The sequence below is a fragment of the Halomonas sp. YLB-10 genome (assembly GCF_003856855.1).
Lineage (GTDB): Bacteria > Pseudomonadota > Gammaproteobacteria > Pseudomonadales > Halomonadaceae > Halomonas > Halomonas litopenaei.
In genome coordinates this window covers 225,283-455,968 of record NZ_RRCU01000005.1, presented here as the reverse complement: position 1 = coordinate 455,968, position 230,686 = coordinate 225,283, and the positions used below count along the sequence as shown (strand labels likewise).

General features: G+C 63.6%; 201 protein-coding genes, 1 tRNA gene and 6 pseudogenes (2 of these 208 running past the window's edge). 117 read left to right on the top strand and 91 right to left on the bottom strand.

Annotated elements, in window-relative coordinates; translation table 11 throughout:
* The 5 genes from EBB56_RS14105 to phnD form a co-directional block, all read right to left on the bottom strand.
* A protein-coding gene (locus tag EBB56_RS14105) for an EAL domain-containing protein (protein WP_185696445.1) crosses the window boundary here: on the bottom strand, positions 1-1,288 show its 5' portion. Its footprint begins 1,598 nt before the window's first position; the window shows 1,288 of its 2,886 coding nt (coding positions 1-1,288); it begins with the start codon at positions 1,286-1,288; the stop codon falls past the left edge of the window.
* A 413-nt stretch (positions 1,289-1,701) separates the two neighbouring features.
* Positions 1,702-2,505: a phosphonate ABC transporter, permease protein PhnE gene (phnE, locus tag EBB56_RS14100; protein ID WP_045994838.1), complete on the bottom strand. Its 804-nt coding sequence runs from the start codon at positions 2,503-2,505 to the stop codon at positions 1,702-1,704.
* A complete protein-coding gene (gene phnE, locus EBB56_RS14095) occupies positions 2,499-3,296 on the bottom strand; it encodes a phosphonate ABC transporter, permease protein PhnE (protein WP_124804640.1) in 798 nt (265 codons plus the stop codon). Before phnE (EBB56_RS14095) ends, phnE (EBB56_RS14100) begins: the two co-directional genes overlap by 7 nt.
* On the bottom strand, positions 3,296-4,081 hold the full coding sequence (phnC, locus tag EBB56_RS14090) for a phosphonate ABC transporter ATP-binding protein (RefSeq protein WP_045994840.1): 786 nt from the start codon (positions 4,079-4,081) through the stop codon (positions 3,296-3,298). Before phnC ends, phnE (EBB56_RS14095) begins: the two co-directional genes overlap by 1 nt.
* 70 nt (positions 4,082-4,151) lie before the next feature.
* Complete coding sequence (phnD, locus tag EBB56_RS14085; RefSeq protein WP_083970649.1) at positions 4,152-5,138, bottom strand: phosphate/phosphite/phosphonate ABC transporter substrate-binding protein; 987 nt, start codon at positions 5,136-5,138, stop codon at positions 4,152-4,154.
* Between the two features lie 380 nt (positions 5,139-5,518).
* Between phnD and EBB56_RS14080 the strand changes: the two genes are divergently transcribed.
* From EBB56_RS14080 to EBB56_RS14055, 6 genes are all read left to right on the top strand, one after another.
* The gene (locus EBB56_RS14080; protein WP_231498578.1) at positions 5,519-6,118 is read left to right on the top strand and encodes a histidine phosphatase family protein; all 600 of its coding nucleotides are present in this window, start codon (positions 5,519-5,521) and stop codon (positions 6,116-6,118) included.
* A gap of 415 nt (positions 6,119-6,533) precedes the next feature.
* Positions 6,534-7,796: a capsule biosynthesis protein gene (locus tag EBB56_RS14075; protein ID WP_045994842.1), complete on the top strand. Its 1,263-nt coding sequence runs from the start codon at positions 6,534-6,536 to the stop codon at positions 7,794-7,796.
* 103 nt (positions 7,797-7,899) lie between these two features.
* Complete coding sequence (locus EBB56_RS14070) at positions 7,900-9,513, top strand: LTA synthase family protein (protein ID WP_124804639.1); 1,614 nt, start codon at positions 7,900-7,902, stop codon at positions 9,511-9,513.
* Positions 9,510-14,168 carry a type I polyketide synthase gene (locus tag EBB56_RS14065; RefSeq protein ID WP_124804638.1) on the top strand — a complete coding sequence of 1,553 codons (4,659 nt, stop codon included), beginning with the start codon at positions 9,510-9,512 and terminating at the stop codon, positions 14,166-14,168. The genes EBB56_RS14070 and EBB56_RS14065 overlap by 4 nt, the downstream gene beginning before the upstream one ends.
* A 295-nt stretch (positions 14,169-14,463) precedes the next feature.
* Complete coding sequence (locus tag EBB56_RS14060) at positions 14,464-17,016, top strand: type I polyketide synthase (RefSeq protein WP_185696444.1); 2,553 nt, start codon at positions 14,464-14,466, stop codon at positions 17,014-17,016.
* Entirely contained in the window at positions 17,013-18,356 is a 1,344-nt protein-coding gene (locus EBB56_RS14055; RefSeq protein ID WP_124804636.1) for an aminotransferase class I/II-fold pyridoxal phosphate-dependent enzyme, read from the top strand. The genes EBB56_RS14060 and EBB56_RS14055 overlap by 4 nt, the downstream gene beginning before the upstream one ends.
* Before the next feature lie 434 nt (positions 18,357-18,790).
* On the opposite strand, the gene EBB56_RS14050 is transcribed toward EBB56_RS14055, so the two are convergent.
* From EBB56_RS14050 to EBB56_RS13960, 19 genes are all read right to left on the bottom strand, one after another.
* Positions 18,791-19,843: a glycosyltransferase gene (locus EBB56_RS14050; protein WP_045992416.1), complete on the bottom strand. Its 1,053-nt coding sequence runs from the start codon at positions 19,841-19,843 to the stop codon at positions 18,791-18,793.
* Between the two features lie 12 nt (positions 19,844-19,855).
* Complete coding sequence (locus EBB56_RS14045) at positions 19,856-22,390, bottom strand: glycosyltransferase (protein ID WP_260425366.1); 2,535 nt, start codon at positions 22,388-22,390, stop codon at positions 19,856-19,858.
* A 9-nt stretch (positions 22,391-22,399) separates the two neighbouring features.
* The gene (locus EBB56_RS14040) at positions 22,400-23,365 is read right to left on the bottom strand and encodes a sulfotransferase family 2 domain-containing protein (RefSeq protein ID WP_045992418.1); all 966 of its coding nucleotides are present in this window, start codon (positions 23,363-23,365) and stop codon (positions 22,400-22,402) included.
* A 118-nt stretch (positions 23,366-23,483) separates the two neighbouring features.
* A complete protein-coding gene (locus EBB56_RS14035) occupies positions 23,484-24,674 on the bottom strand; it encodes a glycosyltransferase family 2 protein (protein WP_124804635.1) in 1,191 nt (396 codons plus the stop codon).
* Positions 24,675-24,676: 2 nt separating this feature from the next.
* Positions 24,677-25,603 carry a sulfotransferase gene (locus tag EBB56_RS14030; RefSeq protein ID WP_124804634.1) on the bottom strand — a complete coding sequence of 309 codons (927 nt, stop codon included), beginning with the start codon at positions 25,601-25,603 and terminating at the stop codon, positions 24,677-24,679.
* Between the two features lie 55 nt (positions 25,604-25,658).
* Entirely contained in the window at positions 25,659-28,463 is a 2,805-nt protein-coding gene (locus EBB56_RS14025) for a glycosyltransferase family 2 protein (protein ID WP_124804633.1), read from the bottom strand.
* 108 nt (positions 28,464-28,571) lie between these two features.
* Entirely contained in the window at positions 28,572-29,114 is a 543-nt protein-coding gene (gene rfbC / locus EBB56_RS14020) for a dTDP-4-dehydrorhamnose 3,5-epimerase (RefSeq protein WP_108132204.1), read from the bottom strand.
* 30 nt (positions 29,115-29,144) lie between these two features.
* Positions 29,145-30,032 (bottom strand): glucose-1-phosphate thymidylyltransferase RfbA, encoded by an 888-nt coding sequence (gene rfbA, locus EBB56_RS14015; RefSeq protein WP_124804632.1) that lies wholly within the window; start codon positions 30,030-30,032, stop codon positions 29,145-29,147.
* A 44-nt stretch (positions 30,033-30,076) separates the two neighbouring features.
* A complete protein-coding gene (rfbD, locus tag EBB56_RS14010) occupies positions 30,077-30,958 on the bottom strand; it encodes a dTDP-4-dehydrorhamnose reductase (protein ID WP_124804631.1) in 882 nt (293 codons plus the stop codon).
* Complete coding sequence (gene rfbB / locus EBB56_RS14005) at positions 30,955-32,022, bottom strand: dTDP-glucose 4,6-dehydratase (RefSeq protein ID WP_185696443.1); 1,068 nt, start codon at positions 32,020-32,022, stop codon at positions 30,955-30,957. The genes rfbD and rfbB overlap by 4 nt, the downstream gene beginning before the upstream one ends.
* 181 nt (positions 32,023-32,203) lie before the next feature.
* Complete coding sequence (locus EBB56_RS14000; RefSeq protein ID WP_260425365.1) at positions 32,204-33,226, bottom strand: chain-length determining protein; 1,023 nt, start codon at positions 33,224-33,226, stop codon at positions 32,204-32,206.
* 173 nt (positions 33,227-33,399) lie between these two features.
* Complete coding sequence (locus EBB56_RS13995; RefSeq protein WP_124804629.1) at positions 33,400-34,452, bottom strand: ABC transporter ATP-binding protein; 1,053 nt, start codon at positions 34,450-34,452, stop codon at positions 33,400-33,402.
* Positions 34,449-35,255: an ABC transporter permease gene (locus EBB56_RS13990; protein ID WP_045992426.1), complete on the bottom strand. Its 807-nt coding sequence runs from the start codon at positions 35,253-35,255 to the stop codon at positions 34,449-34,451. Before EBB56_RS13990 ends, EBB56_RS13995 begins: the two co-directional genes overlap by 4 nt.
* Before the next feature lie 11 nt (positions 35,256-35,266).
* Positions 35,267-36,913, bottom strand: a complete 1,647-nt coding sequence (locus tag EBB56_RS13985; protein ID WP_409360212.1) for a polysaccharide biosynthesis/export family protein — start codon at positions 36,911-36,913, stop codon at positions 35,267-35,269.
* Between the two features lie 92 nt (positions 36,914-37,005).
* The gene (locus EBB56_RS22400; RefSeq protein WP_221621186.1) at positions 37,006-37,293 is read right to left on the bottom strand and encodes a DVU3141 family protein; all 288 of its coding nucleotides are present in this window, start codon (positions 37,291-37,293) and stop codon (positions 37,006-37,008) included.
* Between the two features lie 236 nt (positions 37,294-37,529).
* Positions 37,530-39,443 carry a sulfate adenylyltransferase subunit CysN gene (cysN, locus tag EBB56_RS13975; RefSeq protein ID WP_124804626.1) on the bottom strand — a complete coding sequence of 638 codons (1,914 nt, stop codon included), beginning with the start codon at positions 39,441-39,443 and terminating at the stop codon, positions 37,530-37,532.
* Positions 39,444-39,686: 243 nt separating this feature from the next.
* Positions 39,687-40,601 carry a sulfate adenylyltransferase subunit CysD gene (gene cysD / locus EBB56_RS13970; RefSeq protein WP_045992429.1) on the bottom strand — a complete coding sequence of 305 codons (915 nt, stop codon included), beginning with the start codon at positions 40,599-40,601 and terminating at the stop codon, positions 39,687-39,689.
* A 1,400-nt stretch (positions 40,602-42,001) separates the two neighbouring features.
* Positions 42,002-43,870, bottom strand: a complete 1,869-nt coding sequence (locus EBB56_RS13965) for a methyl-accepting chemotaxis protein (protein WP_124804625.1) — start codon at positions 43,868-43,870, stop codon at positions 42,002-42,004.
* Positions 43,871-44,054: 184 nt separating this feature from the next.
* Positions 44,055-45,734 (bottom strand): methyl-accepting chemotaxis protein, encoded by a 1,680-nt coding sequence (locus EBB56_RS13960; RefSeq protein WP_124804624.1) that lies wholly within the window; start codon positions 45,732-45,734, stop codon positions 44,055-44,057.
* A 73-nt stretch (positions 45,735-45,807) separates the two neighbouring features.
* Between EBB56_RS13960 and EBB56_RS21905 the strand changes: the two genes are divergently transcribed.
* A complete protein-coding gene (locus EBB56_RS21905; RefSeq protein ID WP_185696442.1) occupies positions 45,808-45,975 on the top strand; it encodes a hypothetical protein in 168 nt (55 codons plus the stop codon).
* Here the strand turns inward: EBB56_RS21905 and fliE are convergent.
* A complete protein-coding gene (gene fliE, locus EBB56_RS13955; RefSeq protein ID WP_045992432.1) occupies positions 45,945-46,280 on the bottom strand; it encodes a flagellar hook-basal body complex protein FliE in 336 nt (111 codons plus the stop codon). The genes EBB56_RS21905 and fliE overlap by 31 nt on opposite strands.
* A 254-nt stretch (positions 46,281-46,534) precedes the next feature.
* Between fliE and fliF the strand changes: the two genes are divergently transcribed.
* The 16 genes from fliF to EBB56_RS13875 all read left to right on the top strand — a co-directional run bounded on the left by fliF (position 46,535) and on the right by EBB56_RS13875 (position 62,810).
* On the top strand, positions 46,535-48,259 hold the full coding sequence (gene fliF / locus EBB56_RS13950) for a flagellar basal-body MS-ring/collar protein FliF (RefSeq protein WP_045992433.1): 1,725 nt from the start codon (positions 46,535-46,537) through the stop codon (positions 48,257-48,259).
* Positions 48,252-49,256, top strand: a complete 1,005-nt coding sequence (gene fliG / locus EBB56_RS13945; RefSeq protein WP_045992434.1) for a flagellar motor switch protein FliG — start codon at positions 48,252-48,254, stop codon at positions 49,254-49,256. Before fliF ends, fliG begins: the two co-directional genes overlap by 8 nt.
* A gap of 48 nt (positions 49,257-49,304) precedes the next feature.
* Positions 49,305-50,054: a flagellar assembly protein FliH gene (gene fliH, locus EBB56_RS13940; RefSeq protein WP_124804623.1), complete on the top strand. Its 750-nt coding sequence runs from the start codon at positions 49,305-49,307 to the stop codon at positions 50,052-50,054.
* Positions 50,051-51,448, top strand: a complete 1,398-nt coding sequence (gene fliI / locus EBB56_RS13935) for a flagellar protein export ATPase FliI (RefSeq protein WP_124804622.1) — start codon at positions 50,051-50,053, stop codon at positions 51,446-51,448. Before fliH ends, fliI begins: the two co-directional genes overlap by 4 nt.
* Positions 51,445-51,897, top strand: coding sequence for a flagellar export protein FliJ (gene fliJ, locus EBB56_RS13930; protein ID WP_124804621.1), 453 nt, complete (start codon positions 51,445-51,447; stop codon positions 51,895-51,897). Before fliI ends, fliJ begins: the two co-directional genes overlap by 4 nt.
* A 17-nt stretch (positions 51,898-51,914) precedes the next feature.
* Positions 51,915-53,372, top strand: coding sequence for a flagellar hook-length control protein FliK (locus tag EBB56_RS13925; protein WP_124804620.1), 1,458 nt, complete (start codon positions 51,915-51,917; stop codon positions 53,370-53,372).
* Positions 53,373-53,619: 247 nt separating this feature from the next.
* Positions 53,620-54,108, top strand: coding sequence for a flagellar basal body-associated protein FliL (gene fliL / locus EBB56_RS13920; protein WP_124804619.1), 489 nt, complete (start codon positions 53,620-53,622; stop codon positions 54,106-54,108).
* 9 nt (positions 54,109-54,117) lie between these two features.
* Positions 54,118-55,164, top strand: coding sequence for a flagellar motor switch protein FliM (gene fliM, locus EBB56_RS13915; protein ID WP_045992439.1), 1,047 nt, complete (start codon positions 54,118-54,120; stop codon positions 55,162-55,164).
* Positions 55,157-55,669 (top strand): flagellar motor switch protein FliN, encoded by a 513-nt coding sequence (fliN, locus tag EBB56_RS13910; protein WP_124804618.1) that lies wholly within the window; start codon positions 55,157-55,159, stop codon positions 55,667-55,669. Before fliM ends, fliN begins: the two co-directional genes overlap by 8 nt.
* Positions 55,666-56,079, top strand: coding sequence for a flagellar biosynthetic protein FliO (gene fliO, locus EBB56_RS13905; protein WP_045992441.1), 414 nt, complete (start codon positions 55,666-55,668; stop codon positions 56,077-56,079). The genes fliN and fliO overlap by 4 nt, the downstream gene beginning before the upstream one ends.
* A complete protein-coding gene (fliP, locus tag EBB56_RS13900; RefSeq protein ID WP_124804617.1) occupies positions 56,079-56,873 on the top strand; it encodes a flagellar type III secretion system pore protein FliP in 795 nt (264 codons plus the stop codon). Before fliO ends, fliP begins: the two co-directional genes overlap by 1 nt.
* A gap of 70 nt (positions 56,874-56,943) precedes the next feature.
* Entirely contained in the window at positions 56,944-57,213 is a 270-nt protein-coding gene (fliQ, locus tag EBB56_RS13895) for a flagellar biosynthesis protein FliQ (protein WP_045992443.1), read from the top strand.
* A 55-nt stretch (positions 57,214-57,268) separates the two neighbouring features.
* The gene (gene fliR / locus EBB56_RS13890; protein WP_108132067.1) at positions 57,269-58,063 is read left to right on the top strand and encodes a flagellar biosynthetic protein FliR; all 795 of its coding nucleotides are present in this window, start codon (positions 57,269-57,271) and stop codon (positions 58,061-58,063) included.
* 163 nt (positions 58,064-58,226) lie between these two features.
* Positions 58,227-60,356, top strand: a complete 2,130-nt coding sequence (locus EBB56_RS13885; RefSeq protein WP_124804616.1) for a capsular polysaccharide biosynthesis protein — start codon at positions 58,227-58,229, stop codon at positions 60,354-60,356.
* 70 nt (positions 60,357-60,426) lie between these two features.
* Positions 60,427-61,194 (top strand): SDR family oxidoreductase, encoded by a 768-nt coding sequence (locus EBB56_RS13880; RefSeq protein WP_045992445.1) that lies wholly within the window; start codon positions 60,427-60,429, stop codon positions 61,192-61,194.
* A gap of 308 nt (positions 61,195-61,502) precedes the next feature.
* Entirely contained in the window at positions 61,503-62,810 is a 1,308-nt protein-coding gene (locus EBB56_RS13875) for an autotransporter outer membrane beta-barrel domain-containing protein (protein ID WP_045992446.1), read from the top strand.
* Between the two features lie 203 nt (positions 62,811-63,013).
* Here EBB56_RS13875 and EBB56_RS13870 read toward each other — a convergent pair whose 3' ends face one another.
* The 22 genes from EBB56_RS13870 to flgB form a co-directional block, all read right to left on the bottom strand.
* Entirely contained in the window at positions 63,014-64,075 is a 1,062-nt protein-coding gene (locus tag EBB56_RS13870) for a glycosyl hydrolase family 8 (protein WP_221621184.1), read from the bottom strand.
* Positions 64,047-64,544: a cellulose biosynthesis protein BcsD gene (bcsD, locus tag EBB56_RS13865; protein WP_045994300.1), complete on the bottom strand. Its 498-nt coding sequence runs from the start codon at positions 64,542-64,544 to the stop codon at positions 64,047-64,049. The genes EBB56_RS13870 and bcsD overlap by 29 nt, the downstream gene beginning before the upstream one ends.
* Positions 64,537-68,439, bottom strand: coding sequence for a cellulose biosynthesis protein BcsC (locus EBB56_RS13860; protein WP_124804615.1), 3,903 nt, complete (start codon positions 68,437-68,439; stop codon positions 64,537-64,539). Before EBB56_RS13860 ends, bcsD begins: the two co-directional genes overlap by 8 nt.
* Positions 68,436-73,067: a UDP-forming cellulose synthase catalytic subunit gene (bcsA, locus tag EBB56_RS21900; RefSeq protein ID WP_052704479.1), complete on the bottom strand. Its 4,632-nt coding sequence runs from the start codon at positions 73,065-73,067 to the stop codon at positions 68,436-68,438. The genes EBB56_RS13860 and bcsA overlap by 4 nt, the downstream gene beginning before the upstream one ends.
* 7 nt (positions 73,068-73,074) lie before the next feature.
* Complete coding sequence (gene bcsQ, locus EBB56_RS13850) at positions 73,075-73,851, bottom strand: cellulose biosynthesis protein BcsQ (RefSeq protein WP_045994298.1); 777 nt, start codon at positions 73,849-73,851, stop codon at positions 73,075-73,077.
* Positions 73,848-74,390: a hypothetical protein gene (locus EBB56_RS13845; protein WP_045994297.1), complete on the bottom strand. Its 543-nt coding sequence runs from the start codon at positions 74,388-74,390 to the stop codon at positions 73,848-73,850. The genes bcsQ and EBB56_RS13845 overlap by 4 nt, the downstream gene beginning before the upstream one ends.
* A gap of 438 nt (positions 74,391-74,828) precedes the next feature.
* Positions 74,829-75,656, bottom strand: a complete 828-nt coding sequence (gene cysQ, locus EBB56_RS13840) for a 3'(2'),5'-bisphosphate nucleotidase CysQ (protein WP_045994296.1) — start codon at positions 75,654-75,656, stop codon at positions 74,829-74,831.
* A gap of 164 nt (positions 75,657-75,820) precedes the next feature.
* Positions 75,821-77,128, bottom strand: a complete 1,308-nt coding sequence (locus EBB56_RS13835; RefSeq protein ID WP_124804614.1) for an arsenic transporter — start codon at positions 77,126-77,128, stop codon at positions 75,821-75,823.
* 13 nt (positions 77,129-77,141) lie between these two features.
* Positions 77,142-77,870, bottom strand: a complete 729-nt coding sequence (gene arsH / locus EBB56_RS13830) for an arsenical resistance protein ArsH (RefSeq protein ID WP_124804613.1) — start codon at positions 77,868-77,870, stop codon at positions 77,142-77,144.
* Positions 77,867-78,292: an arsenate reductase (glutaredoxin) gene (gene arsC / locus EBB56_RS13825; protein WP_124804612.1), complete on the bottom strand. Its 426-nt coding sequence runs from the start codon at positions 78,290-78,292 to the stop codon at positions 77,867-77,869. The genes arsH and arsC overlap by 4 nt, the downstream gene beginning before the upstream one ends.
* Before the next feature lie 61 nt (positions 78,293-78,353).
* The gene (locus EBB56_RS13820) at positions 78,354-78,716 is read right to left on the bottom strand and encodes a helix-turn-helix transcriptional regulator (protein WP_045994292.1); all 363 of its coding nucleotides are present in this window, start codon (positions 78,714-78,716) and stop codon (positions 78,354-78,356) included.
* Between the two features lie 196 nt (positions 78,717-78,912).
* Positions 78,913-80,151 carry a flagellar hook-associated protein FlgL gene (flgL, locus tag EBB56_RS13815; RefSeq protein ID WP_124804611.1) on the bottom strand — a complete coding sequence of 413 codons (1,239 nt, stop codon included), beginning with the start codon at positions 80,149-80,151 and terminating at the stop codon, positions 78,913-78,915.
* Positions 80,152-80,163: 12 nt separating this feature from the next.
* Positions 80,164-81,807 carry a flagellar hook-associated protein FlgK gene (flgK, locus tag EBB56_RS13810; RefSeq protein ID WP_124804610.1) on the bottom strand — a complete coding sequence of 548 codons (1,644 nt, stop codon included), beginning with the start codon at positions 81,805-81,807 and terminating at the stop codon, positions 80,164-80,166.
* Between the two features lie 237 nt (positions 81,808-82,044).
* Positions 82,045-83,145, bottom strand: coding sequence for a flagellar assembly peptidoglycan hydrolase FlgJ (flgJ, locus tag EBB56_RS13805; protein ID WP_260425370.1), 1,101 nt, complete (start codon positions 83,143-83,145; stop codon positions 82,045-82,047).
* A gap of 134 nt (positions 83,146-83,279) precedes the next feature.
* Complete coding sequence (locus EBB56_RS13800) at positions 83,280-84,371, bottom strand: flagellar basal body P-ring protein FlgI (RefSeq protein WP_185696447.1); 1,092 nt, start codon at positions 84,369-84,371, stop codon at positions 83,280-83,282.
* Positions 84,372-84,429: 58 nt separating this feature from the next.
* Entirely contained in the window at positions 84,430-85,152 is a 723-nt protein-coding gene (locus EBB56_RS13795) for a flagellar basal body L-ring protein FlgH (protein ID WP_124804608.1), read from the bottom strand.
* Between the two features lie 96 nt (positions 85,153-85,248).
* Positions 85,249-86,031: a flagellar basal-body rod protein FlgG gene (gene flgG, locus EBB56_RS13790; RefSeq protein WP_045992588.1), complete on the bottom strand. Its 783-nt coding sequence runs from the start codon at positions 86,029-86,031 to the stop codon at positions 85,249-85,251.
* A 73-nt stretch (positions 86,032-86,104) separates the two neighbouring features.
* Positions 86,105-86,860, bottom strand: a complete 756-nt coding sequence (flgF, locus tag EBB56_RS13785; protein WP_045992587.1) for a flagellar basal-body rod protein FlgF — start codon at positions 86,858-86,860, stop codon at positions 86,105-86,107.
* A gap of 59 nt (positions 86,861-86,919) precedes the next feature.
* Positions 86,920-88,176, bottom strand: a complete 1,257-nt coding sequence (gene flgE / locus EBB56_RS13780; protein WP_124804607.1) for a flagellar hook protein FlgE — start codon at positions 88,174-88,176, stop codon at positions 86,920-86,922.
* 56 nt (positions 88,177-88,232) lie between these two features.
* Complete coding sequence (flgD, locus tag EBB56_RS13775; protein ID WP_045992585.1) at positions 88,233-88,928, bottom strand: flagellar hook assembly protein FlgD; 696 nt, start codon at positions 88,926-88,928, stop codon at positions 88,233-88,235.
* A 4-nt stretch (positions 88,929-88,932) separates the two neighbouring features.
* Positions 88,933-89,337 carry a flagellar basal body rod protein FlgC gene (gene flgC / locus EBB56_RS13770; RefSeq protein ID WP_045992584.1) on the bottom strand — a complete coding sequence of 135 codons (405 nt, stop codon included), beginning with the start codon at positions 89,335-89,337 and terminating at the stop codon, positions 88,933-88,935.
* A gap of 39 nt (positions 89,338-89,376) precedes the next feature.
* A complete protein-coding gene (gene flgB, locus EBB56_RS13765; RefSeq protein ID WP_108132049.1) occupies positions 89,377-89,793 on the bottom strand; it encodes a flagellar basal body rod protein FlgB in 417 nt (138 codons plus the stop codon).
* A 252-nt stretch (positions 89,794-90,045) separates the two neighbouring features.
* On the opposite strand from flgB, the gene flgA reads away from it, so the two are divergent.
* From flgA to flgN, 3 genes are all read left to right on the top strand, one after another.
* Positions 90,046-90,819: a flagellar basal body P-ring formation chaperone FlgA gene (gene flgA, locus EBB56_RS13760; protein WP_185696441.1), complete on the top strand. Its 774-nt coding sequence runs from the start codon at positions 90,046-90,048 to the stop codon at positions 90,817-90,819.
* 329 nt (positions 90,820-91,148) lie between these two features.
* The gene (gene flgM / locus EBB56_RS13755; protein WP_124804605.1) at positions 91,149-91,454 is read left to right on the top strand and encodes a flagellar biosynthesis anti-sigma factor FlgM; all 306 of its coding nucleotides are present in this window, start codon (positions 91,149-91,151) and stop codon (positions 91,452-91,454) included.
* Positions 91,451-91,900, top strand: coding sequence for a flagellar protein FlgN (gene flgN, locus EBB56_RS13750; RefSeq protein ID WP_045994752.1), 450 nt, complete (start codon positions 91,451-91,453; stop codon positions 91,898-91,900). The genes flgM and flgN overlap by 4 nt, the downstream gene beginning before the upstream one ends.
* A gap of 111 nt (positions 91,901-92,011) precedes the next feature.
* On the opposite strand, the gene EBB56_RS13745 is transcribed toward flgN, so the two are convergent.
* The 7 genes from EBB56_RS13745 to EBB56_RS13715 form a co-directional block, all read right to left on the bottom strand.
* Positions 92,012-93,829, bottom strand: a complete 1,818-nt coding sequence (locus EBB56_RS13745) for an EAL domain-containing protein (RefSeq protein WP_185696440.1) — start codon at positions 93,827-93,829, stop codon at positions 92,012-92,014.
* A 133-nt stretch (positions 93,830-93,962) separates the two neighbouring features.
* Positions 93,963-94,709: an SDR family NAD(P)-dependent oxidoreductase gene (locus EBB56_RS13740; protein ID WP_124804603.1), complete on the bottom strand. Its 747-nt coding sequence runs from the start codon at positions 94,707-94,709 to the stop codon at positions 93,963-93,965.
* A gap of 3 nt (positions 94,710-94,712) precedes the next feature.
* A complete protein-coding gene (locus EBB56_RS13735; RefSeq protein WP_124804602.1) occupies positions 94,713-95,564 on the bottom strand; it encodes a fumarylacetoacetate hydrolase family protein in 852 nt (283 codons plus the stop codon).
* Entirely contained in the window at positions 95,561-96,559 is a 999-nt protein-coding gene (locus tag EBB56_RS13730; protein ID WP_045994756.1) for an aldo/keto reductase, read from the bottom strand. Before EBB56_RS13730 ends, EBB56_RS13735 begins: the two co-directional genes overlap by 4 nt.
* A complete protein-coding gene (locus EBB56_RS13725; RefSeq protein WP_124804601.1) occupies positions 96,556-97,347 on the bottom strand; it encodes an amidohydrolase in 792 nt (263 codons plus the stop codon). The genes EBB56_RS13730 and EBB56_RS13725 overlap by 4 nt, the downstream gene beginning before the upstream one ends.
* A complete protein-coding gene (locus EBB56_RS13720) occupies positions 97,347-97,781 on the bottom strand; it encodes an RbsD/FucU domain-containing protein (protein ID WP_124804600.1) in 435 nt (144 codons plus the stop codon). Before EBB56_RS13720 ends, EBB56_RS13725 begins: the two co-directional genes overlap by 1 nt.
* The gene (locus EBB56_RS13715) at positions 97,778-99,100 is read right to left on the bottom strand and encodes an L-fuconate dehydratase (protein WP_124804599.1); all 1,323 of its coding nucleotides are present in this window, start codon (positions 99,098-99,100) and stop codon (positions 97,778-97,780) included. Before EBB56_RS13715 ends, EBB56_RS13720 begins: the two co-directional genes overlap by 4 nt.
* 98 nt (positions 99,101-99,198) lie before the next feature.
* On the opposite strand from EBB56_RS13715, the gene EBB56_RS13710 reads away from it, so the two are divergent.
* Complete coding sequence (locus tag EBB56_RS13710; RefSeq protein WP_045994759.1) at positions 99,199-99,927, top strand: FadR/GntR family transcriptional regulator; 729 nt, start codon at positions 99,199-99,201, stop codon at positions 99,925-99,927.
* A 27-nt stretch (positions 99,928-99,954) separates the two neighbouring features.
* On the opposite strand, the gene fucP is transcribed toward EBB56_RS13710, so the two are convergent.
* On the bottom strand, positions 99,955-101,229 hold the full coding sequence (gene fucP, locus EBB56_RS13705; RefSeq protein WP_124804598.1) for an L-fucose:H+ symporter permease: 1,275 nt from the start codon (positions 101,227-101,229) through the stop codon (positions 99,955-99,957).
* Positions 101,230-101,767: 538 nt separating this feature from the next.
* Here fucP and EBB56_RS13700 point away from each other — a divergent pair.
* Positions 101,768-102,546: pseudogene (locus EBB56_RS13700) on the top strand (DDE-type integrase/transposase/recombinase); the annotation flags it as partial.
* Between the two features lie 258 nt (positions 102,547-102,804).
* On the opposite strand, the gene EBB56_RS13690 reads toward EBB56_RS13700, so the two are convergent.
* Positions 102,805-103,890: a FliC/FljB family flagellin gene (locus EBB56_RS13690; protein WP_124804597.1), complete on the bottom strand. Its 1,086-nt coding sequence runs from the start codon at positions 103,888-103,890 to the stop codon at positions 102,805-102,807.
* A 296-nt stretch (positions 103,891-104,186) separates the two neighbouring features.
* Here EBB56_RS13690 and EBB56_RS13685 point away from each other — a divergent pair, with 296 nt between their 5' ends.
* From EBB56_RS13685 to ahpF, 27 genes are all read left to right on the top strand, one after another.
* A complete protein-coding gene (locus EBB56_RS13685) occupies positions 104,187-107,585 on the top strand; it encodes a glycosyltransferase family 41 protein (protein ID WP_124804596.1) in 3,399 nt (1,132 codons plus the stop codon).
* Positions 107,586-108,009: 424 nt separating this feature from the next.
* Positions 108,010-112,002 carry an EAL domain-containing protein gene (locus EBB56_RS22285; protein ID WP_108448569.1) on the top strand — a complete coding sequence of 1,331 codons (3,993 nt, stop codon included), beginning with the start codon at positions 108,010-108,012 and terminating at the stop codon, positions 112,000-112,002.
* A 129-nt stretch (positions 112,003-112,131) separates the two neighbouring features.
* Positions 112,132-113,883: an HD domain-containing phosphohydrolase gene (locus tag EBB56_RS13675; RefSeq protein ID WP_124804595.1), complete on the top strand. Its 1,752-nt coding sequence runs from the start codon at positions 112,132-112,134 to the stop codon at positions 113,881-113,883.
* A 118-nt stretch (positions 113,884-114,001) separates the two neighbouring features.
* The gene (gene fliD / locus EBB56_RS13670) at positions 114,002-115,405 is read left to right on the top strand and encodes a flagellar filament capping protein FliD (protein ID WP_124804594.1); all 1,404 of its coding nucleotides are present in this window, start codon (positions 114,002-114,004) and stop codon (positions 115,403-115,405) included.
* A gap of 36 nt (positions 115,406-115,441) precedes the next feature.
* The gene (gene fliS / locus EBB56_RS13665) at positions 115,442-115,852 is read left to right on the top strand and encodes a flagellar export chaperone FliS (RefSeq protein WP_045994764.1); all 411 of its coding nucleotides are present in this window, start codon (positions 115,442-115,444) and stop codon (positions 115,850-115,852) included.
* A gap of 16 nt (positions 115,853-115,868) precedes the next feature.
* Complete coding sequence (gene fliT, locus EBB56_RS13660) at positions 115,869-116,312, top strand: flagellar protein FliT (RefSeq protein ID WP_045994765.1); 444 nt, start codon at positions 115,869-115,871, stop codon at positions 116,310-116,312.
* Positions 116,309-117,682 (top strand): flagellar hook-length control protein FliK, encoded by a 1,374-nt coding sequence (locus EBB56_RS13655; protein ID WP_045994766.1) that lies wholly within the window; start codon positions 116,309-116,311, stop codon positions 117,680-117,682. Before fliT ends, EBB56_RS13655 begins: the two co-directional genes overlap by 4 nt.
* A complete protein-coding gene (locus tag EBB56_RS13650; protein WP_045994767.1) occupies positions 117,679-117,969 on the top strand; it encodes an EscU/YscU/HrcU family type III secretion system export apparatus switch protein in 291 nt (96 codons plus the stop codon). The genes EBB56_RS13655 and EBB56_RS13650 overlap by 4 nt, the downstream gene beginning before the upstream one ends.
* Positions 117,970-118,259: 290 nt before the next feature.
* Entirely contained in the window at positions 118,260-118,586 is a 327-nt protein-coding gene (locus EBB56_RS13645; RefSeq protein ID WP_045994768.1) for a flagellar transcriptional regulator FlhD, read from the top strand.
* Positions 118,583-119,170, top strand: coding sequence for a flagellar transcriptional regulator FlhC (gene flhC / locus EBB56_RS13640; protein ID WP_045994769.1), 588 nt, complete (start codon positions 118,583-118,585; stop codon positions 119,168-119,170). The genes EBB56_RS13645 and flhC overlap by 4 nt, the downstream gene beginning before the upstream one ends.
* A gap of 333 nt (positions 119,171-119,503) precedes the next feature.
* Positions 119,504-120,376, top strand: coding sequence for a flagellar motor stator protein MotA (gene motA / locus EBB56_RS13635; RefSeq protein WP_045994770.1), 873 nt, complete (start codon positions 119,504-119,506; stop codon positions 120,374-120,376).
* The gene (gene motB / locus EBB56_RS13630) at positions 120,373-121,344 is read left to right on the top strand and encodes a flagellar motor protein MotB (protein WP_108448563.1); all 972 of its coding nucleotides are present in this window, start codon (positions 120,373-120,375) and stop codon (positions 121,342-121,344) included. Before motA ends, motB begins: the two co-directional genes overlap by 4 nt.
* Positions 121,345-121,367: 23 nt before the next feature.
* Positions 121,368-123,578, top strand: a complete 2,211-nt coding sequence (gene cheA, locus EBB56_RS13625; RefSeq protein ID WP_124804593.1) for a chemotaxis protein CheA — start codon at positions 121,368-121,370, stop codon at positions 123,576-123,578.
* Positions 123,575-124,078: a chemotaxis protein CheW gene (locus tag EBB56_RS13620; RefSeq protein WP_045992359.1), complete on the top strand. Its 504-nt coding sequence runs from the start codon at positions 123,575-123,577 to the stop codon at positions 124,076-124,078. Before cheA ends, EBB56_RS13620 begins: the two co-directional genes overlap by 4 nt.
* A 65-nt stretch (positions 124,079-124,143) precedes the next feature.
* Positions 124,144-125,904, top strand: coding sequence for a methyl-accepting chemotaxis protein (locus EBB56_RS13615; protein ID WP_260425364.1), 1,761 nt, complete (start codon positions 124,144-124,146; stop codon positions 125,902-125,904).
* Positions 125,905-125,996: 92 nt separating this feature from the next.
* The gene (locus EBB56_RS13610; RefSeq protein ID WP_124804592.1) at positions 125,997-128,144 is read left to right on the top strand and encodes a methyl-accepting chemotaxis protein; all 2,148 of its coding nucleotides are present in this window, start codon (positions 125,997-125,999) and stop codon (positions 128,142-128,144) included.
* The gene (locus tag EBB56_RS13605; protein WP_124804591.1) at positions 128,141-129,013 is read left to right on the top strand and encodes a CheR family methyltransferase; all 873 of its coding nucleotides are present in this window, start codon (positions 128,141-128,143) and stop codon (positions 129,011-129,013) included. The genes EBB56_RS13610 and EBB56_RS13605 overlap by 4 nt, the downstream gene beginning before the upstream one ends.
* A 69-nt stretch (positions 129,014-129,082) precedes the next feature.
* Entirely contained in the window at positions 129,083-130,141 is a 1,059-nt protein-coding gene (locus EBB56_RS13600; RefSeq protein WP_045992355.1) for a chemotaxis response regulator protein-glutamate methylesterase, read from the top strand.
* Between the two features lie 41 nt (positions 130,142-130,182).
* Positions 130,183-131,901: a methyl-accepting chemotaxis protein gene (locus tag EBB56_RS13595; RefSeq protein ID WP_240184208.1), complete on the top strand. Its 1,719-nt coding sequence runs from the start codon at positions 130,183-130,185 to the stop codon at positions 131,899-131,901.
* Between the two features lie 39 nt (positions 131,902-131,940).
* Positions 131,941-132,330, top strand: coding sequence for a chemotaxis response regulator CheY (gene cheY, locus EBB56_RS13590; RefSeq protein WP_045992353.1), 390 nt, complete (start codon positions 131,941-131,943; stop codon positions 132,328-132,330).
* A gap of 26 nt (positions 132,331-132,356) precedes the next feature.
* Entirely contained in the window at positions 132,357-133,019 is a 663-nt protein-coding gene (cheZ, locus tag EBB56_RS13585; protein ID WP_108132025.1) for a protein phosphatase CheZ, read from the top strand.
* Between the two features lie 161 nt (positions 133,020-133,180).
* Complete coding sequence (gene flhB, locus EBB56_RS13580; protein ID WP_045992351.1) at positions 133,181-134,359, top strand: flagellar biosynthesis protein FlhB; 1,179 nt, start codon at positions 133,181-133,183, stop codon at positions 134,357-134,359.
* A gap of 49 nt (positions 134,360-134,408) precedes the next feature.
* Complete coding sequence (gene flhA / locus EBB56_RS13575) at positions 134,409-136,490, top strand: flagellar biosynthesis protein FlhA (protein WP_045992350.1); 2,082 nt, start codon at positions 134,409-134,411, stop codon at positions 136,488-136,490.
* Between the two features lie 2 nt (positions 136,491-136,492).
* Positions 136,493-136,927: a flagellar protein FlhE gene (locus EBB56_RS13570; RefSeq protein WP_052704317.1), complete on the top strand. Its 435-nt coding sequence runs from the start codon at positions 136,493-136,495 to the stop codon at positions 136,925-136,927.
* Between the two features lie 22 nt (positions 136,928-136,949).
* A complete protein-coding gene (locus EBB56_RS13565; RefSeq protein ID WP_045992349.1) occupies positions 136,950-137,651 on the top strand; it encodes an RNA polymerase sigma factor FliA in 702 nt (233 codons plus the stop codon).
* Positions 137,652-137,872: 221 nt separating this feature from the next.
* Complete coding sequence (gene ahpC / locus EBB56_RS13560; RefSeq protein ID WP_045992348.1) at positions 137,873-138,436, top strand: alkyl hydroperoxide reductase subunit C; 564 nt, start codon at positions 137,873-137,875, stop codon at positions 138,434-138,436.
* 336 nt (positions 138,437-138,772) lie between these two features.
* Complete coding sequence (ahpF, locus tag EBB56_RS13555; protein WP_124804589.1) at positions 138,773-140,329, top strand: alkyl hydroperoxide reductase subunit F; 1,557 nt, start codon at positions 138,773-138,775, stop codon at positions 140,327-140,329.
* 242 nt (positions 140,330-140,571) lie between these two features.
* Here the strand turns inward: ahpF and EBB56_RS13550 are convergent, their stop codons facing one another.
* From EBB56_RS13550 to dctP, 4 genes are read right to left on the bottom strand one after another with little or no spacing between them, the layout of a single operon-like run.
* The gene (locus tag EBB56_RS13550) at positions 140,572-141,243 is read right to left on the bottom strand and encodes an RraA family protein (RefSeq protein ID WP_045992346.1); all 672 of its coding nucleotides are present in this window, start codon (positions 141,241-141,243) and stop codon (positions 140,572-140,574) included.
* Positions 141,244-141,254: 11 nt separating this feature from the next.
* On the bottom strand, positions 141,255-142,559 hold the full coding sequence (locus tag EBB56_RS13545) for a TRAP transporter large permease subunit (RefSeq protein WP_045992345.1): 1,305 nt from the start codon (positions 142,557-142,559) through the stop codon (positions 141,255-141,257).
* Positions 142,560-142,562: 3 nt separating this feature from the next.
* Positions 142,563-143,078: a TRAP transporter small permease gene (locus EBB56_RS13540; protein WP_045992344.1), complete on the bottom strand. Its 516-nt coding sequence runs from the start codon at positions 143,076-143,078 to the stop codon at positions 142,563-142,565.
* A gap of 13 nt (positions 143,079-143,091) precedes the next feature.
* Positions 143,092-144,105 carry a TRAP transporter substrate-binding protein DctP gene (gene dctP / locus EBB56_RS13535; RefSeq protein ID WP_185696439.1) on the bottom strand — a complete coding sequence of 338 codons (1,014 nt, stop codon included), beginning with the start codon at positions 144,103-144,105 and terminating at the stop codon, positions 143,092-143,094.
* A gap of 638 nt (positions 144,106-144,743) precedes the next feature.
* Between dctP and EBB56_RS13530 the strand changes: the two genes are divergently transcribed.
* The 8 genes and pseudogenes from EBB56_RS13530 (at position 144,744) to EBB56_RS13490 (ending at position 154,480) form a co-directional block, all read left to right on the top strand.
* Entirely contained in the window at positions 144,744-145,739 is a 996-nt protein-coding gene (locus EBB56_RS13530; protein ID WP_124804587.1) for a LysR family transcriptional regulator, read from the top strand.
* Between the two features lie 382 nt (positions 145,740-146,121).
* Positions 146,122-150,612, top strand: a pseudogene (locus EBB56_RS13525) (RHS repeat-associated core domain-containing protein); the annotation flags it as partial.
* Between the two features lie 387 nt (positions 150,613-150,999).
* The gene (locus EBB56_RS13520; protein WP_124804585.1) at positions 151,000-151,452 is read left to right on the top strand and encodes a DUF2247 family protein; all 453 of its coding nucleotides are present in this window, start codon (positions 151,000-151,002) and stop codon (positions 151,450-151,452) included.
* A gap of 112 nt (positions 151,453-151,564) precedes the next feature.
* Positions 151,565-152,128 carry an RHS repeat-associated core domain-containing protein gene (locus EBB56_RS22210; RefSeq protein WP_260425369.1) on the top strand — a complete coding sequence of 188 codons (564 nt, stop codon included), beginning with the start codon at positions 151,565-151,567 and terminating at the stop codon, positions 152,126-152,128.
* On the top strand, positions 152,089-152,685 hold the full coding sequence (locus EBB56_RS13505; RefSeq protein ID WP_124804583.1) for a suppressor of fused domain protein: 597 nt from the start codon (positions 152,089-152,091) through the stop codon (positions 152,683-152,685). Before EBB56_RS22210 ends, EBB56_RS13505 begins: the two co-directional genes overlap by 40 nt.
* 224 nt (positions 152,686-152,909) lie before the next feature.
* Positions 152,910-153,713 (top strand): RHS repeat-associated core domain-containing protein, encoded by an 804-nt coding sequence (locus tag EBB56_RS13500; protein ID WP_260425363.1) that lies wholly within the window; start codon positions 152,910-152,912, stop codon positions 153,711-153,713.
* Between the two features lie 12 nt (positions 153,714-153,725).
* The gene (locus tag EBB56_RS13495) at positions 153,726-154,085 is read left to right on the top strand and encodes a hypothetical protein (protein WP_124804582.1); all 360 of its coding nucleotides are present in this window, start codon (positions 153,726-153,728) and stop codon (positions 154,083-154,085) included.
* A gap of 62 nt (positions 154,086-154,147) precedes the next feature.
* Entirely contained in the window at positions 154,148-154,480 is a 333-nt protein-coding gene (locus EBB56_RS13490; RefSeq protein WP_124804581.1) for a hypothetical protein, read from the top strand.
* A gap of 394 nt (positions 154,481-154,874) precedes the next feature.
* Here the strand turns inward: EBB56_RS13490 and EBB56_RS13485 are convergent, their stop codons facing one another.
* From EBB56_RS13485 to EBB56_RS13465, 5 genes are read right to left on the bottom strand one after another with little or no spacing between them, the layout of a single operon-like run.
* Positions 154,875-156,593: a thiamine pyrophosphate-binding protein gene (locus EBB56_RS13485; RefSeq protein WP_124804580.1), complete on the bottom strand. Its 1,719-nt coding sequence runs from the start codon at positions 156,591-156,593 to the stop codon at positions 154,875-154,877.
* Between the two features lie 39 nt (positions 156,594-156,632).
* Complete coding sequence (locus EBB56_RS13480) at positions 156,633-157,376, bottom strand: CoA ester lyase (RefSeq protein WP_124804579.1); 744 nt, start codon at positions 157,374-157,376, stop codon at positions 156,633-156,635.
* A gap of 3 nt (positions 157,377-157,379) precedes the next feature.
* Positions 157,380-158,663, bottom strand: coding sequence for a TRAP transporter large permease (locus EBB56_RS13475; protein ID WP_124804578.1), 1,284 nt, complete (start codon positions 158,661-158,663; stop codon positions 157,380-157,382).
* Positions 158,660-159,160: a TRAP transporter small permease gene (locus EBB56_RS13470; RefSeq protein ID WP_231498587.1), complete on the bottom strand. Its 501-nt coding sequence runs from the start codon at positions 159,158-159,160 to the stop codon at positions 158,660-158,662. The genes EBB56_RS13475 and EBB56_RS13470 overlap by 4 nt, the downstream gene beginning before the upstream one ends.
* 5 nt (positions 159,161-159,165) lie before the next feature.
* Positions 159,166-160,143 (bottom strand): DctP family TRAP transporter solute-binding subunit, encoded by a 978-nt coding sequence (locus EBB56_RS13465; protein WP_124804577.1) that lies wholly within the window; start codon positions 160,141-160,143, stop codon positions 159,166-159,168.
* A 398-nt stretch (positions 160,144-160,541) separates the two neighbouring features.
* Here EBB56_RS13465 and EBB56_RS13460 point away from each other — a divergent pair, with 398 nt between their 5' ends.
* The gene (locus tag EBB56_RS13460; RefSeq protein ID WP_124804576.1) at positions 160,542-161,750 is read left to right on the top strand and encodes a M24 family metallopeptidase; all 1,209 of its coding nucleotides are present in this window, start codon (positions 160,542-160,544) and stop codon (positions 161,748-161,750) included.
* Between the two features lie 13 nt (positions 161,751-161,763).
* Here EBB56_RS13460 and EBB56_RS13455 read toward each other — a convergent pair whose 3' ends face one another.
* Positions 161,764-162,660 (bottom strand): LysR family transcriptional regulator, encoded by an 897-nt coding sequence (locus tag EBB56_RS13455; RefSeq protein WP_124804575.1) that lies wholly within the window; start codon positions 162,658-162,660, stop codon positions 161,764-161,766.
* A 270-nt stretch (positions 162,661-162,930) separates the two neighbouring features.
* Between EBB56_RS13455 and EBB56_RS13450 the strand changes: the two genes are divergently transcribed.
* The 9 genes from EBB56_RS13450 to EBB56_RS13415 all read left to right on the top strand — a co-directional run bounded on the left by EBB56_RS13450 (position 162,931) and on the right by EBB56_RS13415 (position 170,453).
* Positions 162,931-164,412 (top strand): sodium:solute symporter, encoded by a 1,482-nt coding sequence (locus EBB56_RS13450; protein ID WP_124804574.1) that lies wholly within the window; start codon positions 162,931-162,933, stop codon positions 164,410-164,412.
* A 338-nt stretch (positions 164,413-164,750) separates the two neighbouring features.
* Positions 164,751-166,742: a methyl-accepting chemotaxis protein gene (locus EBB56_RS13445; protein ID WP_185696438.1), complete on the top strand. Its 1,992-nt coding sequence runs from the start codon at positions 164,751-164,753 to the stop codon at positions 166,740-166,742.
* 166 nt (positions 166,743-166,908) lie between these two features.
* Positions 166,909-168,039: a polysaccharide lyase family 7 protein gene (locus EBB56_RS13440; RefSeq protein WP_221621182.1), complete on the top strand. Its 1,131-nt coding sequence runs from the start codon at positions 166,909-166,911 to the stop codon at positions 168,037-168,039.
* Positions 168,040-168,047: 8 nt separating this feature from the next.
* Complete coding sequence (locus EBB56_RS22395; protein WP_221621192.1) at positions 168,048-168,158, top strand: D-Ala-D-Ala carboxypeptidase family metallohydrolase; 111 nt, start codon at positions 168,048-168,050, stop codon at positions 168,156-168,158.
* A 3-nt stretch (positions 168,159-168,161) separates the two neighbouring features.
* Positions 168,162-168,323 carry a hypothetical protein gene (locus EBB56_RS22035; RefSeq protein ID WP_221621181.1) on the top strand — a complete coding sequence of 54 codons (162 nt, stop codon included), beginning with the start codon at positions 168,162-168,164 and terminating at the stop codon, positions 168,321-168,323.
* Positions 168,316-168,567 carry a hypothetical protein gene (locus tag EBB56_RS13430; RefSeq protein WP_124804572.1) on the top strand — a complete coding sequence of 84 codons (252 nt, stop codon included), beginning with the start codon at positions 168,316-168,318 and terminating at the stop codon, positions 168,565-168,567. The genes EBB56_RS22035 and EBB56_RS13430 overlap by 8 nt, the downstream gene beginning before the upstream one ends.
* Before the next feature lie 779 nt (positions 168,568-169,346).
* The gene (locus EBB56_RS13425; RefSeq protein WP_221621180.1) at positions 169,347-169,616 is read left to right on the top strand and encodes a hypothetical protein; all 270 of its coding nucleotides are present in this window, start codon (positions 169,347-169,349) and stop codon (positions 169,614-169,616) included.
* Positions 169,613-169,831, top strand: a complete 219-nt coding sequence (locus EBB56_RS13420; RefSeq protein ID WP_221621179.1) for a hypothetical protein — start codon at positions 169,613-169,615, stop codon at positions 169,829-169,831. The genes EBB56_RS13425 and EBB56_RS13420 overlap by 4 nt, the downstream gene beginning before the upstream one ends.
* 148 nt (positions 169,832-169,979) lie before the next feature.
* Positions 169,980-170,453, top strand: coding sequence for a DUF3486 family protein (locus EBB56_RS13415; RefSeq protein WP_221621191.1), 474 nt, complete (start codon positions 169,980-169,982; stop codon positions 170,451-170,453).
* On the opposite strand, the gene EBB56_RS13410 is transcribed toward EBB56_RS13415, so the two are convergent.
* Complete coding sequence (locus EBB56_RS13410) at positions 170,450-170,938, bottom strand: hypothetical protein (RefSeq protein WP_124804571.1); 489 nt, start codon at positions 170,936-170,938, stop codon at positions 170,450-170,452. The genes EBB56_RS13415 and EBB56_RS13410 overlap by 4 nt on opposite strands.
* Before the next feature lie 74 nt (positions 170,939-171,012).
* Here EBB56_RS13410 and EBB56_RS22030 point away from each other — a divergent pair, with 74 nt between their 5' ends.
* From EBB56_RS22030 to EBB56_RS13400, 3 genes are read left to right on the top strand one after another with little or no spacing between them, the layout of a single operon-like run.
* Positions 171,013-171,252, top strand: a complete 240-nt coding sequence (locus EBB56_RS22030) for a hypothetical protein (protein WP_221621178.1) — start codon at positions 171,013-171,015, stop codon at positions 171,250-171,252.
* Between the two features lie 3 nt (positions 171,253-171,255).
* Positions 171,256-172,584 (top strand): hypothetical protein, encoded by a 1,329-nt coding sequence (locus tag EBB56_RS13405; RefSeq protein WP_221621177.1) that lies wholly within the window; start codon positions 171,256-171,258, stop codon positions 172,582-172,584.
* The gene (locus tag EBB56_RS13400) at positions 172,584-174,086 is read left to right on the top strand and encodes a DUF935 domain-containing protein (RefSeq protein WP_124804570.1); all 1,503 of its coding nucleotides are present in this window, start codon (positions 172,584-172,586) and stop codon (positions 174,084-174,086) included. Before EBB56_RS13405 ends, EBB56_RS13400 begins: the two co-directional genes overlap by 1 nt.
* On the opposite strand, the gene EBB56_RS13395 is transcribed toward EBB56_RS13400, so the two are convergent.
* Positions 174,083-174,301, bottom strand: a complete 219-nt coding sequence (locus EBB56_RS13395; RefSeq protein ID WP_124804569.1) for a hypothetical protein — start codon at positions 174,299-174,301, stop codon at positions 174,083-174,085. The two genes, EBB56_RS13400 and EBB56_RS13395, sit on opposite strands and share 4 nt — an antisense overlap.
* A gap of 230 nt (positions 174,302-174,531) precedes the next feature.
* Between EBB56_RS13395 and EBB56_RS13390 the strand changes: the two genes are divergently transcribed.
* The 7 genes and pseudogenes from EBB56_RS13390 (at position 174,532) to EBB56_RS22390 (ending at position 178,282) form a co-directional block, all read left to right on the top strand.
* On the top strand, positions 174,532-175,806 hold the full coding sequence (locus tag EBB56_RS13390) for a phage minor head protein (protein WP_124804568.1): 1,275 nt from the start codon (positions 174,532-174,534) through the stop codon (positions 175,804-175,806).
* The gene (locus EBB56_RS13385; RefSeq protein WP_124804567.1) at positions 175,736-176,053 is read left to right on the top strand and encodes a phage virion morphogenesis protein; all 318 of its coding nucleotides are present in this window, start codon (positions 175,736-175,738) and stop codon (positions 176,051-176,053) included. The genes EBB56_RS13390 and EBB56_RS13385 overlap by 71 nt, the downstream gene beginning before the upstream one ends.
* Before the next feature lie 70 nt (positions 176,054-176,123).
* Complete coding sequence (locus EBB56_RS13380; RefSeq protein WP_124804566.1) at positions 176,124-176,483, top strand: helix-turn-helix domain-containing protein; 360 nt, start codon at positions 176,124-176,126, stop codon at positions 176,481-176,483.
* Positions 176,483-177,031, top strand: coding sequence for an ImmA/IrrE family metallo-endopeptidase (locus EBB56_RS13375; RefSeq protein WP_124804565.1), 549 nt, complete (start codon positions 176,483-176,485; stop codon positions 177,029-177,031). The genes EBB56_RS13380 and EBB56_RS13375 overlap by 1 nt, the downstream gene beginning before the upstream one ends.
* A 158-nt stretch (positions 177,032-177,189) precedes the next feature.
* Positions 177,190-177,324 (top strand): hypothetical protein, encoded by a 135-nt coding sequence (locus EBB56_RS22205; protein WP_260425362.1) that lies wholly within the window; start codon positions 177,190-177,192, stop codon positions 177,322-177,324.
* Positions 177,325-177,449: 125 nt separating this feature from the next.
* Positions 177,450-178,121 (top strand): annotated as a pseudogene (locus tag EBB56_RS22200) (phage protease).
* Complete coding sequence (locus tag EBB56_RS22390; protein WP_409360213.1) at positions 178,121-178,282, top strand: hypothetical protein; 162 nt, start codon at positions 178,121-178,123, stop codon at positions 178,280-178,282. The pseudogene EBB56_RS22200 and the gene EBB56_RS22390 overlap by 1 nt, the downstream one beginning before the upstream one ends.
* On the opposite strand, the pseudogene EBB56_RS22195 reads toward EBB56_RS22390, so the two are convergent.
* Together EBB56_RS22195 and EBB56_RS13360 are read right to left on the bottom strand one after the other, a co-directional pair.
* Positions 178,248-178,391: pseudogene (locus tag EBB56_RS22195) on the bottom strand (helix-turn-helix domain-containing protein); the annotation flags it as partial. The gene EBB56_RS22390 and the pseudogene EBB56_RS22195 overlap by 35 nt on opposite strands.
* 543 nt (positions 178,392-178,934) lie before the next feature.
* Positions 178,935-179,011 (bottom strand) — tRNA-Arg (locus tag EBB56_RS13360).
* Between the two features lie 242 nt (positions 179,012-179,253).
* On the opposite strand from EBB56_RS13360, the gene EBB56_RS13355 reads away from it, so the two are divergent.
* On the top strand, positions 179,254-180,108 hold the full coding sequence (locus EBB56_RS13355; RefSeq protein WP_260425361.1) for a cytochrome c5 family protein: 855 nt from the start codon (positions 179,254-179,256) through the stop codon (positions 180,106-180,108).
* A gap of 152 nt (positions 180,109-180,260) precedes the next feature.
* On the opposite strand, the gene rep is transcribed toward EBB56_RS13355, so the two are convergent.
* The 3 genes from rep to pyrE form a co-directional block, all read right to left on the bottom strand.
* Positions 180,261-182,327, bottom strand: a complete 2,067-nt coding sequence (rep, locus tag EBB56_RS13350; RefSeq protein WP_108132000.1) for a DNA helicase Rep — start codon at positions 182,325-182,327, stop codon at positions 180,261-180,263.
* Complete coding sequence (gene trmL, locus EBB56_RS13345; protein WP_124804564.1) at positions 182,324-182,824, bottom strand: tRNA (uridine(34)/cytosine(34)/5-carboxymethylaminomethyluridine(34)-2'-O)-methyltransferase TrmL; 501 nt, start codon at positions 182,822-182,824, stop codon at positions 182,324-182,326. The genes rep and trmL overlap by 4 nt, the downstream gene beginning before the upstream one ends.
* Before the next feature lie 98 nt (positions 182,825-182,922).
* On the bottom strand, positions 182,923-183,612 hold the full coding sequence (gene pyrE, locus EBB56_RS13340; RefSeq protein WP_124804563.1) for an orotate phosphoribosyltransferase: 690 nt from the start codon (positions 183,610-183,612) through the stop codon (positions 182,923-182,925).
* A 118-nt stretch (positions 183,613-183,730) separates the two neighbouring features.
* On the opposite strand from pyrE, the gene EBB56_RS13335 reads away from it, so the two are divergent.
* The gene (locus tag EBB56_RS13335) at positions 183,731-184,498 is read left to right on the top strand and encodes an exodeoxyribonuclease III (protein ID WP_045992107.1); all 768 of its coding nucleotides are present in this window, start codon (positions 183,731-183,733) and stop codon (positions 184,496-184,498) included.
* A 109-nt stretch (positions 184,499-184,607) separates the two neighbouring features.
* Here EBB56_RS13335 and rph read toward each other — a convergent pair whose 3' ends face one another.
* On the bottom strand, positions 184,608-185,345 hold the full coding sequence (gene rph, locus EBB56_RS13330) for a ribonuclease PH (RefSeq protein WP_045992108.1): 738 nt from the start codon (positions 185,343-185,345) through the stop codon (positions 184,608-184,610).
* A gap of 223 nt (positions 185,346-185,568) precedes the next feature.
* On the opposite strand from rph, the gene EBB56_RS13325 reads away from it, so the two are divergent.
* The 3 genes and pseudogenes from EBB56_RS13325 to EBB56_RS13315 form a co-directional block, all read left to right on the top strand.
* A complete protein-coding gene (locus EBB56_RS13325; protein WP_124804562.1) occupies positions 185,569-186,432 on the top strand; it encodes a YicC/YloC family endoribonuclease in 864 nt (287 codons plus the stop codon).
* Between the two features lie 374 nt (positions 186,433-186,806).
* On the top strand, positions 186,807-188,027 hold the full coding sequence (locus EBB56_RS13320) for a site-specific integrase (RefSeq protein WP_035414229.1): 1,221 nt from the start codon (positions 186,807-186,809) through the stop codon (positions 188,025-188,027).
* 170 nt (positions 188,028-188,197) lie between these two features.
* Positions 188,198-189,226: pseudogene (locus EBB56_RS13315) on the top strand (IS256 family transposase); the annotation flags it as partial.
* A gap of 868 nt (positions 189,227-190,094) precedes the next feature.
* Here EBB56_RS13315 and merR read toward each other — a convergent pair.
* Entirely contained in the window at positions 190,095-190,502 is a 408-nt protein-coding gene (gene merR, locus EBB56_RS13310; protein ID WP_045993860.1) for an Hg(II)-responsive transcriptional regulator, read from the bottom strand.
* Positions 190,503-190,573: 71 nt separating this feature from the next.
* On the opposite strand from merR, the gene merT reads away from it, so the two are divergent.
* The 8 genes from merT (at position 190,574) to EBB56_RS13270 (ending at position 195,101) form a co-directional block, all read left to right on the top strand.
* Complete coding sequence (gene merT, locus EBB56_RS13305; RefSeq protein WP_045993861.1) at positions 190,574-190,924, top strand: mercuric ion transporter MerT; 351 nt, start codon at positions 190,574-190,576, stop codon at positions 190,922-190,924.
* Between the two features lie 12 nt (positions 190,925-190,936).
* Entirely contained in the window at positions 190,937-191,233 is a 297-nt protein-coding gene (gene merP / locus EBB56_RS13300; RefSeq protein ID WP_108450086.1) for a mercury resistance system periplasmic binding protein MerP, read from the top strand.
* 2 nt (positions 191,234-191,235) lie between these two features.
* A complete protein-coding gene (merF, locus tag EBB56_RS13295) occupies positions 191,236-191,493 on the top strand; it encodes a mercury resistance system transport protein MerF (RefSeq protein ID WP_045993863.1) in 258 nt (85 codons plus the stop codon).
* Entirely contained in the window at positions 191,486-192,892 is a 1,407-nt protein-coding gene (merA, locus tag EBB56_RS13290) for a mercury(II) reductase (protein ID WP_108450085.1), read from the top strand. The genes merF and merA overlap by 8 nt, the downstream gene beginning before the upstream one ends.
* Positions 192,893-192,962: 70 nt before the next feature.
* On the top strand, positions 192,963-193,277 hold the full coding sequence (locus EBB56_RS13285) for a helix-turn-helix transcriptional regulator (RefSeq protein WP_201771152.1): 315 nt from the start codon (positions 192,963-192,965) through the stop codon (positions 193,275-193,277).
* A gap of 54 nt (positions 193,278-193,331) precedes the next feature.
* Positions 193,332-193,781: a hypothetical protein gene (locus EBB56_RS13280; protein WP_108450084.1), complete on the top strand. Its 450-nt coding sequence runs from the start codon at positions 193,332-193,334 to the stop codon at positions 193,779-193,781.
* 15 nt (positions 193,782-193,796) lie between these two features.
* Positions 193,797-194,009, top strand: coding sequence for a rhodanese-like domain-containing protein (locus tag EBB56_RS13275; RefSeq protein ID WP_052704443.1), 213 nt, complete (start codon positions 193,797-193,799; stop codon positions 194,007-194,009).
* 126 nt (positions 194,010-194,135) lie between these two features.
* Positions 194,136-195,101 carry an arsenic resistance protein gene (locus tag EBB56_RS13270; protein WP_124804561.1) on the top strand — a complete coding sequence of 322 codons (966 nt, stop codon included), beginning with the start codon at positions 194,136-194,138 and terminating at the stop codon, positions 195,099-195,101.
* 173 nt (positions 195,102-195,274) lie between these two features.
* On the opposite strand, the gene EBB56_RS13265 is transcribed toward EBB56_RS13270, so the two are convergent.
* The 7 genes from EBB56_RS13265 to EBB56_RS13235 all read right to left on the bottom strand — a co-directional run bounded on the left by EBB56_RS13265 (position 195,275) and on the right by EBB56_RS13235 (position 202,695).
* Complete coding sequence (locus EBB56_RS13265) at positions 195,275-195,838, bottom strand: SCO family protein (RefSeq protein WP_240184316.1); 564 nt, start codon at positions 195,836-195,838, stop codon at positions 195,275-195,277.
* Between the two features lie 25 nt (positions 195,839-195,863).
* A complete protein-coding gene (locus EBB56_RS13260; RefSeq protein ID WP_035470183.1) occupies positions 195,864-196,328 on the bottom strand; it encodes a copper chaperone PCu(A)C in 465 nt (154 codons plus the stop codon).
* Positions 196,306-197,079 carry a cytochrome c oxidase assembly protein gene (locus EBB56_RS13255; protein WP_071211138.1) on the bottom strand — a complete coding sequence of 258 codons (774 nt, stop codon included), beginning with the start codon at positions 197,077-197,079 and terminating at the stop codon, positions 196,306-196,308. Before EBB56_RS13255 ends, EBB56_RS13260 begins: the two co-directional genes overlap by 23 nt.
* A gap of 313 nt (positions 197,080-197,392) precedes the next feature.
* Positions 197,393-198,382, bottom strand: coding sequence for a L,D-transpeptidase family protein (locus tag EBB56_RS13250; protein WP_231498568.1), 990 nt, complete (start codon positions 198,380-198,382; stop codon positions 197,393-197,395).
* A gap of 107 nt (positions 198,383-198,489) precedes the next feature.
* Positions 198,490-199,962: an apolipoprotein N-acyltransferase gene (gene lnt, locus EBB56_RS13245; RefSeq protein ID WP_108131997.1), complete on the bottom strand. Its 1,473-nt coding sequence runs from the start codon at positions 199,960-199,962 to the stop codon at positions 198,490-198,492.
* A gap of 34 nt (positions 199,963-199,996) precedes the next feature.
* Positions 199,997-200,500 carry a signal peptidase II gene (gene lspA, locus EBB56_RS13240; RefSeq protein WP_035470171.1) on the bottom strand — a complete coding sequence of 168 codons (504 nt, stop codon included), beginning with the start codon at positions 200,498-200,500 and terminating at the stop codon, positions 199,997-199,999.
* Positions 200,497-202,695, bottom strand: a complete 2,199-nt coding sequence (locus EBB56_RS13235) for a heavy metal translocating P-type ATPase (RefSeq protein ID WP_035470168.1) — start codon at positions 202,693-202,695, stop codon at positions 200,497-200,499. The genes lspA and EBB56_RS13235 overlap by 4 nt, the downstream gene beginning before the upstream one ends.
* A gap of 89 nt (positions 202,696-202,784) precedes the next feature.
* On the opposite strand from EBB56_RS13235, the gene EBB56_RS13230 reads away from it, so the two are divergent.
* Positions 202,785-203,243, top strand: a complete 459-nt coding sequence (locus EBB56_RS13230; RefSeq protein WP_035470166.1) for a helix-turn-helix domain-containing protein — start codon at positions 202,785-202,787, stop codon at positions 203,241-203,243.
* A gap of 306 nt (positions 203,244-203,549) precedes the next feature.
* On the opposite strand, the gene EBB56_RS13225 is transcribed toward EBB56_RS13230, so the two are convergent.
* The 3 genes from EBB56_RS13225 to EBB56_RS13215 form a co-directional block, all read right to left on the bottom strand.
* A complete protein-coding gene (locus EBB56_RS13225; RefSeq protein WP_197037084.1) occupies positions 203,550-204,773 on the bottom strand; it encodes a M23 family metallopeptidase in 1,224 nt (407 codons plus the stop codon).
* A complete protein-coding gene (locus EBB56_RS13220; RefSeq protein ID WP_231498567.1) occupies positions 204,770-205,408 on the bottom strand; it encodes a thioredoxin domain-containing protein in 639 nt (212 codons plus the stop codon). The genes EBB56_RS13225 and EBB56_RS13220 overlap by 4 nt, the downstream gene beginning before the upstream one ends.
* A 139-nt stretch (positions 205,409-205,547) precedes the next feature.
* On the bottom strand, positions 205,548-206,462 hold the full coding sequence (locus EBB56_RS13215; RefSeq protein WP_035470160.1) for a cation diffusion facilitator family transporter: 915 nt from the start codon (positions 206,460-206,462) through the stop codon (positions 205,548-205,550).
* Between the two features lie 206 nt (positions 206,463-206,668).
* Between EBB56_RS13215 and EBB56_RS13210 the strand changes: the two genes are divergently transcribed.
* Positions 206,669-208,051 carry a DegQ family serine endoprotease gene (locus EBB56_RS13210; protein WP_045993875.1) on the top strand — a complete coding sequence of 461 codons (1,383 nt, stop codon included), beginning with the start codon at positions 206,669-206,671 and terminating at the stop codon, positions 208,049-208,051.
* A 280-nt stretch (positions 208,052-208,331) separates the two neighbouring features.
* Here the strand turns inward: EBB56_RS13210 and cadR are convergent, their stop codons facing one another.
* Positions 208,332-208,739 (bottom strand): Cd(II)/Pb(II)-responsive transcriptional regulator, encoded by a 408-nt coding sequence (cadR, locus tag EBB56_RS13205; protein ID WP_045991695.1) that lies wholly within the window; start codon positions 208,737-208,739, stop codon positions 208,332-208,334.
* A 97-nt stretch (positions 208,740-208,836) separates the two neighbouring features.
* On the opposite strand from cadR, the gene EBB56_RS13200 reads away from it, so the two are divergent.
* Both EBB56_RS13200 and EBB56_RS13195 read left to right on the top strand, forming a co-directional pair.
* Complete coding sequence (locus EBB56_RS13200; RefSeq protein ID WP_035414185.1) at positions 208,837-209,733, top strand: cation transporter; 897 nt, start codon at positions 208,837-208,839, stop codon at positions 209,731-209,733.
* Between the two features lie 193 nt (positions 209,734-209,926).
* Positions 209,927-210,148 (top strand): hypothetical protein, encoded by a 222-nt coding sequence (locus tag EBB56_RS13195; protein WP_108131996.1) that lies wholly within the window; start codon positions 209,927-209,929, stop codon positions 210,146-210,148.
* On the opposite strand, the gene EBB56_RS13190 is transcribed toward EBB56_RS13195, so the two are convergent.
* From EBB56_RS13190 to EBB56_RS13170, 4 genes and pseudogenes are all read right to left on the bottom strand, one after another.
* On the bottom strand, positions 210,149-210,769 hold the full coding sequence (locus EBB56_RS13190; RefSeq protein WP_045991692.1) for a class I SAM-dependent methyltransferase: 621 nt from the start codon (positions 210,767-210,769) through the stop codon (positions 210,149-210,151).
* 67 nt (positions 210,770-210,836) lie between these two features.
* A complete protein-coding gene (locus tag EBB56_RS13185; protein ID WP_035470148.1) occupies positions 210,837-212,489 on the bottom strand; it encodes a multicopper oxidase family protein in 1,653 nt (550 codons plus the stop codon).
* 38 nt (positions 212,490-212,527) lie between these two features.
* Positions 212,528-214,933: pseudogene (locus EBB56_RS13180) on the bottom strand (heavy metal translocating P-type ATPase).
* Positions 214,934-215,033: 100 nt separating this feature from the next.
* Positions 215,034-215,756, bottom strand: coding sequence for a cytochrome c biogenesis CcdA family protein (locus EBB56_RS13170; protein ID WP_124804560.1), 723 nt, complete (start codon positions 215,754-215,756; stop codon positions 215,034-215,036).
* 253 nt (positions 215,757-216,009) lie between these two features.
* Between EBB56_RS13170 and EBB56_RS13165 the strand changes: the two genes are divergently transcribed.
* The 13 genes from EBB56_RS13165 to EBB56_RS13110 all read left to right on the top strand — a co-directional run bounded on the left by EBB56_RS13165 (position 216,010) and on the right by EBB56_RS13110 (position 227,945).
* Positions 216,010-216,642: a peroxiredoxin gene (locus EBB56_RS13165; protein ID WP_045991690.1), complete on the top strand. Its 633-nt coding sequence runs from the start codon at positions 216,010-216,012 to the stop codon at positions 216,640-216,642.
* Between the two features lie 82 nt (positions 216,643-216,724).
* Positions 216,725-217,132, top strand: a complete 408-nt coding sequence (locus EBB56_RS13160) for a heavy metal-responsive transcriptional regulator (protein ID WP_045991689.1) — start codon at positions 216,725-216,727, stop codon at positions 217,130-217,132.
* Between the two features lie 87 nt (positions 217,133-217,219).
* Positions 217,220-219,709: a heavy metal translocating P-type ATPase gene (locus tag EBB56_RS13155; protein ID WP_124804559.1), complete on the top strand. Its 2,490-nt coding sequence runs from the start codon at positions 217,220-217,222 to the stop codon at positions 219,707-219,709.
* A gap of 26 nt (positions 219,710-219,735) precedes the next feature.
* Positions 219,736-219,870 (top strand): hypothetical protein, encoded by a 135-nt coding sequence (locus EBB56_RS22190; RefSeq protein ID WP_023005305.1) that lies wholly within the window; start codon positions 219,736-219,738, stop codon positions 219,868-219,870.
* A gap of 63 nt (positions 219,871-219,933) precedes the next feature.
* On the top strand, positions 219,934-220,764 hold the full coding sequence (dsbG, locus tag EBB56_RS13150) for a thiol:disulfide interchange protein DsbG (RefSeq protein ID WP_052704265.1): 831 nt from the start codon (positions 219,934-219,936) through the stop codon (positions 220,762-220,764).
* A 57-nt stretch (positions 220,765-220,821) separates the two neighbouring features.
* On the top strand, positions 220,822-221,520 hold the full coding sequence (locus tag EBB56_RS13145) for a TVP38/TMEM64 family protein (protein WP_124804558.1): 699 nt from the start codon (positions 220,822-220,824) through the stop codon (positions 221,518-221,520).
* A 60-nt stretch (positions 221,521-221,580) separates the two neighbouring features.
* Complete coding sequence (locus tag EBB56_RS13140; RefSeq protein WP_124804557.1) at positions 221,581-223,569, top strand: heme lyase CcmF/NrfE family subunit; 1,989 nt, start codon at positions 221,581-221,583, stop codon at positions 223,567-223,569.
* Positions 223,566-224,090 carry a DsbE family thiol:disulfide interchange protein gene (locus EBB56_RS13135; protein WP_045991685.1) on the top strand — a complete coding sequence of 175 codons (525 nt, stop codon included), beginning with the start codon at positions 223,566-223,568 and terminating at the stop codon, positions 224,088-224,090. The genes EBB56_RS13140 and EBB56_RS13135 overlap by 4 nt, the downstream gene beginning before the upstream one ends.
* A complete protein-coding gene (locus EBB56_RS13130) occupies positions 224,081-224,557 on the top strand; it encodes a cytochrome c-type biogenesis protein (protein WP_045991684.1) in 477 nt (158 codons plus the stop codon). Before EBB56_RS13135 ends, EBB56_RS13130 begins: the two co-directional genes overlap by 10 nt.
* Positions 224,554-225,801: a c-type cytochrome biogenesis protein CcmI gene (gene ccmI, locus EBB56_RS13125; protein ID WP_124804556.1), complete on the top strand. Its 1,248-nt coding sequence runs from the start codon at positions 224,554-224,556 to the stop codon at positions 225,799-225,801. The genes EBB56_RS13130 and ccmI overlap by 4 nt, the downstream gene beginning before the upstream one ends.
* 62 nt (positions 225,802-225,863) lie before the next feature.
* Positions 225,864-226,676 carry a prolipoprotein diacylglyceryl transferase gene (gene lgt / locus EBB56_RS13120; RefSeq protein WP_124804555.1) on the top strand — a complete coding sequence of 271 codons (813 nt, stop codon included), beginning with the start codon at positions 225,864-225,866 and terminating at the stop codon, positions 226,674-226,676.
* Positions 226,673-227,182, top strand: coding sequence for a protein-disulfide reductase DsbD N-terminal domain-containing protein (locus EBB56_RS13115; protein ID WP_240184315.1), 510 nt, complete (start codon positions 226,673-226,675; stop codon positions 227,180-227,182). The genes lgt and EBB56_RS13115 overlap by 4 nt, the downstream gene beginning before the upstream one ends.
* A gap of 31 nt (positions 227,183-227,213) precedes the next feature.
* Entirely contained in the window at positions 227,214-227,945 is a 732-nt protein-coding gene (locus tag EBB56_RS13110) for a sulfite exporter TauE/SafE family protein (RefSeq protein WP_108450074.1), read from the top strand.
* Here EBB56_RS13110 and EBB56_RS13105 read toward each other — a convergent pair.
* The gene (locus EBB56_RS13105) at positions 227,942-228,370 is read right to left on the bottom strand and encodes a MerR family transcriptional regulator (protein WP_083970235.1); all 429 of its coding nucleotides are present in this window, start codon (positions 228,368-228,370) and stop codon (positions 227,942-227,944) included. The two genes, EBB56_RS13110 and EBB56_RS13105, sit on opposite strands and share 4 nt — an antisense overlap.
* 256 nt (positions 228,371-228,626) lie before the next feature.
* On the opposite strand from EBB56_RS13105, the gene EBB56_RS13100 reads away from it, so the two are divergent.
* The 4 genes from EBB56_RS13100 to EBB56_RS13085 form a co-directional block, all read left to right on the top strand.
* The gene (locus EBB56_RS13100; protein ID WP_045991679.1) at positions 228,627-228,866 is read left to right on the top strand and encodes a hypothetical protein; all 240 of its coding nucleotides are present in this window, start codon (positions 228,627-228,629) and stop codon (positions 228,864-228,866) included.
* 116 nt (positions 228,867-228,982) lie between these two features.
* Positions 228,983-229,636 (top strand): redoxin domain-containing protein, encoded by a 654-nt coding sequence (locus EBB56_RS13095; protein ID WP_124804653.1) that lies wholly within the window; start codon positions 228,983-228,985, stop codon positions 229,634-229,636.
* 64 nt (positions 229,637-229,700) lie between these two features.
* Positions 229,701-230,141, top strand: coding sequence for a DUF411 domain-containing protein (locus EBB56_RS13090; protein WP_035414165.1), 441 nt, complete (start codon positions 229,701-229,703; stop codon positions 230,139-230,141).
* A 15-nt stretch (positions 230,142-230,156) separates the two neighbouring features.
* Positions 230,157-230,686, top strand: the 5' portion of a protein-coding gene (locus tag EBB56_RS13085; protein WP_071211088.1) for a TlpA disulfide reductase family protein. 34 nt of this gene lie beyond the right edge of the window; 530 of the gene's 564 nt are visible here — the first part of the coding sequence; it begins with the start codon at positions 230,157-230,159; the stop codon falls past the right edge of the window.

The following is a 230,686-nucleotide window of genomic DNA, read 5'->3' as shown; positions in this document are numbered from 1 at the left end:
AGGACCTCTCGCAGGGCAGCCCTTCGAAACTGTAGTGAAAGGGCTCCACCGGCTGGCCCGATACCAGGCCGGCGATCAGCGTCGCCTGCAACGGGACGCTTTCCTCGACGCGTGACACGAACACGGCGTCCGCGCCGAGGGCGTCGGTCAGACGTCGCACCAGCAGGGTAAAGAAGGCGTCGTCGCTGCGCGCCGTCACCAGTTCGGCCATGTCCAGCACCGCCTGCTGGGTGTTCTGCTGATGCTGGTGAGCGCGCATGGCCTGCAAGCCAAACGACAGGTTGTCCGCAAGCTCCCTCAGCAGCGCCAGTTCGTCGGCGCCAGCGTGGTAGGGCTGATCCATCAACAGCACCAGCACGCCCCGTCGCTCGCTTCCCAGACTCAGCGGCAAGGCCACCTCCGCCACGACCCCGAATCGTTCGGCCCAGGGCGGAGGCGCTACCGTACCTGTCGTATAGTCGGCTACCCGTTGCTCCTTGCCTTCATGCACCGCTTGCCCGCTGGGACCCAGGCCCTCAGGCGTGGTCACATCCCAGCTGAAACGCGCGTGACGCAACAAATCATCGGCGCCACCGGCGCTGACCAGCGGCAGGATGCTGCGCTCGGGGTCGTCCTGGGCCAGCCCCGCCCAGGCGTAGCGGTAGCCGCCCTGCTCCACCGCCAGCCGACAGGCCTCCTGGAAGATTGCCATCTCGTCGGAGAGCCGAATCACCGCACGGTTGACCAGTCGCAGCAGGGTCAAGGCGCGGTGGGCGCGCTTGAGCTGTCGGTTGGTCGTGTCCAGTTGGTTGGCGGTCTTCTCCAGCGCCTGCTCGGTGCGCCGATTGGACAGTTCGGCCCCGCAGCGCGCCGCGGCAATTCTCAGCACCTCCTCGACCAGGCGACGCTGGTGCAGTCGATGGCGGTGCAAGGCAACCAGAACACCATGCAACTCACCTTCGGGCCCTCGCATCGCCACACCGGCATAGGCTTCTGCACCAAAATCTCGCAGCAGGACGTCGTCCGGAAAGGCACTGCAGACGTTCTCCGGATAGATGCAGGCTCCGCCGTCCAGGGCATCGCGACAGGGGGTGCCGGCAGTCTCGTACTCGACGTCTGGCTGATGCCTGCCGTCTGCCATCAGCACCATGGACCGCAGGCGTGAGCCGTCCGCGACAGGGGTCGCTATCATCATGGCGTCAGCGTTGAGGATTACCGCCAGCCGATCGACCAGATGCATGAAGAAGTCATCACCGATATCCCGAGACAGGCTGTCGGCTAGGCTTTGAAAGGCTCTGCGGGCATCCATCTTCATAGGCCGGGCGACGATCCACTGAATAAGGTAATCAATGGTATCGAGGATAGCTTAACTTCGGGGCACCCCGCCGCCTCGCCCTGGCATTCTGTGCCGCTTCTCCCAGGACCAGACATCATCCGGCACCAGCAAACGGCGACAGCTCCAGGACGACTGCCCCAGAAAACAGAACGTTAGCACTAAGCCGCAAGCATCAACGGTTCATGCCGGTTGTCGCACAGATTCGTACAGCCTTCCGTCGTACGAGCCTAGGCGCTGTCCGAAAAGTCGACGAGCGAAGGTTAGACAAGGCAAAAATCGGTGAGAAAGCGCAGTTTACGGGGTGTAAATGAGTATTTTGACCGGGCTGGCGTACCAGACGATTTTTAACGCCGTATTACCGAGCGCAGGCACTTTTCAGACAAGCCCTAAAGCACCCGGCTTCTCAACCATCCGGTCAACACCTCCCCCAGCAACACCAGAATGACGATGCCACAGAGAATGGTGGCCACCGTCGGCCAGGCAAAGGTGTCGATGGCCCCCTGGAGGATGACGCCGATACCGCCGGCCCCGACCAGCCCCAGCACGGTAGACTCGCGAATATTGATGTCCCAGCGCAGGATGATCACGGCAAAGAAGGCCGGAACGACCTGAGGCACCACCGCGTAGAGGATGACCTTGGGCCGACTGGCGCCCACCGCTTCCATCGCTTCGACCGGCCGTCGGTCGATTTCCTCGATGGCCTCGCCCATCAGCTTGCCGACGAAACCGATGGAGCGACACATGATCGCGAGGATGCCCGCCAGCACGCCGGGGCCGAAGATCGCCACGAACAGCAGCGCCCAGATGATGGTATTGACCGAACGACTGGCCACCAGCACGAAACGGGCAAACCACAGGCAGGCACGATTGGGCGTGGTGTTCTGGGCCGCCAGGTAGGCGACGGGCAGGGCCACAAAGATCGTCGAGAACGTGGCCAGGGTGGCGATATGGACGGTCTCGACCAATGCCTCGACGATCTCGCCGAGGCGCCGCGGGTCGGGTGGCCACATGCGGTCGGCCAGGCTGTAGATCTGGGCAGGCGCATCCCACACCCAGGGCCAGAAGATATCGACATCCCTGGCCGCCCAGCTCAACACCGCCACGACCAGCAACAGCAGCACGAAGCGCGTCCAGCGCTCCCGTCGGCTGTAGCGCTGCCATACCCGTTGTTCTGTCGGCGTCGCTACCATAGTCGTCTCCTGACCCAGCCACTGATGCCCTCACTGACCAGAATCACCGCGATGATCACCAGCAGGATGGCGAAGGCAAAGTCATAGTCGTAGCGCCCGAAGGCGTTCATCAGGGTGCCACCGATACCACCGGCGCCGACGATACCGACCACCGCCGAGGCGCGCAGATTGCTGTCCAGCTGGTACATGGAAAGCCCCAGCTGGCGCGGCAGGATCTGGGGGAAGACGGCGTACAGCAACATGGACATGAACCCTGCACCGACCGACCGCATGGCCTCCACCTGTCCCCAGTCGATCTCCTCGATCTCTTCGGCCAGCAGTTTTCCGACAAAGCCGATGGAATAAAGCGTCAGGGTCAGGATCCCGGCCAGAGGTCCGAACCCCACCGCCTTGACGAACAGGATCGCCACGATGACCGGGTGAAAACTGCGCGACACGATGATCACCGCTCGCCCCACCAGATAGACCGGACGCGGGGCGATATTGCGCGCCGCCATCACCGCAAAGGGGATCGACAGTGCCACCCCCAGCAGGGTCGCCAGCAGGGCAATCTGGAAGCTTTCCTTGAAGCCGGTCAGCAGCAGTTCGAAGCGCTCGAAGCTGGGCGGAAAGCCGCCGCCGAAGATGCGCGCGGCCCGCGGCAGCCCATCGCTGATCCGCTCCCAGTCGAACGGCAGGGTGGCCAGCGCCCAGCCCAGGTAACCCAGCACGCCCAGCACCAGCAGCAGGCGCACCACAGGACTGGCGATAAAGGGCGGCTTGCGCCAGGTCCGAGCCTTGTCGTTGACCATCAGCGCTCCCCTTCCGCGACAGTCGATGCGGAGGTCTCGTCCGGGGCCTCGATGCCACCGTAGATCTCCTCCAGCGCTGCGGCATCAAAGCGCTCCGGCGTGCCATCGAAGATCATGCGACCGTGGCGCAGGCCGACGATACGCTCGGTGTAGGCCCTGGCCTGGGCCACATTGTGAATGTTGATCAGCACCGGCAATGACAGCTCGCTGGCCAGGGCTCTCATCAGCTTCATGATCTGCTCGCTGGTGACGGGGTCCAGCGAGGCGGTCGGCTCGTCGGCCAGCAGAATGTCCGGCTCCTGCATCAAGGCTCGGACGACCCCGACGCGCTGGCGTTCGCCGCCGGACAGTTCGTCCGCGCGCTTGTTGGCGTACTGGGCGATGCCAACTCGCTCCATCAGGTGGAAGGCGCGTTCGATATCCTCCGGCGGGAAGCGCCGCCGCCATGCCTGAAAGAAGCCGACGTAGCCAAGCCGACCGGCCAGCACGTTCTCCATCACCGTCAAGCGGTCGATCAGGTTGAAGCCCTGGAAGACCATGCCGATGCGCCGCCTGGCCTGGCGCAGTGGTGCGCCCTTGAGGCTGGACAACTCCTGGCCATTGAGTCTGATCGACCCCGAGGTGGGTTCGATCAGCCGATTGATGCAGCGGAGCAAGGTGCTCTTGCCCGCCCCGGACGCCCCCACGATGGACACCACGGAGTTGCCTTCCACGCGCAGATCCAGCCCCTTGAGCACGGGGTCATCGTGGCCATAGCGCTTGACCAGCTGGCTAATCTCGAGCATTGCACATCCTCGTTCCCCGGGAAGGCCGAGCGCCGTGCGCCGGCCCTCCTGTCCCTGGGATACCCTGTCGTCACTCCAGATTGTCGGCGGTGTAGCTGACGCCGTTCGAGGCCTGGATGGTGCGAATGACCTCCCACTGGTCCTGGTAGGTGATCGGGATGAACTTCTCGACGCCTTCGAATTCCTCACCCAGCGCGGTACCGGCGAAATCGAAGCTGAAGAAGGCTTCCTCGATGCGCTCGACCAGATCCGGCGCCAGGTCATGGGCGTAGGTATAGGAGGTGGTGGGGAAGGGCTGGGACTCGAAGATCATGCGCACGCTGTCTTCGTCATACAGCCCCCGTGCGGCCATGCGCTCCACCACCTCGGACGCCACCGGTGCAGCGTCGTAGTCACCCGCTACCACGCCCAGCATCGACTGGTCGTGACTGCCGGAATACACCACCTCGTAGTCCTCGTCCGGCACCACGCCTTCCTCGGGGAACAGCGCACGCGGCGCCTGATTGCCCGAGTTCGAGGTGGGTGAGGTGTGGGCGACCCGCTTGCCGGCCAGGTCGGACAGCGACTGGATATCCGAATCGGCCTGGGTGTAGACCTGCAGGGTATAGCCGAAGCGTCCGTCGTCGGAGCCCATCAAGGCAAAGGGAACCGCGCCGGCCAGGTTGACGGCGAAGGGCGTGGGTCCGGTGGAAAAACCTGCAATATGCAAACGCCCGCTGCGCATGGCCTCGACCTGGGCCGAGTTCGACTGGACCGCGAAGAAACGAACGTCCTTGCCGGTCACCTCCCGGAGGTGATCGATGAAGGGCTCCCAGATATCGGCATAGATGGCGGGGTCTTCCACCGGGGTGTAGGCGAAGATGAGGGTGTCGGGGTCGACCAGTTCGTCCTGATTGGCGGGCGGGTCGGCCACCAGATCGCCATTGCGGTCGCAGTAGAGCGCATCCAGATCACCTCGGGGGCAATCCTCGGCGACAGCGACGGATGCAACAGCGCCGAAAGTGAGCAGGAGACCTGCGTTGAGGACCTGGCGTCCCCGGCTTGAGCGTTGTGTCATGGCGTGGCTCACCTATGCTGAGTCTTGTTATATGGTGGGAATCGACCCCGGCCTGTCGAGCCGACATCGCGGGTCCCGGCGGCAGCGGACAGCCTGGCGGTCGACTACTGGCGACCTGGGGAAGGCTCTGTCAGATGGGCTGAAGGCTTCACTCGTTACGCTGAAGGCTCTGCCACATGGGCTGAAGGCTCTGCCACATGGGCTGAAGGCTCTGCCACATGGGCTGAAGGCTTCCCGCGTTACGCTGAAGGCTCTACCACATGGGCTGAAGGCTTCCCGCGTTACGCTGAAGGCTCTGCCAAGTGCGAAGACGAGCGCCAGCGACGCAGCGATGTTCGAAAACAAACATCGTTGAGTTCAATCTAGGAGGTGACACTTTTATGTCAAACGTTGAGGCCAACGACTTTCCACGCTGCCGCAATCACTACCTGCTGATGCGCCACGGCCATAGCCAGGCCAACGCCATGGGCCTGATCGTTTCCTCCCCCGAACAGGGGCTCGAGGGCTACGGTCTTTCGCCCAAGGGGCAGGAACAGCTGCACGAACGGCTGACCGGCTGGCACCTGGCCGCGCCTGACCAGGTCTTCCATTCGGACTTTCTGCGCACCACCGAAACCGCAGCGCTGGTCGGGCAACACTTCAACGTCACCCCACACCCTGAACCGCGCCTGCGAGAGCGCTTCTTCGGTGACTACGACCAGGGGCCGGACCCGGCCTACGCGGACGTCTGGGCAATGGATAGCGAGAATGCCGAACACCGCACCCACGGCGTCGAAAGCGTCGGCGACGTCTCCCGCCGACTCATCGACCTGATCATCTCGCTGGAACAGCGCTTCGACGATGCCACCATCCTGCTGGTCGGCCATGGTGACCCCCTGCAGATCCTGCTGACCGCAGCCAGCGGAAGTCCATTGAGTGAGCATCGAAGCCAACCACCGCTGGCACCGGCAGATGTCCGGCCGCTGATCTTCGCTCGCTGATCACCGCTCGCAGCCCCTCTCTTGCAGCCGCCCCTGTCAGGGCTGTGAACAACTCGGTGGAAAAGTTCTCCACCCGCTGTGGATAGGCTCTTGACAAGCCGCCGCTCCCCCCATGAACCGTGGCGCTGTGCCGCTACATGCCACCTGTAATGACTGTGGGCAAGTTTTCCATTTCCCCGGCTCGACGCTGCGAAGTTCGTCAGCCGGACTCGGCGGGGCACGTGCTATGTTCCTCGTAACCTCTGAAAGACCCATTCAACTAATGCTTGGCAAATGATCTTGAGCGGTGCTTGAGAACGATCATTCCCCATGCTCCTCATTGCCACAGGAGCCCACCCGTCCGCATGATGGCATCTTCATTTCTTTTCCTGAGTCGACGCCCGGCGTCTCTTGTGCATGAGCGCGAGGTCTGAACATGGGCCCGTTCAAGGCGCGTCAGTTTCTGCTGCTTCAGGGGCCATGCTCTCCCTTCTTCACGCAACTGGCTCGCACCCTTGCTGACCAGGGACACGGTGTTCATGTGCTCGACCTGTGTGGTGGAGACCTGCTCTATCGTTGGCGCCTCGGGGGCCAACGCTACCGTGGCGACGCCGCAGGCTTTGGCGAACTGATCGATGACTTTCTCGGTCAACGGGGAATCTCCGACCTGGTGGTCTTCGGCGACCAGCGCCCTCTGCATCGGCTCGCTGTTCAGGCCGCAGAGCGTCAATGGCTGCGGGTCCATGTATTCGAGGAAGGCTACCTGCGTCCCCACTGGATCACCCTGGAGCCCCAGGGTGTCAACGGATGTTCCCGTTTTCCCAGGGACCCGGCCTGGGTCTTCGAGGCCGCCCATTGTCTCGGGCCGGCAGAGCCTCCCGTTCCTTGCATCAGTCCCTTCTTGACCCGTGCCACCCACGACGTGATCTACCATCTGGCAGGCGTCCTTAACCCTCTGCTGTTCCCGGGCTATCGCGGCCACGCCCCGGTCAGCGCTCCCCGAGAGTACGCCGCCTATACGCAGCAACTGACGCGCAAACGCCTGCTGGCTGGCTTTGAAGCTAACCGCATCAAGGCATTTCTTTCGGCGCCAGCGCCCTACTTCGTGTTGTTGCTGCAACTGGACAGCGACGCCCAGATCCGCTGCCACTCGCCCTTTCCCGACATGGCCCGGGTACTCGAAGAAACCATGACGTCCTTTGCTCGTGACGCGCCGGCCCGGACACGTCTGTTGATCAAGAACCACCCTCTCGACCCCGGCCTCAGCGCACACCATCGTCGCGCTCGCCGACTGGCTCGGGAGTTGGGTATCGACCGGCGGGTACTGTTCATCGAGGGCGGTGACCTCAATCACCTCCTGCCGAGCGCCACTGGCGCCATCACCGTCAACAGTACTTCCGGTTTCGTGGCCCTGGAGCACGGCTGTCCGTTGCTGACCCTGGGCGAAGCCATTTACACCATGCCCGGACTGGCGACAGGCCGGCAACGGGTCCCCGCGGGCTTCTGGCACGATCCACCGGCACCGAACGCCGCCCTGTATCAGGCGCTCAGGACCACCCTGCTGCGAACCGTTCAGCTCAACGGCAGCTTCTACTGCCGCCTCGGTATTCGCCTCGGTGTGCACCACAGCGCCAGGCGGCTCGTCGCCGAACGCTCTCCCCTGGAGGAGTTACTGTCATGCCTGCCCGCCGCCGCCTGACCCTTGTTTTTCCCGTGCCAGATACGGCTTTGGCGGCTTCAGGGGCCGACTCGCGGCACGTCGTAGCTGCTCGGCTCGCTGGCCCGCTTCTTTCTGACCGCCGATGCTGACGTGGATCGCGTCCCGAGACCTGGCGTTCATCCTGTGCGTACTGGGACTCCCCCTCGGCACGGGACTCAGCTTCGCCATAGACGCCATAGGCTGTCGAGGCCTGGGCAACTGGCGCGACCGCCCTCTGGCCCCCTGGCTGGTCCATGCGGGCACCTGGGGGCTGTGCTACGTACTAGCCGTAGCGGTGCTGCAACGAGGTGCGCTGGCCCTGGCCACGGTGCTTACCCTGCAATGGGTGGTGCAGCGCAGCCATCAGGCGAAGTGGCAGAGCCTGAAGGAGCCCTTCCTGGTGCAGGACTTCGAGTACTTTCTCGATGCCATCCGACATCCAAGGCTCTACCTGCCGTTCTTCGGTATCGGCCTGGCCCTGGGTGCCAGCCTCGCCGCCCTGATGGCGGTGTCGGTCTTCGTCTTCCTCGAACCCTGGCTGCTGGATCAGCTCTCCCTATCCTCCATGGCGCTGCTGCTGGGCGGCCTGGCACTGGGTCCAGCCATTACTCTGGGGCTTGGCTTGCGGCGCCTCCCGGCTGCCACCCTGGTTCCGTGCCGAGATCACCAGCACCTGGGACTGTGGAGCTGCTTCTGGGCCTACGCTCGCTTCCCCGGTACCCCCATCGACACCACCCAGGCTCCAGCGCTCCTGCGCCAACCGCCATCACCAGTCGCCCAGGAGTCACTGCCACACCTGGTGATTGTCCAGGGCGAGTCGTTCTTCGATCCACGCCCCTGGTACGACCAGATACCCCGGGATGTGCTCGCCCACTGGGATCGCCTGAACGAGCAGTCCATCACCCACGGCTACCTCAAGGTGCCAGCCTGGGGCGCCAACACCATACGCAGCGAAACGGCCTTTCTGTGCGGGCTGGACGAGGATGCTCTGGGCATGCATCGCTTCAATCCCTATCGTCAGCTGTCCCGCCAGCCGGTTCCCAGTCTGGCCAGTGCCTGCGCCCACCTGGGTTACCGCACACTGGTGCTGCACCCCTACCCCGGTGACTTCTACCAGCGCGACCAGGTCATGCCTCGGCTGGGATTTCAGGCATTCGAAGACATCGAAAGCTTCAGGCATTGCCGTCGAGATGGCCCCTTCATCGCCGACGTCGAGCTCGCCAGGCGCGTCACACAAGCCCTGGATGATCCAGACCCGCGCCCACTGATGGTGTTCGTGATCACCATGGAAAGCCATGGCCCCTTTCTGCTGGAGCCAGCGCCCGATCCACTGCGCTGGCTCGCTGCCGACGCCTCGCGCCCCATGGCCGTGACCCACGAACTCGATATCTATCTCCATCACCTGGCCAATACCGACGCCATGCTCGGCGCCCTGGCGGCGACCCTCACCAGGCAATCGCGCCCGGGCCTGTTGTGCGCCTATGGCGACCACGTCCCTATCCTGTCTCCCAGCTATCGCTGGCACGGAGAGCCCGATGGAACAACGCCGTTCATGATCTGGAGCAACCGCCCCCAGACCACACGACGGCCGGAGCCACCGTCCGACCTGTCGCAACTGGCCGAAGCACTGCTCCACTCCATCGGGTGCCAGACCACGACCGTCGCCACAGGCTCCCTCGGGCGCTCCCTCCACCGCCATTGCAAGGAACCGCTATGACCAGGCGCGTCGCCATCATCGGAAACGCTACCCGCTTTCCTGGAGTCCCCGGAGAAACCCTGTGGCAGAGCCTGCTGGCGGGGCGGGATCTGGTCACAGAGGTGCATGCATCGCGCTGGGACTGGCGCCGGTTCTATCATCCCGACCGTCGTTCGCCCGGTACCAGCGTGACCTTCGCCGCCGGATCACTCGGCGACATCGGCGGCTTCGACGCCGACTTCTTCGGAATTTCTCCCAGGGAAGCGGCGACCATGGATCCCCAGCAGCGCCTGCTGCTGGAGCTGACCTGGGAAGCGCTCGAGCACGCGGGCGTCCCCCCCTCGCGCCTGCGCGGCAGCCGCTGCGGGGTCTATATCGGCATCTCCAGTCCTGACTTCGCCTATCGGCATACCGCCGACCTGGCCTCTCTGGGCAATCTGTTCGCCACCGGCAACACCTTCAGCATCGCCGCCAATCGGTTGTCTTACGTGTTCGATCTCAAGGGACCCAGCATGGCCATCGACACGGCCTGCTCGTCTTCCCTGGTAGCCTTTCATCAGGCCTGTCAGGCCATTCGCGCCGGTGAATGCGACACCGCCCTGACCGGCGGCGTCAGCCTGCACCTGCATCCCTTCGGCTTCGTCGCCTTCTCCAAGGCCGGCATGCTGTCGCCGCGAGGCCGTTGTCGCGTGTTCAGCGAAGACGCGGACGGCTACGTGCGCTCGGAAGGGGCCGGCATCTTCGTGCTCAAGGCGCTCGATCAGGCGCTCGCGGACGGCGACCCCATCCTCGCCGAAGTCGCCGCCAGCGGCACCAATACCGACGGACACAAGTCAGGACTCACGGTACCCAGCGCTCAGGCTCAGGCCCAACTGTTGACCGAGGTCTACGCCCGGGCGGGGATCGATCCCGACGGACTGGACTACCTGGAAGCCCATGGGACCGGCACCGCCGTCGGAGATCCCATCGAAGTCACCGCCATCGGCCAGGCCCTTGGGCGACATCGTCACCACCCATTGCCGATCGGCTCGGTCAAGAGCAACATCGGCCACCTGGAGACAGCGGCCGGCATCGCCGGACTCTACAAGGCGCTGGGTTGCCTGACCCAGCGCTTCGTCCCCGCCACCATCGGTGTCGATCGCCTCAATCCTGAGCTGCACCTCGACGAGGCCAATGTGGACGTGGTGCTGACACCGCGGACGCTCCCCGAAAGCGGCCCCTTGACCGTCGGTATCAACAGCTTCGGTTTCGGGGGGGCCAACGCCCACGTAGTGCTGACCACGCCGCCGCCACCGTCACTGGTGCGATCGCGACCGACGCCACGAGTCTCTTTCGAGCAGCCGCTACCGCTGCTTGTCTCGGCCCACGACGAGGAAGCGCTGGCTGCACTGGCAAGTCGGCTAAGCGACCACCTCGAGACGCACCAGCCAGCCCTCGATGCCCTGACCTGGACCCTGGTTCACCACCGCGAGCGCCTTGACGAACAGGCGCTGACCCTGGTGCGGGACCATGACGAGGCTAAGGCGGCCCTGGACTCGCTGAAGGACACGACGACCGCTCCCCACAGCAGCGCCCCCAGGGTGTGGCGCCAGCGACGCCTGGATGCGCCCCAGGGGCCGGTATTCGTCTACACCGGCAATGGGTGCCAATGGTTTGGCATGGGGCGTGACCTGCTCTCGACCAGTCCCACCTTCGCCGATACCGTCGCGCGGGTGGATGAGCACTTCCTGCCCATCGCCGGCTTCTCGTTGCTCGAGGTACTGGCCAGCAGCGATGATCCGGCCCTGCTCGAAGACACCGTGGTGGCCCAACCGGCGCTATTTGCGATTCAGGTCGGGATCACCGCCTGGCTTGACGAGGCGGGGATCACGCCCACCGCGGTGGTCGGTCACAGCGTCGGTGAGGTCGCGGCGGGCTGGGCCTGCGGCGCACTATCACTGGCTGAGGCGGTGACCGTGATTGCCCACCGCAGCCGCCTGCAGGGCAAGATCCGCCATCAGGGAGGCATGACCGCGGTGTCCTGCTCCGCTGACACCATCGTCACCTGGCTCGCACAGCCACGCTTCGCCGAGATTTCCCTGGCCGGGGACAACAGCGAAGGGAATGTCACGCTGGCGGGACCGTTGCCGGCGCTGGCCGAACTGGAAGACGCCTTGCGGGCCGCGGGCCATCGATACCTTCGCCTGGCGTTGGACTACCCATTTCATAGCCCACTGCTGGATGGCTTGAAGACCCCGCTGCTCGAGGCGCTTGCCGATCTGGACGGATCATCTCCGCGCTTGCCGATGATCTCCACCGTCGAGGGTGGCGAGACCCACCGCCCCCTCGGCGCTGACTACTGGTGGCAAAACCTGCGGGCGCCGGTGCGCTTTCGCCAGGCCATCGAGTCGCTGATCGATCGCGGCGACTCGGTGCTGGTGGAAATCGGCGCCCATCCGCTGTTGAAGCGATACATCGAGGAGCAGTGTCGCCTGCGGGGGCATCAGGTCCTGCATATCGCTACCCTGACACGCCAGGGCCAGGGCCAGGACGAACTCTCCGAAGCACGGGCACGCCTGTGGCTCAGTGGAGCTCTGGATGGCTTTTCCCCCTGGTTCGAGCGGCCCCTTGCCCCCATCGAACTCCCCGCCTACCCCTGGCAACGTCGCCACCACTGGACCCGCCCGAGTGGCCTGGGTCACAACCCGCTGGAGCAGCGTGACGAACATCCCCTGCTGGGGGCTCGCCAGGCCCCGGGCGAGTCGACGTGGGTCCAGCGCCTGAGTGTTGCCACGCAGCCCGCTCTCGCGGACCACCGGGTCGGGGAGACCCCGGTGCTGGCCGCAGCGGCGCAGGTCGAGATGGTACTGGCTGCCGCCATTGCTTCGTCGCCAGACACCATCTTCGAAATCAACGACCTGGAGATCCTGGCACCGTTAGTACTGGACGCCTCTGTGGGCAAGCTGGCGCGGCTCACCCTGGCCGACCAAGGGCGTGTCCAGTTGACAGTACGCGACCTCGACCCCGCAGCCGCCTGGCAGTTACACCTCAGCGCCCGCCTGGCCCCTGCCTGCCAGGGCAGTCTGCTGCGTTCGGCCCCTCCGCTTGTGCCGGCCAGTGAGGAGCATCTGGATGGCGAGACCTGGCTGGATAACAAGGCCTGCATAAACAGCGACGCCCACCTGGCGCTCGCCAGGTCGATGGGGCTCGACTACCGCGGCGAGTACCGTAGCCTGGGCCGGATCTGGTGCCAGGACGATGAAGCCATCGGCGAGTTCACCGTCAGTGAAGACACTCCTTGCTGGTGGTTGCCACCCGGTCTGCTGGATGGCGCCCTGCAGCTGTGTCTGCCACTGATGAACAACGCTCAGACGCCGCTGACGCACGGCTACCTGCCCGTGCGCCTGTCGCGCATGCAGTTCGACAAGGACGGCGGTCGACCGACCCACGCCCGCGCCGTCATTACGCGACGCTCACCACACTCCTTCACCGCCGACCTTTGGCTGTACCGCAACCATCGTTGCGTTGCTGCCCTCGAGGAGGTCCGGTTCGCGACAACGCCACTGGCCCTGCCAACCTCCTCGTCCACCGAGTGGCTGACCACCCGCCTGACCCCGGCGCCACTGGTACCTACCCCCTTGGCCGAAGAAGGCAGGCGACTGGCCAATGCCCTTGCCGGCATCGTGTCAGGCCCAGTGGGGCGCGACCTCGAGGAGCTCAGCCTGCTGTTCGAGCGTCTCAACGTTGCCTGGCTCGAGGAGGCCTTCGTCGCCGCTCGGCCCGATATCGAAGGCGACGGCCGGGGCAACAATGAACTCTACCGTCGACTTCTGGCTCAGTACCCGACAGGCGCGACAGAGACCTCCTCGGAGGTGCAAGAGTCTCCTGCGGCGGTCGATATCTGGCGCCTGCTGCTGGCGGAGTACCCTCGGCAGTTCCCTCTGCTTGGCTCACTCGGGCGTTTTGGCCTGCATCTTCCCGGCCTGCTGGAGGGCTCGGTCGAGCACATCGAAGGGCTGACCCTCGACGCCGCTTCGCTGATCCCGGAAGCGTTGTGGCAGGCCCTGCACGACGAGGTTCTCGCCAGCGTTTCCCGGATCCTGTCGACGCTACCCTCGGCACAACGGCTGCACCTGGTCGAGGCAGGATGCGCGGCGCCTCGGTTGGGCGAGGCGTTGAGCCAGACACTGGACCCCGATCGCCTCATGGTGGACATCCTGCCCCCAGACGATGGCTCCCGCCAACGCGCCCAACCGCTGATCGAAGCGTCCAACGGTGCCGCATCGCTGCCCCCCTTCCATACCGCCCCCGGCGCCCAGCTAGCCTGGGTGGTGAGCACACCGACGGATCTCGAGGTCAGCATCGAGGCAATCGACAAGGCCACGGCGCGCCTGGCACCGCACGGGCAACTGCTGATACTGGTCCTGTCCCCTACAGGGTGGTGGCGAGCGCTGGACTCCCTGCGTCCAGACGCCAGACCGGCCACTGTCGAGGCGATCTGCCGCCACCTGAGCCAGGCCGGGTTCAGCGTCGAGGCGCCCCCCCCCGACAGAGACCTCCCATCTTCCGACTCTGCTGAGTGCCGTGCCCTCGGCAAGCGCTCGCCCCACCACCGAGATCGGTTCGGACGAGCCTCTTGCACAGCGCGACGCAGCCACCTTGCTGGTGGTGGATGCTGCCAGTCGTGCTCTGGGTGAGCGGCTTGTGCAACACATGCCCTCGGGTGCTGTCCGCTGCGTAACATACGATGATCTCGAGTTGCCGCTTGCCGCCCCGTCCTCGCTTGCGGAGGTCACCTCAGCGCGCGCCTCGAACGCTCAGCAAGTGCCGAGTGCCCGGAAAGTCATCGCCCCGCAAGTTGTCGACCTGCGAGCCTCCGTACCGTCTCGGCAGACAGGCGGTGACCTCGAGACCCACCAGGCGGGCCTGGATGCCCTTGAGCGACTGGGTGACTGGGCAAGGACATTGGCGGATCGCCACGGGACGCTGGTCGTGGTGACTCGCGATGTCGCCGCGCTGTTCGGCGCTGATACCCCCGATATCGACCTGTACCAGGCTGGCTTGTGGGGGGGCTGTCGCTCCCTCGACAACGAACTGCCGAACACCCGCGTACGGCTGGTCGACCTGGCCTCGGGAGAAGCGGCGTTGGTGGCCTTGGCGCAGGATCTGCATCACGACGACGGCGAGGATGAGGTGGTCATCGACCACCACGGACATCGCCGGGCACTGCGCGTGCGTCCTGTCGCCGACACACCGCCAGCGCTCACACCACCCCCCACGCCAGACCGAGTAGCGTCCAGGGTGACCCTGGAAATCGCTTATCCCGGTCAGCTCTCGCGCCTGCAGTGGCGAGCCCACCCGGTACGGTCGACGCTCGCCAAGGACCAGGTCCGAGTAAAGGTCCTGGCCACGGGTCTGAACTTTCGTGACGTCATGTATGCTCTCGGCGTGCTCACCGATGAGGCGCTCGAGCAGGGCTTTTCCGGCGCCACCCTGGGGCTCGAGTTCTCCGGTATCGTCGAGGCGCTGGGCGAAGGGGTCACCCAGTTCGATATTGGTGACCCGGTAGTCGGGCTGGGGTCGGCCTGTTTCTCGAACCACCTGGTGGTCGAGGCCGACTCGCTGGCCAGGGTGCCGACAGGTCTCGACCCGGTGGCCGCTGCCGGGTTGCCCACGGCGTTTCTCACCGCCTGGTACAGCCTCGAGCATCTGGCTCGGCTATCGCCCGGGGAACGGGTGCTGATACACGGCGCTGCCGGCGGTGTCGGTCTGGCTGCCGTACAGTTGGCCCGGTGGCGAGGGGCTGAAGTGCTGGCGACCGCCGGCAGCCCGCACAAGCGTGATCTGCTGACCCTGCTGGGTGCCGAGCGCTGCTACGACTCACGCAGCCTGGCCTTCGCCGAACAGATCCTCGCAGACACCGATGGCCAGGGTGTCGATGTGGTGCTCAACTCCCTGTCCGGCGACGCCATCCACCAGAACCTGCGTGTGCTGGCGCCTTTCGGGCGCTTTCTCGAGCTTGGCAAGCGAGACTTCTACCAGGATACCCCGATGGGGCTGCGCCCCTTCCGTCACAACCTGAGCTACTTCGGCATCGACTCCGATCAACTGCTGTCACATCGTCCCGCGCTCGCCCGCCAACTGTTCCGACAGGTCATGGACCGCTTTGCCGAGGGCGCCTTCAGCGCCCTGCCCTATACCACCTTCACGACCACCAGAGTGGTCGAGGCCTTCCGCCATATGCAGCAGGCGCGGCATATCGGCAAGATCATCGTGACGCACCCTTCAGCCGCTGCCAGTCCTTCTCCTGACACACTCCGCACAGGCTCAGTCTCCAAGACCACCATGCACCCGCATGGCGGTCCGAGAAACACCACCAATAACTCTACCAATCCGGCTTGCATGGCGCTGGATACCGAAGGCTGTTACCTGGTGAGCGGTGGATTGTCCGGCCTGGGCCTGGCCAGCGCAGAGCGGCTGGTGAGGCGCGGCGCTCGCCATCTGCTGCTGCTGAGTCGCTCGGGCGTCAGCAGCCCGGAGGCCAGTGCCGCTATCGCCGCCATGCAAGGACAGGGCGTCACGGTAGAAGCGCCAGCGCTGGACGTCACCGATGAGCAGGCGCTGGCTGGACTGATCGAGGAGTGCGGTTCCCGGCGCCCACCGCTACGTGGCGTCATTCACGCCGCCGCCGTCATCGAAGACGGCCTCGCGCGACAGCTGACTCGCGAGCAGCTGGACGCGGTACTCGCCCCCAAGCTGTTGGGCGCCATCCTGCTGGACCGCCTGACCCGCCATCACGACCTGCAGCACTTTGTGCTCTACTCCTCGGCCACCACCCTGTTCGGAAGTCCCGGGCAGTCCGCCTATGTGGCGGCCAACCTTGGCCTGGAAGCGCTGGCCGTGCGGCGCCGTCAGGCGGGGAAACCCGCCACCTGCCTGAGCCTGGGCATCATCGAGGACACCGGCTTTCTGGCTCGTCACCAGACCAAGCGTCAGGCCCTGTCCCAGCGTATGGGAGGTGGGCAGCTGAGCGCAGAGCAGGCGCTGGACGCGCTGGAGCAGGCACTCGCGGCAGGCGTCAGCAACGCCGCCGTCATCGGTGCCATCGACCATGGCTTCATCCAGCGGCGCTTTATCGAGTTGCGCCAGAACTCCGGTGAAGCGGACCGCCAGGCAAGTAGCAACGACGACCTCGATCTATCGGCGCTCGATGAATCGTCCCGCCGCAAGGCCGTCGAAGCCATCCTGCGTCGACAGTTGGCGAGCATCCTGATGCTGGACCCGGAACGCATCGACAGTGGGCGCAGGCTCTCCGAGTTCGGCTTCGATTCGCTGATGGCCGTCGAGCTGGTATCGGCCATCGAGACCCGGCTTGGCGTGAAGGTGTCCGCATTGGCCCTCGCCGACGCCGCGACCCTGCATCGCACCACCCTGTTGATCTGCGACCTGCTGGAAAGCCCCGAGCTCGATGCAACCGACGAACACGCTGCGCTGGCCTACCGCCACGCAGTCTCCCCTCCTGCTCCTGCACGGGAGGTGACATGAATCCTGATGACCGGAAGGCATTGAAAGACCGCCTGCTCAACCAGGCCAGGGCGATCGACAGCGCTCGTCATGCCCAGGCAACGCCCATCGACCGCGCTGTTTCAACCTCAGAGCACTACCCGCTGACCGAAACACTCGTCACAACCACCGACTTCCGCAGCCTCGAAGGCTATCGCCGCATCGCCATGATGAGGACGCTAGGGGACTCCCTCGGTATCACCAGCCCCTTCTTTCGCTGTCATCAGCGTAGGGCGGGGGCTACCAGCCGACTCGGCGATCAGGACGTCATCAACTTTGCAAACTACGACTATCTCGGCCTGGCCGGCGATCGACGTGTCCTGGACGCCACCCATCAGGCGATCGAGTACTACGGCACCTCGGTATCGGCCAGTCGCATTGTCGCCGGCGAACGCCCCTTTCACGGGGCCCTGGAGCGTGAGCTGGCGCACTGCTACCAAAGTGACGATGCGCTCGCCTTCGTCAGCGGCCACGCTACCAATGTCTCCACCATCGCCATGCTGGTGGGCACCAGGGACCTGATCATCCACGACAGCCTGATCCACAACAGTGTGGTGGTGGGCGCCAGCGTATCCGGCGCCACTCGCATGAGTTTCCCCCACAACGATGCCCAAGCCCTGGATCGTCTGCTGTTCGACCATCGCGATCGCTTCGAGCGCGTACTGGTGGTAATCGAAGGCCACTACAGCATGGACGGTGACACCCCGGACCTGGCACGTTTCGTTGAGGTGAAGCGCAGGCACCACTGCTGGCTGATGGTGGATGAAGCCCACTCGCTTGGCGTGTTGGGGGCAACCGGGTTAGGTCTTCACCAGCATTGCCGAGTGGCTCCGGGAGATGTGGACATCTGGATGGGCACCCTGAGCAAATCCCTTGCCTCCTGCGGAGGCTATATCGCCGGGTGCCAAGCACTGGTGGATACGCTGCGCTACCTTGCGCCAGGGTTTCTCTACAGCGTCGGGCTGGCACCGCAACTGGCCGCACCAGCACGCCGCGCTCTGCAAGTGCTGCAGGAAGAACCCTGGCGAACCGCCAGGCTGACGCAGAACGCTCGACGTCTGCTGGACGGTATCCAGTCCCTGGGGCTGAATACCGGCAGCAGCGAGGGACATGCCATCGTGCCACTTATTCTCGGCAGCTCCGCCAGGGCAGCCAAGCTGTCCCATGCGTTGCTGGCGGCGGGTATCAATGTGCAACCCATCCTGCACCCTGCAGTGCCAGAACGTAGCGCTCGGCTGCGCTTCTTTGTCAGCTGCGAGCACCAGCCGGACCAGATCGATCAGACCCTGTCGGCCCTGGAAGGGCTGATCAACTCAGATTGACGCTACGGCTCGTCTGAAAAGTGCCTGCGCTCGGTAATACGGCGTTAAAAATCGTCTGGTACGCCAGCCCGGTCAAAATGCTCATTTACACCCCGTAAACTGTGCTTTCTCACCGATTTTTTCCTTGTCTAACCTTCGCTCGTCGACTTTTCGGACAGAGCCTAGACTCCCTTGCAGGCAGCCCAGCCACAAAAACAGATAGCGAGCGGCGGCCACGGATGGGGAGAGGGAATAGGGATAGGGATAGGGATAGGGATAGGGATAGGGATAGGGATAGGTACCAAGCTTCAATGAAAGAACAGGAAGCAGGGCAAGATAAGGAAGAGAGAGTAAGAAAGGAAGGAAGTTAGGAAGGAAGGGGGAGGAAGGAGAAAAGGAAGCACCAATCACTGTTGTCTATACAGCATCTGCTCCCTTGGAAACTGTTGTCTGTTTCAGCACTGACGCTCACCCCAGAAGGCATGGTGGTGGGCCGCACTGCCGATATCCCGGGCCTTTTCCAACGCCCGTTGGGCCATGCGATGGGTTTCCCGCGGAGACTCCAGCAACCGGACGAGGCAGCGCTGCCAATCCGCGGGATCATCATCGACCAGCAGTCCATCTTCTCCGTCGCTCACGATATTGCTGTAGGGGGCACGTCTGCTGAAGAGACCCACACCACCCATGGCGGCAATCTCCAGAAACTTGATATGGGACTTGGCAGTGTTGAACGTTGTCGGCCACAAGGGAGCCAGCCCCAGATGCAACCGCGATCCTTTCAAGTGCCTCAGATAGGTATGCCAGGCCATGGGGGCGAGCGCCCCCACACGATCATGCTGACGCAAGGATTGCGGAGTGTAGCGCCCCATTGCCACTTCCAGCATCAAACCAGAGTGGGCCTCGAGAACGCTGACCAGTGCCGAGCTGATTTGCTCCAGATCCCGCCGGTGGGCCCGCGTACCGTGGTAACCCAATCGCCATCCCGTCGATGTTGCCTCGGGGGTGGCCATCTCCGGGGAAAAAAGCAGCGCAGGTGCCAGCGTCACCACCCGGGAGTGGCGCGGCCTGATTCGTGCCGCCAGCTCCTCGTTTGGTACGACGACTTCGTCGGCCAGGGCCAGCAGCCTGGGCATAATCCGGCGCGACACCCACCCCATACGCTCACGATAGCCCGTCGGTAAGCCAGGATCCCTGGCGGCAGCATCAAGATCATCATCCAGCAGGTAATGTACGCTGGCGACCTGGGCTCGGCGCGTCTCCAGCAGATCGATCCAGGCTTCGGACAGGCTTCGACAAACGATGATCTGTGCCCCGGCCAAGGTGCGATCCAGCCAGGGCCAGCACAGCAGAGGAGACGCCCACCGACGGGTATCAAGGCGAGTCACTGTCGCACCTGCATAGCGAAGCCAGGGCGCAGCCGTCGCCATGAAGTAGATGTCCTCGGTGGGCAGAGCCCCATCACTCAGCAACAGCCAGCGAGAACCACAAATGCCAGAACCCCGGGCCATGGTGAACGCCTCTCAACGCAGAGAAAAATCCTCGTGAACCAGCGTCAGATTGGGGTTGTAGGCCGGATCCCGATCAAGCTGCTCACCCCAGGTGTGGCGCATGTAGAGTACCTCTCCGATGGCCCTGGCTCGCTTGCTGGCATTGTCATCGGCACCACGCGACTCGGATTCGTGGTGATAGAGTTCGGCGTCGGGCGTCCATACGTTTCGATAACCCGCCTCCCGAACCTTTAGACACAGGTCCACATCATTGAAAGCGATCGGCAGATCTCGCGCGTTGAGGCCGCCCACCTGCCGATAGAGCGCCTTGCGGATCAACAAGCAGGCACCGGTCACCGCAGAGTAATTCTGCGCTAGCGCCAGGCGAGAAAAATACCCGTTGGCATGGCGGCTGAAATACTTGTGAGCGTGGCCCGCAACGCCCCCGATACCCAACACGACACCGGCGTGCTGAATGGTATCGTTGGGATAATAGAGCTTGGCGCCGACACAACCGATGTCCGGCCGCACGACGTGCCGCACCATTTCGTCGAGCCACTCTTCGTTGATGGGTTCAATATCGTTATTGATAAGTCCGAGCACATCACCACGTGCGTGATACGCTCCGAAATTGTTGATGCCGGAATAGTTGAAGCGATGGTTCCAGGCCAGAATCCTGACCCGGGGGTCTCCCTTGCCGATCTCGGCCAGATAAGCCAGTGTCTCCTCGCATCGCGTCCCGTTGTCGAGGATCAGCACCTCAAGCCTGGAATAGCGGGTACGAGACAGGATCGCATCGACGCATGGTGCCAACAGATCGACACGATCACGCGTAGGGATCATCAGGCTGACCAGCGGGAGCGGATCCGGCAGAGGCCAGCGGACACGATAGGTATTGGGCAGGCGCCCAAGCTCGACGGTGGCGCCGGGGCTGCTTCGTGCCAGATGGTCGGCGACCGCTCGCAGCCCTGCACGGGACGTATAATCCTTGGCGTTGCTGGTCATCGCCGTGGAGCCGGGACTGGCACGCCAATGATAGAGAATCCTGGGAATATGGACGATGCGATCAGGCTCTGTGTGGGCACAGACTCTCAGGGCCAGATCATGGTCCTGGCTGCCCTCCAGCCCCTTGCGGAAGCCTCCCAGTTGCCGTACCAGCGCGGTGTCGAAGACACTCAAGTGCGCCATGTAGTTCTGGGCGAGCAGCAGATCAGGATTGAAGCAGGGCTTGAAGTGAGGTTCGCAGCGCACACCACGCTGATCCACCTTGTCTTCATCGCTGTACACCAGCACCGGTCGTGGTGAGCGACTCAGCGCCTCGGCGACATAGCTCAAGGCACACGGAGTCAGCAGGTCATCATGGTCCAGTAGCGCCACGTAGGGCCCAGCGGCCATGCTCAAGGCCGCGTTGGAGGCCTCACAGACATGGCCATTAGTTTTCTGGCGACGCAGAACTATTCGAGAATCGCGAGCCTCAAATTGCTCCAGCAACGCTATGACTTCGCGGTTTCTGGAGGCGTCATCAACGATACAGAGTTGCCAATGATCATAGTCCTGGCGAAGCACAGACTCGAGACAGTCTTTCAGATGTTCCGGCGCAGGATCATGTACCGGCAGCAAGATCGACACAATCGGCCTGAACGTATCCGTCTTCGCTTTAACTGCGGTGTCCACACATGACTGCGCAGCTCGCTCGGCAGCAGCACAACGACGCTCGAGCGCCAGGCTACGGCGGCGTTCATCCTTGCCCCGCCACCCGTCAAGCCCACCACGAATCTCGTCCAGCTCAGCCCTTCTATTCCTGGAACGCCACCCACCTTCGAGCGCCGAGACCATAGAGGTCTTGTCGCAATCATCCGAACTACTATCCGAACTGCTATCCGAACTACTATCTGAACTGCTATCCGAATTCTTATCCCATCCGCGCTCACGCAGCCATTGCACATAGCTTCGACCCGAGCAGAATCGTTCGAACGTTTCCTCGTAGTCCGACAGGGCAAGGTCGCGCCAACAGGTACCGTCCTGGAGGGCGCGGTGGCGAAGCACTCCCAGCACTTCCTGCTTCGACACATCACGCCAGCGATGGTGCATATTGACCAGACGCTGGCTCAGGCGATCATGCGCGAACCAGGGGGAGAGCCAGACGACGCGAAAGTGGCGAATCGCAAAGTATCCCGGCGACTCCATCGGGTCGAATCTCAACCGGCGCAGTCGCCGCTTCACGTAGATCAACCGCTTGGTAATACGTCCACCCTTGAGCGGAAGGGTCAACGACTCGTCTTCACTGAAGCCTTCCCCCGTATCGAAGTAAAGCCTGACAGCAACGCTATGCTGGTCGTGGTCCAGGTCCAGCTCCACCATATGCCAGCCAGGCAACGGTAGGTGCCGACACAGCAGGAACTGAGGGTCTTCATCCAGCGACTCCCACTCCCAGTCCCCTCCACTCGCCTGCTGTCTCAGGCCATGATGAGGCTGCCAGTGTCGCTGAGGCTGAACGACCAGGTGGCACAGATCGAGAAGACCTTTCAGCCACGACCGTGTTCCGCCACCTCGATTGGCACCTTCCATACCCGCCGCTCAGTTGCTGGCCACAGCGACTCGACGCGGCCCCGGCGGGAACCATTGTCCGGTCTCGGCAACACGACACTGGACCCTGTCACCCGCAGACAGATTCACCTTCAGCTGGAAGCCGACGTAGCCACCACGGGGAAGCTTCAAGCGAGCCATGGACGGACGGAGCTGGGTGGCCGACACAGTGTCGCGATGTTCGTCATTGACCCAGACTTCGACGTCCACCGGGGTATCAGCACCACCTTCCCACCAGGCCCACCCCCCCACCCGCTCGGCATCGAACTGCGTCAGTCGAGCGTGAGCAAAGGGGAGATTGTCGCGATAGAGCTGGATGCGCGATTCGAATAGCTTGCGACAACGCTCGTAGAGCGCCAGATCCAGCGGGTTGAGTTTGCGGAACTCCTGTTCATCCTCCGGCGCGATGTCATGCAATTCGCCCACCTGCGGCTTCCCCCGGTTGTCCTCACGCTGGGCGATATCGATGCCAAAGCGAGCATTGATCAACTCCAGGCTCTCCGAGTAACGTTCGGTCAAGCCGACCATCCCGATCGCCTCGACATCGACCCCCTTGAAGATGCTCGACTGGCGATCAAGCATCAGAGGAATCTTCATGAAGTCGCGGAAGCTGCCCTTGTACTGATGAATCCGCTGAAAGTGCGAATACTCGGAAGCCGCCCGCTGCAACGGTTCGCGAACAAAGGTCACCGCGCGATCGACGCCGCACAGCGGGACATACTTGGCCGCGGTGACGTGTCCTGCCAGCATCATCGCCTGGTTGTCCAGGCTCCTGCGATACAGGCGCCAAGGATCGGGGGACTCGCCATACATGCACTCGCGTGTCAGGACGCTGGTCTGAGATGCATCCTGGCCGTAGTCATAGACGATCTTGTCGAAGCCAAAGGCGCGCTCAGCACCGTGACGAAAACTGGTTCCCGCCGTCTTGGGTATATGTACGAAAAACAAGGGTTTCATGGTGGAGTCTCCTGACAAAAGCGCCGCAGGAATCAGTCCTGCGGCGCGGCGTGGCAAAAGGGATAGGGGAAGACGACACGGGATCCGGTGGCGGAGCCACCTCCACACTCCAGACGCGTCACGATGTGCCGACAACAAGATCACTCCCCCCCACCAGCACTGAAGCATTGGCATGGAGAGAAACGGTCACATGATCGCCTTCTTTCAAAGGCGCCGGATGCAGCCAGCGAAACCCGCAATAACCATCCACGGATTTGCCGGAACGTCGTAGATCGGGTCGATAGAACCCCACCCTTGCACGCCCCGCGTGAACACCATTGACGAAGATGTTCACTGCCAGACCACTGGCCTTGCCGTTGCGGTCCGTCACCCAACCACAGACTGCGTTGGCGTCAAAATGATCGATGGCTCCCACCAAAGGGCGATCTAGCACGGTGTGCTCTGCCAGACGCTGTTTCAGCGCCGACATCTCCCGAGCCAGGCGGGCAAGCTTGCCGGCCTGGAACTCATGAGCAACGTCGTTGATGTCGTAACGTCCGAAATATGCCTCGCCCTTGTCGAAGTTGGCGCCTCGCGTAGCACTCCCCCTCAATCGCTTGCGCGAGAACTCCTCACGCGACTTCACCGCGTAATGGTGAACCCGAAGCGGTCCCTGATGGATCGACCGCGTACGCCCACCACGTGGGTCCGACTCACCACTGCCGTCCGGCGAGCCAACGAAGTCCTCGATCACGTCCCCTGTGGCATCGACATATTTCCAGGCCGATACCAGGGTAGAGGAATGACAATAGGGCGCCTTGACATGGTCGACGCGTACCAGGCTCTTGGTGTGACAATCTGCGCTCGCGCCTGGTGCAGTGCCACAACGGGTGAAACGTTGCAGTACCGGTTCAGATCGCGCCTCTTCAAGCCCCGAGGAGCCGAAGCATTTCCAGTTCACGCTGACGCTGCCGACATCACCCGACGCCACCAGCCTTTCCAGCTCGCGACATTCCTCACCGTGACGCTGGCTTTCGTGCACAAGAAACTCATCGGCATCGAGAAACATGACGTAGTCATGCTTTCCCAGAGCCAGCCCAAGGATGCGACGATAGGCCAACTGCTGCGACCTGCGCTCAAGCACCGGCTGGTACAGCAGGCTGACCTCTCCCAGATCTGCCAGCGCTTCGAGCAAAGAGCGGGTGCCGTCGTCGGAACCGTTGTCGGCCAGAATGACATGCCCAAACCCTGCCAGCCGATGCCAAGCTACCCACTCGACAAGGTAATCCACCTCATTGCGGACGATACCGGCAACACAGAACTTCGCCATCTCTAGCCCACCCTGACCGGAGAGTTGCCAAGATCGACAACGTCGTTCACCACTCTGGCTCTGACACTGGCGTCCTCGCTCAAGCTTTCACCGGCAGGAAGGGTGAAGGTGAAGCCACATGGCTCGTTCGCGGGAGCACCGCCACCGGGGTTCGGTTCGTTCGCCACCACCACACCCACGGACCGGTCATCAACAAAAACTTCTACCTCAGCATGCTGTTTCTTGTGTACATAGCGCGCCCAACCGCTGACACGTCGTGAATCACATGAAAGAAGTTTTCCCTGTGACTTGGTGATCCGGGTTGCCTCTATATAGTCTTCTGGTTCAGGATCAATAAAGGCCAGTGCCGTCTGGTGTTCCTCCTGCGAGGGAGAAATTCCGCAAAAGGACTCGAGAGTGGAAAGAAAGGCTTCGGGATAAGCACTGGCCTTTTCGTAGGAGACGAGCATGGCACGCGGAGACTTCTGCCTGACAAAGCGAAGCGTCTTTCTATATTGTGACAGCGCTCTGTCCATGCCCTCGGTAATTTCGGCCAACATGGAAATAGAATTCCGCTGCGCTATTGAAAGAATATCCTTGTAGATAAACACATACCTGGCATTCGGCAATAGAGCGTCTACTTCATCCAGATGGTCGATGATGGAAGGTCGCTTCCAGCCCCAGCGGGTGTACCTGGTCTGGTACTCCTTCACAATCAAAGCTGTCTGAGCCATGTCCTGCTTTTCGAAAGCCTCGGAAAGTCTGACGTCTTCGTACACAGGGTGTGAGGCACGGTCGCCCATGAAGACGCCAAGCTTGGCCAACACGCCAGCGACCATCGAGGTCCCGCCTCGCGCGGTTCCAATGACGATGATAGGAGATGGCATCTTGTCATCCTGGTCCCCTATGACCACGACTCCCTTGTTGATCAAGGCATCATTCTTGGGCATGTCCCCTCCTGGGATACGTAGTTTCTCCGAATACGACGACCCATCAAGAAAGCCATCAACGACCTCCGATGGAGAAGTCTTCTCGGCTTCTTGTGAGGCATGGGCTGTAGCTGGGGTCGTGTTCGATTATTTTTCCCCAGGCCTTCTGCATGTAATCTATCTCGGTGTTGAATCTGGCAACTTTTTCTGGGTTATCTTCTGCTCCACGACTGATGGATTCGTGGTGATACAATTCAGCGTATGGGGTCCAGATATTACGATACCCGGCATCGAGCACCTTCAGGCAGAAATCAACGTCATTGAATGCGACCTTGAGGTCCTGTTCGTTCAGGCCTCCGACTTCCTCATACACCGACTTTCTCACGAGCAGACACGCCGCTGTCACGGCAGATACAGACTGGACCACCTTCAAACGGTTGAAATAACCGCCGGACTCTCGAGGAAAGTGCTTGTGAGAGTGCCCTGCTACTCCGCCAAGCCCAACGATGACGCCTGCGTGCTGAATGGTGTCATTCCCATAGTATAGTTTTGCGCCGACACAGCCGACATCCTCGCGACAGGCATGAGAAACCATCTCCCCGAGCCAGTTTCCATTGATCACTTCAACATCATTATTTACCAAACCAATGATGCTTCCCTTGGCATGCTCTGCACCAAAATTATTGATAGCTGAGTAGTTGAAGGGGTGGTCGTACCTGAGAACGCTTACCCTGGAGTCTTCAACCTGAATTTTTTCAAAAAATTCATGCGTCTCTGGCTCGACACTGCCATTATCAAGGAGAATAATCTCGTAGTCTGTATAACGTGACTTCTCCAGGATGCTGCGCACTGCCAGTTCTGTGACGTCCTTCTTGTCTCTCGTAGGAATCAACATGCTCACCAACGGTGCCGGCTCAGGAATAGGCCAACGCACACGATAGGTATTTCCCACAATCCCCTGCTCTACAATCGCACGCCCATCTGCTATTCCTTCAATATGGTCTTTCAGCGCCTTTACACCAGCTGAGGTCGTGTAATCCTTGCCCTCTTCAGCCAGTGCTGTCGAACCCTCGATAGCGCGCCAGTGATAGAGAACTCTGGGAACGTGGGAAATTGAGCCAGCGGTCAGGTGTGGTATGCAACGCAGCACCAGATCATAGTCTTGCGATCCCTCTACCCCGACTCGAAAACCCCCAATTTTCTCGATCAACGAACGTCGGTATACGCCAAGATGAGAAACATAGTTTTGCGAATAGAGAAGGTCGATGTTCCAGTCTGGCTTGAAGTGAGGCTCGCAGCGCATGCCCTGAACATCGATCTTGTCTTCATCACTGTAGATCAACTGGGCATCGGGATTCTTTTCCAGCTCTTTTGCAATAAAGTACAACGCATCTTTGGCCAATTCATCATCGTGATCGAGCAATGCCAGATAGTCACCAGTGGCCATCGACAGGGCGTCATTAGTTGTCTTGGAAATATGCCCATTATCCGGCCGAAAATGTATTTTTACGCGTTTATCCTTGCTGGCATAGTGCCTGAGGACTTTTTCGACATGTGGTGATGGAGAGGCATCATCCACAAGGCAAAGCTCCCAGTGGGGATAAGACTGTGCGATGACCGAGTCGATGCAAGCTTTCAGAAGCGTTTCATCGGTATTGTAAACCGGCACCAACACCGAAATTAATGCAGGACTCTCAAGGCCCTCAAGATAGCTGCGGATGGTTTCAGAGCTCGGCAGGCCATTGACTTCTACCTCATCTATCCATTTCTGGTAGGAGAGTTCGGCCTCGTTGACGATAAAGGTTTCCGCGTACTCTTCGAGAAGACGGGCCTCGCGTGCGGCGTCGTCCTCGGCATCCGCCAACTCGGCTTTCTTTGCCGACCCGCCACCTTCATCCGTTTCCGGAGTAGACCTACCCACTCCCGCAAGGACCTCGGCCTTTTTCAAGTGCGTGTACTCAGGAGCAGTCTCGACAAGACGCCCGGCAATCGCATCCCAAGCCTCTTCGGCATCGACATTGTCGATGCATAGTCGCTCCAGCCGGAAGCTTCCTTCCCGCTCCCATGGGTCAAAGCGTATGTTGACAATACTTCGCTCAAGCTGAATCACCCTTGTCGCCAGTTTCCCTGACTGGAAGGGTATGGGATAGGCGTGAGTTTCACTGAAGCCCTCTCCATGATCGATATATAGCTTGGCGACCTGGTGCTGATACTCGCCACTGAGAACGAATTCGATACGACACCACCCAGGCTCGATGACTCGACCTCGGCGATGACGAACGACGAAGGCCGGATCGGTGCCGTGGGAACGCCAATGGAATTCCCCTTCCAGGCGGCGCTCGAGCTGCTGGGCAGCGGCAAGCGTAAATTCACAGCCTTCGCAGCACTTCAGATATCCATCCAGCCCCGACCAAGGGTGCGGGATCTGTGGCGTCTCGATCTTTTTCAGCACCGGATCCTCCAACCGGAACTCTCCAGGTCGAGTCATCGGGTCCAGCCGCAATGCCTGTGTTCCCATCGGCAAGTAAATGACCAGGCTCTGGTGGCCGCTCTTTTCCACATGACGGGCCCACACGATATCTGCCTGGAAACCATCGCCATAATCAATATAGAGACACTGATCCACTGCCTGAGTCGCCGAAAAGTCGTATTCGAGACTGAACCATCCACCTTGGCGAAGCACAGCGGGATTGATCGGGGTGAGCAGGAACTGTGGATCTCCACCGCGAGATACCCAGACCACCTTGTTATTGCGGGTCATCAGCTCCAGTTCATAGATCGGCAACAAGTCCATGCGGGAGCATTTTTTGATGTACTTGTGATACAACCCACCGAGATCTCGCAGCGGTTTGGTCGCTCGCCAACTGAAGGAAGTCTGCATTCGCCTCAGGCGTGCCGACAACGCCAGTGTAGCCAAGTGTGGTGATTGCGAAGAGGGAGGGCCGCTTCTTGGTTCATGTTCTACCACGTCTACTTCCTCAGGCAATTACTAGTAGCCAGGAGCCTCGACAAACGACATCCCTCGAGCATCCTTATCGGAAACTCGTGGCTCAATGTTGTCCAATGGCCAGTCGATTGACAGGATAGTATCTGCCCAGTGCACCGACATTTCGTCTGAAGGCGCGTAATAGTCAGTACACTTGTATACAAACTCGGCATCATCACTGGTAACGTAGAAACCATGTGCAAAACCAGGTGGTACCCAGAGCATCTGCCGGTTGTCTTCGTTCAAGAAAACGCCTACCCACTTACCATAGGTGGCACTGGACGTTCGCATATCAACGGCTACGTCGAATACCTCTCCCCTGACTACTCTCACCAGCTTTCCCTGGGGATGCTTCAGCTGATAATGCAGTCCCCTGAGTATCGATCGACTCGACCTACTATGGTTGTCCTGAACAAACTTGTGTTCACCACAGACTTCATCAAATGTTTCCTGGCGAAAGGTTTCCATAAAGAAACCTCTTTCGTCACCGAACACTTTTGGCGTAAATAGCACGACATCAGGAATAGCCAGCCTTTCAACTTTCATGCACGTCACCTCCACCATCAGGTAGCCTTGTCACTGACCAACAGCCTTCGCGGCCAGAAGCTGTAGCAGGTATTCCCCGTATCCTGTTTTGGAAAGGCTGTTTGCCTGTGAAAGCAGGAACTCGTCACTGATCCAGCCTTGAGTCCAGGCAATCTCTTCCAGACAGGCTATCTTCAGCCCCTGTCGATGTTCGACTGTCTGCACGTACTGCGCTGCCTCAAGTAAACTGTCATGAGTACCTGTATCCAACCAGGCAAATCCTCTCCCCAAACGCTCTACGTGAAGTTCACCACGGTGTAGATATTCATTGTTGATCGAGGTTATCTCCAACTCTCCCCGAGCCGATGGCTTGACGCTCCGCGCGATGTCCACCACGGAGTTGTCATAAAAGTACAAGCCCGTCACCGCATAGGATGACTTTGGTTTTTTGGGCTTTTCCTCAATAGAGACCGCACGCCCTTTCTCATCAAACTCGACAACACCAAAGCGTTCCGGGTCTTTGACGAAATAACCGAACACTGTGGCACCTCGAGCCTGGTCGGAGGCTCTCAGAAGTTGCTCGGAAAAGTGTTGTCCGTGGAAGATATTATCGCCAAGGACGAGACAGACAGGAGAATCACCAATAAACTTCTCGCCGATAATAAAAGCCTGGGCCAGTCCCTCTGGCTTTGGCTGCTCTTCGTAGGACAAGGAAACACCAAATTGGTCACCGGTACCGAGCAGCTGACGGTAGACTGGTAGATCATCCGGTGTAGATATCACCAGTATTTCTCTTATTCCTGCCAACATTAGCACCGAGAGCGGATAGTAGATCATCGGCTTGTCGTAGACAGGGAGAAGCTGTTTTGAGACCCCATGGGTAATGGGGTGAAGTCTCGTACCGGAGCCTCCGGCAAGGATGATTCCCTTCCGATTCATGGCGGTAACCTCTAGTTTTCGGACAACGCCTTGCGGCGGCAGGCCTACCTTAGGTAGTCCTTCATGGTGAGAGACAACTGTCCCCTCCAGTCAGGGAGCGAGATGTCGAAGGCGTTCTCAAGACGAGAGACCGACAGCCGGGAGTTGGGTGGACGCTTTGCTGGTGTGGGATAGTCCTTCGTCGCCAGTCGAGACAGCTGGTCGTCGCAGAGCATGAGAGGAAGGCCGTGCAGACGGGCGAGACGAAAAATCTCTCGGGCAAAGTCATACCAGGACACGAAGCCCCGTGGTGCCAGATGGTAGAGCCCGGTCAGTTCGGGACGAGAGCGGTAGACTTGCCACCCATGCAAGGTCACGTCAGCAATCAGGCGTGCGGGCGTAGGGGCCCCCACCTGATCGTCGACAATTGCCAGGGACGCCCGCTCCCGCCCCAGACGCAGCATGGTCTTCATGAAGTTGTTGCCCCTGGCGCTGTAAACCCAACTTGTCCGGAAGATTTGTGCGTCGCATCTACTGGCGAGCACCGCCTCGTCGCCGGCAAGCTTGGACTGGCCGTAGCAAGATAAAGGGTCGGTTGGACTATCTTCCGTCCAGGGCCGAATGGCATCGCCTGGATAGACGTAGTCGCTGGAATAGTGCGTCAACAGTGCCCCGTGATCGGCACAATAGCGTGCGAGACAGCCAGGCAGCTCTGCATTGAGTCGAAAGGCAGTCGCCGTATCGGTCTCTGCCTGGTCCACCGCGGTGTAGGCAGCAGCATTGATCACCCACTGGGGGCGATAGTGGTCCAGACAGCGTTTCACCGCATCAAGGTCGGTCAGATCCAGGGTCCTGCGGTCAGGCGCATGAAGATCCAGATGGATGGCTAGCGCCTTGTGAAGCTCATGGCCCACCTGGCCCGAGGCACCAAGCAAGAGCCCACTCATGACAACACCCCCAGGCGCTCGGCCCGGTAGCTACCATCCTGCACCGCCTTCCACCACGACTCGTTGGCCAGATACCAGGACACTGTCTTGCGAAGGCCAGACTCGAAAGTCTCTCGTGGCTCCCAGGCCAACGTGTGCTGAATGTAGGATGCATCGATGGCATAGCGCCGGTCGTGGCCAGGCCTGTCGGCGACGTAGGTGATCAGATCACGATATTCGCCCTTGTCCGGAGCCATTTCCGTCAACAGGTCACAGATTGTGTGTACCACTTCGAGGTTGGTTTTCTCGTTATGGCCACCAATGTTGTAGGTATCTCCAACCTTTCCCTCGCTGGCAACCAGCACGAGGGCGCGCGCATGGTCCTCGACAAAGAGCCAGTCTCGTACCTGTCCACCATCACCGTAGACAGGAAGAGCCTCTCCATGCAGCGCATTGAGGATCATCAGAGGAATCAGTTTTTCAGGAAAGTGAAACGGACCATAGTTGTTTGAACAATTGGTCACCAGGCAAGGCAAGCCATAGGTGCGCGTCCACGCCCGCACCAGGTGATCCGATCCCGCCTTGCTGGCCGAGTAGGGCGAACTAGGCGCGTAGGGGGTCTGTTCGGTGAACAGGCTGCCATCATTCTCGAGGTCTCCGTAGACTTCGTCGGTGGAGATGTGGTGAAACCGAAAACCATCGGCCTTGTCGCTGTCCTGTTGCCTGATTCCTTCCCAGTACCCACGTACCGCCTCGAGCAATACCAGAGTGCCCACCACATTGGTCTGAATAAAGGCGCGAGGCCCGTCGATGGAGCGATCAACGTGGCTTTCTGCGGCCAGATGCATCACCACATCGGGGCGGTACTTGTCCAGAATTCTGCTCATTGCCGCGCCATCACAGATGTCCGCTCTCTCGAAGATATAGCGAGGATCGGAGGCGACAGACGCTACGGATGCCAGATTGCCGGCATAGGTCAGCTTGTCCACATTGACGACACGATGAGGGGTGTGGGTAATCAACTCCCTCACCACGGCCGAGCCGATAAAACCGGCACCACCGGTCACGAGAAACGTCTTGATCATGAAAGAACCCCGAGAGGACTGGAAATTCTGCCCGCCCCGCCAGGGAGGACGCTAGAAATGGCGTACGGGCGGGAAGGAAGAGAGGATGACAGGAAGCGTGAGCCCTGAGCTCTTCAACATGAAGGGCTTCATTGCGGCAGCCGTCCGACGACAGCTATCGGTAGTTCCATCAGGAAGAGCGTCAGTCTCTGTGGTCCTGGACGATCAGCCACAGCATGCTGGCAATGAAGGAAAGGAACAGAGTGACGATCACAAAGATGGTCAGGTTGTAGAGGCGCTCTGGACGCGTGGCGTACTCGGGCAATAGAGGGCTCTGCAAGATACTGATCTGCTTAAGCTTGCGAGCAGCCTCGATGCGCGTGCCCTCCAATGCACCGAGAGCGCTGGCATAGGTCTCTTGGGCAAAGCGAGCCCGCAGCTCGAGCCGCTGATACTCGGAGGACAGGCGGTTGAGGGAGTCTCCTGTGGCCTTTGCCAGTCGCTCACGCTCCTGATCGATCTGACGACGCAGCGCAGTGATTTCGCTCTCGACTCTCACCATGTCCGATGAACGCTGGCTGGAAAAGCTGGCCAAGGCACTACGCCGGGCTTCCAGTCTTGCCAGCTCACCTTCCAGACTGGCCACCACCTGGTTGAGGCTGTCCACGGTCGAGGTAGGAGACACCAGACCATGCTCGTTCTGATAGTCCAGGAGATCCGTGCGTGTCTGATCCAACCGATCGGACAGGCGCTCTACCTGAAGCTCGAGGAACCGTACCTGATCCTGAGCCAGGCGCTGCCCCATGGCATTCATGTGAGCTTCACCTTCCGCCAGTAAAAGCGAGGTCAGTTGCTGGGCAAACTCGGGAGAGAAGCCCTGGACCTCCAGCTTCAGGACCCCTGCGTAGTCATCGAGCGTCACCTCAACGCGACTCAGGTAATACTCGTGAAGGTCTTCGATGGGAGCCTCGGCGTCCCACAGACGAGCAGGAAAGTCACCGTTCTCACTGTAATGAGACCTCAGGTCGAGCCGTTCATCAGCCTTCTTGAGCATATCCACAGAAAGCAGATACTCCCGCAAAAGCAACATATCGCTGTCGACGCTGGCACCGGAAAGCAGGCTCGAAAAGTCGAAGGTTGGGGCAGCGATCTGTGGGCTTTCCAGTACCACGACGGCCTCGGATACGTACCGATCCTCTGCCCAGACTAGCCAGTAGAAGGACATGGCCAATATCGACAGGCAGGCAAATGCCCAATGGGGCTGCCGAGCAATCCATCGCAACATTATCTTGGCTTCCTTGCTGGAGCGACGTCGCGGGGCATCCGGACGCCTCTGAATACGAGCACCACCGTCGGGATCTAGTCCTCAGTGAGCGACGCCTTGCCATCGCCTGGTGGCTACCGTTCTTTCTTCTCGGACCCCTTCTCCGAATCCTTCCGCGAATCCTTCCCCGAATCGTCCTTGCTGCTCGCGGGTGCGGCCCGCTTTTTCGTCTGTACCGCGCGACGAACCTCATGCAAGCGCTGCTTCGCCAGGTGAAGGCGAGCGATGAGCTCCTGACGGACCCTCGGGTCGACCAGTTCGTCTGCGTTCTCACGCCCCATCTCCAGAGCATCGAGGCGCTTCTGGATACGCTCCAGCTGCTGTCTGCGCTTGCCCAGCAATGCCTTGAGCGTATCCAGGGACATTGTGTCGATACCCGGTGTCGGCGCAGGTGACGGATACCGGGGTGCTTGCGGCTTGCCATCGTGGCGTGGCCCATTGCCGGGGCCGCCGGTGGCCTTGGCCTTGCTGTCACTGTCCTGGTGATAGCTGCGAATGGCGTCTCTGATATCGTCAAACCAGAACGCCTCGCCATGCTTCAGATAGATGCCTGCCTGGCACAGTTCGCGCAGTATGCCTTCGCTGTGGGAGACCATGACCAGGCTTGCGCGATTGACCCTGTCCTTGAAGGCACGGGTCGCCTTGGCCTTGAATACCCGATCGCCCACCGAGGTCGCCTCGTCAGACAGATAGACATCGAAATCAAACGCCAGCGACAGACCAAAATTGAGTCGCGCACGCATCCCGGAGGAGTAAGTACGAATCGGGTCATCGAAGGCCGGCCCGAGCTCTGCAAATTCCTGCACCTTGTCGATGATGGCTCCGACGTCACGACCACCACCATGGACACGGGCAACAAACTTGACGTTCTGACGGCCACTCAAGGCCCCCTGAAAACCTCCGGCCAGTCCCATCGGCCAGGAGACCCGAGCATCGCGCCGGATAGAGCCCCTTTCAGCCGTATCCATGCCGGCAATCAATCGCAGCAGGGTCGACTTTCCCGCGCCATTTCTCCCCAACACTCCAACGCTTACGCCGTGGGGGATGGTCAGGTTGATATCCTTCAACACCCAGTCCCTGACCTTGTGATGGTGATAGCGCTTGTAGAGGTGTTCTATCTGGATCATTGCGCCATCAGCCGATGTCGAAACCGAAGGTGTAGCATCAATCCTAGTGACAGCAGTGCCAGTGTCACCATCCAGTAATAGGGGGCACTGGTACCAGGGACCTGCCAATACCCTTCAAAAAAACCGCCACGTAGTCGCTCCAGACCATGAACAATCGGGTTGAGCAACAGGTACTCACGCATCCAGTGGGGCATGTGATGGATCGGGAAAATGACACCGGATAGGATCAACAATGGCATGATCATCATCCGTAGCACGATCGCCACCTCGGCGATGAGGGTGGCAAGCACGGAGACAATTAGCCCAAGCGCCAGGCCCAGCAGCCAGAGCGAGAGCCACCACGCCAGTGCCAACAGGGCGTCGTCAGGTGCCAGCGCCTCGACCTTGAGCAACATGCCGCCGAAGATGAACAAGAGAAATATCAGTGATCGCAGAAGCCCCTCCAGGGCGTTGCGCACCAACACCGGGTCCACGGGCCTGACCTGCCGATAGGCGAACAGCGCCTGGTTGGCCTTGATGGCTCCCAGCCCTCTAATCATCCCTTCGCGAACCAGAAAAAATCCCATGAGTCCGACCACCATCCACGGGATGAAAGGGGCTCCCACGATAAGGGCGTCTCCGCGGATGAGACTGCGGATGGCCACCATGATCAGTGTGAAGAACACAGGTTCCGCGACCATCCAGAACCAGCCCAGGCGATCCGACATGGTGCGCGCAATGGCCTCTCGCAGGAACATGGCGTACCAGACGCTACGCGTCACCACCCAGGGGTGGCGTTGCACGGAGTTGCCAATCATCGACATGCTGCCCCCCTCTAGAGATCGATCGCCACCTTGGTGGCCACGGCAATCTGATAAAGGATCTGGGTCAGGCTGGTTGCCAACTGAAGATTCTTGGTGGGGACAGCCGGCATCACCAGAATCTCGTCTCCTGCACGCAGGGTGATATCGTCGGCACTCCGCACCGCGCCGTTCTGGCGAACCACCAATATGTTGTCCTCATCGCCACGCTGGGTAAGACCACCAGCGGCATCAAGATAGTGGTCGAGACCAGAACCCGGCTGATAGACCACCGCCTGTGGCACGACCACCTCTCCGCTGATGAGCACCGAATCCATGGCCTCCGGCAACGTAATGACATCACCGTCCTGCAACCGAATGTCGGCAACCCCTTGATCACTGGCGACCACCAGTCGACCGCTGGGTTCTAGCTGTCGCGCCCGCGCCACAAACATCTGAATCAGCTCGGCCTCGCGAATCCTGATTCTGGCCTCCTCATCGGTGGATGACGATGTTCCCAGATAGGTCGTCTCCAGACGACGGAGACTATCCTCGAGCGCCTCTTTCTGCTGCCGTGCTACGCTTTCTCGGCGAATCGAAACATTGTGGCTGGCCGACATGTCGGACAGGATGGCGACGGCATCCAGCAACTCTCCGAGCCGGGCATCTCGCGGCAGGGCAAACCTCGATGGGCCCAGAAAACTCCCCTCGAGGGCAACCACGATGGTGCCTTCCTGATGATCTGCATTGAAGATCACCTCATCACCAGGCTGGACCTGGCGCGTGAGAAATTCGTCGAGCGTCAGGTAGGTGGCAACCGGGCCTGTTGCACGCTCTCCGCGCAGCAATACGTGAGATACGCCACTCTTCAGGCGGGCCAGGCTTACCAGATCACTGCCACTCAACTGGCCAGACTGTAGTTCGTATCGGTAGGCGCGTTCCACATCACCGGTCACCGCGATGGAGGGGCCTCGTTCTCCCACCACGATAGTATCGCCGTCGCGCAACTGAGGCCGAGCGATCCTGCCATCCAGCAAAAAGTCGTAGAGATCGAAGCTGGCCAGGCGTTGCCCCTGACGCATCAGGCTGATGCTGCGATAGCTGCCAAGGGCGTTGTCGATCCCCCCGGCCTGATCGAGAAAGTACAGAATCGAATCCGAGGGGGTGCCCGCGTAACGTCCAGGGCTGTGGACATAGCCGGTGACATAGATACCGACGGGCTGAACGCCTTGCAGGTTGGTGTACACCTGCACGTTCTCGGGATAGATGCTCTGGATCGCTTCTCGAACCCGAGCATCCAACTGGCCATGGCTCATTCCCTGCACGGCGAGGGGGCCGATCGACGGGAGAAAGATATTGCCCTGGGCATCCACGGGCACCACTCGATCGAATTCCACCGCCCCCCATGCTCTCAGGGTGACCTGATCGCCAGGTTTGATGCGATAGTCACGGTTGAGCCCATCGGCCATGGTGCCTCGAAACCCACCGGTAAAGAGGTTGGCGCCAAAGGGAGGAAGCAGTTCCACATCGATCGGTGACGGTATGGAGGGCGGCCCATAGCGATCGTTGCTCCAGTTGGCGCGAGGCGAGTCATTGATCGTCCCTTCATCCGTCTGCTCCCGGGCCTGAGGCAAGATATCGTCCGGCAGGGCAATACCCTGCGCAGCGACCGAGTTCGCCATCGACCAGCTCACCATCAGTAACAACACAGGCAACGACAGCCGTCTTGCCAGATACAGCACCGCCCTGCCGAGCCGTTCATCCATGATCGTCATCACCAGGTCTCCGCTCCGTTGTACAGCGCCGTTACCAGGCGACTGGTAAACCAGGCGCCTTCTCCCGACTTGCAGGCAACGGCCGCCAGTCGATCCCCGTTGCTCCGGCGAGTCACTGTCAAGTGACGACATATGCGCCTGCTGGCAGAGAAGTAGGGGGAGTCAGCCACCACCTCCACATTCGCTCCCCAGGGGCTACTCGATAGTGTGGTGGCGCTCCCGGCGGGGGTTTGGGCAAGAAACCGCGACAAGTCGCTGGAGGCAGGGATCCCGGAAGGCTCGCTCATGATCCCCTGGGCACTGTTCGGCTGGGTAAGCGGACGCTGAACACAGCCAGTGATCAGCACCGTAGCAAGAAGAAGCGTGACCGTGGCCCCCCGGCGAAAGACGCTTTTCCTCGAAAAACCCGAGGCCCTTTCAGGCGCCCTTCCATCGGCTGGAATCGACCTTAAAAACGTGCAATATCGAAGCATAATCATAGCGAAATTCCCGACGTCGTCATGCGATAAACGACGAATAACTGTTACAGATGTTTTAGCAATTTCGCAATAATATCTTGCTCGCTCATTATCTCGGTGTTGACGGAAACCTCTGGCTTCACAGGCGCCTCATAAGGACTATTGATGCCAGTGAAATCCAGAATCTTGCCTTCCCTCGCCTTCTGATACAGTCCCTTAGGGTCTCTCTCTTCACAGACATCCAGGGGCGTATCGACAAACACCTCGACAAAATCATCGCTAAGAAACAGCGCCCTGGCCGCCTCTCTATCTGCTCGAAACGGCGAAATAAATGCGGTAATAACGATCACCCCAGCCTCTGCGAAAAGCCGAGCAACCTCACCGACTCGCCGAATATTCTCCGCCCTGTCCTGCTCCCCCATGCCAAGGTCCTTGCATAGCCCATGCCGGACATTGTCGCCATCCAGCAGCATGGTGTGATACCCGCGTCGATTGAGCTCCACCTCCAGAGCATTGGCGAGGGTCGACTTGCCGGAGCCCGATAACCCGGTAAACCAGACGCAGCAGCCACGGTGGCCATTGATCCGCTCTCGCATGGTCTGGGTTACCGTGGTGCGGTTCCACACCACGCTGGCCTTGCTGTCGTGTTTGCGGAATTCGTAGGGCAGCTCCGCATCCGACGGACTGTGGATCATCCCGGCACCGACGGTAAGATTGCTCAATCGGTCGATCAGAATGAAGCAGCCCGTGCCAGGGTGGGTACGATAGTCGTCGACAGGTATCGCGGTGGTGAGCTCGACACGGCAACGCGCGATAGCATTGAGATCCAGCTGCTCCCCATGCCGTTGCTCCAGGGTGTTGACGTCCACCAGGTAGTCGATGGCGACAACCTTTCCCGCAAGGTCCCGAGTGGCCAGCTTGATGTCATACAATTTCCCGGGTTCCAACGGGGACTCGTGCATCCACACAATATCGGCCACGAATTCCGACCGAAGCGGCACCTGATCATCGACCCCGACGATCCAGTCTCCGCGCGATGCATCGATCTCGTCACACAAGGTGATGGTCACCGCTTGCCCGGGAAATGCCGCATCGAGATCACCATCCATGGTAACGATGCGCTTCACCTGACTGGTGGTACCGCTCGGCAGCACCTTGACCGCCAGTCCGGGAGTCAAGACACCGGAGCTGAGGGTGCCCGCGTATCCCCGGAAATCCAGATTGGGGCGGTTGACGAACTGAACCGGCAAGCGCACATCTCGCAGATTCTGGTCGTGCCTGATCTCGACCTCTTCCAGCAGCGTGAGCAGGCTGGGGCCGTCATACCAGGGCATCTCGCTGCTGGGCTCGACCACGTTGTCGCCTTTCAGCGCAGACAGCGGGACAAAATGTATATCCCGGGCCTCGAGTCGATCCATGACGTGCCGATACTCGTCGACGATCTGCAGATAACGATCTTCGTCATACGCCACGAGATCCATCTTGTTGACCGCTACCACAAGGTGCTCTATGCCCAGCAGGTCGCAGATGAAGCTATGGCGACGCGTCTGGGTCTGCACACCGTGTCGAGCATCAATCAGTATGATCGCAAGACTGGCCGTGGAAGCGCCGGTCGCCATGTTGCGGGTGTACTGCTCATGCCCCGGCGTGTCGGCAATGATGAACTTGCGTCTCTCGGTGGAGAAGAACCGATAGGCCACATCGATGGTGATCCCCTGCTCACGCTCTGATTGCAGGCCATCCACCAGTAGCGCGAGATCCACCTCGTCACCGGTGGTGCCGCTGGTGCGAGATGCCTGGGTGATGGCGGCCAGCTGATCCTCGTAGATCATCTTGGAGTCATGCAGCAGGCGCCCGATCAGAGTGGACTTGCCATCATCGACACTGCCGCAGGTAATAAAGCGCAGCAGGTCCTTGTTCTCGTGTTCCTTCAGGTAGCGTTCGATGTCGCTGGCGATCAGCTCGGATTGATGGGACATGACGAATTCCTGGTAGAGGCGCAAGCCACAGCACCCGGACAAGGATGCCGAGGAGACTAGGGCTGAACCGGAGTGCAATCTGGAGACTGGAAGAGCGGAGCGTGGAGGAATGCGGCGAGCCACGCAGTCGCGGCCTTTGCCGTCTGGTGAAGCGATGGGTGTAGCCGCCTTCCCGGGAACACCCCCCATCGGCAATCCACGAGTTCAGTACAAGACGGCAGGCGAACATCTATTCCAACTAATTTAGAAATACCCCTCGCGCTTCTTCTTTTCCATCGACCCCGCCTGATCATGATCGATGGCTCGACCGCTGCGCTCGCTGGTCCGCGTCAGCAGCATTTCCTGGATGATTTCGGGGAGAGTCGCGGCTCGAGATTCCACCGCACCGGTCAGGGGATAACAGCCGAGGGTACGGAATCTTACCCAGCGCTCCTGGGGCGTTTCGCCCTTCCGCAGCGGTAGCCGGTCGTCGTCGACCATGATCGTCATGCCATCCCGCTCCACCACTGGCCGCGGTGCGGCGTAGTACAACGGCACAATGGGGATTCCCTCGAGATAGATGTATTGCCAGATATCCAGTTCCGTCCAGTTGGAGAGAGGAAAGACGCGAATCGACTCCCCCTTGTTCACCTTGGCGTTATACAGGCTCCACAACTCGGGACGCTGGCTCTTCGGCTCCCACCGATGATGCCTGTCACGGAAGGAGAAGATGCGCTCCTTGGCACGACTCGCCTCCTCATCCCTGCGGGCACCCCCAAAGGCTGCGTCGAATCCATGGTGATCAAGTGCCTGCTTGAGAGCGGCGGTCTTCATCACGTCGGTATACTTGGCGCTACCGTGATCAAAGGGATTGATATCGGCCGCGACCCCCTCCTGATTGATATGCTCGATCAGCTCCATGCCGGACTGCTTCGCCATGAGATCGCGAAAGGCGATCATCTCGCGGAACTTCCAGGTGGTGTTCACGTGCATCAACGGAAAGGGGGGCGTGCCGGGAAAGAAAGCCTTGCGCGCCAGATGCAGCATCACCGATGAATCTTTGCCGATCGAGTACATCATGACCGGAGAACGGAACTCGGCTGCGACTTCTCTGATGATATGGATCGATTCGGCCTCCAGCTGTCGGAGGTGTGTCTGGCGATCGGGTAGTAGTTCCATGACGGATCGAAGTCCTCGGAAAGGGAAACACTCGCCGGCTGAATGCGTGGACTCGGCCGACTCGACCCGCGTGACGTAGCCGCAGCCGTTGGCCCGATTCGCCCACAGCAGCACCAAGGCTCCAGGCACCGGAGAGTGGGCGCGGCATGTGATCCGCGAGTTGGTGCAGGAGAGGGGCACTGGACCTGATGGCGATGAAGCACGCTACCGCCCCGGGATGTCACGGACGCCTTCCCATGCCCTGCTTCAACGAATTTTGCCCTCGACCGTGGTAGCAAACAGACGAGTAACATTGATAACGGTTCATTAACACTTGATCACAATCATCGATACTAATGTTTTTGTACTTCTCCATCCAGACACGGGCGAGGTTATTGGCGGGCAATAAACGGTTACTGCATAGAGAGTAATCCGCCTCCCTTTAACTATGCTGCAATACAAAAAAACATCTAAAAGGCCATAATCTACACACGCCAAAAAAATCATCAAAAGGTCAAAAAAATCAAAGACATGATAAAAAAGCTAAGACCGAAAAAAGCATGCTCGTTGCAATAATTCCGTTACGGCACATTTAAAAGCTTCGTGCCTAGTTCTTCGGTACAATAATTAAAGTAAACATTGGAGAATTTAGGTTAGGTGTGAGGCACGGCCGGCATAGACTTTATTAATCAACTTCGACGGTATTGTTTTTCATTAAAACTTCACCATCTTGGCGCAGAACATTTCTTGATCGTCAGAAGTGCCAGCATCCAACAAATGTAAGCTTCTAACGCCCCGCCTCGGCGCCAAGGCCATAAGGGGGCGCCCGGAGGCCCGCTTTTATGAGGGAGTTGCCATTGAGCAGGGCAATTAACTGTGCCGAACTTTAGCTCCCAGGCCGCTCCAGGCGCGCGCTTCCTCCAGTCTGATCCTTCTCAAGGAGGCCCTCCTGGCCCCCAATCGACGTTCCGCCATCACCGGGCACGTGATGACGGGCGCCCTGCAGGGCGCGGAGGAACACAAGAATCAGAAGGCAGAGAGGGACAGGGGGAGGGACAGAGGGACAGAGAGGCAGAGAGGGCCAAAGTGGCAGGAGGGCCAAAGGGACAGAGGGACAGAGGGACAGAGGGACAGAGGGACAGAGAAAGGTAGAGGCAGAGAAAGGTAGAAAGTAGATAGCGGGGGGCCGGTCATGGGAGAGACCACCAAGGGAAACCGCGCTCCCCGGCATCCCACGTCGAGAAGCCCCAAGATGGAGAGGCGTGCTGGCCTGGGGTAACAAGCATGGCGGGGCAACCACTCAGGCTCTGCGCCGCCAGGGGGCAGAACCTGGGCTGGAGCTGGAGGGTTGAAGTGGAAGGTTGAAGAGGAGGATTGAAACGGGGGCCGGAAAGACCCGGCCCCGGCTCACTATCAGGACATCAAGCGGGGGTTGGCGCGGCAACCCGCTCGGGGTGATTGGCCGGCGCTGAGGCAGAGCTGGCAGCCTCACTCAGGGTAAATCCTGCCACCATCCGCCCCAGTCGGTCGGCCTGTTCCAGCAGGTGCTCGGTGGCAGCAGAGGACTCTTCGACCAGACTCGCGTTCTGCTGCGACATGCGGTCCAGCTCCGCCACCGCGATATTGACCTGTGCGATACCTTCGCTCTGCTCTTCCGCCGCCACGCTGATCTCGTCCAGACTCAACGTGACGCGCCCGACCTGTTGAACGATCTCGCCCATGGTCTCGCCCGCACGGCGCACCAGCTCGGTACCGCTGGCCACGCGCTCGCCGGAGGTCTCGATCAAGCTACGAATTTCACGGGAAGCCTCGGCGGACCGGGTGGCCAGTTGGCGTACCTCACTGGCCACCACGGCGAAGCCACGGCCATGCTCCCCGGCCCTGGCCGCCTCCACCGAAGCATTGAGCGCCAGCAGGTTGGTCTGGAAGGCGATACCATCCATCACCTTGACAATGGCGCCGATCTGCACAGAGGACTCGGTGATCGACTCCATGGTGTCCACCACCTGGTCCACCACCTCACCGCCTCGCTCGGCGACGTCGGTGGCCTCCCCCGACTGCCGCCTGGCATCGCGCGAGGCCGCCGCCGTATGCGCCACGGTGCTGGTGATCTCCTCGATCGATGCCGAGGTCTGCTGCAGGCTCGATGCGGTCGTTTCGCTGCGTCGCGACAGGTCCTGCCCTCCCAGTGCGATCTCGCCGGCGGCGACCCGCACCGACTCGCTGCTGTCCCGGATGGTGATCATCACCGCCTCCATGCGCGACACGAAGCGATTGAACGCACTCGCGATCTGGGCCACTTCATCCTTGCCGTCCTCCGGCAGGCGGCGGGTCAGGTCTCCGTTGCCACTGGCGACGTCGGCCATGGCATCCCGCGCAATCGACAGTCGCTTGAGCGCGAGGGTCAGCAGCACGCTCAGCAGCAGCAGTGCCACCAGGCCGACGATCACCAGAGTCCAGAGCGCTGCCTGTGTCACCTGCTGAAGGCTGGCACCGGCCTCCCGGCTGTCCAGGGCAATCACCAGTCGCCAGTCGGTACCGCTGATGGGCGTGGCGAGAAGCTCGCGCTGCCGTCCGCCGATGTCTACGGTGACAGGGCGTGCCTGGTCACCCAGCTGCGTCAGGAAATCCGGCGTCAGACGCGCAGACAGCTCGGTCGCCGGCGCCAGGCTCAGCGTGGCATCAGGATGCGCCACTAGGGCTCCCTCACCATCGACGAGGAAGGCAAAACTGCTCGGCGTCGGCGCGATGTCGGCCACCACATCGATCACACCGTCGATGGTGATATCGCCACCCGCCACCGCCTCGAGCCTGCCCTCATTAAAGAAGGGCGTGGCGAAGGTCACCACCAGCCCCCCCGTGTTGGCATCCTTGTAGGGAGGGGTCACCACGGTCGCTTCAGCCTCAACGGCCTGCTGATACCAGGGGCGCTGACGCGGATCATAGTCTGCGGGGGCATCCCAGCCGTCGGAGAAGATCACATCTCCGCTCGCGGCCTCGGCCAGATAGGTGGTGAGAAAGCCGCCACCGGCCTGCAACTGCAGCAGCGCCGCCAGGGGTTCGGCATCGGACACTGCCGGCGCCAGTGCCTCGAGCTGGCGTGCGTGGCTCGACACCCACTCATCGATGGCCACCCGATTGCCTTCGGCGACCGAGGCCAGCTGCTGCGCATCCTGGCGCTCCTGATGGTGATGCAGAATGCTGAGGTTGACCGCTCCATTGATGGCCAGGGCCACCACTATGACGGCCACGGTGGTCAGCAGGAGCCGAAATCTCAAGGAATGAATCATGTCGCTCTCTGTCAAGGGTTACGCCTTGCGGCTGCAAGGTCGACACAAGCGACTATCGGCCATCGAGAATGCCTCTTTAGCCCAAGTTTGACGATTACCCCCTTTCGCCTTCCGAATGGCTCCCGGACGGCTCCCGAATGGCTCCCGAGCGACTCATCGACGATAGGGAAACGGGCCGCGCCCGTCAGGCACTGACACCCTGCGCGAATCGTCTGGCCTGCCGGCGCTCGCGCCAGGCCTGCAGCCCCCGCCACCACGAGCGCCGCGTTTTTAGCGTCATCTCGCCGATGCAGGTGTCGTCGTCTTCGTCGGACAGCTGCATGTGCGCGCTGGACTGCCCCAGCGCCAGGGCGGTGCCGGTCAGACGTTCGGCTTCCTCCCGTGAGCGCTCGACCATCTGGGCGTTGCGCTGGGTGACAGCATCGATCTCGGCCATCGCCCGATGAATCTGATCGAGGCCCTGATGCTGCTCTCCGGCGGCCTGTTCCAGTTCTGCGATTCGGCCCCCCAACTGCCCGACTGCCGCCGCTATCCCCTGGATCGACAGATCGGCGGCGCGGGACTGCCTCGCGCCATCGGCCACGCTCTTGCTGGAAGCACCGGTCAGGCTGCGAATCTCGCCGGCCGCTTCGGCGCTGCGCGCCGCCAGGCCGCGCACCTCCGCCGCTACCACCGCGAAGCCTCTGCCGTGCTCGCCAGCACGGGCAGCCTCCACCGAGGCATTGAGGGCCAGCAGGTTGGTCTGAAAGGCAATATCATCGATCAACTTGACCATCGCCTGCACCTGGTCGGCATGGCGCTGGATCTCGTCCATGGCCGCCGCCACCGCGGCAACGCCCTCACTGCCCTTGCTGGCACGCTTGCCCACATCGCCCGCCAGGCGGTTGGCGTCCCCCAGATGCTGCACCGTCTGGGCCACCGTCGCCGTCAATTGCTCGAGGCTGGCGACCGTCTGCTCCAGGGCCGACGCCTGGCGCTGGGTGCGGGTGGCCAGTTCGCGACCATCATCGAGCATGCGTTCGGCATTGTGACGCAGGTCATCGCTGGTCTCGCGAATCCCGCGAATGTTCTTCACCAACGCCCGTCGCAGTGACTCCACGCCCCGATACAGCTGGCCCACTTCGCTGCTGCCCATATCGGGCAAGCGACGCTCGAGTCGGCCCTGGGCCATCGCCTCGAAGTGTTCCAGCAGCTGCTTCAACGGGACCAGCAGGTAGCGTCGAACCGTCAGAGCCATTGCCATGGCCAACACCAGGGCCAGGGTGAGCGCCGCCGCCAGGGCCAGGTTCATGCTGTCTGCCAGGTGCCTGAAGCCGGCAGCCAGTCCCTCTTCCTGCTCCAGCGCCAGGGTGGAAAAGGCCTCCACGCTATCGACAAAGGCCTGGCTCATGCTGGTCAGTCGAGCCTGGCCCGAATCATAGGCGCCAAGGTCTTCCTCCTTGAGCAACATCAGCTGCAGTTCCAGGCCGGTGGATACCAGCGAGCGGAAGTGGCGCTCGAGCGTCGCCTTGTTGTCTGCCTGGGCCTCGCCGACATCGATCGCCATGAAGGCCTCGAAGGCCTCCCTGGCCTCGCTCAGCAGCGTCTCGGCAGAAGCGATCACCGGACCCGGTCGATCGAAAGACGGCACCCGCGTCAGCCTGGCCGCCCGATCCATCTCGACGCGTGAACGAAAGACCCTGGTCTGGGCAAGATTAAGCAGACGGAACTGACCGACGTGCTCGTCGCGCATTACATCGAAAGCCTCTCGTCCTTGCTGGTTGGCGTAAAGGCCCAGCCCACCCAGTCCGACCATCAATATCAGAAAGAGAGACAACGCCAGCAGCCCGCTGGCACGTATGGAGAGCGTTCGAAAAGACGTCATGGAGCGAATATCCCTGGTTGCCCCGCTTCTCGGGCGAGCGGGTGCCGAAGGAATATCAGCAAAACATTACATAATGATGTCGGCAGCCGATGGGGGGATCTCCGAGGCGGTAGCCGAGGCGGTAGCCGAGGGGGTAGCCGAGGCGGTAGCCGAGGGGGTAGCCGAGGCGGTAGCCGAGGGGGTAGCCGAGGGGGTAGCCGAGCGCGGCACCTACACCTGCATGTTCATCACATCCCTGTAGGCCGATACCAGGCGATTGCGCACCTGCTGGCCCATCTGAAAGGCCACGCTGGCCTTCTGCATGTCGACCATGACGTCGTTGAGTTCGACCCCCGGCACCCCGGCCTGGAAGGCCTTGGCCTGCGAATCGGCGGTGGCCTTGAGCTCGTTGATGCGCTGGATCGACGACTTCAAGGCGTCGGCGAAGCCGGCGTCGGCCTGGGCCGCCTCGGTGTTGCCCCCCAGTGTCGGGGACGACACCTGGCTGGCCTCGCGGGCCATGGTGGTCATCTGGGCAAGGGCCGATTGCATCGCGGGAGTCGACATGACGGGTCCTGTGTCTCGTTGGCCGGTGACGGAGGCGCATCGCCTCCACGACAGCAAGCCTAACAAGAGCGAGCGCACCGTCATCGAAGCAAATGGCCGTCAAAACATGGGCTATTTCGATCATTGGCTGGCCACAGCCCCGGGATAATGGGCATCAACACAGAACCGGGCACCGCCCGCGGCCACCCGACCCACGGACCACCGGTCATGCCAATGAACAGCCCCCATTTGCCGTCCCCCGACGGGAGTCGTCCATGAGCTCAGCGGCCTCCGCCTCAAGCTCCGGCCCCCTGTCCGGGCTAACGTCCCGCTTACGCGGCAAACCCCTGATTCCCTTGATGATCGGGGGCGCCGCCGCGATTGCTCTGATCATTGCCCTGGTGATGTGGGCCTCGCGCCCACAGTATCGAGTCCTGTTCAGCAATCTCAGCGAAGCCGACGGCGGCGCCATCATCACCGAACTCGATAGCCGCGGGGTGCCTTATCGCTTTTCCGCCGGCGGCCACGCCTTGATGGTGCCGGACGACCAGCTGCACACCCTGCGCCTGCAGCTTGCCGAACAGGGCCTGCCCCACGGCGGCAACGTCGGCCTCGAACTGATGCAGGATCAGGCCTTCGGTATCAGTCAGTTCGCCGAGCAGATCAACTACCAGCGCGGCCTGGAAGGCGAGCTGGCCAGATCCATCGCCTCGTTGGGTCCGGTGGCCAACGCCCGTGTCCATCTGGCCCTGGCCAAGGACTCGGTGTTCGTACGCGAGCGTCAGCCGGCCAAGGCTTCGGTGGTGCTGACACTCGAGCCTGGCCGACGTGTCGGCGAGGGTCAGGTGGCCGCCATGGTCCACCTGGTCTCTTCCAGCGTGCCCGACCTGGCCGGTGAAGACGTCACCGTGATCGACCAGAACGGGCGCCTGCTGTCATCTGCCGACGCTGGTGGGCTGGGGCTGGACGGCTCACAGCTGGACTACGTCGCCGAAATCGAGCGTTCCTACCAGCGGCGCATCGAGGACATCCTGGCGCCGCTGGTCGGCCATGCCAACGTGCGTGCCCAGGTCACCGCCCAGATCGACTTCTCCCAGCGTGAAGAGACCCAGGAGCGCTATACCCCGAACCAGCCGCCCGCACAGGCGGCGGTCCGCAGTCGCCAGACCAGCCTGGACATCAATGGCCAGGGTGACCTGGCCAGCGGCATTCCCGGCGCCCTGAGCAACACCGCGCCAGGTACCGCCGCGTCACCCATCGACAACGGTGATGCCGCGCAGCAGGACAACGACGAGGCCGCCGCCGATACCGCCGAACAGGAAGAGGCGTCACCGCAACGCCTGCGGCGCGATGACGTCACCAACTACGAGCTGGATCGACAGGTATCACATGTGCAGTACCAGAAGGGAGGCATCGAACGCCTGTCCGCCGCGGTGGTGGTGAACTACCAGGACGGCGTCGATGAGCAAGGCGAAGCCACTCTCACCCCCCTGTCAGCGGAACAACTCGCCGAGATCGAGGCACTGGTGCGTCAGGCCATGGGCTTCTCGGAAAGCCGCGGCGACGCCCTGTCGGTGGTCAACAGTGCTTTCGCCCAGGCACCCGAGGTCGCAGCCCCCACCTGGTGGCAGGACCCGATGGTCCATCAACTGGCCAAGGAACTCGGTCGCTATCTGCTGATCATCCTGGCCGTCGCTCTGCTCTACCTGCTCGTGCTGCGTCCGCTGATCCGTCGTTATACCGAGGCTCCGGTGGCCCCGGCCCCCATGCCCAGCGCCTTCTCGGCACGGGTCGGCGACGACGAGAGCGACGACGAAGAGGCGTCCGAGGGTGACAGCGAGACGACCGACGGTGAGGACGCCACCTACGGCCGCGACAACCGCCGCCGGCGCAAGGCCAGCGCCTACGAACAGAACCTCAACGACCTGCGCGAGCTGGCCCAGGAAGATCCCCGCATGGTCGCCATGATCGTACGCAGCTGGATGAACGCCAATGACTAACATCGAAGCCTCGAGCGGCATCCGCCGCAGCGCCGTACTGCTGCTGGCCCTGGACGAGGACAGCGCGGCGGAAGTGTTCAAGTTTCTCAATGCCAAGGAAATCCAGCAGCTATCAAGGGAGATGACCCAGCTCGGGCAGATCTCCCACGAAGAGATGCGTCGCGTGCTGCACGACTTCCACACCGAGACCGAGGAGTTCATCGGTCTCAACATGAACTCCAGCGAGCACATCCGCTCGGTGCTGACCAAGGCGCTCGGCACCGAACGGGCCTCCAGCCTGATCGAGGACGTCCTCGAAACCGCCGGCACCAGCAGCGGCATCGACGCCCTCAACCTGATGGAGCCGTCCATGGTGGCGGAGCTGATCCGTGACGAGCATCCACAGATCATCGCCACCGTGCTTGTGCACCTCGAGCGCCACCAGGCGGCCGACGTGCTCGAGCTGTTCGACGACAAGCAGCGCAACGATGTGGTGCTGCGCATCGCCACCTTCAGCGGCGTCCAGCCGGCGGCACTGCAGGAACTCACCGAAGTGCTCACCAGCATGCTCGACGGCCAGAACCTCAAACGCAGCAAGATGGGTGGTGTACGTACCGCGGCGGAGATCCTCAACCTGATGAACACCACCCAGGAAGAGGCCGCCATCGACACCGTGCGCGCCCACAGCGAGGACCTGGCTCAGAAGATCATCGACGAGATGTTCCTGTTCGAGAACATCGGCGACCTGGACGACCGCAGCATCCAGCTGTTGCTCAAGGAGATCGAGACCAACAGCCTGGTCATCGCGCTCAAGGGAGCCCCGGAAACGCTCAAGGCCAAGTTCCTGGTCAACATGTCCCAGCGCGCCGCCGACCTGCTGCAGGAAGACATGGACGCCAGAGGGCCCATTCGTATCTCCCAGGTGGAGACCGAGCAGAAGGCCATCCTGCAGGTGGTGCGTCGCCTGGCCGACAACGGCGAAATCGTGCTCAGCGGAGGCGACGAAGCCTATGTCTAGGACACCTCGATTCAGTGAACCTGGCACGCCGGCGAGGAGGGTCTCGGCATGAGCCAATGGCGCCGCTGGAACATGGGCGAGCTGCCCGAGGAAGGCGACGACGGCACCACCGAGGCCGCAGCGACCCCGCGCCCGCCCACTCGCCAGGAACTCGATGACGAACGCCGCCGGGCCCGCGAGACGGGCCACCGCGAGGGCCATGCCCAGGGCCACCAGAAGGGCTACGACGAGGGCTACCAGAAAGGACTGGCCCAGGGCCTCGAGCAGGGCCTGGCCGAGGGCCGCGCCCGCGCCGAGCAGGAGATCGCCGACGCCCTGAACAGACGCTGTGAAGAGGCCCTGGCACCGCTTGGCCGACTCGTCGACGAGTTCCGCACGGCACTGTCCGAGCTGGACGATGCGGTGGCCGAGGATCTGACCGATCTGGCCCTGGCCACCGGCCGGCAGCTGGCGGATGACGCCCTCAAGGCCCGGCCACGCCAGGTGGTGGAGCTGGTCCAACGGCTTTTGCACACCGATCCGCCACTGGTGGGACGCCAGCGCCTGTGGCTGCACCCGCTCGATCTGCGCCTGGTGGAGCGCCACCTGGGCGAGCAGCTCGAGGCCGCCGGCTGGACCCTGCGCGCCGACGAGCGTCTGCACCGTGGAGGCTGCCGGGTCAGCGGCGAACAGGGCGATATCGACGCCACCTGGGAGCGTCGCTGGCAGGCGGTGAATCGCCAGGTGCGCAGAAGGGCCCCGCGCCACACCCCCGAACCAGAGGATCATGGCGTCGCCCACGAGGACTATGCGCCATGAACGGCCCCCAGATCCACCAGCAGCGCTGGCAGCACGCCCTCAAGGCCGTCGCCCATCGCGTCGACCCCCTGCCCATGACCAGGGCCACAGGCCGCGTCGTGCGCGCCACCGGCATGGTCATCGAAGCCGTCGGCCTGCAGGTGGCGCTGGGTGACAGCTGTCGCATCGAGCTCCCCGGCACGGCAGATCATACCGCTGCCGGCTCAGCGCACGACTACGCCGAGGCCGAGGTCGTCGGCTTCGCCGGCGATCGCCTGTTCCTGATGCCGCTTGGCGAGATCAGTGGACTGATGCCCGGCGCCCGGGTGCTGCCCCTGGGCGACGGTAGCGTCAATGCCTCGCGGCGCTTTCCGCTGGGCGAGAGCCTGCTGGGCAGGGTCGTTGACGGCACCGGGGCACCGCTGGACGGTCTCGGTGAGCTGGATGACGCCCCCCGTGCGCCATTGGCCACACCGCCGCTCAACCCCCTGTCTCGTGCTCCCATCGAGGAACAGATCGACGTCGGCATCCGCGCCATCAACGCTCTGCTCAGCGTCGGCCGCGGCCAGCGCATGGGCCTGTTCGCCGGCTCCGGCGTCGGCAAGTCGGTGCTGCTCGGCATGATGGCGCGCTACACCCGAGCCGACGTCATCGTGGTCGGACTGATCGGCGAACGTGGCCGCGAGGTCCAGGACTTCATCGACAACATCCTCGGACCCGAGGGCCGGCGCCGTGCCGTGGTAGTGGCGGCCCCCGCCGACACCTCGCCACTGCAACGACTCAAGGGCGCCGCCTACGCCACCCGCCTGGCGGAAGGTTTTCGCGACGACGGCAAGAACGTGCTGCTGATCATGGACTCGCTGACCCGCTACGCCATGGCCCAGCGCGAGATCGCCCTGGCCATCGGCGAACCCCCGGCAACAAAGGGCTATCCGCCCTCGGTGTTCGCCAAACTGCCGGGGCTGGTGGAGCGCGCCGGCAACGCCGAGCCCGGTGGGGGATCCATCACCGCCTTCTATACCGTGCTGACCGAAGGCGACGACCAGCAGGACCCCATCGCCGACTCCGCCCGCGCCATCCTCGATGGCCACGTGGTGCTGTCGCGCAGCCTGGCGGAATCCGGCCACTACCCCGCCATCGACATCGAAGCCTCGATCAGCCGAGCCATGAACGCCATCGTCGACGACGGCCAGCGCCGCCAGGCCCAGGGCTTCAAGGCCATGTTCTCGCGCTACCAGCGCAACCGTGACCTGATCAGCGTGGGCGCCTACCAGCCCGGCCACGACCCTCGCCTGGACGAAGCCGTGCGCCGCTATCCAGATCTGGAAGCCTTTCTGCAACAGCGAATCGACGAATGCGCCACCCTCGAGGCCTCGCGTCAGGCGCTCTCGTCCACCCTGGGAGGAACCTCATGAGAACCCCTCTGGACACCTTGACCGAGCTGGCCCGGGAGGCCCGCGACCAGGCGATGCAGCACCTTGCCAGCGCCCGCCGAGACGAGCGTCAGGTCGCCGATCAGCTGTCGTCGCTGGAACACTACCGACAGGAATACGCCGAGCGTCTGCATCAGAACATGCGCAGTGGCATCGATCCGGCCACCCTGCACAATACTCAGCGCTTCCTGCTGTCGCTTGACGATGCCCTGGCCACCGCGCGACGGGCGCTACAGCAGCAGCGCCAGAAGGTCAGCGACAGCCAGCGCGAGTGGCAGCACGAACAGCAGCGCCTCAGCGCCTACGACACCCTGGCCGAACGCCGTGCCCAGGAAGGCCTGCGCCAGCAGGCCCGCCAGGAACAGCGCTCCAGCGACGACCTGATCAACAGCCGACTGCAGCGCGGCAGCGCCATGCCCGGCGGCTACTGACCTCAAAGGAGCTCACCATGGACCTCACCTTGTTGGGCCTGGCAGGCCCCGTTTCTTCCCAGGCCAGTGGCAGCAAGGGCGCCGCCGCGCCGATCGGTGGCGACTTCGCCCAGCGCCTGGCCGCACTCGGCGGCCAGGCGGCCCCCCTCGACAATACCGGGCGCCCCGCCAATGGCCAGGCCAGCGACACGGCGCTCAGTGATCAGGACCATAGCGAGCCCCAGGACTGGACACTGGCACTGCTGGCCGTTGCCTCATCCGCCCAGGGCCCCCACGGGCAGCCCGCTGCTGACGCAGGCCAGCTGTCGTCAGCAGGGCTCGGCGCACCAGGCTTGAACGGCGTACCACGGGACGCTACAGGCGCAGCGCTTGCCGGGCAGCTGCCCGGCGAGGCGCATGCACTGCTGACACAAGGCGGCGCCGCAAGTCAGCAGGCACTGCCGCTGGACGTCGCAGCCCAGGCCAAGCCGGCGCTCTTGACGTCACCGCTATCAGGGCCGTCGGCGCAGGCTCAGCTTTCGCCCCTGGTTCGGGCCCTGTCCCAGGTCCAGCCCCAGGTTCAGGCCCAGGTCCAGAATCAGCCCCCTGCGCTGCAGAGCGCCGCCCTCGACGCCACCGCCGCCACGGAAAAGGCGCCCGCCCAGTCACGCCTGGCACAGGACGCGCTCCCGGCGCTGCATCGACTCCCCAGGGCCGAGCATCCGGTGGATCGCGCTCCCTCGGCGGCGCAGCAGGCAGCCATGGCCGCCGGCAGCAATGCGCAGGGTAATTTACAAGGACAGGCACCCGTTGCCCCGGCGGGCCTCGCACCCGGCGCCCTGGCTCCAGACACGGCCGGCTGGATGGCCCAGGGCACAGGGTCAGGCGCTGCGGAACTGCGTCCCGGCGAGATCCTTGCTGGCGCTGCCCGAGGCGAGGCCGACGCTTCGCTGGATGCTGTGCTCTCGCCCACCGCCTCACAGGTACGGGGCGCGTCGCCCTTTGGCTCCTCCCTGGCCGCCGCCATGCCCCCGGGTACCAATGCCTCACTGTCATTCAACCAGGCCGCCTGGCCGCAGCAGCTCGGCCAGACCCTGGCAAGACTGACCAGCCAGGGCGGTGCGGGCGAGCAGCAGGTCGAGTTACGCCTGCACCCTGCCGAACTCGGCTCGCTGGGGGTGACCCTCAAGCTGGGCGAGCACGGTGCCCAGGCCCAGTTCTTCTCGGCCCACGCCCAGGTGCGCCAGGCCCTTGAGCAGGCCATTCCCCAGCTTCGCGAAGCCCTGGCCGAACAGGGCATCCAGCTCGGTGACGCCTCGGTGAGCGACCAGGGCGCGCAGTTTGGTGGTCAGCAACCCTCGGACTCACGCGGCCAGCCATCGCTGGCAGCCTCCGGCCAGGGCAAGGGCGAGTCGATGGAGCCGGCCACCACGGCAAGCTCTGCCCCTGACCAGCGCCACGACTCAGACGATGGCCGCGTGGACATCTACGCCTGACGCACAGGGCTGGATACGCGCCTGACCTCTGCCTGACCTGTGCCTGACCCACGCCCTTCCAGGCTCCCCCTGCCGCTACACAGCGTGAGCGGCGGGGCTCACCCCACAAATACCCAAGATAGGCACGAACTCGGTGCCTGTTCTCGCCATCGATCGCCGATGCCTGACGGCATACTAAAGATGTGGCACGCCCGCACGCTAGTACATTACCGCCCCTCGAGGGGCCACAGGCTCAGGACTTCAGGACATGGCGAAATCTCGACGGCTCATCTGGTGTCTGATAATCCTGGTCATCCTCGCATCCTTCGGTGCCGCGGCCGGGTTCTACCTGCTGTACCAGGAAAAGGCGCACGCAGAATCAGCAGACACCTTCGGCGAGCATATGGCCCAGGCCAGCACCGGCGCGGTTGAAGAGACGGCGCCCATCTACCTAAAACTGGAGCCCTTCACCGTCAACCTGGCCGAAGACAACGCCGGACCGCGCCTGTTGTACGCCGGCCTGACCCTCAAGCTCAGCGATGACGCTAGCCTCGAGACGCTGGAACAGCACCGTCCCCAGGTGCGTAACCAGCTGTTGTTGCTGCTGTCGGACCGCGAGGCCGAGACACTGGTCAGCGCATCGGGCAAGAAGGCCCTGGCCGAGGATATCGTCGCCACCCTGGAAGACGTGCTCGGCCCCGAGCGTCCGCGCATCCATATCGATGATGTGCTGTTCACCGAGTTCATCGTCCAATAGGTCGCCCCCATGTCTCAAGACGATCTCCTGTCCCAGGAAGAAATCGACGCACTGCTCAAGGGCGTCAGCGGCGACGACGATGCCGAGGGCGAAGACAACGCAGCTCGAGGGCGCTTGCGCCCCTTCGATCCGGCCAATCAGCAGCGCATCATCCGCGAGCGTCTGCAGGCTCTGGACATCATCAACGAGCGCTTCGCCCGCCACTTCCGCACCGGCATGTTCAACCTGCTGCGGCGCAGCGCCGACATCAGCGTCGACGCCGTGCGCTACCTCAGCTACAGCGAGTTCTCGCGCAACGTGCCGGTGCCCACCAACATCAACATCATCGCCATGAAACCGCTCAAGGGCTCGGCCCTGATCGTGTTTCCCCCGAGCCTGGTGTTCATGGTGGTGGACAACCTGTTCGGCGGTGACGGCCGCTTCGTCACCAAGTCCGAAGGGCGCGAGTTCACCAATACCGAACAGCGCATCATCCAGCGCGTGCTGAACATGGCCATCGATGGCTACAGCGAGGCCTGGAAGTCCGTCTACCCGCTGGACATCAGCTACCTGCGCTCGGAGATGCAGTCCAAGTTCGCCAACATCACCAACTCGCCCAACGAGATCGTGGTCAGTACCAGCTTTCATCTGGAGGTCGGCAACCTCTCGTCCAGCTTCCAGATCTGCATGCCCTACAGCATGATCGAACCGCTCAAGGACCTGCTGACCAACCCGTTGAGCGAGAACAGTCGCGACAAGGACGGCGCCTTCCACCGGCGTATGGCCGGCGAGCTGCGTCATCCAGAGGTAGAGCTGGTGGCCAACTTCGCCACCATCGACTCGCGCATCGCCGAGGTGATGGCGCTGAAGGTCGGTGACATCCTGCCGCTCGAACTGCCCGATACCGTCACCGCCCAGGTCGACGAGGTGCCGGTGATGGAATGCGAATACGGCAGCCAGCGCGACCAGCGCGCCCTCCGAGTCCTGCGGATGTTCGACCACGCCGCCGGTCACCAGCCCAGCAACGCCTTCGTCAAAGGCTCTCGGCCTCCTTCCAAGGAATCGCACCATGACTGACCCCAATAAACCCGACTCCCCTGTCGGCGACGACGACTGGGCCGCCGCCATGTCCGAACAAAAGGACGATGCCACCAGCGATGGCGCTGGCGAGGACGACCCCTGGGCCGATGCCATGGCCGAACAGCAGGCCGCCGAGGAAAACCCGGGCGAGCAGGCCTCAAGCGATACCCCTGCCGCAGCGCGCGCCGCAGGAGACAGCGTGTTCCGCCCGCTCGGTGAAAGCACCTCCTCCAGCGCTGCCCGCGAGCTCGACATGATCATGGACATCCCGGTCAAGCTGACCGTGGAGCTTGGTCGCACCCGCCTGACCATCAAGCAGTTGCTGGAACTGGCCCAGGGCTCGGTGGTGGAACTGGAGGGGCTGGCCGGTGAGCCGATGGACATCCTGATCAACGGCTACCTGATCGCCCAGGGCGAAGTCGTGGTGGTCGAAGACCGCTACGGCATCCGTATCACCGAGATCATCACCCCCTCAGAGCGGGTGCAGAAGCTCAACCGATGAACGAGACCACCTCCAGCGCCGCCGTCGACGGACTGGCCCAGGGAGGCGACAGCCTGCTGGGGCTGGCCATGCTGGGCAAGACCGCCGCCGCCCTGGCACTGATCATCGCCATCCTGCTGGGCCTTTCTGCCTGGCTGAAGCGGCGGGGCGGCGGCTTTCACGGCCAGCAGTCCCGACTCAAGGTGGTCGGCTCCACCGCCGTCGGTCAGCGCGAGCGCGTGGTGGTGGTTCAGGTCCAGGATCGCTGGCTGGTGCTCGGCGTCGGCGGCGGTCAGGTCAATCGGCTGGACAGCCTGCCCGCCCCGACCGACGAGGCGACGCCCGCCCAGCCGGACGCGCCGCAGGGTGACAGCTTTGGCGAGCGCCTGGGCCAGGCTCTCAAGGCCAACCTTGGTCGGCGAGAGCGGTGATGCGACAGTTGATACTTCTTCAGCGCAACCTCTCCTCCCGTCCCTGGACGCCACTTGTGGCCAGCCTCGGACTGGCCCTGGTTGTCTGTCTGCTGGCTGCCGGCCCGGCCCAGGCCCAGCAGATCCCGGGCCTGATCAGTGAACCCATGGCCGACGGCGGGCAGAAATGGTCGCTGTCGCTGCAGACCCTGCTGCTGCTCAGCGCCATGGCCTTTCTGCCCACGGCGCTGCTGATGATGACCAGCTTTACCCGCATCATCATCGTGCTGAGCCTGCTGCGTACCGCCATGGGCACCGCCTCGACGCCGCCCAACCAGGTGCTGCTGGGCCTGGCGCTGTTTCTGACCGCCTTCATCATGTCTCCGGTGCTCAGCGACGTCTACCAGGACGCCTGGCTGCCGCTGTCCACCGACGCCATCGATTTTGGCCAGTTCATCGAGCTCGCCCAGCAGCCCTTTCGCGAGTTCATGCTGGGCCAGACCCGAGAACCGGACCTCGCCATGTTTGCCCGCCTGTCCGAGGTCGGCTCCCTGGCCGGTCCCGAGGACGTGCCATTGCAGGTGCTGGTACCGGCCTTCGTCACCAGCGAACTGAAGACCGCCTTCCAGATCGGCTTCACCATCTTCATCCCCTTTCTGATCATCGACCTGGTGGTCGCCAGCGTGCTGATGTCACTGGGCATGATGATGGTCCCGCCGGTGACCATTTCGATGCCGTTCAAGCTGATGCTGTTCGTGCTGGTGGACGGCTGGCAGCTGATCATCGGCTCGATGGCGGAAAGCTTCTATTTATAGGCCCCCGACGACAGGGCCCCGGCGAAGGCCTACGGGCCCAGACAAGGCGGCGCCAGCAAGGAGACTCGTCATGCATCCCGAAACCGTCATGAGTTTGGCCTACCAGGGCATGCGCGTGACCCTGCTGCTGGGTGCGCCGCTGCTGCTTACCGCGCTGTTCACCGGCCTGCTGGTCAGCCTGTTCCAGGCCGCTACCCAGATCAACGAGATGACGCTGTCGTTCATTCCCAAGATCCTGGCCGTGTTTGCCGTGCTGGTGCTGGCCGGTCCCTGGCTGCTGCAGCTGATCATCACCTTCACCCGGGAGCTGTTTACCAGTATCCCGGCGCTGGTGTCCTGAGCCGGGCCACCTGCGCTGAAGCCACCGGCCCTATCCCCGAGGCGCCCGCGTCCTGATGGTCGAGATCACCTTCACCCAGCTGCATGCCTGGCTCAGCCTGTTCCTGTGGCCGTTCATGCGCATCACCGCGCTGATGCTGAGCGCCCCCCTGTGGGGCCACAGCGCGGTGCCTACCCAGGCCAAGATCGGGCTGGCCGGTGCCATCAGTGTGGTCATCTCGCCGATGCTGCCACCGCTGCCCGATGTCCCGGTGGCCTCCTGGGCGGGCTTCGGCCTGGTGGTCGAACAGCTGATCATAGGCGTGGCCATGGGCCTGTGCGTGCGGGTCATTCTGGTGGTGGTACAGGCCACCGGTGAATTTATCGGACTGCAGATGGGCCTGGCCTTCGCCACCTTCTTCGATCCTTCCAGCGGTACCAACATGGTCGTGATCTCGCGCTTTCTGTACATGATCACGCTACTGATGTTCCTGGCGGTGAATGGCCACCTGATCGTGCTGGAACTGTTGATCACCAGCTTCGAGACCCTGCCCATCGGCATCCAGCGCTTCAACCCTGAAGCCTTCATTCTGCTGGCCCGCTACGGCGGCACCATCTTTGCCACCGGCCTGCTGCTGGCGCTGCCGCTGGTCGCCCCGCTGCTGACCATCAACCTGGCACTCGGCATCCTCAATCGCGCAGCACCCCAGCTGACCGTATTCAATATCGGCTTCCCCACTTCTCTCAGCGTCGGCCTGGCACTGCTGATGGTCCTGATGACCGACCTCGGTCGCTTTCTGCAGCGCCACTTCCACCAGGGTCTGGATTTCCTGCAGTCGCTGCTCGACACCCTGGCGCCCCTGGCGAGCTGAAGCGACGGGAAGCGACCTGCAGCCAGGCGCGATATCAGACTCGCGAACGACTCCGATCAAGCCGTGACCCATCGGGCTGCAGGCAGCGGCACACCCGAGACCAGGGCGGCTAGCGCCACGCTGATACGATAGATACCCGATCATCGGCGAGATGCAGGCACGCATGGGCGCTTCACCACACACGGACGAGCAGGACAGGCAGCCCACCGCCCTGACGGCGAATGCTCCGACAGACAACCAGGCCTCGACAGACAACCAGGCCCCGACAGACAACCAGGCCCTGACGGCGACCGATGCCCTGGCCCGGCTGCCGATACTCGCCCCTTGCCTGCCGGAATTTTCCCGCATACGGCCCTGGCGTCAGCGCCACCGTTGCCGCCCCGCCGCGGTGCTCGGCTGGGGCAACCGGGGGACCACCCGTCGCGCCAGGCGCCTGGCGACGGACAAGGGCCTGCCCTTCGTCGCCCTGGAAGACGGTTTCCTGCGCTCCTGGGGGCCCGCCGATGAAGGCTTCGCCAGCCTCTCCCTGGTGGTGGATCATAGCGGCATCCACTACGACGCCTCCCGGCCCTCCGATCTCGAGACCCTGATCAACCACGCCGACATCGACGCCACCGAAGAGGCACGGGCCAACGCCTTGATGGCGCGCCTGCGGCTCGCCCGACTGTCCAAGTACAACCACGCCCCTGACATTCGACTGGAAGATTCGTCCCGCTCCCGGGTACTGGTGGTGGACCAGACCCGGGACGACGCTTCCATTGTTGGCGGCGGGGCCTCGGAGGCCACCTTTGTTCGTATGCTTGAACAGGCCCTGGAAAGCCATCCCGAGGCCGAAATCCTGATCAAGATCCATCCAGAGGTGATCGCCGGGCGACGCCAGGGCCACCTGCTGGGGGCCGCCGGCCGTCCCCGCTGCCGCCTGATCACCGACGACATCAATCCCTGGGCCCTGTTCGACGTGGTCGATGCGGTCCATGTGGTCACCAGTCAACTCGGCTTCGAGGCGCTGCTGGCGGGCCTGCCGGTCACCTGTCACGGCCAGCCGTTCTATGCCGGCTGGGGCCTCACCCAGGACCGACAACGCTGTGCGCGGCGTCAGCGACCGGCATCCCTGGCCCGGGTATTCGCCGCCGCCTACCTGCGCTACACACGCTACGCCAACCCCTATACCGGCGAGCCAGCGACGCTGGACGACACCCTGGACCTGCTGGAGGATCAGCGCCGTCAGATACAGCGCGGTGCCGGGCACTGGCGATGCTACGGTCTGTCGCGATGGAAGCGCGGCTTCGTGACGGACTTCCTCGGCCCCCTGTCGCAGGTCGAACAGCTGCCACTGAGCTCGCTGAAATCGACCGATTCATCGTCTGAAACGGCATCCGACCCAGCACCCACGCCAGTGAATCATCTGGTGTGGGGCAGCCAATATCCCCGAAGAGACGATGTCCATCGCATGGAAGACGGTTTCCTGCGCTCGGTGGGCCTCGGCATCGATCTCACTCGGCCGCTGTCGCTGGTCATCGACGGGGCCGGCATCCACTACGACCCCACCCGTCCCAGCGAGCTCGAGGAACTGATCGAGAATGGCGAGTTCAACCCGCGGGACCACCTGCGCGCACGCAGGCTGATCTCGCGGCTGGTACAACGGGGTCTGTCCAAGTACAACGACGGCCACGACGCCTCGCCCAAGCCCGGTTTGCCGGCGCTGCCCAGCGATCGTCCCCGGCTGCTGGTGATCGGCCAGGTGGAAAGTGACGCTTCGGTACGTCACGGTGCCTGCGAGATCCGCACCAATCGCGCCCTGCTTGCAGAGGTGCGCCGCCGCCACCCCAACGCCTTCCTGCTCTATCGTCCCCATCCGGACGTGGTCGCCGGCGTACGCCAGGGCGAGCAGGTTCCCGCCGAGGCCTACGATGTGCTGGCAGCAGAGGGCAACATCACTGCCCTGATCGATCAGGTCGACGAGGTTCACACCCTGACCTCCCTGGCGGGCTTCGAGGCGCTACTCCGCAATCGCCCGGTGATTACCTATGGCCTGCCTTTCTACGCCGGCTGGGGACTGACCCGGGATAAGGCAGCGACGCCCCCTCGGCGATGTCGGCGCGCCACCCTGGAAGTACTGGTCGCAGCGGCACTGATCCACTACCCCGGGTACGTGGACCCCGCTACCCGCCAGCCGATCAACGTCGAGACCGCGATCACCTTGCTCGAACGCCAACGCCAGCAAGGGCCAAGGCTGAGGCTGTGGCAACGCCTCTACCGACACGTCCGGCGCTATCTGTACGGGCGCTATTGAGACGGCGCGCCAGTCCTTGCCCCTTGCCCCTTGCCCCTTGCCCCTTTTCCACCACAGGAGAACACGACAGATGACGGCCCCCCAGCGCCTGATCCTGATTACCGGTGCCACCGGCGCCATCGGCGGCGCCCTGGCGCGCCACTACGCCAGGCCAGGGCATCATCTGGTGCTTCATGGGCGTCGCCAGGACACGCTGGCAGAGATAGGGCAGCGCTGTCGCGACCAAGGCGCCGAGGTCAGCCTGGCGAGCGGCCCCCTGGAAGACAACGACGCCCGACAGGCCTGGCTTGGGGGGCTGTCACGGACACCGGATATCGTGATCATGTGCGCCGGCATCAACACCGGCGTGGTCGATCGTCGCGACGGCGAATCGCTTCAGGCGGGACGTCAGCTGATGGAGATCAATCTACGCGTGCCGATGGAAATGGCGCGCCAGCTTGCCCCTGCCATGCAGCGTCGAGGCCGTGGCCAGCTGGTCTTCATCAGCTCGCTGGCCGCCTGGCACGGGCTGCCGGTCACCCCCAGCTACAGCGCCAGCAAGGCTGGCATCAAGGCCTACGCCGAGGCTCTGCGCGGAGGGCTCGCCAGCGATGGCGTCGGCGTCACCCTGGTGATGCCAGGCTACGTGGATTCGGCCATGGCCCGGGCGATGCCCGGCCCCAAGCCGTTCACCTGGTCGCCCGAAAGGGCGGCCCGGCGCATTGCCACGGCCATCGATGCCAATCGTCCCAGGGTCAGCTTCCCGCTGCCACTGTGCCTCGCCACCCAGGGACTGACCCTGTTGCCGCCGAGGCTGGCACAGGCCTTGATGCGATGGTTCGGCTACGGCGTGCCCTGATGTCGTCTGCGCAAGACACCAGGGAAGCAGTGGCCACATAGGCCCCTGCTGCTGACGCCCGAATTTCATCAATCACGTCGGTTTTGACACCAAAACTTGCCGATAGAACGCCAACTTTCCCTCGCACAGGCATTATCTGCACAGGATTTCGCACGCCACGCCCCTTGATGCTTAACAATGGCCGTCACTCATGCCAACTCCTGAAGTCGACGTCATCGACCGCTGATCTGCACGATCGCCCCGCCAGCGTCAGACGCTACGCCAGACATCCTGGCAGGAAGCCGGCTTCGCCCATCAAGGATGATCCCATGCACAAGCCACAGTTCTCCCCGCACCGCAGGACTCCCTGCCATGCCGCCTCGATGCTGTGTGCCTGGCGATCCCTTCCCCTCGCCCTGATCCTTGGCAGCGCCTCGTCGAGTGCCCTTGCACTTGACGTCGACCTCGCGCCACTCGACCAGAACCCCACCACCTTCGTCGGCACCCTGGAAGATCGCCCCCTGACCCTGGAGTTGCTCGGTCAGCAGGCGGTGACAGGAGGAAGCCGCGTGTTCGTGAGCATCAATGACAGACCCGTCACCCTGAGGCTACCTGCGGGCATCACCCTGGCAGAGGTCGATGGTCAGACCCCGGTGGTGCTCAGCGACGGCGAAGGCAAGGTGCTGCTCGCCGGGCGCCTCGATGCGCTCGGCCGTGATCGCACCCTCGCCCTGGCCGATGCACTGGGCCTGCTGGAACTCGACCAGACCCTGTACGGCGCCCAGAAACAGGCTATGGCCCAGAACTTCCGGCCGGTCACCCAGCGCATCGACGCCACCATGGCGCCACTCGGCGACGGTCCCTATCAGCGTCCACCGGGGATAAGTGTCTGGAGCACCGCCGAGATCGGTGATCTCGACGGCGATACCCGAAGTTCGGACTACTCCGGCGATGGCAAGGTCGCCCTGCTGGGCATCGACTACCGCTACCGCAACCTGCTGGTCGGCGTGGCCGCCGGCAAGAGCGAGATGTACCTGGATGGAAGAAGTGGCGGGAACACCGACCTGGGCGGCGAGATGATCGCGCCCTACGCCGCCATCGCCCTGCTGAACGACCGCCTGGTACTCGACGCCACCTTGCTGTTTCAGGACCTGGACGGCAGCGCACGACGCGACTATCTGGTCGAGGGCATCGATCTCGACGGCGAACGCTGGGGAGCGCGCGGCGCCGCCACCTACCACCTGCCGAGCTATCAGCTGACGAGCCAGCACCGGATCGACTCAAGCCTGACCCTGGGCGGGACCTATCTGGATGACGATGTGGATGGCGACTACCTGCAGGCGGAAACCGACTACGGCGAAGAAACCGGCGAAGTCTTTGCCGGCGTTCGACTGGGTGCCGACGTCTTCACCGGCCGCCTGTTCGGTGGCCTGCTCTACCACTACGACGTGTCCAGCGACGTGGACGACGACGCCGACTTTCTCGAAGGGAGCGATGACGATCGTACCGTGCTGGAGCTCGGTGCCACCCAGCGACTAGGCCGCGGCGTGGACGTTACCCTCGCGGGCCAGACGACACTGGGCAGCAGCGCTACCGAATACGACGTGATCAGCGCCTCGCTGTCCTACGACTTCTAGGCCTTCCAGGACCGCCTGAGGGAACAGGCTTGTGCTCGAGCATTAGTCCCTCAACGAAGACTAGGCGCTGTCCGAAAAGTCGACGAGCGAAGGTGAGACAAGGCAAAAATCGGTGAGACAGCGCAGTTTACGGGGTGTAAATGAGCATTTTGATCCGATTTTTAACGCCGTATTACCGAGCGCAGGCACTTTTCAGACAAGCCCTAGTCCGGTGCGGGGACGGACTCGCGCTGGGCCAGTCTCGCCAGCAGCAGCAGCGAGGCCGAATAGTAGTCGTCGCCGGGGGCCAGGCCCGCAGGCATCGCCCGGCGGTCGCGACCGGCCAGCACGCGAATCGCCAGCACCCCGCGGGAGGCGGCGTACTCCGCTCGGGCCTCGCTGTAGACGTCGATCCAGGCCGGCGGTGGCTGGCGAGCGGGATCGTTCCACAAGGCCAGGATCGGCGAGACACCCGGACGATCGAGCTGGTCTGCCCAGGCCAGGTAGAGCGGGATACGCACCGCATCAAAGCCGAAGCGGGGCGGCCAGCCCGGCGCCGGAGTCAGGCTGCCGTCGGCGTCAAGCCGCAGCCAGTCGGTGGGCAATCGATAGCGACCGAAGCGGCCTTGCTCGAGCAACCTCAAGCCGTCTTCCACCAGCGTTTCCCAGCCCGCATCCGGCTCCGCCTGCGCAAACTCGAGCAACGCCGGCATCACCCAGTAGGACAGGTTGAGGTCGACGTAATCCTCGCCACGAAACCCCTGCACCCCCGGCAGCAGCACCCGGTAGCCGCCGCGCTGCACCACCAGATACTCGGCGATGGCCTCGCGGATCATGGCGGCCGCCTGGGCGTAGCGGGGTTCCTGCCAACGACTGGCGGCGCGCTGCAGCGCCCAGGCGATCAGGATGTCGCCATCACTGGCATTGTTGGGGTCCGCCACCGGTGGCACGTTGGTGGGGTCGTAGCGCCAGGAAAACAGCGCCACATCGGTCCGCGCCAGATGCAGTCGGGTCCACTGCCACAGCCGATCGAAGGCCTCGCGATCGCCCTGGGCCTCCGCCAGCAGCATGCCGAAGCCCTGCCCCTCCGAGTGGCTAACGTCGCCGTTGCCGCTGTCGAGAATGCGACCGTCGGCGCTCATGAAGCGGCTCTTGTAACGCTCCCAGCTCTCGTCGGCCGGCGCCGCGAGGGCAAAGGTCAAGGAGGCCACGGCGACCAGCAACATCGCCGTCAATCGGCGCCAACACAGGCCGGCATCAGTGGCCGGCAACTTCTTCCCTTGCATAGACGAACTCCAGAGGTTTTCCCGCCTCTGCCGTCACCACCCGAAGGGGCACCGTGCTATCGCCCCCCTGGCGTTCCAGCCATACACCATAGGCCCCGGCCAGTAGCGCACTGGCGGCACGGGCGCCGCGGGCTCGCTCGGCCTCGCTGTGACCGGCAACGGGGTAGGCACCATGCTCGATGGTCAGCCGAGTTTCCCCGGCGGTCAATGACACCCAGCCCCAATCGCGCGCACGCCAAAGCTCGTTGAGGGTGCGCTCGAGCCCCTCCAGGGTCTGCTGGTCGGGCAGCGTCAGTTCACTGGCCATTCTGGCCCCGATATGGCGCAGAAAAGCGCCTGCATCCTGCTCGCCGCCGGAGACATACAGCTCTTCCAGCAGGAAGCGCAGCACATCGTTCCACTGTGACGCACAGTGGGTGCTGTCGAAGTACGCAAGCGAACGGCGCCGGGCCGCGTCAAGGTCACTCATCTGCTCCCCCAAGGGTGTAGTCCAGGTACAGCCATGCCGAGGTCTCGTCGTAGTCGCCGAAGGTGTCGTAGCCCAGGCGTCCGCCCACCTTCATGTCATTGGTCAGCTGGTAGGAGGCATCGCCTCCCAGGGTCAGGCCAAAGCCGCTTTCGCTGGAGGCGCTGTAGCGCGACTCCACCGCCGCGTCGGCATCGGCCAGGTCATCGAGCAACGCCTGGGATTCGCCGTCGGTGGGGAAGAAGTCCTCCGCCGCCTCGGAGTAGCTCTGGAAGCCCGGCGACACCCTGGCGGAGTAGGACCAACGCCCACGCTGCTCGCTGAAGCTGAACGGGAAGGCCACGCTGATATGGTCCTGCGGGCTGAAGTAGCCCCCATGCCCGAACGAGTAGCGACTCAGGTTGCGATCGAAGTCGAGGTAGTTGACGTGCACCCCGGCCTTGAGCTCGCGGTCACGCTCGTTGATCGGCCGCAGGTAAGCCCCCATGCCCGCCTCCAGCGAGTCGTTGTCGGCCACGTTGTCACCGGTGTAGCGATAGCCGCCCAAGCTGACGTAGGCACCACTGTCGCCATTGTCGAAGCTGTAACCCAGCGCTCCCCCGGTCTTGACCACGCCGCCCCAATGCTCGCCGCTGACCGGATCACGGGTGCCGGCGTAGGACAACAGGCTATCCTTCACCGCGCGGCGTTCCGCGGTCAGGGTGAACTCCCCGGAATCGCCTACCTTCGGGTGCAGGCGCAGGCCCCCGACCAGCTGGGACTGGTCGAAGCCCAGCGGAGTGGTGCCGACGTCCACGTCCAGCAGATCGCTGCGAAAGCCCAGCGACAGACCCACCCCGGCGTCGCTCTGGGAATCCGCCGACACGTCCAGGCCGTCGCCCCCCAACTGCCCCAGCCGGGCCAGGTAGTCGCCGGTGACCGCGGCGCTGACATCGTCATCGCTTGCCAGCTCACCGATGGCCTCGACGATCGCCATGCGGCCGAAGCGACGCTCGGCGTCGCCGGAGGGCGTACCGGCGGAACCGTAGGCCGGGGTCAGCGTCAGCTCGGCGCGGGAGCGACCAAAGACCGATGAAAAATCGCCGGAGGTGAAGGTGGTAGGCGTTTCCACCCGATCGAACTGGCTCAGGCCTTCCTCGCCACTGCGCACCACCAGGGCAAGCCCGCCCTGTGCCTTGGGCGATACCGCGCGGCGCACCTCGGCCATCATCCGCTCGACCTCATCGATCAGCGGCGAAGCCTGAGGAGCTGCCTCATCGTCCGAGGCCCCAGCCCCTGATCCCGTCACTGAGCCAGCGCCCGCGGACAACGAGCCGCCAGGCAGCCAGGCGGGCCGTCCGCCACCAGCGCCACCGCTGGCGTTCTCGAAGGGGTTGTCGCCGGTGGCCGAGGCCAGCGCCAGCGACTGCTGCGGATCGGCGCGCAGCTCGCTGCGCGCCTCACGCAATAGCGCCAGGGCCTGGCGGTCCTGGCCCTGGGCCCGGGCCAGCCCTGCCCGCGACAGCAGCCAGCGAGGCCGATCCTGAGCGTTGGCCGGCGGCGCCACCAAAAGCCGCGACGCTCGCACGCTATCGCCCTGGGCCAGGGCCGCATCCGCGGCCCCCAGGCGGGCGTCATCGCTCTCGGGAAAACGGCTCAGCGTGTAGTCGTAGAGCTGCCCCGCCTGACGCTGGCGCCCCCCGTCCTGATACAGCCGCGCCATCGCCAGCAGTAGCGCCTGATCCTCGGGGCGCTCGCGCAGGGCGCTGGCCAGCACATCATAGGCGCTGGCCAGCTGGCCCTGCTGGCGCAGCCGGTCCGCCTGGGCGACACGGGCGCCGATCATCGCTTCATCCAGCGCCGCACGCGCCGCCAGGCCAAAGTCGTCGCGCGCCTCGAGTCGCTGCACCAGCGCCTTGGCCTGGCGGTCGCGGCCGGCGCTCGCCAGCACTGCCACGTAGCCGGTGTAGGCTTCCACCGGCGCGTCCAGCTCGCCAGCGGTATCGGCCTCGACCAGCTCGAGGGCCCGGCTGGTCAGGCCCATCTGCTGATAGCGCTGGGCCACCTGGGCGCGGACTCCCGGATCGCTGGTGCTGGTCAGTACCTCATCGAGACGCTCCAGCGCCGAGGCGCGATCCCCCCTGTCCCAGGCCGCTTCGGCGGCCGCCAACGCCGACTGAGCCTCGGCCTGATCGGCCAGTCGCTGGATGTCCTCGTCGCGCAGTGCCAGCGGGATCGCCGCCAGATAGCGTCGGGTCTGGTCCCAGTCGCCCTGTTCACTGGCATACAGCGCCGCGGCCTGAAGCTGGGGCGCGCTGGCCTCGCTCAGGTTGAGCGGGCGAACCAGGTGGCCAGCCTCTTCGACGCGCCCCTGGCGGTCCAGCAACCGAGCCAGATCCAGGCGCACCCAGGGATCCGCGGGTGCCAGCGCCAACGCTTCGCGAAGGGTCGCTTCCGCCTCGCTGGCGCTCTGACCGGCGGCCTGCTGCCGCAGCGCCTGGGCCCGGGCGGCGCCCAGGTCGCCAAGCTGGGCACGAGCGCTGGCCGGCAGACTGGCGGCCAGCGCCTCGGCCTCGGACCAGCGCTGCTGGCGTCGATAGACGTCGACCAGACCGAGCTTTGCCGAGGTGTCATTGCCCAGGCTGAGGTAACGTTGTTCGGCCTGATCGAGACGTCCCTGACGCTTGAACAGATCGGCCTGCAGCAAGGTCGCCGCCCGCGCCCCGTCGCCACCACCGCGGGTCAGCGGCGTCACCAGTTCGAGCGCACGATCCAGTCGTCCCGCCCTGGCCTGGGCCCGCGCCTCCTCCAGTCGAGCATAGAAGGCCGCACTTTCGTAGGCGGCCTGCCATTGGTCGCGTCGCTCGGGTGCCAGCCGGATCGCCTGCTGCAGCACGTCTCGCGCCTCGGCGAAACGTTGCTGGCGCAGCAGGGTCAGCCCCAGTCCGCCCTGGGCGTCGGCGTCGTCCGGGGTCTGCTCGAGCACCTGCTGGAACTGCGCCTCGGCCTGGTCCAGCCGCTGCTGCTCCAGGCTGTCGTACCCCTGAGCCCTGGCCTGGGCCGCCTCACGTTCCGGCGGCAGGGTCATCTTGTCGGCGAACAGCTCGGCGATCTGGCTATCCTCAGGGTGCGCCTGCTGATAGGCGGCATACAGATGTTCGTCTGCGGGGGTCGCCTCGAGCCACTCCAGCGCCTGACGCCAGGCGCGATCGGCGGCCGCATCGCCGGTCGCAGCGCGCTCGGCCAGGCGCTCGATACCCTGGCGACGCGTGGCTTCACGATAGCTCAGCACCTGGCCCAGCGCGGTGGCCAGCGCCGGCTCGTCGGGATGTTCACGCGCCATCGCCGCCAGGCGGTCGCGAGCCTCGCTCCAGCCATTGTCGGTACCGGCCAGGGTCAGGTAGACCTCCGGCGCCAGCCTCGGCGGAACCGCGTCGTCCTCGAGCACCGCCCGATAGCTGGCCATGGCTTCGGCGTAGTCGCCCGCCGCCGCCTGGGAGCGGGCCTCGGCCAGCCGCTGGCCGTCGGCACGCCGCAGTTTCTGTTCCTGCGCCAGCGCCTCGACCCGGTCATCCTCCGGGGCCACCTCGGCCAACCGCGCCTGCCAGCGGCTGGCCTTTTCCATATCGCCATCGGTCAGCGCATATTCCGCGAGCAGGTAGAGGGCACGCCGGTTGCCCGGGTCAGCATCGAGCACCCGCTCGAGGGACTGCTCGGCCAGATCGGCGCGCTGCCGATCCCGCCAGAAGCGAGCCTGCTCGAACAGCGGCGCCAGGGCCTGATCGGTCCCCTGGGCCTGGGCCGGACTCTGGTCCTGCGCCAGCACCGGAACAGAAGACAGCGTCAATGACAGCAGGGAGCACGACAGCAGTCCTGCCGCACCGGCGCGGCGAACCTTGAACAAACGCAAGCGTTTCATCGGCGTGGCGCTCCCCTGGTGTTGTCACTCTGTCCCTTGCCGTCGGCCACCGGGGTGTCGACGCGGCCTCCAGGAGCGTCGGCCTGGGCTTCAGGAGCGTCGGCCTGGGCTTCAGGAGCGTCGGCCTGGCCCCCCTGCAGGCGCCGTGCAGCACGGCGAGCCAGTCCCCGGTGGCAGACCAGCCCCAGCAGTGTCACCACCACCAGCAGCAGAACCGCCATGGCCACCAGGTTCTGGCCCAGCATCCAGCGCAACCTCATGTGCCAGGGCATCTCACCGACGCCCTGACGCGGCCCTGCGCGAAAGCTCTCGGCACTGCCCTCGACAGGAATCAGCGCCAGATCGCCATACACCGAGCGGCTTACCTCATCGTCGCCCAGTCGCGCCACCAGCGACGGCAGCGCCTCGGTGTCGTCGGCGACCGCCGCGACCAAGAAGCGCGAACGGTTCAAGGGTGACGGCAGGCTGACCAGCCCCTGGGACACCTCGCTGTCCTGCAGCGCCTGGGCCACCTCTCGCCACAGCGGCCGCCAGTCACCCAACAGCCAGTAGCGCCAGCGCTCCATCCAGGGCACCTCGGCCACCGCCAGACGCCCTTCGTCGGCCCGGTAAACGCCGGCGTCGAACAGCGACGTCTGCGCCAGACTGTCGAGGTCGGCGACCACCAGCAGATCCTTGTCGGTCAAATCGCCGGTGAGGGAAAGCCCTCGACGCACCTCGATGCCAAGGGCGGGATAGCCAGTAGCGCCGGCGATACGGCCCACGCTGGTCAACAGCGCCGACAGCTCGCTCTCGTCGGGGGCCTCGGGCACCAGCGCCACGCTGGCGCCAAGATCCGCCTGACGCGAGAACGGAAACCCCGCGCTGACGAAGGACGACAGCGACGGCATGACGCTGAAGTGCTCTGCCCGCCGCAGGTCCAGCGTGGTGGTGGGCAGGATTCGACTGATGGCGTCCTCACCCAGCCCGGGCGCGCAGTCGACCCCGTCTGCCACCGCCAGGTGAAAGTAGAACTGCAGGCGATTGTTGCCGTAGAGCAGGTCCCTGGGCAGCAGGACCTCGGCACTCTGCTCCCGGCCGGCGCCGACCAGACGTTGCCACAGACGCTCCAGCGCCTTGCCCGACTCCACCGGCAAGGCCGCGAGATATTCGCCGTTGAGGCTGACATCGAGGCTCGAGGCGATGGGATCGAGCCAGGGCTCGTCGGGAAAACGATAGTCGACCCTCAGCCGATAGTTCTGACCGGGCCACAGGAACAGATCCGGCGGCACCCTCAGGCTCAGGGCGTGCTCCCGGGCGGACAGCCCGCGTGCCACGAAGCCCTCGGGTTCGCCCAACGAGGCCAGGCTGGCCGGGGTTTCGACATCGACCCAGCGCGGCGCGTCATAGGGCTCGCGAGGGGCTGGCGGGCTCAGTCGTTCGTCATCAAGGCGCAGCCGTTCGCCGTTCAGCGTCGCCGGCGCTGCGCTATCGAGACTCTCCCCGAGTCCCGACAGCGCCAGACCGCGGGCGGCCCGGGCCACCTCGACGTCACTGTTGCCCACCACCAGCAGCAGCTTGAACAGCGGGTTGCGCGGATTGGGACGCATCAACAGGGTCGGCCCCTCGACCTGCGGCAGGGTCAAGCCCGCCAGACGTTGCCCCGAGCGCCCGATCACCACGGCGTTGTCCAGCGGCAGGCGATCGTAAAGTGCATCGACCTGTAGCTGCCCGGCCTCGGCGTAGCGTCCGAAGTGCGAGGCAATGATGGCCGCCCCGCGCAACTGGGCCTCAGACGCATCGCTGGCCATCACCATCGCCACCCGACTGACATCCGCCGTCGCGGCATCGATGAAGGGCCTCGGCAGGCGGGCCAGCTCGTCGGGGGTCGGCAGCCGCTGCAGGGTCAAGGCCAGCCTGGATTCGGGGGCGATCTCCACCCTGCCAACGGCCTGGTCATCACCGTGGCACTGCTGGGTCGCCTGCCCCAGCAGGCGAAACTCCAGGCGATTGAAGGGCAGGATCAGCGCCGAAGGGATATCCAGGCGCTGGGTCATGCCGCCGGCGTTGAACTGGTCAAGGTCGATGGTCTGAAGCGTCTCGCCGTTGAGCAGCACCCCGAGTTGGCTGTCGGCCGGCAGGTCACTGTGTGACAACGACAGCGACAGCGACGCAGCCACCGCCACCTCATCATCGCGCAGCGAGAACGCAGTGCCCGAAAGCCGGGTGTTCGGGGTCAGGCGCAAGGTCTGATCGGAGGCCAGCAACGGGATCGACAGCTCGCGCCGGGTCGGTTGCAACGGCTGGCTGACGCTGTCCAGATCCAGCCGGCCGTCCTCGCCGAAACGCAGCGGAGGCAACGTCTCGCCCGGTACCGAGGTGTCACCCGGCACGTCACCAAAACCGCCGGCCTCGTGCGTCACGCCGATCGTCGGCGCCGGGACCTGGGCCCAGACCCGGTGCGAGACCATCAATACCCCGAGCACGATGGTGGCCACCAGCATCACCGGCGCCAGCCAACCTCGGCTAAAGCGCCCCTGGGTCAGCCCCCGCACCGGGCTACGGAAGTGCAGCCCCTTCTGCTGCCACTGGTGGAAGAACAGTCCCACCACCGAGCGCACCACATGCCACAGTGACGCCAATGGCCGGTCCTGGGGATGCGGTGCCTCGGGAATCCAGGCATCGGCACGCCCCATGACCACCCGCACCAGTTCTCTGCGCTGGCGCAGCGGCAACTCATCAAAACGAAAGCGCAGTGAGTCATCGGTACCGGAAGCATTGACCGAACACACGGGGAACATCAGCCCCCGTCGATTGAAGGTGATCTCCAGGCACTCCACCTCGCTGCCCAGGGCTGAGCGCTTGCCCTCCACCAGGGCGCCCCCCATGGACAGGTTGGCGGTCCAGCTCTGCACCGCATGGCCACTGGCCAGGTGCAACACCACCGGAAGACGCGCCTCGACCCGCACTGAGCGCCGCAGCTGGCGCGTTTCCCGTGCCACCGCAATGGCCGCCAGCAGCACCAGAATGCTGACGGAGGCCCACATCACGTTGAACAGCATGACGCTGGTCTGGACATCGAACAGATCATTCCAGAAGACCCGCACCAGCCCCCACACCACCGCCGCCACCAACAGGCCAAGCACGAACAGATGGGGACGCACCGCCTCACCGTCGAAGTAGCCCTCCTCCAGCAGTCCACCCTTCTCGGTGACATTGAACTTGCCCCGACGCGGGCTGAGCAGAGTCACCAGGGTCGGCTTGAGCAAGTGAAAGGCCAGCACGCTTTCGTAGATCTCGCCCCAGAAGGAGTAGCGGAAGCGCCCCACCAGCCGCGAGTTGGTGTAGATCGCGTGAAACAGATGCGGCAAAGCGTAGACGGCAATCATCTGCGGCGACGAGGCAATGACGTGCAGATCAAACAACAGGTAGGCCAGGGGTGCGGTCAGGAACACCAGGCGAGGCATGGCGAACTGGAAATGCAGCATGGCGTTGAGGTAGCAAAGCCGCTGCGGCAGGCGCAGGCCACGTCCCCACAACGGATTGTCCAGCCGGAAGATCTGGGTCATGCCCCTGGCCCAGCGGGCCCGCTGGCCGATGTGCAGAGACAGTCGCTCGGTGGCCAGGCCAGCGGCCAGGCGCACCCCCAGGAAGGCCGTGTTCCAGCCACGCCGCTGCAGCTTGAGGGCGGTATGGGCATCCTCGGTCACGGTTTCCACCGCGAAGCCGCCGATCTCTTCCAGCGCGCTACGCCGCATCAGTGCACAGGAACCGCAGAAGAAGGCCGCATTCCAGTAGTCGTTGCCCTTCTGCACCGGCCCATAGAACAGCTCCCCTTCGTTGGGGATGTCCGCCCCGGCGACGAGGTTGCGCTCGAACGGATCCGGGGAATAGAAGTGGTGAGGCGTCTGCAGCAGTGCCAACCGCTCGTCGGCGACAAACTCCCCCACCGTGGCCTGCAGAAAGGCCCGGGTCGCCACATGGTCGCAGTCGAATACGCAGATCAGCTCGCCGTCTGTCAGCCCCATGGCGTGATTGAGGTTGCCCGCCTTGGCGTGGCTGTTGTCTTCCCGGGTGATGTAGCCGACCCCCACCGCCGCGGCGAAGGCGCCGAACTCGGGTCGCTTGCCATCGTCCAGCACATAGATACGCATGCGATCCGCCGGGTAATCGATGTTCTGGGCGGCCAGCACCGTGTCCCGCACCACCTCGAGACTCTCGTTATAGGTGGGGATATAGATGTCCACCGTCGGCCAGCGCGTCGCATCCGGCGGCATCGGCCGGATCGTGCGCTCCAGCGGCCAGGCGATCTGGAAGTACCCCAGCACCAGGATCACCCAGGCGTAACACTCGGCGGCCAGCAGACCGTAGCCGAATACCGCCTCGACCTGGGTATCGAACACCAGCGTTTCGCTCAGACGCCAATACAGGTAGCGGGTAGAGACCAGCACCGACAGCAGCATCATCGCCTGGCGTACCCAGCCACCACGAAGGCGAGCCAGCACCAGCAACGCCAGCATGCCAACACCGGCGAACACCAGCTGGCGCTCCAGGGTCAACGGCGTGGTGACAAGCAGAGCAGCCAGGGGCGCCCCCAGGATCAGCGCCAGCAGACGCGCGCCCAGTGACGCAGAGGAAGAGACGTTCATGGGCATCCTATAGCGCCGGGGCGACCACCCCATGGGACTGGAGTGAGGGGAGCAGACGACTGACGCTGCGGGCCAGGGTGTCGATATCGTGGGCCGCCGCCGAGGCTGGCGCGTAGTCGAAGATCGACTGCTCACAGGCCAGCGCCTCGGGAATCGCCTCGTCACGATGCACGTTTCCGAGCAACGGACTGCCCAGGCGATCCTGCAGGAAGTCGGCCACGTCGCTGGAAAGCCTGCGGCGTCGATCCACCTGATTGATGATGTAGTAGGGCCTGACACCAGGCCCCATGAAGTCGCCGCCTTCGATGCGCGGCAACACCGACAGCGAGGCACTGTCGGCCAGCAGCACCGCCACCTGGATGGCATCAGCAGCGCCCATGGCGGTTAGGCTCGGCGACGGCCCAGGCGGTAGATCCGCCAGCACCACACAGCGTGGCTCGTTCAGCAGAGGCCCCAGACGCTGGGCCACCGCTTCGGGGTGCGCGCTGAGCCAGGACTCGAACGCCAGGCGCTGGGCGTCGCTGACCTCACCATAGGGCAACAGCTCGATACCGCTGGCACTGGGCACCAGCAGGCGTCGCCAGTCATCGATCTCCACGGCCTGGGCGACAAAACCTCGCCCCTCGCCGAATCCCAGCCCGAAGTGCAGTCGCAGAGCGTTCTGCACGTCGAAGTCGATGACCACCACCCGGTGCCCGAGGCGCTTGAGGGCGTGAGCCAGATTGGCGGTCAGCGTTGTCTTGCCGACGCCGCCCTTGGGCGACGACAGGGAAACCAGATTCATTGAGAGATTCGTTTGAGCAGAGGTTTCAGCGGCGTTTCCTTGCCGATAGCGGCCTCGGACGACGCCTTGTCCGAGGCACTGCGAAACAGATGGCCAAAGCGCCCGGCAGGCGGCACACGAGCCTCCCCCGGAGGCGAGGCCTCGCCCACGCTCAAGGCGTTGGTGGCAGGCGCCTGGTGCTCGACCCGCCGCCCAGCGGGAGGTTCGCTGCGCTCAGCGACGGCCGAGGGGGCGGGCCGGGCGGCAGGACCAGAGGCAGGCTCGGGGGCCGGGGCTGCGGGAAGCTTTTCCAGCGTCGCCCAGGCCTTCCCCTTGCGCGCAGGGGCCACCTCGGCTGCCGTTTGCAAGGGCTCTGGGCGAGCACCTGGCTCGGCGCGTGACGGCCTGTCACCAGGATCGACGTCGTGGCCCGAGAGCTGGCCAAGCAGCCCCCAGCGTGGCTGTCCCGACTCCTCATTGGTGCGACCAAACGCCTGGTAGCCTGCGGTATCGGAACCGGTCTTGCGCAGGAAATCCTGGATATCGTCCGAGGCACTCATCTTCCGTCTCCAACGGGCCAAGGCACGCATCTCCCATGCCTGGTCCGTCACGGCACCGGCAAGAGAGAATGCGGGAAAGATGCTTCAACCAAAGAAGCACATGTCGACCAAAGAGGCATATTACTACCACTTTTGTGCCGCTACCGCAGCAAGCGATCTCTCAACGCGCCTTGCGACAATTGCCTGATTCCTCGTCACTTCCCAAGTCCAGCCACGCCAGAGCCAGCCTTCAGGCGGACCAACGGCCGCGCATCCAGCAAGCAAAAACTCAGAAAAATGAGTGAGAAACCTATGGGGCCAGGACAGCCAGGGATAGCGCACCGCCAAGGGCCGCAGCCCTCAGGACACCTGAAACCGCAGAAAGAAAACGCTCGATATGGCAAAAAAAGCCGATCCGAGCCACAGCACGGATCGGCATAAATTTCTAGAATTCAAGCGCTACTGTGCCAGGGCGGCAACCAATGCCTGCTCCCAGCGCGCGTCGCGCTGGCCACACACGACAAAGAACGGATTGAGCAGCGACTCACCACGATTGCAGCGCAGCGGCTCAAGGGTCTCTGCGTCCAGCACCAGTCCACCGGCGGCGGTGACCACCGCCTGGGCGGCGGCGGTGTCCCACTCGCAGGTCGGCGCCAGGCGCGGGTACAGATCGGCCTTGCCCTCCGCCACCAGGCACAGCTTCAGCGAGCTACCCATCGAGGTGCACTCGGTGGCCGGCAAGCGTGCACAGAAAGCCTCGAAGGCCTCGGCACCGTGGCGGCGGCTGCCCACCACCACCCAGGGGGCCTCGGCAGGGTCCGGCAGTTCACGCGCATGGATCGGCTGGCGCGACTCGCCCTCGGATCGCCAGGCGCCATTGTCCTGTTCACCGAACCAGGTCACCCCCAGCACCGGCGCATGGACCACCCCGAGCACCGGGACGCCATGCTCGATCAGCGCCACATTGAGGGTGAATTCACCGTTGCGATTGACGAACTCCTTAGTGCCATCCAGCGGGTCCACCAGCCAATAGCACGACCAGCCGAGACGTGTCTCGGTGGCGATCTCCCCGGATTCCTCGGACAGCACCGGCACCTCCGGCGTCAGTCGTCCCAGCAGCGCCACCAGGGCGTGGTGGGCGGCCAGATCGGCCTCGGTCAATGGGCTATCGTCGTCCTTGTGCTCGACCTCGAAGTCGCGCTGATAGATCTCGAGCACCAGTCGACCGGCCTCTTCCACGCCGGCGACCAGGGCATCCTTGTGTTCACTGCTCAGAGAAACGGGCACGCAAGACTCCTTGATATAAGGCCCGATCGGAGTCGACACGACGGGCCGATACACAGTACCGGGAAGGCCAGGTCTTCCCGGAAATCGATGGTGCCAAGCTTAGCGTGAGTGGCGTATCGAGCGCAGGGCTGCAAGCGGATCGGCACGGGTCCGACGCCGCACCCTCAGGACGATACCAGCGGCAGCCACAACCATAGCGCCAGCAGCGCGGCCAGCAGTACCGGCGGGGTCAGCTTGAGCCCGACCTTCATGTACTGGCCCCAGCTGATGTGGGTGCCCTTTTCCGCCAGCACGTGCAACCACAGCAGGGTGGCCAGGCTACCGATGGGGGTGAACTTGGGCCCCAGGTCGTTGCCGATGACGTTGGCGTAGATCATCAGCTCCCGGGTCAGGTCGCCGACCTGGGCCTGGTCGATGGCGAGTGCCCCCACCAGGGTGGAGGGCATGTTGTTCATGATAGAGGCCAGCAGCGCCGAGGCCACACCGGTACCCAGCGTCGCCACCAGGGTGCCCTGCTGGCCCAGCCAGGTCAGCAGGGCGCTGGCGTCTTCGGTCAGCCAGGCGTTGCCGAGCCCGTAGACCACCAGGTACATGCCTACCGAGAACAGCACGATCTGCCAGGGCGCGCCCTTGAACACCCGCGACAGCGAGATCACCGTGCTGCCCCCGGCCTGGTGCCAGCGGCCGGCCAGGGCGACCAGCACCAGCGCCGCGCTGCCGGTCACCAGCGCCACCGGCACGCCCAGCGGCGCGGTGACGAAGAACGCCACCAGCAGCGTCGCCAGCACCGGGAAGGCGGCGCGGAACACCAGCGGGTCGCGGATGGCGTGGCTTGGCGCCTCTAGGCGTTCGACGTCGTACTGCTCGGGTATATCGCTGCGGAACATCCAGGTCAGCACCAGCAGGGTCGCCCCCAGCGAGACCAGATCCACCGGCACCATCACCATGGCGTAGTGGTTGAACGAAATATCGAAGAAGTTCGCGCTGACGATATTGACCAGGTTGGAGATGATCAGCGGCAGGCTGGTGGAGTCGGCGACGAAGCCGGTGGCGATGATGAAGGCCAGCGACGACTGGGGCGAGAACTTCAGGCGCAGCAGGATCGCCATGACGATGGGGGTCAGCAGCAGCGCAGCCCCGTCATTGGCGAAGAAGGCCGCGATCACCGCCCCCAGCAGCACGATCAGCGGAAACAGGCGGCGTCCGTTGCCACCGCCCCAGCGCGCCACATGCAGCGCCGCCCAGGAGAAGAACCCGGCCTCGTCGAGGATCAAGGAGATCAGGATCAGGGCGACGAAGGTGAAGGTCGCGTCCCACACGATGTCCCACACCACCAGCACATCGGGCAATTGCACCACCCCGACGGCCAGGGCCACCGCAGCGCCCCCCAAGGCGCTGGTACCGATACCTAGGCCCTTTGGCTGCCAGATCACCAGCACCAGGGTCACGACGAAGATGGCGAATGCCAGCATGGAAAACTCCCTGTCAGAGACTGTCCTGATTGACCCGCGAAGACACCTGCTCGGCGCTTTCGACCCGCTCGGAGTAGCGCTGGGTCAGGTAACCGTCACGGCCACGGTTGAGCCAGGTGAACTTCATCAGCTCCTCGCACACGTCGACCACGCGCAGATACAGCGGGGACAAGCGCATCCGGCCCGCCTCGTTGAACTCGTTGAAGGCCTTGGGCACCGACGATTGATTGGGGATGGTCAGCATGCGCATCCAGCGTCCCAGCTGGCGCATCTGGTTCACCGTGTTGAAGCTCTGGCTGCCACCACACACCTGCATCAGCGCCAGGGTCTTGCCCTGGGTCGGGCGAACCCCGCCGAGTGACAGCGGAATCCAGTCGATCTGGGCCTTCATCACCGCCGTCATCGCACCGTGGCGCTCGGGGCTGACCCACAGCATGCCCTCGGCCCAGCTCGCCAGATCGCGCAGCTCGGCGACCTTGGGGTGGTCGGCCTCGGCGCCATCGGGCAGCGGCAGCCCCTGAGGCGAGAAGGTACGCACCTCGGCGCCGAAGGCCGCGAGCAAGCGCCCGGCCTCCTCGGCCAAGAGCCGCGAGTAGGAACGTTCGCGCAGCGAGCCGTACAGCACCAGGATGCGAGGCGCATGGCGTGGCGCGCTGGGCGGGGCCAGCTCGTCCACGGCGATGGGCAGCCACAGCTCCGGGTCGATGTTGGGCAGGTCCTTGAGCAGGGTATCGGGGGTCATGTGCGGTTTGCCTCCAGCGTGACGGTTTCGCCGTCTTCCTTGGTGAAGCTGTCGCCCTCGATGGCCGACAGCGGCGCCTCGACCAGCGCCAGTACCCGCTCGGAGGGACGGCACAGCGCGGCGCCCCTGGCGGTCACCACGATGGGTCGGTTGATCAGGATGGGGTGAGCCATCATGGCGTCGATCAAGGCCTCGTCGTCGAGGCGGTCATCGCCGAGGCCCAGCTCGTCGTAGGGCGTGCCCTTCTGGCGCAGCAGTGCCCTGGGCGTGATGCCCATGGCCTCGATCAGCTCGACCAGGCGCTCACGGCTGGGCGGCGTCTTCAGGTATTCGATGACCTCGGGCGATTCGCCGGAGGCCTCGAGCATGGCCAGCACGTTGCGCGAGGTGCCGCAGGCCGGGTTGTGGTAGATCAGCGTCATGGGGTCTCCGGGAGGCGCTCTTGGCTATCGAGGCTGTCGTCACTATCGAGGTTACCGTGGCTCAGCGGGTCCTGGTGTCGTCACCGGTGGCGGGGCCCAGCAGGTCGGCCAGGGGGTTGCACACCTCCGGCCGGCTGGCGCAGCAGTCGCGCACCAGAAAGTCGAGGGTGGCCACCATGTGCGCCAGGTCCGCCCGATAGACGATGGAGCGGCTTTCCCGGCGCTGGCTGACCAGCCCCGCCCGGCTGAGCACGCCAAGGTGGGCCGACAGGGTGTTGTGGGGCACCTCCAGGCGGCGGGCCAGCTCGCCGGCAGGCAGGCCTTCGGGCTCGTGGCGCACCAGCAGGCGAAAGGCAGCGAGCCGGGTGGGCTGAGACAGCGCAGCGAAGGTGTCGAGGGTCGGTTGCAGATCGTCTTTGTCCATATGTCCGGAATTATGGACATATTGATGTGCGGGTCAAGTACTTCTTGATCCAGGGCATCTCGCTTGCCGTCACCCTGGCCAAGAACGACAAAGCGGCGACGTCCAGCAAGGACGCGCCGCTTTTTGGTTGAGGGGGCTGTCACACGACGACGGTCGAGTCGTGCTACCTGCGCGCTATACCAGCGCTACATCGACCCTACATATAGTTGAACAGCGACAGGTCGCGGATGCCGATAAAGGCCTGCTGGGCGGCCTGCATGCCCACCTGACGCATGCTGTACTCGGAGATTGCCTGGTTGTAGTCCAGATCGACCAGATCCGACATGGTCTGGGCGTAGTTGAGCTCGCGGTTGCCGCTCACCGAGTCGATGACGTCGAGCTCGTTGAGCCGCGCGCCGACCGAGGCCCGCTTGGTCAACACGTTGTCGAGACTGGCGTCCAGCTCGCGCATGGCGCCGTTCAGGGTGTTATGCAGCGTCGCCTGCTTTGCGGGGGTGTCGGCGGGGGCTTCCAGCACCGCCAGCACCTTCTCGAAGGTGGTGAAGACGTTGGTGTTCATGGTGTCGGCGGGGCCGAAGGTCACGCTGTCATCGGTCGCAGGCGCGCCTTCAAGCTCCAGGCGCAGGCCACCCACCTCGACGCTGGTGCCTTCAGGGTCGTAGGGCTGATCTTCCAGGGCTGCACCGGCGCTGACCCAATTGCCGCTATTGTTCTCGACCTCGACCTTGACGCTGTAGGTCGGAGCGTCGTCGGTGCCACCGAACTCCACCTGGTAACGCTTGCCGTAGCCGGCGTCGCTGTTGTCGACCACATCGGGGCCGGCAAAGGTCACACTGCCGCTGTTGTCACCCTGCTCGGCCACGTAACCCGCACCGCTGGGCACGCTGGTGAAGATGTCGGCGCCGGTATCCCCCACCGACATCAGTCGCGAGGCATCCACCTGCTGCTCGCGCACCTTGTCACCGCCCACGTACTCGATGCCGTTACCGCTGTCGGTGAAGGGCTCGGCGCCATCGGCGTAGCCACCGAACAGGTAGCGACCGTTGCCGTCGGTGGCGTTGGCCTGACCGATCAGCGTCTCGTAGACGCCGCGCAGTTCACTGGCGATGGACTGCCGGTCGGCGTCGCTCAGGGTGTCGTTGGAGGCCTGGATCACCAGCGCCTTGGCGCTGGCCAGGGCGTCGCTTGCGCTGTTGAGCACGCTTTCTTCCTGGGACAGGGCGTTGCGCGCGCTGACCCGGGCATCGGTGTACTGCTGGGTCACCGCCTGGGCCTGGCTGACCGCCACCGCCCGGGACGCCGCCTGGGGGTCGTCGGAGGGATTGACCACCCGCTTGCCGCTGGCGAGCTGCTGGCTCAGGTGAAGGAAGTCGGACTGCTGACGGTTGAGCGAGCTGACGCTCTGGTCGTACATGGTGACGGTGCTGATACGCATGCTCTGCTCTCCTTAGCCGCGCAGTCCGAGGATGGTGTCGACCACCGAGGTGGCGGTGTCGATGACCTTGGCGTTGGCCTGGTAGTACTGCTGATAGCGGATCAGGTTGGCCGCTTCCTCATCCAGGTTGACCCCGGACTCGGACAGCTTCACCGCGCTCAACTGCTCGGTCAGCCCCTGCTGGGCCGCCAGATTGACCTGCACCACGTTGGTACGGTTACCCACGTCTCCGACCAGCGAGGCGTAGGCCTGGCTCAGGGTGGCGCTGCCGCCCACGCTCATCTTGTCCTGTAGCCCCTGCAGGGCCAGGGCGTTCTCGTTGTCGCCGCTGGCGCCGGTTTCCCCGGCGGCGGCGATCTTGTCGGGATCGCTGATGGCGGTGTCGAAGCCACCCGCGGCGCGGCGCACCGGCTGCACCTCGAAGCGATCACCGTCGGCCAGGGCGCTGGGGTCATCGATGCCGAGCGTCACGCCGCCAAAGGTCAGGGTGTTCTCGGTGGCGTCGAAGCTCGCGTCCACCGCCTCGCCGGTGTCCTTGCGGGTGACCTCGAAGGTCGGCGGCGAGGCCGAAGCGTCGCTGACCTTGACCTCGTAGTCGGCCGCCTCGAGGTCTTCGATCTTGTCGATGTTGAAGCTCGCGGTGACCGTGGCGCCGCCGCTGTTGGCGTCGTTGGCAAAGACCCGCGGTTTGCCGATGTCGAACATGTCGCCACCGCTCTTGCCATCCAGATCGTAGCCCTCGGCGTGCTGGGTATTGAAGGCGACCGCCATGGACACCGCCAGCTGGCCGATCTGGTTCTGGGTGCGATCCAGGGTCTCGGAACGGAACTGGATCAGCCCACCGAGCGAGCCGCCCTGCAGGCTGTCCTCGTCGAGTCGCTGCAGGCCGCCGCCGGGGTCCTGGTAGCCCACCACCACCCGCTGGGGATCATTGGCCGAGGCCACCGCCTTCAACTGGTAGAACCCGGTGCCGGCCACCAGCGGCTGTCCGCCGGGCAGGCTGACCCGATAGGAAGAACCGTCCTGCACCGTCAGCTCCACCCCGATACGCTCGCTCATCTCGGTGACCAGCTGGTCACGCTGGTTGAGCAGCGCATTGGGGGCCTCGCCGGTCTTGGCCTTGGCCAGGGAAATCTCGCGGTTGAGCGAGGCCAGCTGCTCGCTCTGGTTGTTGATCTGGGTGATCTCGTCGCGGATCTGGCTGTTGATGCCGTCCTGCATATCCTGCAGGTAGCTGTCGAAGGCACGGAACTGGGCGCTCAGGGTGTCCGCCGCGCCTAGCACGCCCTGGCGGGCGGCAGGGTCCGAGGGAGCCGAGGCCAGGTCTTCCAGCGACGAGAAGAAGTTCTGCATCAGCGGCGCCAGCCCCGCGTCCTGATCGGCCAGCAGGCTGTCGATCTGGTTGACCTGGGTCTGGTAGGCGTCCAGCGCCGAGCTTGAGCTCACCGCACCATTGAGCTGGTCGGCCACGTACTGGTTGAACTGACGCTCGATGTCGTTGACCTGGACGCCCTGGGTCCCGCCGCTGCCCTCGCCCAGCACCGTGATCTCGCGGTTGTAGCCCGGTGTATAGACGTTGCTGATGTTGTTGCTGGTGGTGGTCAGGGCGTTCTGGGCGGCATTCAGGCCGCTCAAGCCGATGGAGAACATGCTCATGGTGGAATTCCTTTCGCCGATAGCCTGTTTATCGGCCGAATGGCCGCTGGCTTGAGAGCCTCGGTGTCGCAAAAACCATTAATTTTCCGGGCGACTAGGCGCTGTCCGAAAAGTCGACGAGCGAAGGTTAGACAAGGCAAAAATCGGTGAGAAAGCGCAGTTTACGGGGTGTAAATGAGCATTTTGATCCGATTTTTAACGCCGTATTACCGAGCGCAGGCACTTTTCAGACAAGCCCTAGAAGACCTGGGTGGGGTTGGCGCTTATATCCGCCCTGGCCAGCCAGTCGCTGCCACGCTCACCCGCGGTGGCACCCGCACCCACCTTCTTGGCGGCTTCTGCTGGCGATGCTCCGACATTCGCGGGTCGAGCCTCGCCGGCCGCCACGCGGGTGGCGCCTGCGCCGTCATCGATCGGGCCGAAGGTGTGCATCACCGCGATCAGCTTGGCGGCGTAGGCCGGGTCGGTGGCGTAGCCGCCCCGCTGCAGCGCGTGGGCCGCGGCCTCGGCGTCCGGCGCGGTGGTGACCTCGGCGTAGCGGGCGTTGTTGCTGATCAGCCTGGCGTAGTCGGTGAAGGCTTCCTCGAACGAGCCGTAGACCCGGAAGTCATCGCGAATACGCTGGCGCTGGCCGTCTTCCACCTCATGGGTGGTAATACGGGTGGTGGGGCCGTCCCAACTGCTGCCGGCCTTGATGCCGAACAGGTTGTGACTGTTGTTGCCGTCGGCGGTGGCGATCTCGTGGCGGCCCCAGCCGGTCTCCAGTGCCGCCTGGGCCAGGATCAATTCTGCCGGCACGCCGGAGGCGCGGCTGGCGGCCTGGGCCGGGGCGGCCAGCTTGTCGAGGAAGGCCTGGACGTGGGCCGGGGTGTCGCGGGCCTCGCGCCCGCTGATGCGCTCCTCGGCCTGGGCGGTGGTCATGCCCTGGCTGACGGCGCCCAGCTCGTCGAGGAAGTTGGTCGGCGCCTCGACCTCGCTGTCTGCCGGCGCGTCCGCTCTCAGGGCGTTGGACAGCGGACGCGGCGTGCCACGGGGAATGCCCGCAATCAGTGCCTCGACATCCTTGGCCTGGCTGGCCTCGGGGCCACGTAGCTGGGCCATGAGCTGGTCGGCCAGGCCGATGCCGCGGCTGGCCATGGTCTGGGACCACTGCTGGTCGAGCAGCGTCTGGTAGAACTGGGTCTGCTTCGAGTCGGTCAGGCCAGAAGACGGCACGGCGTCGCGCATGCTCTTCATCATCATGTTGATGAACATCGCCTCGAACTGGCGCGCCGCCTCCGCCGCCGCCGCCGGGTCCTGCTGGCGGGCGCTGGTCTTGAGTCGCGCCAGCCCCTGCATGTCCAAGGCGAAGCCGGCCTGGCCGACGCTGCCGGTGGCCCGGCTGGCGCCGGACAGGGCAGAACCCGAGAGTCCTGTTGTGGGCCCCGAAGCCAGCCCTGTCATGGGCCCAGATGAAAGATCAGAGATAGCCATCAGATGATCTCCAGCTCGGCTCTGAGCGATCCCGCGGCCTTGAGCGCCTCGAGGATCGACATCAGGTCGTTGGGGGTCGCGCCGAGGGCGTTGAGGGCGTCCACCACGTCGAGCAGATTGGCGCCTTCGACCACCTGCAGGGTGCCCTGGCCCTCGTCGATGGTGATATCGGAGTCCGGCACCACCGTGGTCTCGCCGCCACGGCTGAAGGGCGCCGGCTGGCTGACGCCGAAGGCGGTGTCGATGACGATGGACAGGTTGCCGTGGGCCACGGCGGCGCGCTTGAGCGTCACGCTGCCGTTGAGCACGATGGAGCCGGTGCGCGAGTTCAGCACCACCTTGGCCCGGGCCGGCATCGGGGTGACGTCGACGTTCTCGACACGGGCCATGAAGTTGACCCGGGAGTTGGCGTTGGTCGGCCCGTTCAGGGCGATGACCCCGCCGTTTCTGGCCGAGGCCACCGGGTAGTCGAAGGTGTCGTTGATCGCCCGGACCACGCGCTCGGCGGTACCGAAGTCGGCCTGGTTGAGCTGCAGCTCCAGCACGCCGTCACGGCTGCCCAACGCCAGCGGTACCGTCTGCTCGACCATGGCGCCACCGGCGATGCGCCCGGCCGCCTGGTGGCTGATCTGCACGCTGGAGCCGGCGGACTCGGCGCCGGCACCGTTGATCAACAGGTTGCCCTGGGCCAGGGCGTAGACGTCGCCGTCGGCGCCCTTCAATGGCGTCATCAACAGGGTGCCGCCGCGCAGGCTGCGGGCATTACCGATGGAAGACACCACCACGTCGAGGCGCTGGCCGGGCTGGGCGAACGGCGGAAGGTCCGCTGTGACCATCACCGCCGCCACGTTGCGCAACTGCATGTTGGTGCCCGGCGGCACGGTGATGCCGAGCTGGGACAGCATGTTGTTGAGGCTCTGGCCGGTAAACGGCGCCTGCATGGTCTGGTCACCGGAGCCGTCCAGGCCCACCACCAGGCCGTAGCCCACCAACTGGTTGTCGCGCACCCCGGCGAAGCTGGCCAGGTCGCGGACCTTCTCGGCGCGAGCCAGGTGGGAGAAGGCCAACAGCGCGATCAGCAGCACCAGCATCAGGCTGCCGAGGGTCAGGGTGGGGCGACGGGAGACAGGGTTTCTCATCATGCTCGGCCTAGAAGGGGGAAACGTTCAGGAAGAACCGCTGCATCCAGCCCATGTGCTGCGCCTCGTTGATGTAGCCGTTGCCCACGTACTCGATGCGCGCATCGGCCACCGCCGTGGACGGCACGGTGTTCTGGGTGGTGATGAAACGCGGATTGACCACCCCGCCGAAGCGGATGAACTCGGTGCCCTGGTTGATCGCGATCTGCTTCTCGCCGCGCACCCTGAGGTTGCCGTTGTTCATCACCTCGATCACCGAGACGGTAATGGTGCCGGTAAAGGAGTTATTGGCCTCGGAGCCACCGCCGCCCTCGAAATCTGTATCGCCGTCGATCTCGAAGCCGTAGTCCATCAGTTCCTCCAGGCCTTCCGGCACCTGGGAGAAGGTCAGGCTGGAGCCGCCGTCACGGTCGGCGTTGGAGCGGGAGTTCTTGCTGGCGCTGACCTCTTCGTCCAGCACGATGGTCAGGATGTCGCCGACGCTGCGCGGACGACGATCCTCGAACAGCGGCTGGTAGCCCCGGGCCTTCTGGAAGATCGAACCATTGGCCACCGGCAGCGGCCGATCGGGGATCTCGATCTGCTCCTGCTCGCCCACCACCGAGGCGTGGGGAATCTGGGCGCAGCCGGCAAGCGTCAGCAGCACCAGGGCCAGCGTCAGCGTCGCCAGGCGCAGAACAGCATGAGCCCCACCGTGTGGCGCGCCAGATGATGAGGTCGTGTCAGGGTGCATGGCCGTCTCCAGTGCCACCGCAGAATTTATTATCAGAGTCGTGACTAGGCGCTATCCGAAAAGGGTCGATGAGCGCAGGCACTTTTCAGACAAGCCCTAGAGTTGTGCCAGGCGTGCCAGCATCTCATCACTGGTCTGCACCGCCTTGGAGTTGATCTCGTAGGCGCGCTGGGTCTGGATCATGCTGACCATCTCCTCCACCACGTTGACGTTGGAGGTCTCCACATAGCCCTGCAGCAGTCGGCCGGCACCGTTCATGCCCGGCATCAGTTCGTTGCGCGGCCCGGACGAGCTGGTCTCGAGGTACAGGTTGCCGCCGATGGACTGAAGGCCGGTGGCGTTGACGAAGGTGGAAATGGTGATCTGGCCCACCTCGTCGGACTCGCTGGTACCGGGCTGGGTCACCGAGACCACGCCGTCCTCGCCGATGTCCACCGACAGGGCGTTGTCGGGGATGATGATGGCCGGCTCCAGCGGGTAGCCGTTGGCGGTGACCATCTGGCCGTTCTCGTCGAGCTGGAAGCTGCCGTCACGGGTGAAGGCGGTGGTACCGTCGGGCATCAGCACCTGGAAGAAGCCCTTGCCGTTGATCGCCAGATCACGCGAGTTCTCGGTGGCCTCGAGCCCACCCTGGGTGTGCAGGCGCTCGGTGGCCACCGGACGCACGCCGGAACCGATCTGCATGCCCGAGGGCAGGCGGTCCTGGACGTTGTTCTGGGCGCCGGGCTGGCGCATGTTCTGGTACAGAAGGTCCTCGAACACCGCCCGGGACTGTTTGAAGCCGTTGGTCGAGACGTTGGCCAGGTTGTTGGAAATCACGTCCAGCTGGACCTGCTGGGATTCGAGTCCGGTCTTGGCCGTCCACAGCGACTTGATCATCGTTCTTCTCTCCCTCGGTCAGGAGGCTCCCCTGACCGCTCAATAATTCGGCCCTGGCCGTCGGTTGAAGGGGTCAGCCGTTCAACGACAGCAGGCTGTTGGCCTTCTGGGCGTTCTCGTCGGCGGTGCTGATCATCTTGGTCTGCAGCTCGTAGCGCCGCGCCACATCGATCATCGCCACCATGGACTCCACCGGATTGACGTTGCTGCCCTCCAGCGCCCCGCTGACCACCCGTACCTGGTCGGAGGCCGCCAGCGCAGCAGGCTCGCCATTCTCACCGATGGAGCGAAATAGACCGTCGCCGCCACGGGTCAGCTCGCCGGGCTGCGGCTCGACCAGCTTGAGCCGGCCGATCTCGGCCAGGGCGTCGGGGTCCTGGCCCATGCCGATCGCACTGATGGTGCCGTCGGCACCGAGGAACAGCTCGGCCTCCAGCGGCACCTGGATCGGCCCACCCTCGCCGATCACCGGGCGCCCCACCGAGGTCAGCAGGCCGTTGCCATCCACCTGCAGGTCACCGCGTCGGGTGTAGGCCTCGCTGCCGTCATCGCTTTCCACCGCGAAGAAGCCGTCACCGTCGATGGCCACGTCCAGGGTGCGACCGGTGCGGGTGATGGCCCCCGGGGAAAAGTCCGCCCCCGGGGTCGAGGCGGCGGTGGACACCCGGGTGTCGAGACGCGCCTCGCCCTCGACCGGCACCGCGCGCATGGCGTGAAGCTGGGCGCGAAAGCCGGTGGTCGAGGCGTTGGCCAGGTTGTGGCTGACCACCGACTGCTGCTCCATGGTCTGGCGTGCGCCGCTCATGGCGGTGTAGAGCATGCGATCCATCTACGACTCCCCTGAAAGGTGTGAAGGACCGCTGCCCGGGGCAGCGGCCGGCGTGGTCATCAGCGCAGGTTGATGGCGGTCTGCAGCACTTCGTCCTGAGTCTTGATGGTCTGCGAATTGGCCTGGTAGGCGCGCTGGGTGACGATCATGCTGACCAGCTCCTTGGCCATGTCGACGTTGGAGGTCTCGATGGCGCCGGACTGGATGCCGCCCAGCAGGCCGGTACCCGGGGCACCGACCAGCTCCTGGCCGGAGGCGTCGGTGGCGGCCCAGGTGTTGTCACCGGCGGGTGACAGGCCCTCGGGGTTGCGGAAGCTGGCCAGGGCGATCTGGCCGGCCGGGCGGGTCTGCTCGTTGGAGTAGCTGCGCACCACGGTGCCGTCACTGTCGATGCTGATACCGACCAGGGCGCCGGAGGTGTAGCCGTTCTGGTTGAGCGAGGTGGTGCTGGCGTTGTTGCCGAACTGGGTGGAGCCGGAGATATCGAAGTCCAGCGTCATGTCATTGGCAGCGCCATTGAAGTAGTCGGCCGAGGCAAAGGTGACCGGAAACTTGCCATCAGCAGGGGTGACCAGTTGACCATTGGTGTCAAACTCCATGGAGAGGGTCTGCGCTGCGACAGGTGTCGCGGTCTCGTCCATCAACACCTTGCCATCCATCGCCATGGTGCCGGTCCAGGTCTTCGCGCCCGTCTTCTCGTAGTAGACGGTGACATTGCGCGGGTTACCCAGCGAGTCGTAGGCGGTAAAGTTGTTGGAGTAGTGGTAATCGACCGGGACACTGGCGGAGCCGTCGGAGCCCGCCAGGGTGACGCTGTTGAGGTCTTCGCCGACGACCTTGCGTGAATCGAGGTTGAAAGTGGTGGACACCTCGGTGGTGGCGCTGGCCGGCATCTCGTCGGCCTCGATCTGCAGCACCTCGGGCTGGCCGCCCACCTGGACCGCACCGGCGGCGTTGACGCCGTAACCCATGATGCGCGCGCCCTGGGCGTTCTGCAGGTAGCCGTCCGGGGTCATGGTCAACTGGCCGTTGCGGCTGTACACCACCTGGCCGTTCTGTTCCATGCGGAAGAAGCCGTCACCGCTGATGCCCAGATCCAGCGGCCGGTTGGTGGACTCCAGGTTGCCGCCGCTGAAGTCCTGCAGCACGGTGGAGACCTTGGTACCCAGGCCGATCTGGGAGTTGGCGAAGACGTCGGCGAACTGCGCACTACCGCTCTTGTAGCCCACGGTCTGGGAGTTGGCGATATTGTTGCCCAGCACGTCCAGGCTGTCGGCGGCGGCGTTCAGACCACTCAGCGCTTGTGAAAAACCCATGTCACTCTCCTTATACGTTTCCCTGCGTCGATGACCCGACGGTCATCCTGCGTTCGCTACAGAATCTGGCGGATATCGCTCAGCGCCACCTGCCCGTAGACGGCACCCAGATCGAGTTGCACCTGGCCGCTGTCATCCGCCGGGGACACCCCGCCGACCTGGGCGTAGTTGAGCGCGGTCACCGCAAGCTCCTCGCCCTCGACACCGGTGGCCTCGATGCTGACGTGATAGGCACCTTCGGGGGCCGCCACGCCTTCACCTGTCATGCCGTCCCACTGGAACGACTCGGTCCCGGCGGAGGCCGGGCCCAGGTTGTAGCTGTTGATGACCTCGCCGGACTCGTTGGTGATGGTCACCTTGACCTCGGCGGCGGGGCTTTCCAGCTCGACGCCAAAGGGCGTGGAGACCGGCGCGCCTTCATCGTTGTGGGCCATGACGATGCGATCCCCCGGCACCAGCACGCCCTTGCCGATCAGCCCGGTGGCCTGCAGCGCCTGGCCGGCGTTGATCTGGCCGGTGATCGACGACATGGTCTCGTTGAGAGACTCGATGCCCGAAACCGTGTTGATCTGGGCCAACTGCGAGGTCATCTCGCTGTTGTCCATGGGATTGAGCGGATCCTGGTTCTGCAGCTGGGTCACCAGCATGGTCATGAAGTTGTCGCCGAGCTCGTCGGACGCCTGCTTGGAGCTGGCCTGAGCGGTGGCGGCGTTGACCGATTGGTAAACGCTTGCATCGATGGTGTTGGCCATGGGATCAGCCCTCGCCCAGGGTCAGGGTCTTAAGCATCAGCTGCTTGCTGGTGTTCATGACCTCGACGTTGGCTTGATAGGAGCGGGAGGCGGAGATCATGTTGACCATCTCGCCCACCGGGTCGACGTTGGGCATCGCCACGTAGCCGGCGTCATCGGCCAGCGGGTGCTCGGGACGATACTCCTGGCGCAGCGGCGAGGGGTCCTCGACCACCTCGCGCACACCGACACCACCGATGCCGTCACTGGCGGCACGGGACTCGAACACCGCCTGGCGGGCGCGGTAGGCCTCGCCGTCGGGGCCGGCCACGCTGTCGGCGTTGGCCATATTGCTGGCGGTGACGTTCATGCGCTGGGCCTGGGCAGACATCGCCGAGGCGGAGATATCGAAGATCGAAAACATCGACATGGGGCGCTCTCCCTGCTTGGAAACTGAGATGGACCGGGCTTACTGCTCGGGCTGCATGGCCTGCTTGAGGCCCTGGATGCGACTGTTGAGGATCGTCAGCGCGGCCTGGTAACGCACCGAGTTGTCGGTGAAGGCGGCCCGCTCGCGGTCCATGTCCACGGTGTTGCCGTCGAGGCTGGCCTGCTCCGGTACGCGGTACTTGAGCTCGCTGCCGCCAAGCGACATCGCCTGGCCATGACCCGACAGGTGGTGGCTGGACGTCCGCGCCAGGGCCAGACCAGGCTGATTCGCCCCCTTGGTCGCGGCTTCCAGGGCCTGGGAAAAGTCCATGTCGCGTGCCTTGTAGCCGGGGGTATCGGCATTGGCGATATTGCTGGCCAGGACCTTCTGGCGTTCCTGTCTAAGCGACAGGGCCTGCTGGTGAAAAGCGAGCGAGGCCTCGAGCTGATCGATCATCCCGGTGCGCTCCGTAAGCAAGGGAACAAAGAGACAAGGGGTTCGACGATGAAGAATACCCAGGCCCCTGTCTGCACAAAGCCGTGAACAGCCCCCATTACCACGCCCATTTCAGACCATGCGTCGATGCCGGCTTCTCTACACTGGTGTGCCATGGCCCTTGAATGGCCAGGCAAGCGCCCTTGAATGGCCAGGAAAGTGCCCTTCAAACGGCCCCGGGCGCTAAAGATCGCACCGACCACCGGTATCCCGATGTCTCGATCCTCATCTCTTGTACAAGCCACTGCTTCCCTGTCCTGGGTCATCGCCCGGGCGGCGCTGGTGCTGTGTGTAAGCTCAGGCTTTGCCGCCAGCGTCGCCCAGGCCAGCGGCCAGGCGGTCGATGACGGCGGTGTCGATGCGGGCACCGGCGAAGCGCTGACACGGGTGGAGAGCTTTCTGTTCGAGCAGGCCCTGGCCGACGGCGCCCGTCCGGGCGATCTGGAGATCCAGGTATTCCCGCCGGCGGCGAGCCTGGCCGACTGCCGCCAGCCCGAGCCCTTCCTGCCCCGGGCGGGGAGTCGGCTGGCCGGACGCGTCTCGGTGGGGCTTCGCTGCGAGGGAGAGCGCCATCGCAGCCGCTATCTGCAGGCAGAAATCACCCGGCTGGGCGAGCGACTGGTGGCGGCGCGGGACATCGCCCCCGGCGAGCGCCTGAGCGCGGACATGCTGACCAGCGAGCGCTTCGACGTAAGCCGTCTGCCGTCCCAGGCGCTGACCGATCCACAGGCGGCCATCGGTCAGATCGCACGACGCGGGATTCGCCAGGGTCAGGCGCTGTCGGCCCATCAGCTGACATCACCCAAGCTGGTGCGACGCGGCGAGCAGGTCGCGGTGGAAGCCAGTGGCCGGGGCTTTCGCATCAGCCGCCAGGGCGAGGCGCTGGAGGCCGGCGGCCTCGGCGATGTCGTGCGGGTAAGGGTGGATCGGCGCCAGATCCTCGACGCCCGGGTGGTCGAACACGGCCGGCTGGCGGTAACCTACTAGGACGTTGATGAAAAGTGCCTGCGCTCGGTAATACGGCGTTAAAAACCGGCTGGTGCGCCAGCCCGGTCAACATACTCATTTACTGCTAGTAAACTGCGCTGTCTCTCCGATTTTTGCCTTGTCTAACCTTCGCTCGGCGACTTTTCGTAAAACGCTCAGGACATGTCCACGAAGCGGCTGCGCTCGGCAATACGGTGTTAAAAATTTGGCTGGTGCGCCAGACCTAAAGTTCTTGTTCTTGCGGCCGATGATGTACATAGACGCAGACATTCGGATCAACGGCGACAGCCAGCGCCTGGTCCCATCGCCATTCTCGTGAGGCCTTGCCCGTGAAGATCGATTCGCAACATCCTCTGACCCGCCCCGCCCAAAGCGAGGGGCCGCAGCAGAGCGACAAGCTCCAGCAAAGCGAGACGCAACAAGCCGCTGGCGCCGGTGTCGAAGCCGGTGCCCAGGCCCACCTGAGCCGCCCGGCGGCGGACACCAGCCAGGACATCGACAGCGCCCGGGTCGAACAGATTCGTGACGCCATCCGCGAGGGACGCCTGGAAATCCATCCCGAACGCATCGCCGACGGCCTGATCGACAGCGTCCGCGACATGCTCGGCGATGGCTCAGAGGGCTCGCAGTCGTGAGTCTTGCCCGACTGCTCGACCAGCAGCGTGAGCGACTCGCCGAGCTGCTGGCCCTGCTGGGCGAGGAACAGGAGTGCCTGGTTCAGGGCCAGGTCGACAGCGAGGCGCTGGTGGCGCTCGCCGGCCAGAAGTCCGAGATCCAGCAAAGGCTTGCCGAGACGGAAGCGCGCCGCCATCAGGTGCAGTGCCGACTGGGCTACCCCGATGACCGCGAGGGCACCCTGCAAGCCGCCCGTGACGCCGGCTGCGAAGCCGCCTGGCAGGCCACCATGGCACTCGCCAGGGAAGTCTCCCGCGCCAATCTGCGCTGTGGCGAACTGCTGGCCCTGCGCATGGAGCACAACCAGCGCATGCTCGACCAGATCCACCGCATCGCCAACGCCAGCGTCTACCAGCCCGACGGCCGCACCCGGCTGCAGCCCTCTCGGCTCAACGTCTCGGCCTGATTTCCTGGTTCAAGGTCTTGGCTCGCCGCTTGGACTCTCGACATCGGGCCTGACGCCTCCTCTCGGAAACACCTGCCCGGCTCTGCCACCTTGCCGGCATCAATGCCTGGCTCAGATCGCTATCGCGGGATGCGCGCCGGAGGCCGCCCAGCCCACCAGGGCCTCGCTTTCCAGCGGCGCACCGACAAGACGCCCCTGAATCCGGACAAGCCCCAGCGCCTTGACGGTATCGAGCTGTTCGGCGGTCTCGACCCCCACCGCCACCGCGACGAACTCCAGCGCCTCGAGGCAGCGCATCAGCGCCGCCACGCTCTGGCGCATGCTGGTGGAGGGATCGGCCAGGGTCTTGAGGGTCTCCGGCCCCAGCTTGCCCAGGGTCACCGGCAGCGAGGCCATGCCGAACAGGTCCACCGGGGAGCGGCCCAGCCCATCGACGCCGAGCCGCACGCCCAAAGCGACGATACGCCTTAACAGGTGGGACTGGCGGTGGCCCACCTCGAACAACCCCGCGCCATCCACCTCCAGGCACAACCAGTCGAGGCACTCGTGGCGATAGTGGCCGCCCGCCTCTTCCTGGGCACCCGCCTCCCCCTTCGCGCCAGACTCGCATAGCTGGCGCAGGTAGAGATCCAGGGCGCGGCCATCGAAGCCGTCCTGATCCAGCAGGCAATGGTGAATGTTCACCGAGATATCCCAGTCACCCAGCTCGGAGCCGGCCTCGCGCCAGCGCCTGCGCTGGGCCATGACTTCCTTGAGCACCCAGCGATCTAGCCGGTCGACCAGCTGCATTTCGGCGGCGAGTGCGACAAATTCCCCCGGCGCGACCTCGCCACGCTGGGGATGGCGCCAGCGCACCAGCGCCTCGAGCCCGCAGCAGCGCCGGGTGAGCAGATCGAACTGGGGCTGATACACCAGATAGAGCTGCTGATCGGGGAACATCAGCGCTTCCTGCAGCTCGTGACGGAAGCGCTGCTGGCGCTCCATCAGACGCTGCAGGCTGCCGTCGTAGAAGGCGAAACCTCCGGGCACGGCCTCTTCCAGCGCCTTTTCGGCGTGGGCCAGCAGCTCGCCGGTTTCCTCGCCGTCTTCCGGACACAGGACGATGCCGATGCGCGGCTCGATCAAGGCGGGCTGATAGCCGGGTAGGGTAAAGGGCGGTTCCAGCGCTTCGAGGCAGCGGTCGGCCACCAGTTGCATGGTCTCCGGCGTGACCGGATGCTCGAGCAGCACCCCCCAGCGTTCGCGATCGATCTGCACCACGCTGTCTTCCCGGCGCAGCACGTTGACCAGTCGGCGTCCGGCCCGGCGCGACACCCGCGACGCCATCTCGCCACCATGGTCCACCAGGATGCGCGACAGGCCGTGCAGCTCGACCAGCATCACGCCGAGGCGCTGACCAAGACGGTCGGCGCGATCGAAAGCGTGGGACAGGCGGTCCTCGAAGATCCAGGTACTGGCCACGTTGCCGATATCGGCATGGCGGCGATCCAGTACCGCGTCGGCGTCGGCGTCGAGATCGACGAAGGTGACCAGCCACATCAGCGGATCGGTGCCGGCGTCCAGGGACGCATCGGCGCCTCGGTCGAAGGCTACGCAGGACATCAGCCCCAGCCTGGCGCTGGCGCTGTCATCCACCGCAAGCCAAGCCTGCTGCCAGTCCTCGCCGGGTGACAGGGTATGGTAGCTGCCCCGCTCCCCCAGCAGATTGACGAAGGGGCGAAACAGCTCGTTGAGGTTGCGGCCCTGCAGCTCGCCACCGGTGGGACAGGCCAGCTCCGTCAGCGCGGTGTTGGCCCATAACAGGCGGTCATTGGCATCGATCAGCGCCAGCCCCACCGGGGCGCGGTCAAGCACCAGCCCCGCCACCACGGAGGGATGCCGGGCGACCTTGCCGGCGGAAGCCGCCTGCAACAGCGACGTCGGGCCCAAGCCCGCTGATCGATCCTTAGCCATGAGCCCTGCCCAGATAGAGGTAAGCGGTGCGCATTACCTAATATAACCACTATCGGCGAGGCCGGCGTACTCTTGAGGACCGACATGAACGGTTTTTACATGAACAGGGCTAGCGCGGACGCAGGCGCAGGGCGTCCATGCCACCGTCCACCGGCAGGCAGACCCCCACCGTCGAGCGATTGGCGGGATCGGCCAGATAGGCCACCGCCTGGGCCACCTCGGCGGCGGCGACCAGCCGTCCGTGGGGCTGGCGAGCCTCCAGCGCGGCACGCTCGGCCTCGGGGTCAGGCGCCTGCGCAAGCAAGCGGCCGATCCAGGGGGTATCCGCGGTGCCGGGCGAGACACAGTTGACCCGAATGCCCTGTTGCAGGTGATCGGCCGCCATGGCTCTGGTCAAGGCCAGCACGGCGCCCTTGGTCGCCGAGTACAGGGCCCTTTGCTGAATCCCCACGGTGGCGGCGATGGACGCCATATTGACGATGGCGGCGGCGTCCGACTCGCGCAGATGAGGCAGCGCCGCCCGAGACACCCGCGCCATGCCGGCGACGTTGACCTCCCAGGCACGCGCCCACTCCTCATCCGGGTTGCCCGCGACATCGCCCTGGGCACCGATGCCTGCGTTGTTGACCACGATGTCGATACGTCCCAGCGCACTGGCGACCGCCGCCACCGCGCGCTCTACCTGCTCGCTGCTGGCGACATCGCACGCTTCCCAATGGTGTTCATTGGCGGGATCTTCGCGATCCAGTACGGCAACGCGGGCGCCTTCAGCGGCCAGGCAGTCGGCGATCGCCGCGCCGATGCCAGAGGCGCCGCCGGTGACGATGGCCACCCGTCCTTCAAATCGAGCTGTCATGGATTAGCCCTCCCAGGCACGAAAGGTCTGACGCTGGCGGCCCAGGCCGTCGATCTCCACCTCGACCACGTCGCCCGGCTTGAGATAGTCGAAGCGCCCCGAGACCGCTACCCCTTCGGGGGTTCCGGTAGAGATGACGTCACCGGGCTCGAGCTGCATGTACTGCGACAGATCACGCACGATCTCGGCGCAGCCGAAGATCATGTCCGAGGTGCGGGAGTCCTGGCGCGGCTCGCCGTTGACCCAGGAGCGCAGGCCCACATCGGCGGGATCGAAGGCGTCGGCGGTCACGATCCAGGGGCCCAGTGGCATATAGCCCGGGCTGCACTTGCCCTTGCTCCACTGGCCGCCGGAGACCTCAAGCTGGAACTTGCGCTCCGACAGGTCGTTGGCGAGCACATAGCCTCCGATATGGCTGGCCGCTTCCTCCAGCGAGTCGCAGTAGCTGGCGGTGCTGCCGATCACGATGGCGAGCTCGACCTCCCAGTCGGTCTTTTCCGAACCGCGCGCGATGGTGACGGTGTCGTCGGGGCCGGCGACGGTGTTGGGCGTCTTGAAGAAGACGATGGGTTGCTTCGGCGGCTCGGCGCCGGACTCGGCGGCGTGGGCGGCGTAGTTCTGACCGATACAGATCACCGAGCCCACCGCCGCCACCGGCGAGCCGTGGCGCACCTCGTCGGCAAGCTCGACGGCGGTCAGCCGCCCGGCGTCCAGCAGCCGGCGAAGACGTGCCACGCCGTTGTCCTTCCAGAAGCCTGGCCCGAAGTCGCCCACCGGCGAGGCGTCATAGAGCACGCCTTCGACCTCGACCAGCGGCATCTCGTTACCCATCGTTCCACGGCGCAACAGCTTCATGTGTTCTCCTTCAGCAGGCCTCGCGCCTGCAGTTCGTTCCAGAAGGCCTCGGGGATATCGCACGAGGCCAGTGCATGATTTCGCTTCACCTGCTCAGGCGAGCGCATTCCGGCCATGACGTTGACCACGGCGGGGTGGCGCCACGGGAAGGCCAGCGCTGCCGCCGGCAGGCTGACGCTGTGGGCTCGCGCCACTGCGGCGAGTTCGCGGGCACGTTCGAGCACCGCCTCTGGTGCCTGGCCGTACTCGTACCAGGCATCGGCGGGAGGCTCGTCACGCGCCAGCAGGCCCGAATTGAAGGCGCCGACGGCGACCACACCGACCTTGCGTTCCAGGCAGGCGCTCATCAGTCCTGTCTGCTCCTGCTCCAGCAGGGTGTAGCGACCGGCCAGCATGATCAGGTCAGGCCTTGCCTGATCGACGAAGCGCTTGAGCATGCCGGCGTCCTTGGAGCCCACGCCCCAGGCCGCGATCCTGCCCTGCTCGCGCAGGCGTTCGAGTTCGGGGACGGCCCCCGCCAGGGCTTCCTCGAAGCGGTCCGTGGGCTCTTCCGGGTCATGGATCCAGAGGATGTCCACCGACGTCATGTCGAGGCGCGCAAGCGACGCCTCCAGGCTCTGCCTTACGCCCTCGGCGGTGTAGTCACGCCGCCGGGTCAGGTCATCGGCCACGTGGAAGCCGTTGGCCTCGTCGCTGCCCTGGGGGACAGGGTTGGGCTCCAGCAGGCGTCCCACCTTGGTGGAGATGACGAAGTCGTCCGGCGAGCGTCCCTTGAGCGCCTTGCCCAGGCGCTGTTCGGACAGCCCGAGCCCATAGTGCGGGGCCGTGTCGTAAAACCGCAGCCCCAGCTCCCAGGCGGTGTCCACGGCGGCCAGGCAGTCCTGTTCGGGGGTGACCTTGCCCATGTTGCCGAACTGCGCCGCACCGACGCCGAGGCCTTCGAAGGCACGGCGCAGCTTGGGTGGCAGACGGCTGGCGATCGGCGATGTGGTCATCGGGCATCTCTCCTGTGATAGATGTTCAAGGCGTTGTCCTCGGCAACGGCCTGGCGCTTTTCTGCGGGCACCCGCGCCAGCACCCGCTCGCACCAGTCCTTCGGGTCCTGACTGATCGGGCTGTCGCTGCCGAGCAGGCAGCGCTCGGCACCGAAGGTCTCGAGGGCGACGTCGACGATGTCCGCGGCGTGGCGCTCGAGCTCATCGGCGTCGCGGCACTCCGCCGGCAGCCCGGACAGCTTGCAGTGGACCCTGTCGAGTTCGGCCAGGCGCGCCAGATTGCGCTGCCAGGCGTCTCGCGCGACGCCATCACGCGGGTTCGGCTTGCCCATATGGTCGAGTACCACCGTCAGCTCCGGCACCTGCTCGAGCAACGCCAGCAGGCGCGGCAGCTCTCGGTCCCTGACGCAGGCATCGAAGGGCAGGCCCCAGTCGGCCAGACGCTTCAGGCCCTCGACCAGGGCGGTCGAATCAAACAGCTCGCGGTCCTGCAGCAGGCGTCTGACGCCGACCACCTGGGGCACCTCGGCTAGACTCGCCAGCGCCCGCTCGGCCTGGGGAAGCTCCAGCGCGACGCTCGCCACCACGCCGTGAACCCGCGGGTCCTGCTGGGCCAGCGAGATCAGCCAGGCGGCTTCCTCGGCGGGGTCCGGGGCGTCGGCCTCGACCAGCACGTAGCGGCGGTCCTGGCCATCGGGAATCGGCGCCCTGGCGGGCAGGCCCGCATCGGCGAGCCAGGGAATCCGCACCGCACCGGTGTCCCAGACGTGAAGGTGGGTATCGATCATCACGGAACGCCTATGGTCAGCAGAAAGTTGGAGTAGGGGCGGCACTCGCCGGTGGCCACCACCAGGCACACCTCAGGTCCGCGGCAGGCGTGATAGAAGGCCCAGCGATCCAGGCTCGACCAGGCGATCTGCTGGCCTCCCCCATGGCGGTGGTCGGCCAGCCGCTGGCGGCACTCGACCACCGATTCCGAGGCGCCGCCCTCGGCGTTGGCCATGTAGGTGACCTCTTCCACGAACACCGCCTGGGCCAGCGTCTCCATCACCGACAGCGCCGGCACCATGCCCTCGCACAGGTTGAGGTAGACCCGGCTCGCCGCCGGCGGCGCACCGGTCGAATGCGGATAGAGCGCGTCGGCCACCAGCACCCTGGCGCCATGTCCGGCGACGGCCAGGCCCTCGAGCAAGGGCGGATTGAGCAGCGGCCCGCGGATCATGCCGGCACCGCCTGGCGCCGACGGGTCCACTCGGTGCCGTTAGGCCAGGCCCAGGCCGCCAGCGTCTCGGCCTTGATCTCGGCGGAATACCCCGGCTCACGCGGCAATGTATAGGCGCCATCTCGCACGACGCAGGGGTCGACGAAGTGTTCGTGCAGGTGATCGACGAATTCGGCCACCCGGCCGTCCACGGGCCCCGACACCGCGATGTGGTCGATCATCACCAGGTGATTGACCAGCTCGCACAGCCCCACCCCGCCGGCGTGGGGGCAGACGGGCTTGCCGAACTTCCTGGCCATCAGCAGCACCGGGATGATCTCGTTGACGCTGGCAAGGCGGCAGGAGTCGATCTGTACGTAGTCGACCGCGTTGGCCTGCAGCAACTGCTTGAACAGCACCCGGTTCATGCCGTGCTCGCCGGTGGCGACGCCGATGCCGAGCGGGCGCACGCCATCGCCGATGCTGCGATGCCCCAGCACGTCATCCGGGCTGGTGGGCTCCTCGATCCACAGAAGGTCGTGATGGGAAAGCGCCTCGACCCGCTCGATGGCCTCGGGAACCTCCCAGATCTGGTTGGCGTCGATCATCAGCGCCACGTCGGGGCCGATCACCGAGCGGGCAATTCCCAGGCGGCGTTCGTCGTCCTCGGGATTGGCGCCGACCTTGAGCTTGATGTGGCGGTAGCCCTCGTCCATGGCTTCCCGACACAGGCGGGCCAGCTTCTCGTCCGAATAGCCGAGCCACCCCGCCGAGGTGGTGTAGCAGGGAAAGCCGTGCTCGCTCAGCTCGGCGATGCGCTCCTGCTGGAAGTGCCGCTGTTCCTTGAGCATCGCCACCGCCTCCTCGGCGCTCAGCACGTCACCCAGGTAGCTGAGATCCAACTGCTCGACGAGCACCTCCGGCTCCATCTCGCAGACCAGACGCCACAGCGGCACTCCCGCATGCCGGGCCGCCAGGTCCCAGACGGCGTTCATCACCGCCGCCCGCGCCAGGTGTACCACCCCCTTGTCCGGGCCTAGCCAGCGAAGCTGCGAATCCGCGGCGAGTTCACGATAGACCGCCCCCGGGCTCTTGCAGACCTCGGCCGCGTCGCGGCCGACCAGCGGCTGGGCGAGAGCCTCCATGGCCTGCAGGCAGATCTCGTTGCCGCGACCGATGGTAAAGGTGAAGCCGCACCCATAGAGCGCGCTGTCATCGGTGACCAGCCTGAGATAGGCCGCCGAGTAGTCGGCGTCCTTGTTGACCGCGTCGGAGCCGTCGCTGCTGTCCGAGGTGGGAAAACGCAGATCCACCAGTTCGATTGAGGTGATGACGGACACGTATCGTCCTCCAGATTCATCAGATGTATTAAAGTGCTGCCGAAGTTTTCGATAAAATGGCGGGATTCGATCACCCCTTCCGAGCCGGAGCCCCTGCCATGACGCCGCCGCCCCCGTCCGACAGCGACCAACGACGCCCCTCCCAGTACGAGGTGGTGGTGCAAGGCATCCAGGAGATGATCGTCTCCGGTGAAATCGCCTCCGGCGACCGCCTGCCCGTCGAGTCGATCCTCGCCACCCGCTTCGCTGTCTCGCGCAGCTCGCTGCGTGAAGGGGTCAGGGCGCTGGTCGCCATGGGCATCCTCGAGACCCGCCAGGGCTCCGGCACCACCGTTACCTCGCTGGACCCGGGGCTGCTGCTGAAGCCCCTGGAGTTCTGGGCGGGCATCCAGGCCGGGACCTCGTCCCGCGACCTGCACAATGTGCGCCAGGCGCTGGAAGTGGAGGCCGCTGCGGTGGCGGCGCTGCGCCGAACCGATGACGACATCGAGCGCCTCAAGGCCGTTCTGGCCGAGGCCGAGCCCGCCATCCAGGCGCTGGACCACGAAGGTGCGATGGCCGCCGACCTGGAGTTCCACCTCAGCCTGGCGAGGATTTCCCGCAACCCCGTGCTGGTCGCCCTGCTCGAAGCACTGTCGCGGCCGACCCTGCGGATGCGGCTATGGCAGTCGATCCACCTCGGCGGTCGTATCGCCATCACCCACCAGGAACACCTGGCCATCCTCAATGCCGTTGTCGCCGGCGACCCCAGGGGCGCCCATGCCGCCATGCAGACTCACCTCGCTCAGGTCGCCGTGGTGCTGCGGGACACCCCCGATTCGCGTTAAGGCGCTGCCAGTTCAAGAGACGCCAGCTCAGGCCAGATCACCCTCGTTGCTGGTCTCGGGCCGCGGATGACGCTGCACATAGATACCGAAGGCCACGATCACCGCGAAGCACACGGCCACCACCAGGTAGCTGGTCTGGGCCGAGGTGATATCGATCAGCCAGCCCTGGGCCAGCGGCACCAGGGCGCCACCGACGATCGCCATCACCAGGCCGGCGGCGCCGTACTTGGTATCCTGCCCCAGCCCTTCCAGCGAGATGCCGTAGATGGTGGGGAACAGCAGCGAGATACAGGCGCTCAGCAGCACCAGGGCCACCGCCCCGATCAGGTTGCCGCTGAACACCGCCACCAGCGACAGCGCGACGCCGAGCACGCACATCCCGGTCATCAGCTTGCGCGGGTCCACCCGACCCATGACCCCGACCATGACGAAGCGCGACACCAGGAAGACCAGCAAGGAGGCCTGCAGCCAGTAGCCGGCCTCTTCACTGCCGACGCCCAGCGCCTCGGTCACGTAGTGGATGGTGAAGGTCCAGGTGCAGGTCTGGGCGGCCACGTTGAAGAACTGCGCCACCACCCCGAAGGCGTAGCGACGGTTACGCACCAGCCGCCCGAGACGACTCCCCGACAGCGCCACCGTCTCGCTCTTGCGGTCCGCCATCAGCGCCTCGTGGCGCGGCACCCGCACCATGGCGATGGCGATCGCGATCACCACATAGACCAGTGCCAGAGTGATATAGGGGCCCATCACCGCCTGCAATTCCGCCGACTGCATCTCGGCCAGCGCCTCCTGGCTCAGCGAGGCGCGCTGCTCGGCGGTGGCCGGATTGACGTGGGGCAGGATAAACACCGCGGCCAGCAGCACCCCCAGGTTCGACCCCACCGGGTTGAAGGACTGGGCGAAATTCAGCCGCCGAGTGGCGTTCTCGCGCGGGCCCATCGCCATCACGTAAGGATTGGCGGAGGTTTCGAGGATCGACAGCCCGGCCGCCAGGGTGAACAACGCCACCAGGAACATCGAGTAGGTCATCATCTGGGAGGCCGGCATGAACAGAAGCCCCCCGGTGGCCGCCAGCAGGAGGCCGATCAGCACGCCACCCTTGTAGCCCAGGCGCGAATTGATCCAGGCCGCCGGGATCGCCAGGGCAAAATAGGCGCCGTAGTAGGCGAACTGCACCAGCGACGCCTGCAGCGCGCTCATCGAGAACACCGAGCCGAACACCGACACCAGGGGGTCGGTCAGATTGCCGGCGAGCCCCCAGGCGGCAAAGCAGGTGACGATAAGCACAAAGGGCAAGGTCATGCCCCTGTGCAGAAAAGAGGACTTTTCCGGCGCCGACTGTTGCTCAGCCGACGCGGTAGAGGATGCATCCACAAGTGACTCCTTGAATGTATTTGTATGTGGTTATCGAGACAATTGATCAGATGAATTTAGCTAATGAGGGAGAAGCTAGTCGAGGAGCCACGTGAATACAAGGAATGAGAGATAAGACAAACGTCTTAGGTGTCGCGTCAGAGATTATTGCAATTAGCTGTTTTAGTTGAGTTTTTGTCGCTGCGACGTGAAGCAGAAAAAGCTCAAGACAGAAGCAGCACCAGGGGTGCCAGGCGAATGGCTTAGGCGCCACCCACTGACCTTCGCGAGGGATAGATACGATGAATAGGTCAGCCCGGCTGGCTATCGCTCTGGGTGGGGGGGGGAGAAGGAGGGGCGAAAGAGGGAAGACAGAGGAGAGAAAGGGGGGGGGGAGAAAAGACAGGAGCGTGAGAAGAGAGGCGAAAAGATGAAGTGAGCGTGCAGAAAGAAGACAGAGGGTAGAGAGAGAAGGAAGAGAAGCAGGGATGCGGAGGAGGTGCTGATCGCCGCTCGCGAATTCCTGCGCCTCGGTTTGGATGACCTGCCCGTCCTGGCACGTGAGTTTCTGCCCCCTCGACTGTCTCGCTCAGGCCTGCATCGCATGCTCAAGCGCCGAGAGGTGCCGACACTGGCAGATCTGACCCGTCAGGACGCAGGGGATAGTGGCAAGCCCCGGCACAAGCCCTTCAAGGACTGCGAGCCCGGGTACGTGCATATCGACATCAAGCATCTGCCTCAGATGCCCGACGAAGAGCAGAAACGTTACCTGTACGTCGCCATCGACCGCGCCACACGCTGGCTCTATCTGGAGGTCAGGCGTAGCCAGTCCGCCAAGGATGCCAAGGCATTCATGAAGCGCGTGGAGAAGAAAGCTCCTTTAAAGATCCAGACGGTGCTCACTGACAACGGCAAGTCGTTTACCGATCGCTTCACGCGGGCAGGTGAGCGCAAGCCCAGCGGCTATTACCTCTTCGACCAGGAGTACCAGGCCAATGGTATCGAACATCGCTTGATCAAGCCGGGAAGGCCACAGACGAACGGTATGGTGGAACGGTCCAACGGTCGCATCAGCGACGTGCTGGCGACCCGGCGCTATACCTCAGGTGAGGACCTGGAGCAGACACTCAAGCGCTACGCTCGGCTGTACAATCACCACATCACGCAGAAGGCTCTTCACCATCAATCAGCGATTGCAGCGATGAAGGAGTGGCAGTCCAAGCGTTCTGAGATATTTGCCAAACGGGTGGTTATCACACGGGTCCGACGACTATCTATCAGGACATGTACGCCTATCATGCTGATAACTACCACAGAGGCTACAGCGCCTTGCATCAGGGCATGTCTGAACATTATGACCGGCTCGACCGCAGTTTGAGCAGCGCGGTGGTTTGGGACAATTTCTAGCTGTATGACTTCCTGACCCACAAATCGAACACGCCAATTTTATATTACTCCATGATGAAACGGGGCCTTTCGGCCCCGCCTTTAATTACCACTTCAGTCTTGCGACCAAGCCTTGATTTATCCCAGCAGGGACAGCACGCCCTGCGGCACCTGGTTGGCCTGAGCCAGCACGGAGGTACCGGCCTGCTGCAGGATCTGGGCACGAGTCATGTTGGCCACTTCCACCGCGTAATCGGCGTCTTCGATACGCGAACGAGCGGCAGAGAGGTTGGTCTCGGTGGTGGACAGGTTGGTGATCGCCGACTCGAAGCGGTTCTGGATGGCACCAAGATCCGAGCGCAGAGTATCGACCTGGCTGAGGGCGCTATCGAGCTGCTCAAGCGGGCTGGCGCTCGCCGCCTGGGTTACGCCGGTAGCGGTAGCCGGGTCAAGAGTGACGGTGATCTTGTTGTCGGATGAGTTGATCGAAACGTCATTTTCGTCCAGCGCATAGTAGGTGGTCGGGTTACCGCCGGTCGCTGCCACCTCGAGATAGAAGTCATCATCGCCATCTTTCACCACACTCTGGCCAGTGGCAAGACCAGTAAAGCTCGCAGCATCAGAAGTACCAGAGGTATCCAGACCGAACTCGCTGGCAAGGGTCGTTGCAGCGCCAGTTGTTGCGGTGCCTGCGATACCGTTGACGTTGAAGGTGTCGAGCTGCAAGGTCTCGCTGCTGATTTCATCGAGATCGATGGTGATGGTCTCGTTGTCGTTGGCGCCGACCTGGATGGTCAGATCCTCATCTTTGGCAAGCACCTTAACGCCGTTGAAGCTGGTCTCCTCGGAGATGCGATCGATCTCGTTGAGGCGCTGGTCGATTTCCTTCTGGATGGAGTTCAGGTCGTCGGCGGAGTTGGTGTCGTTCTGAGCCTGGACGGTCAGTTCGCGGATGCGCTGCAGGTTGTCGTTGACCTGGTTCAGGGCACCTTCGGCGGTCTGGGCGACAGAGATACCGTCGTTGGCGTTGCGCTGGGCCTGGGACAGACCGGTGATCTGCGAGGACATGCGGTTGGCGATGGCCTGACCGGCGGCATCGTCCTTGGCGCTGTTGATACGCAGGCCGGAGGACAGACGCTCCATGGAGGTGGTCAGGGCACTCTGGGACGCGTTGAGGTTCTGCTGACCAATCATGGAAGTGATATTGGTATTGATCACGGACATGGTGTCATCCTTCCTTAAAGGGTTGGGCTCCATTGGCGGACCGTCGGGGGTCTGCCGCAACGGCGCCGTTGGCCGTTACTCCTTCTATCGGTGGAATGGGAAAAAGCTTTAGGGAAAGAATCGAAAAAAGTTATTGCCTCACACATTGGCGCCTAGGATAGAGAGGTTCCATTTACCCACCAATGGTGGCGCCAAGGCCTTGATTGCGACCAAATCCAGAGGGTTTTCTTCGCTTTGCCCTGGCCTTTCAAGCGCTAGCATGACACGGCTCCCTACTCCGCCCCGAGGAAACCGCCATGAGCCGTGTCAAGCGCCCTGCGAAACGTCGCCCCTCCTGCACGAAGTCGGAAAAGGGGGGCGCCTCCAGCCTGGCCAAAGCCCAGCGGTTGACCGCAACACGACCCAAGGATGCAGGCACATGGAAGCGTCTGGGCGAACTTCAGATGCAGGCTCGCGACTATCAGAAGGCTGTGCGCTCTTTTCACCATGTCGTCGATCTAAGACCAACTGACAGCGCGAGCTGGGCCCAGCTGGGAAAGCTCGAGGTACGTCTTGGCAATTTCGATGCCGCCGAGGAAGCATTGAAACGAGCGCTCGAGGGCGAGGGAGACGTTCTCAAACACGAAGGTCATCGCCTGCTGAGCCATATCTATCAGGTTCGTGAAGACAAGGCTCAGGCGATAAAACATGCAGAGCAAGCGGTGGCGCTTGCGCAAGATGACGCTTCCTGCCTCGCGACCCTGGCAGCAAGCCTTGCCTTGAACTTTGAGCTCGAGAAAGCCCGGGAGCTCTATCGCAAGGCCGCGACACTGGATTCGACAAGCCACCTTCCGCTCAACAATCTGGCTGGTATCGAAAGTCAGCTGGGGAACCTCGACGCCGCCATATCCGCCTACAGGGCTGCCCACAAAGCAACGCCCGGCACTCCGCTTCCTCTTTCCAACCTGATCACGACGCTGCACTATTACCCCAGCACCAGCCAAAAAGATCTACTAGCACTTTCACGACAGTGGAACCAGCTCTATGCGGACAGTGCTCCGCCACCTCGACCCGAGACATCGCGACGCAAGGACAAGCGCCTGCGCATCGGCATGCTATCCGACGGCTTTCGCGGCCATCCGGTCGCCCGCATGATTCTAGCCGCCCTGGAGAAGGTTTCGCCGGATGAAATGTCATTCACGTTATACAGCACCAACCTCCAGCAAGATTCCTATACGCAGCGACTCAAGAAGCTCGCTTGCCAGTGGACCCCCGTCAAACACTTGAGCGATAACGAAGTCGCCCAGCGGGTGCGTGACGACCAGATCGACATCCTGTTCGATCTGGCCGGCCACAACGCCGGGACCCGCATGCAGGCCATGTCGATGCAACCGGCCCCGTTGATCGTCAAGTGGGTGGGCGGGTTGATCAATACGACCGGCGTCGAGGCCATCGACTACCTGCTGAGCGACGCCATCGAGACGCCGCCCGGCTGCGACGACGACTACGTCGAGAAGCTGATCCGCCTGCCGGACGACTACATCTGCTACGAGGTGCCGCCCTATACGCCGGAAATCAACGCCCTGCCGGCGAAGACCAACGGCTACATCACCCTGGGCTGTTTCAACAACGGCACCAAGCTCAACGAGGTGGTGCTGGGCGAGTGGGCGTCCCTGATGCACCAGCTACCCGATTCGCGCCTGCTGCTCAAGAGCCACCAGTTCAAGGGCAGCGAGCGCGCGGCCAGTATCACTGCCTTCATGGAGGCCAGGGGCATCGCCGCCGAACGAGTCATCATCGAGGGGCCCTCCCCCCATGGGGAGCTGCTGCAGGCCTATCACCGGGTGGATATCGCCCTCGACCCCTGGCCTTACTCCGGCGGCCTGACCACCTGTGAAGCCTTCACCATGGGGGTGCCGGTGGTCAGCCTGCCCGGCCCGACCTTCGCCGGACGCCACAGCGCCACCCACCTGATCAACGCCGGTATGCCAGAGCTGGTCGTCTCGACCTGGGACGAGTACCGCGAGCGTGTCCTCGAACTGGCCGCCGACCTCGACAGCCTGGCCACCATTCGCCGACATCTACGCGAGGTGCTGCTGGGCTCCCCCGTGTGCGACGCCAAGCGCTTTGCCCGCCACTTCACCACCGCCGTCAGGGCAATCTGGCAGCGCCACTGCGAGGGCAAGCCACCGACAGCGCTGACTTTCGACAAGGAAGGCCAAGCCACCTTCGAGGGCGACAGCACTCCTGTTGCGATCCTCCCCGTCGAGCCGCATGCCGAGACAGCAGCAGACGACAGTTTTCGCTGGAACTTCGAGGGCCGCGTCATCGTCGTTGACAGTGGCGCCCGGCTGCTCAAGACCGGCAACCCTCGAGCCCTGCTAGACCTCGACGCCTTCGGCGTGGTCGCCTTCGACCCCGCCAGCCAGGTGAAGAAACCCGAGTTTCTCAAGACCCGTGACGACGTCGACCTGTTCGCCCACGCCTGCCTCGGTGACGGCAACCCAGGCGAACTGCACGCCACCCTGAACGGCCAGTACAGCTCGCTGCTCGAACCTGAAGCCGCCGAGTGTCTGCCCTGCACCCTGGCCCAGCCGATGCGCAGCCTTACCCGCCTGCCGATCAGTACCATTGCCCTGGACAGCATTGAGGGGCTACCTACCATCGACTGGCTGTCACTGGATCTTTCCGGCGACACCATGGCCATTCTCGAGAATGGCGAAAAGGTGCTAGAAAATGCCTTACTGCTGCAGATCCAAGTGCCCTTCCAGCCGCTCTACCAGAGGCAGGCCGACTTTGCCCAAGTCAGCCACTGGGCCCATCGCCACGGCTTCCAGTTCTATCGCTTCAATGCGGTAACGCCAGTCCCGGTAGAGGAAGAGGCCAGCTCTCTGGGCGCCAGCGAATGGTTGTACGCGGACGCGCTGTTTGTTCCCAGTCCCGCTAGACAAGCGGCTCTCGAACCAAATCGTCTCTCTCGTTTGGCTTTCGTCATGCATACGGTATTCCAAGCTAAGGACCTCGCATGGAAATTGCTGAAACGGGCTGGCTTGGCAGAACGTTACCTGGAGGAAGAATGCAACGCTAAACTTGGGTTGCCTCAGGGAGCACCCAGCGACAACGAGGTCGAACAAGCTATCAACCTGCCTGACGCTCCCTTCATGACGCCACCGGAGCAGCAGCTCTTTCTAAAAGCCCTGCGCAAAGCCAAGCACTATTTCGAATTCGGGGCGGGGGGCTCTACCATCTGGGCCGTACGCGAAGGGCTAGTGGTGCAAGGGGTGGAAAGCGATGCGACGTGGGTAACGGCCTTGGCGGACACCTGCGGAGAAAAATGCCAACTGCGCAGCGTCGATATTGGCCCCACCAAGGAATGGGGCTTTCCGGTAAATACTCAGCCCGACAACCGGTTTGAAGCCTACAGCAAGGCCATCTACGACATGCCACGCGCTTTCGACCTGGTTCTTATCGATGGGCGCTTTCGCGTCGCTTGTACGCTCACTACCATACTTCACACCATGGAGCACGCTGAAAATTTGAATAACACGCGGATCTTTATCCATGACTTCTGGGATCGCCCTCATTATCACAGCGTGCTCAAGTATCTCGAAATCGTAGAAAGGGTTGATACTGCTGGGATTTTCATAATCAAGGAAGGCCTTTCCACCGAGCATCTTCAGCAGGAGTGGGAGAATTTCAAGCACGTCCCTGCATAGAACCCGCTGCCCACTTACGACCATCTCAACCCTCAGGACGATATCGATCCGCGGTATCGTCCTGTTTCGTGTCCCCCTCCACACAATCCTGTGCCTATTCGCTGACGCATCTTCTCTACGGTTGTCCCCCTCGCGCCCTTGCTGGACGCTGACTCTGGTGGTGGATGCTGACATCAGGGGCTAGCACTCGCGGGTGATTGAGGTATGTTGAAGACTGTTTTGGTGCCATTTCGAGCAAACGCGTCCAGGGATACCGGACCGATCGTCCAAAGGCGCCTTTGCCTCGGGCGGTAGACGCACCACGGTGGCCGCTATCAACGCTGTCGCCTGCCATGCTGTGAGGATGGCGAGTCTTCGTCATAGCGTCGGAAGGACAAGGAAATGAGCGCCCGGAAGTAGGGTCGCCAAGGGGGTCGTGGGTAGGATGCCGTTTAGACTGCGCGATGTGGCGGAAGATGCCTGGCTGCTGATGGCCTCCAGCGGAATGCTGATGGTCGGCGCTGCGGGTCTCGCCGCCTGGTTGATCCACCCGGTGGAACAGCCGCTGCTGGTGCCCGATGTGGCGCTGGCAAGCCTCGCTGGCGGCGGCGGCGTTCTGCTGCAGGTGCTGCGCAGACCGCGTGGCCGCAGCGTCTGCGGTCTGATGATGATGCTGCTGGCGCTGTACGCCATCGTCCATGACCTGGTCGCCAGCGGCCCTGCCGACGTGCAGTCGCTGCTGACCGGCGGCCCGCGCATGACCAGTTGGGCGGGGCTAGCAATGCTGCCGGGCTGCGTGGCCCTGATGATCGGGGTGGAGCATCGCCAGGGCCCCTTCTGGTGGCGGTTGTCGGGGGGGCTGCTGCTGCTGATCGGCGCGATCTTTACCGTCTGGCTGGTGATTCCTGGCCAGGCACCCAGAGTCTGGGAGGTGACCCGCAGCACCTCGCCCATGGCGGTGTGCCTGCTCTACCTGATCGCTGGCCCGGCCTCGCTGGTGGCGGCCTCACGCCCACCCCACCGCCCGCTGCGCCTGCAGCGCGCCAGCATCGCCGTAGCCTGTGCCGGGGTGCTGCTCAGCAGTCTGGCCTGGCTGTCGCTCAATCATGTGCGCCAGAGCCACGTCCAGCAGGACGCCGCCAACACCCTGACCAACATCGAAGAGCGCGCACGCGGCCAGATGGCGCTGCACCAACGCTGGCTCGACCGCCTGGCCAACCGCACCGGCGAGCAGACGACCGACGCCAATGCCCTGGCCGACGTCATCACCTTTTACCTGCGCGACGTGCAGAGCCTCGAGAGCCTGGCGCTGTATCGCGGCGACGAGCGGCTATGGCTGCGCTCACGGCGTGCTCAGGACAGCGTCTGCCACTTGAGCGAGGCACTGCCCAGGCCGGCCCGTGGCGAACTACGGCTGGAGTTGCCCGACAACCCGCTGGCGACGTCGGCACGCATGGTCAGGACCCTGGCCGATGACGACCTCCGCCTGGTCGCCTGCATCGACCTGCCCGGCACCCTGGCCCCCAGTCACCGCAGCGTTGCCGACCGCACCCTGCTGGCCATCACCGACAGCCAGGGCGTCTGGTGGTGCGGTTTCGGCGACGACACCTGGGAGGTCAAGGACCCGACCCTTCCCCGGCTGGCCGAGAACACTCTGGAGCTGGACGGCCGCACCCTGTCCCTGCGCGCACTGCCAGGCCCGGACAGCGCATGGTGGCTGGCCGGCAGCCTGCCGGCGCTGATCACCCTGATCGGGTTGATCATGTCCTACAGCCTGGCCATCAGCCTGTCGCTGATGCGCACCCTGCTGTGGCAGACCCAGAGCCTGGTGGCCGCCCAGGACCAGCTCGAGAGCTACCAGGGGATCCAGTCGATGATCGCCCGGGAGGCGCCACTGACCGAGACCCTGGAGGCCTGCTGCAGGCTGTTCGAGGGTCACCTGCCCGACGCCATCGCCACGGTCCTGACGCTGGACCCCGGCGGCGAGACCCTGAGCCTGGCGGCGGGTCGCAGCCTGCCGTCTGAGATGGCACCGCTGCTCGCCAGGACCCCGGTGGGCGGCACCTTCGGCACCTGGGCCAGCGCCGCCGAGGCGAGGGCCCCACGGGCCAGCGACGACATCACCGAGGACCCGGCCTGCGCCGGCGTGCACCCGCGCCTGCGCGACGGCGAGCTGAAGGCCTGCTGGGCCTACCCGGTCATCGCCAGCGATGAACGTCTGCTGGGGGTGGTCAGCCTGTTCTTTCGTCACGAGCCGACCCGGCAGGCCGAGCCCAGCCGGCGTATCGAGCGCTGCCTGGAGCTGGTTGCCCTGGCGGTGGAACGCGACCAGGACCGCCAGGCGCTGTTCCAGAGCGAACAGCGCTACCGTTCACTGTTCACCTACAACCCCGACGCCATCTATTCCCTCGACCACGAAGGCATCTTCGTCGCTGCCAACACCACCTGCTCGACCCTTACCGGGGTACCACTGGGCGACATCCTGGGGCGCCACTACGAACTCTTCGTCAAGGAAACGGATCGCTCCTGGGTGCGCGACGCGGTGCGCAAGACGCTCAAGGGCGAGGTCACCCGCTACACCCTGCCCATCATCACCCCCCTGGGCAGGCGGGTGATGGACATCACCAACCTGCCGATCATCATCGACGGCGACATCAGCGGCACCTTCGGCATCGCCAAGGATGTGACCGAACGCCACGCCCAGGAGACCCAGCTGCGCATCCTGCAGCGCAGCGTCGAGGCCAGCATCAATGGCATCGTGATCGCCGATGCGCGCTCGCCGGAGCTGCCGATCATCTACGCCAACCCGGCCTTCATGCGCATGACCGGCTATCCCGAGGAAGAAGTGCTGGGGCGCAACTGTCGCTTCCTGCAGGGCGAGGAAAGCGACCCCCAGGTGGTCGGACGCATTCGCCGCCAGCTGGCAAACCACAGCGAAGTCCGCGCCACCCTGCTCAACTATCGCAAGAACGGCGAGGCCTTTTGGAACGACCTCTACATCTCGCCGGTGATGGACAGCGAAGGCGAGGTCTCTCACTTCGTCGGCGTCCAGCACGACATCTCCGAGCACAAGGCCTACGAGGAGAGCCTGGCCTACCATGCCAGCCACGATGCCCTGACAGGCCTGGCCAATCGCGCCCTGTTCGAGGATCGCCTGCGCCACGATTTCGCCCTGGCCAAGCGCCAGTCCCACCACCTTGGCGTGCTGTTCATCGACCTGGACGAGTTCAAGCCGATCAATGACAGCCTCGGCCACGACGTCGGCGACAAGGTGTTGATCCAGGTCGCCCAGCGGCTCACCGAGGCGCTCAGGCCCGGGGATACCGTGGCCCGCTTCGGAGGCGACGAGTTCGTGGTGCTGCTGCCGGACCTCGACGAGCCCGAACAGGCGGTGACCCTGGCCGAACGCCTGCTGCCGAGGGTGGCCCAGGCCTACCGGGTCGACGAGCATGAGCTGCACGTCACCGCCAGCATCGGGGTGGCAGTGTCCAGCGACGTCACCATCGAACCGATGCAGTTGCTGCAGCAGTCCGACATGGCCATGTACCAGGCCAAGCACCAGGGACGCAATGCGCTGCAGCACTTTAGCCAGGACATCACCTGGGGGGTAAACGAGCGGGTCGCGATGCGCCATGATCTGCAGGCCGCCATCGACGGTGAGCAGCTACGCCTGCACTACCAGCCGGTGTTCGACAACCACCGGGCGATCATCGGGGTCGAGGCGCTGTTGCGCTGGGAACATCCGGTACGCGGCCAGGTGCCGCCCCAGGACTTTATCGCCCTGGCCGAGGAAACCGGCCAGGTCATCGCCATCAACCACTGGGTGCTGACCCGCGCCTGCAGCGACCTGCAGCTCCTCAACGAGGCCGGCCTCGAGGGCCTGGCGGTGGCGGTCAACCTGTCGCCGCTGCAGTTCCGCCGGGCCAACTTCCTCGAGACCGTGCGCGACACCCTGAACCAGACCGGCATCGAGGCCCACCAGCTTACCCTCGAGCTGACCGAGGGCATCCTGATGCACGACACCCCGAACGCCATCGAGACGCTGCAGTCGCTGCGCGACATGGGTGTCGAGGTGGCCATCGACGACTTCGGCACCGGCTTCTCGAGCCTGGGCTACCTCAAGCACCTGCCGGTCAGCACGGTGAAGATCGATCGCACCTTCGTCCAGGGACTGCCGGACAACCAGGAGGATGGCGCCATCCTCCAGGGGATCATCGCCATGGCCCACCACCTGGAGTTGATGGTGGTGGCCGAAGGCATCGAGCACGAGGCCCAGCACGAGTTCCTGCTGCGGCATCACTGCGACGCCTTCCAGGGCTTCCACCTGGCCCACCCCATGCCCTTCGAGCGCTTGACCCGCTTTCTCGGCGAGCATCGCCTGGCCAGCCAGCGCGACGCCATCGACCGCTCGCGGCGCAAGCGTCACTCTCAGGCCTGACAACGCTTGACCTGTGTCAGCATCCCCGCCGACTGTTTAGTCCGAGCAAGGTTGCCCGCCTAAAGATCCGGCACCTTCGGCCGATACTCCGAGACAACGTATGCCAGATGTCGTCGAGGAGTCCCGCTGGTGCCGCACCAACAAGAATTCGAAGAAGTACGCGCCCCTCAGGAAATCACCAGGCTGCTGGACTGCTTGAGCGGCCCCCAGGGGGCCGCACTGGCGTGGGAAGAAGGCAGTGGAACGCCGACACCGGTGCTGCTGATGGAGATTGACCCGGGGGAGTCCATCACCCTGGACATCACCGCGGTGGAAGGGCTTCACTGCCAGCTTAAGCAGGGCAAGCCCTTTCGTCTGGTCGGCTACTGCGAGGGAATGATCACCCGCACTCCGGCGATCACGGCCGCGGACGGAGAGGTGACCACGGCGCCGAGTGAGGCGGAGCTGTCGCGGGAAGTCAGCCGCGCACCTGGGCAGGGCGTGCCGCTGCGCCGGCTATGGCGCTGCCCCTACCCGGACCAGCTGGAGCGGCTGCAGCGCCGTCAGAGCTTTCGCGCGCGCCTGCGCCTGGGCATGTCCGCCGAGGCGGTGCTCAGAGACGGCGATATCCAGGACCTGCACGGGGACCTGATCGATCTGTCGGTAGACGGCTGTCGCCTCGACCTCCCGCGCACCGCCGCTCCTGTGCTGACCAACAGAGAGCTGCCGGTGCCGCTGGAGCTGGGCTTTCCCGATGGCACCCGTCTGGCGCTCCAGGCCGTCGTGCAACATCATCGCTTCGACCCCGAACGGCGCCTGGTCGAGGCCGGCTTTCGCTTCGTCGGCGTCGGGGCCCACCAGGATCGCACCCTGTGGAAGCTGGTACGCGAGGTCGAACGCGAGGCTGCGCGCATCGCCGAAGGGGTGGATTCCAGGCGTCCGCCATCGTCGCTGTTTCAGCTACCGGCAGGGCGCCGCGGCCCACGCCTTGGTCGTCGCGAGGCGGAAACCTACCCCACCGTCATGACCCAGCGGCTATCCCGCGTAGCCGGCTACCTGCACGCCCAGGCGATGGAGCTGATTCAGGGCGGCTGCATCCACGGCCCGCGCCTGTCGCGCCAGGCCGACCACCTGCTGGCACTGTACGACGAGGACCGCGACGGTGTGCTGTTCGCGCTGAGGTTCCTGACCCGGGAGTCCTGGCCGGTACGCCACGGCCTGTCTGTGGCGATCCTGTTGATCGACCTGCTGGAAGACAGCCTGCCCGGCGAGTTGCGCAAGTCCATCGTCGCCAGCGCCATGATCCATGACCTGGGCAAGGTGCTGCTGCCCGAGCCCCTGCGCCTGACGCCGACCTTCGGCGACGCCGAACGCAATCGCCTGGTCCAGCACGTGGGCTGGCTGCGCGAGCGCCTCAGCCACTGCGCCTGGATCAACGCCTCGGTGTTCGAGGCCACCGCCTGCCAGATCAACGAGCGCCTCGACGGCAGTGGCTATCCCGCCGGCATCCGCGACGACGAGCTGCGTGAGCTGGCCCGGGCCAGTGCCGTGGTCGACGCCATCGATGCCATGCGTGCCCAGCGCCCCGACCGTCCGCCCTGGCGTCTCGCGGCGATCTACCGCTACCTGCTCGACCATCCCGACAAGTTCGACACCAGCTGGGTCAAGCGCTTTATCCGGCGCTTCGGCCTGTACCCGATCGGCTCGCTGGTGCGCTTTGACGACGCATCGCTCGGCTGGGTACTGGCGCTGGACGACCAGGGTCGGCCCTCGCGGGTACAGCGCATGGCCGGCAAGCCGCCCAGCCAGGTCCCGCGGGAGCCGCTGATCGGCCCGCTGGTGGAAGGCGAGACACTGGCCGCTCTGGGCGAGATCCAGGCCGAGGTGATCATCGGCGCCTGACGCTCAAGTCAAATGAGCAACCGCCGATAAGACGATATACCAAGCACAAGGACGCCTGTTCGAGCCACTGGCCTGCCGGCGTTCTGTCACACTGCCCCCATCACACAGGAAGGACGACATGGCCTCGATCTCATCGCTCGGCATCGGTTCCGGTCTCGACCTCAACGGGCTGCTCGATCAGCTCGAGGCGGCGGAGCAAAAGCAGCTGGAGCCCATCGTGGCCCAGCAGGCGAGCTATCAGGCCAAGATCTCCGCCTACGGCACCCTGGAAGGCGCGCTGAACAGCTTCCAGGAGGCGGTCGACAAGCTCGGCGACCCGGCGCTTTACCAGAGCCTGTCCAGCAGCGTCGAGGGCGAGGGTATCAGTGCCAGCGCCAGCGAACTGGCGAGCCCCGGCCGCTACGACGTCGAGGTGACCCGGCTGGCCCGAGCCCAGAGCCTGGCCAGCGACGGCTTCGACGCCAGGGACAGCGAGCTGGGCGCCGGCACCCTGAGCCTTACCGTGGGTGGCGAAGACGTCAGCATCAGCCTGAGCCAGGAAGACAGCACCCTGGAGGGACTGCGCGACGCCATCAATGACACCGAGGCCGGCGTCAGCGCCTCGATCATCAATACCGGCGACGCCGACAACCCCTACCGTCTGGTGCTGTCGAGCGACAAGACCGGCGCCGAGGCGTCGATCAGCGCCGTGAGCTTCGTGCCGGATGACGCCGCCGATACCGAGCTGCAGACCAAGCTGGCCTTCGACATCGCAAGCCCCGACCCCGACGACACCGGCGCCGGCATGCACCAGTCGGTGGCCGGTGAAGACGCGGCACTGACGGTCAACGGCATCGCTATCACCAGTGCCTCCAACAGCGTCGAGGGGGCCATCGAGGGCGTCGACCTGACCCTGACCGACGTCGGCGAGACCACGGTCAAGGTCGAGTACAACAACCTGGCCCTGCGTGAGGCGGTCAGCGGCTTCGTCGACAGCTACAACGAGCTCAAGGACACCATGGGCACGCTGACCAGCTTCGACGCCGAGAGCGGTGCCTCGGGCGAACTGCTCGGCGACGCCACCCTGCGCAGCATCGAATCGCGGCTGCGCGGCACCCTGTCCGGCGGCGTGGCCCAGGGTGACTTCCGCACCCTCAGCGATATCGGCATCACCCTGCAGCTCGACGGCACCCTGGAGCTCGATGACGAGCGCCTGGACGAGGTCATCTCCAGCGAGCGCGGCGACCTGGCCGACTTCTTTACCGGTGGCGAGGACGGGGTAGGTCTTGCCGACAGCCTCGACGACACCCTGGGCGCCATCCTCGACGACGGCGGCCTGCTCGACAACGCCACCAGCGGGCTCGAGACCCGCATGGAAAGTCTCGACCGCCAGTACGAGCGCACCGAGCAGAGCATCGATGCCACCGTGGAGCGCTACCGCAGCCAATTCGGACAGCTGGACAGCATGATCGCCAGCATGAACCAGACCAGCAGCTACCTGACCCAGCAGTTCGATGCGCTGAACGCCCAGCTGAACCAGTAGCCCTGAGCCCGCCAGACCCAGCCGAGGAGACAACCAATGACACAAGCACAGGCCACCTATGGCCGCGGCGCCGGCGCCTACGCCCGCATGGGGGTGGAGAGCGGCGTGATGTCGGCCAGCCCCCACCAGTTGATCGTGATGCTGTTCGACGGCGCCCAGGCGTCGATTCGCGCCGCCCGCCTGCACCTGGAAGACGGTAATATTCCGGCCAAGGGCGCCGCCATCTCCAAGGCACTGGATATCGTCAACAGCGGCCTGCGCGCGGTGCTGGACGGCGAGCAGGGCGGCGAGGTGGCACTGCAGCTCGACAGCCTCTATGACTACATAGCGCGCCGCCTGCTCGACGCCAACCTGCGCAACGACGCCAGTGGCCTCGACGAAGCCGAACGCCTGATCGAGGATATCGCCTCGGCCTGGCGCGAGATCGGCACCACCACCCACTCCTGAGCGCTTGAGGTCCTAGATGCCACCGCTTGCCGAGTACCACGGCCCAGATACCCAAGGCCCAGATACCCAAGGCCCCCTGCTGTCTCGCTACGAGGCACTGCTGGCGATGACCGAACGGATGCTGTCGCTGGCCGCCGACCACGCCTGGGACGAGCTGATTGCTATTGAGGGCGACTATGTCAGCCAGGTTGCCGCTCTCGACAGCGCTGCACGTGATGGCGCGACACTCGATGGCGCGGCACCGATGGCAAGCCTCGACGCCGACGAGCGCCAGCGCCTGGGCAGCCTGCTGGAGGCCATTCTGGTCAATGATCTGGCGCTGCGAGAAAAGCTGGTTCACCGCCGTGACGAACTCGGCGAACTGCTCAAGGTGTCGCGCAACCAGCAGGACCTGCACCGCGCCTACGCCGGTGGCCGGGTGGTCAACGCCGGCACCCGCTTTCGACGCGAGACGCCGTGAGCGGCATCACACCGCTGATCGATACCCTGCTCCACCAGGTGCTGGGCAAGCGTGTCGACGTGCCCCCGACCAAGGACCCCAACGCCCCGGTCCAGCCGGTGGACCCGGGACGGGGGCCAGGCGCGGTCCATAGCGACTCGCGCCTGGACGCACGGCGGCCCCAGCAAGCCGCCGCCACCACCGGCCAGCGCCCGGCAACACCGAACGCCGAGGTCCCCACCGACAGCGATCGTCCCGCCTCCACCATCACCCGATTGAGCGCACCGGGCGCTCGCATCGCCGAGCTGCTGGCGCGTTTTCCGGCGCCGCCCTCGGCGTTGACATCGACGGGTCCCCTGCTGACGGCGAGCCCCGCCCAACAAGCGCCCCAGAGCGCGTCGCCGTCGGCTCAAGGCGCCACACACGGCGCCCCGGCCACTACGGCCACTACGGCAACCACGGCGACCAGCGCAACGGCCGGGCTGGCCACTGGCCCGTCAGGGCCCGCCGTCACGATGCTCGCCGAGCGTCTGGGCGAGCGCGTGCGCGACAGCGGCCTGTTCTACGAGTCCCACCTCAATCGCTGGTTTCACGGCAACCTGGACCGCGCCCAGCTGGCACGGGAGCCCCAGATGTGGCGCGCCCTGGTGTTTCGGCCAATGGCCAGCGAGGCGAATGCTCAGACCGCTGGGCACTCCCCCGCTTCAGGCCCTGGTCGGCTCTCTACTCAAGCAGGCGCAATGGCCGGGCAACCGAACACTCAACTGAGCTCTCAACTGGGCTCTCAACCGAGCTCTCGACAGAACATGGCGCCCGCCTTCCCGCTGGCGCCCTGGCGCAGCTCCCAGCCGGCCGGCTATCTGCCCAGCCTGGCGACGACAATCGCCGCCAATGCCCAGGGCGCCCAGGGCGTCTCGAGCACGTCGGACGATGCCGCCGCCGCCCGTCGCGAGGGCGCATCCCCAAGCGGCGTCCACGAGAGCCTCGCTCCGCTGGTGCGCCACCAGCTCGAGATGCTGGCCACCCCGGTGCTGCGCTGGGAAGGCGATGTCTGGAGCGGACTGTTCATGGCGCTCGCCATTCATCCGCCGCAACGGGAGCCGGATCATCAGGGCGGCGGCAAGGGCCGCGACGACAGCAAGGACGAGGAACACGCCTGGCGTACCGAGCTGGAACTCGAGCTGGCCGAACATGGCTCGCTCAGAGTGTCCGCGCTGCTCGGTGAAGAGCACCTGAGCCTGCGCCTGGCGACGTCCGCCGAGGGCCTGAGGGATCGACTCGAGCAGGGGCGCGAAACACTGATACAGCGCCTTGAGGGTCATGGCTTCGCCCGGGTGGAGCTGACCATCACCGAAGGTGACAGCAGGTCTGCCGAGGAGCTTCCCAAGTGAGCGATGACCAACCCGCACCCTCACGCCGCCATGCGGTGGCGCTGAGCTATGGTGAAAATGATCAGGCACCGAGGGTGATCGCCAAGGGCTACGGTGATATCGCCGAGCGCATCATCGACGAAGCCCGCCGCCAGGGAATCCACGTCCATGATGAACCGGCGCTGGTGGGCCTGTTGATGCAGCTCGATCTGGACGAGCAGATTCCGCCTCGTCTCTACCAGGTGATCGCCGAACTGCTGGTGTGGGTAGGCGAGCTAAATGCGAGCGACTCGCGAAACAGAATGTAATAAAATGTACAGGGCTAATTAAACTTGGGTTTTTTTGGCGTCGTAAATATCGGTTTTCTTTGAATATTCACTTTTATTGATACACATCATACGGACACCGTTGAAGCTTTTTCCTCCCTCCTGGCTTGCGCCACACTGATAGCAATCGACAATACCTCGAATGGTGGACACGGACCTGACACTTAAACGTCAAAAAGTTCCGATAGTGTCCGTCCGCACCTATTCAGGTATATCGGCAATACCTAAAGCTGGCGATGATCAGCAAAAAAAACGATCAAGGCAGGGAACCCATGAGCAATCAGTCACTGATCGACGAGATTCAGGAGTTGAATCTTGCCTATCTTCTACTGGCCCAACGTCTGTTGGCCGAAGACCGCACCACCGCCCGTCTGCGTCTGAACATCAGCGAAGAACAGGCCGAGCTGCTGGAAAGCTTCAATGCACGCCAGCTGACCCGGCTGTCACGCACCAACCAACTGCTCTGCCAACTGGGGCTCGGCTCCACCGAGCAACTGCGTCAGGTGGTGGACAACCCGCGGGAACAGGGCCTGGCTCACCTCCACTCCTCGCTGTTGATGGCTTGCAGCGCGGCCTCTACCGGAGGCGCGCTGACATGAGCACCAAGAGCCTGGTCCAGGAGATGCATCAGGTGCAGCTCGCCATCGACCTGATCGAACTCGGTGCGCGTCTGCAGGTCCTGGAAACCGAGACCGACCTCAGTCGGGCCCGCCTGATCCGGCTGTTCAAGGAGGTCCGCGGCATGTCACCGCCCAAGGGCATGCTGCCGTTTTCCACCGACTGGTTCATCACCTGGCTGCCGAACATCCACTCGTCGCTGTTCTACGCCTTCTATCAGCGCCTGCAGGACCAGGGATGCGAGCGCATGGAGGCCTTCGTCAAGGCCTACCGGCTGTACACCGAGCAGATCGACATCGACGCCGCCGAGCCGGTGCTGGGGCTGACCCGGGCCTGGACGCTGATCCGCTTTTTTGAAAGCGACCTGCTGCAGTTGACGCCCTGCACCCGCTGTCATGGCAACTTCGTGGCCCACGCTCACTCGCCGAGCCACGACTACGTCTGCGGCATCTGCCAGCCACCGTCCCGCGCCGGCAAGACCCGCCGTCGCCAGGCGCAGAAGGACGAGGCCGCCAAGGCGGCAGAGACACCAGCGATTGCAGGGCCGGTCAAGCATCTGGCTTGACCCCTCTTTACCACCGCAGGCCACAGGGTGACTCCTCGTCGGAGCGCCCTGTGGCAGTCCAGTCCGCGGTTATCCGCCCTGTTTCACTCGCCCTACTCACTTCTCGCTAGGCCCCACCCCCTCGCCCTCTCACTCTCTTACCCTCTCTTTCTCCGCTCTCTACCTCTCTACCTCTCTACCTTCACTCTGTCTTTACTCTCTCCCCCTTCTTCCTTGGGCCCACCGATCCTGCATATTTTTTCGTTGAACGGTGATTTCACGGCTCAAGTCTGTCGCCGGCACGCCGATAACTGAAGCAGAACGTCTTCCACGTCTCTGCAAAGGATAGTCGTCGTGCTGATACCTATTGGATTCGCGGTCGTGCTGCTGTCGGTATTCGGGGGCTTCGTGCTCTCCGGCGGCAGCCTCGGCCCGCTGTTCCAGCCGACCGAACTGCTGATGATCGGTGGCGCCGGCGTTGGCGCCTTCATCGCCTCCAACCACGGCAAGGCGCTCAAGGCGACCTTCCGCATCTTTCCTCGTCTGAGGCGCTCCAAGCGCTACGACAAGGCCATGTACATGGAGCTGATGGCGCTGCTTTACCGGCTGCTGGCCAAGGTGCGCCGCGACGGCATGCTGGGCATCGAGCGCGACATCGACAATCCCGCCGAAAGTGCGCTGTTCAGCGAGTACCCCAAGGTCGTCGCCGACCCGATGATCATGAACTTCCTAACCGACTACCTTCGCCTGATGGTGGCCGGCAGCATGGACCCGATGGAAATCGACGAGCTGATGCTCCACGAGATCGAGATGTTCGAGCAGGAGGCGCATATTCCTGCCGACGCCATCGCCAAGGTCGGCGATTCCATGCCGGCCTTCGGCATCGTCGCCGCGGTGATGGGGGTGGTGAAGGCGCTGAGCGTCACCGCCGCCGATCCCGCCGAGATGGGGGTGATGATCGCCCACGCCCTGGTCGGCACCTTCCTCGGCATCCTGCTCGGCTATGGCTTCATCAGCCCGCTGGCCTACCGCATCGAACGCCAGACCGGCGAGTCGATCAAGATGCTGCAGTGCCTGAGGGTCACCCTGCTGGCCAGCCTGCACGGCTATCCGCCGCAGCTGGCGGTGGAGTTCGGCCGCAAGGCGCTGCACACCAGCGAACGCCCGAGCTTCAAGGAGCTCGAGGACCATGTGCGTGACGCCAAGGCCAGCGCGGGGGCCGCATGAGCAGCTCCAACCAGCGCCGACCGATCATCATCCGCCGCAAGAAGGTGGTGCATCGCCACCATGGCGGTAGCTGGAAGATCGCCCTGGCTGACTTCATGACGGCGCTGATGGCGCTGTTTCTGGTGATGTGGATCCTGTCTTCAGCAAGCCGCGAGACCCGCGAGGGAGTGGCCGACTACTTCAGCATGCCGCTGCTGGCCGCCATGACCAATGGCGACAGCGTGGCCATGAGCCCCCAGGTCATCCCCGGCGGTGGGCCCGACGTGACCAGCCAGCAGGGCGAGCGCATGCGCATCGACCTCAAGCGCCAGACCCGCCCCAGCGAGCAGCAACGGCGCGCCTTCCGTGACCTGCAGCAGCGCATCGAGCTGGCCATCCAGCAGGACCCCAGCCTGCGCGGACTGCGTGACCAGCTGCGCTTCGACATGACCCAGGAGGGGCTGCGCATCCAGTTGCTGGACGACGAGCAGCGGCCGATGTTTGCCCTCGGCAGCGACCGCGTGGCGCCCTACCTGCGCAATCTGCTGCGCACCATGGCGCCGCTGCTCAACGACCTGCCCAACGACCTGAGCATCAGTGGCCATACCGACAGCCTGGCCTACCTGAACGGCCGGGGCGGCTACAGCAACTGGGAGCTTTCCTCGGACCGCGCCAACGCCTCGCGCCGGGAGCTGCTCGATGGCGGCCTCGAGGGCGACAAGCTGCTGCGGGTGGCAGGCCTCGCCGACCAGGTGGTGATGCCAGGCACCGACGCCGCCGATCCGATCAATCGACGTATCGAACTGGTGGTGCTGTTTCCCAGCGTCGCCGAGCTGATTCGCCACCCCGGCACCCTCGATCCGCGAGCCCCCAGGCCCGCCAGGGGCGGCGGTGAGGCCCAGCTCGCCGGTCCCCTCGAGGACATCGAGGCACGCTTTCACACCGCCCTGGCCAATTCCCCAGCGTCGCCGCCAGACGAGCCGCACTGAACCAGAACAAGGGTGACACAGGCATGGATATCACCGACTTCTACGACACCTTCTTCGAGGAAGCCGAAGAACTGCTGGCGGACATGGAACGCCATCTGCTGGAGCTGGACCCAGCAGCGCCGGACACCGAACAGCTCAACGCCATCTTCCGCGCCGCCCACTCGATCAAGGGCGGCGCCGGTACGTTCGGCTTCGAGATCCTGCAGCGCACCACCCACCTGTTCGAGAACCTGCTCGACCATACCCGGCGCGGCGAGCTGCGCCTTCGCCCCGACATCGTCGATACCTTTCTGGAAACCAAGGACATGCTCAACGACCAGCTCGACGCCTACCGCAACGAACAGGCGCCGGACCAGGAGGCCTACGAGCGCATCTGTCAGACCCTGAAGACCCTGGCACTGGAAGAGATCGGCCAGGCGTTGGACGGTGGCGCCGAGCCTACGGCACCTGCGGCGGCGGCAGCGGCTGATCCGGTCCCCGCCCCGGCGACGACGGCTCCGCCCGCCGACTCGCCCGCGGATCAAGACGCCACCAGTGAAGCGCCGGCACAGGACGACGGCACGGCCCTGGTGGTGGCGCTGATCGGCGTGGCCGACAAGGACCGCGAGCTGCTGGTGGAAGAGCTGGCCCAGCTCGGCGAGGTGCTGGAGCGACGCGGCGACGCCCAGCGCCATGAGGTGGTGCTGTCCACCAGCGTCAGCGCCGAGGATATCGAGGCGGTGATGTGCTTTATCGCCGAGGCCGACCAGGTCGAGATAGGTCCCTGCCAGAGTATCGCTGGCACAGCCCCCGTTACCGGCACTGACAGCGCCCCGGAAAGCGCCGGCGACAGCGCCGGCGACAGCGCAGAAAAAGCCCCCGCCGCCCCAGCCCCTGCGGCCGAGCCAGTCCCTGCGACGCCCGGCGCTGCTGCCACCTCCGCCACGACCGCGGATGCCGGCTCGCCCCCGCCGCGCCAGCAGCGCAAGACCAGCGCCAAGCCGGTCAAGGAGGCCAGCTCCATCCGCGTCTCGGTGGACAAGGTTGACCAGATCATCAACCTGGTCGGTGAGCTGATCATCACCCAGTCGATGCTCGACCAGACCGTCAGCGAGCTCGACGCCGCCGCCGATCCGCGCCTGCTCAACGGCATGAGCCTGTTGCAGCGCAATGCGCGGGATCTGCAGGAGGCGGTGATGTCGGTACGCATGGTGCCGATGGACTACGTCTTCAGCCGTTACCCAAGGCTGGTCCGCGACCTGGCCTCCAAGCTCGACAAGGACGTGGAGCTGACCACCGAGGGCGAGTCCACCGAGCTCGACAAGAGCCTGACCGAGCGCATCATCGACCCCCTGACCCACCTGGTACGCAACAGCCTGGACCACGGCATCGAGTCGCCCGAGGCGCGCCTTGCCGCCGGCAAGCCGGCGACCGGGCGGCTGACCCTGTCGGCCCAGCACCAGGGCGGCAACATCCTGATCGAGGTGATCGACGACGGCGCCGGCCTGGACCGCGAGCGCATCCTGGCCAAGGCCCGCGAAAGCGGCCTGAACGTCTCCGACGCGATGAGCGATGACGAGGTGTGGCAGCTGATCTTCGCCCCCGGCTTCTCCACCGCCGCCCAGGTCAGCGACGTCTCCGGCCGCGGGGTCGGCATGGACGTGGTCAAGCGCAACATCCAGGCCATGGGCGGTCACGTCGAGATCCTGTCGCGCCAGGGCCAGGGCACCACCACCCGCATCGTGCTGCCGCTGACCCTGGCGATCCTCGACGGCATGTCGATTCGGGTCGGCGAGGAGACCTTCATCCTGCCGCTGTCGGCGGTGCTGGAGTCGCTGCAGCCCTCCCGCGACAACCTCTACGCCATGGCCGGCGACGACCAGGTGCTGCAGGTGCGCGACGAGTACCTGCCGGTGGTGGCGGTCCATTCGGCGCTGGACGTGGCCAATGCCCGCACCGAGATCACCGAGACCATCGCCGTCATCGTCCAGGGCGAAGGGCGCCGCTACGCCCTGCTGGTGGACGACCTGATCGGCCAGCAGCAGGTAGTGGTCAAGAACCTGGAAACCAACTACCGGCGGGTGCCGGGTGTGTCCGCCGCCACCATCCTGGGTGACGGCAGCGTGGCGCTGATCCTGGACATCGCCGACCTGCACCGCCTCGACCGCGAGAAGAAACAGCGACGCCACCACGATACTCGCGGCGCCCACCTTTTGCCTGAATCCCAGCCCCTGACGGAGGACCTTTCAGCATGAACCAGCACACCGATCTGGCAGCACAGGCGGCCACCGACCTGAGCCACCGTGAATTCCTCGTGTTCTCCCTGGGCGACGAGGAATACGCCATCGACATCCTCAAGGTCCAGGAGATCCGCGGCTACGAGAACGTCACTCGCATCGCCAACGCCCCGGCCTTCATCAAGGGCGTGACCAATCTGCGCGGGGTCATCGTTCCCATCGTCGATCTGCGCATCAAGTTCCGCCTGGAGCGGGTCGAGTACGGCGGCCAGACCGTGGTGATCGTGGTCAACGTGGGCACCCGCGTGGTGGGCATCGTGGTCGATGCGGTGTCCGACGTGATGACCCTGGCCCCGGAACAGATCAAGCCGGCCCCGGAGTTCGGTGTGACCCTGTCGTCGGACTACCTGAGCGGCCTGGGCAGCCTCGAGGACCGCATGCTGGTGCTGGTGGACATCGACAAGCTGTTGACCAGCGACGAAATGGCCCTGGTCGAACACGCCGGTGACGGCGCCTGACGCCCTCTGCTCCCGATCTATCCGGTCCCTGGACCCTTGAAACGACGCCCGTACAGGAAAGGCACGTGAAGCGACTCAATGACATGACGGTAAGGCTGAGCTGGACGCTGGTACTGGGCACCTTCGCCCTGCTGGTGGCGCTGCTCAGCGCCCTCGGCCTCTATATCACCTCGCTCAGCGAAGACTCGATCCAGCGCCTGAACGAGGTCAACGTCGACCAGCAATCCGCCCTCAACCGGGCCAACTCTCAGCAACTGTTCCTGCAGCTCGAACTGCGCGACATCCAGGCCGGACTGCTCGACGCGGTGTGGCCCGAGGAGCGCGAACCGCTGATCGAGGCGGCGGCTGCCCTCGACGACGACCTGGCCACCCTGGAGGCCACCTTCGCCGAGTTCATGGCGCTGCCGAGCCGCCCCGAACAGGCCGAGCGCATCGCCGGGGTGGAAGCGGCCTTCCGCGCCCTGATCGACCAGGGGATGATCCCGCAGCGGGCGGCGCTGGCAGAGGGCGACACCGACGCCTTCACCCAGAATCGTGAAGGCCTGATCGCGCTCAGCGACGCCTTCTACAAGGCAGCCGTGGACTTCTTCGTCGCCGCCGAGAGCAACGGCGCCGCGCTCTACGACACCTTCCTCGAGAACATGGGTCTGCTGCAGTGGGCCATCGTCGCCGTGCTGATCGTCGCCGCCCTGACCATCGGCGGCGTGCTGTGGGGTGTCACGGTCAACGTGATTCGTCCGTTGGGGCGGCTGGTCGGCTACTTCGAGGCGGTGGAATCCGGCCGCCTGGACCTGCAGATTCCCGAGCGCGGCAACAACGAGATCGGCCGTCTCTACGCCTCGCTGGCCAAGATGCAGGCGGGGCTGGCCGGCACCGTGGGCGCGGTACGCGACAGCGGCAACCTGATCTACCAGGGTGCCCAGCATATCGCCGGCGGCAACAACGACCTGTCCGCCCGCACCGAACAGCAGGCCGCCTCGCTGGAGGAGACCGCCTCGAGCATGGAGGAGCTGTCCTCCACCGTCAGCCAGAACGCCGACAACGCCCGCCAGGCCAGCCAACTGGCCAACGAAGCGAGCAGCGCCGCAGGCCGCGGCGGTGAGGTGATGCAAAGCGTGGTCACCACCATGCACGACATCCGCTCGGGCTCTCATCGCGTCGCCGACATCGTCGGCACCATCGACGCCATCGCCTTCCAGACCAACATCCTGGCGCTGAACGCCTCGGTGGAGGCGGCGCGTGCCGGCGAGCACGGCCGCGGCTTTGCAGTGGTCGCCGAGGAGGTGCGCAAGCTGGCCAGCCGCTCGTCGGAGGCGGCCCGCGAGATTCGCGAGCTGATCGACGCCTCGCTGAATCAGGTCGGCTCGGGCACGGAGCTGGTGGATGAGGCCGGCCAGGTGATGCAGGAACTGGTCACCTCGGTCACTCGCGTCAGCGACATCATGGACGAGATCGCCTCGGCCACCAGCGAGCAGAGCCACGGCATCGGCCAGGTCAACGACGCCATCAACCAGATGGAACAGGTGACCCAGCAGAACGCCCAGATGGTGCAGCAGGCCGCCTCGGCCTCCAACCAGCTCGAGGCCGAGGCCAGCCGTCTGACCGCCACCATGAGCCGCTTCCAGCTGGCCGACAGCGGGGCCGATGCCGACAACAGCCAGGACGAACTGGCCCGCTGGATGCCGGCACTGCGATCGAACCAGCGCGACGCCGAGGCCAGCCGCCACGCCGGGCAAAGACCCGGAGCCGGCCAGACCAACAGCAACACCAGCACCAGCACCAGCCAGCACGACAGCAGCAGCGACGACGAGTGGGAGTCGTTCTGACGACCTCACTCCGGGCTGCCCGGGGTCGCCCCTAACGACCCCGGGCAGCGCCCGCGACAACCACACAAGAAAACGACCATGCAGGGGGCAAGATGCGAAACAATCAACCGACCACCCAGCGGGAATTCGTGCTCGACGACGATCATTTCCTGATCTCCCGCACCGACCTCCAGGGCCGGATCACCTACGCCAACCCGGCCTTCGTCGAGGTCAGCGGCTTTGCCCGCGACGAACTGATCGGCGAACACCATAACGTGGTGCGCCACCCCGAGATGCCGCCGGCCGCCTTCGCCGACCTGTGGAAGTGCCTGCAGGCCGGCAGGACCTGGCAGGGGCTGGTCAAGAACCGCCGCAAGAACGGCGACTACTACTGGGTCAGGGCCAGCGTCTCGCCGCTGGAAGAAGGCGGCGAGGTGGTCGGCTACGCCTCGGTGCGGGTCAAGGCATCTAGCGACGAGATCGCCCTGGCCGAGCGCGCCTACGCCGACTACCGCGCCGGCAAGCGCCGCCCCCGCTACGCCCTGCGCCAGGGCCAGCTGCGCCGGCGCGGGCTTTTCGGTGCCCTGGGACGACTGAACCTCAAGAGCATGAAGGCGCGTCTGATCGGGCTGATCGGGGTGGCGGCGGTGCTGCTGGCGGCCAGCGGTGCGATCGGGCTCTACGCCGAGCGTCAGTCGGTGGGCTATTTGGCGTCCATCCACCAGGACGGCCTGCAGGACGTGGCCAGCCTGCAGCGCATGGATCAACTGATCACCCAGGGGTATTCGTCGCTGGTGGGCAAGGAGCGCATGGCGCTGATGGACAAGCGTGAGGAGCACGCCGCCGAGCTTTCGGTGATCCAGCAGAGCCTCGGCGGACTGTGGGAGCGCTATCGCGAGCGCGAGGTCAACCAGACCGCCCTGGCCGACATCTTCGAGCGCCAGCTCAATGAGTACCTGGAGAACTCCCTGGGCAAGTCGATCGAGATCCTCACGGGTGAAGACAGCTACGAGGTGTTCGTCGCCCTGCCCAACCACATCGGTGTGGTAGAGGCCGAGGGCAAGGCGCTGTCCGACCGGGTCACCACTTTGATCCAGGACAAGCAGGCCGCCGCCAACGCCCTGGCGGCAAAAGCCAGCCAGATGCAGCAGACCATGCTGATGGTGCTGGCCGGGGTGCTCGGTGCGGGCCTTTTGCTGCTGGTGCTGATCGGTGGCCTGACCCTGCGTGCCATGCTCAAGCCGCTGCGCGAAGTGGAGCGTTTCAGCCTGCAGATCGCCTCAGGCAACCTGGGCGCCGAAGTGCCCAGCGCCCGGCGCGACGAGATGGGCCGCGTGATCGCCGGCCTCGACGTGATGCGCAAGAGCCTCGGCAGCATCATCGGCGACGTCAACAAGGCCATCGGCCAGGTCACCCCGGCGGTAGCCGATATCGCCAGGGGCAACGAGGACCTGTCGGCGCGTACCGAGCAGCAGGCGTCGTCGCTGCAGCAGACCGCCGCCAGCATGGAAGAGATGACTACCACCGTCGCCCACAACAGCGACAACGCGCGTCAGGCCAGTGGTCTTGCCTCGGACAACGCCGAGCGCACCCAGGCCACCAGCGAGCTGATGCAGCGCCTGGTGGGCAACATGGGCGAGATTACCGAGGGCTCGCGCAAGATGGCGGAGATCATCTCCACCATCGATGCCATCGCCTTCCAGACCAATATCCTGGCGCTGAATGCCTCGGTGGAAGCCGCCCGGGCCGGCGAGCAGGGTCGTGGCTTTGCGGTGGTGGCCGGCGAGGTGCGCAAGCTGGCCGGCCGCAGCGCCGACGCCGCCAGCGAGATCCGTGGGCTGATCGACGACGCCAACCAGCGGGTCGACGGCGGGGCCGAGCTGGTGCGCCAGGCCGAAGCCTCCATGACCGAGGTCATGGAAGCCACCACCCGGGTCAATGACATCATGGCGGAAATTACCGCCGCCTCCAACGAGCAGAGCAACGGCATCGTCCAGATCAACCAGGCGGTGACCGAGATGGACCAGGTGACACAGCAGAATGCCGCCCGTGTCCAGACCTCCGCCGCCGCCGCCTACCAGCTGCGTGCCCACAGCGAGGCACTGGCCTTCGCCATTCGCGCCTTCCGCCTGAAGGGCTCGGCCCAGGAAACGGTGAGCGAGAAGCGCGAGCGTCAGGAACCACGGACCGACGACAGTGCGCCGCGACGCGAGCCGGCGCCCGCCGCCCAGACACACCATGAGGAGTGGGAAGCCTTTTGAACGAGCCCCTGGCACCACCAGGCAGCTGGAGCACGAGCGAGGGGATCCCCTCGCTCGAGCGTGACCTGCTGCTGACCGAGCGCGACTTCAGCCGCATTCGTCAGCTGATCCATGAGCGGGCCGGCATCGTGCTGGCCGAGCACAAGCGCGAGATGGTCTACAGCCGTCTGGCCAAACGCCTGCGCCATCATGGTCTGACCCGCTTCAGCGACTATCTGGAAAGACTCGAACGACGTCCGGATGCCAGGGAATGGGAGGCGTTCACCAATGCCTTGACCACCAATCTGACGGCCTTCTTCCGTGAGGCCCACCATTTTCCGCTGCTGGCCGAGCACGCCAGTGGTCGTACCGGCGGTTACCGAGTGTGGTGTGCCGCCGCCTCCACCGGCGAGGAGCCCTACTCCATCGCCATGACGTTGAGCGATGTCTTCAGCGGCAATACCAGCAAGTTCGAGGTCATCGCCACCGATATCGATACCGACGCCCTGGCCCGGGCCCGCGCCGGGGTCTACAGCATCGAGCAGCTCTCGCGGCTGGATGAGGGCCTCAAGCGGCGCCACTTCCTGCGTGGCAAGGGCCGCCACGAGGGCATGGCGCGGATTCATCCCGACGTCAGCCAACGTGTTGCGTTCCAGTCGCTCAACCTGCTCGCCCCGAGCTGGGGCATGGAAGGCAAGTTTGACGCGATCTTCTGTCGAAACGTGATGATCTACTTCGACAAGCCGACCCAGACGCGGATCCTCGAACGCTTCGCACCGCTGCTCAAGCCCGACGGCCTGCTGTTCGCCGGCCATTCGGAGAACTTCTCCCAGATCAGCGACGCCTTCCGTCTGCGTGGCCAGACCGTCTATCGACTGGCCGGGCGCTGAACGACGCCTAAAGATCCCTCCCCGGCAGCCGATAACACAGATACTGGCCCATCCCCCTAGGAGAGCTGCTTGAGCGCCCCCAAGATCAAGGTGTTGTGCGTCGATGACTCGGCCCTGATTCGCAACCTGTTGAAGGAAATCATCCAGTCCCAGGCGGACATGGAGGTCGTGGCGGTGGCGCCCGATCCGCTGGTGGCGCGGGATCTGATCAAGCGCCATAACCCGGACGTGCTGACCCTGGACGTGGAAATGCCGCGCATGGATGGCCTCGACTTTCTCGAGCGGTTGATGCGGCTGCGCCCGATGCCGGTACTGATGGTGTCGTCGCTGACCCAGGCCGGCTCCGACATCACCCTGCGCGCGCTGGAGCTGGGTGCGGTGGACTTTGTCGCCAAGCCGACCCTGGGCATCCGCGACGGCATGCTCGACTACGCCAATGACATCGCCGCCAAGATCCGCGCCGCGGCACGCTCGCGCCCCCGCCAGACGCGCCCGAACCAGGAGCCGCCCAGGCGCCTGTCGGCCCCCATCATCGGCAGCGAGAAGCTGGTCGCCATCGGCGCCTCCACCGGCGGTACCGAGGCCATCCGCCAGGTGCTCGAGCCGCTGCCGGCGGCGAGCCCCGCCATCATCATCACCCAGCATATGCCCGGCGGCTTTACCCGCTCGTTCGCCGAGCGCCTGGACCGGCTGTGCCAGATCTCGGTCAAGGAGGCCAGCGACGGCGAGCGCCTGCTGCCCGGTCACGCCTACATCGCCCCGGGTGACATGCACCTGGAGCTGGCCCGCAGTGGCGCCAACTACATCGCCCGACTGCACGACGGTCCGCCGGTCAATCGCCACCGCCCCTCGGTGGACGTGATGTTCGACTCGGTGGCACGCCTGGCGGGCGCCAACGCGGTGGGCGTACTGCTCACCGGCATGGGCAAGGACGGAGCCGCCGGCCTTGTGAAGATGCGCCAGGCCGGCGCTTCCACCCTGGCCCAGGACGAAGCCAGCTGCGTGGTGTTCGGCATGCCGCGGGAAGCCATCGCCCTGGGAGGGGCGGACGAAACCGTCGCCTTGCCTGAAGTGGCGCCGAGGATTCTCGCGCTGGTCGCCGCCGCTGGCCGTGCCCAGCGCGTCTGATGGTCGTCCAGGGAAGGGCGTATTCGCTCAAGGAGTTCACCGTGTCACTACTACGCAATATTCGCCTGCACACCCTGATGATCGTGATGCTGGCCAGTCTGCTGGTCGCCTCGGTCATCGGCCTGGGGATCGGCATGCTGAGCAGTCACAAGGCTGCCGACACCCTGTCGCTGCTCAACCGCATCAACGTCGAGCAGCTCAACGCGGTCAATCGCGGTGACGCCCTGCTCAACGAGGCACTGCTGGAGATCGAGGTCGCCGCCACCAGCCAGCAACTGGATCGGCTCGACAAGGCCCAGGAGCTGATCGTCAGTGCCGAGTCCCACTTCGACCGTTTCGCTGCCGTCCCCCGCACCCCCCAGGGCGAGGCCGTCGGCGGGCGCATCGAGGACCGCTACCCGGTGGTCATGGACGGCGCCGTCAAGCTGATCGAGGCACTGCGCGATGGCGACAGCGAAGGCTTCGAGGCCGGTAGCCTGGCGCTTGCCCCCGAACTTGCCGAGCTCAACCAGGCACTCGATGCGTTCAGCAGCTACGCCGACGCCCGCGGCAACACCATCGTCAGCGACTTCGAACGTCAGTCACGCCTTGACCGCGGGCTGGAGCTGGCGGCCCTGGCGATGATCCTGCTGGCCATCGCCGGCGCCTACCTGCTGTTGAAAAGCCTGGTGATCAAGCCGCTGGCACGGGCGGTGGAGAGCCTGGACGCCATCGCCCACGCCGACCTGTCGCGACCGATCCAGGTGCGGGGCGACAACGAGATCAGCCAGCTATTTCGCGCCATGCAGGAAATGCAGCACAAGCTTGGCCAGACCGTCAGCGAGGTTCGCCGGGGCGGCACACGCATGGCCAGCGGCAGCCACGAGATCGCCTCGGGCAATGTCGATCTGGCGACCCGCACCGAACAGCAGGCGGCCTCCATCGAACAGACCGCCGCCAGCATGGAGCAGCTCACCACCACGGTGTCCCAGAACGCCGACAACGCCGGCCAGGCACGCCATTTGGCAAGCCAGGCTTCAACCACCGCCGAGCAGGGTGGCCAGGTGGTCAGCCAGGTGGTGGAGACCATGGAAACCATCAGCCAGGACTCGCGCCAGATCAGCGAGATCACCGGGATGATCGACGCCATCGCCTTTCAGACCAACATCCTGGCGCTCAACGCCTCGGTGGAGGCGGCACGGGCCGGCGAACAGGGCCGCGGCTTCGCGGTGGTCGCCGGCGAGGTCCGCAGCCTGGCCAGTCGCAGCGCCGAGGCCGCCGGTCGCATCAAGTCGTTGATCGAGACCTCCACCAGCCGCGTCGACGGTGGTACCCGACTCGCCCGCCAGGCCGGCGAGACCATGGCAGAGGTGGTCAGCTCGGTGCGCCGGGTGCTCGACATCGTCGACGAGATCGCCGTGGCCTCCCGCGAGCAGAGCGACGGCATCGGACAGATCGGCCAGGCGGTAGTACAGATGGACCAGACCACCCAGCAGAACGCCTCGCTAGTGCAGCAGGTGTCACGCGCCGCCGAAGACCTGGCACTGCAGGCGCGCCAGCTGGCCGCCGAGGTGGAGGTGTTCCGCCTGCCAGCAGGGCTCGAGACAGATAGCCCCGTGGCGCTGGCAAGCGCGCCGGGGCAGTCGCTGACCGCGAGCACCGGCAGCGTCCCTGACGACCTCGATGACGATGGCCGCAGCACAGACAGCAGCGATGGTCGCCGCGAGCCCGAGGCCCGCGCGAGCCAGCGACACGACGAAACCGAATGGGAGGCCTTCTAGGCCTCCCCCAAGCGATAACGACGACGAGGACCCGTATCAATGGCCGACAAGAACATGCGCATCCTGGTGGTGGACGACTTTCCCACCATGCGCCGCATCGTGCGCAGCCTGCTCAAGGAGCTGGGCTTCACCAATGTGGAAGAGGCCGAGGACGGCCAGGACGGCCTGGCAAAACTGCGTGAAGGCGGTTTCGACTTCGTGGTCTCCGACTGGAACATGCCCAACCTGGACGGCCTGGAGATGCTCAAGGCCATCCGTGGCGACGATGCCCTGAAGTCACTGCCGGTCCTGATGGTGACCGCCGAGGCCAAGAAGGAAAACATCATCGCCGCGGCGCAAGCCGGCGCCAACGGTTACGTGGTCAAGCCGTTCACCGCCGCCACCCTCGAAGAAAAACTCAACAAGATCTTCGAAAAGCTCGGCATGTGACGCCCTGGCGCCACGAGGAGACAACGATGACACAACAGCAGATCGCCAGCGCCGCCCCCGGGCCCAACGCCCAGGGCGACGACCTGGTCCAGCGCATCGGCCAACTGACCCGCATGCTGCGTGAAAGCATGCGCGAGCTGGGCCTGGACAAGGAGATCGAAAAGGCCGCAGAGGCCATCCCCGACGCCCGTGACCGCCTTAGCTACGTTGCCACCATGACCGAACAGGCGGCAGAACGCTCGCTCAACGCCATCGACCGCGCCCAGCCGCTGCAGGATAGTCTGAGCGAACACGCCAAGGCGCTGGACGATCGCTGGCAGCAGTGGTTCGACGCCCCCAAGGAGCTCGACGAGGCCCGCGACCTGGTCAGCGACACCCGTGCCTACCTGACGATGGTGCCGGAGAACACCCAGGCCACCCAGAAGGAGCTGCTGGAGATCCTGATGGCCCAGGACTTCCAGGATCTGACCGGCCAGGTGATCAAGCGCATGATGGACGTCATCCGCGAGATCGAGGACCAGCTGGTGCAGGTGCTGATCGACAGCGTGCCCGAGAGCGAAGCCCGTGAAAGCCTGCGCCGGCGCAACGAGGATTCGTTGCTCAACGGCCCCCAGGTCAAGCCTGAGAGCAGCGACGTGGTGGCGAGCCAGGATCAGGTCGACGACCTGCTCGACGAACTGGGTTTCTAGCCGCCTCGCAGAGGGCCGCGCGCCTACCATCCCTTCCCGGGATCAGACAGGGCTTCCCCCATCAGGGGGTAAGCCCTCTTTCTCGTCACCTTTTCGGGCCTTTGAACTGGCCTGCCCAAGGGACAATGGGCCATACCAGAACTTGTGCCCGTTGATCCCCCATGGCCGACAGCTCCAGCGATCAGGAAAAGACCGAAGAGGCCACCCCGCGACGCCTTGAGAAGGCGCGCGAGGAAGGCCAGGTAGCGCGTTCGCGGGAACTCGCCACTTTCATGCTGCTGCTCGGCGGCGTGGTCGGGCTGTGGTCCATGGGTGCCATGCTCTACGGCCAGCTGGGCAGCGTGATGGAGCAGGCCTTCCTGTTCGAGCGCCGCGAGGCCATGGAGACCATGCCGATGCTGTCCCAGGCGCTGGACCTGGGCAGTCGCACCCTGCTTAGCCTGATTCCGCTGTTTCTGCTGCTGACCCTGATCGCGCTGGTGGCGCCGGCGCTGCTCGGCGGCTGGCTGGTATCGGCCAAGGCGCTCAAGCCCCAGGCGTCGAAGCTGAACCCGGTCAAGGGCCTCAAGCGCATGTTCTCCACCCAGGCCCTGGCGGAGCTGGGCAAGGCCATCGCCAAGTCGGTGCTGGTGGGCGGGGTCGGCCTGGGCTTCGTCTACCTGCATCGGGGTGAGGCGCTGAGCCTGATGGAATTGCCCATCGCCGCGGCGCTGGCGGCATCGATGAAGCTGGCCGCCGAGGCCAGCGCGCTGATGGTGCTGACCCTGGTGGTGGTGATCCTGATCGACGTGCCCTACCAGCTATGGAGCCACGCCAAGAAGCTGCGCATGAGCAAGGAAGAGATCAAGCAGGAGCACAAGGAGTCCGAGGGCGACCCCCAGGTCAAGGGCCGCATCCGCCAGCAGCAGCAGGCCATGGCCCGAGGCCGCATGATGAGCCAGGTGCCCGACGCCGACGTGGTGGTCACCAACCCCACCCACTACGCGGTGGCGCTGAGCTACCGCGAAGGCAGCATGGGCGCACCACGGGTCGTCGCCAAGGGCGCCGACGCGGTGGCCGCGCGCATCCGCGAGCTGGCCGGTGAGGCCGGCGTGCCACTGCTCGAGGCGCCGCCCCTGGCGCGCACCCTGTACCGCCACGTGGATCTGGATCGCGAGATTCCCATGGAGCTCTACACCGCGGTGGCCGAGGTGCTGGCCTGGGCCTTCGGCCTCAAACGCGCCGCCAGCGAAGGCGAGACGCCGCCGCCCGCCCCAGAATCCATCCAGGTGCCCGCCGAACTGGCCGTGGCCGCCTCCACGCCAGAGCGCAATGTGACAGCAGACGAGAGACAACCATGACCCCAGCGCCTGACCACAGCGCCATCGCCGGCCCGGCGGGAGACCACGGATGAAGCCGTTGTCCCAGTACCTGACCCGCCGCGACTGGATGGCCGAGATCCCGATGAAGGTGCTGGCCGGCCCGCTGTTGATCATCATGATCCTGGCGATGATGATCCTGCCGCTGCCGCCCTTCGCCCTGGATGTGCTGTTTACCTTCAACATCGCCCTGGCGGTGATGGTGCTGCTGGTCAGCATGTTCACCGAAAAGCCGCTGGACTTCGCCGCCTTTCCAGCGGTGCTGCTGTTCACCACCCTTCTACGGCTATCGCTCAACGTGGCCTCCACCCGGGTGGTGCTAATGAATGGCCACGAAGGCGGCGACGCCGCCGGCAAGGTCATCGAGGCCTTCGGCCAGTTTCTGGTCGGCGGCAACTTCGCGGTGGGTCTGGTGGTGTTCCTGATCCTGGTGATCATCAACTTCATGGTCATCACCAAGGGCGCCGGGCGCATCGCCGAAGTGGGCGCACGCTTCATGCTCGACGCCATGCCGGGCAAGCAGATGGCCATCGACGCCGACCTCAACGCCGGTCTTATCGGCGAGGAAGACGCCAAGCGACGGCGCGCCGAGGTGGCCCAGGAGGCCGACTTCTACGGTTCCATGGACGGCGCCAGCAAGTTCGTGCGTGGCGACGCCATGGCCGGCCTGATCATCATGGTGGTCAACGTGCTGGGCGGGCTGATGATCGGCCTGATGCAGTACGACATGGCCTTCTCCGACGCCGCCCGCACCTACATCCTGCTGACCATCGGCGACGGACTGGTGGCCCAGATCCCGGCGCTGGTGATCTCCACCGCCGCCGGCGTCACGGTGTCCCGGGTCAACACCGACCAGGACGTCGGCCAGCAGATGATCAGCCAGCTGTTCGTCAATCCCAAGGTGCTGATCCTGGCGGCCGGGGTGATGGGCCTGCTGGGCCTGGTGCCGGGCATGCCCAACCTGGTGTTCCTGCTGTTTACCGTGCTGCTTGCGACCCTGGCCTGGTGGCTGACCCGCCAGTCCGAGAAGCGCCTGGTCGAAGAGCAGGAAAGCACCGCCCCGGCGCCCCCCCCGGAAGCCCCGGAGGCGAGCTGGGACGACGTCCAGCTGGTCGATACCCTGGGCCTGGAGGTCGGCCACCGGCTGATTCCGCTGGTCGACGCGCGCCAACAGGGGGAGCTGCTTGGTCGGATCAAGAGCGTGCGCAAGAAGTTCGCCCAGGAGGTCGGCTTCCTGCCACCGGTGGTGCATATCCGCGACAACCTGGAGCTGGAGGCCTCCACCTACCGGGTCACCCTGAAGGGCGCCGAGATCGGCCGCGCCGAGGCCTGGCCCGGGCGCTGGCTGGCCATCGACCCCGGCCAGGTGTCCGGCGAGCTGGACGGCACCCCGACCCAGGACCCGGCCTTCGGCCTGCCGGCGGTGTGGATCGACGCCAGCCAGCGCGAACGCGCCCAGGTCTACGGCTACACCGTGGTCGACGCCAGCACCGTGGTCGCCACCCACCTGAACCACCTGCTGCACCGCCACGCCTCCGAGATGCTGGGGCGCCAGGAGGTGCAGAAGCTGCTCGACAAGCTCAGCACAGAGCAGAAGTCGCTGGTCGAGGAGGTGGTGCCCAAGGCGCTGTCGCTGACCGCCTTCACCCGGGTACTGCAGCAGTTGCTGGACGAGGACGTGTCGATCCGTGATCTACGCACCATCCTCGATACCCTGGCCGAGCACGCGCCCCATCAGCAGGACCCCAGCGAGCTGACTGCCCTGGTGCGCATCGCGCTCGGCCGCGCCATCACCCAGCAGTGGTTCGCCGGCCAGGAATCGCTCAACGTCATCGGCCTCGAGCCCCAGCTCGAACAGGTGCTGCACCAGGCCATGAACGGCAACGGCGCCCTGGAGCCGGGTCTGGCCCAGACCCTGATGGACCAGACCGAGGCGGCGCTGGGCCGCCACGAGGCCACCGGCGAGCCGCCAGTGCTGGTGGTCACCCCGAGCCTGCGCCCGGTGCTGGCACGCTTCCTGCGCCGCCGTCTGCGCCATCTGGTGGTGATGTCCCAGGCCGAGATCCCCGACGACCGCATGCTGCGCGTCACCCATCAGGTCGGGGGGATGTGACCATGCTCCCAGCCTTGATCCTTGCCCGGAGAACCCAGTGTGCGCCGAGACGCCTGGCGGCACTCTCCCTGCTGGCGCTGTGGCTGATCGCCAGCGGCGCCCAGGGCTTCCCCGGTGCCTGGACCGCCAACGCCCCGCGCATGACCGTCGCCTCGAGCCAGCTCGACCAGTCGTCGCGACCGCTGACGCCGCCCTCCGCCAGCGTCGAGGGCGTGATCGAGCGGGTGGTGTGGCGCTATCGCACAGCGCCTGGCGCCCGCCTGCAGGGTCGCCTGTGCCATGGACAGCGCTGCCTGCGCCTGAAGGCCGCCCACGGCAGCACCGAACACTTCGCCGGCCTCGACGCTGCCGGCCCCTTCGTCTTTCGTTTTCGTCTCCTGGATGGTGAGTCGCCGCTCGTTGTCGACGGCATGAGCGTGATCGTCAACCACCGTTGAGGCTGTCCCAGAGGAAAGTGCCATGTACACCGCACAAGGCAGAATGGAGCATCAGTCCCAGCTCGAAGCCTACCTCCCCATGGTGCGTCGCCAGGCCCTGGCGCTGCAGGTCAAGCTGCCCGCCGGGGTCGACCTGGATGACCTGATCCAGGCCGGCATCGTCGGCCTGCTGGAGGCGCTGGGGCGCTTCGATGCAAGCCAGGGCGCCCAGTTCACGACCTTCGCCAGCCAGCGGGTGCGCGGCGCCATGCTCGACGAACTGCGCAGCCGCGACTGGCTGCCGCGCAGCGTACGCCGCCAGGCCCGGGCACTGGACGAGGCCACCCGCGAGCTGCAGCAGCGCCTCGGCCGCCCCCCGGAGGAACACGAGATCGCCGAGGCGCTGGACATGGACCTGGTCAGCTACCGACGCCTGTTGAGCGACGTCAACAATGGCCAGCTGATGCCCTTCGAGGAATTGCTCGCCGAAGGCAACGAGCATCGCTTCAGCGACCAGATCAGCATGGCGCCGCTGGCCGAACTGCTCGACGGCGAACGCCGCGAGGCGCTGGTCGCCGCCATCGCCGAGCTGCCCGAGCGGGAAAAACTGCTGATGGCGCTCTACTACCAGGAGGAGCTCAACCTCAAGGAGATCGGCGCCGTGCTGGGGGTCAGCGAGTCCCGGGTGTGTCAGATCCATAGCCAGGCGGTGAGCCGACTGCGCGCGCGATTAAGCGAGCACTGAGCCGCTTCGACAACTCAGCGAAGAAAACAAAAGAAGAAAGCGAAAGAAGAAAACCACTGGAAAAACGGAAGGTTAGAAAGAGCGGCCGACTAAAGGGAACAGCCACCCCATAGCCATCTCTTATCAGGATTATCGGACCATTCAATTTATCCAATTGCTCGTTTCTGCGTAAGGTGAGCCCTGTCTTCAGACAATACACCCATCGCTCAAAGGAGACGGGAATGTCCCTGATCAACACCGAAGTCAAGCCGTTCAAGGCCACCGCTTACCACAACGGCGAGTTCGTCGACGTCTCAAGCGACGACATGAAAGGCCAGTGGAGCATCGTCTTCTTCTACCCGGCCGACTTCACCTTCGTCTGCCCGACCGAGCTTGGTGACCTGGCGGACAACTACGAAGAATTCAAGAAGCTGGGCGTCGAGATCTACAGCGTCTCCACCGACACCCACTTCACCCACAAGGCCTGGCACGACAGCTCCGAGACCATCGGCAAGCTGCAGTTCCCGATGATCGCCGACCCGACCCTGACCATCTCGCGCAACTTCGAGGTACTGATCGAGGAAGACGGCCTGGCCGAGCGTGGCACCTTCGTCATCGACCCCGAGGGCAAGATCCAGATCGTCGAGATCAACGCCGGCAACATCGGCCGCAACGCCGAAGAGCTGCTGCGCAAGGTCAAGGCTGCCCAGTACGTCGCCGCCCACCCCAACGAGGTGTGCCCGGCCAAGTGGAAGGAAGGCGAAGAGACCCTGGCGCCGTCCCTGGACCTCGTCGGCAAGATCTAAGCCTTGTCCGCAAGATCTGACACTTGTCCGCCAGATCTGACACTTGACCGAAAGTGTCTTGAGCAAGATGTGACTGCGCCAAGGCTGGCTGACTCAGCCTTAGTGTCCCTTGTCGCAGTCACGGCGCCTCGCCAGAGGCGCCCGTCACCCCTGAGGTGACACCCTTTTCCCCACCGGGTCGTTCGTCTCGGTCGTCCTACCAGTCGCTTATGCGAGATCGGGCCCTTCGGCCCGGTGGGGATTCTGCGGCCCAATGATCGGCCAGTTCGCCGATACCGGCACTACGCTCCCGCCGCAGACTACCATTTTCCGATTTTTATCAGGATTGCCGCTGTCATGTTGGACGACTCTCTCAAGCAACAGCTGAAAGCCTATCTCGAACGTGTCACCCGCCCCTTCGAGCTTGTCGCCACCCTCGATGACGGCGACAAGTCCAGGGAACTCCACGGCCTGCTCAGCGACATCGCCGCGCTCAGCGACCACATCAGCCTGTCCACCGAAGGCACGGACCCACGCACGCCGTCGTTCGCCCTTTATCGTGATGGCGCCCCCACCGGGGTGGTGTTCGCCGGCATCCCCATGGGCCACGAGTTCACCTCGCTGGTGCTGGCACTTCTGCAGGTCGGCGGGCATCCGCCCAAGGCCAGCGCCGAGGTGATCGAACAGATCCAGGCGCTGGACGCGGACATTCACTTCGAGACCTACTTCTCGCTGTCCTGCCAGAACTGCCCGGACGTGGTCCAGGCGCTGAACCTGATGGCCATTCTCAACCCGCGGATCTCCCACGACGCCATCGACGGCGCCCTGTTCCAGGATGAGGTCGAGGCCCGCGAGATCATGTCGGTGCCGAGTGTCTACCTCAACGGCGAGCCCTTCGACCAGGGCCGCATGACCCTCGAGCAGATCCTGGCCAAGGTCGACACCGGCGCCGAAAAGCGTGAAGCCGAGAAGATCAGCGCCAAGGAGTCCTTCGAGGTGCTGACCATCGGCGGCGGTCCCGCCGGAGCAGCCGCCTCCATCTATGCCGCGCGCAAGGGTATCCGCACCGGCGTCGCCGCCGAGCGCTTCGGCGGCCAGGTGCTCGACACCATGGCCATCGAGAACTTCATCTCGGTGCAGGAGACCGAAGGGCCCAAGCTTGCCACCGCGCTTGAAGAGCACGTCAAGCAGTACGACGTCGACATCATGAACCTGCAGCGTGCAGAAGCTCTGGTGCCGTCAAGCGAGCCGGGCGGCGAGCACGAGGTGCGCTTCGCCTCCGGCGCCAGCCTGCGCGCCAAGACGCTGATCCTGGCCACCGGCGCCCGCTGGCGCGAGATGAACGTGCCCGGCGAGGCCGAGTACCGCAACCGCGGAGTGGCCTACTGCCCGCACTGCGACGGCCCGCTGTTCAAGGGCAAGCGCGTCGCGGTCATCGGCGGCGGCAACTCCGGCGTCGAGGCGGCCATCGACCTGGCCGGCATCGTCGCCCACGTGACCCTGTTCGAGTTCATGGACGAGCTGCGTGCCGACGCCGTGCTGCAGAAGAAGCTGCGCAGTCTGCCCAACGTCGAGATCATCTCCGGTGCCCGCACCACCGAGATCAACGGCGACGGCAACCGCGTCACCGGCCTGAGCTATGAAGAGCGCGCCAGCGGCGAGCTCAAGCAGGTCGAGCTGGAAGGTGTGTTCGTGCAGATCGGCCTGGTGCCCAACACCGAATGGCTCAAGGACTCGCCGATCGAGCTCTCCGAGCGCGGCGAGATCATCACCGACGCCCATGGCATGACCTCGGTCCCCGGCATCTTCGCCGCCGGCGACGTCACCACCGTGCCCTACAAGCAGATCGTCATCGCCGTGGGGGCAGGTGCCACCGCCGCCCTCGGCGCCTTCGACTACCTGATTCGTCAGTAAGGTCGAGCCCTCGACCACGACAAAGCCGTGTTCCCTGAAGACACCGTCTGGCTTTCCTGGCCGCGGTGTCCACGACCAGGAAGGTCGTGACTAGCCTGCCGCCCTTCGGGGCGGTTTTTTTTGGTCTGTTGGTCGTGCAGGAGAGACCAATGTCAGTTCGATGGTGTCAGTCGATGTTCGACCATGGCACTTGCGCGACCCGAATGTCAGCGGAAGACAGCTTGCCGACGGCGTCAGCGTCGTTAGTTCGACGGCGTCAGCCGGTTTTCGACCATTGAACTTGCTCCGCTGATGTCCGGAAGGCACTCGCCCTGGGCCAGTCGCTCAAGGATGCGTTCTTCCTGGCGCTGCAGTTCCAGGGTGTGGTCGATCACCGCGTCGACCTCGGAGGGCGGCAGCACCACCACGCCATTCTCGTCGGCCAGCACCACGTCGCCGGCGGATACCACCACCCCACCGACGCTGACCGGCAGGTTCATGGCGCCGCCCTGGTCGGCGAGCTTGGTGGTCAGCGACGAGACGCCGCGGCTCCACACCGGGAAGCGCTTTGCGCGCAGGGTCGCAAGGTCGGTGGCGGTGCCGTCGATGATCACCCCGGCCAGTCCCAGGTGCGAGCCGACCTCGGTCAGCACCCCGCCCCAGCAGGCGTGACGACGATCGCCCTGGCGATCGATCACCAGCACATCGCCGGGACGCAGAAGGCGCATGGCGTGGTTGAGCAGGGTGCCGTCTCCCGGCGGCAGCGACAGGGTCACGGCGACCCCGGCCACCCGCACCTCGTCGAGCTGGCAGCGGATCTCGGGGTCGATGAAGCCCTCTTCGCGGAAGTGGCCGATGGTGGCGGTCTCGCACTCGAGCAGGCGCTGATGGCGGGCGGGGTCCAGCGGGGCGGGCAGGTCAGCGATGGTGTACACAGCGTTTTTCCTTATATCAGGCTCGGCAGCCAGGTGATCAGTCCCGGCACCCAGTACAGCATCAGCATGCCGAACAGGAAGCACAGCACGATCGGCCAGGCGGCGGCGTAGATGGTCGGCATCGACACCGAGGGTGCCCCGCCCTTGACCGCGAACAGGTTGTAGCCGAACGGCGGGGTCAGACTGCCCACCGCCAGGTTGATCAGAAACAGCGTCCAGAACCACACCGGGTCGAACCCGTAGGCCTTGAGCAGCGGGGCGTAGATCGGAATGACCACCATCATGAAGGCGATCTGGTCGATGAACATGCAGGCGATAAGCGGGATCAGCATCAACAGCAGCAGCATCAGGCCGGTGTCCAGATCCATGGCGGTGGCGGCGGCCACCAGCCCGGAGGTGGCCCCGGTAAAGGACAGAAGCTGACTGAACAGCTTGGAGCAGGCCAGGATGGTGATGATCATGGCGCTGATCGACAGCGACGACAGCAGCGCCTGGCCGGCCATCTTGAGGCTGAACTTGCGGTAGTAGAAGGCCACCAGAATGGCCCCGAGCACGCCGGTGGCGGCGGACTCAGACGGCGTCGCCACCCCCAGCATCATCAGCCCCAGCACCGAGAAGATGATGATCGAGAACGGCGCCATGTTGGCCAGCGCCCGACCGCGCTGGCGCCAGTTGCCGCCGCCCGAGTCGTCCACCGCCGGTGCCCGCGACGGGTCCAGCATCATGCGCACCACCACGTAGGTCACGAACAACCCGGCCAGGAGCATGCCCGGAATGATACCGGCGATCAAAAGGCGAGCGATGGAGACGTCGACCATGGAGCCGATGATGATCACCAGAAGGCTCGGCGGGATGATCGGTGCAAGGCCGGCACCGCCGAGGATCAGGCCGATCGACAGACGGTCGTCGTAGCCACGCTGCTGCATCGTCGGCAGCGCCGAACGGCTGAGCATGGCGGTCACCGCCAGGGCCGAGCCGGACAGTGCGCCGAACAGCGTCGACAGGGCTACCACGAAGAAGTACAGGCGGCCCTTGATGCGCCCCATCAAGGTGTCGAGGGAATCGAAGATGACGTCGATGGAGCCCGATCGGAACAGCAGCTCGCCCATCAGCACGAACAGCGCGATGGTGGTCAGCGTCTCCGAGGTGACGGTGTCATAGACGCTGTTGGCAAACAGGCCGAAGCCGGCGCTGCCCATCAGCCAGAAGGTGCCGGCCACGTTGATCGCCAGAAAGGCCACAAACACCGGCACGCCGAGGGCGAACAGCCCCATCAGCAGGGCGACGGCCAGGCCCAGGGTGACATACCACTCCATCGTCTACGCCTCCTGCCGTGGACTGTCGCTGGGCCACTCGACGGTGGCGGGCAGCAGCGCGCGCCGCAGAAAGTGCAGCGCGGTATTGGAAAAGCCGTAGCCGATAAAGCTCGACACCCACACCTTGGGGATATCGAGCCCCATGGCGGTGGTGGTGCCGCTGGCCAACTGGCGAAGGCTCTCGCTGATCAGCATCCAGGCCGCCAGCGCGCACACCGCCGCGGTCAGCAGCGAGGTGAAGCGCTCGAAGCCCTGTCGACGGGCGGCGGGCAGGCTGTCCTGCAGCACGCTGATGGCGATGTGCCCACGGGTACGGGCGAGTTCCGGCATGGCCAGGCTGGCCGACAGGCACAGGCAGTAGGCGACGATGGAGCTCGACCACAGGGTCGGGGCGTTGAAGAAGTAGCGGGCCACCACTTCGATCCAGAAACACACGACGATGCCACACAGGGTGGCACCGCCGAGGTAGAAGCCGAATCGCGTGAGGCCATCGTGCCAACGGGCAAGGGTAGCCAGCATGGGAGCGATCCGATCAGGGGGTCATGTCGTTGCTTTCGGCGATCTCGCGCATCTTGGCCACCGCCTCCGGCGACTTGTCGAGGCCGAGCTGCCAGATGCCTTCGGTCACCAGTTCGTCGAGACGCTCGGCGTCTTCCGGGGCGAACTCGGTTTCGTGCATGCCGAGCTCCCGCAGGCGCGCCCATTCCTCGACCGCCAGTTCGTCGAGCACCCCGGCGATCTCGCTTTCCAGCGCCTCGCCCTGGGCCAGCAGCACCGACTGCTCCTGCTCGCTGAGGCCATTGAAGGTGTCGAGGTTCATCAGCAGGTAGGTGTAGGTCTGGCCGAAGGTGGGCTTGGAGAAGTAGCCCGCCACCTCGTGCCAGCCAAGATCCTCGACGCCGTTGAGGCCCCAGGCGGCGCCGTCGATGACGTTACGATCCAACGAGGAGTAGACGTCGCCGCTGGACATCAGCACCGGCGTGCCACCCAGGCCCTGGGTCACGTTGGTGTAGGTGGGGCTGCCGCGCAGACGACGTCCCTCGAGGCCCGGCGAGCCTTCGATGGGCTCCTTGAGCACGTACTGGAAACCGCTGGAGCCGAGCGGCGGAATCGCCAGAAGCTTCAGGCCCAGCTCGTTGTAGTGGTTGTCGATGAAGTCCCAAAGGCCAGACTCGCGGGTCTTGGCAGGATCGACGAAGACCCCATCCATGGCCGCGCCGACACCGGTGGTGTTGGTGTGGTAGGCGCCGTGGGTGTAGAGCAGATCGAACACCCCCACCGAGACCGGCTGCAGCTGTTCGAACGGCGGCACCACGTCGGGGCCATTGAGGCTGATGGAGACCTCGCCGTCGCTGGCGCCCTGGACCTTGTCGATGTAGCGCTGGGCGACTTCGCGGGTGTAGGCCGAGGTCAGGTCGTAGCTCGACAGCATGCGCAGATCGGTGGCCTGGGCATCGGGTGACAGCACCGACAGTGACAGGGCAGACAGCGACAGCGCGGACACGGTCAGGATGGAGCGGGAGAGTCGGGACAGGGAGCGATTCATGGTCTTCCTCGCGTTTATGGTTGTTATCATCCGTGGCCGAGGCGGGATGCGTCCGGCAGAAGGATCTTCGATACCACTTCAATCTAGTCAGGCCGACACACCGGGGTCAATGGAAAGGCACCGATCGAGTTTTTCGATTTTTAATATGTAGAATTTACGGAATTTATACAACAAAATGAAAATATAAAAACCAGAAAAATAAAGAGCACTATCTTGTGAAAAATCTCGTATTAAAGGGCTATTACCTCGAAGTATTTTACGCCAAACATGATGAGACAAAACTCCAATAACGCCTGATAAACCATATAATACAACGACCTATATAAAACACCCTCTTTCGTATAGGCGCCCGCCAAGCTCCATCGTCGTTATTGCCACAGGCGACAATTTCGACACCCTATCGGCCACCTTTCAGCAGAAGAACAGCTCTTTCCAGCAAGAAGGGATCGACTCGCCTGGCCGGTTACCCTCGACCAGGCCGAAGCTGGCAGGAGGTAACCCATGCCCGGCAACGGCCGACGGTGTATTCTCTGACAACAGCTTGGCCAACCATACACAGGCCAACATCAGGGCGCCTTCGGCGAGGACAGATCGTCCGCACGAGCGCCTCTTGCTGACAGAAATGAAAGGAGCCGGTGATGCGGCCGATTCACGACACCCTGGACTGGAACCTGCTGCGGACCTTTATCGTCATCGTGCAGGAAGAGAGCGTGAGCAAGGCGGCGGTGCGCCTGTACCTGTCTCAGCCGGCGGTGAGCCTGTCGCTGAAACGGCTGGAAGAACGGCTGGGCCAGAAGCTGATCGAGCGCGACAGCCATCGCTTTCGGGTGACCCAGGCGGGTCAGCTGGTGTACCGCGAGGCGGTGGATATCTACGCCAATGTGGCACGCCTGGCGGCCTCGGTGGGGGAGTCGGACCCGGAGGTGGCCGGCCACGTCTCGCTGGCCTTTATCACCGGTATCCAGTGTCGCTTTCTCGACAGCGTGCTGGCGGCCTTCCATCACCGCTATCCGCAGATCACCTTCGAGATCGAGGACATGTCGAGTCAGGAGGTGCAGCACGCCCTGTCACAACGCCAGAGCGCGCTGGGTATCTGTCTGGCCCAGAGTTGCCCGGACAACCTCGACAGTCAGGTGCTGGCGCGCCAGCGCTATCGGCTGTACTGCGGGCGCAGCCATCGCCTGTTCGGCCGCGACAGCCTGCCCATGGAAGAACTCAAGCAGGAGGCCTACGTGTCCTTCGGCAGCGAGCAGCTCGACGGGGTGCTGTCGCCGCTGGCGGTGTTCCGCGCCCAGCACGGCCTCAAGGGCCCGGTGGTGGGGCAGTCCAGTCGTCTGCAGGAGATCCAGCGCATGGTCATGGCCGGCTGGGGCATCGGCTGCCTGCCGGAGCACCTGGTGGCTCGGCAGGTGGCGGACGGCGAGCTGTGGCCGCTGCCGCCCTACGACGGCGTGGCCGACATCGACCTGCACCTGATGTGGCACCACGAAGGCCGCGCCAGCGTGGCGGAGACAACCTTCATCGAGTTCTTCCTCACCTGCATGGCCAAGGTGCCCATGGAGCACCGCCTGACCACCGGTATCGACGTGGCCGACGCCGCCCAGGCGCCCCTCGCTTTCGACGATACGCCCTGACGAACGAGGATCGGAGCTGAGCCGGATACACCGACGTCGCCGGTCCTCCCCATTCACCAGCAAGACTCTTTGCACAGGTGTCTCCTGGGTCGTTTCGCGTTTGCACCAGAACGCGCCCTGCCCGCCCCGCGTCGATAACGCCTGAACTCGACATTTTGCGGCACATCTTGGACGACATGGATGTTTCTGGCGTAAGCCCCCTCTGAAAGCACCTTCTTCCTGCTGTCCCGGCCTCGCCTCGCCAGTAGGATCCTCCAGAGTCGGACCACGGCGTCGTTCAGGGAGGATCCACCGTGCCATCTACCCTCGTTCCTTCATCCCCATCTCATGAGCTGCCATCGGTACCTGGCGACCAGCCAAACGTGACGGGAGGGCACTGAGGATGGATGACGGCATGATCCCCGGGCATCGGCCCTTCCCCACCGAGGCCATCGCAGACACCGGCCAGCGCCCGGCCGTGCCGACCGAATTCACCGCCGATGAGCACGGGGGCGGCCTTATCCCCCTGAGGGAACAGCTCAACCATCGCCGGGTGATCACCGCCGAGCCCTACAGCGAAGGCGAGACCCCGGAAGCCGTGATCATGATGGACGTGGAGGAAGGTTCCGTCACGGTACTCAACGTGGTCGTCCAGGCCGCCTACATGCTGCCGGTGGTCGGTAACGTCATGGCCATCGGCGACGTCGCCCGCGACGTGGTTGACCTCGATGGCAACGACGCAGACGGCACGCCGAACTACCAGAACGTCTGGCTCTGGGCGGTGCTGGTGATCGACGCCATCGGTCTGGTGCCCGCCTTTGGCAACGCCTCCCGCCCTATCCGCGTGGGTACCCGCGAAGGCATACAGGCGTTTGCCCGCGGTGAAGGCGTCGACATCGCCGCAGATATCCTGCTCAACATGGCCGGCGGTGCGGCGATGGATTTTCTGGCAGAACTCGACTCCAAGCTCGAGGAACAGAAACCGAAGCTGTTGCGCGAAATTGACACCATCGTCGGCAAACTCGCCGAGTTCATCAACAACCCGGTCGATGCCGCCACACAGCTCAAACTGATCGACGAGAACCCCGAGTGGTGGAACCTTCTCGAGAAAGGCAAGCGTGTCGTATTCATTGCCTTTGACCGCCTGCTCGAGGCCTTTGGTGACGACCGTCAGCGCCTCATCGCCTTTCTCGGCCAGCTCGGCGGGATGGCCAGGTCCATGGTCAACGCCGGGTTCGAGCGCCTGTTGCCAATGATACGCGACCTGGCCCAGGCGACTCGCCGCCGGTCGTCGCAACGTGGGGGCATCAATCACCAGGGCACCGCCGTCACCGGGCAACGTACGGTCCACTACCTGTCGGCAGACAATCGCCAGACCACCCGCCACGAAGCCGAGCCAAGCGCCACTCCGGCCGGCTGCGTGTGCTCGCTGCATCGCCCCACCCCCACCAGTCCCAACCCCGTGGACTATGTGATGGGTGACGAGAACCTGTGGCACACCGACTTCAGCGTACCGGGACTGATCGACGTCGAATGGACCCGCTACTACCGCTCCAGCATCGACGAACTCGATGACAGCGAGCTGGGCGCCCGCTGGAGCAGCCCGTTCCATACCCGCTTCGAGGCCCTGGGCGAGCAGTTGACCTTTATCGACAGCCTGAACCGCGCCCTGCCTATCGCCCCCCTCGAGGTCGGCGGCAGCCGCTTCCTGCCGCGTGAAAGCGTGACCCTGGAACACCCCGACAGCGAGCACTACCGGCTTCACTACCTCGACGGCAGTCAGGAGCTCTACCGCCGCATCGGCAAGTCCGGGCGGGGCGAGCGCGTCCACTTCCGCCTGGTCGAGCAGCGCGAGCGCGACGGCCGCGCCCTGCACCTGAGCTATCGCCAGGGCCGACTGGACCGGCTGACCGACGGCGCCGCCCTGCTGCTGCGCTTTCACTACAGCAGCGCGGGGTTGCTGGCCAAGGTGGTGCGCCACTATCCCGGTGCGGACGTCACCAAACACAATGACGAAGCCGCCGAGGCGCACGAGCCCGAGGTGCTGGTCCGCTACCAGCACAGCGCCGACGGTGATCTGATCGAAAGTCGTGATATGCGCGGCTACACCCGCGAGTACCGCTACCAGCACCATCTGGTCACTCGCTACACCCACCTCAGCGGCCTGGCGGTGGAGCTCGAGTGGGACTGGCCGGGCAAGGCCGAGGGCGCCCTGCCCGCCGCTCACGACGCGCGCTGCGTACGCAACCGCCAGGAAGACGGCAGCGAGGACACCCGCTTCGAGTACCATCGCGGCCTGTGGTACACCCGCGTCACCGACGCCGACGGCGTGGTGACCTTCTACCGCTACAACGATCACAACCAGATCGAGTCGATCACTCACCCCTTCCAGCCAGCACTGGGCAGCGAGCACTGGCGCTGGGACGAGCACGGCCGGCTGATCCGCCATATCGACGGTGAGGGACGCACCACCCACTATCGCTATGACGACCAGGGCCGGCTGATCGAGACGGTCGATCCCCAGGGCCTGAGCACCCGCATCGACTACGACGACAAGGGCCTGCCGGTGCGCGTCACCGAGCCTGACGGCCGCGAACGCTCGCTGCGCTTCGATGAACGCGGCCTGCCGCTGCAAGAGATCGCCCCGAGCGGGCGTGTCACCACCTTCCGTCACAACGCGCGCGGCCTGCCCACGGCGATGACCGACGCCGCCGGCAACACCTACCAGTATCGCTGGAACGACCAGGGCCGGCTGATCAGTGCCAGCGACTGCTCACGCAAGACCACCCAGTTTCGCTACGACCATCGCGGCTGGCTGATCGAGCGCCGTGACGCCGCCGGGCATCGCACCCATTACACCCGTGACGCCACCGGCCTGCTGTTGAGCGTCGAGCACCCCGACGGCGCCATCGAGCACTTCTCCCACGACGGCGAAGGCCGGCTGACCCAGTATCTCGATCCCACCGGGCAGCGCACCCGCTATCGCTACAATGGCAAGGGCCAGCCGATCGAGCGCCGCGACCCCATGGGCCAGCGTTTCGCCTACCACTACGACCGCCTGCTGCGGCTCTCGGCGCTGACCAACCAGAACGGCGACCGCTGGCAGTTCCGCTATGACGGCGGTGGACGACTGATCGAGGACACCGGCTTCGACGGGCGCACCCGCCACTACCGCTACGACGATGGCGGTGCCCTGATCGAGCGTCGCGAAGGTGAGCTGATCACCACCTTCACCCGCGACGCCATGGGCCGGGTGCTGGAGCGCGAGAGCCAGCGACCGGGCCAGCCCGCGCTGACCACCCGCTACGGCTACGACCCGCTGGGACGCTTGACCCGCGCGGCCAGCCGCCACAGCGAGACGCGCTTTCACTTCGACACCGCCGACAACCTGATCGCCGAGGTGCAGCGTCATCAGCTGCCCAACGGCGGTGACTACTCCAGCGTCACCCGCCACACCCACGACGCCTTGGGTAACCGCGAGACCACCACCCTGCCCGACGGTCAGACCCTGGCCTGGCTGCGCTATGGCTCCGGCCATGTCCACGCCATGACCCTGGACCAGCGCGAGCTGATGGCCTTCGAGCGCGACGACCTGCATCGCGAGGTGCGCCGTCACCAGGGCAGCCGCGAGGTCGAATCACGCTTCGACCCGCAGGGACGCCTGATCGAGCAGCACATCCGCACCCTCGAAGCATCCGTCGAGGACCGCCCCCGACACCCCACCGTCAGACGCCAGTGGCACTACAGCGCCAACGGCCTGCTCAGCCAGGTGGACGACAACCTGCGTGGCACCACCCGCTACGGCTACGACCCGCTGGGCCGGCTGCGCCAGGCAAGCGCCCCCGGCCTTGAGGAGGTGTTCGCCTTCGACCCGGCCGGCAATCTGGTCGATCCCGTGCCGCCAGAACGAACCAGCGAAAACGGCAGCAACACCCCGCCCTCCGACGCCACCCGCTGGCGACGCGAGCGCCCCCGCGATCACCTCGACCACGGATCCGAGGAGCGCATTCGCCTCGATTACCCAGGCGCACCGGCCAGCCTGTCGCCGGCCATGGGCAACCTGCTCAAGCGCTACGCCGGCACCCACTACCACTACGACGCCAGCGGCAACCTGACCCGACGCATCGCCCCCGGCGGTGAGACCTGGCACTACCAGTACGACCCCGAACACCGGCTGATCGAGGCCTGCCACTACCCCCATGCACCCGCCGCGGGCGATGACACCCTGCCGCGCATGCGCGCCCGCTACGCCTACGACGGCCTCGGCCGACGGGTGTGGAAAGAGGTGAACCGCCAGGGCCAGCCCAGTGAGCTGACGGTGTTCAACTGGGACGGTGACCTGCTGCAAAGCGAAGAGCGTTTTGTCGGTGGCCTGCCGCCGCTGTTTCGCCCCGAACGGCTCGAACTGGCCCGCGAGAACCCCGAGCGGCCTCACTCGCTGCCCATCGCCCAACGTTGCCATCGGCTCGAGTACCCCGGCCTCACCCCCGAACGGCGGGTGATCTACCTGTTCGAACCCGACAGCTTCGTGCCCGCCGCCAAGCTCGAGAACCGCTTCGAGGCCGTCCACACCCGCAGCGGCACCGGGGCGGTGCTCTATACCGAACACCAGCCAACCGAGCCGACCCTCTACAGCATCCACACCGACCACCTCGGCACCCCGATGGAGCTGGCAGAATGCGACGGCAAGCTCGCCTGGGTCGGCCACTACCGCGCCTGGGGCAAGCTCATCCAGGCCAGTGACGGCCACGGCAACCCCAGCACCACCGACAACCCCCTGCGCTTCCAGGGCCAGTACCTGGATGACGAAACCGGGCTGCACTACAACCGCCATCGGTACTATGATCCAGAGACGGGACGCTTCACCACCCAAGACCCCATCGGCCTGGCCGGCGGCGAAAATCTGTACATGTACGCCCCCAATCCGACAGGATGGGTGGATCCGCTGGGGTTGAGTAGCAGAAAAGAATGCAATTGCCAACTTTCCGGTTCGGTTTTAAACAGCCCTCGCACAGGAAATGCCAACAAATTAGATGAAGAGCATGCATTCCCAGACATCGTCGATAATTATTCTGTTCGGGCTCAGCGCTTCGACATAGAAACGAAAGCACCGGGGGGTACAGTTGATAGAATTTCTGAGCTGAGACAAGTCGAGGGGAGTTTAAATGGAAAAGAGGGTGTTTTTGAATGGATTGTTGATCGTGGTAATGTAACACATAGAAGGTTTATTGCGGGAGGTACAGTGACGGGTTTCCCTAATCAAACGCCAAGTAGATAAGACATGTTGACAAAACTGCTTTCTAAGTTAGACGTTTTAACCATTGGAGTCGCTGCCTACGGTTACTCGCGACGATGGATAAACAAATGTGAACTGGGGTACTTGGCAAGCGCTGTTGTTGAGAAAAATAGGCTGTCAGAAGACTCAGAGTTAATCTACTTGTCCGCCCCAGGAATATTGGAGGATGAAGAGCTGGACAAACTAGTCCATATCGCAATAAAAGATGAAAAAGAGGATGCCATGAAAAAGATATGGTTGCTTTGCCACCTCTTAGAAATAGAGCAATCTGAGATGAAAGAAGATGATAAGCTTGCTACTCTTCAAGACGTTTATGTGAAATTCAACTACCCTGAAAACATGTCCGCGTGCAGCATTTACTCTCAGGATAAAACACCGCCTCTTATGGCAATGTCATGTCTGATATCTAAATTAGAGAAAGATACAGAGAGCTTTTAGGAATATCATAGAAGACATTTAATTAACGGAGCGAAGTGGCAGTCTCAATGAGCAGGTGCAACACGGCGGTCTCGATGAGCAAGTGCAACACCTGATCGATCACTATGCCTAGATCGGCCACTACCGCGCCTGGGGCAAGCTCACCAAGGCCAGTGACGGCCACGGCAATCCCAGCACCACCGACAACCCCCTGCGCTTCCAGGGCCAGTACCTGGATGAAGAAACCGGGCTGCACTACAACCGCCATCGGTACTATGATCCAGAGACGGGACGCTTCACCACCCACGACCCCATCGGCCTGGCCGGCGGCGAAAATCTGTACATGTACGCCCCCAATCCGACAGGATGGGTGGATCCGCTGGGGTTGGCTAAAGGCACTAATGAGCGAGGACAAATTACAAGCAGAACATCGTGGCGAAAAAGCACGGTTAGAGCCACTAGGGAGAACGCAAACGAAGGGCCATCAGGCGGGCGTTTATGTCCAAAGTGTGGAGTAGAGGTAAATGTAGCTCCAGAGACAGGGCCTAGAGATTGGCATATAGAGCATGATCCAACTCCATGGTCAAATCGAGATTTTCCTGACGATGTAACGAGGCCACAAGTCATAGAGAACTATCAAGAAGGAGTCATATTGAAATGCCCAAGATGCAATATGTCAGAAGGAAACAGGAAGTAAAAAACACTTTCATAGATCACTTCGAAAAAAGTCTAGGCGAGATAGAGAAAGGGTGGAGGATCTCCACTCTTTCTCGTGACATTCAAGTAGTAAAGAGCCACCCAGAATACTTCGACGGAGTGGTAGCTTACTCTACGCTTGGTTTAAGCAGCCGCCCGTACAGGCTGAAAAACTCTGAAAAAAACATCAGATGCGAGCTTTTCCTACTAATCCCTCAGGAATACAAGTTTTCTCACATCCCTTCGATATTCGAAGATGTTGTCAACATTATGGATTCTGAAGGAAATGCATTCTCTCGAGGAGACATTATTGGACCAAAAGGAGAACTTTTCAAAGGCTACAGATTTACCTCTTTGTATGTCGCACCTTCGTTTGTTCTTCCAGATTTTGCAAATGAATTCTTAATAGAAGGAAATGAAGTTATTTTTATATGGTTAGTGCCAATAACTACTAGCGAGTGCGAATTTGTAAAAAACCAGGGTTGGGAGATGTTTGAAAATCGCCTAGAAGAGGATGATGTCGACGCAGTTGATATCGAGAGGTCAGCTGTCGTATAAATTTTGCTCTCCATCATTGGGTGTGGAATTCCCTCATGAAGCGAAAACAACCGTGAGCGCTATCGCCATAACATTGAGCCTGGTCAGTTGCTGCGCACACTTGCACCTGACCCGAGCGGCGGGAGCAGATTTGCACGGCTCCACCCACATTTCTTCATACCCCCAGTACCAGCACCATCTGATCGCCCACTACACCCACTGCACGACACGAACCCGACAGCTTCGTGCCCGCCGCCAAGCTCGAAAACCGCTTCGAGGCCGTCCACACCCGCAGCGGCAGCGGCGCGGTGCTCTACACCGAACACCAGCCAACCGAGCCGACGCTCTACAGCATCCACACCGACCACCTCGGCACCCCGATGGAGCTGGCAGAATGCGACGGCAAGCTCGCCTGGGTCGGCCACTACCGCGCCTGGGGCAAGCTCACCCAGGCCAGTGACGGCCACGGCAACCCCAGCACCACCGACAATCCGCTGCGCTTCCAGGGCCAGTACCTGGATGAAGAAACCGGGCTGCACTACAACCGCCATCGGTACTATGATCCAGAGACGGGACGCTTCACCACCCAGGACCCCATCGGCCTGGCCGGCGGCGAAAATCTGTACATGTACGCCCCCAATCCGACAGGATGGGTGGATCCGCTGGGGTTGGAAGTATTTGATGTGGGGAGCTACCAAGACCTTAGAGGTGCTGTGCGTGGTGGGCGAACAGGGTTAGATGCCCACCATGCTGGTCAGAAAGTGGTAATGCGAGATCTGATTTCCGGCTATGATGCCAATACGGCACCCGCAATATTGGTTCCTAAAGAAGGCCACACTTTGTCGAAAGAGGGGGTTGGCATTGTATCTAGAAGCAAAATAAACTCAACGACCGGACAAGTTTTCGAAAATCCAAGAGATCTACTAGCCAGAGATATTCGAGAGTTAAGAAGAGTCTACCCCGAGGCTCCTAACAGTCAATTGCAAGAGCTAATAGACAAAAATAAAGTGATGTACCATGAAATGCGAAGATGCCGCTGCAATCGATAATGGAGAGGATAAATGAACAAAGACACCCAGGTTGTCGAATCTATTCTTTCTGAGCTTTTAGAAGATGTTTTTGAAAGCTATCGAAGTAGATTATCAAACTCTTCAGTTGTCAACAAAGATCAGAATGATCCATATTCTAGAGCAAGGCAAGCACTCAATAAAATGTCTACTGAGGAAAGGCAAGCAATCTTCAATTTCATTAAACTTGCGATGGTGGACACATCCTCCTTGATATTTGGAACAATTGATGGTTCTCATTTCCCCAAAAATATTGATGGAGATTTTTCCCTTGAGTATAAAAAAGACGAAATACAAGGCTCTTTGCAAGATGCGCTTATTGCTAAAGCTGAGGAACTCGGAGTTTACAATTAAGCTCCCCAGAGTACCGATTTCGCGGCTACATCCGCGCCTTCTTTAAACTCGTTTTCAATTCGATGAAATATGAAATCAAAGAAATTTCGAAAAACAGAAAATGGCATCGTTTTGCCGACACTCCTCCAGATCCAGACGCTATCGCAGGGGTAGCCATTGATACTGTTGACAAATCGCCAATCTACGGCGTAAGGGAGCCCACCGAAGATGGATACTCAGGATGGTATATTTGGGCTGGAGAGTACAGCAACGCTGCTGATTTTTTTAAACCCATTCATGTGCGACATATGAAAGATTTTTTCCCAATTGTTGAGAAATACCTGTCATTACCACCCGGGTGCAAATTCATCGTTGACGATAAAGGGTATGAGGATATTTGGGCTGAGGACAATTAAAGGGCTCTTCGACATTAGGCGTGGAATTCAACATGACGAATATACTGATCTCATGACGACTCCACCAACCAACACACCCGTTATCGACTCTTCAAAACGACAAGCGGCAAGGGCCAGCCGATCGAGCGCCGCGATCCCATGGGCCAGCCGGCGCCCACCACCCGCTACACCGAATCACCCTTGTGGTGCCAATTTCGACAAGGCGTTTTTTGGTAAATCAGAAGCTTACGCGCCCAACTATCGAACCTTGGCGGTCACACCTGACCAAGCCCGCGCGGGGTCGATCCCCCTGCTCAGCGAGTCTTCTGAGGCTTTAATCCGTCGCTACACGGGCCTGGACCAAGGCGCTACCGCTGCTTCTTAGATCGGCACTAGCGCGGCTTATGCAATGGCGCTATCGCGCCAGGGCAGCCTCGCGGATGGCACTCAGGCGCTTGCCCGGGGCGATGCCGTCGGCCTCGTAGCGCAGTTCGATCAGCGCCGGACGGCGTTCGCGCTCGGCGAAGGCCAGGGCGCGCTCGAAGGCGGCGTCGAAGTCCTCGTCACGCTCGACGATCTCGCCCAGGCCACCGTAGGACTCGACCAGGGTGGTGAAGGCCGGGTTGGTGAAGGTCAGGGCGATCTCGCGGCCGGGGAAGTCGTTTTCCTGGTGGGCACGGATGGTGCCCCACATGCCGTTGTTGAACAGAAGGATCACCAGGCCGACGTCGTACTGCAGCGCCACCCCCAGCTCCTGCAGGTTCATCTGGAAGCAGCCGTCGCCGGCGAAGCACACCGCCGGGCGGTCGGGGTGCTCGAGCTTGAACGAGATCGCCGCCGGCAGGCCGTAGCCCATGGAGCCCACCGTCGGCGCCAGCGAGCTGCCGAGCCCGGCGAAGCGCACATAACGGTGGGCGTACAGCGCATAGTTGCCGGCCCCCACGCTGATGCAGCCCTGGCCATCCAGGCGACGATCGACGCTGGCGGCGACCTTGTCGAGACTCAGCGGCCCCGGGGCCGGCTGGGGCTCAAGCGTCGCCAGGTAGTCGGCGCGCGCGGCGCGGGTCTGGTCGGCCCAGCGCGGAGAGGTGTCCGGCGCCAGTCCGTCCAGCGCGGCGGCGAAGCCCACCACGTCGGCGTTGATGGCAAGCTCGGCATGATAGACCCGGCCCAGCTCTTCGGGATCGGGGTAGACGTGCACCAGCGCCTGGCGCGGGGTCGGCGACTGGATCCACGAGTAGCCTTCACTGGTGGCCTCGCCCATGCGGGTGCCGACGGCGATCAGCAGATCGCTATGCTCAAGCCGCCCGCGCAGGGCGTCGTCCATGGCGAAGCCGACGTGGCCGACAAAGCGCGGGTCGCGCTGGTCGAAGCACTCGAGCCGGCGCCAGGCCACCCCCACCGGCAGCTCGAAACGTTCGGCGAAGGCCGCCATCTGGGCCTGAGCCTGTGCCGTCCAGCCGCTGCCACCGATCAGCAGGAAGGGCCGCTCGGCCTCGGCCAGACGCGCCTTGAGCGCCTCGAGCTGAGCCGCGCCGGGGTGGGAATGCAGCTTGGCCATGGGCTGGGCGTCGGCCACCTCGGCTTCGCCCCACAGGGTGTCTTCCGGCAACGCCAGCACCACCGGACCGGGACGCCCGCTGGTGGCGACGCGATAGGCCCGGGCGATGTACTCGGGGATACGATCGGTGGCGTCGATCTGGGCCACCCACTTGGCCATGGGGCCGAACATGCGGCGGTAGTCGATCTCCTGGAAGGCCTCGCGCTCGACGAAGTCGTTCCCTACCTGGCCGATGAACAGGATCATCGGGGTCGAGTCCTGAAAGGCGGTATGTACCCCGATGGAGGCGTTGGTGGCCCCCGGGCCACGGGTCACGAAGCAGATGCCCGGCTCGTTGGTCAGCTTGCCGTAGGCCTCGGCCATGTAGGCGGCGCCGCTTTCCTGACGACAGACGATGGGCTCGATGGCGCCCCGATGCTCGTTGAGGGCGTCGATGCAGGGCAGATAGCTTTCCCCCGGCACCAGGAAGACCCGGCGGGCGCCGTGGGCGCGCAGCTGGTCCATCAGGATCTGGCCGCCATTACGGCGCGCAAGGGACGTGGTTGGCGAAAGCGTGGAGGCTGGCAGGCTCATGTCAGGGTTCTCGATATCGTTGTTGGTGGTGAAGGCGGTTCAGGCGTCTGTCAGGGCGCGGTGCAGCGGGGCGATCTGTTCGGGCAGCACCACGCAGCGGGCACGAAAGCCCCGCGCCATGGCCCACTCGAGGTCTTGCTCGAAGCCCTCTCGGTAAGGCCAGGGGCCGTCGATGGCCAGACACTCGGCCTTGGCGCAGGCGTCGACGAAGCGCTGGCGCCAGGGCGCCAGGGCGCTAGCCCGTTCGTCTGGCGCGGCGTCGGCGGCGATGCCCAGATCACGCGACAGATCGCCACTGCCGAGAAGCGCCGCGCTCACCCTTGGGCTTGCCTTGAGGATCTCCGCTGCGGCGCCCACACCGGCGGCGCTCTCCAGCGTCGGTATCAGCGCGGTACAGCCCTGTTCGAGGCCGACGCGACGCTCTTCGCGGGCCAGTGCCAGGGCCAGCAGCACGATGTCCATGGAGGACTCGACCTGGGGCAGGAAGATGGCCGCCGGTCGTGCCCGCATCAGCGCCGCCAGCTCGCCCTTGCCGCCCTGGGTCAGCGGGTTGATGCGCGCCATGGGGAGCCTCTGGCGCTGCCGGCAGCGCTCGGCGAAGGCGACAAAGTCGTCGCAGGCCTGGCGGCGATCGGCGGCCGGGGTGAACTCCTCCAGGTCGACGATGATGGCCTCGGCGCCGCTATCCAGCGCCTGGTCCAGGCGTGCCGGGTCATGCCCCGGCACGAACAGCCAGCTGCGACACTGGGCCAGGGACGAAGGAGTCGGAATCAGGGGCTCCATGGGTCACTCCATCAGGTTCGGCAGGAACAGCACGATGTCGGGCACGAAGGTGATCAGCAGCAGTACCGCGACCATCGCCCCGAGCATCAGCCCCAGGTAGCGCAACGACTCCATCACGCTGATCCCTGCGATGCGGCAGGCGGCCATCAGGTCGACCCCCAGCGGCGGGGTGTTGGCGCCGATCGCCAGGTTCACCGTCAGCAGCACCCCGAAGTGCACCGGGTCGATGCCGTACTGCACCAGCAGCGGCATGACGATGGGGGTGACGATGATGATGATGGCGATGCTTTCCATGAAGGAGCCGAGCACCAGCAACACTATGGTCAGCAGCAGCAGTACGCCGTAGCGGCTGTCGGTGATCTCGCCGATCAGTGTGGCGATGGCCTGGGGCACCTGTTCGTAGGTCAGGCCCCAGGCGAACATGCCGGCGGCACCGATGATGACCAGGATGGCGCCGGAGGTCTCCGCGGTGGCGATGACGCTGTCGACGATGTCCCGAAGGCTCAGGCTGCGATAGACCAGGGTGCCGACGATCAGCGCATAGACGATGGCCGAGGCGGCGGCTTCGGTGGGGGTGAAGACGCCGAAGCGGATACCGCCGATGATCAGCACCGGCACCAGCAGCGCCGGCAGGGCGGCGATAAAGGCACGCTTGCGCTCGCCGGGCTCGGGCCGGGTACCGCCGGACCAGCCGTTGCGGCGTGACACATAGATGGCCACCCCCACCAGCGCCAGGGTCAGCAGCAGGCCGGGGATCACGCCGCCCATGAACAGCTTGCCCACCGAGGTGTTGGAGGTGGTGCCGTAGACGATCATCACGATGCTCGGCGGGATCACCGTGCCGATGGAGCTGGCGGTGCCCACCAGGGCGCTGCTGAAGCCCCGGTGATAGCCGCTGCGCTGCATCGCCGGCAGCAGCATGCTGCCGATGGCGATGACGTCGGCAACACCGGAGCCTGACAGCGCCCCGAACATCATGCAGGCCAGCACCGCGACCACCGCCAGGCCGCCGCGGATGTCGCCCACCAGCGCCATGCACAGACGCACCAGACGCTGGGTCAGTCCGGCGTGATTCATCAACTGGGCGGCCATCACGAACAGCGGAATGGCCAGCAGGGTGAAGCTCTCCATGCCCGCCACGAACTGCTGGGCAGAGACCATCATCGGCGCCGCGCCGAACATCAGCAGATAGGACAGCACCGCCAGGATCAGGCCGAAGGCGATGGGAATGTCGATCAGGATCGCCAGGGCGAAGACGCCCACCAGGGTCAAGGCACCAAGGGTCATGCGTCGCCCTCCTGTGGCAGCGGCTGGCGCGCCAGCAGATGGTCACACTGCGCCAGCGCCATGCCGGCGCAGCACACCGGCACCGACAGATACACCAGCCCCGCAGGCAGCTGCAGCGCCGTGGTGGTCTGGCTCATGGTCAGCCAGGCCAGGTCCCAGCCGGCCTTGGCCAGCAACAGCAGCATCACCAGCAGCAGCAGGTCGGTGGCCCGGGTGATCCCTCTGCGAACGGCGGGGGAACTCACCAGCAGCGGCATCAGTCCGGCGCTGAGGTGGCTGCGCTTGTAGGTGCAGGCCACGCCGGCCAGCAGCGCGGTCCACACCAGCACCAGCTGGGGCAGCTCTTCGGCCCAGTGGGGCGGTGCCCCCACCACCCAGCGCATGAACACCGAGTAGGCCACCAGCGCCGCCAGCAGGGCGGCGCCGATGCCGGCCAGCGCCAGGCACAGGCGCGAGACGAGGCGCGCCACGGGATGCAGCAGGCCGTGCACGGTCATCGCGCTCACTGCCCTTCGCGATAGCGCTTCACCAGCGCCATCAGGTCGCTGCCAAAGACGTCTTCGTAGTCGGCCCAGACGCCCTGGACGGCGGCATTGAACGGCGCGGTATCGACCTCATTGACGCTCATGCCTTCGGCCTCGAGCTCGGCCACCAGACGCGAGTCGTCCTCCTGGGTCATGCGGCGCTGTTCGTCACGCCAGTTGTCGGCCAACTGCTGGACTACCGCCTGGTCGTCCTCGGACAGGCGCTGCCAGACGTTGTTGGCGACGGTCAGGCAGGCCGGTGCCCATACGTGTCCAGTCAGCGAGACGTAGTCCTGGACCTCGAAGAAGGACGAGGAGTGGATGATCGACAGCGGGTTTTCCTGGGCGTCGAACACCCCCTGCTGCAGCGCCGAGTAGAGCTCGCCGAAGGACAGCGGAGCCGGACTCGCGCCAAGCGCGGTGAAGGTATCCAGGCGCATCTTGTCCGGGGTTACCCGGATCTTCAGGCCGGCCAGGTCCTCGGGGGTCTCGACCGGGCCCTGGTTGTTGGTGACGTGGCGAAAGCCGTTCTCCCACCAGGACAGGATCTTCATGTTGTAGTCGGAAGCGATGGCTTCCAGCGCCTCGCCCAGCTCACCGTCGTAGGCGGCGTAGGCGTCCTGGCGGTCCGCCCAGGAGTAGGGCAGCTCGACGATGCCGAAGCGGGCGTCCAGCGGCTGGAAGGAGCCGCAGCCGATCACCCCGGCGGGAACGCTGCCGATCTGCATGCCTTCGACCATGGTCTTTTCGTTGCCGAGCTGGCCGCTGGGGAAGACCTGGAAGTTGACGCGACCCTCGGTGGCCTCGCGCACCTCGTCGGCGAAGCCTTCGGCGGCGATATGCCAGCTATGGGTCGGGGCCAGCACGTGGCCTAGCTTGATGTCGAGGGCCTGGGCCGAGGTAGAAAGACCGGCGAAGGCGCCAAGCGCCAGCAGGGGGAGCATCCTGGAGGTCATGGGGGTACCCGTTGAGTCGTTGTGATTGTGATCTGGGCCCGCCACCGCTTTGTTAACGGCAAGACAGGCGTCACTTGAGACTCGGCCAGGTAGGCGTATTAGACAATTTTCAAGATTTTATGCTTTGCATAAGCCTGATTTATGCAAAGCCATTGGACAGTGGCCAGGGTGGCCCTTCGACAGGCCTGGGGCGGCAACCACAAGCGCTTCCAGACACTCCTTTAGCGCACTGTTCAAGAACCATTTTTCTGGCGCAAATGGGGGCATTTGCGGTTGTGATTGGCGCCGTTGACGGCTCCACGGCGATAGTCGATCCAGCGTGGTGGTCAGCGTCAAGGCTGGCGCCAGCGCAGGATGAGAACCACCGCCCTGTCGGCCAAGAATTACAAGGAGCCCCTATGCAACTGCCCTCTCTGATCGAGATCCCCAACGGTGAAAAGGTCACCCCCACCTTCAGCGACGCCGAGATGCAGGGCCGCCTGGCCCGTCTACGCCAGCACATGGCCAAGCAGCAGGTCGATGCCGTGGTCCTGACCTCCTATCACAACATCAATTACTTCAGTGACTTCGTCTATTGTCGCTTTGGCCGCGACTATGGACTGGTGGTGACCCAGGAAGGCTTTACTACCGTCACCGCCAACATCGACGGCGGCCAACCGTATCGGCGCAACCGTCTGGGCGACAACATCGTCTACACCGACTGGCAGAAGGACAACTTCTTCAAGGCCATCATGCGGCTATGCGAAGGCAAACGACGCATCGGGGTGGAGTTCGACCATCTGACCCTGGCCAACCGCGACAAGCTGGAAAGCGCCCTTGGCGAGGTGGAGCTGGTCGACATCGGCGTACCCACCATGCAGATGCGCATGATCAAGTCCGCCGAAGAGATCGCGCTGATCCGTCAGGGGGCGCGTATCGCCGACGTGGGCGGTGTCGCGGTACGCGACGCCATCGCCGCCGGGGTGCCCGAGTACGAAGTGGCGCTGGCCGGCCAGAGCGCCATGGTGCGCGAGATCGCCAAGACCTACCCGCAGAGCGAGCTGATGGACACCTGGGTGTGGTTCCAGTCCGGCATCAACACCGACGGCGCCCACAATCCGGTCACCAGCCGTCGCGTGCGTCCCGGCGACATCCTGAGCCTGAACACCTTCCCGATGATCTCGGGCTACTACACGGCGCTGGAGCGCACCCTGTTCTGCGAGCACGCAAGCGATGCCCATCTGCGGCTGTGGGAGATCAACTGCGAGGTCCATGAGCGCGGACAGCAGCTGATTCGCCCCGGCGCCCGCTGCAGCGACATCGCCCACGAGCTCAACGAGATCTTCGCCAGGCACGACGTCCTCAAGTACCGCACCTTTGGCTACGGGCACTCCTTCGGCACCCTGAGCCACTACTACGGCCGCGAGGCGGGTCTTGAACTGCGCGAGGACATCGATACCGTACTGGAGCCCAACATGGTGGTGTCGATGGAGCCCATGCTGATGATTCCCGAAGGCCAGCCCGGCGCCGGTGGCTACCGCGAGCACGACATCCTGGTGGTCAAGGAAGACGGTGTCGACAATATCACCGGCTTCCCCTACGGGCCGGCGCATAACATCGTGGGTTGAACCGATCCGGCGATCACCGGCCGGGACGTGACATGGGGGGCCGCTCGCCCCCCATGTCGGCGAGCCCGGCCCTGAGGTAGTCCAGCACGTGGTGCGCCGCCACGGACAGCTCGCCGGTCTGGTAGTGCAGGCCGAAGGTGACGCGTCCAAGCTCGGGCAGCCGGTCCGCCCCATCCACGCAGTGCAAGTGGTCGGGGCTGACGCTGCGCGCCAGGGCGGTCACGCCCAGGCCCTCCTCCACCGCGGTGAAGATTCCGAGCAGACTGGTACTGGCGTAGCTCACCCGATAGGGCATCGCCCTGGCCCTCAACGCCGCTTCCGCCGCCGAGCGGTACAGGCACCCCAGGGGATAGGTGACCAGAGGCAGCGGCGCTTCACCCTCCAGCAATGCCGTGTCGCCGACCACCCAGACCAGGTCATCTACCCGGATATCCCGAGCATCGCGATCATCGTCGACCCTTTCCGGCTCCATCACCAGGGCGATATCGTAGTGGTGCCGGTGAAAACGCTGGAGTATGACCTTGCTGATTTCACAGTCGACCTCGACCTCGATATTGGGGTAGACCCGCGCCAGATTCCTCAGCACTCGCGGCACAAATGCCAGCTCGAAATCGTTGGGAATACCTAGCCTTACCTTGCCACTGACGCCCCCTCCGCAAAGCTTCTCCACCAGCCGATCATTGATCGCCAGCATGGCCCTGGCTTCCTGGTAGAGATAGTCACCATCCTGGGTCATTTCCAGCTGACTTCCGCGCAGAAACAGGCGAGTACCCAGCATCTTCTCGAGCTTCTTCATCTGCAGGCTGATGGCGGGCTGGGAACGCCCCAGGCGCTCTCCTGCCGCGGTAAAGCCTCCCAGCTCATTGATGGTCACGAAGGTACGCAATAACTCACTCGGTATCGTCTTCAACCTGGGGCCTCATTGGCATAGATCATGCATCGATTTGTCGTTCTTATTGGTCGCATCAGCGGCAAGAAAATACCTTGAATCTGTCGATGGAGATCGACGCTACCTCTCGACGACTGCCGATTGTCGACGTCCAACAACAAACAATAGAGGCTTCCTCATGAACTCCTGGGTATTGACCACCTTTGCCATTCTAACGCTCTACATGCTGATTCACACCGGTGCAGCCTACCTGCGTCGAGAACTCAAGGCCCGCCAACCGAGGTGACGCACATGGACTCCTTTACCCTGTTCAATTGGGCGCTTCTGCTGATGACCTTCGGCCTGATGCTCTATCTGGGCTACCTGTCCTCGCGGCGCATGCACAAGGATGACGCCGCCGGCTTCCTGGTCGCCGGGCGCTCGCTGGGGGCCTTCGTCGGTGCCGGTACCATCGTTGCCACCGGATTCAGCGGCTGGGGCTTCATGGGCTCGCCCGGGGTCACCTACCAGTTTGGTGCCATCGAGGTGCTGGGCAACTTCTTCTTTGCACCGGCGATGGTCATCGCGGTGCTCTACTTCGCCCGCTTCATGCAGCGCAAGGCGATCGAGATGGGCAGCAACACCATCCCCGAGTACATCGGCCAGTCCCACGGCGGCGGCGCCATGGGGCGAGTGCTGCAGGCGGTATCGGCGATCATCACCGTGGTGCTGCTGCTGGTCTTCCTGACCAGTCAGATCAAGGCGGTGGGGCTTCTGGGTGCCAGCTGGCTGGGCATCGAGCTCGACCAGAGCGCCATGCTGATGGTCGGGGTGATCATCCTCTACACCATGCTCGGGGGGCTGGCCGCGGTGGCCTGGACCGACACCATCATGGTCTGGGGCATGGCCCTGGCGGCGGTCATCATCGTCATCCAGATGCTGACCACCATTGACGTGAACGAGTGGGAAAGCGGCTTGAACGCCATCGACCCGGAGCTGTTGAACCCGACCAACGGGGCCCACTACGGCGCCTCCAGAGGCAACGTCTTCCTGGTCCTGCCCTACGCCTTTCTGTTCGCGGCGGTGCTGCCGTTCATGGCGATCCGCTTCCTGGCCTTCAAGCCCGAGGTCAAGCTGCACAAGGTCGGTATCTACGTCGCGGTGCTCGGCGGCCTGCTCAGTCTGATTCCGCTGGTCGGGCTCTACGTCAGGGTCACGCTGCCGGGACTGGCGGACCCCGACAGCGCCATGCCGGTCTATCTCGAGCAGTTCATGCATCCGGCGATCCAGGGCGTCATCACCTTGTTCATCATCTTCGCCATGAAGTCCACCGCCAACTCCCTTTTGCACACCGTGGCCTCCAGCGTCTCCCATGACCTGCGCCTGGCGATCTTTGCCGAACGCCAGCCTTCGGCACGGCGTGTCCTGGGCCTGAACCGGGCCGCGGTGCTGGTGCTCGGGGTGCTGGCGCTGCTGATGATGCTCTACGCACCGCCCTTCATGCTGTCCTGGCTCGGCATCCTCGGCACCGGCACCCTGCTCGCCAGCCTGATCGGCCCGGTGTTCATCTCGACCTTCTGGCAGGGCTCGGCCTGGGGGGCGCTGGCGGCCATGCTCGGCGGCTTCTTCACCAGCGGCTACATGATGCTGTTCGCCGATGTGGGCTGGTTGATCGGTCCGCTGACCGGCTGCGTGGTGTCGTCGGCTCTGTATATCGGCGTGACCCTCGTCGGCCGTAGCCATCGCACCCATGCCCGCCATCCGAACGCATCCCTCCCTGACCACCCTGCTTGACCGAAGACATCCCCCCGACTCGCCTTCAGGACTAGAGCTCTGAGGTTCGGGCAAAAAGACAGGCCGCCCTCCGAGGCGGCCATTCTCGTGAAACCTCCGTCATCCAGCGAATAGTCGCGGTCGAACCTGAGCATCAGGGCCGAGAACCCGCTGCTCTCATGACCCAGATCATTGGTGCAAAGCGCTTTAGCATATTCCTCTCAACTTGACGCTTTCATGGGTCGATAACCCTGGCATCGCTGCTAATCGGAGGCAGTCCGAGCGATGAGCAAGCCAGGAAATGACTTCGCTCATGCCATGACTGCCGGTTGGCCCCTCCCAGCATGAGCCCTCTGCCAATGACATCACTCCTTGATCGCCTGACCATGGGAAGAAAGTTCTTCCTGGTGCTTTTCTTGCCGCTGCTTTCCATCCTCTGGATGACGCTCTCCACGGTGCTGGAACGCCAGGCGGTCGTCACCCGAATGGACAATCTTCAAGAGGTGGCGATTCTCGGGCGTCATTCGGCCAATCTGGTGCACGAACTTCAGCGCGAACGGGGGATGACGGCCGCCTTTCTCAGCAGTCAGGGCCGCAACTATCATACAGAGCTACCGGTGCAACGTGAGGCGACCAATACCCAGGCCGAATCATTTGACCGCTACATCGCTGACATCGATTTTTCCCGTCACGATCCTCGAATCGAAGCACAGGTCGATCTGGCGAAGCATCTGCTTGAGGAGAAGGATGACCTACGGCGCAAGGTCGATGGTCTCGACATCTCTGCCGAAGCATCGACGGACGCTTATACCAACATCAACGAGGCGCTGATCGATATCGTCGCCAAGCTGACCTTTGGCGTCGATCAGGGAGAAGTCGCCCGTCAGCTGACGGCCTATTACGACCTTTTGAACATCAAGGAGCTGGCCGGCATAGAACGGGCGGTACTGGCGGCATCTTTCAGCGCCGACGCGATATCGCCAGTAATGTTCAGGAAGCTGCTTTCGTTGATCGTGAAGTCCGATGTGCACAAGAAGAACTTCTTCGAGCTTTCATCACCGAGGGTTCAGGAGGAGCTCAAGACGCTGACCGACAGCGCACTTGGCGAGCGTTTGAATGCCATGCGCAGCGTGGTCCTCGAAAAGGCCTCAAGCGGCGGCTTCGGTATCGATCACCAGGAGTGGTTCGAGGCCCAGACCGAGTATATCGATGGCATTCAGCAGATCTCCCGGTCGGCAGAGCAGTACCTTCTGGCACGTATTGACGACTTGCAGAAAGCGTCCTTCAGCTACCTGCTCAAGCACGCCCTGGTCATGCTTGCCGTCCTGCTCGTCACCCTTGCCTTTTCGATCATCACCGCCCGCAGCGTGGTGCGTCCTCTAAAGATTGCCCTGATGGACATCAGCGAGCAGAAGGATGATCTGACCAAGCGACTGGCGGTCCCTGGCAAGGACGAACTATCGCAGCTTTACCGCGCCTTCAACGACTCGCTGAGCAATATTGCCAGCCTGGTGGTCAACCTGAAGAAGAGCGCCAGCGCCGTCGAGGCGGTCAGTGGAGAAATCACCAGGGGCAACCAGGACCTGGCGAGCAGAACGGAGCAGCAGGCGGCCTCACTGATCCAGACCGCTTCCAGCATGGAGCAGATCACCGCCACCGTGAAGCAGACCTCGGACTCCGCTCGCCAGGCGCAGGAAATGACCCGTGAAGTCGCCTGCCGCGCCAACGACCTGAGCCAGACCGCCGCCCAGACCCACACGGCCATGGAACAGATTCGCGACGCCAACCAGGAAGTCACCAGGATCGTCGAGGCCATCGACGACATCGCCTTCCAGACCAATATTCTGGCCCTGAACGCTTCGGTGGAGGCGGCACGCGCCGGCGACCAGGGACGAGGGTTTTCGGTGGTGGCCTCGGAGGTGCAGAAACTCGCCAGCCGCTGCGCAGAGGAAGCCACCCTGATCCGCCGGTTGATCACCACCAGTACGCAGCGGGTCGACAAGGGGGAGCGACTGGTGGCTTCCACCAGCGAGGCGCTGGTCACCATCTCCGAGCATGCCCAGCAGACGGCGACCCTGGTGTCGGAGATTTCCACCGCGGCGACCGAGCAGTCGCTGGGTATCGAACAGATCACTCAGGCACTGGCGCAACTCGAGGACGTCACCCAGCGCAACACCGGCCTGGTCGAACGCGTTGCCACCGCCAGCGAGTCCCTCGACAAGCGGGCTCGCGACATGGCCTCGCTGGTGGGCCGCTTCAAGGTCGATGTGCCAACGGCCCTTCACGCCACGTCGGAAGACGGGCCGCTTATCGGCTCACCCCAGGCCACCCTTGTCGACTGCCACGCATAGGCCCTACAGGTTCCCCGCCTTGCCGCCCTTCCGGGCGGCCTTTTTTATCAGGCATGGAACCCATTCAAACAAAACCTCGTTTTATTTTTAATGAATCATCTTTGACAATATTGAAACGCAATTCTAGCCTTGCTGATGCCACCCCAGCACAACAAGGAACAACGCCGTGCTCGAACACGACCATCTCAGCCGTTTTCTCTCCCACCGCCATTCCCTTTGCCAGCCCCTTTACCAGTCCCCTCGCCACCCCCTTCGCAAGCCCTTGATCGTCGCGCTGTCGGCCCTGGCCGTCTCCTCCTTCGGTATATCCTCCATGGCCGCCGCCGAGGATACGCCACCGGCGCAGGTCTTCGACCTGACGACCTGGAAGTTAACCCTGCCCATGGACGCCGACGGCGACGACGACGTCGACGAGATATCGGTCGGCGAGCTTCAGTCCTATCAACATCCGGACTACTACTATCTGAACGACAACAATAATCTGGTCTTCGTGACCCCCAATAGCGCCTTCACCACCCCCAATTCCAGCAATGCACGCACGGAACTGCGTCAGATGCTGGCCGGCGCCGACGACGCCTTCGGCCCCAAGGCACCTGAGCAAAACTTTGCCCTCGCCTCCCACCCCGAGGCTGACCGATACGCCCAGATCGGCGGCTACCTCGATGCCACGCTGCGGGTCGATCACGTCGCCGAGCGCACCGACAAGCCCGACCGGGCAGCGGCCTACTCGGTGGTCATCGGCCAGATCCACGCCGGCAAGGACGAAGCGGTGCTGGCCCAGGACAATGGCTTCGGCCACGGCAACGAACCGCTGAAGATCTACTACAAGAAGTTTCCCGACCACGAGACCGGCTCGGTGTTCTGGAACTATGAACGCAACCTCGAGAAGGATGACCCCGAGCGCATCGATGTCAGCCACGCGGTGTGGGGCAACGACTGGAGCGGCAGCGAGGATCCGGGCGAGGCGGGCATCGCCCTGGGCGAGAGCTTCCGCTATCGGGTCGAGGTCAAGGACGACGTCATGCACCTGACCTTCGCGTCAGACGGCCACCCCACCCGCACCTTCGAGCAGAACCTGGCCGACAACGTCGGTCCCGACGGTGAGGTCGACGAGGCCGATCATCCGCACGGCTACGCCGGTGACTGGATGTACTTCAAGGCGGGGTCCTATAACCAGTGCAACACCAAGCCGGAATCTGGCGCCTGCCTGGGTACCGGGGTGTGGGAGACGGACCAGCAACACGGCGACTACGCTCAGGTCGTGTTCAGCGAGCTGGATAGCGGCCCGGTCGAGTAAGCGTCCAGATTACCAGCGGCTTTCGCGGCGAAGCGCTGAACCAAGCAGTCGGCGGTGTACCGCATTCCGCCCACCGGATGGAGCTGGCTGCCGATTTCATCTGCCCTGGCTACGGTTAGCCGTTGGATGTCTGTCGTGCCATTACCGCGATGGCGCTCGAGTTCGATCAGCTCATCCAGGAGAAGAACACCTGGGTGCACCTCGGGCTAAGCCAGGCGCCTGGGCGACGCGACCTCTTGACCTTCGACGGTCACCGCTATCGGCGAGGGATTCTGCGTGCCTGAGACCAACCCCATCACTACCACCAATGGCCAGCGTTCAGCCTTTAAGCCCCTGGTATGGCTGGTCGGAGTGATCGGCATCCTGCGTTACAGCCTGGCCGATCTCACCATCGCCGGCCTGCAGGTGCCGGCCTTCGATTCCGCCGGCTACGTTGGCCTGATGGGCGCTATTTCGGCGCGCTACTGTGGGCGCCACGTCACCAAGAGCTGGGAGCGAATCAAGAACAACCAGCACCAAAAATCATAAATCCGTGGGGAACCGACCATGTCTACCCAACTCATCGTGATCGCCGCAGGCCTGGCTGTCATGTCCGCGCTGTTCGGACTGTGGCGGCACACGTGTTCGCGCCTGACCGATGCCCTCGACACGCTTGATGCCACCCGCACCGAGTTGACGGTGGCTCGCGGCACTCTCGCCGCGCGTACCGAGGAGTACAACCGCTATGTGGCAGCGAGTCAGCAGCTTGCCAATCAGCGCGAACGAGATGAAGACACCATCCTGTCGGCCCCGCCGGAAGACGATGGTTCGTTGGTCCGGTACTGTCCGACACGTTGGCGCGGCATCGTGCACGACAGTCCGCTCCCGCCGGTACCTCCGATGTCAGTGACTCCACTGATGGGGGGAACCAATGACGGATCGCAATGGTGGTCGCCTAATCGCCCTGACGCTTCTCATCACCATGGTCTTTCTCGAGCTAGTCCAATTCGGCATCGGCCTGGTGGCACTGGTGCTACTGGTCACCCTGGCAGGGTGCGCTCAGGCACAGGCAACACGCAGCGTGCGCCTTCCTCCACCGTGCGTCATCGAGCCGGCACCACCTGTCCCTCCCGGCAATACCCAGCGTGCGGCCGCGCTGTACATCGAGCGCTTGTATACTTGGGGCGCAACGGGCTGGGCCTGTGTAGTGGCTCAGCAGGCATCGGGCACGGGAGGTGGGCGTGACCTTTGAATTCACCAGTTGGCAGATCGTACTGCTGATCTCAATGCTGGTCGGCGCGCTATAGGGCTTCGGCAAGGTCCTGCTGATGCAGATCGACAAGCAGCTACAGACACAGTTCACCCAGCTGTCCCAGCAAGCAAAACGCCAAGACAGCCAGCTCGATGAGCTTTCCAAGGAAGTGCAGCGCGTCGACCGCGACATCCTGAAACTGCAAGCGGACCGACCTCTGCAATACGTGCGTCTCGAAGACTACGTCAGAAATCAGACCGTAATCGAAGCCAAGCTCGATGCCATCGCCCTGCGCTTTGAGAACGGCCGCTTCGAGACCCATCCGCTCCGAGGGGATAAGCCATGAACATCGACACCGCTCGCGCTCGGCGTGTAGCCATGCGCTGGCACATTCTGCTGGTACTCAACAACGCCCGACCGATCAGCACCCACGAATCGCTGGTACTGAGCATCCTGCAGGGCATTTACCAGGATGCCACTCAACTCGAGGTACGCCGTGAGCTCGACTACCTGGAGAACCGCAAGCTGGTCACGCTCAAGCGTGAGCCCAGTGGGACCTAGTATGCCGAGTTGCCCCACTACGGCGTCGATATCGCCAAGTACACCGTCGAGTGCTTTGCCGGTATCGCTCGGCCGCAGAAATACTGGAGTACCTGACATGCCCCAGCGCAGCAAGGTCGCCGGTCTCCCCGTCGAGGTGAAAGCCTGACTGGATCAGGCGCTGGCAGACAATAACTTCAGCGACTACGAAGCCCTGTCGGACGAGTTGGCCAGCCGCGGCTACGACATCGCCAAGTCGTCGCTACATCGTTACGGCCAGGAGTTCGAGACCAAGCTCTCGGCGCTAAAGCTCGCCAGTGAACAGGCCAAGGCCGTGGTTACCGCCGCGCCGGATGACGAGGGCGCCGTCAACGAGGCGCTGACGCGCATGGTGCAGGAGCACCTGTTCCAGTTGCTGATGAGCGGCGGCGAAGGTATGGACCTGCCCAAAGTCGCCAAGGCCGTCGCCGAACTGGGCCGAGCCAGCGTGGTGCAGAAGAAGTGGCAGGCCGAGGTACGCTCAAAGGCTGAAGCCGCCGCCAGCCAGGTCGAGAAGATTGCCCGCAAGGGCGGCTTGGATGCCGCCACGGTCAACACCATCCGTCGCGAGATACTCGGGGTAGCGGGAGGATATATCTATTAGAACCTACTAGGCACCACGCCAGTTCTGCGCTTGGGGCGGGGCCGTGTTTCACTCACGATGACCGCTTGGCAGCTATTGCACTGCAATTGGCGCTTGTAAGCCTTGTCGTAATTGGGCTGCAAGAAAGATTTTACTCTTCTGTGGTAGCAGTTAGAACAGAGGTACTGGATTGGGTCATCGCCCTTTTCTTCCTCCTTGATGATGTAGGCAATTGCGCCTGTTGGAAACTCGTGGAGCTGATAGCGCTGCTGCTCCTCTTCCCAATGCTCGAACTGCGCGATCTGCTCCTCAAGTTCGTGTACACGACCCATCAACGCTCCGTATTCTGCTTGCGCGTTGTTCAACTCTCCCTGAAGGTTCAGCAAGATGCCATTCAGCTCAACGACCTTGGTCTGAACCTCAGCATCCGTCCTCAGCTTGAGCAGATCTTGCACAAGTTGAGAGGCCGAGCGAGCGCCCTGAAGCGCAGCAATCCATTCCATCATCTTTCCTCGCCTTTCAGTGGTGTCGGTCGGTTCGAGCATATCACCGTAAATTCAAGCCATGGCTGCCTAGTGCCATGACGGCGAGGAACGGTAACCCCCTCACCACGGCCATCGAGAATGATGCCGATCTCTCGGTACCGGCAGTTCTGCTCGACTATCAGCAGCGCTGGATCGGTGTGCGCGCTCCGCTCAAGGTAGGCGAGAAGAGCCGCCGTATCGGCTTGACCTGGGCGGAGACCGCCGACAACGTGCTGATCGCCGCATCAGCCCGCTCGGCCGGTGGCCAGACGGTCTATTACCTGGGCTACAACTAGGACATGACGGTCGAGTACATCCAGGCTTGCGCCATGTGGGCCCGGGCCTTCGACTATGCCGCCGGTGAGATCGAAGAAGGCATCTGGCCGGATGAAGATCCCGACAAGCACATCAAGACCTACACCATCGCCTTCCCCAGCGGCTTTCGCATCGTCGCCCTGACCAGCCGCCCGTCCAACCTGCGCGGCCGCCAGGGCATTGTGGTCATCGACGAAGCGGCGTTCCACCAGGATCTCGTCGAGCTGCTCAAGGCCGCTTTGGCGCTGTTGATCTGGGGCGGAGAAGTGCACGTCATCAGTACCCACGACGGCACCGACAACCCCATCAATGAGCTCATCGATGAGATCCGCGCCGGCAAGCGCAAGGGCGAGCTGTTCCGCTGCACCTTCCACGAAGCCGTCGCCGACGGCCTTTACGAACGCGTTTGTCTGCGCAAGGGCATTCCCTACACGCGGGAGGGCGAGGCCGCCTGGGTCCAGGACGTCTACGACGTCTACGGCGACGCCGCCGACGAGGAACTCGACTGCATCCCCAGCCAGGGCGGCGGCGCCTACCTTAGCTTGGCGCTGTGCGAGAGCCGCACCAGTCGCGAGACGCCGGTGCTTCGCCTCAAGCGCCCGCAGGGCTGGGAGGTGACCGACGAGGACACCCGGCGGCGCGACTGCGAGGCCTGGTGCCAAGAGCAGCTGGCGCCGCTGCTCGAGACGATCCCGCCGAACGTGCAGAGCTTCTATAGCATGGACTTCGCCCGCTCCGGAGATCTCTCGGTGATCGCCCCGCTGGTCAAGGAGCAGGACCTGCGCAAGAGCACGCCCTTCCTGGTCGAGCTGTGCAACGTCCCATTTCGCGAGCAGGAGCACATCCTGTTCTTCATCGTCGGCCTGCTGCCAGGCTTCCTCGCCGGCGCCAACGACGCCCGCGGCAACGGCCAGTACATCGCCGAGAGCGCCGCCGTGAAGTTTGGCCACAACCGCATCGAGCAGGTGATGCTCACCGAGGGCTGGTACCGCGACCACATGCCGCCGTTCAAGGCCGCCCTCGAGGACGACACCCTCTACGACCAGCCCGCCGACAAGGACGTGGTCGGCGACCTGCGCGCCTTCAAGCTGGTCAAGGGCGTGGCCCGCATCCCCGAGACGCGCACCACCGAGAAGGGCGACAAGGGCGGCGGCAAGGACAAGCGCCAGGGCGACGCCGCCATCGCCCTGGCCGACTTCGCCTCGCGTAGCGAGGTCGAGATATTCGACTACCACCGCGTCCAGCCCGCCGCTCCGCATCATCGACGCATCAAGCGCGGCGCCGGCTGGCGCAACAAGAAGGGCATCTGGTAATGGCCACCCAAGGACACTCCAGGATCGTCGACCAGTACGGTCGACCCATCGAATACCGCCAGCTCACCGAGGAGCTGGCCACGCCGCGGCTGGCCAGCGTCCTGCAGGCCGCCGCCGAGGGCCACGCCCACGACTACCTCACCCTGGCCGAGGAGATGGAAGAGCGCGACATGCACTACGTCTCGGTGCTCTCCACCCACAAGCTGGCCATCGCTGGGCTCTCGGTGCGGGTCGAGGCGGCCAGCGACGAGCGCGAAGACGTGCGCGAGCTGGCCGGTGCGCCCGCGTTCTCCGAGCTGGTCTTCGACCTGGTCGACGCCCTGGGCAAGAGCTACGCGGTCAGCGAGATCCTCTGGGACCGCAGCGGCCGCGAGTGGCGCCCGGAGCGCTTCGAGGCCCGCGACCAGCGCTTCTTCCAGTTCGATCGCGAGACCGGCCGCGAGCTGCGCCTGCTCGACGAGGCCGACCCGGTGAACGGTCTGGCCCTGGCCCCGTTCAAGTTCATCGTCCACACCCCGCGCATCCGCTCCGGCCTGCCGATCCGCGGGGGCCTGGCCCGCCTCGCCGCGGTCGGCTACGTGTGCAAGGCCTGGAGCTGGAAGGACTGGATGGCCTTCGCCGATGTCTTCGGCATGCCCATGCGCGTCGGCCGCTATGGCCCGGCGGCCTCGGATGACGACATCGGCAAGCTGCTCTCGGCAGTGGCCAATCTGGGCAGCGATGCCGCGGCGGTAATTCCCGACTCGATGCGCGTCGAGTTCCAGCAGGCCGTGCAGGTCGCCGGCGCGGGCGAGTTCTTCCGCAGCCTGGCGGAGTTCTGGGACCAACAGATCAGCAAGGCCGTGGTCGGCCAGACCATGACCTCGGATGATGGCTCGTCGATGGCCCAGGCCAACATCCACAACGAAGTGCGCCTGGATATCCTCGAGGCCGATGCTCTCGCGCTCTCCAACACCCTACAGCGCCAGTTAGTGCGGCCCTTCATCGACCTCAACTACGGCAGTGATCGGCCTTACCCGCGCCTGTCGCTGGCCGTGCCCCAGCCGGAGGACAACAAGCTGCTGGTCGATGCGCTAGCCAAGCTGGTGCCGCTGGGGCTGGAAGTCGAGCAATCGGTGATCCGCGACAAGTTCAACCTGCCCGACCCGGTGCCGGACGCCAAGCTGCTCTCGTCACCCAAGCGGGCCGTCCTGGCGGGGCCGGCCGCACCTCAGGGTCGCGCCAGCCGGCAGGCGACCAATGCCGAGCAGCGCCCGGCGCCGGTGGTGGATATCGTCGATCGTCAGATAGGGCGCATGGAACAAGCGGCGGCGCCGGCCCTGGACGACATGCTCGACACCATCCGCGGGCTCGTCGATGAGGTGGATAGCCTGGAGGCGTTGCGTGATCGGCTGATCGAGGCCTACCCCGAGATGCCGGGCAAGCAGCTGGCGGATACCATGGCGGAAGGGATGATCGCGGCCAGCCTGGCCGGCCGCGATGATGTACTGAGGGGGCTTTAGTAGGGGTCGACGGACTCGACGATGAAGTCGGTAGAGCCAACGCGATGCGTGCCGTAAGCGATTTCATAGGTATCGCCTATATCCGCACGAACGACCTCGGCTTCAGCTTTATCCAGATAGAGACCTTCAAAGTCCCAAGGGTCATTCTGAAATACGCCCCAGCCTTTTACCCAACCGGGGTTATCAGGGTCTTGAGGAAGATTGAAGTGCTTCATATCGATTAATACCAATAGGAGGGGTGATGGGTAGCGGCGATGACGCCTCAGGTGCAATGTAACCCTCGGCACTGTGGCTCTTTACCTTATTTAGTCTTACGACCGCGACATGGAAGAAGCGGCTAGTCACAGACGAAAAAGTATTTGGGGCCACAGCATGTTCACACCGCTACCGCATCAGCGCCAGAGACTACCAAAATTCATACTCAAGCAACAGGTTGCGATGAAACATGGCCATCTCCCACGGCAGTCTGCCATTCCAGCAACAGATCGACTACTTCCGGGGCAAGTTGAACCTGCCCACCCGGTCCTGGAGCGATCTCTACGCCCAGGAACACGACCAGGCGTTCGTGGTCGCTGGAGCCATGAAGCGGGACCTGATTGGCGAGCTGCGCGGCGCGGTCGAACGCGCCATCGCTGAGGGCGGCACCCTGGAGCAGTTCCGGACCGACTTCGATCGGATCGTCGAGCGCCATGGCTGGCAATACAACGGCGGGCGCGGCTGGCGTACCCGGGTCATCTGGGAGACCAACTTGCGTCAAAGCTACAACGCTGGGCGCGAGACGCAGATGGCTGATCCAGAGCTCCGCCAGCGCCGCCCCTACGGCCTCTACCGTCATGGCGACAGCCGCAACCCGCACCCCCTGCACTTGGCTTGGGACGGCATGGAGCTGCCGCTGGACGACCCCTGGTGGGCGACGCATACCCCACAGAATGGCTGGGGCTGTTCGTGCAAGAAGTTTATGATCGGCCCGCGCGACGTCGAACGCATGGGCCTGAGTGTCACCGAGCAGTCGCCTCCGGTCGAGCCCGAGGAGCGCACCATCGGTCAACGCAGCCCCAATGGCCCGCGCACCCTACAGGTACCCAAGGGCATCGATCCAGGGTTTGAGCATGCTCCGGGCCGCTCTCGACTCGATGCCGCCGTGCCTCGTCCTCTCGAGACTAGAGTAGCCGACGCATCGCCGGGGATTCCCGATCACCGCGCCCGCGACGAGCTGCCTGCACCGCGCCTGATGCCAAACACCCCGCCAACGACCGAGACAGAGGCCATCGACGGCTTACTGGCCGCCTTCGGGGCCGGCGAGCGGCCGGCGGTATTTCGCGACGCTTTGGGCGACGGGTTCGCCATCAGCCGCCAACTGTTCCAGACCCACCCGTCGGCGGCACCGATGCTGCCGGAGGGCGTGCCCGCAGGACTGATTCCGGCGCTGACCGAGGCACTACGCAGTCCTGACGAGATATGGGCGCGCCTGGAATGGCTCCCCGACAGCCAGCAGGCCGTGGCTACCTGGCGCGCTTTGTCATCGACGGTGAGACTATCCTGGCTGCCTTCGAACTCGGCGGCGATGGCTGGTCGGGCATCACGCAGCGCGACGAGGCCGGTGCCACCGAGGCCATGCGCCTGGGCGTGCGGCTCTATAGGAGGCAATGATGGCCGGTGCATTCTTAGACATCAGCCTCGATTCGCGGCTGGCCGGGGCCAGGCTCTCCGAGCTCGTTGAGCGGCTGGGCGACCTGCGTGTGCCGCTTTCCGATATCGGCGAGCACCTGCTGCTGGTCACCGACACCCGCTTCCAGCAACAGGTGGCCCCAGACGGCTCGCCCTGGGCATCGCTGTCGCCGGTCACTCTGGCCAAGAAAAAGGGCAGCCGCATACTGCGCGAGAGCGGCATCCTGCTAGTGCCCCAGAGGCAGAGGCGAGCAAAAATTAACCCAAAAAGGTTGACTATATTAACCCAGGCGGGCTAATCTCTAATGCGTAACATCCGAATTAACTATAAAAACTAATTTCGCTTCATACACATCAGAGGAATCGGTCATGGCTATCACGGCGTTAGGGAAATTGCTCAGGCAACACAGAATCGCCAATGGAGAGGTCATGAAAGAGCTCGCCGAAGCAGTCGGCGTCAGTAGTGCGTACCTCTCAGCCGTTGAACACGGGAAAAAAGCTGCGTCAGATAAGCTGCTGAGCGGTGTTGCTTCTCATTACCATCTCGATGAGTCCGCACAAGAGGAAATAAAGTATGCCTCAGAGCTATCACAGCCTTTGGTAAGCATAAGCCTTAGCGATGCTGAAGAAGAAGAGCGACTTCTTGCAGTTTCTTTCGCAAGAAAGTTCAAAGGGCTGGAGTCAAGTGAAAAAAAACAACTGTTAAAGCTGCTGAATGGAGATCAGTAATGTCGTGTCGAAAGTTAACCACGAAGGTCACTCCCCAGAGCCGAGAAAGCATCCAATGCGAAGCTCAAAGCTTCAGGGATACCCTTGAGCTCTCTGCTCCTAAGGTTCCCATCGTCCATATCTATGAGGTTCTTCAGCATGTTGCCGAGGATGAGCTAGACCTGGAGGTTCTAGAAGATGACGAACTCCCAGATGAAGAGGCGAAGACCTTTCCCGACACCCGTCTAGTCCAAGTGCGTCAGTCCGTATACGATGCAGCGTTTGATGGCCATGCTCGTTCCAGATTCACTCTGGCCCACGAGCTTGGCCATTATTTTATGCATCGTGACCAGCCGGCTTCTTTTTCTAGGGCAACAAATTTCCCAATCTTTTGCGATAGTGAATGGCAAGCAGATAGGTTCGCAAGCGAACTTCTTATAGACCGAAGGCTGTTTGATTCTAGCTGGTCTGTAGAGCAGATCATGGAAACATTTGGCGTGAGCAGAAAAGCAGCGAAGATTGCGCTTGACGACAAGCTAGATGAAGAAAAAAAGAAAGGGCACTCCTGATGAGCACCCTGTCTTCAGAGATTTTGAAACCGAATCAGGGGCATCACTGCCAGCCCTTGATCTTGGCTCCATCACTCCATCAATGTTTTGGCGAACTGGAGTGTAGTGATGGTAGCCGAGCTCGTCAATGGCAGTTTCGACGAAAAAGGTACTTACCAATGAGCACTTCAAACAGCGATACCATCGTGATCTACCGTCCCTACATCACTGTCAAGGGGAAGCGTATCTACGCAGCACAGCGGGGGCTCAAGGCCTTCCGCATCGAAATTCCCCGAGACCGATACAGGGGGTAGCGCCCAAGGGGCCAGGCCACTGCCTGGCCCCTTTCATCTGTCATCATAGTCAATGCCCAACGTTTTTGCTTGCATTCGCCTTACACGCCCCGGCCCCCCCGCGCGTAAGCCGCCACCATGGCGGCATGACAACACATCACCTTGCTCTCAATGCTGAGCTGCCCGCTGCCGTCAACGGCACAGCGCCCGACTGGGTCGAACTGATCCCGGCCGGCCCCAAGGTCGTCGGTCGCGACGCGCGTTCCTGGCTGTTCGATGACACGGCCTCCCAGTCCGTGCTGGGCGACTTCACCGAACGCGGCACCCAGCTGCCCACCGATTGGGAACATGCGACCCAGCATCGCGCCCCCAAGAGAGTGGACGCCCCGGCCGCCGCCTGGATCGATCGGCTGGTGATGCGCGACGGTGCGCTGTGGGCCCACGTCGAGTGGACCTCACGCGCCAGCCACTAGGTAATCAACCGTGAATACCGCTTCCTCTCTCCCGTCTTCGACTACGAGCCGGCAACCCAGCGCATCCAGCGCCTGGTCTCCGCCGGCCTGACCAACAAGCCGAATTTCACCCTGACCGCGCTCAATCAGGAGAACGGTCACGTTCCCACCCCGCAGGAGACTGACCCCGTGCCTATCTCGAAAGCGCTTGCGGTTGCCCTCGGCCTGTCCGAAGGCACCGACGAAGCGGCGGCGATCGATGCCGCCAACCAACTCAAGACCGCTACCGCGGCGAACAGCGAGCAGCGAGCAGCGAACAGCCTTCACTGGAACGCTTCGTGCCGCGCGGCGACTACGACCAAGTGATGGCTCGCGCCACAAACGCCGAGCAGGAACTGGCCACGTTCAAGCAACAAGGGCGCGACAAGGAGATCGATGCCGAGCTCGATGCCGCTACCAAGGCCGGCAAGATCGCCCCTAGCTCGGTGACGTTCTACCGCGCCACCGACGTATCGTCATGTCACTGACACCAAAGCGCTCCGCCAGCGCCGTATCGGTAATGTGAGCGGGAGCCGCCTGGATCTCAGCGCGGATCTTCGGTGTTGTAGTGGCTTGCTTATGAAGCTTGATCTCCACGGCAATGCTCCTGGATGAATTGACGGAGAAGCCCTCGGGCGGCTATCAAAGGACAGCTCCTTTTGGTCAATTGAACATCCGAGACACTACATGTACGCAAAGAGGACGAGCATTGGTATCGCTGCTCGTCATGCAAATATGTGGCTGGCAAGAAGAAGCTGCCACCGCCCAGAAGGCGTACTGGACCGATGGTTGTGTAGCTGGGTGCCAAGTATCGCGCGAAATAGGGTGCTGTGCCGTCGCAGCACCTTGTGCCAACTTTCCCGCAACCAAGTGCCAAAGCTGGCGCGCGGTTACAGCCGCTTGCTCCTGGCCTACGGCGCTCGGCAACAAAGGCCGACTTGATCCAGATCAGCAAAGGCGCTTTCGCCTCAAGGGCGAACTTCGACAGAAAACCGTGCACTTTCAAGCATGTGCTCGTGCAGCAATGGGCAAATTCAACGGCAGTGAATGGCCCGATTCGAGCGCTCGATGACTCCCTGCCGACCCACCCTCCAGACATGAAAAAGGGCCTACGACAGTGTCGTAAGCCCTTGAATTCTATGGCGCGCCCTAAAGGATTCGAACCTTTGACCTTTGCCTCCGGAGGGCAACGCTCTATCCAGCTGAGCTAAGGGCGCGCGGTGCCGCCTGAACCTGTCACGCGGCGAGCCATATCCTACCTTGCGCACCCGCCGGTGTCCACCCAAGGCCAAGCCCAAGCCCCGCAGCGCCACCTTCCCGGCGACGGGCGACATTTTCCCGTCTCGAGCGATCTCGCTATACTGCCGGCACAGCGTGACGCCCGGCGATAGGGACGATGGCCGTGCTCGGCGCCACCAACAATAACTTCCATCAAGCGACCGTTACAGAGGTGGTGAGAGTGAAATCCAGCAAGCTGATCATGGGGTGTCTGATCACCCTGGGCCTGGGCTCCGGCCAGGCGATGGCACAGGACGATGCCGAGCGTGACGCCATGGCCGAGCGCCTGGCCCCGGTAGGTTCTGTGTGCCTCGAAGGCCAGGAATGCGGCAGCGCCATGGCTGCCACGTCAGGCGGCGGTGACGCCGCAGCGTCGGGCGGTGGCGTCGATGGCGAAGCCGTCTACGGCGGCATCTGCATGGCCTGCCACGATACCGGCGTCGCCGGCGCACCCAAGCGCGGCGACGAAGCGGCCTGGGCCGAACGCACCACCAAGGGCTTCGACACCCTGCTGGATCACGCTCTTAACGGTTTCAATGCGATGCCGGCCCGTGGCGGCAACCCGAACCTGTCCGATGAAGAAGTCCATGCGGCGGTGGCTTACCTGGTCGAGCCGGTGATGGAAGTGCCGTCAAGCGACGCAGGCGCCAGCAAGGCGGCCCCCGCCGAAGAGACAGCATCGGACGACAGCGCCGCTGCCAGCGACGAAGCAGCAGGTGAGGACGCTGCCGCTACCGATGCGGCTGGCGACGACGCCGCTGCGGCCGATGCAGGCTCTGCCGAGGTCGACCCGGCGGTGGCGGCCATCGATGGTGAAGCGGTATACGGCGGCATCTGCATGGCGTGCCATGAAGCCGGTGTCGCCGGCGCCCCGGTTCGCGGTGACGCCGCCGCCTGGGAGCCGCGCCTGGCCAAGGGCATGGACACCCTCTATGACCACGCCATCAACGGTTTCAACGCGATGCCGCCCAAGGGTGGCAACCCGAGTCTGTCCGATGACGAGATCAAGGCGGCCGTCATTTACATGACCCAGTAAATCGACTCACGCGATATAGCAGCGGGGCGCCCATGGGCGCCCCGTTTGCGTTGGTCTGCTGGCGAGGCCTGGTCCTGCACTCGGGTCGTGCCAAGCCTTGATGCCATCGGGCTTATCCACAGCCTGTGGCGATCCAGCGACTGTGGATGGATTCAGTCCAGCAGCGAGCGCAGCCCGGCGATGGCGCTCTTGCCCCGCTCCTGCTTGCGCTCGGGGTCCTCCCGGTCGGCGCGTCCTTCCCACTCCAGATCATCCGGCGGCAACTCGTCGAGGAAGCGGCTCGGGGCGCAGTCCATCAACTCGCCGTAGGCCTTGCGCTGGCGCGCCAGCGTCATGGTCAGGGTACGCCGGGCACGGGTGATGCCAACGTAGGCCAGGCGGCGCTCCTCCTCCACGGTGCCGGCCTCGATGGAGTTGCGGTGAGGCAACAGCTCTTCCTCGAGACCCATCAGGTAGACGTGGGGGAACTCGAGGCCCTTGGAGGCGTGCATGGTCAGCAATTGCACACGATCCGAGTCATCTTCTTCCGCTTGTTGCTCGAGGATATCGCGCAATACCAGGCGCGAGATCGCCGATTCCACGTCGTCGGTTTCGGTATCGGTGCTGGCGGTGTTCTCTTCCGGATCGGCCTGCATCGACTTCTCGAGCTGGTCGATCAGGATCCACACGTTGGCCATGCGCCGCTCGGCGATGGTGGGGGCGCTGGCGTTCTGGTAGAGCCAGGCCTCGTAGTCCATCTCGCGCATCATCTCGCGGATCGCGGCGATGGCGTCGCCCTGGTCCATGCGGCGGCGCACCCCATCGATAAAGTGGGTGAACCGCGTAAGCCGCTCCACCGCGCGGGCCGGCAGCTGCTCGGCCAGCCCCAGCTCGTGACAGGCGGCGAACAACGAGACGCCGCGCTCGGTGGCGTAGTTGGCGAGCTTCTCCAGGGTGGTCGGGCCGATCTCGCGACGCGGCACGTTGACGATACGCAGGAAGGCGTTGTCGTCGGCCGGATTGATCAACAGCCGCAGGTAGGCCATGGCGTCCTTGATCTCGCCCCGGGAGAAGAACGAGGTGCCGCCGGACAGCTTGTAGGGAATCTGGTAGTGCTGCAGCTTCAATTCCAGCAGGCGCGCCTGGAAGTTGCCACGGTAGAGCACCGCGAAGTCACGCCATTCGGCGCGCTCCTTGATCCGGCGGGTCAGGATCTCGCTGGCGACCCGCTCGGTCTCTGCCTCCTCGTGGCGCGTGACCACCACCCGGATCGGATCGCCCTGGCCCATGTCCGACCACAGGGTCTTGTCGTAGACGTGGGGGTTGTTGGCGATCAGGGTGTTGGCGGCGCGCAGGATGGTGCCGGTGGAGCGGTAGTTCTGCTCCAGCTTGATCACCTTGAGCCGCGGAAAGTCCTCGCCCAGGGTCACCAGGTTCTCCGGCCGGGCACCGCGCCAGGCGTAGATCGACTGGTCATCGTCGCCGACCACGGTGAAGGTCTGGCGCTCGGCCATCAGCATGCGGACCAGCATGTACTGGCTGACGTTGGTGTCCTGATACTCGTCCACCAGCATGTAGTGGATCTTGCGACGCCAGCGGGCCAGCGCCTCGGGGTCGTCGCGCAGCAGTACCACCGGCAGCAGGATCAGGTCATCGAAGTCCACCGCGTTGTAGGCCTTGAGGTGGCGAACGTAGGCCTCGTAGACCCGGGCGGCGTACTGCTCGTCTTCGGTGGCGGCGTGGGACAGCGCCTGGCCGGGCAGGATCAGGTCGTTCTTCCAGTTGGAGATCACTCCCTGGACCTGATTGATCTGGTCGGCGTCGACCTGGGCGTCCTTGTTCATCAGGTCGCGCAGCAGCGCCTTGGCGTCTTCCGGATCGAACAGCGAAAAGCCCGGCTTGTAGCCCAGCGCCTTGAGTTCGCCGCGGATGATGTTGAGGCCGAGCGTGTGGAAGGTCGACACCGTCAGGCCGTGGCCCTCTCGCCCCTGCAGCATCGAGCTGACCCGCTCCTTCATCTCGCGGGCGGCCTTGTTGGTAAAGGTCACCGCGGCGATGCGCCGGGCGCTCATGCCGCACTCCTGGATCAGGTAGGCGATCTTGGTAGTGATCACGCTGGTCTTGCCGGAGCCGGCGCCGGCCAGCACCAGGCAGGGACCGTCGATGAAGTGCACGGCCTCGCGCTGACGCGGGTTGAGGCCGCGGATGCGTTCACGGATCGTCTTCACAGGTGCGTTCATGCGTCGTCCTGGGCGCCGGGCAGGACATCGAGTCGCGCCACGCCGTCGAAATCGAGTTGTCGCCAGGCCTCGAACACCAGCACCGCACAGGCGTTGGACAGGTTCAGGCTGCGGCTGTCCGGCAGCATCGGGATGCGCAGGCGCTGCTCCGGCGGCAGTGCATCGAGCATCGCCTGGGGCAGGCCACGGGTCTCGGGGCCGAACACCAGGGCATCGCCGGAACGATAGTCGGGCTCATGGTAGCCACGCCGCCCACGGGTCGAGACGGCGAAGACCCGAGAGGGCGAAACCTCGTCGAGGAACGTCTGCCAGTCGGCGTGGACCCGCACCCGCGCCCACTCATGGTAGTCCAGCCCCGCGCGCCTGAGGCGCTTATCGTCTAGGGTAAAGCCTAACGGCTCAATAAGGTGCAGGCGAAATCCGGTATTGGCGCACAGGCGTATCAGATTGCCGGTGTTCGGCGGAATCTCGGGTTGATAGAGCACCACGTCGAGCATTGGACATCACCAGGATCGCGGCGGAGGACGATGTGAGGCAGGGAGATCACCGAGGCCCTCCAGGGAGGAAGACCTCGGCGCAAGGAAGCCATAGCGACTCAGGCGCTGACGCCGTAGCGTTCGCGGTAGGCGCGGATGGCCTCGGCGTGGGGTTTGAGGGTGTCTCCCCCGCTCTGTTCGAGGTAGGCCAGCACCTGGTCGAGGCCGACGATGCTGACCACCGGGATGCCGAACTCGGCCTGCACCTGCTGGATGGCGCTCTTGTCGGTGTCGTCGCTGGCGCGCTCCTGGCGGTCCAGCGCCACCACCACCCCGGCGGCCTGGGCGCCGGCGCCGTCGATCAGCCCCATCACCTCACGGATCGCCGTACCGGCGGTGATCACGTCATCGATGATCATGACACGACCGTTGAGCGCGGCCCCGACGATGTTGCCGCCTTCGCCGTGGTCCTTGGCCTCCTTGCGATTGAACGCAAAGGGCAGATCACGGTCATGATGGTCAGCCAGCGCCACGGCGGTGGTCGCCGCCAGCGAAATGCCCTTGTAGGCCGGACCGAACAGCACGTCGGCCTCGATCCCGCTTTGCTCGATGGCCTTGGCGTAGAAGCGCCCGAGGCGCGCCAGGGCGCGGCCGGTCTTGAACAGGCCGGCGTTGAAGAAGTACGGGCTCACCCGCCCCGACTTCAGGGTGAACTCACCGAAACTGAGCACGCCCTCGCCGATGGCGAACTCGATGAACTCCCGCTGGTAGGGATGAAGGCGCGCCGCGCCTGGCGGTTGAGGTGCCATGTCAGCCACGAGGCCTCCTGTCCAATTGCCTGGCCTTATCACGTTTTTCTCGACCGGCCATTTACCCAAACGTCGAAACGTCGGGTATCATACACGCGCGACGCAAAAGGGACCACGTATGAAAATCGCCACCATCAATGTAAACGGCATCCGCGAGGCCGTCGGTCGAGGCTTTCTCGACTGGCTCGCCAACCAGGACGCCGACGTTGTCTGCGTCCAGAACATCAAGGCCAAAAGCTTCGAGCTGGACGACAGCATTCTTTATCCTGAGGGCTACGAGGGTTACTTCCTCGACGCCGAACAGGACGGTTTCTCAGGGGTCGGCCTCTACTGCCGCAAGATCCCCAAGGCCATCATGTACGGCCTGGGCTTCCCCCAGTGCGACCATGAAGGACGCTTTCTGCAGGCCGACTACGATCGCTTCTCGATCGCCAGCTTCCTGATGCCCGACGGCAGCGATCCTGACGCCAAGCAGGCGTTCATGGCCCAGTACCAGGAATACCTGTCGAAGATGGCTCGCAAGCGCCGCGAGTACATCATCTGCGGCACCTGGCACATCGCCCACAAGACCATCGATCTGGCCAACTGGGCCGACAACCAGACGACGCCCGGCTTCAAGGCCGAAGAGCGCGCCTGGATGGACCAGGTGTTCGGTCCCACCGGCTTCATCGACACCTTCCGCGAGATCAACCGCGACGGTGACGAGTACACCTGGTGGCCGGCGCTGGACCAGGATCAGCCGCGCTCCCGTCAGGAGGGCTGGCGCCTGGACTACCAGATCGTCGGGCCGAACTTCCGTCGCCATATCACCGACGCCTGGATCGACTACGACGCCACCTTCTCGGAGTTCGCGCCGCTGATCGTCGAGTACGACCTGCAACTGTAAGCCTCCCTTCGTCGCCGTCTGGCCCGGGTCCGGGGCCGGACACGAAAGCGCCGGCCCCTCAGGGGGCCGGCGCCTTCGTTCATGCGACTCATCTCGTCACGGCGACCGCTCAGGCGCGATTGCCGAGCGCCTCACGCTGGTGCTCGAACAGCTCGTTCCCGGCCTTTTCGGCCAGATCCAGCATGGCGTTGAGCTGACCACGGGTGAAGGTGCCGGACTCCGCCGTGCCCTGGACCTCGATCAGCTCGCCGGATTCGCTCAGCACCACGTTCATGTCGGTATCGGCGCTGGAGTCTTCCGGGTAGTCGAGATCCACCACCGGCTGACCGCGATAGAGCCCCACCGACACCGAGCTTACCAGCTGCGAAAAGGGGTCGGTCTTGATCAGCTTCTCGCGCTGCAGGTAGCGGATGGCGTCGATCAGCGCCACACAGCCCCCGGTAATCGAAGCGGTACGCGTGCCACCATCGGCCTGGATCACGTCGCAGTCCACGGTGATGGTGAACTCGCCAAGCTTCTTCAGGTTCACCGCCGCACGCAGCGAACGCCCGATCAGACGCTGGATCTCCAGGGTGCGACCGCCCTGCTTGCCGCGTGACGCCTCGCGCCCGCTGCGCGAGTGGGTCGCCCTCGGCAGCATGCCGTACTCGGCGGTGACCCAGCCCTGCTTCTTGCCCCGCAACCAGCGCGGCACGCCGGCCTCGACGCTGGCGTTGCACAGCACCTTGGTGTCACCGAACTCGACCAGCACCGAGCCTTCGGCGTGGCGGGTGTAGTCGCGGGTGAGACGAATCTCGCGGGTCTGGTCAAAAGCGCGTCCGCTGGGACGACGGATGTCCGTGGACATGGCACCTCTCTTGGTCGACACGCCTCTTGCCGCGGCATCGCCTGGCGCAGCGAAGGGGACGACGTCGATCATGGAATGGAAAACGAAGGCCGCCCATTCTACACGCCTTGGCCGATGAATCGGGTACACTGCGCTCACCGGTGTCGAGCCCACCCTCGACGGCCCTGCGGCACCACCGTGCCCGACGCCAGGAATTCGCCAGGAAATCGCCAGGAGACCCGCCATGGTTCACAGCATGACCGCCTTTTCGCGCCAGGACCTCGAGGCCGAGTGGGGCAGCCTGCAGCTCGAGCTGCGCAGCGTGAACCAGCGCTACCTGGAGCCGCACTTCCGTCTGCCCGAGGCCCTGCGTGACCTGGAACCCGGCTTCCGCGACGCCCTGCGCAAGCGCCTGGCCCGGGGCAAGATCGAGTGCACCCTGCGCCTCGATGCCAGCGACAAGAGCGACAGCCTGAGCGTCAACCACGAGCGCCTCGCCGCCCTGTCATCGGCACTGGCCGAGGTACGCGCCACCCTGCCCGAGGTGCACATGCCCGACGCCCTGGCCATGCTCGGCCATCCTGGGGTGCTCGAAGGCGGTGGTCTCGATCTGGACGCGGTCAAGCAAGCCGCCAACCAGATGTTCAAGCAGGCCCTGAATGACCTGGTGGAAGGCCGAGCCCGGGAAGGCGAGCAGCTCAAGGCGCTGATCGAGGAGCGCCTGGCGGCCATCCATGAGCTGGTGGCCGAGGTACGCGAAAGGATGCCTCAGATCCTCGAGCGTCAGCGCACCCAGCTCGAGGAGAAGCTCGCCAACCTCAATGTCGAGCTCGACCCCCACCGGCTCGAGGCCGAGGTGGTGCTGATGGCCCAGAAGGCCGACGTCGCCGAGGAGCTCGACCGCCTCGACACCCACGTCACCGAAGTCGGCCGCCAGCTCAAGCAGAAGGGCCCCATCGGCCGTCGCCTGGACTTCCTGATGCAGGAGCTGAACCGCGAGGCCAACACCCTGTCGTCCAAGTCCGTGGTCGCCGACACCACCCGCTGCGCGGTGGAATTGAAGGTGCTGATCGAGCAGATGCGCGAGCAGATTCAGAATATCGAGTAGCATCCACCAAAGGCCATCAAAAACCATTAAACTATTGTTTTACAAAGAAACAAAGACATAAGAAGTCCACCAAGGTCCACCAACCTCTCCGGAAATCCAGATCATATCGGGGAGTAATCCGGGGAGAAAAAGTATTGCCTCTCCTCCCTCCGACACATACCCTTACAGATACTCCCCAACTATGTCGATCCGAGTGCATGACCGGGAGCAAGTGGGGGGGTGCCCGCTGGCACTCTAAATGCCGTTGGAAAAAGGCCCACTAGGCGCCAGTGACGAGCTCATATGACATTAAGCCGACTATCTAGCCCAAACCTAGCCCGAGCAGCTATCAAACGGTCGTTTGTTTTATTTTCAACGAGGGACGAGAGGAAATAATGGGAAGCCTTACCGCCAAGAAGAGCCAGTCGCTTGTCAAGGAGGGTAAAGCAGGGCGCTACAGCGACGGCAACGGTCTGTACCTGATGATACCGAGGAAAGGAACTCCTTACTGGATGTTGCGATACACGCTGTTTGGCAAGCGGCGTGAGATGACGCTGGGCAAACATGCCCACCTCTCTCTCGCCGAGGCTCGGACGAAAGCGGTTGAAAACCAGAAGTCTATACGCGAAGGCCTTGACCCCATCGAGGAACGCAAACGCGATAGCCAGGCCTTGATCAGGACAGTGGAGGACCTGTTTGCTGACTGGTACCCAGAGCTAGAGAGAAGACTCAAGCACCCAGCTATCCCAAAGCGGATATACAAAAAAGAAGTGGCGCCCCTCATCGGGGGTAGATCGCTGGATGCTGTCACCCCAATTGATATCCGTGAAATAATTAGAAGAGTAACAAATAGCGGTAGGCCGACAATAGCTAATGACACACTGATGTATCTTAAACAGATGTTCAACCACGCCATAAAACTGGGAATTTTAACTTACAACCCAGCATCCGCTTTCAACGTCAACGACGCAGGCGGTATTGAGAAAAGCCGCGATAGGGTTTTGAGCCTCGATGAGATTCGCAACGTTTTCCAAGCCTTCAGAGACAATAGCGACAGCTTCAGCCGCGACAACTACCTCGCCTGCGCGCTACTGCTCGTCCTGGGGGTACGTAAGACCGAACTTACCGAAGCCCAGTGGTCAGAATTCGACCTTAAGAACGGCCGGTGGAACCTGAGCGGTGAGCGCAGTAAGACAGGCGCCGGGATCGTCATTCCCCTCCCACCGCAAACCATCGGCTGGCTGGAAGAGCTCAAGATCCGTGCCTGCGGCTCGGACTATGTCTTTCCTAATCGCCGCAGCAGTAAGCGGGCCCACATGGGCAAAGACACGCTGAATCGTGCCATTGCCAAGCTATTTGGCAAGGAGCCTGGCAAGAAGCCGCAACCAGAGAACCGGATGGGCGATATCACCGAGTTTACTGTGCATGATCTACGCCGCACCTGCCGCAGCTTGCTCGCTGCCGTTGGTGTACCGGGGCATGTCGCGGAGCGTTGCTTGAATCACAAGCTCAAGGGCGTCGAAGGCATCTACGACCGTTACGACTACTTCGACGAGCGAAAAGAAGCGATTATCAAGGTCGCAAATCTTCTTGGCCCTGCAATAAATCTTCCCTAACTCACAACGTAAATTTCTACACACCAACGAGCTATGGTGATTTCTGGTGTACGGGAGGAGGTCGGAAGGGTGGCGTATCCTGTTGATTGATCACGACCAAGATCTCAATCAACACGAGTGGATACGCCATGACCGATTCTGCCCTCCGAGCCCTATCGCAGCCAGAACCCGAGGTCACCGTCAAGGTGCCCAAGGTACGGGACCGGAGTGGCGGCAAGGCCTGCTTCAACAGCACCCTGTTGCCGCCCTACCTGAAGCGGGCCCGCAGCGTCGAGGAGCTGATTCCCTGGCTCTATCTCAAGGGCATCTCCACCGACGATTATCAGGAGGCTCTGTCGGCTCTGCTGGGTGACCAGGCGAAGGGCCTGTCGGCCAACACGGTCTCGCGATTGAAGGCCCAGTGGTTAGACGAACGCAAGGCCTGGTGTCAGCGGGATCTGGCGGACCGCCGTTACGTCTACTGGTGGGCCGATGGCGTCTACAGCAACGTGCGTCTGGATGACCGCCTGTGTTTGCTGGTGATCGTTGGCGTCACGGCACATGGCCGCAAGGAACTGGTTGCCGTCGAGGATGGCCATCGCGAGTCGGAAGCCAGCTGGAAAGAGCTGCTCACGGGCCTGCGAGAGCGTGGCCTGACGGAATCCCCCAAGCTGGCGATCGGCGACGGTGCGTTGGGCTTCTGGAAGGCACTGAGCAAGATCTATCCAGCCACGGCGCACCAGCGTTGCTGGGTTCACAAGACCGCCAATGTGCTGAACAAGCTGCCCAAGTCGGTGCAGCCCAAGGTCAAGGCCGACCTTCACGAGATCTGGATGGCTGAGACGCGCGAGGCAGCCCATCAGGCCTTCGACCGCACGCTGAAGCGCTTTGGCGCCCAGTACCCCCAGGCGATGGAATGCCTGGCCAAGGATCGGGATGAACTGCTGGCGTTCTACGACTTTCCGGCAGAGCACTGGGTGCACATCCGCACTACCAACCCGATCGAGTCGACCTTCGCCACGGTCCGTCTGAGGACGAAGCGCAGCCGGAACTGCGGCTCCCGGGATACGACCCTGGCGATGGTCTTCAAACTGCTCCAGACTGCCCAGAAACGCTGGAGGCGGATCAAGCACTTCCAGAAGTTGGAGCTGGTCGTCAGCAACGTCAAGTTCCAGGACGGGGAGCAGGTAGCCGATCAATCAGACAGGAATGCGGCCTGACCGCCATCCACCAGATTTGACGATAACTCCAAAACGAGCAGCAACAGGCTCATTGCTTAACACAGGTTCCGATGGGCTTTAGGGCCAAGGTGCATTGAGTACGCTCTGAGTTTCGGGGTCGTGAAAGAGCGACTTCACAGTGACCGGTGGCTCATCATCGTGTGATGCATTGGGAAACGAAAAAGAAGGTCCTGTATCGGGCATAGGTGAAGTCTCTGCGGCATCATCAAGCTCATCAGAAGCCACCTTCCTAGCTTGCTCACGCCAATGCTCACTCAGGCCAAACCTCTGCCGCCGGTGCCTGGTACTAGCTCCCTCGTGTCCCACTGTATGAGACTCGTGGTTATCCTGACTATGATCCGTCATTCCCTACCTCGTGCCTTTTCGCCATCGAATATCTCGCAAAGCCTATCACACGGACCTCCGGCACCCGCTCTTCCCGATCCCCCTCGTTAGCGGTGATACCTCAGGCTTCTCAAGCTAGGCGACTACACGGCCGAGACAGTAGAGGCGACATATCGTCTCGATCACCACCCTCTTTCCCACGAAATGGCGCTGAGCGGCCCAGAGCCGCTTTTATGCTGTGAGATACGGAAATCATTAGGTAGCGACATAAAACGCCGCACAGGGCGGCACGGCGCAATAACGTCGCCATCTCTATCCACAGCCCACTAACTTGGGAGGCCAAGCATGAAATTTTCACCCAACAGACGTATCAACTCCATCATGGAAGCCCTGCTGGCCCCCAACAGCTGTCAAGGTCTTCGCTGCATCGCATGTCGGAGTTCTTCAAGACTGTAAGTTTCAAAAGATGGCTGCATGGAATGTCAGAAGCTGGCAGCACCACAACGACGAGCCCCTGCATGACCTACCAGTCATGCAGGGCGGCGATCAGCGGGCACGACACCTTCCCTTGATGCACATGGCATTCATCGACCAGCCGGGATAAGGCGACCTCGATGCGGGTCAGATCAGCCAGCCGGGCGCGCACGTCGTCAAGCCGCTGTGACGCCAGTTCCGCCGCCTCGCTGCAATGAGCACCATCCTCCAGAGCCAGTAGCTGCCCGATCTCGTCCAGGCTGAATCCCAGCCGCTGCGCCGCTTTCACGAATTTCACGCGCGCCACGTCGGCGCTGCCATAGCGCCGGATGCCGCCAGGAGGGCGCTCCGGCGTCGGCAACAACCCCCTGTGCTGATAGAAGCGGATCGTTTCCACATTGACCCCGGCCGCTTGGGCAAAGGTGCCGATGGTCAGATTTTCCGGTGCCTCATTCATCGAGCTTGACTCCGTAGTTGACTACGGAAGTAACGTTAGCGTATCGACCAAGAATTCAGAAGGACAATCTCATGCCGGAATCCAAGAACGGTCGTGGTGCCCTGGCAGCCGGCGGCCTCGCTGCGATCCTCGCTTCGACCTGCTGTCTCGGGCCGCTTGTGCTGGTCGCACTGGGCTTCTCGGGCGTCTGGATCGGCAACCTGACGGCCCTGGAACCCTATCGCCCGTTCTTCGTGGGAGTGGCACTGGTGGCGTTGTTTTTCGCCTGGCGCCGAATCTACCGGCCTGCCACCGCTTGTAAGCCAGACGAAACCTGCGCGATGCCACAGGTTCGCACGACGTATAAAGCCATCTTCTGGATCGTCGCTGCCTTGGTGCTGATCGCGCTGCTGTTTCCTTACCTCCTGCCCCTGTTCTATTAAGAGGAGATCACCATGAAACGACTCGCTGCCTGTATTGTGCTTTCCGCGACGCTCGCTACGTCGGCCTGGGCCGCCCCGCAGACCGTGACGTTGTCGGTGCCGGGCATGACCTGTGCCGCTTGCCCTCTCACCGTCAAGGCCGCCCTCAACAAGGTAGACGGCGTCTCGCAAGTCGATGTGAGCTACCCGGATCGTGAGGCGGTGGTCACCTTCGACGATTCACGAACGTCCGTCGAAGCATTGACCGAAGCCACCACCAACGCCGGCTACCCCTCATCCCCGACACCCTCGGAAGCGGATCGGGAGTGACCATGAAGAACCCCAAGACCCTGCTGCGCGCAAGCGTGATTGGCACCGTCCTGATGGCGCTGTGCTGCTTTACACCCATCCTGGTGATCCTGCTTGGCACCGTTGGCCTGGCGGCACTGACCGGCTATCTGGACGTGGTGCTGCTTCCTGCCCTGGCCTTCTTCATCGGCCTGACCCTCTATGCGCTATGGCGCAAGAAGCAATACGACGCCTGGGGTGACAACGCCTCTACCGATTCAAGGAATTCCCCTCATGAGTGATGACAAGAACCCGCACATCGCGGTGATCGGCAGCGGTGGAGCCGCCATGGCGGCGGCTCTAAAGGCCGCCGAACGCGGCGCCCGCATCACCCTGATAGAACGCGGCACCCTCGGCGGCACCTGCGTCAACACCGGCTGTGTACCTTCCAAGATCATGATTCGCGCGGCCCATATCGCCCACTGGCGCACGGAAAGCCCCTTCGATGCCGGCCTGAGCAGCCAAGCGCCGGTGGTAGATCGGGCCAAGCTGCTCGAGCAGCAACAGCGGCGTGTCGAGGAACTGCGCGATGCCAAGTATGAAGGCATACTCCGCGACCACCCGGCCATCACGGTCCTGAAGGGGGAGGCGCGGTTCGTCGATGCCCATAGCCTGACGGTCACGCTGAATGAGGGCGGCGAGCAAACCGTCCGCTTCGATCGCGCCTTCATCGGCACCGGCGCCCGACCGGCAGAGCCGCCGGTGCCGGGCCTGGCCGATACCCCATACCTAACCTCCACCAGCGCACTGGCCCTGGACACCCTTCCCGAACAGCTGATCGTGATCGGGGCCTCGGTGGTGGCCTTGGAACTGGCCCAGGCCTTCGCCCGGCTGGGCAGCCGGGTCACGGTGCTGGCCCGCAGCCGTCTGCTCTCCCAGGAAGACCCGGCGGTGGGTGAGGCCGTAGAGGCAGCCTTCTACTGCGAGGGCATCGAGGTGCTCAATCAGTCCCAGGCCAGCCGCGTGGACTATACCAATGGCGAGTTCGTGCTGGACACCAACGCCGGGACCCTTCGTGCGGACCAACTGCTGGTGGCCACCGGACGGACACCCAATACCGAGGCCCTGAACCTGGCGAGCATCGGCGTGGAAACCGTGCGCGGGGCGATTCTGGTGGATGAGCACCTGCAAACCACGGTACCGAGCCTCTATGCCGCCGGTGACTGCACCGATCAGCCGGAGTTCGTCTATGTCGCCGCCGCCGGGGGCAGTCGGGCCGCCGTCAACATGACCGGGGGCGATGCCACCCTAGACCTCAGCGCCATGCCGGAGGTGATCTTCACCGATCCCCAGGTGGCCACCGTCGGCCTCACGGAAGCCCAGGCACTCGAGCAGGGCTTTGACGTGGAGACCCGCGTGCTCGATCTGGAGAACGTGCCGCGTGCGCTGGTCAATTTCGACACCGGTGGTTTCATCAAGATGGTGGCCGAACGCGACTCGGGGCGGTTGCTGGGGGTGCAGGCGGTGGCGGGGGACGCCGGCGAGCTGATCCAGACGGCAGTGATGGCACTCCGCGCGCGCATGACGGTACAGGCCATCGGCGATGAGCTGTTCCCCTACCTGACCATGGTGGAAGGCCTCAAGCTCTGCGCCCAGACCTTCACCAAGGACGTGACGCAGTTGTCCTGCTGTGCGGGGTAATGATTTCAATATTGCATGAAATCATTGTTTCATCTAACGTTGAATCATGGACCAATATGATGATGACCTCGTGGCAGCCAAGCTAGCCGCTCTTGCTCACCCCGTCCGCCTGGCGGCCATTCGTCAGCTAGCGGCGGCAGGGCCTGCCGGCCTGGCGGCAGGCAAGCTCGCCGAGCGGCTGGGTACGGCGCCGAATGCACTGACCTTCCACTTGCAGAAACTCGCGGTCGCAGGCCTGGTTGCGTCGCGCCGTGAGGGCCAGTTCGTCTATTACCGCGCGGAGTTCGACGCCTTGCTGGCAATGACGGACCACCTGGTCGGCGCTTGCTGTCGTGAGTCAGACGCCAGCTGTGGCCCCCGCTGCCCCACCTCCGGCAGCCGGTAAGGTGCCGCCGGTTTCTCAAAGATCACTCATCAACGTCATCAAGAGGAGCGCAAGATGATCCAAACCACTCGCGCCAAACCTTCTTGGCTCAGGTCTATCGGCATCGGCATCGCGGTGTCGGCGCTGACCGCCATCGTGATGGTGACATTGCTGAAAGCCGGCGTATCGCCCTTCCCGCAGCCACCTTCCCTGGCCTTCGCCGAGACTCTGCTAGGGCGGTCTCTGCCGTTGCCAGTCGGCCAGCTCTTCCATACGGCCTACGTGACTTTCTGGTCGGGGGTGTTCGTGCGCTATTTCCCGCGCAAGACCCTACCGACCGCGCTGGGCCTGGCCGCCGTGCTATGGGGGGTGATCCTGGTGGTGTTCTTCCCCGTGGTGGGCTGGGGGTTCGCCGGCCTGGCGATCGGTCCCCAGCTGATCCCGGCGTCCGCCCTGCCGCACCTGCTGTTCGGCCTGCTACTGTGGGGACTGGACCGCTACGTTGCCAAGCCGTCTCACGCCTGAGCCCGGAGATCTGCCATGCCAACGATCGATACCGCGACCCTGCGGGATTGGCAGCGGCGGTACCGGAACGTCGCCCTGGTGGATACCCTGCCGGCCGCTGCCTTCGCCAAGGGGCACCTGCCGGGGGCCATCAACATCGTCTCCGACGATATCCTGGACGAGGCGCCCCGACGGCTTCCCGACAAGCAGGCGACCATCGTCGTGTACTGCGCCAGCGAGGACTGCTAGCGGGCCGGCCGTGCCGCCGAGCGCCTGACCCGCCTCGGCTACACGGCGGTCTTCCACTATGTGGGCGGTAAACGGGCCTGGCAGGCCGACGGGTTGTTACTGGAACACTGAGAGGGACGCTTGCCCGTGCGCGACTGGATGGAACGGCAGCAATCCTGGATCTATCTACTCTTTATCCTGGCGGGCCTGGCCATCGGGCTTCGCCAGCCAGACGCGACTGCCCGGCTCGAAGCCTTCCTCTGGCCGCTGCTTGGTGGGTTGCTCTATGCCACCTTCACCCAGGTGCCGCTGACGCGGATCGGCCAGGGCTTTAAGGGTTGGCGCTTCCTGGCGGCGCTGCTGCTCGGTAATTTCGTGGTGATTCCCATGGTCCTAGGTGGGCTGATGGCCATGTTGCCTCTGAAGCCCGCCGTGCAGGCCGGCGTACTACTGGTGCTGCTGGTCCCCTGCACCGACTGGTTCATCAGCTTCACCCACCTAGGCAAGGGCGATGCGGGCCGAGCCATTGCCGCCACGCCGGTGCTGTTGCTCATGCAGTTGCTGGCTTTACCGGTCTATCTCTGGCTCTTTCTGGGCGCGGAGTGGTTCCAGGCAGCGATCAGCACCCACCTCCTCAGCGCCTTCGCGGGATTGATTCTCACCCCCTTGGCCCTGGCCTGGGTGACCGAGCGGCTGGCCGAGCGTCACCTCAATGCCAGACGGTGGGTTCATGGCCTGGGCCTACTGCCCGTACCCCTGCTGGCACTGGTGGTCTTTGTCATCGCGGCCTCCCAGGTGACGACCGTGGCCGGCCTCGGCGGGGTCTTGCTGCAAGTGCTGCCGATCTTCGTCGCCTACCTGGCCTTTGCCGCCATCCTGGGCAAGACCCTCGGCAGGCTCTTCCGGCTCTCCGCGCCATCAGCCAGGACTCTGACCTTCAGCTTCGGCACACGCAACTCCTTCGTGGTGCTACCCATCGCCCTGACGCTGCCCGATGCCTGGCAAGCCGCCGTGGTGGTCATCATCTTCCAGTCGCTGGTCGAGCTGTTCGGCATGGTGGTGTACCTGAGATGGGTGCCAGGCAAGTTGATCCCGGAGCCCTCTCACACATAGCCCTTGCAGCTCCCCATCCAATTTCCAGGAGTAAAATGTGATCGAACGTGGTGTTCGGCTGCCTCAAGGCGCAACGACGAACCTTGCACCGTACTCCTAGCCAAGCCCCCCTCGGCAGCCCCCTGAACCGTACCGATCCTCTACGGAAGATAGGGGCGATGGACAGTGACTACTCAGGCACCGCTGGCAAGCCTTTCGAGGTCGGCAACCACGGCCTCCATAGGATCGCTGTCGCGGATCAGCAGGCGCGCCTCTCCCTGATCATTGAAGGCGAAAACAGCGCTGGAGTGCGACACATCATAGTTGCCTTCGCTGTCCTCTTCGCCATACCCGTAGGTCACCCGATAGCGGCGTGTCAGTTCATCGAGGGCCGCTTTATCCCCCGTGAGGCCGATGAACTGGGGGCCGAAGGCATCCGTGTACTCTCGCAACGTCTCGGCGTCATCGCGACGAGGGTCGACCGAGACGAAGAGCACCTGAATGTCGTCGCGCGCCGCCTCATCCATGCGTTGGGTGGCGGCGTCGAGGCGCGCGAGGGTGGTGGGACAGACATCGGGGCAGTGAGTGAAGCCGAAGAACAGCAGTGTGCTCTTGCCGAGGAACTGATCGGCGTTGACGTCTTTGCCGTTCTCGTCGACAAGCTCGAACGCCAGGGGAGGCATGAGCCCCGAGATATCCTTGGTCTGCCAAGGCGGCTCGCTGCAGCCCGCAAGCCATAGGGTCACGAATAGTGCCATGATCCATCGGTGCATCCTGCTCCCCCTACTGTGCTGTCGGCGCCACGGCGCGGAAGGTGACACGCTGTCGCTGCTCGCCGGCGAAATGAAGGTTCACCTCGATGTCGTCACTAACAACGAGGGGGCGAGTCCGTTTCATGAGCATGAGATGATAGCCCCCCGGTGCGAACTCGATCTGCTCCCCCGCTGCCAGTTCTAATTGGGCGACGGGTTGCATACTGGTGATGCCATCCTGATTGACAGTGCGATGCATGGTGACATTGCCGAAAGCGGGGCTATCCGCTCCTGTCAGGGTGACGCCCTTCTCACTGGTATTCGTGAGGGTGAAATAGCCTGCCGCGGGCAGGTCCCCGGGCAGAAGCCGAAGACGCGCCTCGCTGACCTGCAGTTCGGCAGCAGCCACCGTGCCGGGCGTCGCGATCAGCAGCAGGAAGGCCCAGCACCAGCGTTTCGCCAGGCGCGGCAGACTAGCGTGTGGCGTGAGAGACATCAGCGGCATCCTCCTTGCGGGCGTCACGGAACAGAAAGCTGAGAATGATCAGAACCCCAATGGCACTCATCATCGAGGCGGGAATCCAGGTCAGCAGGCCGCCGAGGAGTTGGTCAGTCAGAGGATCCAGCGGCCAGGCGCGACCGCAAACCTCGTAGACATCGAAGATCACGTCGCGACTGAAGGTGATATAGGCGCCCAGGAGAATTTGCGGGGGGATCACCGCCAACAGGATGGCGACACGCTTGCCATAGCCGAGACCGCCTTGTTGCGGCGAGCGGCGATCCAGGATCAGCCACCAGAACAGCAACCCATCCAGCGCCATACTCCAGTTCATCACCTGATAGAGATCAGCGCTGAGCATGGCGTCGAAGTGGATCTCGGGAATCAGCCAGAAATAGATCAGCCCGACGAACAGTAGGGGGGCGATCAGTGGATGCTGCAGAGTCCGATAAACAGGACGCAGCAGGCGCGCGGCCAGGCTCCACCCGGGGAAGGGTCTGATTCGAGTCGGCAAGCCGTCTGCCAGTACCGGCAAGGGGGCGGCCAGGGCGATCAGGAGGGGGCCGGCGTGATGCAGCACCAGGTGCTGGGCCCGATGGGTAAAGAACATGTACTGGGCGAGGTAGTCGTAATGAGTCTGGGTGACGCCATAGATGGTGGCGACACCCAGCAGGTAGGCCAGGATTCGGCCCGCGCCGGTGGCCTCGCCGCGCCGTCTGCGCTGCCGCAGGCCTCGCAGGTAGAGCACGATGGCCAGCAGGCAGCTCGCCGACCAGGTCAGTGAGAACTCCCACGGCAGCAGGTAGCCCAGAGCGACGTCGAGCTCGATAGCCCTTCCCTCCCCAGAATCGGCACGCCAATGGTGAGCTTAGGAGCCCGCCGCACCATGCGGCAAGGTGGGCCTATAAACGCAGGCAAAGCCAGAGCCCGCACCTCGGTGCCTGGTAGGCGAGGAAGGCCGAGCCCCAACGCACCGCCAGTGGCCATGCAGAGGGCGATAGACCTTGGATAAGCCACGACCGAGTCAGCTCACGAGACTGACAAGACTCGCCATGTCGTCGTCATGGCCTACGCAGCGCGATTTCTGCGTAGATACCCTTGTAGCCAGTGTCGTGCTTTCTATCCGGTTCCGGCGCCGGCTTGGGGTTCAGGGACACCATGCGACCGCTGGGGTCATCCAATAGGCCGCGAAGCTGTCCATCATCGAAGCTCAAGCCCTCGACACCGCGTTGGTTGAGGCGTGTGACGGTGTCTTCCAACGCGGACATGCTGTGCCCTTCTTCTTCCAGCGGCGGGAATGCCTGAACCAGCGGCTGCTCTTCCTCCCAGCCGATCTTGATGGGTTGGTTGACGATTTGGACCTGGGTGTTCGGTGGCACGCGGTCGAAAATCGACTCGATGTCCTCAGGGAACATGCGAATACAGCCACGGCTGGCACGCATGCCGATACCATCCGGCTGGTTGGTGCCATGAATCAAGTAACCGTCGAAACCCAGGATAATGGCATGATCCCCCAGTGGATTATCCGGACCCGGAGGCACCACGCTGGGCGCCTTCTCACCGCGTGCCCTGGCTTCACGCTGGACCGACTCGGGTGGGTACCAGGCAGGGTTCTCGATATTCATGGTGGTTTCGGTGACACCGAGGGGGGTACCGAAGCCTTCACGACCGATGCCGATGGGATAGGTCTCAACGCGTGGCGTTTCACCATCGTCAACCTCCGGATAGTAGTAGAGGCGCAGCTCGGCGATGTTGATGACGATCCCGGTGCGCTCAGCATCGGGCAGGATGAAGCGCCCGGGTATGGTCACCTCGGTACCCTCGCCGGGAATCCAGAGACTCACATCCGGATTGGCGCGCACGATCTCCCTGTACCCCAGGTTGTGTCGCCTGGCGATATCGAGCAGGGTATCTCCTCGATCATCCACCGTTATGCGGTAGGTGTCGCCGATCACATTGCCTTCCTCAGGCAGCGGATAGTGGCCGCGGGGCCACTCGTTCTCCTCTTCGGCCTGAGCAACGCTAATGAGTGCCAGCCAACCGACCAGCACCCCCACCACTGAGCGTGCGCGGAGCTGCCACCATGGACCTTTCCTCGCTGTACTAGAGTGACGTTCCGATAAAGCCATTATTCTCTCCCTTTTCGACTGGACTATTATCATCCAGACCGACGTGTGTTGAGTTTCCATCCAAGCAGCACCAGTAAGGCGGCCAACACCCAGGTCGGCCAGCTACCGGTACGTGTGAACGGTGTGTTCCCCACCATGGGCAGCGCCTCGCCGCGGAGGCTCGTCGCCAAGAACTGTGGTGCGCGGGCCGTGACACGGCCCTGAGTATCGACGATGGCGGTCACCCCGTTGCTGGTGGCGCGGATCAGATAGCGGCCGTTCTCCAGGGCGCGCAGGCGGGCCATCTGCAGATGCTGCAGGGGGCCGATGGAGCGTCCGAACCAGGTGTCGTTGGAGACCGTCAGCAGCAGCTCGGCGTCGCGCGCCTGCTCGGCCACCCGGTCGGCATAGATGATCTCGTAGCAGATGGCGTTACCGATGGTGGTTCCGGCGGCGCGCAGCGGTTCCTGATCGTCGGTGCCAGGCGTCATGGTGGGCATGGGCAGGTCGAAGAAGGCGATGGTGCCGGCGAGCAGGCTCTCCAACGGCAGGTACTCGCCGAAGGGCACCAGGCGCGCCTTACGGTACTTTCCCTCGGCGTTACCCAGGCCGATCACGCCGTTGTAGTAGTCGCCGCCGTCGCGCTGCAGGATGCCGGTGAGCAAGGCGGTGTCGGGGGCGAGGTTGGACTGCACCCGCTCCAGTATTGGCCGGGCCTCCTCCTCGAGCATCGGCAGGGCCGCCTCGGGCCAGACAACCAGGTCGAAGTCGTTGGACTGTGCAAGGGTCAACGCCGTATAGATACTGGCCGCCTCGCGCTGCCCCTCGGGAGTCCACTTGATCGCCTGATCCAGGTTGCCCTGCAGCAGGGCGACCCGCAGCGGCTCGCCGGCCGGGAAGGTCCACTGGGTCGGCAAGGCCATCGGGGCTAGCCAGAGAACAGCGATGGGCGCCGCGGCCCACCAGCGTCGTCTCAGCAGTTCCACGCCCAGGGTGCCGGTCAGGGCGGTGATCAGCGACAGCAGATAGACCCCGCCCACCGGGGCCCAGGCCGCCAGCGGCGAGTCTACCTGGGACGTGCCCAGCAGCAGCCAGGGAAACCCGGTAAACAGCCAGGTGCGCAGCCACTCGCTGAGTACCCAGATGCCGGCGAAGCTGAGGAAGGCCAGGCGTGGGCCCGTGACGCGGCGATAGAGCCAGAAGGGGACGGCGAAGAACAGCGCCAGGCTGGCCACGAACAGGCCGGTGAGGAAGAGCGCCAGGGGCGCCCCCGTATAGCCGTAGTCGTGGATCGCGACGAAGACCCAGGAGGCACCGGAGCCGAACAGGCCCACCCCATAGCACCAGCCGCGGAGGCCGGCCTGAGCGGGTGTCAGGACATGGATGCCGGAATAGACCAGTGCCACCGCCACCGGGCCCAGCCACCACAGCGCAAAGGGCGCGGCGCTGAGAGTGGTCAGTCCCCCGGCGGTCAGGGCCAGGAAACAGCCGAGGGCCGGAGAGATCCGGCCGGCAAGCGTCATGTACCGGACTGGCAGGTTCTCTGCATCCATGCCGTTACTCAGACGCTCTGGGGGAGGGACGCTCACGTAAGGCCGCAATCGCAAAGGCGATGACACCCAGGAACAGGGCGATATCCGCCAGGTTGAAGGCGGGCCAGTGCCACTCATGCCAGTAGACGTCCAGGTAGTCTACGACATACCCTCGTACCAGGCGGTCGATGCCATTGCCCAGCGCGCCACCCAGCATCAAGCTGTACCCCAGCGCCTCCAGACGGGGCCTGGGCCTGCACAGCAGGATCGTCAGGACAATAGTCACCATCCCCGTCAGGCCCAAGAAGAGATAGCGCTGCCAGCCGCCTGCATCGGCGAGGAAGCTGAAGGCCGCTCCCGTGTTCCACCAGTGGCCCCAATTGAAGAACGGGGCTAGCGGGATGGTCTGGCCATACGGCATCAGCGCCTGCACCAGCCCCTTGATGGCCTGGTCGGCCAGGCCGACCATAACGGCCAATGCCAACCAGTACCAGCGGCGCGGCACTGTCGGTATCCGCTCTGTCCTCATGACGTGGCTTCCTGGTAGCGCGGGCTTGCCGAGCCAGTCGTGGCATTATTGCCTGGCGAGAAGCGATAGCCCAGCAGCCGCATGGCGTTCAGGGTCACCAGCACGGTGGCGCCGGTATCCGCCATCACCGCGATCCACATGCCGGTGATGCCCAGCGCCGTGGTCACCAGGAAGATGGCCTTCAGGCCCAGCGCCAGGGCGACGTTGGTCTTGACGTTGCGCAGCGTGGCCCGGGACAGGGCGATCAGCTCGGCGATGCCGCCGACGCGGTTCTTGAGCAGCGCCGCATCCGCGGTTTCCAGTGCCACATCCGTGCCGCCGCCCATGGCGATGCCCACCTCTGCCGCGGCCAGCGCCGGCGCATCGTTGATACCGTCGCCCACCTTGCCGACTGGGCCTCGGCCGGCGGCCTGCCAGTCACGAACGCGCTGGGCCTTTTCCTCGGGCATCAGCTCGCCATGTGCCTCGATGCCCAGGCTGTCACCGATGGCCGCGACGGTACGCGCATTGTCACCGCTGAGCATCACCGCCTGCACGCCCAGGCGCGACAGCGCCGTCAGCCCCTCCCGGGCATCGTCGCGTGGTTCATCGCGCACGGCGATCAGGCCCAGCGGGCGCTCGCCTTCGACCAGCACGGCGAGAGTCTTGCCGGCGTGTTCCAGCTCGGCGATCCGAGCGGTCAGATCGTGATCGAGGGCGGCCTGCTCTGCCAGGTGGCGGGGGGTGATCAGGCTCAACTCACGCCCCTCGACCCGACCGGAGACCCCTCGGCCCGACAGGGCGCGGCTCTCACTCGCCAGTGGAAGGGAAAGGCCCAACTGCTCAGCGTGGGCGAGGATGGCCGTGGCGATGGGGTGGCTGGAGTCACGTTCCATCCCAGCCGCCAGCCTCAGGATCTCTTGCGTGCCCTGGCCAGTGGCCCAGTCCTCCACGTCGGTGACCTTGGGGGTGCCGGCGGTGAGGGTGCCGGTCTTGTCCAGCGCCACCGTCCGCAGCTTACCCAGCTGTTCGAGCACCGCGCCGCCCTTGATCAGCAGGCCCCGCCGGGCGCCCGCCGAGAGGCCGGCAGCGATCGCCGCGGGGGTTGAGATCACCAGAGCACAGGGACAGGCGATCAACAGCAGGGCCAGGGCGCGATAGATCGATTCCGACCAGGCCATGGTCGAGACCAGCGGCGGCACCACCGCCATCAGCAGGGCGAGCCCCACCACCGCCGGCATGTAGTAGCGAGCGAAGCGGTCGATGAAACGTGCCACCGGCGCCTTGGCGGCCTGGGCCTCCTCCACCAGGCGGATGACCCGTGCGATGGTGTTGTCCTCGGCGCCGCGGGTTACCTCCACCTCCAGGGCGGCATCGAGGTTGACCGTGCCGGCAAAGACGTCGTCCCCCGGCGCCCGCGTGCGGGGCACCGACTCCCCGTTGATCGGTGACTCATCCAGGTCGGATTCGCCGGTCAGAATACGTCCATCGCAGGGCACGCGGTCGCCCGGTCGCACCAGGACTCGCTGCCCAGGCGTGAGCGAGGCGGCCGAGACCTCACGGGTATCCCCATCCTCCATCAGCCTCGCCGTGGACGGCGTCAGGTCCGCCAGGGCCGAGATGCTGCGTCGCGCCCTCGACGCGGCCACCCCCTCCAGCAACTCGCCTACGGCGAACAGGAAGACCACCACCGCCGCTTCGGCGGCGGCATTGATGGCCAGGGCCCCCAAGGCGGCGATGCTCATCAGCATCTCGATGGTGAAGGGGTTGCGCATCTTCAGCGCACCCCAGGCGCCTTGTGCAATGGGCACCAACCCCACCAGGGTGGCCGCGACGAAGGGCCAGTTGCCTAGGCTAGGCCAGACCAGGCGGAGAACGAAGGCCAGAGCCAGCAGCCCCCCCGTGACGAGCACCAAGCGTCCCTTGGCGGTCTGCCACCAAGAGGCCGGAGCGGCATCCGCCTCATCTCCCTCATCATCGGTGGCAAGCTGGTAGCCGAGCTCGTTAAGGATCCGCTCGATCGCCTCATGAGAAGGCGTCGTATCCTGTTGAGGGTGAATCCTCACCGATCCGGTGACCGAACTGGCCGACACCTCCCCGATGCCCTCCAGGCGGCCCAGAGCGGCCTCTACCTTGCGCTCGCAGCCGCCGCAGTCCATGCCTTCCACCTGCAGTGTCAGCGTCGACGGGATGGTGCCTTGCGTTGGTTCGGTCATGGCGCTGCCTCTCCGAATGTCTTAATCTTGTCCGGAAGCATAATCCCTGTAGCAACTACAGGTTCAAGTCATGCAAGAGGAGCATCAGGATGCCGGAGATTAGCCATGCCATCGGTATCGGGGAGTTGGCTCGCCGTACCGGCTGCCAGCCTGAAACGGTGCGTTACTATGAGCGCATCGAGCTGCTTGAAAACACCTTACGGACTGAAGGGGGTCAGCGTCGCTACGACGAGCGCGCCGTCAGACGGCTGACCTTCATTCGCCATGCCCGGGACTTCGGCTTCTCGGTGGATGCGGTACGTGAGCTACTGGCGATGTCCGACCAGCCCGACATGTCCTGTCAGGAGGTCGATGCCGTTGCCAAGCATCACCTGGAGGAAGTGGAGTCACGTCTGCAGCGGCTCTCGGCACTGCGTGACGAGCTCAGGCGGATGGTGAGCCAGTGTGATGGGGGGAAAGTCGAAAGCTGCCGGATCATCGAGGTGCTGAGTGATCACCAGCTGTGTATCAGTGAGACAGCCCACAAAGGCGCTCACGACTTTGGGTAACCTCCTGCGCGTCCCAGCGTGCCCTAGTTGAGACATTCAGGAGCAGCATGATCACCATGCTCCATTGAGACTCCCAGGGTCGCCTTGTTCTGGTGACCGCTGCGATGGTCTCGGGAGTGATCTCATGGCCAATGACATACACCATCACGCCGGCGGTGAGGCTGCCTAAAAACCCAGCGTGACTGTCGAGATACCTTCCATAACCCCTTCCCGGGTGAAGCGATTGCCGCTGAGGCGGTAGGGTCTCATGACGATAGGCAGATCGTGCCCACCGAGGCGGGTTGCATCGCAAGCCCGCCTGGTGGCTTATCGATTGTCCAATGCGGCCAGATCGGGAGCAGCGGACGTTCCAATGTTTTTTTGCAGACGTGTCCGAGCCTCGAAAAGTGCGCTGCGATACTCCTGGCGTGTGGGTGACTCACTCAGAAGGATGAGTTGCCCTTCCTCGAGAGGATCCACGGGGCGGTCATCCACTCTCACCTCGTAGTGCAGGTTGGGCCCCGTGGCGAGTCCGGAGGCCCCTACCTCACCCAGTTTTTCGCCGGCCTTGATGGAGTCCCCGACCGCCAGCCTGGCGACGAACCGGCTGAGGTGCGTATAGCGACTGATGGTGCCCGTCTCGTGCTCTATCTCGACGACACGACCATAACCTCCCCGGCGACCGATGAAGGAAATGCGCCCCCGTGCGGTGGCCATGACCGGGGTGCCGCGAGGCGCGGCAAGATCGATACCGTCATGACGTCGGACCTCTCCGGATACGGGATGGCGCCGGTTGCCGAAGGGAGATGTCAGGCGTGCGCCGAGAACCGGAATCTGCAAGGAGTCCAAGAGGCTACCATTTTTAAATAGCATCACGGTGGTTCTCTGGTCCGCCGGCCACAGCACCTCCAGCCGCTCCCCCTGGTCAACCAACCTCATATAGGTCAGACGGGGAGGCCCGACTCGAGTGCCATCCTCACGGCGATCTTCTTCCCACAGTAATTGCAGGCGCTCGCCCCCCGCGATATCACGGCGTGTGTCCATGAGTCCGCCCAGCAGCATGTCAAGCTCTGCTGCGAAACGCCTGGGTATCTCCTCAGCCTCCAAGGCGGCATAGAGTGACGTCTTGACATCTACTTCACGACCCAAGGTCAGGGTGTCGAGGCGAGGCTGGACAATGCGCGTCGACGGACGCTCACCCAGGGTGACGACGTACTGAATACCCGAGTCACGCTCGATGGCCACCGACACCGGCTGTCCCGTCGCCATAGAGGTGAAAGTGATACGATCTCCGGGCAGCAATCGTCTCGGGTCGAACCTGTTCGCCAGCGAGGTCGCCGCTTGGGTGCGCATCTCGGCATCCACGCCAAGCTGCTGCAGCAGTGCGTCCAGGGTATCCCCTGGTGCCACAGTGAGCTCTTGGGCGACGCGACCTTGTGCCCTGGCCGATACCGGCTTGGCCGGTGATAATCCGGCACGCTCTTGCCAACGGGCTTCAGCCAACACGGGGCTCAGGACCATCAGTCCCGCTAGCAACCAGCGTCGTGTCATGATGCATCCCCTTCGCCGGAGACCTCGGCTACCTCACGGTTAACGGCGTCGACCAGCTCCTGCATGCCGAAGGGGTCCAACAGCTCGCCATTGACGAAGAAGGTCGGCGTCTTGCTGATCTGGTTGGCCTCGACGTCAGCCTTATCCTGGTCGAAGACCGCCTGTACCTCTGGTGAATTGAGCTGCTCTTCGGCTGTGGCTCTGTTCAGTCCGGCCTCGCTGGCGATCTCCATGATCGCTTCCTCATCGACACTGCCATGAGCCGCCCACTGGCTCTGCCGAGCCAGCAGCGCCTCCAGCACCGGTTGGAAGGCATCCTGGCGCCTGGCCACTTCGAGCACGCGAATGGCGGTTTCGGATACGTCTCCGTGGAAGGGGGTGTAGCGCACCACCAGCCGCACCTTCTCGGGGTAGGCTTCCAGGATGCGTTTGGTCAGCGGATAGAAGGCACGGCAGGCCTCACAGGCCGGGTCGAAGAACTCCACGACCGTCACCGGTGCCTCTTCCGATCCTAGGACCGGCGAGTGCGCGCGCACCAGCGAATTCTCGGCCTGTGCACCCTCTCGGCTCGCCGTCTCGGCGCCCATGCCCAACAACGAGGGCCTCGACACGATCACGATGATGGCCGTCAGCATCAACGCTCCGGCCAGGATAAACGTCGCCTTTTTGTACATTTTTCTCTCAATTTCAAAGAGTTAGGTTTAAAAAAGCTCAGGATACTGCTGAGTGGAGCTCAGCCGCTGTTGGGTGCCTAAGTCGGCGAATAGTGGCGTGTTATCCATGCCCATAAAGGTTGGCATCCTGATGTGCATAATCAATATGCTCGAATTCCAAGCTGGAGTGGCCAATGCCAAAGCGCGCTTTCAGCTGAGCTTTGATATCCGCCTTGATCGCCTCGAGCTGCTGCCAGCCGGCTTCCGTCGTCACCACGTGGCAGTCAAGCGCGGCGGTATTCTCCTGCATTTGCCATAGGTGAACATGATGCACATCCTCAACCCCTTCGACGCTGCGCAGGAGATCAATGACGGATTGACCATCGACATCGGGTGGCGAGCCCAGCATCAGTGTCCGGATAGGGGTACCTATCTCCGTAAAGGCAAGATAGAGAATATAGAGTGCAATACCGATCGTAATCGCGGGGTCTACCCAACGCATGTCATACAGCAGAATCAGTGAGCCCCCGATGATCACGGCGATGGACGCAAAGGCATCAGACAGGTTGTGCAGGAAGAGGGCGCGGATATTGACGCTATGTTTTTGCATCGACCAGGTGAGCAAGGCCGTTAGCGCATCGACAAGAAGAGCGACAATGCCAATGATAACGACTATCCAGCCCTGAATCTCTGGCGGGTTGATCATGCGCATGAAGCCTTCGTAAATTAGATAAATGCCAACGATAATGAGGGTGGTGTAGTTGATCAGCGCTGCGACAACCTCGATTCGGCCATAGCCAAACGTCATCTGTGAGTCGGGCGGTCGTCTCGCGATCTTGCGGGCAGCAAACGCAATGACAAGCGCAGCCATGTCGGAAAAATTGTGCAGCGCATCCGCGATCAGCGAGAGGCTTCCCGCCAGAATGCCCCCAACAATCTGGGCAAGGGTCAATATCCCGTTGGCCCAGATGGCGATACTCACCCGACGGTCACCAGAGGTGGGGGCAAGATGGGGATGATCGTGATGATGTCCCATGCGTCATCCTTGTGGTGTCACCTGATGACCCAGCAGTATAAAACCTATAGCAACTCAAGCTTCAAGCCCGAACTCTGTTGAAGGCCGAGCCGGGGTTAGGAGTACGGAACTTTGCATAGTGGGCACTGTACCAAGTTGGCTACCATGTTCCATGCCCCCGGAAGGAGCCCATTGTGATACCCAAGCCTTACTCGCACGCCAGGCTGATGAGCTTAGCTTTACTGCTGATGGTGGCAACGCCAGCCCTCGCCGAGCCACAGCTGCCGGACTTCACGGAACTGGTCGACGAGGCCGCGCCGGCCGTGGTCAACATCTCCACCTCCCGCAAGGTCGAGAGGTCCATGACGTCCTCACGGCAATTTGGGGGGCAGGAGGTGCCGGAGATCTTCCGTGACTTCTTCGACGACCGCTTCCCGATGCCACCTGGCGGTGCGCCCAATCGCAATGAAGAGCCGCGTCGGTCACTGGGGTCGGGCTTCATCTTCGATCAAGACGGCTACATCATGACCAACGCGCACGTGGTCAAGGAGGCCGACAAGATTCTGGTGCGCCTCAACGACCGTCGCGAACTCTCGGCCGAGCTGGTGGGGGCCGACGAGAAGACCGATGTGGCGGTCCTCAAGGTCGAGGCGGATAACCTACCCACCCTGCAACTGGGCAACTCCGACAACCTCCAGGTCGGCCAGTGGGTCGCCGCCATAGGCTCACCCTTCGGCTTCGACCACTCGGTGACGTCCGGGATCATCAGTGCCATCAACCGCACCCTGCCCCAAGACGTCTACGTTCCCTTCATCCAGACCGATGTGGCGATCAACCCGGGCAACTCGGGCGGACCACTGTTTAACCTCGACGGTGAGGTCGTGGGCATTAATTCCCAGATCCTGACCCGTAGTGGAGGCTACATGGGCCTCTCCTTCGCCATTCCCATTGATGTGGCACTGGATGTGGCCAACCAGCTCCGTGAAGAGGGGTACGTGAGCCGCGGCTGGCTGGGCGTCAGCATCCAGCCGGTATCCAAGGACCTGGCGGAGTCCTTCGGCATGGAGCAGGCCGAGGGTGCCTTGATTGCCCAGGTCGAGCCCGGCAGCCCTGGGACAGAAGGCGGCCTCAAGGCCGGTGATGTCATCCTTGAGGTGAACGGCCAGGAAGTGGACCACTCCACCACGCTGCCGCGCCTGATCGGTGAGACGGCCCCCGGCGAAGACGTTGATCTCTCCGTGTTGCGCGATGGTCAGCAGGAGACCATCACGGTGGAAGTTGGCGAGTGGCCGGATGCCGGCCCCGGTCAATCCGATGGCGACCCGGTTCGACTGGGCATCGCGGTTCAGCCGTTGAACGACATGGAGAAGCGTCGGCTTGGCATCGATCACGGGGTGCGCATCGTCAAGGTGGCCCCCGCCGGACATGCCGCTGCCGTCGGCATTCGCCCCGGCGATGTGCTGGTCAGACTGGGCCAGCAGCCGGTAGAGAGTCCGGAACAGCTGAAGGAGATGCTGACCCGCCTGCCAGATGATCAAGCGGTGCCTGTTCTGCTCAACCGCGAAGGCCGCACCTACTTCGTGGCCCTGCGAGTGGGCAATGGTGACTAACCGCGACTGAGTAGCGTTCAATACATCAGCACAGCGGCGCCCTGGCGAACAGGATCGCTGGGGCGTTTCTTCAGACTCTCGTACATTCTAGGCTCTGTCCGAAAAGTCGGCGAGCGAAGGTTAGACAAGGCAAAAATCGGTGAGACAGCGCAGCTTACGGGGTGTAAATGAGCATGTTGATCCGATTTTTAACGCCGTATTACCGAGCGTAGGCACTTTTCAGACAAGCCCTAATGCACGGCTGGGGGGGGTATCCGGATTTAATGGTTGATGCGTCAACCTACTGTTGGTGCATGCTTCCCTCGCTAATTCCAGCAAGAACCCCACACGCCTCAACTTCCCGGCCATCGTTGCAACTCGCTCTCAGTGAAACGAGTTGTTTCTCAAGCGCCTGTAGAGCGGTTATCTGCGAGCGCACGTGAGAGATGTGATCATCGAGCAAAGCGTTCACGGCGGCACAAGGTTGGTGAGGGTCGTCCTGATACCTCTGTAGCTCGTGAATCTCTGCTAGCGACAGGTCCAGGATTCTGCAGCGACAAATGAAAGCCAGCCGCTCACCATGTTCCTCGGTATAGACACGGTAACCGTTCTCCTGCCGTTCAGGCGACGGTAACAGGCCCTGTCGTTCATAGAAGCGGATCGTCTGTGTATCGACCCCTACCAACTCTGCCAACTGACCAATACGCACCAAGCTCCTCCTCAACGGATTCTCTCCGCTCTGTTGACCTTATAGTGACTATATGGTTTTAAATGATAGCCCGATAATATTCAAGTGGAGTCGTATCATGAGCAAAACCTGTGGAGCCCCCTGTGGCGGCGATGCGACGCCCATAGCGGATACCGATATGCGTCGCTCCTCCGAAGCATCGGGGAAATGGGTCAGCGTTTATGCCGTGCCGAAGATGGACTGTCCATCCGAAGAGCGAATGATTCGCCTGGCCCTGAACGGCTTTGAGGAGATTCGGGTGCTGTCCTTCGACTTGTCGAACCGCCGATTAGAGGTCGTGCATGACGGCGAGGTCGAGCCCATCACCGCAAAACTGACAACCTTGGGGCTAGGAGCCTCGCTTCAGGAAACGGCCGCTGCCGATCCTGAGTCGATCAAGGCGGTCGGTGACACGTCGGCCTCTGCCGCGCAGGAGTCCGGCACCCTGCGTTGGTTGCTCGGTATCAATGCGGTCCTGTTCGTGGTGGAAATGACGGCCGGCCTGATCGCGCACTCCACCGGCCTGATTGGAGAATCCCTAGACAATTTTGCCGATGCGGCCGTGTACGGGCTCGCCCTGTATGCGGTTGGGCATAGCGTAAAAATGCAGGTGCGTGCCGCGCATCTTGCAGGTGTGCTCCAACTGATTCTGGCGGTTGGCGTACTCGCAGAGGTGGTCAGGCGCTTTGTATTCGGTAGCGAGCCTGAATCGCTGATGATGATGGCTATCGCATTCGTCGCATTGATTGCCAATACCAGTTGTCTGCTGCTGATATCCAAACATCGAGAGGGCGGGGCGCACATGAAGGCAAGCTGGATATTCTCGGCCAATGACGTGGTGATCAACCTGGGGGTCATCACCGCCGGCGCCTTGGTCGCGTGGACCGGAACCAATTATCCGGATCTGATTATCGGCACCATCGCGGGGGTCATTGTGCTCAACGGTGCCAGGCGCATTCTGGCGCTCAAGGGTTAAATAATGTCTATTAATAGCTATTCAGTGGCCTGCTGAGCCAGTTCACCTAGCAAAGTCACCTCAAGCACGACGCCAGTGTTGCGAAGACACTCTGGAGCCTGGTGGCCTCCCTCGCCACGGGCAATGGCGCGCGTCCGATCTGGACGCCTTTCGTCAGGATCCGGTCACGGCGAAGCTGCTGGGCATCGAGACCGTGCCGGCGAGAGGCCGCCTCGGCAAATACCTGGTACGCATGGGGACGGTCCACCTCGACGCACTCCAGAGCATCGCTCGCTACTGGGCAAGGCACTTGGCGCCGCCGATCCTGGACTATCAGGTCAAGACCCTGAGCTATGTGCCAGTGTTCGTGGATGGCACCGCCATCGAAGTGGATGGCCAGTTGTTCGGGGAATCGCCTCATTACACGCGAGCTTGATCAGCGGGGAACAGCAGCCCCCCAGAAATTGAAGCCAGCGAACCTCGGGACCTTCGAAAGATAGCCCGTCTCCATCCGCTGGATACCGAAGCCTGCGTGCCCGATAAGCTCGGGTATGTCGCGGTTGAGATGGCAGCCCCCCGCCACTCTGCGCCACAGGGGATTGATACGGCGCTGCCACTGGCGTACGGCTTCGTCGGGCGCCGTGCCGTGTTCGCAGAACAGCAGTTGGCCACCCGGCTTGAGCACGCGACGCATCTGCTCCAACGCCCGGTGCCAGTCCGGAATCGTGCACAGGGTGTAGGTGAGCACTACGGTATCGACACTGTTGTCGTCGAGAGGGACCTCCTCGCCCGGCAGGTCCAGCCAGCGCACCTCGAACTGTGCGCTGGCGACGTTGTGGCGGGCCTTGCGTCGCATGCCTTCGGAAGGCTCGAGCCCCCAGACCAGCTCGACCCGGTCCGGATCGTAGTGGGGAATATTGAGCCCGGACCCCATACCCACCTCCAGAACACGGCCCCGGGCTTGCGGCACCACGGCCGCCCGCTGACGATCGACCACCGTGTTGCCACACGCCAGGTGGAGGAAATGCGGCAGAACACGATTCTCGTAGAAGGACATCTGTATCGTCATCCCGTGTGGTTGCCAGGTGATCGAAATACGGTGTGATCGAAACCAGACCGGTTCGTTATGCCACCACCTTGAAGTAGCGCATCATACCGGCATCCTCATGCTCCATGGTGTGGCAGTGGTACATGTAGAACCCCTCGAAGTCCTTGAAGGTCAGAGCGATGCGCACCCGTTCCTCCGGGAACACCAGCACCGTGTCATGCAATCCCGCGTCGATGATCCCATCGTGCAGGTCCGTCTTGCCGCCCGCCGATATCCGCTCCTGAACCAGGAATTGCAGTCCATGAACGTGCATGGGGTGCGGCATCATGGTGTTGTTGACGAACTCCCAGATCTCCGTCTGCGCCAGCCGGACGATCTCGTCATCTGCCACCGTCGCGCCCTCCATCTGCCGGCCGTTGATCGTGAACCCCTGCATCATGCGCATGCCCAGCTCGAAGCGGCGTACTGGCGTATCGGCCTGAACCGGGGAGGCCGGCAGGTCTTGAGCCAAGCGTTCCGGCAGGGTTTCCGCATCGTTCGCCCGTGCGACGACGGCGAAGGTAACTAGCGAGAGCCGCTCGCTTCCCATCATGTCGCGCATCATGCCTCGATCCATCATCTCGCCCATTCGATCACCCATCATCCCTCGATCCATCATGCCGCCCATTCGATCGCCCATCATGCCCCGGTCCATCATGTCGCCCATTCGCTCGCCCATCATGCCGAGTTGGTACTCCTCGCTCACCAGCTGTACGGACTCTCCCGGCTCGGTGTCGCCAAAATCGACCCACAGATCGATCCGTTGGGCCGGCGCCAGTGTGACCGAGCGGCGCCGCTCGGGCTTGGCGAGCAGGCCACCGTCGGTGCCGATGACGGTCACCGCCCGGCCATCGCTCCAGGCCAGCTTGTAGATGCGCGAGTTGGAGCCGTTGAGCAGGCGCAATCGATATGGCTGCGTGGACACCTCGCGTCGCGCGTCCGGGTGGCCGTTCACCAGTACCCGCTCCCCGCGAAAGCCCTGCATGCGGGTCATCATCGCCCCCATGCCACCATCGTCGATGTACTGAAGCTCATTGCCATTGCTAAAGGTGCGATCCTGCAGGATGAGGACCAGTTCCCGCTCTCCGTCGGGGAGCTCCAAGGCACGCTCGGCGTCGTCGTTGATGATCAGTGGACCGGCAAGGCCGGCGTAACTCTGAAAGCCAACCCGGCCACCATCGGGGCCGTGAGGATGGGGGTGGTACCAGTACAGACCGGCACGATCCACGACATCGAAGGCGACCGCCATGCTCGTCGCTGGCGCGATCGGCAGGCGCGGTTGACCATCCACGTCCGGTGGTACGTGCAGACCATGCCAATGCACGGTGGTGTCTTCGGGGAGATCGTTGTCGATGCGTACCCGCAAGCGCTGACCACGACGCAGGCGAATCAATGGCCCCGTATAACTCTCACCCACGGGCGTCAGGGTATCTTCAGGCCCGACGATTCGCTCGGCCGTGTAGCGCCAGACGTCGCTCGGCGCACCGGGCAGGATAGCCACCTTGTCGGGACGGGCTCGCACACGCAGGTCGACGTCGAAGGGCCCCTCCATGGCCGTTGACGCGGACGCCGCCCGCAGAGCGGGGCGATATCTCCCGGTCCATACCCCGGCCCCCACCAGGGTCGACAACGCCGCCACACCGCCGATGCGGCGCAATACGCTACGTCGCTGCAGGTCGACATAAGCCATGATGCTCCCCCTCCTCTATGGTTGTCGGCGGCCCCGGCTCATAGCTTGGCGGCGCGTAGCCGCAGTGCGTTGGCGATGACCGAGACCGAGACCGAGCTCAGGCTCATCGCGGCGGCGGCGTAGATGGGACTGAGCAGCCAGCCGGTGAACGGAAACAGCGCCCCGGCGGCCAGAGGCACCCCCAGGCTGTTGTAGACGAAGGCGAAAAACAGGTTCTGGCGGATATTGCGCATCACCCGGCGACTGAGATGCCGGGAGCGAACAATGCCGGAGAGATCCCCTCTCACCAGAGTCACCCCCGCGCTCTGGATGGCGACATCGGTCCCCGTGCCCATGGCGATACCGAGGTCAGCCTCGGCCAGGGCGGGGGCGTCATTGACGCCGTCGCCGGCCATGGCGACCACGCGCCCGGCCTCGCGATGCTCGCGCACGATACGCCCTTTATCTTCCGGCAGTACGTCCGCTTCAATTTAGTCGATACCAAGTTGGCGCGCCACGGCTTCGGCGGTGGTACGGTTGTCGCCGGTGAGCATAACCAGGCGCAGGCCATCCTCTTTGAGCGTCCGGATCGCCTGTGCGGTGGTTTCCTTGATCGGGTCCGCGACACCGATGAGTCCCATGACCTGATCATCGGCCACCAGGAACATCACGGTTTGCCCTTCGGCTTGCAGCGTCTCGGCACGCTGCGTCCATTCCCGCGCCTCCACACCACGTGTTTCGAGCAGCCGGGCATTGCCAAGCGCAAGCTCGCGTCCTTCGACCCGACCGGTGACCCCCATGCCGGTCACCGCCTCGAAATCCCTGGCATCGCTCAGCTCGACATGATGCTCTTGCGCAGCACTGACAATGGCCTCGGCCAACGGATGTTCGCTGCCTCGCTCGAGGCTGCCGGCAAGTTGCAGCAACTGCGCTTCATCACTGCCGGAAACGGGCTTGAGGGATACGACCCGGGGTTTACCCTCTGTGAGGGTGCCGGTCTTGTCGACGACCAGGGTGTCGACTTTCTCGAAACGTTCCAGTGCCTCGGCATTCTTGATCAACACGCCCGCCCGGGCCCCGCGACCGACCCCAACCTGGATCGACATCGGCGTCGCCAAGCCGAGCGCACAGGGACACGCGATGATCAGCACCGATACCGCGGCGATCACCGCGTAGGCCATCGCCGGCGGTGGCCCCCAGATCCCTCAGGCAATAAATGCCAGGATCGCCACGATAACCACCGCGGGGACGAAATAGCCGGCGACCACATCGGCAAGCCGCTGAACGGGCGGCTGCGAACGCTGCGCTTCGGCCACCATTTCCGCGATCTGCGAAAGCACCGTGTCCTCGCCGACCTTGTCGGCGCGCATGACGAAGCTGCCCTGACCACTCACGGTGCCGCCGATGACCGTGTCGCCCTCGCGCTTCTCGACGGGAAGGGACTCCCCGGTCACCATCGACTCGTCCAGCGTGCTGTGGCCTTCGAGCACCTCGCCATCGACCGGCACCTTGTCACCGGGGCGTACCCGTAGACGGTCACCGGTACACAGCTCGTCGAGCGAGACCTCCTCGTCATTGCCCTCGGCATCGATGCGTCGTGCGGTCGGCGGCGCGAGATCGAGGATCGCGCGCAGCGCACTGCCGGTCTTCTCGCGGGCGCGGGCCTCGATCACTTGACCGAGCAGGATCAGCACGACGATCACCGCCGCCGCCTCGAAATACACGCCGACCGAGCCATCGGCGTCACGGAAAGTGGCCGGGAATATCCCAGGGGCGAGCGTGGCGACGACACTGTAGCCATAGGCCGCCCCCACACCGAGGGCGATCAGCGTGAACATGCTGAGGTTGCGTGTGACGAGGGACTTCCAGCCACGCAGGAAGAATGGCCATCCGGCCCATAGCACCACGGGCGTGGCAAAGATCAGTTCGATCCAGTGACCACTGCCGGCGGGCAGCACCTCATCCACCCAAGGGCCGATACCGGGCAGCACGCTGCCCATGGCGACGAACAACACCGGCAGCGTCAGCAGGCCGCCCACCCAGAAGCGTCGGAACATCTCGAGAAACTCGAAGCTGCGTTCCTCTCCGGAAACGCGGGTGAGCTCGAGTGCCATGCCACACTTGGGGCAGTCGCCGGGCTCATCCTGCCGCACCTCCGGATGCATGGGGCAGGTATACTGGACCCTCGACGACGGTTGCGGCTTGACGGGTTCCAGCGCCATGCCGCACTTGGGACACTCCCCCGGCTCCTCGCTCTCTACGCCAGAACACATGGGGCAGAAATAATTGGCCTTGCCACTGGGCTTCGACGCAGCCGCCGAGGTGGCGGCAAGCACGGCGCCTGGATCCTCGCGAAAGTGCTCGGCGCACTGCTTGCTACAGAAATAGTAACGCTCACCGCGATGCTCGACGCTCTCCGTCGAGGCGGGATCGACGCTCATGCCACAAACGGGGTCTTTTTCCATGAAGAACCCTCCATTGTACAAAAGGTTTCTGTTGCGTGGTCGGTGGCGTTTCTCCTCGCTGATATGAACAGGTTACACCTTGCCACCGCCGCCGACCCGACTATCCCAGTGTCGCCAGCGAGGGAAACCAGTCGACCATGATGCTGGAAAGCCGCGTCATGGTGCCCGAGACGATGGCGATGCCCATCAGGATAACGATCGTGCCGGCGACTGGGCGAGCATAGGCGCTCCACCTACCCAGACTTTGCCGATGCAGGGCGAATCGATTGATCAGCAGGGTGCTGGCGAGAAAAGGCAGCGCCAGGCCCGCCGAGTAGGCGCTGAGATAGAGCATGCCGGCCTGGGCACTGGCGGCGCTGGAGGTGGCCATCAGGATGGCGCCCAGGATGGGGCCGATACAGGGCGTCCAGCCGATGGCGAAGGAGATCCCGAACACCGTCGCCGACAGCGGGGAGCCACCCTGGACGTTCGGTGTGAACTGAAGGGTGCGCTGGAACAGCGGCAACCGGAACACACCGGTCATGAACAGGCCCAGCACGATCACCGCCGAGCCGGCGACCCAGTTGAATTCCTGGCGATACCCCCGCATCAGCTGGCCGATACCACTGGCGCCGAGTCCCAACAGGATGAACACGATGCTGAAGCCGAAGACGAAGAAGGCACTGAGGATCAATGCCTCCAGGCGTCTATCGGCCTTGCCGGCACTCCCGCCCGTGACCACCGACAGGTAGGCCGGCAACAGCGGCAAGGTGCAGGGCGAGAAGAAGGAAACCAACCCGCCGGCGAAGGCGCCAATCAGACCGATAGAAGAGAGAGATTCCAAGGCGTTACGCTTCCTGGGGGGGGGGCAAGGTGCTGGGCGCGAAGCAGCCTGGGGCCGGCCGCCTACTTCGGACATGGTTAGGCAGAGAATTCTAAGGGTTGCGCCTACCTCAAAGTCATCCATGAGTTAATGCCTTTTGATATAACGTAAAAGAATAGACTCCTTTCCTCGAAAGCCCTTGACCTTAAAGTTGACTTAAAGGTTATCGTGCGTAGTGCATCATCCGACACTTACCATAGATAAGGATAGTGAGATGACCCTACAGCTAGGGGAGATAGCTCCCGATTTCACGATCGAATCCACCGAAGGCACGCTTGGCTTTCATCAGTGGCTGGGCAAGGACTGGGCCGTACTGTTCTCGCACCCCGCCGATTATACGCCAGTCTGTACCACGGAACTTGGCGCGTTTGCCAGGCGAAAGGACGAGTTCGCCGCGCGTGGCGTCAAGCTGGTGGGGGTATCGGTCGACCCCCTCGCTTCTCACCACGACTGGGCGAAGGATATCGAGCAGACCCAGGGCGCGGCCCTGAACTATCCCCTACTGGCGGACGAAGACCAGGTGGTGGCGACGCTGTATGGAATGATCCACCCGAAAGCCGACCCCAAGGTGACGGTGCGTACCGTCTTCATTATCGATTCCGACAAGAAAATTCGCCTGACCTTGACCTATCCGCCCAGCACCGGGCGCAACGTCGACGAAATCCTGCGGGTCATCGACTCGCTTCAGCTAACCGACAAGCACAAGGTTGCAACGCCCGTCGACTGGCAAACCGGTGACGATGTCATCATCTTGCCATCGCTCACGGATGACGACGCCAGACAACACTTCCCCGACGGCTGGGATGCCAAGACACCCTATCTGCGGGTCGTGCGCCAACCGGACTAGTCGAAGTCACGACTCGTGACTCAGGCTGCCCGGCCCAGTCGGGCGGCTAGAAGCTCCGATTCACAGTGCGAGAGGTGAAGCCATGCAAACCCTCAGTATCGGTGAGCTTGCCGAACGTAGTGGGATCGCCAGTCAGGCGATCCGATATTACGAGAAAGAGAAGCTCATGCCCGCCCCCCCACGGACGGAAGCCAACTATCGGCGTTATCCCCTGGATGCCGTGGCCCGGTTGCAATTCATCGTCCATGCCAAGCAGTGGGGCTTTACGCTCGACGAGATCCGTGAGCTGTTGATCCTCCAGGATGCCAACGGCGACCGGGCACAGGCCAAGCGCATCGCCGGCGAGAAGCTGCACAAGATTCGCGAGCAGATCAAGCATCTCTCGCAAATCGAGGCTGTGCTGTCCAAAACGCTTGAAGAATGTACAGGCGAAGGACCGATGCAGGAAGGCTGCCCCATCGTCGACGCCATCGCCGATAGGGACGAATGAGCGGCCTCGTCGCTTCTGGCAGTGTAACGCAGGAGTCCCGAAGCGCGCACGCTGGGCTGATGAAGAACCAAGTTGGGGGAGACCGCAATGGCGGAAAACGTCGATATCGAGATTCGGGGCATGTCCTGTGCGTCCTGCGTCGGACGGGTTGAGCGGGCCCTCGGCCAGCAGCCGGGCGTGATTAACGCTCAGGTGAACCTGGCCACACAGAAGGCGGCGATCCAGATAGAGGGAGGCTCCACGACGGCCAGCCTGCTCGACGCTATCGTAACGGCGGGCTATCAGCCGGTGGTGGAGAGCCTCGAGATTCCCGTCGCCGGCATGAGCTGCGGATCCTGCGTCTCGCGGATAGAACGAGCGCTCGGCAAGCTGCCCGGCATGGTGGAGGTGAGTGTCAATCTCGCCACCCAGAAGGCCTTCGTCCGTTTCCTGCCGGGGACCGTATCGCTGGCACGCATTCAGCATGCCATCCGCGAGGCGGGCTATGAACCGCAGGAAACCGAGTCGCAGCAGCAGGCGGACGACGAGGATCGCGAGGGACGACAGCTTCTCCACCGGGTCATTCTCGCGGCAGTGCTCACCATCCCGGTGGTCATCATCGCCATGGGAAAAGTGATTCCCGACTTTGATGCGCTCTTGGCGAGTCTGATGCCGCATCGCGGCTGGATGGGCGTCGAGTGGCTGCTGACCACGCCCGTGCAGTTCTATGCCGGGGCGCGCTTCTATCGCGGTGGTTATGCCGAACTTCGACATCTCAACCCGGGCATGAACAGTCTGGTCATGATCGGCTCGAGCGCCGCCTACTTCTATTCGGTCGCCGCTCTGCTGGTACCCGGCTTTTTCCCGGCTGATACCGCCGTGAGCTACTTCGAGGCGGCGGCGGTGATCGTGACGCTGATCCTGTTGGGACGCTACTTCGAGCACATCGCCAAAGGCCGTACCTCCGAGGCGATCAAGAAGCTCCTGCAGTTGCAGGCGAAAACCGCCCGCGTCATCCGCGATGGCGAAGCGGTCGAGGTGCCGATCGAGGCCGTCGTGCCCGGCGATCGCATCCTGGCCCGCCCGGGCGAGCGTATCCCGGTGGATGGCATCGTTGAAGAAGGCCATTCCTTCGTCGACGAGTCGATGATCAGTGGCGAACCGGTACCGGTTGCCAAGCAGCAGGATGCCGAAGTCGTCGGCGGCACCATCAACAAGAACGGCGCGCTTACCTTCCGCGCCACTCGGGTCGGTGCCGACACCGTGCTGTCACAGATCGTCAAGATGGTGGAAGCGGCACAGGCCGAGAAACCCCCGATCCAGCAGTTGGCCGACAAGATCGCCGGTGTCTTCGTGCCCGTGGTCATCGCCATCGCCCTGATCACCTTCGGGGTGTGGTTCGCCGTCGGGCCGGCCCCGGCGCTGTCCTTCGCCTTCGTCACCACGGTGAGTGTGCTGCTGATCGCCTGCCCCTGCGCGATGGGCCTGGCCACCCCGACTGCGATCATGGTCAGTAGCGGCAAGGGGGCCGAGATGGGGGTGCTGTTTCGCAAGGGCGCGGCGCTCGAGACGCTGGCCAAGATGGATACCGTCGTGCTGGACAAGACCGGCACCCTGACTCAGGGGCGCCCCGAGCTGACCGACTTCGAAGTGATCGAGGGGCACGAGAACGAGGTGCTTCGCCTTGTCGCGGCGGTGGAAGCGCAGAGCGAACACCCCATCGCCGAGGCCATCGTGCGTGGTGCCCGAGCACGTGGACTCGAGCTGCCGGCCGTCAGCCATTTCAGCGCCGAGCCGGGCTACGGCATCGAAGCCGACGTCGCCGGTCACCGGCTTCACGTAGGGGCCGATCGCTACATGAACCGGCTCGGGATTGGGCTCGGCAAGGCGGAAGAGCGCGCCAAGGCGCTTGCCGAGGATGCCAAGAGCCCCCTCTATGCCGCGGTGGACGGTCGGCTTGCGGCGGTCATCGCAGTGGCCGACCCGCTCAAGGAGGGCTCGGTCGAAGCCATTTCAGCACTCAAGGCGCTGGGGCTGGAAGTGGCCATGCTCACCGGCGACAACCGTGCCACTGCTAACGCCATCGCTCGTCAAGTTGGCATTCAGCGCGTACTCGCCGAGGTGTTGCCTGACCAGAAGGCGGACGAGATCAAGCGACTACAGGCCGAGGGCGGCAAGGTCGCCTTCGTGGGCGACGGCATCAACGATGCCCCGGCGTTGGCGCAGGCCGACGTGGGCATCGCCATCGGTACCGGGACGGATATCGCCATCGAGGCCGGCGACGTAGTGCTGATGCGTGGCGACCTGAGGGGAATCGTCAATGCCGTGGCGCTCTCCAAGCGTACCCACCGGACCATCATCGGGAATTTCGTCTGGGCCTATGGCTACAACGTGGCGCTGATCCCCGTGGCGGCGGGCGTGCTCTATCCGTTCATCGGCGTATTGCTCAGCCCCATGCTGGCGGCAGCCGCCATGAGCGTCTCCAGCGTCTTCGTGTTGACCAACTCGTTGCGGCTACGCCGCTTCACGCCGGATATCGATGACGCTTCGCCGGTGACGAGCGGTGAACCCCAGGCGGTTCGGGCCCACCAAGTCTGAGTAGCAAAATTTAATAGGAGACCAAGATGATGGGAAGCGAAGCATGCACGTGGGGGATGGCGGGGATGGGGCTCATTTCCATCCTGCTGATTATTGCGTTGGTGCTTGGCGTCGCCGCGCTCGCCAAGTATCTGTTCTTCGGAAAGAAGCGTGATAGCTGACAACCAATCGCTACGACAGGTTCGATTCCCCGGGTTGATCAGAGAGCGATGAAGAGGCCGTTCATGAAGAAAATCATCTACTCCACTTATTGCCTTGCTGTTGTAGGGCTGTTCGGTCTCATTACGCTCCCCGCTCTGGCGGAGGAAACGGGGGGCGATTCTCTTGACGGCCACCAGGCCATTAGTACAGCCGATACGGGAGCCCCCCTACCCGCATCGATTACGGCATTATTGGATCAAGGACTCAAATTCCACGGAACCTTTAATGCCCCGGGAGATATACAAGGTTATGCCTTGTCCTATGATAATGAGCCCGTGGCGGCTTATATTCCCTCCACTTCCGACCACGCCATCATCGGTACCTTAATTGATCCTCAGGGCAACGCTGTAATGGAAAACCAACTTCAAGCTCTGGTGCTGGAACCGATGCTGGAAGCTACCTGGAGCGCGTTCGAGGACACTCGCTTTATTCCGGAAGGACCTGATAGTGCGTCACATATCGTGTATACGCTGACCGACCCCAATTGTCCCTACTGCAATGCGCTGTGGAAGAGCTCACGGTCTCTAATCGATCAAGGTGAGCTTCAGCTTCGTCATGTGCTGGTCGGCGTTCTGTCAGAGGACAGTCTCCGCAAGGCGGCCGCGATCCTTGAGTCGAATGACCCAACCAAAGCCCTCGAAACCCATGAATTGAACTTCCGCAATGGCGGCATCAGTCCGGTGGTGCCGTCGGAGGAGAGTCGAGCGCTTCTTAGGCGGCATGCCCAGCTCATGCGCGAGGCCGGCGCCACGGGAACGCCGACCAGCTATTACCGCGATGAAGAAGGTAATGTGCAGCGCATCAATGGTGCGGTGTCGACCGACCGGCTTCGCGACATATTGGGTGTCGAATGACACGCCATAACGGCACAGGGGTGACATGAGATGTCATCTCACACAACTGAGATGAGTATGGCAAGCACGCTCGGTGTAAAGCACAGGCTCATATTGGGAGCTTCTGTGCTGATTGGCTTGGTGACCCTCTATTGGATCCTGATGGAGACCGGTGCCTTATCGACGCTCACCAATAAGCAGGCTCTGCGTGAGTGGGTTGGCCAGTTGGGGGGCTGGGGGCCATTGACCATTATCGCCATGATGATAGCGGCCATTGTCATGAGCCCGATACCCAGTGGGCCGATCGCCATGGTGGCCGGTGCGATCTACGGCCCTCTATGGGGGACGGCGTATGTGGTCATCGGTGCCGAGGCCGGCGCGTTGCTCGCCTTCGGCATTGCCCGCCTGCTTGGCTACGAGGTGATCCATCGCTGGTCGCGCATACGTCCTATGTTGGATTGGCTGGGAAAGGAGCGCTCTCAGACAGGGTTGATGCTTTTCGTTTTCGCCTCGCGTTTGGTGCCATTTATTTCATTCGATGCCGTCAGCTATGCGGCGGGCCTGACACCGCTGGCCTTCTGGCGTTTCTTGATTGCCACGCTGGCCGGCGTACTTCCGACGGCGTACCTGATCGTCATGTTCGGCGAAGTCCTGATTACCGCCGACTCCCGCGGCCTCACGGTCGCGCTGATCCTGGCCAGTGGGGTCACGCTCCTGCCGCTCCTGGCGAAACTCGTTTGGACTCGGCATCGAAAGCGACGGACTAGCTCGAATTGATGGGCTGCCGAGGCCGATCGCCTCGCCCCAAGAAATCACGCGACTCAAGATGGAATCCCTATGCTCGTCAAAATCATTCCTGAACTCGGTCTCTTCGCGCTGATCATGGCGCTGGGCCTGGCGTTTATACAGGCGCTGGCTCCGTTAGCGGGCGTCACGCTCCGCCGCCCACTCTGGATGGCCTTCGCCGAGCCCATGGCATGGGGGCAGTTCGCCTTCTTGCTGGTGGCCTATGCCAGCCTGACCGCGAGCTTCCTGCTCGACGATTTCAGCGTGTCCTATGTGGCCAACAACTCCAACTCGATGCTGCCGTGGTATTACAAGCTCACGGCGGTGTGGGGGGGGCACGAAGGCTCGGTGCTGCTATGGAGCCTGATCCTCAGCGGCTGGGGCTTCGCCGTCAGCCTGTTCTCGCGCAACCTGCCGCGTGACATGCTGGCCCGTGTCCTGGGGGTCATGGGCATGGTCAGCACCGGATTCTTGCTGTTCATCCTGATCACCTCGAGCCCTTTCGAACGTCTGCTGCCGGGAGTGCCTCAGGACGGCGCCGATCTCAACCCGCTGCTACAGGACGTCGGGCTGATCCTCCATCCTCCCATGCTCTATATGGGCTATGTGGGCTTCTCGGTGGCTTTCGCCTTTGCCATCGCTGCCTTGCTGGGAGGACGGCTCGATGCCGCCTGGACACGCTGGGTGCGGCCCTGGACCAATATTGCCTGGGCCTTCCTGACCGTAGGCATCGCGCTGGGTAGTTGGTGGGCCTATTACGAGCTGGGGTGGGGCGGCTGGTGGTTCTGGGATCCGGTGGAGAACGCCTCGTTCCTGCCCTGGCTGACCGGGACGGCGCTCATCCACTCGCTGGCGGTCACGGAAAAGCGTGGCACCTTCAAGAGCTGGACCGCCCTGCTGGCGATCTTCACCTTCTCGCTGTCGCTGCTGGGCACCTTCCTGGTGCGCTCCGGGGTGCTGACGTCGGTGCATGCCTTCGCCAATGACCCGTCACGGGGCATCTTCATTCTGGCACTGCTGGGATTCACGGTGGGCGCTTCCTTGCTGATCTTTGCCCTGCGGGCACCACGAATGAGCGGCAATGTGGGCTTCGGCTGGTTGTCTCGTGATGCGCTGTTGCTGATCAATAACATCCTCTTGGTCGTCATGACCGTCACCGTGCTGCTGGGCACGGTCTATCCGTTGATCCTCGATGCCCTGGGGCTGGGCAAGATCAGCGTCGGCCCACCGTACTTCAATACGCTATTCGTGCCGCTGACCGTGCTGCTGTGCGCCTTCATGGGGCTAGGCCCCGTGGCGCGCTGGAAGCAGATGGCGGGGCGCGAGTTGATGCGCCGACTACTTTGGTCCGGCATCGCCGCGCTGATCATGGCGGCGGCGGTTCCGTTCATCTACGGCGGAGAATGGAACGCCTCCGTGGCGCTGGGGCTGGTCATGGCCCTGTGGGTCGTGCTGGCGTTGATCCGTGACCTGTTCGACAAGACCCGCCATGCCTCCTCACCCCTGGCCGGCTTGCGCAAGCTGTCGCTGGCGCATTGGGGCATGGTAGTCGGCCATCTGGGCATGGCCATCACCATCGTGGGCGTGGCCATGGTGTCGAACTATGCCATCGAGCGTAACGTACGTCTTGCCGTGGGGGAGCGTGTCGAGATAGGCGGCTACAGCTTCACCATGACCGACCTGAGCGAGCGCCGCGGTCCCAATTTCCTGGCCGATACGGCAACCCTTGAGGTGGCACGTGATGGCCAGCATGTCACCACCCTACGGCCCGAGAAGCGATTGTATATTGCCCGCGGTCAGCCCATGACCGACGTCGCCCTGCGCCCTGGGCTGCTGCAGGACATTTACGTGGCGCTGGGCGAAGACTTGGGTGACGGTGCCTGGGCCATGCGAATCCAGATCAAGCCGTTCGTACGCTGGCTCTGGCTGGGGGCGTTGTTGATGGCCACTGGCGGTCTGCTGGCGGTGGCGGACCGTCGCTATCGGCGTCAGCGCTCAGTGGCAGCTGACTCCACTCTCCTCCGTGAGGTCCATACATGAAACGGCGACTGTTACTGCTTTTCCCCTTGCTGGTTTTCCTGGGACTGGGTTTCTTTCTCTACCGAGGCTTGGCCATGGATCCCAGTACCCGCAATTCGGCACTGCTAGCCCAGCAGTTTCCTGCCTTTTCCCTCTCGACACTGAAGGATCCCGGTGCCCGGGTCGATGAGTCGCTGTTGCACGGGCAGGTCACGCTGGTCAATGTCTGGGCCGAGTGGTGCCCGACCTGCAAGGAGGAAATGCCCCAGCTGCTGACACTCGCTGAGCGCGGCGTGCGCTTGGTCGGCATCAACTACAAGGACACCCGCGTCAAGGGGCGGGAGTTTCTCGACGAGTTCGGCGACCCCTTCGAAGTCAATATCTTCGATCCGGATGGCGACCTGGGGTTCGAGCTCGGCGTCTACGGTGTGCCGGAGACCTTCCTCGTCGATGCCGAGGGCATCATTCGCTATAAGCACACGGGCTATATCACTCCCGAGGATGTCGAACGTGTCGTGCAGGAGGTGGGCAGATGGCGTTGATGACCCGGGCCGGCCTGCTGTTGCTCTTGTTGATAACGTCGGTCCCTGTGCTGGCGGATTCGGCTATCGAGGTGCGTGACTTCGAGAGGCCAGTAATGGCCGAACGCTATCGTGATCTTACTGCCTCATTGCGCTGTCCCAAATGCGATGCCCAGGCCATCGACAGCTCCAACTCTCCGGTGGCTGCCGACATGCGCGAACGCGTCGCAGATTTGTTACGCGACGGGCGATCCGATAAAGAGATCCTCGATTACATGGTCGCGCGCTTCGGTGAGTTCGTGCTCTATAACCCGCGACTCGACGAGCGTACCTGGCTGCTGTGGGGACTGCCGGCCGCGCTGGTATTAATCGGCGGGCTGATCGTGGCGGTCTTCGTCCGCAAACGAAAGCATGTCCGGGTTCGAGCGCTCAGCGCCGAGGAGCGCGAGCGCCTCAACGCCCTGATTAACCGCGAGGGGAGCAAATGAATCTGCTCTGGTTGGGCATCGCCCTGGTACTGTTGCCTGCCCTGTGGCTCGTGATCCTGCCGCTGAGACGGACCCGCCCGCTGCACGATGCTCAGCAGGCCTTCGAAGCCAAGCAGCGCACCGATGCACAGAACGTGGCGGTCTATCGTCAGCGCCTGGCCTCGCTGGAAACGGCCCATGCACGCGGCGAGCTCGACACCGCGCGAGTCGAGGAGGGTCGGCTGGAGCTCGAACGCAGCCTGCTCGAGGATACCCAGGTACGCCGCCGCACACCGCTTGAGTCGCCCCAGGCCGGCCGACTATTGGTACCGCTGGTGATGGTGGCGTTGGTGGTGGCCAGTCTGCTCTGGTATCAGCGGGAAGGCGCGGAGGGCGATCTGGCACTGTATGCCGTGCATCAGGAGGTGCGCAACTCGCCTGACGGCTCGCTGACGATGCTGATCGAGCGGCTCGAGGAGCAGGCCAAGCGACAGCCGGACAATCCCAAGGTGTGGATGTCGCTGTTTCCGCTGTACCGGGACGGCAATCGGGGACGTGATGCCATCGCCGCGATCGAGCGCCTGATCGAACTGGAGGGTCGACAGCCTTCCCTGCTGGCGCAGTTGGCACAGATCCAATTCTTCGTCGCCAACCGCTCGCTGACCGACGAGGTCCAGGCACTGGTCGACGAGATCCTCGGTCAGGATCCACGCCAGCCCACCGTGCTCGGCATGCTGGGCATCCATGCCTTCGATCGCGCCCGCTATGAAGAGGCCATCGATTACTGGCGGCGCGCGATCGCCGGTTTCGACGACCCCGGCTCGGCGGAGGCGCTGCGGGAGGGCATTGCCGTGGCACAACAGCGCCTGGACGCCTCGTCCGACCAGGTCGATGCTCATCAGGCCGCGCAGGATGGCGCGTCGCTCGCGGTCAGGGTCGGCCTCGCCGAATCGCTCCGCGAGCGGGCCGCGCCGGGCGACACGGTGTTCGTCATCGCCCGCGACGTGGCTGGTGAATTGCCGCCACTGGCGGTGGAGCGGGTCACGGTTAGCGACCTGCCACTCAAAGTGACCTTGGGCGACAACGATGCCATGACACCCCGAGCGCGACTCTCCCAAGTCAATGAGGTGCGCCTGACGGTGCGCGTCTCCGCATCGGGCGAAGTCACCCCGCAGCCAGGCGACCTGATCGGCGAGGCGGGACCGGTGACACTCGGCGAGCCGGACTCCCCGGTCGAAGTCACCATCGGCCGCGTCGTCGAGTAATGCAGACCTATCGCAACCTAATCCGGCAACATCCATTGTCTGCCAAAACATAAGGAAGACTCATGCTGCAGTATCCGCAGATTGATCCCGTGGCCATTTCCCTTGGTCCCGTGCAGATTCACTGGTATGGCCTGATGTATGTGGTCGGGCTGGCCGCCGCCTGGTGGCTAGGGCGTCGTCGAGCCCATCGCCTGGGTTTGAGTCACGATGATATCGGCGATCTGATTTTTTACGCTGCCGTGGGGATCATCTTGGGTGGCCGCCTGGGCTATGCGCTGTTCTATGGGCTCGACCAGTTGCTGGCCAACCCCTTGTGGCTCTTCAGGGTCTGGGACGGGGGCATGAGCTTCCATGGCGGCCTTGCCGGTGTGCTCATCGCCGCCCTGCTGTTTGCCCGCAAGCATCGCCTGGCTTTTTTCCAGCTGACCGATTTCATCGCCCCGCTGGTGCCGATCGGCCTGGGCGCCGGGCGCCTCGGCAACTTCATCAATCACGAGTTGCCGGGACGTATCAGTGACGTTCCCTGGGCCATGGTCTTCCCCCCCATGATGGGGCTGGGGCCGGAGCCGCGGCACCCTTCAGCGCTTTATGAGTTCGCCCTGGAAGGCGTGGTGCTGTTTGCCGTGCTATGGTGGCTGTCGCGCCGACCGCGCCAGCGGGGCCTCATCTCCGGGCTGTTCCTGGTGCTGTATGGCGCCTTCCGCTTCACCGTGGAGTTCGTGCGCCTGCCCGATCCTCACCTAGGGTTCGTCGCCTTCGGCTGGCTGACCATGGGGCAGCTGTTGACCCTGCCGATGCTCATCGCGGGGCTGGCTCTGGTTGTCTGGTCAATGCGTCAGCCAGTGGATAGGGCGAAAACGGCGACGGCCTCATGAACACGGCCTTCACCTTTCTGCTGGTGCTGCTGTTCGTCGCCACACCGGTAGCGGCCCGTGGAGAGTTTCCCGCGGGCAGTGGCAAGAGCTCCCCCTTCGGTACCTCGGCTCAACGGGAATTCCTGGCGACTAAAGAAGCCTTCCGGGCCAGCGCCTGGCGAGACGATAGGCGGCTCTACGTCGGTTTCGTCATTGCCGAGGACTATTACCTCCACCGCCATCGGTTTGCACTGGAAAGTCGCTCTCCGGGCGTCAGTTTCGGTGAGCTGGCAATTCCCCCCGGCGAACCCATGGTGCACGCGTCTCTGGGGGAAATCGAGGTGTTCTATGACCAGGTGGTATTCAGTGCGCCCATCGAGGCGAGCGACACCGCTGCCGAGCCGCTGGCCATCACGGTGACCTTTCAGGGGTGTTCCGACCTGGGACTCTGCTATCCGCCCGAGCTGGTCGAGCTCGACGCGCTGTACGGTTCCCCCTCCGGCAGCCTTCGATTCTCCTCCTCGTGATACTGGGAATAGCGAAGAAGGAGCGCCTTGATTGGATCCCACCGACCTCAGCCTGCCGCCGCTGGCGGCGGCCTTCGTCTTCGGCCTGCTCGGAGGGGCGCACTGCATCGGCATGTGTGGCGGGATCATGAGTGCCCTGACCTTTGCCGTGCCCTCCAGCATGCGGCAGCCGGGACGCCTGGCCGGCCTGCTGCTCGGCTACAACCTGGGCCGCATCAGCAGTTACATGATCGCCGGCGCTCTGGTGGCGCTACTCGGCTCCGTGCTCAATCATGCCCTGGACGGCATCGCCCTGGTGCTGCGTATCCTGGCGGCGGTCATGCTGATTCTGATGGCGCTGTATATCGCCAACTGGTGGAAGGGGTTGCTACGTATCGAAGCCCTGGGTCGCTCCCTGTGGTGGCGTATCGAACCGCTAGGTCGAGGCTTGATGCCCGTCGTGAAGGTACCCCAGGCCTTCGCGCTGGGCTCGATCTGGGGCTGGATGCCCTGCGGGCTGATCTATTCAATGCTGGCCTGGAGTCTGGCCGTAGCCGAGCCGCTACGCGCCGCGGCGATGATGGGGGCCTTCGGGCTTGGCACCCTCCCCGTCGTCCTGGCGACCGGTATGGCTGCCCGGCGCATCTCGCTATGGATTCGCCATCCAGCGACCCGCACGCTGGCGGCGTTGCTGATCATCGCGTTTGCCGTCTGGCAACTCTGGCATCTGCACTCCATGACCGGCATGGACGATATGGCCAGCATGGCGCCGTCGCATCACTAATGGCAACCGCACGGGCCATCCGTCACGATAGCCGGTTGTGCCGATCCCAGCGATTCGATCAGTTGCTTCAGGCTAGGGGCCTCGGAACCATCATCATGGTCGATGCTTTCCAACCATCGCGCTATCGCCTGGAGTTCATGGATCCGCGAGCGAATGTAGCGCCCTTGTTCAGCCAGGGGAGCGTACGTATCGCTAACCGGAGGCATGTCGTGCTCCGCCCAGGTCAATATCTGCTTGATGTCTGGGAGACCGACTCCCAAAGAGCGAAGGCAATTAATGAGACGCAGGCGACCCAGTGCCTTCTCGTCATAGAGTTGATAGCCGTTGCGCGAGTCCCGTTGCGGTCGTAACAACCCCTCACGGGTGTAGTGGCGTACCGTTTCCGCAGTGACCCCACCAGCCCGAGCCAGTTCAGTGACTCGCATTGTCTTTTCCTCACCTGCCCGTTTTCAGACAGCCTACAACCGTGAGGCCGCCCAAAGGTCAAGGTATGGCTGTAGCGTTCAACTGGTGGCCTGCTGCATAAAGCGGGAACGCAAAAAATAAAGTCTTGACCTTGAAGTTGGCTTTAAGGATATCTTTCCAGCAAGCAGCGCTGCTGCCAGGTAGAAATCCAAGCCAGGCCTTCTATCAGCCTTGCTGGTGGAAAGGTGATTCCCAGAAAGATTGAGGAGAAGTGTCATGCGGAAACGTCACACAGCAATCTTGACTGCCGCCATCATCGTCGCCAGCAGCTTCGGAGCCGGCTCGCTTCTTGCGCAGGAAGAGAATCAGCAGACGCCAATGGAGGGCGACATGATGCAGGAGGGCAGCATGCACGACATGATGGGAATGATGCGTGAAATGAATACCATGATGAAAAACTGCAATGCCATGATGGAAAATATGCAACAAGGCCATGAAACCGACAGCAACACCTGAAGTGGCACTGGCCGGGGCTGCTCCGCATAGGAGCAGCCTTCGTTAGAACTGGGTAACGCGAAGGGAGGACGGTACGTGAAAAAGAGCTGTATACACCACTACTCGTCTTGGCATTGATGCCCAGTTCTCCTGTCTTTTCCCATTCCCTCGAAGATACCGAGGAAGAGCTGCAAGAGTGGGAACGTTACGCCCAATTCATCGACCAGCCATCGCCGGAATTTTCGTTGAATAATACAGACAGCAATGGCGTGTCGTCTTCCGACTTGGAACAAAGCGTCGTGGTGCTCAATATCATCCACTCGCGCTATCAAGAAGCCTGCCCGGTGCATATGAACCTGATTGCCGAGGTGCAAGAGCGAGTCAACGATACCGGCCTACGAGATGATGTTGAATTTATCACCATCGCTACCGACAGCGAGGACTTTGCCGGCACGCACAACAACATGCGGGCCTACGGTGAAAATTTCGATCTGGACCCCGCCAACTGGCGGTTTCTTTATCGAAGCGAAAATGAGTTTGTCGACACCACACGCCAGGTCGCGGAAGCCTACGGTCTGAAATTCGACGATGTGGCCGAGGGCGTCCAGGCGCATGGCGTTGTGACTCATGTCATCGACCAATCAGGACGGATACGGGCCCGCTTTCATGGGCTCAAATTCGATCCGGAGCACCTAGTTTACTATGTAAAGGTGTTGGCAGAAGGACCAGAGACATTATCCACCGGTGTGTGGGATCGCATTCGCCATACTGTCGTCAACACCTTCGATTAATGCCGCGAGAGTATAGCCGGCCTAGCTGCCGAACGTTCTCGTGAACTCTATGGAGCCTTAGCGTATGAAACACTGGAAAGCGCTGACCATCGCTTCTCTATTGACCTTCCCCCTGACAGGGTTGGCAGCCGAGACGTCGGCAACCCTCTACAAGAACCCCAACTGTGGCTGTTGCGCCGAATATGCCAAGTATCTCGAACGAAACGGGTTCGAAGTGGAGACAATCGATACTCACGATCTCGCGAAGATGAAAGCCGAACACGATGTTTCCGAGAAACTGCAGGGTTGCCATACCACGCTCATCGACAACTATGTCTTCGAGGGCCACGTACCCGTGGAAAGCGTCACCCAGGTACTCGAAGAGAAACCTTTCATCAAAGGCCTGAGCGTACCCGGAATGCCACTTGGCTCACCGGGGATGTCGGGCGAGAAACAGGGCCCACTGGAGGTTTACACCCTGGCCTTTCAGCCGACCGATACCCCTGAAGTTTACGCCACCCACTGAAGGTGAGCCTTGGTCATGAGACAACTGATCGGGACCAGTTGGGTAGCGGTGGCATTGTGGGGAATGATCACCTCTTTGGCCGTCGCCGAACCACCCAAACGTGTGGGGCCGAATGGGTTTCTTCTCTGGGAAAGCCCACGCGAGGTGTCGGAAATTAGCTTCGAGGCTGGCGACGGTACCCCGCTGACGCTGACCACTTTCGGAGGAAAGCTGATCCTGCTCAACATCTGGGCGACATGGTGTGGCCCTTGCCGCGAGGAAATGCCCACCCTGGATGCCCTCCAGGCTGAATTGGGTGGTACGGATTTCGAGGTCGTCGCACTCTCGATCGATCGCAAAGGCATCGAGGTCGTCAACGAATTCTATCAGGAGGTGGGGATCGAGCATCTCGCTCCCTACGTCGATCCAACCGGCATGGCCAGCGCGAACCTCAGTGCCGTGGGTATTCCCACGACGCTTCTGCTCGACCGCCAGGGCAGGGAGATCGGACGCCTGGTCGGGGAGGCCGAGTGGGATACCCCTGAAATGATCGACTTTCTTGCCGA

Coding starts and splice junctions, on each gene's coding strand:
- phnE (WP_045994838.1), bottom strand. CDS start 2,505: ATGGTAGCGACGCCGACAGAACAACGGGTATGGCAGCGCTACAGCCGA.
- phnE (WP_124804640.1), bottom strand. CDS start 3,296: ATGGTCAACGACAAGGCTCGGACCTGGCGCAAGCCGCCCTTTATCGCC.
- phnC (WP_045994840.1), bottom strand. CDS start 4,081: ATGCTCGAGATTAGCCAGCTGGTCAAGCGCTATGGCCACGATGACCCC.
- phnD (WP_083970649.1), bottom strand. CDS start 5,138: ATGACACAACGCTCAAGCCGGGGACGCCAGGTCCTCAACGCAGGTCTC.
- EBB56_RS14080 (WP_231498578.1), top strand. CDS start 5,519: ATGTCAAACGTTGAGGCCAACGACTTTCCACGCTGCCGCAATCACTAC.
- EBB56_RS14075 (WP_045994842.1), top strand. CDS start 6,534: ATGGGCCCGTTCAAGGCGCGTCAGTTTCTGCTGCTTCAGGGGCCATGC.
- EBB56_RS14070 (WP_124804639.1), top strand. CDS start 7,900: ATGCTGACGTGGATCGCGTCCCGAGACCTGGCGTTCATCCTGTGCGTA.
- EBB56_RS14065 (WP_124804638.1), top strand. CDS start 9,510: ATGACCAGGCGCGTCGCCATCATCGGAAACGCTACCCGCTTTCCTGGA.
- EBB56_RS14055 (WP_124804636.1), top strand. CDS start 17,013: ATGAATCCTGATGACCGGAAGGCATTGAAAGACCGCCTGCTCAACCAG.
- EBB56_RS14050 (WP_045992416.1), bottom strand. CDS start 19,843: ATGGCCCGGGGTTCTGGCATTTGTGGTTCTCGCTGGCTGTTGCTGAGT.
- EBB56_RS14045 (WP_260425366.1), bottom strand. CDS start 22,390: ATGGAAGGTGCCAATCGAGGTGGCGGAACACGGTCGTGGCTGAAAGGT.
- EBB56_RS14040 (WP_045992418.1), bottom strand. CDS start 23,365: ATGAAACCCTTGTTTTTCGTACATATACCCAAGACGGCGGGAACCAGT.
- EBB56_RS14035 (WP_124804635.1), bottom strand. CDS start 24,674: ATGGCGAAGTTCTGTGTTGCCGGTATCGTCCGCAATGAGGTGGATTAC.
- EBB56_RS14030 (WP_124804634.1), bottom strand. CDS start 25,603: ATGCCCAAGAATGATGCCTTGATCAACAAGGGAGTCGTGGTCATAGGG.
- EBB56_RS14025 (WP_124804633.1), bottom strand. CDS start 28,463: ATGCAGACTTCCTTCAGTTGGCGAGCGACCAAACCGCTGCGAGATCTC.
- rfbC (WP_108132204.1), bottom strand. CDS start 29,114: ATGAAAGTTGAAAGGCTGGCTATTCCTGATGTCGTGCTATTTACGCCA.
- rfbA (WP_124804632.1), bottom strand. CDS start 30,032: ATGAATCGGAAGGGAATCATCCTTGCCGGAGGCTCCGGTACGAGACTT.
- rfbD (WP_124804631.1), bottom strand. CDS start 30,958: ATGAGTGGGCTCTTGCTTGGTGCCTCGGGCCAGGTGGGCCATGAGCTT.
- rfbB (WP_185696443.1), bottom strand. CDS start 32,022: ATGATCAAGACGTTTCTCGTGACCGGTGGTGCCGGTTTTATCGGCTCG.
- EBB56_RS14000 (WP_260425365.1), bottom strand. CDS start 33,226: ATGTCCTTCTACTGGCTAGTCTGGGCAGAGGATCGGTACGTATCCGAG.
- EBB56_RS13995 (WP_124804629.1), bottom strand. CDS start 34,452: ATGATCCAGATAGAACACCTCTACAAGCGCTATCACCATCACAAGGTC.
- EBB56_RS13990 (WP_045992426.1), bottom strand. CDS start 35,255: ATGTCGATGATTGGCAACTCCGTGCAACGCCACCCCTGGGTGGTGACG.
- EBB56_RS13985 (WP_409360212.1), bottom strand. CDS start 36,913: ATGGCGAACTCGGTCGCTGCGCAGGGTATTGCCCTGCCGGACGATATC.
- EBB56_RS22400 (WP_221621186.1), bottom strand. CDS start 37,293: ATGAGCGAGCCTTCCGGGATCCCTGCCTCCAGCGACTTGTCGCGGTTT.
- cysN (WP_124804626.1), bottom strand. CDS start 39,443: ATGTCCCATCAATCCGAGCTGATCGCCAGCGACATCGAACGCTACCTG.
- cysD (WP_045992429.1), bottom strand. CDS start 40,601: ATGGAACTACTACCCGATCGCCAGACACACCTCCGACAGCTGGAGGCC.
- EBB56_RS13965 (WP_124804625.1), bottom strand. CDS start 43,870: ATGATTCATTCCTTGAGATTTCGGCTCCTGCTGACCACCGTGGCCGTC.
- EBB56_RS13960 (WP_124804624.1), bottom strand. CDS start 45,734: ATGACGTCTTTTCGAACGCTCTCCATACGTGCCAGCGGGCTGCTGGCG.
- EBB56_RS21905 (WP_185696442.1), top strand. CDS start 45,808: ATGATGTCGGCAGCCGATGGGGGGATCTCCGAGGCGGTAGCCGAGGCG.
- fliE (WP_045992432.1), bottom strand. CDS start 46,280: ATGTCGACTCCCGCGATGCAATCGGCCCTTGCCCAGATGACCACCATG.
- fliF (WP_045992433.1), top strand. CDS start 46,535: ATGAGCTCAGCGGCCTCCGCCTCAAGCTCCGGCCCCCTGTCCGGGCTA.
- fliG (WP_045992434.1), top strand. CDS start 48,252: ATGACTAACATCGAAGCCTCGAGCGGCATCCGCCGCAGCGCCGTACTG.
- fliH (WP_124804623.1), top strand. CDS start 49,305: ATGAGCCAATGGCGCCGCTGGAACATGGGCGAGCTGCCCGAGGAAGGC.
- fliI (WP_124804622.1), top strand. CDS start 50,051: ATGAACGGCCCCCAGATCCACCAGCAGCGCTGGCAGCACGCCCTCAAG.
- fliJ (WP_124804621.1), top strand. CDS start 51,445: ATGAGAACCCCTCTGGACACCTTGACCGAGCTGGCCCGGGAGGCCCGC.
- EBB56_RS13925 (WP_124804620.1), top strand. CDS start 51,915: ATGGACCTCACCTTGTTGGGCCTGGCAGGCCCCGTTTCTTCCCAGGCC.
- fliL (WP_124804619.1), top strand. CDS start 53,620: ATGGCGAAATCTCGACGGCTCATCTGGTGTCTGATAATCCTGGTCATC.
- fliM (WP_045992439.1), top strand. CDS start 54,118: ATGTCTCAAGACGATCTCCTGTCCCAGGAAGAAATCGACGCACTGCTC.
- fliN (WP_124804618.1), top strand. CDS start 55,157: ATGACTGACCCCAATAAACCCGACTCCCCTGTCGGCGACGACGACTGG.
- fliO (WP_045992441.1), top strand. CDS start 55,666: ATGAACGAGACCACCTCCAGCGCCGCCGTCGACGGACTGGCCCAGGGA.
- fliP (WP_124804617.1), top strand. CDS start 56,079: ATGCGACAGTTGATACTTCTTCAGCGCAACCTCTCCTCCCGTCCCTGG.
- fliQ (WP_045992443.1), top strand. CDS start 56,944: ATGCATCCCGAAACCGTCATGAGTTTGGCCTACCAGGGCATGCGCGTG.
- fliR (WP_108132067.1), top strand. CDS start 57,269: ATGGTCGAGATCACCTTCACCCAGCTGCATGCCTGGCTCAGCCTGTTC.
- EBB56_RS13885 (WP_124804616.1), top strand. CDS start 58,227: ATGGGCGCTTCACCACACACGGACGAGCAGGACAGGCAGCCCACCGCC.
- EBB56_RS13880 (WP_045992445.1), top strand. CDS start 60,427: ATGACGGCCCCCCAGCGCCTGATCCTGATTACCGGTGCCACCGGCGCC.
- EBB56_RS13875 (WP_045992446.1), top strand. CDS start 61,503: ATGCACAAGCCACAGTTCTCCCCGCACCGCAGGACTCCCTGCCATGCC.
- EBB56_RS13870 (WP_221621184.1), bottom strand. CDS start 64,075: ATGCAAGGGAAGAAGTTGCCGGCCACTGATGCCGGCCTGTGTTGGCGC.
- bcsD (WP_045994300.1), bottom strand. CDS start 64,544: ATGAGTGACCTTGACGCGGCCCGGCGCCGTTCGCTTGCGTACTTCGAC.
- EBB56_RS13860 (WP_124804615.1), bottom strand. CDS start 68,439: ATGAAACGCTTGCGTTTGTTCAAGGTTCGCCGCGCCGGTGCGGCAGGA.
- bcsA (WP_052704479.1), bottom strand. CDS start 73,067: ATGAACGTCTCTTCCTCTGCGTCACTGGGCGCGCGTCTGCTGGCGCTG.
- bcsQ (WP_045994298.1), bottom strand. CDS start 73,851: ATGAATCTGGTTTCCCTGTCGTCGCCCAAGGGCGGCGTCGGCAAGACA.
- EBB56_RS13845 (WP_045994297.1), bottom strand. CDS start 74,390: ATGAGTGCCTCGGACGATATCCAGGATTTCCTGCGCAAGACCGGTTCC.
- EBB56_RS13835 (WP_124804614.1), bottom strand. CDS start 77,128: ATGCTGGCATTCGCCATCTTCGTCGTGACCCTGGTGCTGGTGATCTGG.
- arsH (WP_124804613.1), bottom strand. CDS start 77,870: ATGACCCCCGATACCCTGCTCAAGGACCTGCCCAACATCGACCCGGAG.
- arsC (WP_124804612.1), bottom strand. CDS start 78,292: ATGACGCTGATCTACCACAACCCGGCCTGCGGCACCTCGCGCAACGTG.
- EBB56_RS13820 (WP_045994292.1), bottom strand. CDS start 78,716: ATGGACAAAGACGATCTGCAACCGACCCTCGACACCTTCGCTGCGCTG.
- flgL (WP_124804611.1), bottom strand. CDS start 80,151: ATGCGTATCAGCACCGTCACCATGTACGACCAGAGCGTCAGCTCGCTC.
- flgK (WP_124804610.1), bottom strand. CDS start 81,807: ATGAGCATGTTCTCCATCGGCTTGAGCGGCCTGAATGCCGCCCAGAAC.
- flgJ (WP_260425370.1), bottom strand. CDS start 83,145: ATGCAGGGGCTGGCGCGACTCAAGACCAGCGCCCGCCAGCAGGACCCG.
- EBB56_RS13800 (WP_185696447.1), bottom strand. CDS start 84,371: ATGCTGGTGCTGCTGATCGCGCTGTTGGCCTTCTCCCACCTGGCTCGC.
- EBB56_RS13795 (WP_124804608.1), bottom strand. CDS start 85,152: ATGCACCCTGACACGACCTCATCATCTGGCGCGCCACACGGTGGGGCT.
- flgG (WP_045992588.1), bottom strand. CDS start 86,031: ATGATCAAGTCGCTGTGGACGGCCAAGACCGGACTCGAATCCCAGCAG.
- flgF (WP_045992587.1), bottom strand. CDS start 86,860: ATGGATCGCATGCTCTACACCGCCATGAGCGGCGCACGCCAGACCATG.
- flgE (WP_124804607.1), bottom strand. CDS start 88,176: ATGGGTTTTTCACAAGCGCTGAGTGGTCTGAACGCCGCCGCCGACAGC.
- flgD (WP_045992585.1), bottom strand. CDS start 88,928: ATGGCCAACACCATCGATGCAAGCGTTTACCAATCGGTCAACGCCGCC.
- flgC (WP_045992584.1), bottom strand. CDS start 89,337: ATGTCGATGTTTTCGATCTTCGATATCTCCGCCTCGGCGATGTCTGCC.
- flgB (WP_108132049.1), bottom strand. CDS start 89,793: ATGATCGATCAGCTCGAGGCCTCGCTCGCTTTTCACCAGCAGGCCCTG.
- flgA (WP_185696441.1), top strand. CDS start 90,046: ATGTCTCGATCCTCATCTCTTGTACAAGCCACTGCTTCCCTGTCCTGG.
- EBB56_RS13740 (WP_124804603.1), bottom strand. CDS start 94,709: ATGACAGCTCGATTTGAAGGACGGGTGGCCATCGTCACCGGCGGCGCC.
- EBB56_RS13735 (WP_124804602.1), bottom strand. CDS start 95,564: ATGAAGCTGTTGCGCCGTGGAACGATGGGTAACGAGATGCCGCTGGTC.
- EBB56_RS13730 (WP_045994756.1), bottom strand. CDS start 96,559: ATGACCACATCGCCGATCGCCAGCCGTCTGCCACCCAAGCTGCGCCGT.
- EBB56_RS13725 (WP_124804601.1), bottom strand. CDS start 97,347: ATGATCGATACCCACCTTCACGTCTGGGACACCGGTGCGGTGCGGATT.
- EBB56_RS13720 (WP_124804600.1), bottom strand. CDS start 97,781: ATGATCCGCGGGCCGCTGCTCAATCCGCCCTTGCTCGAGGGCCTGGCC.
- EBB56_RS13710 (WP_045994759.1), top strand. CDS start 99,199: ATGACGCCGCCGCCCCCGTCCGACAGCGACCAACGACGCCCCTCCCAG.
- fucP (WP_124804598.1), bottom strand. CDS start 101,229: ATGACCTTGCCCTTTGTGCTTATCGTCACCTGCTTTGCCGCCTGGGGG.
- EBB56_RS13690 (WP_124804597.1), bottom strand. CDS start 103,890: ATGTCCGTGATCAATACCAATATCACTTCCATGATTGGTCAGCAGAAC.
- EBB56_RS13685 (WP_124804596.1), top strand. CDS start 104,187: ATGAGCCGTGTCAAGCGCCCTGCGAAACGTCGCCCCTCCTGCACGAAG.
- EBB56_RS22285 (WP_108448569.1), top strand. CDS start 108,010: ATGCCGTTTAGACTGCGCGATGTGGCGGAAGATGCCTGGCTGCTGATG.
- fliD (WP_124804594.1), top strand. CDS start 114,002: ATGGCCTCGATCTCATCGCTCGGCATCGGTTCCGGTCTCGACCTCAAC.
- fliS (WP_045994764.1), top strand. CDS start 115,442: ATGACACAAGCACAGGCCACCTATGGCCGCGGCGCCGGCGCCTACGCC.
- fliT (WP_045994765.1), top strand. CDS start 115,869: ATGCCACCGCTTGCCGAGTACCACGGCCCAGATACCCAAGGCCCAGAT.
- EBB56_RS13645 (WP_045994768.1), top strand. CDS start 118,260: ATGAGCAATCAGTCACTGATCGACGAGATTCAGGAGTTGAATCTTGCC.
- flhC (WP_045994769.1), top strand. CDS start 118,583: ATGAGCACCAAGAGCCTGGTCCAGGAGATGCATCAGGTGCAGCTCGCC.
- motB (WP_108448563.1), top strand. CDS start 120,373: ATGAGCAGCTCCAACCAGCGCCGACCGATCATCATCCGCCGCAAGAAG.
- cheA (WP_124804593.1), top strand. CDS start 121,368: ATGGATATCACCGACTTCTACGACACCTTCTTCGAGGAAGCCGAAGAA.
- EBB56_RS13620 (WP_045992359.1), top strand. CDS start 123,575: ATGAACCAGCACACCGATCTGGCAGCACAGGCGGCCACCGACCTGAGC.
- EBB56_RS13610 (WP_124804592.1), top strand. CDS start 125,997: ATGCGAAACAATCAACCGACCACCCAGCGGGAATTCGTGCTCGACGAC.
- cheY (WP_045992353.1), top strand. CDS start 131,941: ATGGCCGACAAGAACATGCGCATCCTGGTGGTGGACGACTTTCCCACC.
- cheZ (WP_108132025.1), top strand. CDS start 132,357: ATGACACAACAGCAGATCGCCAGCGCCGCCCCCGGGCCCAACGCCCAG.
- flhB (WP_045992351.1), top strand. CDS start 133,181: ATGGCCGACAGCTCCAGCGATCAGGAAAAGACCGAAGAGGCCACCCCG.
- flhA (WP_045992350.1), top strand. CDS start 134,409: ATGAAGCCGTTGTCCCAGTACCTGACCCGCCGCGACTGGATGGCCGAG.
- EBB56_RS13570 (WP_052704317.1), top strand. CDS start 136,493: ATGCTCCCAGCCTTGATCCTTGCCCGGAGAACCCAGTGTGCGCCGAGA.
- EBB56_RS13565 (WP_045992349.1), top strand. CDS start 136,950: ATGTACACCGCACAAGGCAGAATGGAGCATCAGTCCCAGCTCGAAGCC.
- ahpC (WP_045992348.1), top strand. CDS start 137,873: ATGTCCCTGATCAACACCGAAGTCAAGCCGTTCAAGGCCACCGCTTAC.
- ahpF (WP_124804589.1), top strand. CDS start 138,773: ATGTTGGACGACTCTCTCAAGCAACAGCTGAAAGCCTATCTCGAACGT.
- EBB56_RS13545 (WP_045992345.1), bottom strand. CDS start 142,559: ATGGAGTGGTATGTCACCCTGGGCCTGGCCGTCGCCCTGCTGATGGGG.
- EBB56_RS13540 (WP_045992344.1), bottom strand. CDS start 143,078: ATGCTGGCTACCCTTGCCCGTTGGCACGATGGCCTCACGCGATTCGGC.
- dctP (WP_185696439.1), bottom strand. CDS start 144,105: ATGAATCGCTCCCTGTCCCGACTCTCCCGCTCCATCCTGACCGTGTCC.
- EBB56_RS13530 (WP_124804587.1), top strand. CDS start 144,744: ATGCGGCCGATTCACGACACCCTGGACTGGAACCTGCTGCGGACCTTT.
- EBB56_RS13520 (WP_124804585.1), top strand. CDS start 151,000: ATGTTGACAAAACTGCTTTCTAAGTTAGACGTTTTAACCATTGGAGTC.
- EBB56_RS13505 (WP_124804583.1), top strand. CDS start 152,089: ATGCCCAAGATGCAATATGTCAGAAGGAAACAGGAAGTAAAAAACACT.
- EBB56_RS13495 (WP_124804582.1), top strand. CDS start 153,726: ATGAACAAAGACACCCAGGTTGTCGAATCTATTCTTTCTGAGCTTTTA.
- EBB56_RS13490 (WP_124804581.1), top strand. CDS start 154,148: ATGAAATATGAAATCAAAGAAATTTCGAAAAACAGAAAATGGCATCGT.
- EBB56_RS13485 (WP_124804580.1), bottom strand. CDS start 156,593: ATGAGCCTGCCAGCCTCCACGCTTTCGCCAACCACGTCCCTTGCGCGC.
- EBB56_RS13480 (WP_124804579.1), bottom strand. CDS start 157,376: ATGGAGCCCCTGATTCCGACTCCTTCGTCCCTGGCCCAGTGTCGCAGC.
- EBB56_RS13475 (WP_124804578.1), bottom strand. CDS start 158,663: ATGACCCTTGGTGCCTTGACCCTGGTGGGCGTCTTCGCCCTGGCGATC.
- EBB56_RS13470 (WP_231498587.1), bottom strand. CDS start 159,160: ATGACCGTGCACGGCCTGCTGCATCCCGTGGCGCGCCTCGTCTCGCGC.
- EBB56_RS13465 (WP_124804577.1), bottom strand. CDS start 160,143: ATGACCTCCAGGATGCTCCCCCTGCTGGCGCTTGGCGCCTTCGCCGGT.
- EBB56_RS13460 (WP_124804576.1), top strand. CDS start 160,542: ATGCAACTGCCCTCTCTGATCGAGATCCCCAACGGTGAAAAGGTCACC.
- EBB56_RS13450 (WP_124804574.1), top strand. CDS start 162,931: ATGGACTCCTTTACCCTGTTCAATTGGGCGCTTCTGCTGATGACCTTC.
- EBB56_RS13445 (WP_185696438.1), top strand. CDS start 164,751: ATGACATCACTCCTTGATCGCCTGACCATGGGAAGAAAGTTCTTCCTG.
- EBB56_RS13425 (WP_221621180.1), top strand. CDS start 169,347: ATGCAGATCGACAAGCAGCTACAGACACAGTTCACCCAGCTGTCCCAG.
- EBB56_RS13420 (WP_221621179.1), top strand. CDS start 169,613: ATGAACATCGACACCGCTCGCGCTCGGCGTGTAGCCATGCGCTGGCAC.
- EBB56_RS13410 (WP_124804571.1), bottom strand. CDS start 170,938: ATGATGGAATGGATTGCTGCGCTTCAGGGCGCTCGCTCGGCCTCTCAA.
- EBB56_RS22030 (WP_221621178.1), top strand. CDS start 171,013: ATGACGGCGAGGAACGGTAACCCCCTCACCACGGCCATCGAGAATGAT.
- EBB56_RS13405 (WP_221621177.1), top strand. CDS start 171,256: ATGACGGTCGAGTACATCCAGGCTTGCGCCATGTGGGCCCGGGCCTTC.
- EBB56_RS13400 (WP_124804570.1), top strand. CDS start 172,584: ATGGCCACCCAAGGACACTCCAGGATCGTCGACCAGTACGGTCGACCC.
- EBB56_RS13395 (WP_124804569.1), bottom strand. CDS start 174,301: ATGAAGCACTTCAATCTTCCTCAAGACCCTGATAACCCCGGTTGGGTA.
- EBB56_RS13390 (WP_124804568.1), top strand. CDS start 174,532: ATGGCCATCTCCCACGGCAGTCTGCCATTCCAGCAACAGATCGACTAC.
- EBB56_RS13385 (WP_124804567.1), top strand. CDS start 175,736: ATGGCCGGTGCATTCTTAGACATCAGCCTCGATTCGCGGCTGGCCGGG.
- EBB56_RS13380 (WP_124804566.1), top strand. CDS start 176,124: ATGGCTATCACGGCGTTAGGGAAATTGCTCAGGCAACACAGAATCGCC.
- EBB56_RS13375 (WP_124804565.1), top strand. CDS start 176,483: ATGTCGTGTCGAAAGTTAACCACGAAGGTCACTCCCCAGAGCCGAGAA.
- EBB56_RS22205 (WP_260425362.1), top strand. CDS start 177,190: ATGAGCACTTCAAACAGCGATACCATCGTGATCTACCGTCCCTACATC.
- EBB56_RS22390 (WP_409360213.1), top strand. CDS start 178,121: ATGGCTCGCGCCACAAACGCCGAGCAGGAACTGGCCACGTTCAAGCAA.
- rep (WP_108132000.1), bottom strand. CDS start 182,327: ATGAACGCACCTGTGAAGACGATCCGTGAACGCATCCGCGGCCTCAAC.
- trmL (WP_124804564.1), bottom strand. CDS start 182,824: ATGCTCGACGTGGTGCTCTATCAACCCGAGATTCCGCCGAACACCGGC.
- pyrE (WP_124804563.1), bottom strand. CDS start 183,612: ATGGCACCTCAACCGCCAGGCGCGGCGCGCCTTCATCCCTACCAGCGG.
- EBB56_RS13335 (WP_045992107.1), top strand. CDS start 183,731: ATGAAAATCGCCACCATCAATGTAAACGGCATCCGCGAGGCCGTCGGT.
- rph (WP_045992108.1), bottom strand. CDS start 185,345: ATGTCCACGGACATCCGTCGTCCCAGCGGACGCGCTTTTGACCAGACC.
- EBB56_RS13325 (WP_124804562.1), top strand. CDS start 185,569: ATGGTTCACAGCATGACCGCCTTTTCGCGCCAGGACCTCGAGGCCGAG.
- EBB56_RS13320 (WP_035414229.1), top strand. CDS start 186,807: ATGGGAAGCCTTACCGCCAAGAAGAGCCAGTCGCTTGTCAAGGAGGGT.
- merR (WP_045993860.1), bottom strand. CDS start 190,502: ATGAATGAGGCACCGGAAAATCTGACCATCGGCACCTTTGCCCAAGCG.
- merT (WP_045993861.1), top strand. CDS start 190,574: ATGCCGGAATCCAAGAACGGTCGTGGTGCCCTGGCAGCCGGCGGCCTC.
- merP (WP_108450086.1), top strand. CDS start 190,937: ATGAAACGACTCGCTGCCTGTATTGTGCTTTCCGCGACGCTCGCTACG.
- merF (WP_045993863.1), top strand. CDS start 191,236: ATGAAGAACCCCAAGACCCTGCTGCGCGCAAGCGTGATTGGCACCGTC.
- merA (WP_108450085.1), top strand. CDS start 191,486: ATGAGTGATGACAAGAACCCGCACATCGCGGTGATCGGCAGCGGTGGA.
- EBB56_RS13280 (WP_108450084.1), top strand. CDS start 193,332: ATGATCCAAACCACTCGCGCCAAACCTTCTTGGCTCAGGTCTATCGGC.
- EBB56_RS13275 (WP_052704443.1), top strand. CDS start 193,797: ATGCCAACGATCGATACCGCGACCCTGCGGGATTGGCAGCGGCGGTAC.
- EBB56_RS13265 (WP_240184316.1), bottom strand. CDS start 195,838: ATGGCACTATTCGTGACCCTATGGCTTGCGGGCTGCAGCGAGCCGCCT.
- EBB56_RS13260 (WP_035470183.1), bottom strand. CDS start 196,328: ATGTCTCTCACGCCACACGCTAGTCTGCCGCGCCTGGCGAAACGCTGG.
- lnt (WP_108131997.1), bottom strand. CDS start 199,962: ATGACGCTTGCCGGCCGGATCTCTCCGGCCCTCGGCTGTTTCCTGGCC.
- lspA (WP_035470171.1), bottom strand. CDS start 200,500: ATGAGGACAGAGCGGATACCGACAGTGCCGCGCCGCTGGTACTGGTTG.
- EBB56_RS13235 (WP_035470168.1), bottom strand. CDS start 202,695: ATGACCGAACCAACGCAAGGCACCATCCCGTCGACGCTGACACTGCAG.
- EBB56_RS13230 (WP_035470166.1), top strand. CDS start 202,785: ATGCCGGAGATTAGCCATGCCATCGGTATCGGGGAGTTGGCTCGCCGT.
- EBB56_RS13225 (WP_197037084.1), bottom strand. CDS start 204,773: ATGACACGACGCTGGTTGCTAGCGGGACTGATGGTCCTGAGCCCCGTG.
- EBB56_RS13220 (WP_231498567.1), bottom strand. CDS start 205,408: ATGCTGACGGCCATCATCGTGATCGTGTCGAGGCCCTCGTTGTTGGGC.
- EBB56_RS13215 (WP_035470160.1), bottom strand. CDS start 206,462: ATGGGACATCATCACGATCATCCCCATCTTGCCCCCACCTCTGGTGAC.
- EBB56_RS13210 (WP_045993875.1), top strand. CDS start 206,669: ATGAGCTTAGCTTTACTGCTGATGGTGGCAACGCCAGCCCTCGCCGAG.
- EBB56_RS13200 (WP_035414185.1), top strand. CDS start 208,837: ATGAGCAAAACCTGTGGAGCCCCCTGTGGCGGCGATGCGACGCCCATA.
- EBB56_RS13190 (WP_045991692.1), bottom strand. CDS start 210,769: ATGTCCTTCTACGAGAATCGTGTTCTGCCGCATTTCCTCCACCTGGCG.
- EBB56_RS13185 (WP_035470148.1), bottom strand. CDS start 212,489: ATGGCTTATGTCGACCTGCAGCGACGTAGCGTATTGCGCCGCATCGGC.
- EBB56_RS13165 (WP_045991690.1), top strand. CDS start 216,010: ATGACCCTACAGCTAGGGGAGATAGCTCCCGATTTCACGATCGAATCC.
- EBB56_RS13160 (WP_045991689.1), top strand. CDS start 216,725: ATGCAAACCCTCAGTATCGGTGAGCTTGCCGAACGTAGTGGGATCGCC.
- EBB56_RS13155 (WP_124804559.1), top strand. CDS start 217,220: ATGGCGGAAAACGTCGATATCGAGATTCGGGGCATGTCCTGTGCGTCC.
- EBB56_RS22190 (WP_023005305.1), top strand. CDS start 219,736: ATGATGGGAAGCGAAGCATGCACGTGGGGGATGGCGGGGATGGGGCTC.
- dsbG (WP_052704265.1), top strand. CDS start 219,934: ATGAAGAAAATCATCTACTCCACTTATTGCCTTGCTGTTGTAGGGCTG.
- EBB56_RS13145 (WP_124804558.1), top strand. CDS start 220,822: ATGGCAAGCACGCTCGGTGTAAAGCACAGGCTCATATTGGGAGCTTCT.
- EBB56_RS13140 (WP_124804557.1), top strand. CDS start 221,581: ATGCTCGTCAAAATCATTCCTGAACTCGGTCTCTTCGCGCTGATCATG.
- EBB56_RS13135 (WP_045991685.1), top strand. CDS start 223,566: ATGAAACGGCGACTGTTACTGCTTTTCCCCTTGCTGGTTTTCCTGGGA.
- EBB56_RS13130 (WP_045991684.1), top strand. CDS start 224,081: ATGGCGTTGATGACCCGGGCCGGCCTGCTGTTGCTCTTGTTGATAACG.
- ccmI (WP_124804556.1), top strand. CDS start 224,554: ATGAATCTGCTCTGGTTGGGCATCGCCCTGGTACTGTTGCCTGCCCTG.
- lgt (WP_124804555.1), top strand. CDS start 225,864: ATGCTGCAGTATCCGCAGATTGATCCCGTGGCCATTTCCCTTGGTCCC.
- EBB56_RS13115 (WP_240184315.1), top strand. CDS start 226,673: ATGAACACGGCCTTCACCTTTCTGCTGGTGCTGCTGTTCGTCGCCACA.
- EBB56_RS13105 (WP_083970235.1), bottom strand. CDS start 228,370: ATGCGAGTCACTGAACTGGCTCGGGCTGGTGGGGTCACTGCGGAAACG.
- EBB56_RS13100 (WP_045991679.1), top strand. CDS start 228,627: ATGCGGAAACGTCACACAGCAATCTTGACTGCCGCCATCATCGTCGCC.
- EBB56_RS13095 (WP_124804653.1), top strand. CDS start 228,983: ATGCCCAGTTCTCCTGTCTTTTCCCATTCCCTCGAAGATACCGAGGAA.
- EBB56_RS13090 (WP_035414165.1), top strand. CDS start 229,701: ATGAAACACTGGAAAGCGCTGACCATCGCTTCTCTATTGACCTTCCCC.